The sequence below is a fragment of the Paraburkholderia megapolitana genome (assembly GCF_007556815.1).
Taxonomy (GTDB): domain Bacteria; phylum Pseudomonadota; class Gammaproteobacteria; order Burkholderiales; family Burkholderiaceae; genus Paraburkholderia; species Paraburkholderia megapolitana.
This window is the reverse complement of record NZ_CP041745.1, coordinates 3019519-3246671: the sequence shown is the minus strand read 5'-3', so window position 1 is coordinate 3246671 and position 227153 is coordinate 3019519. Positions and strand designations below refer to the sequence as shown.

The window sequence follows — 227153 nt, the reverse complement described above, 5'->3', positions numbered from 1 at the left end:
GGGCAGCAGCGCGGGCAGCAGTACTGCCAGCGGACTGCGTGCGTGCGACGGGTGGATCGAGGTGCTCATGTCTGCTCCCGGTAGCGCGGCGACCGATGCGGTCGTCTCGCAGTGTTCGTGTGATGACGTAATCCGCATCACTTTCTCGTGTAGCTCGCGACGTTGCTCTGTGTGGCATGCGCCGCATCGACCGGAACCGGCAGAGGTGCGGGCGGCGCGATCTCGTCCCACAGCGTCACGGTGCCGCCGCGCATCAGTTGCGGTGTCGCGGCCACCATCAACATGCCGCTCGCGCCGCCGCGCTGATGCGAGAGCATCTGGTCGTCGAGCGCCAGGTCGTTCATCGATGCAGCATCGGTCCGGTCGCGCAGTACGGCGGCGAGAGTGGAACCGCTTTCAGCTGACGTATCGTCGAGCGCGGCCGTGATCGTTGCGGGTGCATCGATAGCGACCGGCATAACAAACGATGCGTTCGCGAGGACGAAGGGCGCGGCATACGTATCGAGCGCTCGGGCAGGCACGAAGGTCTGCGCCTGAACCGCAAAAGGCAGCGCACTGCAAACGAGCGCGACGCAGAGCGCGGCACGTGGCGTAACGGCAATCAGGTCGATGCGGAAAGCGAGTCGCATGATGTCTCTCCTTGGTGCGAGGCATTTAGCGAAACGTGTGCCATGAGCCGCAATCCGTTGATACGACTGGGCTCACCGTTGCTTGTCCGGAGCGGGAAATCGCAAAACGGGAAAAAACGTTTCAGCGCTGAAACGGGCGGCAGAAAATACCGATGAACGGCAATTGCAAGCTATTGCGACAACCGTCGCAATCACTCATGGTCAACCCTTTGTGGAAACGTTTTATTCAAAAGACGTAGACTTGCGGACCACGATGCGAGCCTTGCTGGGCAAGGTGTTCAGCAATTAATTTGCATATGTGTTTTCTAAGTGGCGGGCGTATAGTAAGCTCTCGAAAACAGTTCCATATTTTAAAAAACCCGCTACTGGGCCGTCTCGATACACACACACACGCCGCTTTTCGGGGATTCGCTGTTCGCACGAATGGAATGGCCGTTCGGGTTTTGCCCTGCGTGAGTCCCGATGCGAATCAGCGTGTCTGAAACATGTTCAGGTACGTGCCGTCATCCTTAACGTTCGTTGACGAGAGGATCTGAATAATGGAATCCGCAACGCGCCAATTGATTTACGTTTCGCGCGACCCCAATGTGAGGTTGCACACCCAGTTTCATGACCGTGGCTGGCATGTCGAGGTAGTTGGCTCGGCACGCGACGCGCGTCGCGCCGTTCGCGCCGGTATGGCGGCGGGCGGTTTGCTCGATCTGACAAGCCGTTTTCAGCAACACGAAATCGCTGCATTCGAAGCGTGCCTGACGATGCAAAACGTCGGCTGGGTAGCGGCCACGACGGCCGGCCAGTTGCAGGACGCGGCGTTGCGCAGGCTCGTGCGCGACTACTGTTTCGATTATGTGACGGTGCCGTATTCGGACGATCGTATCGTCGACTCGGTGGGGCATGCGTACGGCATGGTGTCGCTCGGCGAGAACGCGTCGAACGATCCGAAACAGAGCAGCAACGAAGGCGAGATGGTCGGTTCCTGCGACGCCATGCTCGCGCTGTTCCGTTCTATTCGTAAGGTCGCGATGACCGACGCGCCGGTGTTTATCTCCGGCGAATCAGGCACCGGTAAAGAGCTGACCGCAGTCGCGATTCATGAGCGTTCATCGCGGCGTAACGCGCCGTTCGTGCCGATCAACTGCGGTGCGATTCCACCTCATCTGCTGCAATCCGAACTATTCGGCTACGAGCGCGGCGCGTTTACCGGCGCGAATCAGCGCAAGATCGGCCGCGTCGAAGCGGCCAACGGCGGCACGCTGTTTCTCGATGAAATCGGCGATTTGCCGCTCGAAAGCCAGGCGAGCCTGCTGCGCTTCCTGCAGGAGCGCAAGGTGGAACGCCTCGGCGGTCACGGCACGATTCCCGTCGACGTGCGCATCATTTCGGCGACGCACGTCGATATGACCGCGGCGATGATAGAAGGGCGGTTTCGTTCGGATCTGTATCACCGGCTTTGCGTGCTGCAGATCGACGAGCCGCCGTTGCGCGCACGCGGCAAGGACATCGAACTGCTCGCGCGGCACATGCTCGAACGTTTCAAAAAGGATGCAAGCCGCCGCTTACGCGGGTTTTCCCCCGATGCGATTGCCGCGCTTCACAACTACAGCTGGCCTGGCAACGTGCGTGAGCTGATCAATCGCGTGCGGCGAGCGATCGTGATGTCGGAAGGACGCGCCATCACCGCGCGCGATCTCGAACTCGCCGAGTATGTCGAGATCGTGCCGGTCTCGCTCGCGCAGGCACGCGAAGCGGCCGAACGCCAGGCCATCGAACTCGCGCTGCTGCGTCATCGCGGACGACTCGGCGATGCGGCACAGGAACTCGGTATCTCGCGGGTGACGCTGTATCGTCTGCTGGGCGCGCATGGCATGCGGCACATCGAGGCGGAGCCGCTCGCGCAGAACGGCGACCTGCAGGCCACGATGCCGCATCTGTGACAGCACGCTGCGGCGCCGGCCGCATGCTGCTGATACACCGCCGTACCAACGTGCGCCGCGTCTCGCGCGCGCCGCTCCGAACACATCCTCCCTTCGCTTGGTAAAATCACGGTTTCTCGCCTAACCGCGGGCGCCTTGCGCCCGGCCGAAGGAACCTGCATGAAACAATACCTTGACCTCGTCCGCTCGATCCTCGACACCGGCACATGGCAGGAGAATCGCACCGGCATTCGTACGATCAGCATGCCGGGCGCGATGTTGCGCTTCGATCTGCAACAGGGTTTTCCCGCCGTGACGACAAAGAAGCTCGCGTTCAAGTCGGCGATCGGCGAACTGGTAGGGTTTCTCCGCGCCTCGCGCAGTGCTGCGGAATTTCGCGAGCTTGGCTGCAAGGTGTGGGATGCGAACGCAAACGATAATCCGCAGTGGCTCGCGAATCCGTATCGCGAGGGACCGGACGATCTCGGCGACGTGTATGGCGTGCAATGGCGCAAATGGCCGGCATACAAGGTGCTGGACGCACAGGCCACGGCGCGGATCGCCGATGCGACGGCGCGCGGTTATCGCACGGTCACGACATTCGATGAAGACGGTACGCGCAAGGTGCTGCTCTACAAGGCCGTCGACCAGTTGCGCCAATGTCTCGACACGATCATGCAGAACCCGGCGGACCGACGCATTTTGTTTCATGGTTGGAACCCCGCGGTGCTCGAAGAGATTGCATTGCCCGCCTGCCACCTGCTGTATCAGTTCCTGCCCAACGTAACGCGTCGCGAGATTTCGCTGTGCCTGTACATCCGCAGCAACGATGTTGGTCTCGGTACGCCGTTTAATCTGACCGAAGGGGCGGCGTTGTTGCATCTGGTCGGACGTCTCACCGGTTACACGCCGCGCTGGTTTAGTTACTTCATCGGCGACGCGCACATCTACGAGAATCAGCTCGACATGCTGCAACAGCAGCTCACGCGCGAACCGTATGAGAGCCCGCGTCTCGCGATCGCCGACCGTGTGCCCGACTACGCGCAAACCGGTGTCTACGAACCCGAATGGCTGGAGAAGATCGAACCGGCGGATTTCTCGCTCGTCGGTTACCAGCATCACGAGCCGTTGACGGCGCCGATGGCGGTTTGATCGGATGATTCGGTCGAGCGTTACTGTTGAGCGGTATTGTCGATCGAACCGTTACCGCGCAAGAAACTCGTTGAAGCGTTGATGACCGGTCGGCGTAATGCGCAGGATGCGCGGCCGCTCGGTGCGCTCGACCCAGCCCTGGCGAGACCACGAATCGAGCAGCGCTGCACCGAGCGCGCCACCCAGATGCGGGCGCCGTTCGCTCCAGTCAGGACAGGTACACGCGAAGCGTCGTCGACGTGTGTGTTGACCCGCGACATCGATACCCCAGTCCGCGAGATGCGCGGTGCCGCTCGACGTTGCTTCGAGCGCATCGCCGTCCAGCGTGAGCAGGTCGTGCTCGACCATCCGCTCGAACACGCGCACCGCCAGTTCTCCCGCCATGTGGTCGTAGCAGGTCCGCGCGTAGCGCATGTCGACCGGCACCGTACGCGCAGTGCGCGGTGCCGCACGCTGTGGCGCGGTGGCTTGCGCGACGTTGGCGAGCGCTTCGATCGATGCCGCGATATCCGGCGTGGCGATGCGGAAGTAGCGGTGCCGTCCGCGCACCTCGACGGCCAGCAGGCCGCCTTCGGTGAGTCGCGCGAGATGGGCGCTTGCCGCGGAAGGCGACAGGCCCGCAATCATCGTCAGTTCGCCGGCCGGTCGTGCGCTGCCGTCCATCAGCGCCCACAGCATCGCGGCGCGCCCCGGGTCGGCCAGCAACGCGCCGATCCAGCTTAAACCGGGGAAGTGGCTGTGATCGTCGGTGGGGGCGGTGGGCATGGTGGCTTCCTTGCTGGATAAGGGCGGCGCGAGACGGCATAGGCGCGATGTCTCAACTGTACCCGCATGCGGTATTCGATGTTTCAGCCTCGCCTGAATTGTCGAATGAACGGCCGAGGGTCGCTGCGCCGCCGGGCGTCGCCAGGCTAGAATCGTTTCCTGTTCTGCGGAAATCATTGCCATGAAGCTGCTCTTTGCTCTTGCTGCCGTTGCATTGCTGTGCGCTGCCTGCGCGCAGGGTGGCGGCCCGGATGCGTCGGGACCGGGTTCCGGCCGCATCTCGATGTACGGCACGATCGACGAAGGCGTGTCGTATCACAGCAAATAAGGCCGGCGCGCAGGTAACGGTGAAAAGCGACGGTTGGCGGAAATTGATGCCGGATTGTCTTTTCTGCCAGATCGCTCCGTGCGATGCTCGGCCAGTCTCTAGCGGACTTTCGTCCCATTTCCTTGTTTCCTTCATTCGCTGCGCGAGCTTTTCAATGCCGTTTCCCGCTCTTCTTTCGCAACGATCGCTTCGCATGCGCGCAATGCACAGCGTTCGAACGGCGCGACACAGGGGCGATAGATGACCGGCGTAACCGCTTCGAAAACCGGCCGGCGAGTGCCGGCCGCGAAAACTCCAACCCGGGCCGCGAACGAAGCAGCCGCCGCGCCAGCTGCGCGCCACATCGTGTTCGCAGTAGCGCCCGACCTCGTGTTGCTCGATGCGAGCGGCCCGCTTGAAGCGTTCTGGCGTGCCGAACTCATCACCGCAGACCGGCGCTGCGCAACCGGTGCGCAGAGTGTTCAGGACGCACGCGAGCAGGCACCGGCTGCATACCGGCTCTCCATCGCCTCGATCAACGGCGGTGTACTGCAAACCTACCCCGGTCTACCTATCGTCACGCAACGTCTCGACGTGCTCGAGCGCGAACCGATCGATACGCTGATCGTCCCCGGTGTGCCGATCGACGAAGGCTACGCATTGCAGCCCGAACTGGTGGCGTGGATCGCGCGGCGGGCGCCATCTATACGGCGCGTGTGTTCGGTCTGTACGGGCGCGTTCTATCTGGCGGCGGCGGGCGTGCTCGACGGCCTTCGCGTGACGACGCACTGGCGCAGTGCTGGGCGCCTCGCCCAGCAATTTCCGCGCGTGCAGGTGGACGCCGAGCCGATCTTCATCCGCGCGCCGCTCGACGCTCGCTCGGGACGCAGCGTGTGGACTTCGGCGGGTGTTACGGCCGGCATCGATCTCGCGCTCGCGCTGATCGAAGAAGACCTCGGCCACACGATCGCGATGCAGGTGGCACGGCGACTCGTCGTGTTCATGAAGCGGCAGGGCGGCCAGTCGCAGTTCAGCGCCACGCTGGCGGCGCAGACGTCGGCGGCCGGTGCGTTCGATGCGCTGCACGGCTGGATCGCCACGAATCTGCGCGATGACCTGTCGGTCGAGCGGCTCGCCGAACGCGCACGGATGAGCCCGCGCACCTTTGCCCGGCGTTACGTCGACGAAGTGGGGCGCACGCCCGCGCGGACAGTGTCTGCGCTGCGTCTTGAAGCAGCGTCGCGTGCGCTTGCCGAGTCGAGCCGGCCGCTGAAAAGGATTGCGCTCGAATGTGGATTCGGCAGTGAGCAGAACCTGCGGCGCGCGTTTTTGCGCCATTTCGGCGTGCTGCCGCATGATTATCGCGAGCGCTTCGCATCGACCCGACCGGCCGCGCGGTCCCGCGCCTGACATCAACCACTAGCCACTTTTCCGCCGAACCTCAAAGCAGGCAGACCACCCCGTAGTCGACCACCCTGCGAATCAGCCAGTGACGGTTCAACTCCGGCAATTCGTAATCGGGACAGGCGACTTCCATGTAGCCGTTGGCAAGCAGAATGATTTCCGTATGCAAGCGCGACAAGAGCGACAGGCTGGAAAAGAAAAGAGCGGTCTTCATGTCTGCACCCTTGCTACTGAAGAATCGACGATTCCAATCTAGTCCTGGCGGGTTCGTTGGTCGCGCAATTTAGACGGTCTGTTACCGTTCGGGCGACGAGGGGTGCGTACACGTCGGTCTGCTTGAGGCGCTGTGATATCGCGCAGCGGCAGGTCGATAACGGACCGATGATTTTGTCGCACGACCGATGCCGGGGTAAGATTTGCCGCAGCGCCGAGCCGCACTGCCGCGGCCGGCCCGTTCTGACCGACCGGAGTCCCCATGTCTACCCCCGCAGCATCCCTCGATCGATCGGAGACCACGTTCCGCTTTCTTGCCGAGCCGACTTCGGTCAACTTCGGCGGCAAAGTGCACGGCGGTGCGCTGATGAAGTGGATCGACGAAACCGCGTACGCGTGCGCGGCCGTCTGGTCCGGCCGCTATTGCGTGACCGTGAGCGTCGGCAATATCCGTTTTCGCCGGCCGATTCTCGTCGGTAATCTCGTCGAATTGCGCGCGCGCGTGGTAACGACCGGGCGCACCAGTATGCATATCCACGTGTCGGTGCAGGCGGGCGATCCGAAGGGCGGGGAGTTGCTGCAAACCACCGATTGCCTCGTCGTGATGGTCGCCGTCAACGAGAACGGACATCCGGTACCGGTGCCGCCGTTCGTGCCGGAAACCGACGAGCAGCGGCGCCTCGCCAAATACGCCATGGATGTGAAGGATGCGCTCGACGCGATCGTCGAGCTGAAGCCCGAGGCGGTCGCGCAGGGCAAGGTTTGAGTTAGCGCGGATGCGCTCGGTTGCGCACGGCATGTACCGCGCGCAACCGCTAAAGCCAGTATCAACCTTTGACGTTACCAACCATATCGGCAGGACGAACCCATTCGTCGAACTGCTGTTCCGTCACGTAGCCGAGCGCGAGCGCGGCCGCCTTTAACGTCGTGCCTTCCTTGTGCGCTTTCTTCGCGATCTGCGCAGCCTTGTCGTAGCCGATGTGCGGATTGAGCGCCGTGACGAGCATCAGCGATTCGTTGAGCAACGTATCGATACGCTCGCGATTCGGCTCGATGCCGACCGCGCAGTGATCGTTGAAGCTCTGCGCGCCGTCGGCGAGCAGGCGAATCGATTGCAACACGTTGTGCGCGATCATCGGGCGGAACACGTTCAGTTCGAAGTTGCCGCTCGCGCCGCCGATATTCACCGCGACGTCGTTGCCGAACACCTGTGCACACAGCATGGTCAGCGCTTCCGACTGTGTCGGGTTGACCTTGCCCGGCATGATCGAACTGCCCGGTTCGTTTTCCGGAATCGACAGTTCGCCGAGCCCGCAGCGCGGACCGCTGGCGAGCCAGCGCACGTCGTTGGCGATCTTGTTCAAGCTGGCGGCGACCGTTTTCAATGCGCCGTGCGCGAATACGAGTGCATCGGCGGCTGCCATCACTTCGAACTTGTTGGCCGCGGACACGAACGGCACACCGGTCAGCTTGCCGATCTCGGCCGCGACTTTCGTCGCGAACTGCGGATGCGCGTTGAGCCCGGTACCGACGGCCGTGCCGCCTTGAGCGAGTTCGTACAGATGCGGCAGCGTCGATTCGACGTGACGGATGCCCTGATCGAGTTGCGCGACATAGCCGGAGAATTCCTGACCGAGCGTAAGCGGCGTCGCATCCTGTAGATGCGTGCGGCCGATCTTCACGATGCCGGCGAACGCTTTTGCCTTGCCGTCGAGCGTATCGCGCAGCGTCTTCAACGCGGGCAGCAGATGCCTGACGATGCCGGTCGCGGCCGCCACATGCATCGCGGTCGGGAACACGTCATTTGAAGACTGGCCGCGATTTACGTCGTCGTTCGGATGCACCTTGCGCGCTTCACCGCGTTCGCCGCCGAGCAGTTCGCTCGCGCGATTCGCGATCACCTCGTTGAGGTTCATATTGGTCTGCGTGCCGGATCCGGTTTGCCAGACCGCGAGCGGAAATTCCTGCGGATGCTGGCCGTCGATGATCTCGTCGGCGGCGCGCATGATGGCGTGTGCCTTCGTTTCGTCGAGCACGCCGAGCCCGAGGTTCACTTCGGCGGCGGCGCGCTTGATCACGGCAAGTGCCGTGATCAGTTCCGGCGACTGCTTCTCCGACGAAATGCGGAAATTCTGCAACGAGCGCTGCGTCTGCGCGCCCCACAGGCGAGCGTTCGGCACGGCGATTTCGCCGAACGTATCGCGCTCCATGCGTACATCTTCGGTCATGATGATTTCACTCCGTTTGACTGATCGGGTTCTCGACACGGCACGGCACGGTGCGGCCCGGCGGGAGGCCGGCAGAGGTGCCGTCAAAGCTCGTTATCGATGGGCAACAGCAAGCATATCCCCGTCAGCAGATTTCTGTAGAAACCCGCATGTGGATCGAGGTTATACGTGTGCTGCTGGCCGTTTTCCACATCGGTCCAGATGAGCGGCGACGTGGTCACGCTGTCGTTTTTCAGACGCGCGCGTTCGGCCGGCGTGGCGAGCGTGACGCGATAGCTGATCTCGGGTTGCGTCGCTCGATCGAACAGCGTGGCGACTTCGCCGGCGAGCGCTTCGCTGTGGATTACCAGTGCGAGTTCGGTGTTCAGATGCGCGGAACGTGGATCGAGATTCATCGAACCGATCACCAGTATCTTGCGATCGATCACGTAAGTTTTCGCATGCAGACTCGCGCGCGATTGCGACCCGGCGATGCCGGGTCTCGGTTGATTCTGGATCGGCCGGAATTCGTATAACTCGACGCCTTCTTTTAGCAGCGGCACGCGGTACGGACTGTAGCCGGCCTGCACGGCGATCGCATCGGTTGCGGCCATCGAGTTCGTCAGCACCGCCACGCGCACGCCGCGCTGCGTCAGTACGCCGAGCCCTTTTACACCCGCATCGTGCGGCACGAAATACGGCGAAATGACGAGGAATTCTTTCTGCGCATCGTGCGTCAGTTCGATCAGTCGCTGCATCGGCGGGCTGACGTAGTCGTCGGTGGGTTTGACGATCTTGTCGGGCGTATCGGCCTTGAACTCGGCGGGCGCCCAGGTAAGACCGAGTTCGTTGTTCGCGATCTGCGCGGCGAGCGGTGTTGCGTTCAATGGTTTTGCGTTGTACGGGTCCGCGTTTTCGCGCCAGTGCGCGCGCAGTTCGTCGCGCATCGCATTGAGTTCCTTCGGATCGAACTTCTGATGATTCAACGCGCGCAGCGGGTACGAACTGCTGCTTTGCCAGAATTCGTCGAAGCTCGCCGAGACGTCGTGCGTGATCGGACCGGCCGCGAGCACATCGAGATCGCGGAATTGCAGCGTCGTACTCGCGCTGAAATACTCGTCGCCGAGATTGCGCCCGCCCACAATCGACACCTGGTTGTCCGCGATCATCGCCTTGTTGTGCATGCGGCGCGTAAAGCCGTCGATCTTCGTGAAGAGATTCGTCGTGCGTTCGAACACGCCCCGGTGCGTGGTACCGAACGGATTGAACACGCGGATCTCGATGTTGTCGTGCGAGTTCAGCGCGGCCATCACGCTATCGATATCGTCGAAGTTCAGGTCGTCGACCAGCATCCGCACGCGCACGCCGCGGTCCGCCGCATAGAGCGCTGCGCCGAGCAGTAACTTGCCGGTCGTGTCTTCGTTCGCGATGTAGTACTGCATGTCGAGCGTTTTCGTCGCGGCGCGGGCGAGGGCGATACGCATCTGCAGCGCTTCGGAGCCGTTGGACAGCACGCGAAAGCCCGATTCGCCCGGATGCGCGCGCTCCGGTGCGGCGAGCGCGTCAAGCAGGGGTGTTGGGGTATCGGCGGGCAGTGCGTGCGTGACCTCGCGATTCATCGAGGTGGCGGGCGGGCGTGTCGCGCACGCGCCGAGCAGCGTCGCGGCGATGCATAGCAGGGCTGCGCGGACGGCTACGGCGGCGCTGTGCCGCCAGGGTGTGGTCGATGCGCGATGGGTGGAAAGGGAATACGCCGGCACGCTGCTTCCTCCGTCTGGGTCGACTGTCGAGTAGATGAGGCGTTGCCGCTATAGCAGGGCGATGGCTTCAGCGCATCGCCCGGAGCGGATTCTAGACGCGATTCTAAAGGGGAATGCGTCAGGCCGGCGGCGTATCGGCCCGCGCGGCCCGTGTCGACCCGCGCGCTGGGCGGCCCGCCCAGTAGCCAGCAAGTAGCGAGCCCGACAGGTTGTGCCACACCGAGAACAGCGCGCCGGGCAAGGCGGCGATCGGTGTGAAATAGAGTTTGCCGAGCGTCGCGGCAAGACCGGAGTTCTGCATGCCGACTTCGATCGCGAGCGTGCGGCAGACCGATTCGTCGAAGCCGAGCAGCCGACCGCCCCAATAGCCGCCGAGCAGACCAATGCCGTTATGCAGAACCACGCCGAGCATCACGACGAGCCCAACCGAGGCGATGCTCTTCTGCGTACCGCCGACCACTGCCGCGATGATCAGCAGGATCGCGACCATCGAAATAAGCGGCAGCACGGGCTCGATTTTGCGCACGATGCGGCCGAACAGATGATTGATCACGAGACCGACAGCGATCGGCACGGCGACGATCTGCAGGATGCTGAGCAGCATGCCGCGCACATCGACGGCAATCGATGCGTCCACATAGAGGCGCGTGAGCAGCGGTGTTGCGAACACGCCGACGAGCGTCGACAGTGCGCTGATCGTGACCGACAGCGCGACGTCGCCGCGCGCGAGATAGATCATCACGTTCGATGCCGTGCCGCTCGCCACACTACCGACGAGCACCATGCCGGCCGTGAGATCGGGCGGCATCCGCAGCGCTTTCGCGATTGCCCATGCGGCGAGCGGCATCACGAGGTAATGCAGCACGATGCCGGCAACGACCGGCGCAGGCCGCGTGAACACGCGCTGAAAGTCCGCTACCGATAGCGTGACGCCCATCGCCAGCATGATGATGGTGAGCAGCGTGGTGACGTGCGGCGCGATGCCGCTTACCGATGCCGGCGAAAAATAGGCGGCGAGCGAAACGAGTACAGCCCACAGCGGAAAGAGACGGGTAACCCGGGCGAGCATGACAGGTGGTCCTTGGTTCTGTTTTATGTTGGGAGCGATGGTGCGCGGCACGCGGTTGTTGCGTGCGATGTGTATGGGATCGCGGTATTGCGGATCGTGCGGCGGGCGTATGGCGAGGGTGAACGTGCCACGCGCGTCAGCACATCCTCGTGAGATGCGCAGTGGGATGCACGCAGGCAACCCGCCGCGCATTTTACCGTCGACGCGGCAGATGGCCGGCACGGCGAACGGGCGCACAAAAAAGAAACCCGCGCAGTGCGCGGGTTAAAACCCTGTCAGAGGAGTGTCAAAGTAAGACGGCTTCATCGTAGCGCGGCCACTCATCGACCCCAACCAAGATCGCGTGCTTTGCTTAGCTCACGACGCGGGATGCGACGCTGCCGCGGCAGCCATCCGTACGTTGCGCAGGCTCAGCTTGTGAAAGCGCAGCGTCATCAGCAGTGCGACGCTCGCGAGTCCGGCCGCAAGTCCCCACCACAGTCCGCGTGTGCCGAAGCCGAAGTGGAACGCCAGCGTGTAGCCGGTCGGAAAGCCGATGCCCCAGTAGCCGATTGCGGCGGCGATCATCGGGATGCGTGTGTCCTTCAGTCCGCGCAGACAACCGGAGCCGACCGTCTGCATGCCATCGACGATCTGGAACAGCGCCGCAACGCCGAGCAGCGAGGTGGCGAGCTGCACGGTCGCGGCGTTGCGCGGATCGTCGAGATGCAGGTACAGCCCGACGATCGCATGCGGCGCCAGGATCAGCACGAGACCCGACAGCGTCATGAAGCCGACCCCGAGCGCCAGCGCGACGAAGCCCGCGTGCCGGGCCGCGAGCGGTTGCTGCGCGCCGGTCCAGAAGCCGACGCGCACGTTCGCTGCCTGACCGATCGACAGCGGCACCATGAAGGCGACCGACGCGACGTTCAATGCGATCTGGTGCGCAGCCAGCGACGATTCGCCGAGCACGCCGATCATCAGGCCGGTTGTGAGAAACAGCATCGTTTCGACGCCGTATGTAATCGCGACCGGCCAGCCGATGCCGAACAGCTCGCTCATCAACGGCACGCTCGGGCGTGTCGCGACTGCGAAGTGGCGAAAGCGCGGGCGCAGATGCAGCAGCGCCATCAGTATCAGAGCGGACGTCCAGACCGTGAACGTGGTCGCAGTCGCGGACCCGAGAAAGCCCAGACGCGGCAATCCCCACGCACCGTGAATCAGCCCGTAGTTCAGAAAGCCGTTGACGAACACCCCACCCAGCGACACCCACAGCAGGCGCTTGGCTGCGCCGATGGCGGGCAGGAACGAGCGCATCAAGCCGATCCCGATCAGGCTGCCGAGCGTCGCCCAGCGCAGCACGCCCGTGTATTCGCCGATGTTGTGCGCGAGCAAGGCCGGTTCGCCGAATGCGAGCAGGATCGGCGTCGCGAACGACAGCAGCACGAACGCGGGGATCGACAGCAGCACGGATAACAGGAAGCCGGTCCAGTAGATGTGCGGTACGCGGTCCTCGGCCTGGGCGCCGCGCGCATGCGAGACGCTGACACTGACCGAGGTCAGCACGCCCTGCAGCAGCGTGACCACGGTGAAGAACAGATTCGCGCCGAGGCCGCCGGCTGCGAGCGCATCGGCGCCGAGCGAGCCGAGCAGCACGGTATCGGTCACGCTCATCGCCATCTGCGAGAGCTGCGCAATGGCAAGCGGTGCGGCGAGACGAGCGGTGTCGGCGGCATGGCGCGACAGCGACGGGGGCGCCGAGACGGCGCGCGAAAAGGCGGAACGGCCCGGTTGGGGTTGGCCGGTGTGGGTCATGGTTGGCCTGCAAATAGAAGCGGACGACACGGGCGACGCCGGTGTCGTGATTGATCAGTGTTTTCCGCTGAAGCTGACAAGCTGACAGCTTATTGCCTGCGCGCTCTGTTGTCGATCAACAGGCACAATTTTGGTGCGGGTTTGACGGGGAGGCTGAAGGGGCGCTGCTCGCTGGCGAAGTTTGCGCCCGCTACGCCTCGTGTACCGCGATGCGCGTGTCGCCTAGCAGCACGACCTGGCCTGCGCGGATTTTGCACGTTTTGCGCAGTTCGACCTGGCCGTCGACCAGCACTTCGCCGGCGGCGACGCGCACCTTGGCGGAGCCGCCGCTGTCCGCGAGGCCTGTGATCTTCAGGAGATTGTGCAACTCGACGTAGTCGCCGGTCAGCGTGAAATCGAGGTTGGGCATGGCGTGTGCGACTGGAAAGCGGAACGGGTTCGCATCATAAGCCAGACGCTGGACGGATGCTTGTCCCGGGTGGTTTCGTGGGCTCGGGCCGGCAAATGCAAGCAGATGTTATGCAGATGTCAGGAAATGAAACGTTCCGTAACATCGACTGTTTCTCACGAACTTCACTCGATACGGTCCGTCTGTGGGAATAACTGCTGCGCTTTTGCGGCAGTTCACAGAAACGATCGGGCGTCGCTGGCGCCGAGGGCCAGTGGCTACAACGCCCGATCGCGACAACCTTGGAGAGGATAGCCATGACTCAGATTCGTTCGCTACTGATCGGTACCGCCCTGACCGCCGCGTTGAGCACGCTCGCTACCGGCGCCGCACTGGCGCAGACCGCCGCGCCGCCGGCCCCTGATGTCGCGGGTCAGGCACAGATGCAGGCACCGGCCATGCAGGGTGGTGCGCAGGGCAATGAAATGGCACCCGCCGCACCGGCCGCCGCCGGTATCGAGCAGCCCGTCACGCCGGCACCGCAGCGTCTGACCGCTTCCAGCCCGACCGACCCGCTGGTGCAAAAGCGTAACGCCGACGCGCAGGCGAATGCCAACTACAGCGCTTCGAAGAAGGCATCGAAGACGGAGTACAAGCAGCAGGTGCATGACGCGAAGGTGAATCGCAAGGCCGACAAGCAGGCCGCGAACAACGAGATGAAGGCCGACATGAAGGGCGCGCCGGCTCAAGCGGCGACGCCGGGCCCGGATAGCGGGCAACACTAAGCCGCGCGATGCTCACCGTCATGCAAAGGAGGAACCCATTCATGAACAAGCTGATTAGTACGCTCGGTGTGGCGCTGGTCGCAGGTTGCCTGTCGGCGGTGGCCGTCGCGCAGTCGCACGACCCGGTGTCGGAGCCCACGACGCACGCCGATAAAAAGGCGGCGAAGGCCCAGGCGAAGGCGGACCATAAAACCTCGGTCGCGCAGGCCAAGGCCGACAAACAGCAGGCCGACGCGCAAGCCGACGCAGACAAGGCGACCGCCGACGCGAAAGAGAAGGACGCGAAGAAGGAATAGTGAGGTGCGGGGAGAGGCTGCTTGAAGTCTGAGCTTTCTCCTTCGCGTCACGCATGTGCCACGAGCGGCCCGGAGCACGTCAGTGTCCGGGCCGCTTTTTTGCGCCCGTGTTCGCGGGCTGGATGGCCTGGCATCGCGCATGGTTGCGTCGTCGGGCAAGCGGCCGGCGACGGCTCAGGAAATAGGGCGCTTGCCGCCGAAGGTTGTATGGATATACAGTATCCGTCGCTCACCACTCTCGCCACTGCCTACCGTGCTCTCCGTCGCCGATTCCCCGCTACCCGACACCGCCGCCTGGCTCGCGAAGCTCAACGACGCGCAGCGCGAAGCCGTCGAGTACGGCACCGCCGATGCGACCCAGCCGCCGGGCGCGCTGCTGGTAATCGCCGGCGCGGGGTCCGGCAAGACCAATACGCTCGCGCACCGCGTCGCGCAGCTGATCGTGAAGGGCGCCGACCCGCGGCGCATTCTGCTGCTGACTTTTTCGCGCCGTGCCGCGCAGGAAATGACCCGGCGCGTGACACGCATCGCGGGTGCTGCGCTCGGCACGCGTGCGGTGGCCGCGCAGGGCCTGACGTGGTCCGGCACGTTCCATAGTGTCGGCGCGCGGCTGCTGCGCGAATACGCCGAGCGGATCGACCTGTCGCCGGCGTTCACGATCAACGATCGCGAAGATTCCGCCGATCTGATGAATCTCGTGCGTCACGAACTCGGCCTGTCCGCGAAGGAGCGGCGCTTTCCATCCAAGAGCACCTGCTTCGCGATCTACTCACGCGTCGTGAATACCAGTGCCACGCTCGCGACCGTGCTGGCTCAGGCGTTTCCGTGGTGCTGCGAGTGGGAAGCGGACCTGCGCATGCTGTTCGCCGCCTACGTCGACGCGAAGCAGAAGCAAAGCGTGCTCGACTACGACGACCTGCTGCTGTACTGGTCCTACGTCGCGGCCGAACCATCCATCGCCGCCGATCTGTCGAGTCGCTTCGATCACGTGCTCGTCGACGAATACCAGGACACCAACCGTCTGCAGGCGTCGATCCTGCTCGCGCTGAAACCCGACGGGCGTGGCCTGACCGTAGTCGGCGACGATGCGCAGTCCATCTATTCGTTTCGCGGCGCAACCATACGCAACATCCTCGATTTCCCCGCGCATTTCGATCCGCCCGCGAAGCAGGTAACGCTCGAGCGCAACTATCGCTCGACGCAACCGATCCTCGCCGCATCGAACGCGGTCATCGATCTCGCGGCCGAGCGCTTCACGAAGAACCTGTGGACCGACAAGGCGTCCGCGCAGCGCCCCCGTCTCGTCACTGTCGAGGACGAAGCGGCACAGGCCCGCTATGTGGTCGAGCAGGTGCTCGAAGCGCGCGAAGGCGGCATGACGCTGAAGGCCCAGGCCGTGCTGTTTCGCGCGGCCCATCACAGCGCCGCGCTCGAAATCGAACTGATGAGACGCAACATCCCGTTCGTGAAATTCGGCGGGCTGAAGTTTCTCGATGCGGTGCACGTGAAGGACATGCTGGCCGTGCTGCGCTGGGCGGAGAATCCGCGCGACCGTGTTGCCGGGTTTCGCGTGATGCAACTGCTGCCCGGGGTCGGGCCGGCTACTGCTGGGCGCGTGCTGGATCAGGTGGCTGCTCATGTTGCCACTGAAGCGAGCGGGCGCGCTGCCGAGGCGCTCGCTGCCTTCGCACCGCCCGCGCGCGCAGTCGAAGACTGGCAGCCGTTTGCCGCGCTGATGTCGACGGTATGCGGGCGCGAGTCGCCCTGGCCGGCCGAGTTCGAACTGATCCGGCGCTGGTACGAGCCGCATCTCGAACGCAATCACGAGGACGCGGCGATCCGCCATGCGGACGTGCTGCAAATGGAAAGCATCGCGGGCACATATCCATCGCGCGAGCGTTTCCTGACCGAGCTGACGCTCGATCCACCCGATGCCACGAGCGATGAATCCGGTGTGCCGCTACTCGACGAGGACTATCTGATCCTCTCGACGATCCATTCGGCGAAGGGTCAGGAATGGCGCAACGTGTTCGTGCTGAACGGCGTGGACGGCTGCATTCCGTCGGATCTCGGCACCGGCAGCGAAGAAGAAATCGACGAGGAGCGGCGCCTGCTCTACGTGGCGATGACGCGCGCCAAGGAAGACCTGCATATCGTCGTGCCGCAACGCTTTTATGTGCACAACCAGACGCATCTCGGCGACCGGCACGTCTGGGCGTCGCGAACGCGCTTCATTCCCGCGCATCTGATGTCGCACTTCGATGCCTATGCATGGCCGCACGTCGCGCCGCCCGCGGCACCGACTGCGGCCGGGCTCGCGGCCGCGGCGCAGGCGAAGCTACAGATCGCGGCGAAGCTCCGCAAGATGTGGGAGTGAGGCGGTGCGCTCGGGCGTGTTCAGCGTGACGGCCGCTGCGTGCGTGTAGGCGGCGACGTAAAGAAGTTGCGCAGCCAGGCGGCGAGACGCGCGAATATATCGTAGGGTTCCTCGACGAAAATTTCCGGCTTGAGCAACCGCAGATACTCCATGATCTGCTGCGCTTCCTGCTTCTGGAACGAGCCGTGCGCGATGCCAAGGCGCAGCAGTCCGCGCAATTCGCCGAGCTTTTCGCGCGCCGCGCTGCCTACGCTTGCTTCACACGCGACCTTCGCCTCGTACACCCGCTGCCGCAGCGATTCAGCAAGCCGCCATGCAGGCGTCTGCATGGTTTCCTCGAGCGTTTGAATATCCTGTGCCGCCGATTTGATCTGCGTGGCGAGTGGATCGACCATCAACGCGTCGCCCTGCGCTTCCTCGACGATCGCTGCCGCCCAGCTGCGGGCCTGCTTCGCGAGTTCTTCGGGGGTCCATTCGGTGCGCACGGCAAAGCCGAAACCGAATTCGGTTGCCTGTCGCATCAGGATCGCGACGACGTCCGGAAACTCCTTGCCGAGCGTGCGCTTGGCCCATGCGTACTGACCGCCCGCGAGCATGCGCTGCACCGCGTTTTCGGTCAGCGGCACCATGTTGTCGAGCAGCTTCGCCCGCAAAAAATCCTCAAACGGCGGCGTTGCGAACTGTGGATCGAGCTTCAGCGACACGCGCAGAAACGCTTCGAAATCCTTGCGCAGCGACGCGATGGTTTCGTCCTTGAGTGTAAGGATGATCTGACCCATGTCTTATCCCGTGTGGTCGTCCGCGCGCGACACCGCTGGGAAGCTGTGGTCCGCCCTTTCCTCGGGAGCGAAGCGCAGCGATGCCGGTGCGGTGACATTCTGCTTCCCGCGCGGGTCGCGAAGACGAGCGCGGGAACGCGAGTCCGGTGTGCGGACTACGACGGTATATCGGCGGGATGGCGGAAAACTTGAGCGGGATGGGTGTGCCTGAAAGTATCTGAGCGCGCCCGCCCGGTTATCGAAGTACTACGCCTTGCCACAGGAAGAACACAGCGAGGCCGACTGCGATAGTCAGCAGCGGGCGGCGCGTGAGCGCACTGACGACGATCGCCGCGAGCGCACCAACCAGCTGTGGATTGCGCCAGGTCAATTCGGCCTCGGTGCCGTGCGGCGAGACGGCCATCGGCACGATGATCGCGGTCAGCACGGTGACCGGCACGAAGCCCAGCGCCGTGCGCACGAGCGGCGGGAAAACGAGCCGGTCGCCGAGCAGGAAGACCGTCGCGCGGATGATCCAGGTGATCAGCGCCATGCCCAGAATCAGGATCACGTAGTTCATTGGCTGACCTCCGTAGTTTGCTGACCCAATGCGCTGCGACGCGACAGCAGCACGCCGACCACGACGCCGGCGAATACCGCGCCGAGCAAGCCGAGCTTGTACGGCCAACCCTGCCAGAAGAACGCGAGCGCACCCGACGTTGCCGCGGCGGCGACATAACGAATCGCGACGAGTTGCGGCACGACGATCGCGATGAAGGTTGCGACCATCGCGAAATCGAGGCCGAGCGACTGCAAGCCCGGAAACGCCGCGCCGAACAGCAGGCCGGCGAGCGTCCAGATCTGCCAGTTGATATACATCGACAGGCCCGAGCCCAGAAAATAGTACGGGCCGACCGTCCCCGGCGGATGTAGCCGGTAGTGCGCCCAGGCGACGGCGAAGACCTCGTCGGTGAGCAGGCCGCCGAGGGTCCAGCGCCAGCGCATCGGCAGATGGGCGACGTGCGGAGCGAGCGTGGCGCTATACAGCATGTGGCGCAGATTCACGATCAGCGTCGTCGCCCAGACCACAGCGAAGCCCGCATGACCGGCGATCAGCCCGAGCGCGATGAACTGCGCCGAACCGGCGAATACGACGAGCGACATCAGTTGCCCGTGCCATAGGTGTAGCGGGCCCGATGCGACCAGCGTGCCGAAGATCACGCCGAACGGCGCAGCGCCGACGAGCATCGGGACGGTATCGCGTGTACCGGCGGTGAATTCGCGAAAGCGGTGGGTTTGAGTCGATTGGGTCAATCTGTTCTCCTGTCCCAGCGAGCATAACGGTGCGGGACGCGGGTGCGCTTGTACGTTCTTGCGGTATGGGCGGTGTATGTGCGCGGTGCACCGAGGGCCGGCGATGCGCCGTAGCGCGAGAACCGTAGCGCCGGGGGGGAGGCCGGTCGGTTCTGTTTCAGACGCCTTGCCAGCGTCCGGGCGGCACGCCGAACATGCGCCGGAAATGCCGCGTGAAATGGCTCTGATCGGTGAAGCCGCTGGCCGCCGCGACGTCGGCGACTGATGTGCCCGCCCGCAACGGCGCGAGCGAGCGTTGCAGGCGGACCTGATTGCGCCAGGCGTGCGGCGGCAGACCCGTGGTCTGCGCGAAAAGACGCGCGGCGTGAAACGGCGACAGGCCCACGGCGTCGGCGAGTTGCGCGAGTGTCAGCGGAGCGGTGAGGTCGCCGGTGAGGCAGTCTTTCATCGTGGCGACGCGGTTGTCGTCGGAACCCGCCGATTGTGCAGCGGCCCGCGTGCGTCCGTAGCGCACGAGCAGCATCGACAGTGCGTCGAGCAACGCGGCTTCGGCGGCGAGCGGATCGGCGGCGTTTTCTTCGAGCAGATGATGGGCGCGCCGCAGCCGGTCGGCGAGGACCGGGTCGCGGATCACGCCGGGCTCGAACCACGGCAGCGGTTGTACGCGGCCGGAGATATCGGTGGCCAGATCGTGGATGAAATCGACCGGCACATACATCACGCGATAACGCCAGCCGGCCTCGACCGCACGCGCGCCGGTGTGCAGTTCGCCGGGGTTGATGACCGGCACGCTGCCGGCCTCGGCGACATAGTGCGTGCCGCGATAGTCGTAGCACTCCGCGCCGGCCTCGATCACCGGGATCGTATAGGCGTCGTGCCAGTGCGGCGTGAACGCGTGATCGCGATATTCGGCGGTGACGAGATCCGCGCCGGGCAGAAGCGGCGTGCGCCAGTAGCGGGCGGAATCGCGGAAACGGGTGACGGTCATGATGGCAATCCGGCTTGGCCTGCCAGTTTAGCGCGGGTTTTAGCGCGGCTGCGTGGCCGCATGACAGGGCAGTGCCTACTTCATCGGGATGGTTGTGCCCGCCGGCAGCGGCACGGCCGTGACGCTGTTCTTCGCACTGCCGGTCGCAATCCGGTCGCTATAGGTCAGATACACGAGCGTATTGCGTTTCGCATCGACGACGCGCACGACGTGCAGCGTCTTGAACACGAACGACATGCGTTCGGTGAACACGTCGTCCTGCTGCTTGAGTGACCCGTTGAAATGGATCGCACCGATCTGGCGGCAGGCAATCGACGCTTCGGTCGGGTCTTCGGCAAGGCCGAGCGAGCCCTTGATACCGCCGGTGCGCGCCCGCGACACGTAGCACGTCACGCCACCGACGAGCGGATCGTCGTACGCCTCGACGACGACACGGTCGGAGCCTGTGAGACGGAAATTGGTGTTGACGCTCGCGACTTCCTCGCCGTGGGCGTACGGCATCAGCAGCGCTGCGCAGGCGGCGAGCGGGATGATCGAGAGGATGGATTTCATGGGAAGGGCGGGTTGCCGGTTGGGAAAGCCGTCATCCTATACCAGCGGTATGGCGGCGATCTGCATGAGCAGTGTCACTCGGCGTCAGCGTCGGGTGACACGTGTTGCGACAGGTCCATCGCTTCGTGAAGAATTCGCATCACGTCGATCGTGCGCTTATGCCGCGCCGAAGTACGAAACATGATGAAGTGCCGGCCCTTGCGTTGCCTGCGAGCGACGTGAAGCGTTAGCAGTCCGCTGGCAATGTCGTCGCGTGCTGTTACACCGCTGAGCGCGGGGCCAGCGGTCAATTCCTGCAAGGCACTTGAGAGCGTCTGGGCATAGACGCGCGCCTGGCTCCTGCCGAATTGTTCGGCTGTCCAGCGGATGATGTTGCTGAAATCGCGTTCGGCGGATCCCGCCAGGCGAACCGTCCAGCTCACTACTTTGACGGTCATCGGGCGGTCTTCGGCCTGGCTGCCGGTGCGAGTGCGTCTTCAGCAAGGCGGTCGAGATGGTGGCCCAACTCCTGCGCCGAACCGAAGCTGCGCAGCCTTCCTGCCTCGATGTCGGAAAGGCCAACGTGCGCGGCGTCGCGCAATGCCTCGAGCCGGGCCCGTGTCTCAGCTTCCTCGCGTTCCACAAGGCGCAGACCCTCGCGCAACACTTCGCTGGCGTTTTGATAACGGCCCGATTGGACCAGGTGATCCACCAGGGCTGTCTGATGATCTGTCAGTACGACGTTGCGGGTCGGCATGACGGGGCTTCCGAAGGAATGACGATTGGCAGATTATGCCATCGTAAAACGGAAGCGGGTAGACGATATTTGCGACGTCCGTTAACGCAAAAAGGCCTGTCAAAAGACAGGCCTTTCAGAATCTTGGCTCCTCGACCTGGGCTCGAACCAGGGACCTACGGATTAACAGTCCGGCGCTCTACCAACTGAGCTATCGAGGAACAGCAATACAACGCTTCACAACATAGACACAAAAAAGCCCGTTCTGATTAACGGGCCTTTGCAATTCTTGGCTCCCCGACCTGGGCTCGAACCAGGGACCTACGGATTAACAGTCCGGCGCTCTACCAACTGAGCTATCGGGGAACAACAACAGCGAAGAAGCGAAATTGTAGGGGGCGCTACAGGACCTGTCAATACCCAAGGCATTCCGGGGCACAGACGCGCGGCGCTACCGCGCCTGCGGGACAGGCGACGCTTAGCGCTCGAGAAGCGCCAGCTTGTCCTTCACATCCTTGAATTCGTCGGCTTCGGGCAGCGGCAGCTTGGTCTTCGTAATGCTGGGCCAGCCCTTCGCGAGCTCCGCGTTCAGTGCGGTGAAGTCCTGCTGGTCGCCAGGGACGTCTTCTTCCGCGTAGATCGCGTTCACCGGACATTCGGCGACACACACGGCACAGTCGATGCACTCGTCGGGATCGATCGCGAGAAAGTTGGGACCTTCGCGAAAGCAGTCCACCGGGCACACGTCGACGCAGTCGGTATAGCGGCATTTAATGCAGCTTTCGGTCACAACGTGGGTCATTCAGGCAACTCCTGCATGCAATATCGGGGCGGCAAAACGGGGCCGAAATGCCAAAGGCGCTATTGTAACGTAACCCGAAATCCCGTATCACGCATTGGCCCGGGGGTTTTATACCGATTGGTGATTAGTTTATGGGTGGCCGCCGTGCACCTGGCGGCTACACCGTCCGCGCAGCCGCATTCGGGTAACATGGGGCGATTGGCGCGCGAGAGGCGGGCCGCAACGAACAGGTCTCTTCAAGGACTGCCGGCATCAGCCGACCGGTGTGCACACCATGATCATTACCTCGCTGCTCGATACCGATCTCTACAAGTTCACGATGATGCAGGTCGTCCTGCATCATTTCCCGGCCGCCAGCGTCGAATACCGTTTTCGCTGCCGCACGAAAAACGTCGATCTCGTGCCGTATGTCGCCGAGATCCGCGAAGAAGTGCGCAAACTCTGCGAACTGCGCTTTACCGGCGACGAACTCGACTACCTGCGCAGGATGCGCTTCATCAAGGGCGATTTCGTCGAATTCCTTGCGCTGTTTCATCTGAACGAAAAGTACATCTCGATCACGCCGTCGCCGAAGAACAACGGCGAGATCGACATCGAGATCAAGGGCCGTGGCTGCATACGATCCTCTTCGAGATCCCGGTGCTCGCGATTGTCAACGAGGTTTACTTCCGCAACACGCAGCAGCATCCCGATTACAGCGAAGGTCGCGAACGTCTGCGCGAGAAGATCAAGCTGCTTGGCGCGCGACCCGAATTCGCCGATTGCAAGATCGCCGATTACGGCACGCGCCGGCGCTTCTCGAAGCAGTGGCACGAAGAGGTGGCGCTCACGCTGAAAGAGGGGCTCGGCGAGCAGTTTGCCGGCACCAGCAACGTGTTCTATGCGATGAAGCACGGCCTCACGCCGCTCGGCACAATGGCGCACGAGTATCTGCAGGCTTGTCAGGCGCTTGGCCCGCGGTTGCGCGATTCGCAGATCTACGGCTTCGAGATGTGGGCGAAGGAGTATCGCGGCGACCTCGGTATCGCGCTGTCCGATGTGTATGGTATGCAGGCGTTCCTGCGCGACTTCGACATGTATTTCTGCAAGCTCTTCGACGGTGCGCGCCACGACTCCGGCGATCCGTTCGACTGGGGCGAGCGGCTGCTCAAGCACTACGAAGACAATCGCTGCGATCCGCGCACGAAGGTGCTGGTGTTCTCGGATGCACTCGATATTCCGAAGGTTCTGCAGCTCTACGAGCGGTTTCGCAACCGCTGCAAGCTCGCGTTCGGCGTCGGTACCAACCTCACCAACGACCTCGGCTACAACCCGTTGCAGATCGTCATCAAGATGGTCCGCTGCAATGGCCAGCCGGTCGCGAAGCTGTCCGATTCGCCGGGCAAGAACATGTGCGACGACAAGGCGTATCTCGCGTATCTGCGTCAGGTGTTCGGGATTGCCGCGCCGGTCGAAGAAGCGGAGCAATAGCGCACGCGATCGCGCATTTGCGCAACGCGCCGCCGGTATAATTTTCGCGTGAAGGAACCCCGTTATACCGCTATCGAACCAGGACTTCCCATGGACACATCGACTGCCCGCCGTAACATTCTTGCGCGCATCCGCGCGGCGCAGGGGCGCGAAGGCGAGCCGTCCGATGCCGAACGCGAAGCCGCCGTCGACTATCTGACGCGTCATCCCGAAGGCCCGCGTCCGGAGTTGCCCGGCGACCTGATCGAGCGCTTCATCGTCGAAGCACGCAAGATGGCGACCACGGTCGATACCGTCGACACCATGAACGATGTGCCCGCCGCCGTACAACGTTATCTCGTCGAGCACGACTTGCCGGTGCAGGCCATCGCGTGGCAGACACTGCAAGACCTCGCCTGGGCCGACGCGGGCCTTGAGGTCGAATTCCGCAAACCGCAGGATGCCGACAAGGTCGGCATCACCGGCTGTTTCTGCGCGACCGCGGAGACCGGCACGCTGGTGCTGTTGTCGGGGCCGCAAACCTATGCATCGGCGGGACTGCTGCCAGAGACGCACGTTGCGATCGTACCGGCTTCGCGCATCGTGGCAGGACACGAAGAGGCGTTCGGCCTGATTCGCAGCGAACGCGGCGAACTGCCGCGCGCGGTCAATTTCGTCTCGGGCCCGTCGCGCACCGGCGATATCGAGCAGACCATCGTGCTCGGTGCGCATGGTCCGTATCGCGTCCATGCGATCGTCGTGCGCGACGCGTGAGCCGAGTTTTCAGCTTCTTCCGTTTTTTCGCCGTAGCCGGCGGTTACCTGCTGCGAGCGACCTTTCAACCCGACAGGATGTACCTATGAAACGACATGCCGTCCTGGCATGCCTCGCGTTCGCCGCCGCATGCGCGGGGTGGCCGCAACTGGCCGCCGCTGCGACGCTCGATGGCGCGACGCTGTCCGCATGGTGGGCTGCACCGTTCGCCGGCATGCTGCTATCGATCGCGATCTTTCCGCTCGTTGCGCCGGCGCTCTGGCATCACCATTTCGGCAAGGTATCGGCGGCGTGGGCCGTGGTGTTCCTCGTGCCGTTCGCTTTTGTCTTTGGTACGGGCACGGCATTCGGTTCGCTGGTGCACGCGCTGCTCGAGGAATACGTGCCGTTCATCGTGCTGCTCACCGCGCTGTACACGGTGGCTGGTGGCATTTGCGTGCGTGGCAACCTGCGCGGCACGCCGCGGCTAAATACGACGATCCTCGTGCTCGGCACCATGCTCGCGAGCATCATGGGGACGACCGGTGCCGCCATGCTGCTGATCCGTCCGCTCCTGCGCGCGAACGACAATCGCAAACACGTCGTGCATGTCGTCGTGTTCTTTATCTTTCTGGTGGCGAATGCAGGTGGCTCGTTGTCGCCGCTTGGCGATCCGCCGTTGTTCCTCGGTTTCCTGAATGGCGTGGGTTTCTTCTGGACCACGCAGCACCTTGCACTGCCGATGCTCTTTGTTTGCGTCGTGCTGCTCGCAGTGTTTTACGCGATCGATTCATACTATTTCCATCGCGGCGAGGAGCAACGTCCGGCCGCGCTCGATCCGACGCCCGACGCGCCGAAGCTTGCCATCGACGGCAAGATCAACTTCGTGCTGCTCGTCGCGGTGATCGCGCTCGTGTTGATGAGCGGTCTGTGGAAGCCCGGCATCGAGTTCGATGTGTTCGGCACGCACGTCGCGTTGCAAAACGCGCTACGCGACGCGGCGCTGATCGTCGTCACGCTGGTCTCCCTTGCCGTGACGCCGCGTGCGGCACGCACCGGCAACGACTTCAACTGGGCGCCGATCGAGGAGGTCGCGAAACTGTTCGCGGCGATCTTTGTGACGATCGCGCCGGTGATCACGATCCTGCGCGCGGGCGAGGCCGGCGCGTTCGCAGGCATCGTCCATCTCGTCAACGACGTGTCCGGCGCGCCGCGCGACGCGATGTATTTCTGGGCAACGGGGATCCTGTCGTCGTTTCTCGACAACGCGCCGACTTACCTCGTGTTCTTCAACCTCGCGGGCGGCGATGCGCAGACGCTGATGACCACGGGCGCCACGACGCTCGCAGCGATTTCCGCGGGCGCCGTGTTTATGGGCGCGAACAGCTATATCGGCAATGCGCCGAACTTCATGGTGAAGGCGATTGCCGAATCACGCGGCGTCCGAATGCCGGGTTTTTTCGGCTATCTTGCATGGTCAGGGGCGATATTGATTCCGGTGTTTCTCGTTACCGGCTGGCTGTTTTTCTGAATTCGGTTGATAGCGTGTGCGCGTGCCGACAGGTGGCTATGTGCAGCGCAGTTTCTGGAGCGATGTAATGCAGAAGATTCTGGTTGCGCGTCCGATTTTTCCGGACGTGATCGAGCGGCTCAAACAGTATTTCGACGTCGACTGGAACAACGGCGATGTTCTTGGCGCAGATGAATTTACGCGGCGACTCGCGGACTGCGACGGCGCCCTGACGGCCGGCGACCCGGTCGGAGCGGCCGTGCTGGCCGCGGCACCGCGTCTGCGGGTGGTGTCGAACATGGCGGTCGGTTACAACAACTTCGACATGAACGCGTTCAATGCGGCGAACGTGCTCGGCACGAACACGCCGGACGTGCTGAACGAATCGACCGCCGATTTCGGCTGGGCACTGATGATGGCGACTGCGCGACGAATTGCGGAGTCGGAGCACTGGCTGCGTGCGGGCCACTGGCAGAAGTGGGCCTATGACGGTTTTCTCGGCACGGACGTGTACGGCGCGACGCTCGGTGTTATCGGCATGGGGCGTATCGGCCAGGCGCTTGCGCGCCGTGCGCGCGGCTTCAACATGCGCGTGATCTATCACAACCGTTCGCGCGTTGCGCCGGCCATCGAAGCCGAATTGAACGCGCAGTACGTATCGAAAGAAGCGTTGCTGCAACAAGCCGATCACGTGGTGCTCGTGTTGCCCTACACGAAGGAAAACCATCACACGATCGGCGCTGCCGAACTCGCGCTGATGAAACCCACCGCCACGCTGACTAACATCGCACGCGGCGGCATCGTCGACGATGCCGCGCTGGTCGACGCGTTGCGCGCGAAGCGTATTGCGGCGGCCGGGCTCGATGTCTACGAAGGCGAACCGAAGCTCAACCCCGCGTTGTTGACCGTGCCGAACGTCGTGCTCACGCCGCATATCGCGAGCGCGACCGAATCGACCCGCCGCGCAATGGCCAATCTTGCCGCGGACAATCTGATCGCGGCGCTCGGCGTCGGTCCGCAAGCGGGGCATCCACCGAATCCGATCAATCCCGAGGTGCTGGGGAAGGCGCGCGCATGACCATGACTCTCGTAGGCGCGATCGTGATCGTCGCGCTCGCCGTGGCGCTCGTTATAGCGCTGCTGATCCTGATGCGCGGGGCAGGGCGTTCGCGCGAGGACGCGCGGCTCACCGAACTCGGCGAACGCGCGGTTGCCGCAACCGACGCGCAGACGCGCGCGTTCGAACGGCTCGAACGCGAACTGCGCAGCGAAATTGTCGACACCGCGCGTACGTCGCGTACCGAGCTGAGCGGCGGCTTTGCGCAGTTCCAGCAGACGCTTGCCGCGCAACTGACGAGCATCGCGACTGTGCAGAACAATCAGATCGACGGTTTTGCGCAGCAGCTCGTGAAGCTCACCGAGACCAATGCACAGCAACTCGAAGCGGTGCGCCAGAGCCTGCAACTGCAGGCCCAGCATGCGCGCGACGAACAGGGCTCGGCGTTGAAGCGCTTCGGCGACACGCTGACGCAACAACTCTCGCAACTGACCGAAGCGAACGATCGCCGCTTCGGCGAAGTGCGCGCGACGATCGAACAGCGCCTGAAAGACATCGAGACGAACAACGCGACGAAGCTCGAAGAGATGCGCCGCACGGTCGACGAGAAACTGCACGCAACGCTCGAACAGCGTCTTGGCGAATCGTTCAAGCTGGTTTCCGATCGGCTGGAGCAGGTACATCGCGGGCTCGGCGAGATGCAGACGCTGGCCGCGGGCGTGGGCGACCTGAAGAAGGTGCTGACCAATGTGAAGACACGCGGCACGTGGGGCGAAGTGCAGCTCGAGGCGCTGCTCGAACAGTTGCTGACACCCGATCAATACGCGAAGAATGTCGCGACCGTGCCGAAGAGCAATGAGCGTGTCGAGTTCGCGATTCGTTTGCCGGGCAACACATCGGCGGATGGCGTGCCTGTGCCCGTATGGCTGCCGCTCGATGCGAAATTTCCGCGCGAAGACTACGAGCGCCTGATCGATGCACAGGAGCGGGCAGACCCGGTTGCCGTCGAGGAAGCGTCGCGTGCGCTCGAGGCGCGGGTGCGCGCCGAAGCACGCTCGATTGCGGAAAAATACGTGTCGCCGCCGCACACCACCGACTTCGCACTGCTCTATCTGCCAACCGAAGGGCTCTACGCGGAGGTGCTACGTCGCACGGGCCTGACGGATCTGCTGCAACGCGAGTATCGCGTGACGATTGCCGGGCCGACGACGCTCACGGCATTGTTGAACAGCTTGCAGATGGGCTTCAGGACACTCGCGATCGAGAAGCGCTCGAGCGAAGTGTGGCAGGTGCTCGGTGCGGTGAAGACGGAGTTCGGCAAATTCGGCGACGTGCTGGCGAGAACGAAGTCGCAGCTCGAAACCGTCACCCGGTCGATCGAGGCCGCCGAGGTGCGCACGCGCGCAATGGGCCGCAAGCTACGCGACGTCGAGGCGTTGCCCGGCGAGCAGGCGAGCGGTCTGCTAGGCGATGCGGCGAGCGGGGCCGATGCGGATGAGTCGTAAAGATCGCTTTCCGTGCCGCTGAAACAAGCATGAGCCGCGTGGATAGGCCATATGCCACGCGGCGTTCAAACCGCTAAACGATTCAGCGGGTCTTGCGCGGGGCGCTTGTCGCGAGCGCATCGAGCGCGGCCCCGGTCATCCGGACAACGCGCCAGTCGGGCAGCACGGTGGCGCCCATCTTCTGATAGAAATCGATGGCCATCTGGTTCCAGTCGAGCACCGTCCATTCAAAACGTCCGCATTCGCGCTCCACAGCCAGTGCCGCGAGTCGCTGCAGGATCGCGGTGCCGAGCCCGCTGCCGCGTTGCGACGGCTGCACGTACAGGTCTTCCAGATACAGCCCGCGCCTGCCGACGAAGGTCGAGAAGTTATGGAAGAAGAGCGCATAGCCGACGATGCTGCCGGCATCTTCCGCGACCAGCGCTTCCGTCAACGCCCGCGCACCGAACAGCGCATCGTGCAAGCCCGCTTGCGTCACGGTCAACAGATGCGTGAGCTTTTCGAATTCCGCCAGTTCGACAATCAGCGCGTAGATCGCACCGACATCGGCGGGGGTGGCCGCGCGGATTGCGGCAGCCATTACGCTTCCTCGGGTACGTCGCTCAACTGGATCTCGATACCGCCGAAACGCGATGCCACCCAGTTGTAGGCGTGACATGCAATCCACAGCAGCACGAAACCGAGGATCGCATTCAGCAGCAACGCGCTGAACACCGTACTCAGTTCGAGCGACCCGTAACGGAAGAAGGCCAGCAGGGCACCGATCAGCACGATCGGTACGCTGAAGGTCAGATAGACGAGAATCAGCGCCTTGGCGGTCGGTCCCGGTGCAATGTACGAGAGCTGTTTTTTCATGTGAGTCCAACTCGTTGGTCGAGGTAGTTGCGTGAAAAGTAATGCATGAGCGTGCTGATCAGACAAGGCCGTCGAACAGCATGATATCGACGGTGTCTCCCGTGTCGATATTGGTCTGTTCGTGCGCGAGCACGATGAAGCAGTTGGCTTCGCTCATCGAACTGAGCGCGCCTGAACTTTGCGAACCGGTCGGCACGACGTGCCACTGGCCTTTCGTATCCCGCTCTGCGATGCCGCGCTGATACTCGGTGCGTCCCGCGCGTTTGCGGATCGCTGTGCGGCTCGTCGCGGTGATCAACGGTACCGGCTGCGGTGTCGCACCGGCCATGGCAAGCAGCGCTTCGCGCACGATCTGATAGAACGTCACCATCACCGCGACCGGGTTGCCCGGCAAGCCGAAGAATAGCGCGGGTCGTCCGGCGCCGGGCCGTTCGCCCGACCAGATGCGACCGAACGCGAGCGGGCGGCCCGGTCGCATCGCGAGGCTCCAGAACGCGACATCGCCAAACGTTTGCAGCAGCTTGCGCGTGAAATCTGCTTCGCCGACCGAGACGCCACCCGATGTCAGCACGACGTCGGCGTTCGACGCCGCATCGCGTAGCGCGGCTTCGAGTGCGGCCGGTTCGTCGCGCACCACACCGAGATCGAGCGTCTCGAGATTCAACCGGCGCAGCATTGCGGACAGCGTGTGCCGGTTGCTGTCGTACACGCAGCCTGGTGCGAGCGGTTCGCCGAGCGAGCGCAGTTCGTCGCCGGTCGAGAAGAACGCGACGCGCAAACGCCTCCGCACCGGCACGTCGCCAATGCCCAGCGATGCGAGCAGACCAGCATCGCCGGCACGCACGATGCGCCCGGCATGTAGCGCGACGCTGCCGCGCGCGAGGTCTTCGCCGGTGCGTCGACGGTTTGCGCCGGCGTGCAGTGCATCGGTGGGGAAGTGGATCGTCTCGCCTTCGCGGCTGACGAGTTCTTGCGGCACGACCGTGTCGCAGCCGGCGGGCAACCATGCGCCGGTCATCACACGCACGCAGGTACCTGCTGCGACCGTGCCCGCAAACGGATGTCCTGCGAGTGCCTTGCCGGTCACCTTGAGCGTCACGTCGTCGGGCGCGCTGATGAGCGCCGCACCGTCGAATGCGTAGCCGTCCATTGCCGAGTTGTCGTGCGCGGGAACGTCGATCGGCGACACGATGTCTTCGGCCAGTACGCGGTCGAGCGCATCGTGCAGCGACACGTGTTCGATCTCAGTGTGCGGCGTGGCCCATTGACGCACGATTGCCTGCGCGGCATGGACCGGCAGGGCATCTGGGTCGTACTGGTCGACGCAACGGGAGAGATCGTCAGGCGTGGTCATGAATCGGGAGCGTCGCGGCCGGAAGCGGTCCGGTGACTTGCCGGGGCCTGTACTGGCGGTGTGCTGGCGAGTGGCCTGGAGAGCCTCATGAACGTTCGAGGTCGGCGAGTTCTTGTAACGAGTTCACATTGTAGAACGCGCGCTCGTCATCCAAGACGACTTCGACCGCCGTGTGGCGCGCGTACCACGCGCGCACCTTACGTTCGCCTGCTTGCAGAAAGGCGGCGAGATCGTCGGCCAGCGAGGTGCGCAGCAGCGCGAATACCGGATGAACCGAACGATGTCCGTGGGCGTCGATGGTCGCGACTGTGGCGATATCCGCGTGTGCTGCGTCGAGCGCCTGCGCGAGACGCAGCGCGAGATCGGTGGGCAGGTTGGGGGTGTCGCACGGTGCGCTGAGGACGAATGCGGTTTCGGCGCTTTGCAATCCGGCCAGCAGTCCCGCGAGTGGCCCGGGGAAATCGGGCAAGGTATCGGTGACGACGCGCGCCCGATACGCGGCGCCCAGTTCCGCATAACGCTCGAGGTGACGGTTCGCGCTGATCAGCAGCGGACCGGTTTGCGGCGCGAGCCGCTTCAGCACGTGGGCTGCGAGCGGCTCGCCGTGCAGCGGCTGCAAGCCCTTGTCGACACCGCCCATGCGTGTACCGCGGCCGCCTGCGAGCACGAGGCCCGTGATGTGCGCGGTATCGATGGTCATGAGTGTGAGACGACGGCGTCAGCCGCCGATGTACGACATTTCGACGCGGCGTTCGTCCGCATCTTGTGCCGCGGCGCTGCCGCGCAACTGCGAGTAGCGGTCGCTGCGCTGGTGCCAGATCTGCGCGACGGCGGTGGCGATCTCGGCATCGCTTGAGCCGTTGCGCACGAGCGCGCGCAGATCGTGTCCCGCTGAGGCGAACAGGCACAGGTACAGCTTGCCTTCCGTCGACAGACGCGCCCGCGTACACGACCCGCAGAACGCACGCGTGACACTCGAAATGACGCCGATCTCGCCGCCGCCATCCACATAGCCCCAGCGTTGCGCGGTTTCAGCGAGGCTGTGCGCGTCGAGCGGCGCGAGCGGGAAGTGCGCGGCAATGCGCGCAACCACGTCTGCCGAAGGCAGCACTTCCGTCATGTTCCAGCCGTTCGAGGTACCCACGTCCATGTATTCGATAAAGCGCAGCACAGCGCCGGAATGACGGAAGCGGCGCGCCATCGGAATGATTTCGGCATCGTTCGTCCCGCGCTTGACGACCATGTTGATCTTCACGGGCGCGAGCCCCACGGCCTGTGCGGCCGCGATACCTTCGAGCACGTCGGCGACTGCAAAGTCGGCGTCGTTCATGCGACGAAACAGCGTGTCGTCGAGTGCGTCGAGGCTCACCGTGACGCGCGTGAGACCTGCGTCTTTCAGGCTGCGTGCCTTGCGCGCGAGCAGTGAGCCGTTGGTGGTGAGCGTCAGATCGAGCGGGCGACCGCCGGGCGTGCGCAGCAGCGCCAGCCGTTCAATCAGGAATTCGAGGTTCTTGCGTAGCAGCGGCTCGCCGCCCGTGAGGCGGATTTTCTCGACACCGTGCGCAACGAAGATGCGCGCGAGGCGCTCGATCTCTTCGAACTTCAACAACGCGCCGTGCGGCAGGAACGGATAGTCCTTGTCGAACACCGCTCGTGGCATGCAGTAGACGCAACGAAAATTGCAGCGATCCGTCACCGAGATGCGCAGATCGCGCAGCGGCCGCGCCAGCGTGTCGTGAAGCACGCCGTTCGGCGCCAGGGCAGGACCGTCGACAACCGGCACTGCGCTGACATCGGTAAGAGGGATGATGCGTCGGGAGGACATGATGATTTCGTTGGGACTCAGGCGCTCATTCTAGCGGAACGCTACTTCTACGGCTGTTGGGGCGAACGCGCGACCTGCGGGCAAGAAAAAGCCCGCCGGGAGGCGGGCTTCTTCACTGCGTCGGCCGCGGGTAGTGCAACTTAGTGCTGCGACTTGCCCGTTTCGACCTGTTGCATCGGCGCGGTATCCAGCGGCGGCAGCGGCTTGCGCTCGCGTACCGCCCGTGCTGGCTTGACCACTTGCGCGGCGGCGTCCTGCGACGCGCGCAGCTTGCCGGCGTCGGTATTGACCCACACCAGGCCCGCGCTTTCGAGCATCGGCTGCAGCGTTTCCGCCGTCAGGCCGTTGCGTTGCGGTGCCGGTTGCGCGGCCTGCGGTTGCGGTGCGCGGACCGGCTCGGCGACGGGTTCTGCTACCGGTTGCGGTTCGGCGGGGGCCGAGAAAGCCACGGGTGCCGGTTCCGGCGTCGGTTGAGCGAACTCTACCTGTACAGGCTGGCTTGCAGGAGCTGCAGGCGCTTCAACGACTACGGCCGGCGCAGCTTCGCTGGCGACGAACGACGATGCCGTTTCCGTCACCGCCGGTGCGGCTTCGACAACAGGCGCTACGACGATCGGTGCCACCGGAGCTTCGACCGGCGCCGGAGTCGGCTCGATCGCTGCGGCCACGGCCGGAGCCGGTTCTTCCTGCGCTGCGGCTACGGCCGGGGTGGCTTGTGTTTCCACGACCGGGGCGGCGCTTTGCTCGAAGGCTTGCGGCGCATGCGTCACTGCAACCGGCTCAGCGGCTTGCACCGGTGTTTCGGCGGCATGTGCTTCGCTCGCGACAACGGTTTCCGTGGCGACAGCGGCAGCGGCCACTGCCACTGCGGCCGGTTGGGCAACCGGCGCTTCATGACGACCGACCTGTTCCGGCGCACGTACGGGCGTTTCCGTCACGACACGGGTCACCTGACCCTCGGTTTCGCCGCCCGCCTCGGCCACATCGGCCGCGTGGTTGACGTTGACGTTTTCGCCGGCGTTTTCATTGACGTTTTCGCTGCCGTTTTCGTCTTCACGCTCGCGACGACCACCGCGACGGCCGCGACGGCGACGACGACGCTCTTCGCCTTCACGCGTCGTCGCTTCCTGATCGATCGGAGCCTGGCCTTCGCCGGGCGCCGCTTGAGCTGCAGCAAGCGCTGCGGCGTTCAGGGTTTCGTCCTGGGTTTGTGCTTCTACGGCTTCGGGCTGCTGTTTGCGGCGCTCGCCACGCTCGCCGCGTGGTTGCCGGTCACCACGTTCCTGCCGGTCGCCACGTTCAGCGCGCGGGGCGCCTTCGGTAGCTTCGACGCGTTCGGTACGATCCTGACCGCGTTCGGTCCGCTCACCACGGCCTTCGCGGCCCTCACGACCTTCACGTTGATCGCGACCACCACGTGCTTCGCGCGGCTCGCGGCTTTCACGTGCTTCACGCGGCTCACGGCTTTCACGTGCTTCACGGCCTTCGCGCGGTTCGCGCTCTTCACGGCGCTGCGGTTGCTGTCCCGGACGGTTACCGGCAGCGTTTTCGCCGCGCGGACCTGCGCCGCCACGACGATTGCGATTACGGTCGCCACTACGCTCACCACCGCGTTCGGTGCGCTGTTCGCGGGCCGGACGCGCCGGTTTTTCGGCCGGTGCGGGGGCCGGAGCCGGTGCAGCCGGCTGCACGCCGAACAGATTCTTCAACCAGCCGATGAAACCGCCTGCAGCCGGTGTCACCGCGACCGGAGCCGGCGTCGGTGCCGCTGCTGCCGGCCTGGCCGCAGCGCTCGGCGCCGGCTTTTCCGGCGTGATGCCCTTTACCACGGCTTCCTGCTTCGGCTTCACTTCCTCGGTGCGCTTGCTGTAGCCGGTTTCCGACTCCAGTTCGTGCGCCGCTTCTTCAGCCATCTTCCACGAAGCACGCGGCTCGTCGAGGCGCGTGTCGTCGTGACGCAGGCGCTCGAGCTTGTAGTGCGGCGTATCGAGATGCTTGTTCGGGATCAACACGACGTTGACCTTGAAGCGCGATTCGATCTTGTTGATTTCCGCGCGCTTTTCGTTCAGCAGGAAGGCGGTCACTTCGACCGGCACCTGGCAGTGGATTGCCGCGGTGTTTTCCTTCATCGCTTCTTCCTGAATGATCCGCAGCACTTGCAGCGCGGACGATTCGGTATCGCGGATGTGGCCCGTGCCGTTACAGCGCGGGCATGTGACGTGGCTGCCCTCGGACAGCGCCGGGCGCAGCCGCTGGCGCGACAGTTCCATCAGGCCGAAGCGCGAGATCTTGCCCATCTGGACGCGCGCACGGTCGTGCTTGAGCGCGTCTTTCAGGCGCTGCTCGACGTCGCGCTGGCTCTTCGCCGATTCCATATCGATGAAGTCGATCACGATCAGGCCGCCCAGGTCGCGCAGGCGCAACTGGCGGGCGACTTCGTCGGCGGCTTCGAGGTTCGTGCGCGCGGCCGTTTCCTCGATGTCGGCGCCCTTGGTGGCGCGTGCCGAGTTCACGTCGATTGCGACGAGCGCTTCGGTGTGGTCGATCACGATCGCGCCACCGGACGGCAGCGGCACCGTGCGGGAATAGGCGGTTTCGATCTGGTGTTCGATCTGGAAGCGCGAGAAGAGCGGCACATCGTCGTGATACCGCTTCACCTTGCTGACATTGTCCGGCATCACGATATCCATGAAGGCGCGCGCCTGGTCATGGATTTCGGTCGTGTCGATCAGGATTTCGCCGATATCCGGCTGGAAGTAGTCGCGAATCGCGCGGATCACGAGGCTCGATTCGAGGTAAATCAGCATCGGCTGACCGTTCGAACCGCTTTGCGACGCGGCTTCGATAGCGCGCCACAGTTGCATCAGGTAGTTCAGGTCCCACTGCAGCTCTTCCGCGCTACGGCCGATGCCGGCCGTGCGGGCGATGATGCTCATGCCTTCCGGCAGTTCCAGCTGCGCCATGGTTTCGCGCAGTTCCTGGCGGTCGTCGCCTTCGATCCGGCGCGATACGCCGCCGCCGCGCGGGTTGTTCGGCATCAGGACGAGGTAGCGTCCGGCCAGCGAGATGAAGGTGGTGAGGGCTGCGCCCTTGTTGCCGCGCTCTTCCTTTTCGACCTGGACGATGAGTTCCTGGCCTTCGCGCAGTGCGTCCTGGATGCGCGCAGAGCGCATTTCGACGCCGTCGCGGAAGTACTGGCGGGCGACTTCCTTGAACGGCAGGAAGCCGTGCCGGTCTTCGCCGTAGTTGACGAAACAGGCTTCGAGCGATGGCTCGATGCGGGTGATGACGCCCTTGTAGATATTGCCTTTGCGCTGTTCGCGGCCGGCAGTTTCGATGTCGATGTCGATGAGTTTTTGCCCATCGACGATGGCGACGCGCAGTTCTTCCTGCTGCGTCGCATTAAACAGCATGCGTTTCATTGAACGGCTCCAGAGCGGCTTGCGCCGGCCCACCGATGCGCTGCGGTTGTCAGTCGCAGCAACGGTGAGGGCGGCGGCGCGCCGCACCTTATTGTGTTGTCACGGGCACGCTGGAGCTGGAACGTTGGCGGGAGAATTGCCTGAGAGGGCCCCGTCCGGCTGAAAATGGACGCGGTGCCGCAGGGCACATGCGAATACGGCTTCAAATAACGGCACAACACGCCGCGGTTGTCTGGCAGCCTGCAGTTCGCGCCTTCTGCGTCTGCCGGCGCGCCAACTGGGCGCAAAACCGGAGCCACGAAGACCGCGGCTATGCCGCGTGCAGGAAGCTTGCACAAAACGCCCGACTTCCCACCTGGGTGTCTCGCCTCATTTTGACGACGCCATGTTTCGCATTCATTCGCGAAACGCTACGGGCGCACGCCGTATTTTCGCCACTGGCCGACTCGTCCCGCGGCAGCTTCCGCTGCCCGCCGACGACGCCCGCCAGTTAAATTCTTTTTTACCAAAGTTCCGTTACCGTCGGAGCCGGTCCTGACCGAACGCGCCTGTGGGCGCCGTCCCTGCCTGGCATTGGGTTCCGTGCGTGCAACTTGTTGCATCTCAATTTCAGGGTGAGCAACCCGCCCCGGCACAAGTAAAATACGCCTTTAACGCTTGCACCTGCGCAGTCTGTCCGGCTACCGGCGATGCGCCGGCCACTGCAGACTGCTGGGCAAATTATATTCAGAATGAAAGAGTTAGGCAAAATTTCCCAGAAATCGGTCGCAGGTGACCAGGTCTCGATGCTCGAAATCGACGAGGATACGGCCGGCCAGCGCATCGACAATTTCCTGTTAAAAGTCTGTAAAGGTGTGCCCAAAAGCCATATTTACAGAATCCTGCGCAGCGGCGAGGTGCGGGTCAATAAGGGCAGAATCGATGCGCAGTACCGGCTCGTTTCCGGCGATATCGTGCGCGTGCCGCCCATCCGGGTGGCGCAGCCGGAAGAACCGGTCGTGTCGTCGAACGTGCCCGCCGCCCACTTTCCGATCCTGTTCGAGGACGATCACCTGCTGGTAATCGACAAACCGTCGGGCGTCGCTGTGCATGGCGGCAGCGGGGTCGCGTTTGGCGTGATCGAGCAGTTGCGGCAGGCGCATCCGCAGGCCCGATTCCTCGAACTGGTGCATCGGCTCGATCGGGAAACCTCCGGTGTATTGATGCTCGCCAAGAAGCGCTCGGCGCTGGTGGCGCTGCACGAGCAGATTCGCGAGAACCGCATGGATAAACGGTACTATGCGTGCGTTCAGGGCGAATGGGCGAGCGACTGGGGCCGCCGGCGCATCGTCAAGGAGCCGCTGCACAAGTACTTGCTGCCGGATGGCGAGCGACGGGTGCGGGTGCAACCGGACGGCCTGCCGTCGCATACGGTGTTCAATCTGGTCGACCAGTGGCCCGGCTCCGGCTACGTGCTGCTCGAAGCGGAACTGAAGACCGGCCGTACGCATCAGATCCGCGTGCATCTGGCGCATCTCGGGCTGCCGATCCTCGGCGACGCAAAATATGGCGATTTCGCGCTGAACAAGGCGCTTGCGCGTGCCGATGCGCGCCCGGGCCTGAAGCGGATGTTTCTCCACGCTTACCGGCTCAAGCTCACGCACCCGGCCACCGGCGCGACGCTACAGTTCGAGGCGCCGTTGCCGGCCGATTGCCGGCGTTTCGTCGATCAGTTGCGTGCATTGCGTGACCAAAGCGATGCAAGCGGCGCCGGTCGATGATCGTGCTGCTTGCCGCCAGCCCGGCGGGGCGTCGATCCGTCATTCCCATCCCACTTCCTGAAAGCGAGACGAACCCTGCATGGCTCGACAGCAATTTGACCTGATCGTCTTCGACTGGGACGGTACGCTGATGGACTCGACCGCCCACATCACGCGCAGCATCCAGTCCGCGTGCCGCGATCTCGGCCTGCCGGTGCCTGCCGATGAAGCCGCCAGCTTCGTAATCGGCCTGGGCTTGCGCGATGCGCTGCAGATCGCGGCACCGACGCTCGATCCGGCCGACTATCCACGCCTCGCCGAGCGCTACCGCTTTCACTATCTCGTGAAAGATCAGACCACCGAGCTCTTCGACGGCGTGCCCGCGATGCTGCAAGGCCTGCGCGATGAGGGTTACCTGCTTGCCGTGGCGACCGGCAAGAGCCGCGTCGGACTGAACCGCGCGCTCGACCAGGTGCGTCTGACGAGCCTCTTCGACGGAACGCGCTGTGCCGACGAAACCTTTTCGAAACCGCATCCGGCGATGCTGCACGAACTCACGCGCGAACTGGGTCAAGATCCGGCTCGAACCGTGATGGTCGGCGACACGACGCACGACCTGCAGATGGCGATCAATGCCGGTATGTCCGGCATCGGCGTCACCTACGGCGCGCATCCGGCTGCGACGCTGGCTGCGCTCGAACCGAAATTCCTCGCGTCCGATGTGGCGTCGCTGTCCGTCTGGCTGCACGACCACGCATGAATGCCGACGTGACCCGAACGAGCGATCCGACTGCACAGGCCGAGCCGGTGCGTGTGTGCGCCGCGGCAGAGCTCGTCGACGGCGGGGCGGGGTGCGGCGCGCCGCAACCTATGCCGGCGGCGAAGCGGTCGTGTTCTTCGTGCGCTACGACGGCCGTGCGTATGGTTACCTGAATCGCTGCGCTCACGTGCCGATGGAGCTCGACTGGGTCGAGGGCCAGTTCTTCGAATCGTCCGGTTTATACTTGATGTGCGCTACGCACGGAGCGATCTATCAGCCGGACACCGGAAAGTGTGTCGGCGGTCCGTGCCGCGGCGGCCGGCTGCGCGCGGTCCAGGTCGACGAGCGCGATACGCCGGAAGGCCCCGCGGTGTTCTGGCTGCCCGATGGCGATCTGCGCCCGGCAACCTCCTGAAATCCTGACTTCCTCTGCGACGCATGTCCGACAATCTCACTCCTGGTTCCAATCAATCGTCCGACCCGAGCCGTCAACCGGGCGCCACCTCCGAGCCCGGCTGGGAACGTGCGGCGCTCGAGCGCATCGCGCTCGCCGCGATCAGCGAGCAACGCGCGGCACGGCGCTGGAAAATCTTCTTTCGCTTCGTCGCGCTCGGCATCGTGCTGTTGCTGGCGTGGGGGATCTTCGATTTTTCGGGCGACAAGGTTACGTCGACCGGCCGTCATACGGCGCTTGTCTCGCTCGACGGCGAGATTTCGTCCAGCACGAACGCCAACGCCGACGACATCAATTCCGCGCTCGATAGCGCCTTCGACGACGCGGGCACCGCGGGCGTCGTGCTCGCCATCAACAGCCCGGGCGGTAGCCCGGTGCAGGCGGGCATCATCAATAGCGAGATCCAGCGGTTGCGTCACAAATATCCGTCCATTCCGCTCTACGTGACGGTCGGCGATATGTGCGCATCGGGTGGCTACTATGTCGCGGCCGCCGCCGACAAGATCTATGTCGACAAGGCGAGCATCGTCGGTTCGATTGGTGTGCTGATGGACGGCTTCGGCTTTACCGGGCTGATGGACAAGCTCGGTATCCAGCGTCGCCTGCGCACGTCGGGTGAAAACAAGGGCTTTTTCGACCCGTTCTCGCCCGATACGCCGAAGATGGACGCGCATGCGCAGGAAATGCTCGACCAGATTCACCAGCAGTTCATCGATGCGGTTCGTCAAGGTCGCGGCAAGCGGCTGCATGAGACGCCAGATACCTTCTCCGGTCTCTTCTGGACCGGCGAGAAAAGTGTCGAACTGGGGCTGGCTGACGGTTTTGGCAGTACCGACTTCGTTGCGCGCGAAATCATCAAGGCGCCGGACATCGTCGACTACACCGTGAAGGATAGTTTCACCGACCGGGTCGCACGCAAGTTCGGCGCGGCGGTCGGTAGCGCCGCGATGCACGCGATGGTGCTCGGCGGCAAGCTGAATCTGCGTTGAATCTGCGCTGACCGTGTCCGGTCAGCGCTTCTTTTATACCGCCAGCAGCAGGAAAATCGCCGGCCGCTTGTGTAGATCGAGCGCCGGCGTTTTTTTCCAGTCGCTGACCGCGCGGCTCACAATCGTTTCGCTTGCAAGCGTCAGATCGACGGCGACGCAGACGCGCGTCGACGGCGCGCAACTCGCGAGCAGCGTATCGAGCAGGGCGCGGTTGCGGTAGGGCGTTTCGATGAAAATCTGCGTCTGTTGCGCCTTGCGCGATTGCTGCTCGAGATCGCGCAGGCGTTTTGCGCGCTCGGCGGCATCCACCGGCAGATAGCCGTGGAACGCAAAACTCTGGCCATTCAGGCCCGAGGCCATCAACGCGAGCAGGATCGAACTCGGACCGACAAACGGCACGACCTTGACGCCGCGTTCATGCGCGCGGCGCACGAGCAGCGCACCCGGATCGGCTACTGCCGGGCAGCCGGCCTCGGAAACGAGCCCCGCGTCAGCCCCCGCGAGTATCGGCGCGAGCAAACGGTCGATCTCCCCCGCAGGCGTATTCACGTTGAGTTCGCGGATCTCGATCTCCTGGATCGGGCGCTCGGTGCCGATTTTTTTCAGGAACGCGCGCGTTGTCTTGGCGTTCTCGCCGATGTAATAGCCGAGCGCCGCGGCCCGGCTGCGCACCGGCGCGGGCAGGACGGCCGCAAGCGCGTCAGCGTCGCCTTCGCCGAGCGTATTCGGGATCAGATAAAGCGTGCCGCTCATTGCGCCCCCAGCAGTGGATAGCCGGCCGCGAGCAGCATGCGCGTCAACGCGATCAGCGGCAGGCCGACGAGCGCCGTCGGATCGTCGGATTCGATGGCGTCGAGCAGCGCGATGCCGAGCCCTTCGGATTTGGCGCTGCCCGCGACATCGTACGGGGTTTCGGCGTGCAGATAGGCGTCGAGCGCGGCGTCTGGCAGATTCCGGAACTGCACGCGCGTGACGACATCGAGCGTTTGGGCGCTGTCGGTACGGCTGTCGAACAGGCACAGCGCGCTATGGAACAGCACTTCGCGGCCGCGCATGGCTTGCAACTGGGCAAGCGCATTGGCGTGCGAACCGGGTTTGCCGATCTGCCGATCGTCGTAGGTCGCGACCTGATCGGAGCCGATGACGAGCGCAGCCTGTCGTCCGTCGAGACCGGCCGCAACCGCGCGTGCCTTCGCCTCGGCAAGCCGCAGCGCGGTCGCGGCGGGTGATTCGCCGGCTAAAGGAGTTTCGTCGATGGCGGGCACGACGACGTCGAACGGGACCCGCAGGCGTTCGAGCAGCTCGCGGCGATAGCGCGAGCTCGACGCCAGAATCAGGCGGGGCGGGTGTTCAGGGGAATCTGGCATGGCAAATCGACGGCTGGAAGGGCGGGCCGCACGGCACGGTGTGCGTGCGGGCTTAAGTGTTTGACTCGAAACGACAAAACGGATATAGTTTCGGGCTTTTCGGCGGTACGGCTTTGCTCGCTCGCGGATTTGAAGTACTTTGTATCGTAATTTCAAATTTCGGACTGGCGGTGAGGCGTACCTCGCCCGGTTTTCGCTGACATCCTAGGCAAGAAGCAGGAGTGCACATGACTCAAAATCCTGGCAAACCTGCGGGTCTCGCCTCGCTGCGCGAACTCGATCTGTTCGAATTCGCGCGCAGTGGGCGGCAGGCGGCGGGTGTGCTGCGCGTCTCGCAACTGCCGCGCATGTTAAACGAAGTCCCGGCGGATGCACCAGATCGCGACACCGCGTTCACGTGGCAGGCCGAAGGGGCGACGCAGCCGGAATTGCAGGATGACGGCACCGAGGGCCCCCAGCCTTATCTGCGGCTCGCGGTTCACGGTGCCGCGTGGTTGGGCTGTCAGCGGTGCCTCGCGCCGTATGAGCAGGCTTTCAACGTCGATGCGACGTACCGGATCGTCAACACGGAAGCTGAAGCTGAAGAGTTTCCGCTCGACGAGGATGATGTCGAGGTGATCGTGGGCTCACGCCAGTTCGATCTCGTCGACCTGATCGAGGAAGAGTTGCTGCTTTCGATGCCGCTCGTGCCCACGCACGATGTCTGCCCGGAAGTGCATGAAAGTCTGGTGTCGGGCGTCGGTGGGGCAGAAGACGAAGCCGATGAAGGCGGGAAGGATGAAGTCGAGGGCGGCGAGCCCGAGCGGCCGAATCCGTTTGCGGCGCTGGGTGCGCTCAAGCGCAACGATCCCGACGGCGAGAAGCACTGACAGGAACAGGAAGTACCCAGGGTTGCAGGTAGCGCGATGCGGGGCGCTGGCCATTCGGCCAGTGGCGATGGCCGGGTCGGGCTGTGTTAGAATTCGGAAAATTTTCAGGAGTTATCATGGCAGTTCAACAGAACAAGAAGTCGCCGTCGAAGCGCGGCATGCACCGTTCGCACGATTTCCTCAACGCCGCACCGCTGGCCGTTGAACCGAGCACGGGCGAAGTGCATCTGCGTCACCATGTCAGCCCGAATGGCTATTATCGCGGCAGGAAAGTCGTCAAGACGAAGAACGACTAATCGCTTGATTGCGTTGCGCCCTCCGGCGTTTCGCGTGGCGATCGGTTCGCTGACCTCGCTTGACATTTCCCCGGCTCGGCAAAAACGCGGCATTCACTGCCGCTTTTTTGTGTCGGTCGCGGTTAGCGCTTTAGCGGTTACCGCGATCCCATTCAGAGCGTCTGAAATTCGTCGCATTCCATGACCGTAAAGCTCACGATAGATTGCATGGGAGGCGACCACGGTCCATCCGTGACCGTGCCCGCTGCTGTCAAATTCGTCCGTTCGCATCCCGATGCGCAGCTTCTGCTCGTCGGCATCGAAACTGCGATTCGCGCCCAGCTGAAAAAAGCGAAGGCGCTGGACGAGCCTGCGTTGACCGTCGTGCCCGCCTCCGAAGTCGTCGCAATGGACGACCCGGTGGAAGTCGCGCTGCGCAAGAAAAAAGATTCCTCGATGCGGGTTGCGTTGAACCGGATCAAGGAAGGCGAGGCGCAGGCCTGCATTTCCGCCGGCAACACCGGCGCACTGATGGCGGTATCCCGCTACGTACTCAAAACGCTGCCAGGCATCGAACGCCCGGCCATCGCGTTCGCACTGCCCAATCGCACCGGCTACACGATGATGCTCGACCTCGGCGCCAACGTCGATTGCGAGCCGCAGCATCTGCTGCAGTTCGCCGAGATGGGGCACGCACTGGTGTCGGCGCTCGAAGGTAAGGAGCGTCCCACCATTGGCCTCCTGAACATCGGCGAAGAAGTCATCAAGGGTAACGAGACGATCAAGCGCGCGGGCGAGTTGCTGCGCGCGAGCACGCTGAATTTCCGCGGCAACGTCGAAGGCGACGATATCTATAAAGGCACGACGGATGTGATCGTCTGCGATGGGTTCGTCGGTAACGTTGCGCTGAAGACCTCGGAAGGGCTCGCGCAGATGCTCTCCGACATCATCAAGGAAGAATTCGGCCGCTCGCTGCTCACCAAGCTGATGGCGGTGCTCGCACTGCCTGTGTTGCTGCGCTTCAAGAAGCGCGTGGACCATCGCCAGTACAACGGCGCGGCGCTGCTCGGCCTGCGCGGACTCGTCATCAAAAGCCACGGTTCGGCCGATGCCTACGCGTTTGAGTGGGCGATCAAACGCGGGTATGATGCCGTCAAAAATGGCGTGCTCGAACGCCTGGCGCGAGCGATGGAAGAAAACGCAGGTTCTCTCGAACAGGCAGCGCGCGACGCAAGCGACACAAGCGGCGGTGCAGCGGCGGGTCAAGCAAGCCCCGCCAACCCCGCAAGTCCGATTGCCGGCCAGACGGCCGAGCCCTACGCTGCGCTATCCTCGAAGGCATAATGGCTCAATCTGTTACCTATTCCCGCGTGCTCGGCACCGGCAGTTATCTGCCGCCTGGCCGCGTCACCAATCAGGAACTCGCCGAGCGTCTCGCGAAGCAAGGCGTTGAGACGAGCGACGAATGGATCGTGGCCCGCACGGGCATCCACGCACGTCATTTCGCCGAACCGGACGTCACGACCAGCGACCTCGCGCTGATCGCTGCCCAGCGGGCAATAGAGTCGGCCGACATCGATCCGCAATCCATCGATCTCATCATCGTCGCCACGTCCACGCCGGATTTCGTTTTTCCGAGCACGGCGTGTCTGTTGCAGAACAAGCTCGGTATCAGGAACAACGGCGCCGCATTCGACGTGCAGGCCGTCTGCTCGGGCTTTGCGTATGCGGTCGCGACAGCCGACAGTTTCATCCGCAGCGGCCAGCATCGTACGGCGCTCGTGATCGGTGCGGAGACCTTCTCGCGTATTCTCGATTTCAACGACCGCACGACCTGCGTGCTGTTCGGCGACGGTGCCGGTGCCGTGATCCTGTCGGCATCGGACGAACCCGGTGTGCTGTCGAGCGCACTGCATGCGGACGGCAGCCACGCGAATATCCTGTGCACGCCGGGCAATGTGAACGGCGGCCTGATCGCGGGCAGTGCTTTTCTTCATATGGACGGGCCGGCGGTGTTCAAGCTCGCCGTCAACGTGCTGGAAAAAGTTGCGATCGAAGCGCTGAACAAGGCGAATCTCGCGCCGGAACAGATCGACTGGCTGATTCCGCATCAGGCCAATATCCGTATCATGCAGAGCACCTGCCGCAAGCTCGGCTTGCCGCAGGAACGGATGGTCGTCACCGTGGGCGAACACGGCAACACGTCGGCGGCCTCGATTCCGCTCGCATTCGACGTCGCAGTCCGCGATGGTCGCATCAAGCGCGGCCAGCACGTGCTGATCGAAGGCGTCGGCGGCGGCTTCACCTGGGGTGCATCCGTCATCCGCTTCTGAGATCCGTTTCTGAGCGCCGCATGGCGGTACGCGGCATCGCGCGCACCACGTGCGTCTGCGTCTGGAAGACGCGACGCGGTGCACGCTACCCTCATCTGACTACATCGAATTTGGGGACGATATGAAATTTGCGTTCGTTTTTCCGGGGCAGGGCTCGCAATCGGTTGGCATGCTCAACGCATTTGCCGATCACGCTGTCGTGCGCGAGACGGTCCAGGAAGCGTCCGACGCGCTCGGTCAGGATCTCGGCAAGCTGATCGCCGAAGGTCCCGCCGACGATCTGAATCTCACCACCAACACGCAACCGGTGATGCTGACAGCCGCTTACGCGATGTACCGCGCGTGGCGGGCTGCGGGCGGTCCTGCACCGGCGATCGTCGCGGGTCATAGCCTCGGTGAATACACGGCGCTGGTCGCTGCGGGCGCGCTGGCGTTTCACGACGCGGTGCCGCTCGTGCGTTTTCGCGCGCAGGCGATGCAGACCGCGGTGCCGGTCGGCGAGGGCGGTATGGCGGCGATTCTCGGTCTCGACGACGATGCGGTGCGCGCAGTGTGCAAGGAAGCGTCGGCGGCGGGCATCGTCGAAGCGGTGAATTTCAATGCGCCCGCGCAGGTGGTGATCGCGGGTCAGAAGGCAGCCGTCGAAAAGGCCTGCGAAATCGCCAAGGCGAACGGCGCAAAACGCGCGTTGCCGCTGGCGGTGTCGGCACCGTTTCACTCGTCGTTGCTCAAGCCCGCATCGGACCAGTTGCGCGCCTACCTCGCGAATGTCGAGATCCAGGTGCCGGCCATTCCGCTCGTCAACAACGTCGACGTGGCGATCGTCAACGAACCGGCCGCGATCAAGGATGCGCTGGTGCGCCAGGCTGCCGCTGCGGTGCGCTGGGTCGAAAGCGTGCAGGCCATTGCGCGCGACGGCGTGACACACGTAGTCGAATGCGGACCTGGCAAGGTGCTGACAGGTCTCACGAAGCGCATCGACGGTAATCTCGTCGGCCTCTCGATCACCGACCCGGCTTCGCTCGACGAAGCCCTCAAGCTCGTGACGGCCTGAACACCGCCCTCACTTGCGACTACGACTCAATCGGCCCGCTCACGGGCTCTCCGGACCTCAACGATGGAAAAGACTCTCGACAAGCAGATCGTGATCGTAACTGGCGCCTCGCGCGGTATCGGCCGTGCGATTGCACATGAACTGGCGCGCCAGGGTGCGACGGTGATCGGCACCGCCACGAGCGAAAGCGGCGCGGATGCGATCAGCGAAGGGTTCAAGGCGGCGGGCGTGACCGGTCGCGGCGCGGTGCTGAACGTGAACGACGCAGCAGCGGCGGAAGCGCTGATCGACAGCACGGTAAAAGAATTCGGCGCGCTCCACGTGCTCGTCAACAATGCGGGCATCACGCAGGACCAGCTCGCGATGCGCATGAAGGACGACGACTGGGACGCGGTGATCGATACCAACCTGAAGTCGGTGTTCCGTCTGTCGCGCGCGGTGCTGCGCCCGATGATGAAAGCACGCAGCGGCCGCATCATCAACATCACGTCGGTGGTCGGTTCGGCGGGCAACCCGGGGCAGGTGAACTACGCGGCAGCGAAGGCCGGCGTGGCCGGCATGACACGCGCACTGGCGCGCGAGATCGGCAGCCGCGGCATTACCGTGAATTGCGTCGCGCCTGGTTTCATCGATACCGATATGACAAAGGGCCTGCCCGAAGCGCAGCAAACGGCGCTGCTCACGCAGATTCCGCTAGGCCGTCTGGGTAGTCCGGACGACATCGCCCATGCGGTCGCGTTTCTCGCTTCGCCGCACGCCGGCTACATCACGGGTACGACGTTGCACGTAAATGGCGGGATGTACATGTCGTAACCGGATTCGGTTACTATCCGCGCCTTGATGCGTTTGTGTGAGCATCGCGCGGATGCCTTGACTGGAACCCGGCGCGCCGCTTTTTTAGAGGGGCAAACCTGATAAAATGCGCGCACCTGTATTTTTGAACTCTTTTCCCTTGGAGGGGTAATGGACAATATCGAACAGCGCGTCAAGAAGATCGTCGCAGAACAACTGGGCGTGGCAGAAGGTGAGATCAAGAACGAAGCCTCGTTCGTGAACGACCTTGGTGCAGACTCGCTCGATACGGTTGAACTCGTGATGGCTCTCGAAGACGAATTCGGCATGGAAATTCCGGATGAAGAAGCTGAGAAGATCACGACCGTTCAGCAAGCGATCGACTACGCTCGCGCGAACGTCAAGGCCTGAAGCCATTCGCGCCTGCTTGTCCGCGTTCGCGACCGGCCGCCGGCCGGGCCGTGTCATCGTGGTGGGACAGATAGCGTCGGTGGCGCAGTCGGTTATGCGCCGCATGGCCCGTCGGTCCGCGCAGGTGTCGAGCCGCCTGTCGGCGCAAACTGGCGTGCGGGTTGAGGTACAACGCGCACGAGATCTGCGTTTGCGGGCTCAGCCGCCGATGCGCTCGTTAGTGCATCTCAGGTTAAACAGCCACAGGGCGCACAGGGGCAGTTTCCTGTGGCCGCTGTGGCTTTTTTGCTTTCGTCATTCTATGGAAAAGAGGTTACCGTGAGCCGTCGTCGCGTAGTTGTTACAGGCCTTGGGCTGGTGTCGCCTGTTGGCAATACTGTTGCCGACGGCTGGGCCAATCTGGTCGCCGGTAAATCCGGCATCGCCAACATCACGAAGTTCGATGCGTCGAACTACTCGACCCGCTTCGCTGGCGAGGTGAAAGGCTTCAACATCGAGGAATACATCCCCGCCAAGGAAGCGCGCCATATGGATACGTTCATCCATTACGGCATCGCGGCCGGTATCCAGGCGATGAAGGACAGTGGCCTCGAAGTGACCGAAGAGAATGCGGAACGCATCGGCGTCGTGGTGGGCTCGGGCATCGGCGGTCTGCCGATGATCGAAATCACGCAGACCGAACTGCTGAACCGCGGTCCGCGGCGAATTTCGCCGTTCTTCGTGCCGGCCTCGATCATCAACATGATCTCCGGCCATCTGTCGATCAAGTTCGGCATCAAAGGCCCGAACCTCGCCATCGTCACCGCCTGCACGACCGGTCTGCACTGCATCGGCGAAGCGTCGCGGCTGATCGAATACGGCGACGCTGACGTGATGGTTGCGGGCGGCGCCGAAGCGACGGTATCGCCGCTCGGCATCGGCGGTTTTGCCGCGGCGCGCGCGCTGTCGCAGCGTAACGACGACCCGGCTACTGCCAGCCGTCCGTGGGACAAGGATCGCGACGGCTTCGTGCTGGGCGAGGGCGCCGGCGTGATGGTGCTCGAAGAGTACGAACACGCGAAGGCACGCGGCGCGAAGATCTATGCCGAAGTGGGCGGTTATGGCATGAGCGGCGACGCGTATCACATGACTGCTCCGCTCGAAAACGGCGACGGCGCACGCCGCTGCATGCTGGCTGCGCTGAAGAACGCGGGCGTGAGCACGGATCAGGTGCAGTACCTGAACGCGCACGGCACCTCGACGCAACTCGGCGATCTGGCGGAAACGACCGGGATCAAGCGTGCCTTTGGCGATCACGCAAAGAACATCGTCGTGAATTCGACCAAGTCGATGACCGGGCACCTGCTCGGCGGCGCGGGCGGGCTCGAATCGGTGTTCACCGTGCTGGCCGTGCATCATCAGGTCTCGCCGCCCACCATCAATATCTTCAATCAGGACCCGGCATGCGATCTCGACTACTGCGCGAACACGGCGCGGGAGATGAAGATCGACGTCGCGCTGAAGAACTCGTTTGGGTTCGGCGGGACGAACGGTACGCTGGTCTTCAAGCGCGCGTGATCGGCGCATGACTGCTTGACGCCCCAGCCCGCACCGGCTTATCCAGCACCTGCTCACGGGTTGCCCGGAACGAAATCCGTCGACGGACGGTCTCAGCCAGTCGCGCTGAGGCCGTCCGTAGCGTTGCGCGCGGCTGTCAGCGGTTTCATCGTGATTGCCGCGGTCGCGGTTTTTACGACCTTCGAGCCGCGTGTCGGCGGTTGGCACGCTATCGTGTTCGCGCTCGTGGTACTGGCTGCGCTGGCAATTGCCGGTGTGCGGCAGGATCGCGGTGCGCCCGGCATGCTGAAAATCGGGCCGGATAGCCTCATCGTCTGGAATCGCCGGGGAACACTGCTCTGTCAGGGCCGTGTCGCGGGTTGTTCACAATGGACCGGCCGGCTTCTGATGCTTGTGCTCGTCGGCGACGACGGGCGCTCCCACCCGTTGCTGCTTGCGGCCGACGCCTTGCCGGGCGGCGTGTTTCGCGAACTGGCCGTACTTGGTCGGCGCGGCGCGGGCGCCCGACTGTAACGGACGTAACCGCTGTTCCCCCGGCTGCGTGACGTATTGATGGGGACGCTACAATGGTGCCCCGCCATGCAGCCCATACCGTTAAACGGATTTATCAGGTGAGCGAAAAAGAAATTGATCAGGTGCTGGTCGAGCGCGTCCAGAAGGGCGACAAGGCCGCATTCGAGCTTCTGGTCACCAAATACCACCGCAAGATCATCCGGCTGATTTCGCGCCTCGTGCGGGATCCCGCCGAGGTCGAGGACGTGGCTCAGGACGCCTTCATCAAGGCGTACCGGGCGTTGCCGCAGTTTCGCGGCGAATCGGCGTTCTATACGTGGTTGTACCGGATTGCGGTCAACACGGCAAAGAACTACCTTGCCACCCAGGGCCGGCGGGCACCGACATCGACCGAAGCGGATGCTGAAGAAGCTGAAACTTTCTCGGATGCCGACCAACTAAGGGATATCAACACGCCTGAGTCGATGTTGATGAGCAAGCAGATCGCTGAGACGGTCAACGCTGCGATGGCGGTTTTGCCGGAAGAGTTGCGCACCGCCATTACTCTTCGTGAAATTGAGGGTTTGAGCTACGAAGAAATCGCCGACATGATGGGTTGCCCGATCGGGACCGTCAGATCGCGAATTTTTCGCGCTCGCGAAGCCATTGCGGCAAAATTGCGTCCGTTGCTGGACACACCCGAAGGCAAACGCTGGTAAATGAACCGGCAACGTTACGGGGCAGGGCGCAATATCTGGGTTAGGTGGTGTCACTACGGGGTGTCAGCAAGATGGGGAGCGTCATGGGGTCGGTCTCGATGCAATCGCAAGCAAGCTCGCGCGGCGAGCGTCTATCCGCAGTTGTCGACGGCGAGTTGTTCGGCGACGAGCATCTGAACAGGTTTTTTTCCGAATTGAATCATGAGGATCGCGCTACGTGGTCGCGCTATCACCTGATCGGCGACGCCATGCGTTCCGACGATCTGGCGATCAGCCCGGCGGCGAGCAGTGCGTTTCTCAGCGGTTTTGCCGCGCGTCTCGAGAGCGAGCCGCACGTGCTCGCGCCCGCTGCGATGCCGGTCGCGCGCCGTCTGCTGGCGCTGCGTCGGCGTGTCATGCCGGCGTTTGCGGTCGCCGCCGCGGCTGCCACGCTGACGTGGATCGTCGTGCCGCAACTGCAGGGCGTGTCCGGCGGTCCGGGGGCAACTCAGGTCGCTGCGCTGTCGTCGCGTGGCGATTCGTCGGTGCAACGTGTCGCGATGGCCTCGATGCCCGCCGCTACCGTGCAGCCGGTCGCACAGGACGCGAACATCATTCGCGACGCCCGTCTCGATCAATATCTGGAAGCTCACCAGCAATTCGCGCAACAACCGGTCATGTCCGACACCATGCCGCTGATTCGCGCTGCCGTGACCACGCAAGGCCAATAGTCTGATGCAGACGCTGCGGTTGAATAAAACGACTATCTTGGGGCGGCTGCCGGTACTTCTGTTCTGTGCAGCCGTGTTGTTATCCGCAACGCCGCGCGTCTTTGCGCAATCCGACGATCCGCTCGTCGTGCGTCGCACGGCGGCGGAACTGCTCAACCGGATCCACGAGGCTGCCCAGCAACAGAACTACGAAGGCGCGTTCGTCTATCAGCGCGGCGCGTACGTGCAGTCGTCGCGGATTGCCCATTACGCAACGCGTGGCGACGGCGAATTCGAACAGCTCGAAAGTCTCGACGGCAAGCCGCGCAAGATGCTGCGGCATAACGACGATCTGTATACGTTCATCCCCGAGCGCCATCTTTGCGTCGTCGAAAAGCGGCAGAACAAGGATTCCTTCCCGGCGCTGCTGTCCGCGAGCAGCGATCAGGTCCTGACCGTGTACGAGCCGAAGCTGCTCGGCAGCGATCGCGTGGCCGGGATCGACAGTCAGGTGATCGAACTGGACCCGAAGGACGCGCTGCGCTTCGCCTACAAGCTGTGGGCCGATACGAAGACGGGTCTGCTGCTACGGGCGCAAACGCTCGATGCGAGCGGCCAGGTGCTCGAACAGCTGTCGTTCACACAGATCCGCATCGGTGTGCCGGTCGACAAGGCCGGTATCGTCAACGGCATTCGCAACACAGCGGGTTGGACGGTGGTACGGCCGCCGCTCGAGCCGGTCGACATGGAAGCGCAAGGCTGGAAGTTCGAGCCGACGGTGCCCGGTTTCCGCAAGATTCGCGAGCTGCGCCGCCCGATGGCCGCGCGCGATGCAGGTGATCCCCCCATTCCGGTGGATCAGGCTGTATTCTCCGATGGCCTGGCGGCGATTTCGATTTTTATCGAGCCAGTCGAGAAGAACACGCGTAAAGAAGGCGCAGGCAGCAACGGTGCGACCCATGTGCTAGTGAAGCGTCATGGCGATTTCTGGGTCACCGTGCTTGGGGAAGTGCCTCAGGCCACGTTGCAGCAATTTGCGTCTGCCATAGAATACAAAGCTCCCAAGTAAATCCTTCGGCTCGCTACGATATGACGACTTTCCCGGTGCGCAAATTCCTCGCGGCCGCAGCGGTAGCTGTTTGCCTGCCGTTCGTGCCGCATACGGCGTCTGCAGCAGCGCCCGCGGCCAGTCTTCCCGACTTTACCGATCTCGTCGACAAGGTCGGTCCCGCCGTTGTCAACATCCGCACGACGACCAAAGTCTCAAGCTCGAGCACGATGCGCGGCCTTCCGCCGGGGCTCGACGATGGCGACATGTCCGAGTTCTTCCGCCGTTTCTTTGGCATTCCCCTGCCGCAGGGACCGCAAGGTACGCCGCGCGGCGGCGGTAATAACGGCGGCAATGGTGGCAACGGCGGTGGTAACGGCGGCGGCAGCGGCCGAGGTAGTAACGGCGGCGATAGCGGCGGCAGTGGCGGCAGCCAGGACACGCCCGACAGCGGCAGCGACAGCGAACAAAGCAGCGGCGTCGGTTCGGGCTTCATCCTGTCGCAGGATGGCTACGTGATGACGAACGCCCACGTGGTCGACGATGCCGACACGATTTACGTGACGCTCACCGACAAGCGCGAGTTCAAGGCAAAGCTGATCGGTGTCGACGATCGCACCGATGTCGCCGTCGTCAAGATCAGCGCCGCGAATCTCCCGACGGTGACGATCGGCGATTCGAACAAGGTGCGCGTCGGCGAGTGGGTGGTTGCGATCGGTTCGCCGTTCGGGCTCGAGAACACGGTGACGGCCGGCATTGTGAGCGCGAAAGGGCGCGACACCGGCGACTACCTGCCGTTCATCCAGACCGACGTGGCGGTCAATCCAGGCAACTCGGGCGGTCCGCTGATCAACATGCAGGGCGAAGTGATCGGCATCAACTCGCAGATTTACAGCCGGACCGGCGGCTTCATGGGGATTTCGTTTGCGATTCCGATCGACGAAGCCATGCGGGTCGCCGATCAGCTGAAGACGACCGGCAAGGTCACGCGTGGCCGCATCGCGGTTGCGATCGGCGAGGTGACCAAAGACGTCGCCGATTCGCTCGGCCTGCCGAAAGCTCAAGGCGCACTGGTCAGCAGCGTCGAGCCGGGCGGACCGGCCGACAAGGCCGGCGTGCAGCCAGGCGATATCATCCTGAAGTTCAACGGCCATTCGGTCGATACCGCCACCGATCTGCCGCGCATGGTCGGCGATACGAAGCCGGGCTCGAAGGCGACGATCACCGTGTGGCGTAAGGGCCAGACGCGCGATCTGCCGATCACGATCGCCGAAATGCAGACCGACAAGGTCGCCAAGACCGATCAGAAGAAGCCGACGCCGGCGAAGCCCCGTGCATCGAATGCGCTCGGCATCGCCGTGAGCGACCTGTCTGCCGATCAACTGAAAACGCTGAAGCTCAACAACGGTGTGCAGGTCGACGCCGTCGATGGTCCCGCGGTGCGAGTCGGACTGCAACGCGGCGATATCATCCTGCGGGTCGGCGATACGGATATCACCGGTGCCAAGCAGTTCGACGACGTAACGTCGCATCTCGATCCGCAGAAGATGGTCGCGTTGCTGGTCAGGCGAGGCGACAACACGCAGTTCGTGCCTATCCGCCCGCGCGCGGCTGGACAGAAATGATGACGGCGGCACCGCTCACGCTCTATGGGCGCGGGTGGTGCCACCTCTGCGATGACATGCTGGCCGCACTCGAACCCTTGCTCGCGGAGTTCGGCGCGCAGGTCGAGGTGATCGATATCGACGCCGATCCGGCGCTCGAAACGCGTTTTAACGAATGGGTGCCGGTGCTGGTTTGCGATGGCGTCGAGCTATGTCATTACCATCTCGACGAAGCGCGCGTGCGTGCGGCGCTGGCTGCGAGAGGCGCCAGCCCGGTCCGGCCAGCCTAAATCCTGCCGGGCGACCCCCTTTTCGGCTAAAATAGATAAGTTTTTCACCTACTTACAAGGCGTGCTCCGCAACCGTCCGGGCGCGCCTTTTTTGCTTGATCGGTACTGAATGGATCATATTCGTAATTTCTCGATCATTGCGCACATCGACCATGGCAAGTCGACGCTCGCCGATCGCATCATCCAGCTGTGCGGCGGTCTGTCCGACCGCGAAATGGAATCCCAGGTGCTCGATTCGATGGATCTCGAACGCGAACGGGGCATCACCATCAAGGCGCAGACCGCTGCGTTGTCGTATCGCGCACGCAATGGCGAGACCTACAACCTCAATCTGATCGACACGCCTGGGCACGTCGACTTCTCGTACGAAGTGAGCCGTTCGTTGTCCGCCTGCGAAGGCGCGCTGCTGGTCGTCGATGCGAGCCAGGGCGTCGAAGCGCAAACCGTGGCGAACTGCTACACGGCGATCGAACTCGGTGTCGAAGTCGTGCCGGTTCTGAACAAGATCGATTTGCCGGCAGCAGATCCCGAAAACGCGATTTCCGAAATTGAAGACGTGATCGGCATCGACGCTACAGATGCCACGCATTGCAGCGCGAAAACCGGATTAGGCGTCGAGGATGTGCTCGAGGCGCTGATCATCAAGGTACCTCCTCCGAAGGGCGATCCGAACGCGCCGCTGCAGGCGTTGATCATCGATTCCTGGTTCGACAACTACGTCGGCGTCGTGATGCTGGTGCGCATCGTCAACGGTACGGTGCGTCCGAAGGACCGTATCAAGATGATGGCGGCCGGCGCGCAGTATCCGGTCGAGCACACCGGCGTGTTCACGCCGAAGTCGAAGAATCTCGATGCGCTGTCCGCGGGTCAGGTGGGTTTCATCATTGCGGGCATCAAGGAACTGGCGGTCACGAAGGTCGGCGACACCATTACGCATGTCGCAAAACCCGCAGCAGAGCCACTGCCCGGCTTCAAGGAAGTCAAGCCACAGGTGTTCGCCGGGCTGTATCCGGTCGAGGCGAATCAGTACGACGCACTGCGCGAATCGCTGGAAAAACTGAAGCTCAACGACGCCTCGCTGCAATACGAGCCTGAAGTGTCGCAGGCACTCGGTTTCGGTTTCCGCTGCGGTTTCCTTGGCTTGCTGCACATGGAGATCGTGCAGGAACGGCTCGAGCGCGAGTTCGACATGGACCTGATCACGACTGCGCCGACGGTCGTCTACGAGGTCTTGCTGCAGGACGGTTCGACGATCAGCGTCGAGAACCCCGCGAAAATGCCCGATCCGTCGAGAATCGAAGAGATTCGCGAGCCGATCGTCACCGTGAACCTGTATATGCCGCAGGAATATGTCGGCTCGGTGATCACGCTGTGCACGCAAAAGCGCGGCAGCCAGATCAACATGCAGTATCACGGCCGTCAGGTCCAGCTCACGTACGAGATCCCGATGGCGGAAATCGTGCTCGACTTCTTCGACCGGTTGAAGTCGGTGTCGCGCGGCTATGCGTCGATGGATTACGAGTTCAAGGAAAATCGCGCGTCGGATGTCGTGAAGGTCGACATGCTGATTAACGGCGATAAGGTCGATGCGCTGTCGGTGATCGTGCACCGCTCGCAGTCGCAGTATCGCGGCCGCGAAGTTGCGGCGAAGATGCGCGAAATCATCCCGCGTCAAATGTACGACGTCGCAATCCAGGCCGCGATCGGCGCGCACATCATTTCGCGCGAGAACATCAAGGCGCTGCGCAAGAACGTGCTGGCGAAGTGCTACGGTGGCGACATCTCGCGTAAGAAGAAGCTGCTCGAAAAGCAGAAAGAAGGCAAGAAGCGGATGAAGCAGGTCGGCTCCGTTGAAATCCCGCAGGAAGCTTTCCTTGCTATCCTGCGCGTCGAAGACAAGTAACCGCCCGACAAAAACAAATCCGATAACTGGAACCCCGTATGAATTTTGCGCTGATTCTTTTTGTGCTCGTCGTCTTGACGGGAATTGCATGGGTCGCAGACAAACTGATTTTCGTGCCGCAACGGCGGCGCGCGGCGGACGCGGCAGTCGCCGAGTTCGACCGCCAGCAGACGCGCGTAGGCGAGCGCTTCGCCGACGAGAACGCGCCGCAAACGCGCGCCCGCCTGCGTGACGAGAAGCTTCGGCAGCCGTGGTGGCTCGAGTATTCGGCGAGCTTTTTCCCGGTCATTCTGGTGGTGTTCGTCGTGCGCTCGTTTGTAGTCGAACCTTTCAAGATCCCGTCGGGATCGATGGTGCCGACCTTGCTGGTGGGCGATTTCATCCTCGTCAACAAGTTCGACTACGGTATCCGCCTGCCGATCGTCAACACGAAGATCACGCAGGGCAACCCGTTGCAACGCGGCGACGTGGTCGTGTTCCGCTATCCGAAAGACGAATCGGTCGACTACATCAAACGCGTGATCGGCCTGCCCGGCGACGTCGTCGCGTACCAGGACAAGCAACTGACGATCAACGGCAAGCCCGTGCCCGAAACCGCGCTGCCCGATTACTTCGACGAAGAGCGCATCGGTTATGCGAAGCAGTTCGAAGAAGACATCGATGGCCGCAAGAACGCGATTCTGAACAATCCTGCAGTGCCGCCATTCATCGTCGGTGCCGAAGATTATCCGTATCGCGACAACTGTCAGTACAACTCGCGCGGCGTGATCTGCAAGGTGCCGCCCGGTAACTACTTCATGATGGGCGACAACCGCGATAACAGTGCGGACAGTCGCTACTGGGGCTTCGCTCCCGATCAGAACATCGTGGGTCGCGCGTTCTTCATCTGGATGAATTTCAGCAACCTGAAACGCATCGGCTTCTTCCACTGATCGCGCGACAACTGCGCGCGCATTCTGCCTCGCTTGAGCTCACGTAAACACGTCGCATGACCTGCGGCGTGTTCTCACGCTACTTTAAGAACGTGCGGTAACGTCGCTACGCGACGGTTTTTCGTCGGTCGTCCCGCGTTCCCGCCGGGCGAGGCGCCCGCGTTATACTCTGCACATGCCCTCATCTCAGTTGGAAAGCCGTTTGCGCTACGAATTTCGCAATGCGGAATTGTTGCGCCAGGCTTTGACACACCGCAGTCACAGTGCCACGCATAACGAACGGCTCGAATTTCTCGGCGATTCCGTTCTGAATTGCGCGGTAGCCGCACTTTTGTTCCAGCGTTTCAGCAAACTGGACGAAGGCGATCTGTCACGTGTCCGCGCCAACCTGGTCAAACAGCAGTCGCTGTACGAAATAGCTCAGGCCCTCAATATTTCCGACGAATTGCGGCTCGGCGAGGGCGAATTGCGTAGCGGCGGCTTCCGCCGTCCGTCTATCCTTGCTGACACGCTCGAGGCGATTCTTGGGGCGATCTTCCTCGATGGCGGTTTTGAGGCCGCACAGACGGTGATCAAGCGCCTGTATGTGCCGATCCTCGATCACATCGATCCCCGCACGCTGGGCAAGGATTCCAAGACACTGCTGCAGGAGTATCTGCAGGGTCACAAGCTGCCGTTGCCCACGTATACCGTGGTTGCGACGCATGGTGCGGCGCACAATCAGCAGTTCGAGGTCGAGTGTACGGTGCCCAAGCTGGATGTGAAGGTGTCGGGATCGGGCGCGAGCCGCCGGGCTGCCGAGCAGGCTGCGGCCAAAAAAGCGCTCGACGAGGTGATGGCTGCCGCGCCGGCCGTGGTGGCGAAGCCGCGGCGCTCGAAGGGGGCGCGAACGGCGAAACATGCCGAGCCGGAGATCGTTCCAGGCGTGACTGGCGTGCAAACGGCACTCGATCTGCGTGCACCCGATCGCAAGAGCGAGCGGGCGGCGCGCAGCGAGCCGAAGCCGGTGGCGGTCGAAACTACCGCTGAGCGGCCCGTTCCCGCACAGGCAGCGCCGGCCCCGGCTCCAGCACCGCTGGCCGTGATCCGCGCTGCGCACGTCGAATATAGCCAGGCACCGTCGGCGGATAAGGACAAAACCGAGCGCCCGGACCGCGAAAAGGCCGAGCGTGCGGACAAGACAGACAACGCCGCCAAAACAGACAACGCGGTCGCCGTCCGCGCGCTCGAAAAGTCGCCGGAAAAAGCCACCGAAAAAGCCACTGATAAAACTACCGAGAAGGCCGACGCAGCACTCCGCGGCGTCGACAAGCCGGTAGCGCATCGCAATGGCCGCGACCCGGCCCAGGACGCACCGGCGGAGTCCGCCGCCGCTGAAACCGCAGCCGCACTCGAACCCGGTCCCGCCGACGTGCCGCTGCCGCGCGTCGCCGATGCCGGCCATTGATCGACCGATGCCCGATGACGCGGCGTGCGTCGCACGCCGCCTCCCACTGAACTTGCGGTAACCCGAATATGAACGCTCCCACTCCCTCTGGTTTTCGTTGCGGCATGGTCGCGATCGTTGGCCGTCCGAATGTCGGCAAGTCGACGCTGATGAACGCGCTCGTCGGCCAGAAAGTCAGCATTACGTCGCGCAAGGCGCAGACGACGCGTCACCGCATCACCGGCATCCACACGCTCGACGACGCGCAGTACATCTTCGTCGATACACCCGGCTTTCAGACGCAACATAGCGGTGCGCTGAACCGGTCTCTGAATCGCGCGGTGACTTCGACGCTCACGTCGGTCGACGCGGTGCTGTTCGTGATCGAAGCGGGCCGCTTCGGGCCCGACGACCAGAAAGTACTCGATCTGATTCCCGCTTCGGCGCCGACGCTGCTGGTCGCGAACAAGCTCGACCGCGTGACGGACAAGGCCACGCTGTTCCCGTTCATGCAGCAGGTGAGCGCGTTGCGCGAGTTCAAGGAGATCGTGCCGCTGTCGGCGAAGAACCTCGACGACATCAAGCGTCTGATGACGACCGTCCGGCCGTATCTGCCGGAAGGCGATCCGATCTACGGCGAAGACGAACTGACCGATCGCAGCGAACGCTTCCTGGCTGCGGAAATCCTGCGCGAAAAGGTGTTCCGCTGGACCGGCGACGAACTGCCGTACACGAGCACGGTAGTGATCGAGAAGTTCGAAACCGAAGGCCGGCTGCGTCGCATCTTCGCGACGATCATGGTCGAGCGCGACGGTCACAAGGCGATGATCATCGGCCAGAAGGGCGCGAAGCTCAAACAGATCAGCACCGACGCCCGCGTCGATATGGAAAAGCTGTTCGACGGCCCGGTGTACCTCGAAACCTTCATCAAGGTGAAGAGCGGCTGGGCCGACAACGAAGCAGGGCTTCGTGCGTATGGGTACGAATGACGCATGGATGACACTGCCATCCGACGCGGACCCGGACACTACTGAACCGGCCGCGCCGGAACCCGCACGCGCGCCGCGCAAGACGAAAAAGGCCGCAGGGGCGCGTAGTACGGCAAATTCAACCGCTGCTACCGACACCACCGGTAGCGACACACGCAAGACTCCCGTTCGTCGTTCCTCACGCGCAGCCGCGTCCGAATATCGGATCGCCGAGCAACCCGCGTTCGTGCTGCACAGCTATCCCTATCGCGAGACGAGCCTCGTCATCGATGTGCTGTCGCGCGATCACGGTCGTCTCGCGCTCGTCGCAAAAGGCGCGAAGCGGCCGCATTCGGCTCTGCGCGGCGTGCTGCAGACATTCCAGCCGCTGGCGCTGTCGTGGTCCGGCAAGGGCGAAGTCCGCACGCTAACCGGTGCCGAATGGGTCGGCGGCATGTTGCCGCTGGCCGGCGATGCGCTGCTGTGCGGCTTCTACGTCAACGAACTGCTGGTCAAGTTCTGTGCGCGTGAGGACCCGCATCCGCAGCTGTTCCAGCACTATGTCGTGACGATGACGCGTCTTGCGCACGACGAACCGCCGGTCCAGGTGCTGCGTTCGTTCGAGCGTGTGCTGCTGCGCGAAACCGGCTACGCACTCGCACTCGATCGCACCGTTGCACGGCGCGCCGTCGAAGCCGACGGCCGCTACGTGTTCGACCCGGAGCGCGGCGTGCGCGAAGCCACCGACGATCTCCCCACACAATGGCCGGTGATCGCGGGCCAGACCTTGCTCGACATGGAACGCGACGATTACCAACGCCCGCAGACCGTCGCGCAAAGCAAAACGCTGATGCGCTTTCTGTTGAATATCTACCTTGGCGGCACGCCGCTTGCGACGCGCCAGATCCTGATCGACCTGCAGAACTTATGAGCTTCTTTCTTACTTCGCCGACCGCCATCGACCTCGGTGTGAACATCGATCACGTGGCTACGCTGCGCAATGCGCGCGGCACCTCGTACCCCGATCCAATCCGTGCAGCACTGATGGCCGAAGAGGCCGGCGCCGATGCGATCACGCTGCATCTGCGCGAGGACCGCCGGCATATCGTCGACGCGGATGTCCATGCACTGCGTCCGTTGTTGAAGACGCGCATGAATCTCGAATGCGCGATTACCCAGGAGATGCTCGACATCGCCTGCGGTGTGAAGCCGCACGACGTGTGCCTAGTCCCCGAAAAGCGCGCGGAACTGACGACCGAAGGCGGTCTCGATGTCGCCGGTCAGTTCGAGTCGGTGCGCGCGGCCTGCAAGCAACTGGCCGAAGTGGGCTCGCGTGTGTCGCTGTTCATCGATCCCGACGAAGCGCAAATCCGCGCGTCGCACGAAGCCGGCGCACCGGTCGTCGAACTTCATACCGGCCGATACGCCGAAGCGCACGACGCAGGCGAACAGCAGCGCGAGTACGAACGGGTAGTGCGCGGCGTCGAGCTCGGTGTATCGCTGGGCTTGAAGGTCAATGCCGGGCATGGGCTGCATTACACCAACGTGCAAGCGATTGCGGCGATCGAAGGCATCGTCGAATTGAACATCGGCCACGCGATCGTCGCGCATGCGATCTTCGCGGGCTGGGACAACGCTGTGCGCGAGATGAAGGCGATCATGGTCGCCGCGCGTCTCGCCGCGCGCGCGTAGCGTTCACGCGGACGCCCGGCATATGGCGATCTATGGCATCGGTACCGACATCGTTCAGGTGAGCCGCGTAGCGGCGGTCATGACGCGCACGCACGGACGGTTCGCCGAGAAGGTGCTCGGACCCGACGAGCTGCGCATCTATCACGCGCGCACGGCGCGTTCCGCGGTACGCGGCCTCGCGTTCCTCGCCACGCGTTTTTCGGCGAAGGAAGCGTTCTCGAAAGCGATCGGACTCGGCATGCGCTGGCCGATGACGTGGCGCGCACTGCAGACGCTCAACGAACCGAGCGGCAAACCCATCGTCGTGGCCTCTGGTGAACTCGCCGAATGGCTGGCCACACGCGGCATTACGGCGCGCGTGACGATCAGCGACGAGCACGACTACGCGGTGTCGTTCGTGATCGCCGAGACCGCGGTGGAAAACGCTGCGCCGGCTGCATCCAGCGGTCCCCTTGTCGATTGAACGCATGATTTCACACAGCGTGGCGAAGCTCGCCGCGCTTTTCTCTTTCTGGCTTTCCTGTTGCCCTATCTGATGAAAACCACACCTGGACCGGTGATGCTCGACGTGGTCGGCAAGACGCTGACCGACGACGACAAACGCCGCCTCGCGCACCCGATGACCGGCGGCGTGATCCTGTTCGCCCGTCACTACGAGAACCGCGCGCAACTCGGTGCGCTCACGCATGCGATTCGCGAAGTGCGCGAAGACCTGCTGATCGCCGTCGACCACGAAGGCGGTCGCGTGCAGCGTTTTCGTACCGACGGATTTACCGTGCTGCCCGCGATGGGTGTGCTCGGCAAGTTATGGGACGAGGACGTGCTGCACGCGACGAAAGTCGCGACTGCTGTCGGCTATGTGCTCGCGGCGGAGCTGCGCGCGTGCGACATCGACATGAGCTTCACGCCGGTGCTCGATCTGAACTACGGACAGTCGCAGGTGATCGGCGATCGCGCGTTCCATCGCGATCCGCGTGTCGTCGCGATGCTGGCGAAGAGCCTGAATCACGGGCTCGCGCTGGCCGGCATGGCGAATTGCGGCAAGCACTTTCCGGGGCATGGCTTTGCGCACGCCGATTCGCACGTCGCGATGCCGGTCGACGACCGGCCGCTCGAAGCGATCCTGCGCGACGACGTCGCGCCGTACGACTGGCTCGGTCTGGCGCTTACGGCGGTGCTTCCGGCGCATGTGATCTACTCGAAGGTCGACTCGAAGCCGGCTGGTTTTTCGCGCGTGTGGTTGCAGGAGATCCTGCGCGGCAAGCTGCGTTTTCCTGGCGCGATTTTTAGCGACGATCTGTCGATGGAGGCGGCTCGCCAGGGCGGCTCGCTGACCGAAGCCGCGACCGCCGCGCTCGAAGCCGGTTGTGACATGGTGCTGATCTGCAATCAGCCCGCAGAAGCGGAGAAGGTGCTCGACGCGCTGCGCTTCACGCCGTCGAAAGCGTCGCAGCGGCGTCTGAAGCGCATGCGTCCGCGCGGCAAGGCGCTCAAATGGAGCAAGCTCGCGACGGAGCAGCAGTATCAGCAGGCGCAGGCACTGGTGCGCAGCGTGATGGCGTAGTGCAGTGACGCTGGATGCTAGCTCTGGCGACGTGCAATGCGCACGCCGCCAGACCATCAACCACGGTCAATTCAACCGCATCCGCTGCAGCTTGTTGTAGAGCGTCTTCGGACTGATACCGAGCAGCGAAGCAGCGCGATGCCGCGTACCGCCGACAGCATCGAGCGTCGCGCGAATCAGCATTTCTTCGACGTCGGCGAGCGGTGTGCCGACCGTCACCTGCACACGGCTACCGTTCAGATCGCGTGTGCCCGCCGCACCGGACTCGTCGGCACGCAACGAATCGAGCACGTCACCCGATGCCTGGTACGCACGTCGTACGCGTTCCTGCAATTCGCGCACGTTGCCTGGCCAGTCGTACGAAAGGCATTCGCGGATAAAGTTCGGACTCACCAGACGCGTCGAATCCGCCACACCGTGCGCGTTCGCGGCACGGTTCAGCTCGTCGACGAGTGCTTCGGCGAACAGGGCCGGGTCGTCGCTGCGTTCGCGCAGCGGCGGCAGCGTCAGCGAAGCGGCTTCGAGGCGCAGGCCAAGGTCTTCGTGCAGCGAGCCGTCCGCAATCGCCGTGCGCGGCGGCTTGCGCGTCGATGCGATCAACCGGAAGTCGGTCACCACCTGGTTGGTCCCGCCGACACGCATGAAGGTCTGCGAATCGAGTGCGCGTAGCAGGGCCTCCTGCAATTCGCGCGGCAACTCGGCGATCTCGTTGATGTAGAGTGTGCCGCCGCTTGCCTGTTCGAACAGACCGGGTTCGCGCTGTTCGGCACCGTTGAATGCGCCGCGCTCGTGGCCGAGCAGCAGACTTTCGACCGAACGGTTGCCGCCTTCGCCGATTACCGGAGCAATGTCGGCCCGGCAATCGAATACGACGAACGGACCTTTACGGCGCCGGCTCATCTCGTGCAGCGTGCGTGCTGCGACGCTCTTGCCGGTGCCCGCTTCGCCGGAAATCAGCACGGCGGCTTCGGTTGGGGCGAGCTGTTCGATCGCGTCGTACACATGCTGGATCGCGCCGCTGCGCCCGATCATCGGCCCGAAGCGGCCCAGCTGGCGCAATGTCGTGCGCAGCGTCTGGACTTCTTCGGTCAGCTCGTAAGGGCGGGGGATGCGCGCGAGCAGACTGCGCAGACGCGGAATATTGACCGGCTTCAGCAGATAGTCCCAGATGCCGTGGCGCAGGCCTTCGATCGCACTTTCGACGGTCGCGTTGCCGGTCATCACGATGACGGGCAAGGCGCCGCCGGGCGGCTGCGCGGGCAGATGTTGCAACAGGTCGAGGCCGCTGCCGTCGGGCAGATTCAGATCGACCAGTACGACGTCGGGAATGAAGCGCGTCAGTGCGGCGCGCGCTTCGGCAAGCGTCGTGGCGGTGTCGACGGAGAAGCTGTCGGCGGCGAGGATCGCGGACAGGCCGGACAGGCTATTGGGATCGTCTTCGACAATCAGGGCATGTGGCATGGCGAGCGCAAAATTTAAGTGAATCGACAACCGATAATTTTTTCATCCGGACGGCACGTGCTGCGTGCTGCTGGCCGGCGTACCCTTTGAATCAAAGTCGTATGGATCGACCTGCTAATAAGCAGAGAGCATGCCATTGAAAATTATTCAACTAAATCAATTGCTTGAGATTCGCGCTGGTAACAGGACTGGGTTGAGAAAGGCAAATTAGAAAATTTGACCGGTAAAGATTGCTTCAACCATACACGGTCGCGCAAAAAAGAAAAAGCGCCCACGTGGGCGCTTTTTCTTTTTTACCGCTGAGTTGAACCGCCCGGAGCGGTCCCGCTCAGGCCGCCGGTCAGGCGCGGCTGCGGTACTCGTTCGTGCGGGTGTCGATTTCGATCTTGTCGCCGATATTGCAGAACAGCGGCACTTGCAGCTCGTAGCCGGTGTTCAGCTTCGCTGTTTTCAGCACCTTGCCCGACGACGTGTCGCCCTTCACCGCGGGTTCCGTGTAGATGATTTCACGGACCAGCGTGGTCGGCAGTTCGACGGAGATCGCTTTTTCGTTGTAGAAAACGACTTCGCAGGCCATGCCGTCCTGCAGGTAGTTGAGCGCGTCGCCCATCATTTCGGCTTCGACTTCGAACTGGTTGTAGTCGGCATCCATGAACACGTACATCGGGTCGGCGAAGTACGAGTAGGTGACTTCCTTGCGGTCCAGCAGAACGACGTCGAACTTGTCGTCGGCCTTGTAGACCGTTTCCATGCCTGCGCCCGTCAGCAGATTCTTGAACTTCATCTTGACGACGGCGGAGTTACGGCCCGATTTGTTGTACTCGGCTTTTTGCACCACCATGGCGTCGCTGCCGATCATCACGACGTTGCCCGTGCGGAGTTCCTGTGCGATCTTCATAAAACTGTCCTGTACGAAATAAATTGCCCGAATTCAACTGTGCGAGACGGCATACGGTTGGCTTGCAATGCTTCCGCGATTTCTGCCGCTTTTGCCGCTTCTTGCGGTCAGGTAATCCTGTTCTCGACGTGTGACCAGCCGACGCTGAAACGGTGCCGCACACCGGGGAGCCGGTGGGGCGCGACGAATTTTCTTCGCCGGGTCCGGACTTCTGGGTGGACCTTTCGCCGTTGCTGCGCGCTGTTGCTTTTGTTTATTGCCAACGGCTGGCGCCGCTTGGGCAGCACTATCCGCTGGATAACCGCTTATTTTAACTGACTTTTTGCAAATTCGGCCAGATTTCCAGCGAGGTCGCCGATACCCGACAGTTCCTGCGCCCATTGGGCCGCACGGGTATCGAAGGCGGCGCGATGTTGCTGGAAATCGGCCCAGTCGGGTTGCCCAACACCGTTCCAGGCGTGCCAGAAGCGGCTGAGCGCCGCAGCCGCTGGGCCGGGGAGGGAGGCGGCGTAGTGGGCGAGGGCGGCATCGAGCTTCGGCAGATGGGCATCGTCGGCTTGTGGATAGATGTGCCAGACAAATGGTCGCGCGGCCCACTGCGCCCGGACGAACGAGTCCTCGCCGCGGACGAAATTGATGTCGCTGGCCCAGAGCAGCCGGTCGTAGCCCGGTTGGTCGGTAAACGCGAGCGCATGCGCGCGCAGATTGCCGCGCGACGCGTGGTGGCCCGCAGCAAACGACGTTGCGCCGAAGAAGCGCGCCACCGCGCCCGAGATGCGGCCTTGCGGCACCAGCAGTACGACTTGGCCGGAGCCGTCGCGCCACTGCTCGAGCAGGCTGTCGACGGCGGGGTTCTCGTAGGCGAATAACGAAACGACGGTTGCGTCGGCATCCGGCGGCGGAGTGCCGGTCGCGTGGTGCCACCAGGCGGCGCGGGTATCCGATGAGTTTTCGAACGCCGCTCGCGCGGCATCTAGCGTGTGCTCCTTCAGCACGCCGCCCGTACCGGCCCCGAGGCCCGGGAAGAAAAACGTCTTGATGAGCGGATAGCGCGGATGCGGCGATGAGCGCAGATGAAAGTCGGCGACCCAGTCTTCGCCGCTCAGATACTCGAGGTTCAGCCATACCGGCGCGCGTTCGCGGCGTGCCATCGCGGCGACGTACACCGGCGGCAGTTCGCAACCGAACGCTTCGATCACGACATCCGCGACCTCGATCGTCTCGCCCGCATGCGTGGGTTCGTGCCAGTGTTCGATCGCGATGCCGTCTACGGTTTGCCGGGCGCGCGCGGTATCGAGTGCAGGGCAAAGCTTCTGGAACGCATGCAGATCGTCGACGAATATGCGCACCTGCCAGCCATGCTCGCCGGCCAGTTGTCGCGCGAGACGCCAGCACACGCCGATGTCGCCGAAGTTGTCGATGACCGCGCAAAAGATGTCGCACGCGATATCGGTCGATGCGTGTGTCGTGTCGGTCGAGAGCACGGAAGAAACGGCAGTGGAAGACGAGGCGGAGGACATGGCGGCGAGCGCCCGGCGGCCGGGCGCGTGCGGAATGTTCTAAACTGACGATTCTAAAGCAGCTACCGCTGTCCGTTGATCTGCTTGCACCGCGCGCCGTCGCGCGGTGCCGATTTCGACCCCGCATGACTCAAACTGACGTTTCCCCCGCTTCTGGCACACCCGCCGCAGCCGAGCCCTTCGATGCGAAGAAGGTGCTCGTCCAGTTGCCGCATCTGCCAGGCGTCTACCGCTATTACGACGTGCACGGCGCCGTGCTGTATGTGGGCAAGGCGCGCGATCTCAAGAAGCGCGTGTCCAGCTACTTCACGAAGACGCTGCTGTCGCCGCGCATCGCGATGATGGTGACGCGCATCGCGCGCATCGAAACGACGGTCACGCGCTCCGAAGCCGAAGCGCTGTTGCTCGAAAACAATCTGATCAAGGCGCTCGCGCCGCGGTACAACATCCTCTTTCGCGACGACAAGTCGTATCCGTATCTGAAGCTCACCGGGCATGCGTTTCCGCGCATGGCGTACTACCGCGGCGCCGTCGATCGCAAGAACCAGTACTTCGGGCCGTTTCCGAGCGCATGGGCCGTGCGCGAAAGTATTCAGATCCTGCAGCGCGTATTTCAACTGCGTACCTGCGAAGACTCGGTATTCAACAATCGCACGCGACCTTGCCTGCTGCATCAGATCGGCCGTTGCACGGCGCCGTGTGTCGGCGCGATCAACGAAGAGGACTACGCGCACGATGTGGCGAACGCATCGCGTTTTCTGCTCGGCCGGCAGAGCGAAGTGATGAACGAGCTCGAGCAGAAGATGCATGCGTTCGCCGCCGAACTGAAGTTCGAACAGGCGGCAGCGGTGCGCAACCAGATGAGTTCGCTGTCTACTGTGCTGCATCAGCAGGCGATCGAAGTCGGTGGTGACAGCGACGTCGATATTCTTGCGGTCGTCGCGCTGGGCGGCCGCGTCTGCGTGAATCTCGCGATGGTGCGCGGCGGCCGGCATCTCGGCGACAAGGCGTATTTCCCTGCGCATGTCGAGAGCGTGCTGACTCTCGAAGAGGGCGGCCCGGGTGCCGACGACGAGGCGCAAGTGCCGCTCGTGGACGATGCATCTATCGTTGCCGAAGCGGTATCGCAACTTGGGGATTTGCCGTCGCGTGCAGACGAAGTTTCTGCGCAACGAAGCGATGATGAAGAAGAGAGCAGCGCCGATGCCGATGCAGACCAGACCGACGAAGCAGAAGCGTCAAAACAAGCCGTAGACGGTCCGGTCGGCACCGGCCGTAGGCGCCTGCCAACCGGCATCGAGGCCGAAGTGCTCGAAGCTTTTATTGCGCAGCACTACCTGGGCAATCGTGTGCCACCGGTCATCGTGGTGAGCCACGCGCCGGCGAATCGCGAACTCGTCGATCTGCTGATCGAACAGGCCGGCCACAAGGTTACGGTGCTGCGGCAGCCGCAAGGACAGAAGCGCGCGTGGCTCGGTATGGCCGAGCAAAACGCACGGCTCGCGCTGGCACGGCTGCTGTCGGAGCAGGGTTCGCAACAGGCGCGTACGCGTGTGCTTGCCGACACACTCGGTCTCGAATGCGAAGACCTCGCGCAATTACGTATCGAATGTTTCGACATCAGCCATACGATGGGCGAGGCGACTCAGGCGTCGTGCGTCGTCTATCACCATCACAAGATGCAGTCGGGCGAGTATCGGCGCTACAACATCAACGACATCACGCCTGGCGACGACTATGCGGCGATGCGTCAGGTGCTGACGCGGCGCTACGAAAAGATGGTTGCGCAAGCGGCGGCGAGTGCTGTTTCTGATGCGACCGAAGCTGCTGGATCTACTGAGCCGCAACCCGAAGTTGCCCCCGATGCAGCCGTCGGTACTGCTGCCGAATCTGCCACCCCAAGCGCCACACTGCCGAACATCGTATTGATCGACGGTGGCAAAGGCCAGGTCGAAATCGCGCGACAGGTGTTCACCGAACTCGGTCTCGATCTCGGCATGCTGGTCGGTGTCGCGAAGGGCGAGGGGCGCAAGGTCGGGCTCGAGACGCTGGTGTTCGCCGACGGCCGGCCATCGCTTGAACTCGGTAAGGAGAGCGCGGCATTGATGCTCGTCGCACAGATTCGCGACGAGGCACACCGGTTCGCGATCACGGGCATGCGCGCAAAGCGTGCTAAAACACGCCAGACGTCGCGGCTCGAAGAGCTCGAAGGCATCGGTGCGAAGCGTCGTCAGCGGTTGCTGGCGCGGTTCGGCGGGTTGCGTGGCGTCGTGGCGGCGAGCATCGACGATCTCGCGAGCGTCGAAGGCATTTCGCTCGCGCTCGCCGAGCAGATTTACCGGCAACTCCATTGATACCGCATTCTTTCGCGTCTTCGCCAGATTCATCGAGGCGCGCCGCGCCGCGTTACCGGGTCAGGGCCACGTTGCTTGTGGCACGCCCGGCGACGCGGCACAATTGCAACTCCCTTGTCAGAAGCAGCGCCTGCCCATGCCGTTTAATTTCCCGATCTTTCTGACGTGGCTGCGGATCGTGCTGATTCCGCTTGTCGTAGGCGTGTTTTATCTGCCCGACATGATGATGAGCCCGCTACACCGTAACTGGGCTGCCGCGGCGATCTTCATTCTGGCGGCGCTGACCGACTGGTTCGATGGCTTTCTGGCCCGTAAATGGAACCAGACGTCCGCGTTCGGCGCCTTCCTCGACCCTGTTGCCGACAAACTGATGGTGACCGCGGCGCTGCTCGTGCTGGTGCAGGTCGCGCGACTCGACTCGGCAATCGCGTTGGTGATTGTCGGCCGGGAGATTGCGATTTCGGCCTTGCGCGAGTGGATGGCGCAGATCGGCGCGTCGAAAAGCGTGGCCGTCAATTCGCTCGGCAAGTTCAAGACGGCCTGCCAGATGGTTGCGATCCCGATGCTGCTGTTCTACGGTCCGGTGCCGTTCGGCGGCGGGATTGTCGTCGATACGCGCGTGTGGGGGCTGTGGCTCATCTATCTGGCTGCGGTCCTGACGATCTGGTCGATGCTGTATTACATGAAGCTCGCGTGGCCGCAGATTCGCGAGCGTGGCGGAATGGCGTGATGGCGTAAAGCGCCCGGCCCGCCTGAGTCGCGGCGTTCGAAGGGCTTGACACGTTTCAGCGGTTTATACATAATCTCGTTTCTCCGATGCGGGCAGGTCTGGCGCAGCAGGGTACATGCAGTAAAACGCGGGAGTAGCTCAGTTGGTAGAGCGCAACCTTGCCAAGGTTGAGGTCGCGAGTTCGAGCCTCGTCTCCCGCTCCAGATTTGAAGCAGCGTTTGCATGCCGTGTCGAGTGAACGTTGTTGTACATGCAGTAAAACGCGGGAGTAGCTCAGTTGGTAGAGCGCAACCTTGCCAAGGTTGAGGTCGCGAGTTCGAGCCTCGTCTCCCGCTCCAAGCATACGGGGAAGCAACGCTTCCCTTTTTGTTTGGCCGGCCGGTTGGCCATTGCACCCATCTGCGAACCGTTGCAGTTGAAGTGAAGACGACGGTTCGGTAGTCCGCTTACGGCGCGATAGCAAAGCGGTTATGCAGCGGCCTGCAAAGCCGTGTAGGCCGGTTCGACTCCGGCTCGCGCCTCCAGATAAAGCCCTGATTCGTCAGGGCTTTTCTTTTTGGAGCACGCGTCTATCTTTGTGGCGCAGTTGCCAAGGCGCCTGTGGAGCAGGGCCGGCTTACCCAGCACCAGACTGCGTAAGCAACTCTGCCGCATAGCGTCGATAGATCCAGGCCGAACCGGCTGACACGACCACCACTGCTGGAATGGAAAGCAGGTCCTGTATGGACTTCGTGAGGAGACCGCGATTCTCGGCGAGTGCTCCCGGGAATATTCCGGCAACGGCTCCGGCTATCACTCCAACTATCAGCGCGACGAAGGCAAGTGTCAGCGAGATCGCCAGATAGGTTCCAAGGATGCCCAGGCAGTGTCCACGCGAGTCGCGCCAGGCAGCGCGCCAGTGCAGCGGCATGCCGATTGCAACATGAATGGGTAGCAGACTGAGTCGTACATGTACCCATATGGCGAACATGACGACGATGCAGATGACGACTGCGCCGGAGGCAGGCTCGTGCACGCGAATGCCGAGCATGTGAAACGCAACGATCATGAGGATGACGATCACCGCCATGAGCGCCATCGTGCAGGCCGCGAAGCCATAAACCAGTCCGCCGTACTTCAGATAGCTCCAGCAAGCGGATGCGCGTGCGATCGCAGTTTCATGGCGGAGCAATACGTGTCGTAGTGTTTGCACGGCTGAGACGGTGATGAGCAGAAGTCTGAGTAACCACAGTGCACCGAGCGCAAGAAATACAGAAAACGAATGCGATCCACGCAGTTCATTCCTTGCGACACCAATGAAGAAGAGGCCTGCCGAGAGCGCGACAACGAATAGAGGGTACCTCCCGATGAAGTTCGCTGCGTCGCGCCACGCGCCCTCGACACATTGCTCGAACGTAACCTTATTCATTCCCGTCCCCCGTTCTGCGCTTCGGTAGCGTTGACATGGCGCAATGGAATCTGATGCGCTCACGGTTGATGTATTGGTCTGTTTCTGTATTCGGTTTAGGCGCGGCGCCATGATTTTGCCACGGTCGTCACGCCTATGCCGCCTCGTTGATCCCCAATGCTAATATGCCCCACGTCTGTCCAGAGAGGTGAGCCATGCGCGCAAGCAAGCGCCAGCAAGTCGTGGATACAGCGACCGCGCTCTTTTCGAAGCACGGTTTTCATCCTGTCGGGGTCGACTGGATCATCGACGATTCAGGCGTAGCGAGGATGACCCTGTACCGGCACTTCGCGGGCAAGGACGATCTCGTGAGGGAAGTGCTGGAGCAGCGCTACACGTATATCGTCGGCAGTCTCGAGCAGAGCGTGTTGCCGCTCGTCGACCCGACTGATCGCGTGAAGGCCATCTTCGACTGGTACGGCGCGTGGTTTCACACGCCTGAGTTTGCCGGCTGCCTGTTCGAGCGGGCGCTGGCGGAGTTCGGAACGACGTATCCGAAAGTGTCGGAGGTGGCGATCCGCTACCGTCAAAAGATAGCGAACTGGATCGCCGAATTGCTCGCCGATGTCGTGTCGCCCGATGCCGCGAAGCAACTGGGCAACGTTTTCATGATGCTGCTCGACGGTGCGACGGTCGAGGCGCGTGCAGTCAACGATCCGGTTGCGGCAGTGCGTGCGTGGCAGGCCGCCGAGTCACTGCTGAATCAGGCAAAGATTCAGTCGCACGCGTTGGCCGAAAGCACGCGTTGATGCCGCATCCTTCAATCCGCACGCGACTTCAAGATACGGGGCAACTCCTTCAATAACGCATCGCGATTCCGCATGCCGGTCGTACCAGGCTCCTTCCTTTCGTCCTGCGTCAGGCGCGCGAACACGACGGTCTGCGTTCCTTTCGTCGCCCACCCGACGAACCAGCCATAGCCATGAGCAGTATCGTCGGTGCCGTCCGCTGCGCGCGGAAAACCGGTGCCGGGTTTGCCGTGCACGTCCCAGCCGCCGGGTAACCGGGTCACTTCCGTGATCTGGTTCGTCATGTCATACGCATGGGCGCTGACGGGCAAGCGCCGGTTGACGACCTTCTCCAGAAACGATACTTGCTCAAGCGGAGATATCTGTAGCGAAGAATCGACCCACGCGTGCACGAGGCCATTATGTTTGCCCGGGTCACCGGACAGATCGCGATTGCCGTACTGGAACGCGTCGACATATTGCTGGACGCGCGCTGCGCCGAGAGACTGCGTGACCTGCTGCGAGAACCAAACTACCGAGTACTTGATCCACCGTGTCGGGTCCGTAGTCTGACGCCAGTCCGGACCACCCCAGTCGGGGTAGCTTTCGCGAAACGGCAGTGCCGGCGTATGCGCATCTTTCAGAAAGCCCGAGTCGAAACCCATCAGGCTGATCGCGATCTTGAAGGTGGACGCGGACGTCACGCGTTCGTTGCACTCGCCTTGTTGCATGAAGATTTTCTGGGACCCGGCGTCGGCCATGACTGTGCAGATCGTTCTGGCCTGCACAGAAGAAGCGGCGAGTCCGGCTGTGGCAAGGCTCAACAAAAAGCGTCGCAGGTGCATCGATTTGTCTCCACGGCAGGGTTATTGGCGACCGGCTGCTGGTTGATCGAGTATGTCGCAGCGCAGACTATCGCCGGTTTCCGCCCCATCGACAAACGATGATAAATTGACGCACCCACAAGAAAAGCTAATGCCAGACCCATGCGACTCCAGTTACCGCTCAACGCGCTGCGCGCGTTCGAATCGTCAGCGCGACATCTGAGTTTTACCAAGGCGGCGCTCGAACTGAGCGTCACACAGGCCGCGATCAGCCAGCAGGTCCGGATGCTAGAAGCGCGGCTCGGCACGGCGCTCTTCAAGCGCTTGCCGCGCGGACTCGCGATGACCGACGAGGGCCTCGCGCTCTGTCCGGTATTGACCGAAGCATTCGATCGTATGGAAGCGGTGCTGCGGCAATTCGAAAACGGCCGCTTTCATGAGGTGCTGACGGTCGGTGTGGTGGGTACGTTTGCTGTCGGCTGGTTGATGCCGCGGCTCACTGCATTTCGCGCCACGCATCCGTTTATCGAGTTGCGTCTCATGACGAACAACAACGTCGTCGATCTTGCCACCGAAGGACTCGATTTCGCGATCCGCTTCGGCGACGGTACATGGCCCGGTTCGCTCGCGCTGAAGCTGCTCGATGCGCCGCTGTCGGTGCTGTGCCTTCCCGAAGTCGCGAGGCGCCTGAAGGTGCCCGGCGATCTCGCCGGTGAAACGCTGCTGCGCTCGTACCGCATCGGCGACTGGACCAGTTGGTTTGCCGCGGCACAGATTCCTCCACGTCCGGTGCGCGGCCCCGTGTTCGATTCATCGCGGCTGATGGTCGAGGCCGCGATGCAGGGCGCCGGCGTCGCGCTCGCGCCGACCGCGATGTTCGAGCACGAGATATGCGCGGGCCGCCTCGTCCAGCCGTTCGATATCGAGGTCGATTCGGGCAGTTACTGGTTGACCATGCAGAAGGGCAAGGCACCGACCCACGCGATGCGCGTCTTTAACGACTGGATCGTGGGAGAGGTCAGCCGGGAAGGGATAAACACGTCGTTCGAAGCGGCCACGGTTTCGTCCTGATGCGCTTCGCCATTGCGTTCTGAGTAAGTCGATTGTAACTATCGGTAAAGTGTTCCGTGCACATCAATGTTAAATGCGCGTAGGCCATTTTTGCCGATCCTTATCTGTCGCCCTTTTGCGGTCGACATACGTTAAATGGCGTACACGTCAGCGGCTCTTTACGCGCGCATTGGGCGTACAGGCCGTTACAACTTGCCGTTGAATTCATTCTCCTTACAATCCACACTGCGCTCTATCTTCACTCAAGGGCCATCGCCCGGAGATCATGATGGACAACGCAAATCAGTCATCCAGTCGCATTCATCCGCTCGTCGCAACCGCGGCCGGCGCCGTCATTCTTGCGAGCGCCGTCGGCATCGCGGCGATGACCGGCATTCTGCCGAAAGCACACAGCGACGATGCACCGTCCACGGCGCAACAACAAAGCGCCCAGGTCGCGGCGGCTTCCGCTACGCCCGCTGTGCAGCCTGCACCGGTTGTCCAGGCTCAGCAGCCTGTGGTCCAGCAACCTGCCGCACCGGTGGTGCGCCGGCCTGTCCATGTCGCGTCGCGCCCCGTGCATACCGCACCGCGTTATGAGCCCCAACCGCAGCCTCAAGTGATCGTCGATCGCGATGTCGGTACCGTCGAATCGATTACGCCGGTCACGCAGCAAGGTCATGGCACCGGCCTCGGTGCTGTCGGCGGCGCGGCGGCAGGTGGCCTGCTCGGCAACCAGTTCGGACGCGGCAACGGCCGCACTGCGGCGACGATCGTCGGCGTACTGGCGGGTGGCCTTGCGGGTAACACGGCCGAGCAGCATCTGCGCAGCGAGACCGACTACCAGGTCCGCGTGCGGATGGCCGACGGCACGACGCGTGTGATGACCTATCAGCGTCCGCCTGAATTCGGCGTCGGTCAACGTGTACGGGTCGACGACAACGGAATTGTCGGCGCGGGCTAACGAAATATCGTTCGTCGCGGCCCTGGTGTTGCCGGTACCTGGCAGACCTGCGAATTCACTCGCATAGCCTGTTGTCTATGCGTTATGAGTGCCTGCGGGTCTCATGTCCGGATCCGGTGTGCGCGACGACCGATGTACTTCCGATGGCGAATCGCGCAATTCGACTGAACCGCATGAGTCCGTGCCGGTCGTAGGTGTCAAAAGCACTATAGTAAGTAGAAACAACTTCAGTCGACCCAAGGAGGATGAGTATGAAAGTACGCACGTATCGCGCCGCAGCTACAGGAATCCTGTTCGCCGCATTGCTGCCGTTTTCGGCCGCGCATGCGCAACTCGGCAATCTGCTGCCAGGGGGCGGGTCGAACAGTTCGTCGTCTGGTGGACTTGGAAGTCTCGGTGGGCTCGGCAGCTCGTTGTCGGGGTCGTCGCTGACCTCGGGCAGCACGGGCAACGTCGCCGGCGTGCTGCAGTTCTGCATCAAGAACAACTACCTGAGCGGCGACAGCGCGTCGTCCGTCAAGGACTCGCTGATGAGCAAGCTGCCCGGTGGTTCGTCCACTTCGGATAGCGGCTACACGCAGGGCTCCCAGGGCATCCTGAGCGGCAGCAATGGCAAGCAGGTCGACCTGAGCGGCGGTGGCGGTCTGAAAGAGCAGGTGACGAAGCAGGTCTGCGACAAGATACTGTCGCAAGGCAAGTCGCTGCTGTAAATGCATGACGCGGTACGCTACATGGCAATGACCAGGCAGCGTACCGCGTACCGCGCATCGACCTAGTCGTTGCTATGCAGCGCGGTGTTCAATCCTCCCCAACGGGATGAGTCGGTAGCGAGCACTTCTACCGCATGAGACAGGACGGATATTTTTGCACCAAGCGCAAGGATATGCTTCCCTAGACAAAGTGCAACGATATGCTTCTCTGACAAAGCCGGCCTTGTGCCGGCTTTGTTGTTTCCGCGTTTGGATGAATGTAGAAGAGGTGTTTCGACGACTAGTGCTCGAATTGGCCGGGCAAGAAGCGATTGCCTCGATAGTGCAGAGCGCGTCATGCTCGGCAGCTTCGATTCTCGAAAAACTATATCCACCAGGTCCTCAGCGAGTCCTCAAGAACTACAACGGACTTTTGACTGCAGCAGTAGAGACAACGCGGAGCGCCGCGTGTGATACCGGCCGGCAACTTACCATGTTCACTTCAGATCAACTGAGGTTGCCGTGGGTTCGTCGTAACTCCTGCGCATCGGACGGAGGGCGAGCGGGTTTCTTTGACAGTTCTTCCAACGCCTCCCATAGCCGTTTTGCGTAGCACACCCCTGCAAACCACGCAGTGTCCGCCGTGAAGTGGAGACACCACAGAGCTGAAAGTCCAAGTGACACCAGGAACACTAGGCTGTGCGCGAGATCCAGACCCGAACTTGACAAATATGGCGTCTGCAGACGCAAAATACCGCCGTGAAACGCGGATGCTATCAATGTTGCGACGGCAACGCAGAGCCCCACCCAGCGTGAACCATAGGCGTTCCGGTTAAATCCATAAGCGACCAATTCCTTAAAAATGAAGGGAAAACGCTTACGGTCATTGGTGAGAGGTCGTAGTGCATCTGCCGCAGCCATATAGGCTTCGTCTGCCTGAACAGGATGCTGTTTTTCCTCTTCCAAACTAGGTATTGCGACGCCAAGGCGCAAAGCGACTAGGCTGTGGTAACGAAGTTTAGTTTGCTGGGGCAAATACGTATCCCTGTGCCTTAACAGCAGGGTCGATGGCTGCCCATCCCACCGGCGATATAGGCGGTTTTGTGCGCGCAATCCCCACGTCCGAACGAAACTGGACAGGAAGTAAGGGCCGCCGCAAGTCGCAAGCACACTGCTAAGCCCTACGACAATCGGATTCGTTGCACCGTATAACAGCGTAAGGTACGTGATCGGAGGGAGGAGTAGCAGCAAACCCGGCAAGAGACGCGCATTCAGTTCGTACTGGTCAAACATCTTTGCGAAAATTCGATCCCAGTTCATTGCCACCGCCTTTATGCCGCTTTCACTTGCGGTGTGTACTCGGTTTCAACGGTGATGCTGCCGATGTAGTTGTCGAAGGCGTTCCCCCTCTGCTCGTCAATCAAGTGATCGGCCGTGTAATTGGAACTCGAAACGTAGAAATGTATCTTGTTGCCCACGCACTCCATCGTGATGTCGCCCGCGCGATTCTGGGTGATTGTCTCGTAGCCCGTGTAGTAGTGCAGGTGACGCGAAGGAGCCTCACCGATGATGATGATCTGAGGATCCAATTTTTCCAGCCACGAGTCCGGGATTTTCCCGGATTCCCTGCCGTGGTGCGATCCGAAGACGACGGTTGTCTTCTCCAGGTGGATGTGGTCGGCGATTGCTTCCATGAAATCATGCTCTAAGTCGCCCAGCCACATGACACTTGCGCCGTCTGCTACCGCATATCGAATCACGGCAGAGATGTTGTTGAAGCTCTCACCGGCGTTGCAAGCTGCGAGCGCGCCTTTGAAATCCGAATTACCGGTGTCGGGCCACAGAACATTGATGCCGGAAGCACCCCGCTCGGCATCGGAAAGATTCATCCACTTGCGGGAACACCCCTTATGCATATAGAACGCCTTCGCCGTGTCATCGCGAAGCGAGCGATAGCGTTTGAACGACTCCGTCTCCACCTCTTTGATCGCTCGGTTTTTGACCACGTAGAAGTTTGCGATCGGCATTTCATCATCCAATAGCTCGATTCCACCGAAGTGATCCTGATCGGGATGAGTCGAAATGAAACGAGTGACTCCCTTGTTAAGGGACTCGCGCTTGAGCTCTCCGATGCGAGCCGAAGCATCAGAGGCACTAAGGTTACAGTCGATAATGGTGAAGTTACCGCTGTTGTGCTTGATGTAGAACATGTCGCCGTTTGCCACGGCAAAGCTCTTTACGATTGACATTGAAGTTCCTTCATACGAATGGACAAGCCCTTGAACAGCCTCTCTGGTCTGAGCGGCTCCTTACAACTGGGGGAGCCGACTGACACGCGCTCAATTCGGACTCGAGGTCCCGCGAAGGATGTCTTGTGGATCACGGCGATTGTCAGTAAAGTAACTATACGTATATTTTTTATGCGCGTCAACTTTCTATACGGACTATGACTGATCAACCCAAGAATCGCAGCTCCAATCCGAGTGCGAAAGATGAAGGAAAAATGAAAGAAAGTAGTCGTGTAGTGGACACGAATCCAATAGTTGGCACTCGTTCCAGCGGGAAGGCGCAACCCGAGGGTAGCGATTTGGGGCAAGTCAAATGGAGCCAAGAGCGCCGACTGCAGTTCATTGACTTCCGGCTGCAGTGGGAGGGCCGGATCAATCGCAAGGACGTAACAGATTTCTTTAAGATATCGGTGCCTCAGGCGTCGGCCGACATCTCACGCTATGCGGAACTGGTACCCGACAATTTGCACTACGACACCAGTTCGAGGACCTACATTGCTTTGGCTGGCTTCGCTCCACTCTTTGAGTCCAGCGGACCAAGACAATACCTGTCACAGCTACTGGCACTAGAGCGAAAAATATTGGTTCATGATCAAACGTTCTTGTCAGTCCGCCCTCCTGTGGCTTCTGTTCCCATTCCATCGAGAACAATCGAATCAAAGACGCTGACTCTCATGCTTCGAGCTATTGCAGAGCAAGCCATGTTGGAGATTCAATACCAGTCGATCGTTCGCGACGAGGAGCAAGCGCGGTACATTAGCCCTCATGCTTTTGGGTACGACGGCGTACGTTGGCACGTACGTGCCTACTGTCATCTGCGTAAAGGCTTTAGGGATTTTGTTTTCGGACGAATCCTGTCGGCGGGATCGCTGACGGCATCCATCGTAGATTCAGCCGATGACCGAGAGTGGAACACCTATATCAAAATCGTTTTAACGCCGGGCGCTTCGCTTACCTCCGCGCAGCGGCGTGGTGTTGAGATAGATTACGGTATGAGCGACGGCAAGGTAACGATCGATTGCCGCCAGGCGATGCTGTTTTACACCCTGCGAACACTCAACTTCGAGGTAAACGGTCTGCCACGAGAGGGTGAGAAGCAGCTTGTTATTGCCAATCTCAAAGATATCAAGCCGTTTTTACCCAACCCGGGTCAAGCCTAACTATAAGGGGGCGGTCGTCGCATCGAGTCGTCGAACAAGCCACCTCTGCACTATGCAGAAGTATCAAAAGACTCGAGCATCCGGTACGCCCATTCCACGTGACGCCAGCCAACGTAATGACCATGGGCGATAGCATTGCGAAGGTGCAACGCGTCCCAGTACAAATCCGAAACCGCGCCTGCCGGACAACTCTTTAGGTTCTCGCCCAGCGAGGCAAATGCCCAGAGATCTTCAACACGCTCGGGGCGTATGGGAAACGCATTCGGATACACTACAAAGTAGTCGTTTCCATCCTTGAATCTTTGGTGTGCTTCGACTGTTTTGGTTGATACCTTGTTTGGATCCTGACGTCCGTGGAGCCGACTCTGGATCTGGCTCTCGAACTTTAGGCAGAGCGACAGGATCTCCGCCGCTAGGGGGGCACATACCAGTTGATGACGAAGCGCCCACACTTTATTCTTCGCGAGCGAAGGCAATGCCAATAGTGCTCTCGATGCCCATGGAACGACATGGAAGCCATTCATCGAAGGTGGCCGCCAAAGCAGGCTCTTTGCGAACAACTCCGCTCGCAACACCTGTCGCCTTGCTGGCTCAAGCCGGTCGACCTCTTTTCCCACACACACTAGTTCGTAAAGAGCCTCTCTTCCAGGGTGACTCGCCAATCGCTCGCCAGCGTGAGTTTGAATTCTCCGCTCCAACTCCTCATCGTCGCCGACCCTGGAGTCTTCAGTCTCTTTGTTGAGTGACAACGCATAATCCAAGCTCCCACCCGCTTCCCAGGCTACGCGGTGGTGCAAATACGATGGCCAAAGCGCGTTGACCGTGCTTATGGATGAGGTGTCGGCGAAAACAGGGTGCGAAGTGTGACCGCTCAGATAATCACAGACGGGTGCGGAATTGACGACACCACGGTCATCGAACACAAGCGCGCACAAGCGTACTGGGTCGGTGGCCTTGCGGTAATACTCCAGTAGATCGATGAGGTTTTCCCAATCACATGGATTGACCGACGCGGATTCTATGAAGACCAGCAACAACGAGCGATCGAGCAAGCGACTCTTGATTCGAGGACGGGCTTCGAAGGGACTAATTTCTGGATCGAGTTCGAAATCGTGAAGCAGTGCTTGTATCGGGGTGCCGAACCGATCTCCGCATAAGATCCGCCTAACATCCAACCGGCGTTCGCCGCCGTTTATGCCATGTATGAAACGTGCAACAGACGGGAGCAGTAGGTCACCAATTTCGGCATTCTCGGTGCGAATCACGCACACCCCCCCCTCATGCAACCATGGCTTTGCTTCTGCCCAAGCGCAGAACGGTTTCGAGCCGCGAAACGACCAAGGCGACGAAAAGCCGGCCAGAGAAACCTCAAGTTGCATCTTGGTGGCTCAGAGCCTTGATCAATCGAACTAAAGTGCCCGACGTGTCGAAGCGAACGCGGCCCAGCGACCGGGAGTTCGATGATGCGCCGGCCTCCGTTTTTTGAGGCAAAAGTCCTGCCTCGATGAGTAATTTCAGAGCCGACCAGTCACTAGGGTCGCTCAGTGGTGCATTTTCACCATCACGAGAACGATCGAGCAGCGCCCAATACTCGGGAAGCTCTCGTTCCAGATCGAATTCTTCGACGACTTCCTCCGCTACATGAACGGACATCTTCAGCAGTTCGATCTCGCGAGACGTGAGACCATCGACGTGAGAGGTGTCACTGAGCATGCGTGCAGCTTCGGGTAACTCGGCTTCGAGTTGCGATAGCGCTGCCTCTAGGTCGTCTTGCGTAACGTCGGAGCCGGAGGCGTGGGGCAGCAACCCGTCGAACAAGCCAGCGAGAAACGGAACGAGAGCTGTCGCTCGTGCGATCTTAGCAATTCCATCGCTCGTCTTGAAGTGAAGCGCTCGTGCGTCTTCAAACCACCATGCCAATGTAGCCTCCGTCAAGCGGCCAAGCGTGACTGCTTCAACCGGGACGTCGCCACCGTCAAGGGAGTATCTTCTTGCGACGCGCTGCAGATCCAGGCCGCCGATCAGCACTAGGGGACGACCAACATGTGAGGTTAGAAAGGCAGGCCAGTCGCGCGTCCCCACCTCGCTGAACACTCGCTTCCCGTCGGCTAAGAGAGCTGGTATGGGTTCGTGTCCCATTGATTCCGCGAGGGATTGCAGTTCAGAGCCCAAACGATCCGGGACACCGCATTTCTTGTCGAGCAGCGCCGATATCCAGTGACCTCCAACGACCACCAACTTGCAATCATCAATGTTGTCTTGGTGATACCAGTAGCGAATGAGGTCAAGCGCGCTTTCTGAGAGCACACATTCAGCTAGGCGCCGTTGGGACGTTCCGGCGCGGATAGCTTGTATCTGCTGTCTTACCTCCAGTGCAACCTCCGACTGCTGTGTTAGCACTGGCAGAAAATGGGGAAATCGGAGTCGATATTCCCGAACACCGAATCGCGGAGCATCGGATACGGTCAGGAGTTCGCGATCAATGAAGTCTCTTAGATTTCGCTCGATCTCCGCCAGCGGTGAAGCATCGACTCTTTCAAGCCAATCGAGGTTCGCATCAATCTCGCGGAGTTTCCCAAGCACTTGAACAGGACCGTCAGTCAGTGCGAGTCCCGGTTCTAGATCCTTAAGCGCGAGTAGTGTTGCACCGAACACGACCGCGCCCATCCGATTCCCCTGGAAATTGTTGTTAACAACAGTCTTGATTTCGTCGAGCACACCCTGATCGCCTAACGTCGAAAGTACTTCGTCGTGAGTGACCGTTAGCGTCTCTCGGTTCGCTGAACGGGTTGCACGTCTGAGGCGTTTAACGAGACTCTCACCGAATCGGATAAGGACCGCGGGTTGAAACCCACAACGCATCGCCACAAAGGGAGCGTGGCTTCCCAGCGCAACACCGATACGCGCGAGCATTCCTTGAAGAAAGTGAACGGCTTCCTCTTCCGCCAGGGGACGCAAAACAAGCACGTCTCCCGCGTTCGCCCAGACACCACCCCTCGTATTGGTGACTCGATAGCCCGAAAAAATCGTTCGAATTCGTGGTAGTTGATTCGAGTCCACTTGGGCAGGCAGTTCCTTCATCATGCGGAAGCTGAGGGAGCCCTCACGAACGGTGTCATATCGTGCAAGCTGGCCTTCGACGAATGCGTCTGCTTCATCGAGTATCAGGAGTACGCTATGCCCGGGTTTCTCGTTCAAAAAACGCTTCATGTATGCCGAATATCGTTCTGCCGGAGTTTGCTCCTTGAGTGCGATCGCCTCGTGCAGGCCGAAGCGCTCAGTCATCTCGTCGAGGATACAGTCCACTACCCATCGCTCCGACTCTCCGCCGGCGATCGTGATGAAGAAGACGCTAAGCTCATTTGCCGAGGGAAGTGGATAGCCATCGAACGTATTTGCCACATACTTAAGCAGGGCGCTCTTTCCGAGTTTTCGACCCGAGAACACGCGCGAGTAGGACCAACCGAGTGCGACCTTCTGAGCCTCTTGAGTCCGACCAGTATAGGTTTCCAGTCGGACGTGCTGACCATCGAGGCTCGAAAAGGGCGAGGCTCGATCAAGCTCTAGCTGCTCTAGCATTATTTCGAGAAAGGGCACGAAATCGTGACCGTCGGCCACTGCCGAAGCGGCATATAGTCGGCAAAGATCGACATCATCGACAATCGCCGCGGCGATACCACGCTTACGTAACCCTCCGCCAAGGTCATCCCTACGCGCTAGCGGAATCGCAGGTGCGAGAAATACGACTAGGGACCCTGCCGCCTCACTACTTGCGGCTTTACTCCAGTCATCTAAGACACTTGCGCCGTAGCTCGTGTGGTGGGGCGAAGAGGCTATGACAATCTGGCTGAAATCCGCAAGTTGAGGCAGAAACGTCGGGTTCAGCTTCGATCTTTGGAAGTAGCTTCGAATTGTCTGGCAGCTGATGACTGTTTTCCGCTCCTTATGTTCCCGTAGCTCAGCTAGCTTTACAGGGAATCGTTTCTGATTTTCGTTTGTCGATCGCCCCACTTCTCCACTGATCATGGCGTAGAACAATCGAGGCAGTCCTTCTCGCTGGTTCGATTCTGGCGCAGCAGACGTCCAAACTTCCGTCAGCCGATTCAGTTCTGAGGTAGAGCCGCGAAAGTCATAAGTCAATTTCGTTCTAGGTTCAGTCCACAACTTGACTGCGTCGTCGCGCCAGATTGTTCTGCGACCGGCCAAGCGATCCGAGGTGGCCTTGGGAACGTCGCCAGTATGAAATAGCGAGACACCTGCGCGATAATCATCAGACTTAAAATAGGTTCCGATGCGCGTGGCAAGGTCTTCCGATCTCTCGCGTGCGACCTCGAGAAGAGCACCTGCTTCCGAATCGCGATGTACAGTGGCTCGGGTCACCATCTGCCTCAACCAGGCCAGAAGAAGAAGATTCTTCGCGATCGAGGCGCTTGCTGTCGCACCGACCGCCGTCAGTGACTTGGCCTCATCCACGATGACCTTGAGCCTCGATTCCGTCGAGGACATAAGTTCGTTGCTTGATCCCCAGAGCCTCTCCATTTGCTTCGTTGCTTCGAACGCGCCGTCTTGGAGCTCCAGAGCATACCGGTGCAGCAATGTCCTCTCATGCGATTGCAGCACATCGGTACTCGATAGGGCAGCCAATATGTCGCGCCGCTCACCTTCCGCAGCAATATTTCGCAATGCAGTCCATAGCGAACCGTCCTCGTCGATAAAAGTGGGCTCTTTCGTCCGCCAATCCTGCAACAGAACGCTGACCGGAATTGGGTCCTCGAAGCTCAGGGCACGAATACCTTCACGAGCGATTCCTCGCTTCTTCAACGCATCTGGATTCACGTACCTGATGATGTCTGCGTGATTGATCAAGTAACCGGATTTCAGTCGCATTCCACTGGTATGTGGCTTCCCTACCAGCACCGCAGAAAACATCGAAGTGCACAAGCGGTCGGTCGTGCTCGACGAAGATCCAGAAAGCAGCCTCGAACCGGCCTCATGCGGAATGCCATCGTAAGAAGCGCGCTCGTGCTGTTGTTGCGTGGTAAGCCTTTCCAGTGCATCGGCGACGTGACTAATAGCCGTCACGATCTGTTGCGCAGCACTGTCGGCTACGGATCTATCTTGGTGTTTGACGCTCGCAGCATCCATGATGCGTTTAAACGAGCGACCGAGCTCCACCACGCGTTCAGTGAGCCTCGCAGATTTCCACTTCAATTGAACACCCGCTCTCGGGTCACTGGGAGCAAGATCGTCTCTGAGAGGCGCAACCTCCTCTGTTACAAACTTCGTCCATGCCGCTCGACAGTGCGTTCGCTGGATTCTGCCGCCCGCCGCGCTCCATAGGGTTGCGACTTCTGTTCTGAGAGCAGCCTGAGCCAAACGAAGGCTTGCTTTGATATCTTCCAGCGTTTCCTGTGGCCCTTCTAGGAGGCGCGCGCGCAAAGAGTCGAGTGGATTCAGCTGTGCAGCCCAGCCACTAAGCAGAAACCGCACGATCTCACTGAGCGCTGGATCGTTGTACGACGCGCGCTCGAGCAATGCCTCAATCTCAGGCTGAGTGAACGAGAACGGAGACGTCGGCCGCAACGCCTCCAGCATAAGCCCCATGCCAAAGGTCAACTTCGCGGACGGTGAGGGCAATGTGAGGCTAATGCGCAGTCGGTTTACCCGAGAGGCGTCTCGGCCAGTGCCCGGAGAGTCTGGCGCGGACAAGAGCTCATCAGCACTCGCAAGATCGCCCATCTCAAAGGATGTCGGAACTCCCAGCGCGCAGGTTGCCTTAGCGAATAGATAGGCAATCCCAGGCTCCCCGAATTGCCACGCATCGAGAGCTTGTCTCGTAAGTTCGGAAGAAAAACCGGGGGTGATCCACGGTGCAGGCACAACTTCGCCTCTAGCATCAACCCAGTGGGACTTGCAGAAACTCGCGAACGATTCGAATTCGTCGCCTATGGACTGCATACTCGTCGGCACAGCCGCTGCAAGTGCTGGCTGAAAAGTACCTGCATCCTCCTCGACCGCCTGCGCTCGGTTGATCGGAGAAGTGGCTTCGTCATTCGCCAGTGATGGCGGCTCGACGTGCGACATTTCCCCGTCCGCCTCATCGCCAGCGCTCGAGTGTGTTTGTTCGACAACCTCATCGTCGGCAACGGATGTCGGAGCTTGAGTCTCGTCATTGGCAATCGGCGATTGGGACACTTGCTCAATGTGAGCTTTCACATCGAATTGTGTGTTGAGGTTTTCCGGTATTGGTTGTGGAACAATTGTTCCAGCGCGATCGCTCTCGATCGGCGCGGACCCACTGTCGTTTTCCTGCTTTATGTCCGCTGGCGTGGCGCCAAAGATCAGTTTTCCGCGTACAGCGGCTGCAGCTACGGTCTTTCCAAAAATTTCTTCCGCCTCATTCTGGAGTAGAGCTGCTTCCTCATCGTCTAATCTCTCCCCTTCGTCAACGAGGCGAATGAGCGCTCGCACAGCACGCTCGGCCAACGTGGAAACTACTCTCTCCTTTAGACTGCGTTCTAACTCATCGCACCTTGCCCGTATTAATGTACCGCCAGAGAATGTTGGATCAGTTTTGTGCTCAATTGATCTGCATCGTGCGAGATTGAACAACACCTGTGTCTGTTGGTCGCGTGCGGTGAGCGCAGCTTCGAGATCCACAACGCTTGAACTCGACACCTTCAATTGTGCAGCAGCGTAGGCGTGCTGGCCGTGAACTTTCCTCCACACCTCAATTGTTGGTACCAAATCCGGAATTCTGCCCGTAGCGATCTCAGCGGTGGCGTCGACCAAATGAGCCTTAAGAACATCAAGCCCGTTTGTTATCGCCAGTAGTGTGTCTGCATCGATAGATTTCCCGGTCGGGTCGCTGGGTGTCGGTAGAACATCGAGGTCGTGCTCCTCGCTCCGTGGAGATAGGGCAGACGGTGACGTGATATCGGAGTTTTGCTGCAATTGTCTTAACGTGTCGAACGCGAGCGTCAGCCCTTTCCATCGAGGATTGCACAGCAAAAGGCCGCCACAGACGACGGCCAAATCGTGCGCCCGGTGGCGGGATGTGAGTGAATGTGCTTCGCTCTTCGCTTCCTCAGGCGCAAAATCGGGGATCTCTCCTTTCAAGGCGCCGGTTTCGTCACGCGGACAATTCAGAGCGTCCAAGATGGCGTTCAGCGCCTCGCGCCAGATATCTTGTATCCATCGACACAGCGCACCAACGAGGAACGGCTCAGCATTAGGAACTGCCAAGAGGCGTTCCTTGTGCTTACTGATCAATCGGCATAGCTCGACCGTCGACAGGTCACGAGCCGAACCCGGCAGCAGCGAAGTCGAACGACTGACGTTCTTTTTAGATTCAACCTCTCTGAGTGCGGCGCACAATCTCTTGTAAGTCGAAGTGCCATGATTCAACCGACGTGCGTAATTGCCTGCAAACTTCCAGTACTCAATCTGTTCCTGGGCGGCAAGCAACTGCCATACCTCCGATAGATCGACCTCCCGGAGGTTCTCTCTTTTTGCTGTGGTACCTTCCCCCATTTTCGGCCCCCGAATTTGTCACTTCTGGTTACTATTTTTCACTATCATCCCATCTTCAGCGGTGTTGGGAAAGAGCGTCACGGGGATCCACTGATGGTGCAACGCGGATGCTCGCCGAAGAGCATCTGGCCAGGTTACTGGAAAACGAGTCGAGAGCACATTACCTGTGGGAGCGTCAACCCGATCTACTTTCTGAGTTTGAAGCGATTGTTGAGCCTGTTTCCCTTAAGTAACAACAATTCGGTGCCGTTATATAACCGCCCAGATTCCAGAGCCCGACGACTCGGCTGACAGCGCGAGAGCTGATCTCGACACCCTCTGTCGGCAAGCGGCACTGGGCTTCGTCTTATCCAGCAGGGGGTGTATTGGGGGCGACCTTGCTGTGCTATGAATGTGCGTGTCCGGTGCGTCAACATGGGTCGCTCATGCCAACCTCTACCGATCATTTCCCGGGATCGATTGCTACGTTTGATCAATTCATGGAGTCCCTGCGGGATCCGACGAGCGCTGTTCCTATTATCTCCGCGCGGCGGTTTGCTGACGCTCTGCACATCAATATGCAAGTATTCGCGCAGCAGGCGAGAGTGCATTGCGACGTCGTCCGTTGCTCGCCGGAATCAGCGAGCGTGCAGAGTTTCCTTCGAGAGGCATTGCGCGTAATTCGGGCGGCTGTTGACGTCCGTGGCGATGTTTCGGCGACGCTGTTCTGGTATCGAAATCAGCCTTTGGTGGTGTTCGATTACAAAACGGCTGAGCGACTGGTTTCGGAAGGACGCGCAGACGATCTTCTGCGCTACGTCCTTTCGCTCGAAGCTGGCATGCTGGGTTAATGACGGCTGGTGGTCGACGAGACGAATGAGGAGCAATCCAGGTATGAAAGCAGGTCGACTTAAATTCATGACACCGCACACTGCAACCTACTTACAGTCAGCTTGATGTCATTCGTTTTGCGGGCCAGCTACCTGCAGCGCTCCCCAAACCACATTCCTGGTGTTGTCGACTAGTCGAGCGACTTGCTCCGTCATGGTTGGGTCGAAATTCTTTCTTCATCCATTGCTCTATCGCTACGCCACCGTCATGGTGACGTAGCGACCGATGCACTATGCTTCTGGGCCTCGGTCCTTGCCTATGGATCCGGCCAACTGGTCCGTCCGAAGCGCGTAGACCGCTTCCCGCACCACCGGATCCTGCAATGAAAGCCCGACTTTCCCGAGCACGTCGTCCATCAGGTCCCGTGTCACTCGTACTCGTCTGGCATATAGTTCCTGAATCATCTGTATAGCGAGATTCCGGTTTGTATCAGCCCGATTCTTCGCCTGTGCCCTTACCCACTGGCGGTGCAATGATGATATCTGGCGACACTCATCTTGAAACCAGTAGATGAGAAACGTATGTCGACGGCCGAGTTGTGCGGCAATGTCTCTCATTGGCAGTTCGGAGTAACCACGCGCAATGATTTCGCGCAGCGCGCTTTTCAATCGATCTTGTTCCGCTGCAGTCAATCGAACAGGGGTGCGCTTAGGCGCTCGCAATTTCACGTCCGGAGGGCAGAAAGAATCGGGTATGCCATCGATGAGAAATGCGACGGGCGTCGTGTTCAGTCTGCTGGTGAACTGATAAAAAGCAATAAATGACGGCTTGTGTCGTCCGAGCTTCCAGTTGCTGAACACGCCCTCTGCGAAGCCGATTGATTTCTCAAATGATTTGACCTTCCCTTCATAGAATCGGTCGGCTGCTTCCTGAAGCCGTTGCCAGAAATGCTCAGCAGTCAAAAGATGCCGGATAGACGCGCCGAGGGTGATCATTTCCGTTACGGCGTCGATCGAGCGTTGCGCGTCCGCTGATATGCAATGTCCGGCAGTGGCTCTTGCGGCGTCACCTTGCTGTGCCAGTGAGCATCCACAATACGAACAGTGATCCAGATAGTAGTGCCGGGGCACAAAGGGCTGAGCCTTGCCGCAACCTGGACAGTTCTGCTCGAGCGGCACCTCATGCACAGGGCAATGACGGACAATGATTGATTGCCAGATGAGAGGGTAGTATGGCTCCACACCGCTCAGTCGCCAGTGCTCAAAGCAGAGCGGGCACCATTGCGGGTGCAGATGTAGCATGCGTCGTGAACGGTACTCGAACAGCGCATTCCATTTGAGGAAGGTGCATTCGTCGAGACCCGACTGCATTGTGAGCTTTTCCAGGCTGGTGGTAATTTCAGCAGCATACTTCCCCAGCCCGTTCATTGTGTTCAGGTAGGTCGTGACGAACTTCGCGCTGCATTGCGTACAATTGATATCGCAATCCCTCAGAATTTCTTCCTTGACGAGAACCGCTGGCTTGACAAGGTGCGCGTGAGCGAGCCGGATGACCAGGCTGTGCAATGCTTCGACCATCACGGTTCCCTGTCCCATCGGGCTGATCGAGAACAGCCGGCTGCGTTGTGGCATCACCCATTCCGGGCTTGCCCAGAGTTCAGAGGCTGCATCTTTCATAGTTTGCCTCCTACCTGGTCACGGCCGGGTTTTCGCTTGCCCGGCTTGTGGTGACCCTTTGCTGATCGGGTGGGGCGATCTGTCTCGCGTTTCGTGCTTAACACTGGAGATGGTGTCTGGGCGAACCCCAGCCTGCGAGCCAGTTCCTCTGTCTTGACATCATCCAGCAGGCGCTCTCCCGCCTGCGCCTCTTCGAGCATGGTGATCAGTCTGTAATTTTCGTACGAGGTACTCTCCAGAAGATCAGCGTCGATCGATCGGTCGAGCGTGAGTGCCTGCTCAAGTGCGAGCATTAGCCATTTTTTCAGGATACCGACGCATCCGATACAGTTCATCAGGAAGTAATCGGGGCAATCGACGAGGTGCTTCTCCCACGGTACGGGGAGGGCGTTAAGCAGACTATAGACGGTGTTCTGGAATGATTCACCGTAGGGGTTGCCGGGCTTAAGATCTTCCTGAAGATACCGGCCCAGATGTATCACCTCGGTACGACGCATCAGTTGCCCATGGAAGTTTTCGCGATTGAGCAGATCGTAGGTAGACGAAAGGATCAACGGGATCTTGATGTCGTTGGACAGGGACTTCACCAGGTCAAGCTGCAATAGATGCCGCGAAGCCGATCGTGCACGAAACAGGTTGCTCGCTTCGTCGAATGCGATGACCCTGGTCTTTCTGTTGCGTACGCAGTTTTTGACGGCTCGACGCAACTCTTCGGCTACGAGTCGCGATGGATTGGCAACGATCTCTCCTTCGAGCTCTGCCTGCAGGCGAGGAATCATCTTCCGGGAAATAAGCGGCTCGTCGAATGCCGAGATGATGCGAATACCTGTGTCTTTCCAGTTGAAGTCTCCGGAGATCGGCGACGGGAGTTCGATTGAAATGGCCGGGACCATCGAGAAATCATGCTCCATCTCGGCGGCGAACGACTGGTTGACCCGCTTCACGAACTCCCGGATCAACACGGACTTCCCGACACCGGTCGGGCCGACGAGCGCGATGATCGACTCGCTATGTGAGGGGTTGCCGATCTGATTCAGTGCCTTGAAGGCCTCCTCGAGCTTCAGGTGCATGAAGCGCTGATCACGGTAGGCCGAGATCTTCATGGCCTCGGGTGAGTCTGGGGAAAATTGCTGCATCAGAAATCTCCCAGAAGCTGAGGTTTGTACACGTGAAGTTCAGGCTCATCAACGGCCTCGGCGTCGGACCAGACCGAGCCTTCGGTCACTTCGGTGATAACGCCATCGTCAACGGGCCGGCCGCTTTCGGATTCCTCCTCATAGAGCCGCTGCATATCGAGTACCTCGTCAGCCGCCGTAGTGTTAAGGAATTCGGCTAGTCGTTTCGCATTGAGTGGCGCTTCAATGCCCGCTTGACGGGCCTTCCCGCGCAGAAACTCGCTTGCTATCTGCATCTCTTTTTCCGATCGCCCCCTGAAAGTCAGGTAATGCTCGGAGTGACACTCGTGCCATCGGTTATCAACGTAGGCATAGGCAACGCCCATATTGAACGGGTCATACCGAACCGGAACGTGCTGTCCGATGCTTCTGAAAATCCGGAGTACAGGGGACGTGTAGTAAAGGTAATTGACCTTGATGCCTCGAACGGTGATTTTTGCCGTTCCTTTGGGGGTCGACGGGAAAGTGAGCATCAGAAACGCTTTCGAGTACGGAATCCTCGTGTGTTCCCGCTGTCCGGATATATCCAGTCCCCGGTTGAACATCTCGTTGGGGCTGCACCCAAGAGTTGAGTGGTAATTCTCGTGATAGACGTTGTTGAAATACTGCTCCAGTCGCATGTTGAAGCGCTCGTACGTCCATATCGCCAGCCGTTCGGGCGCGACTGATTTTGTTTTCTTTCTGAACTCTCGATCGGCCTGGGTGTTACCGAGGAGATTGAAGATGAAGGTCTCCTGGGTGACGTTGAAGAGGCTCTCGATCACGCCTCCGTCTCTCGGACGACCTGGTCTGCGGTGCAGTTTGTTGCGGTTAAGTGCGGCGAGCAGCCTGTCGAAATATCCGGACTGAAAATCCTTCCCATTGTCGACCACAACGAATTGAGGAACGCGTCCATGTCGTCTCACGCAGTCCCGAATGATCATCATGTTTGATCGATAGGAGGGGGGGTCGAAGGTGAGGTAATAGGCCAGAATCTTTCTCGAATAGGCGCAAACCATCAGCGAGAGCCAGACACTCTTCAGCAGCTTCCTGTTGCTGCGTGAAACGAGGCGTATTGGCAACGGCGTATGGTCGAGATGGGCGATGTGGAACGGATGAGTGCCGTGTCTCGGTGTCGTATAGTCGAGCCAGTCGGCCAGCAGGATTGGTTCCATTTCATATGCAACACGACTCCCGAACCGTTTCACCGCTGCATCACTGTTTTTGAGTATCCTGATCTCGCGCAGGAAGGTCTTCCGGCTGGGTGCAGTCAGTCCGATGGCTTCACACCTGTTGATGACTTCGCCGAACATGGCTGTATTTGATTTCTGCCTGGGATCAGTCCAGTCACGATGGAAGATGTCCGCCATGATGCTTACAACTGGCGGGTCGATTCTTCTTTGACGATTCCCCTGTGTGTGTTCCCAGTTTGGTATCAGCCCCACAAAGCCATAGCCTTTGAAGCGCTGTGCTCTGCGAAAACTGGCAAGCCAGTATTGACGGGTTCGTGTGGCCGAGGTCGTCAGAGGGCCCGAGTAATTCACCGCGAACAAGGCCTTGTAGCGCTCGAGTGCTCTCGCTAGCTGGTCATCGCTCGCGCGTTCCAGCCATTCGAGGCAATCTTCCTTGCCGTCGACCGGTTTCGCATACGGAATGATCTTTCCTTCTTTCGCGAGCGCGTCGACCAGGGTGGATTCCAGGTCGATAAACTCCGTTCCACCCTGAGCTCCCGGATCGAGGCAGCGGCATGCGATTAGGGTATCGCCGCGATTGATAACCTCCCATGGCTTTCCATCCCAGTCGAACCGCGTGCCGGGAAGAAGCTCCAAGATAACGTTGCCTCTGGGTTCGCTGATCCGGGATTGTGCGAATGTGCGATACGCGGATGCGGACTGTTTGTCACGAAAAACAAGTGCACGTTCAGTGTCCGCTATTCGCTCGTTTACCAGATCAAACGTGACCCGGCCTTTGGCAATTTCCGCGTAGAGCGTATCGGCGATGTTCGGGATAGCACCTAGAATTGCTGCCGCTGTGGCCCAGGGCCGATCAGTGAGATATTCCCGTAGCGCGCATTGCTGTCCCACATCGGTTTGCGGTTCGGCAACGAGGTAGTCGCGCAGGAACTCGATGTTCTCGATGAGTACAGGATTGTTATCGTTTGTGGATCTGACTCGAAACATCACCCCGAACTCAGCGGCAGATTCTTCCCCAGGAGCGCATCGCCAGCTCTTCGATTCGTCGACTGAATAGGTGTGGGGAGACTTTATCGCAAGTACCAGAAGATCCTGCTCTGTCTTGCATTCGATGAACTCAAAACCGCTATTTGTGATCCTGAAGAAGTCCGGTGTGTAGGTATACGTTGATCGCCTGTCGTTCGGCAAACGCTTGCGGAGCGTCAGGGTAGATGGTTGTGAGTAGAACTCGAGTGTCTCGTCATCAAAGTCCCACGTAACCGCGGCCGCATATTCCGTGCTGCGTGCTTCGCACTCGATCACGAAACCCATCTTGCGACTGGCGTACCGGACGATGTTGCTTCGCTTCCCACCGCCCACGGTACGGACTGGAGCGTTTTCCCGTATCCACTTGACCCGCTTGCGACCGGCTTCTGGTGTGTCAAGCCTGTCAAAGAGCTCCTGCAGTTCGGTGTCGCTCAGCATGATGCGCTCCCGTGGGTCATGGGGAAATGAGGTGATTCCTGCTGTGCTTTCCATTCGTGGAAGAGATTGGCTCCAGCTGCGCGCGCTGGAGTGGGCTGATTGATATTGCTCATTTGCGTTTCTCCGAGGTAGCCGTCTCCCTGGAATCCTCGGGGGCTCCATGCGGGCGACGACGGGATAAAGACGTCCGCTGCCGGATCCGAAATCCGGCAGGAACAGACGAGCAAAGAGATTCCTGTTGACAGACAGGAAAAAACGCGGGATAAATGAGCTGTCCCGAGCTAGGACAGCGCAATTCCCAAAACGGCCCACGCTCCTGCAAGAGCACGGGCCGTTTGCGTTTCAGCGGCCTTCAACCGTCGAGTGTCGAGGGCGGCCTCTCTGAGTGGGGTCAAGGTATCGTGCTGTGCGTGATTGATTCCTCCGATGAGCGATGTTATGGCCGACAGAATATTTGTCAGTCGCGAAGGTGTTAAATCTAGCTGATTATTCTGGTTCGATGCAATCCCACTTTTTTGTACCTTTGTTTGAATCGGCGTGCAGCGGCTAAACCTTCCCTGTGAAGGAGTTTGAGCCGGAGATGGGTTGCTTGCTAATTTAAATCAGCAAAGGTGATGAGTGAAATTTTGGTCGATGATTTAAATCATGTGACATCCTGATTTTAATTACATTTGTTTGTGTACTTTCGAATAGCGCCGAAACGGGTGGGCACGGGGATTGTGCAGACACTGTCTGCACAATCCCGCCAGGTGGCTACGCCAGCTCGTCTGGATCGCACAGAAACTGCGACATGCCTGGCTGCCTCTGCGCCTCGGACGGGGACCCGTGATTGTTCAAGGCGTTGTTCAGACGAACACGCGATTGTGGTTCGCTCGGAAAACCACCTCATGCATCAAGCACTCGCCGACGCACTCAAATAGATACAACAGATTCGTGGCGCATCATCAAACGATGACTCCAGGAATCACGGCTCGTTGATGTCACCAGCAACGGCGCAGGATCCGCATCAGCGGTGCTTGGGCTTGTATTTCCCACGGGCGCGTCTGCTCAAACCTACGATTGGAGTTTGTGCGGCGTCGAGAGCTAAAGATCGTACCGAAACTGTCGTTAGCGTATTTTTAACTGTTGAGAAATATTCCATGCGTCGATGGATCATCAAGATGGTTGACGCTCTCGATATGCGTGGCGGAACCCCCGCATCGGTGTTTGTCAGTCTTCTGCTGCTTGCAACGGCCGGTGTCCTCTGCCAATGGGGTGGGTCGGTGACGAAACTCCTTGCCCCGGGATCCATCATGTATCGGTTCAACGCGGGCTTCTTTCTTGCCGCCTATGCAATGGGCGGCCGCAGTACAGCCAGATTCGCATGGTTGAGATTTCGGGATGGACGCAGATTTTTCGAACCAGCGGTGCATTGGTCCGATCGCTGGGCACAGAACCTCCTGGCACTCGGACTGGTGGTTATGGCTATCATTGGAGTTGTGGCATGGCTCGTGGGCTGGAATGGAGATCGAACCGGTACAGCCTACGGAGCAGGAACGTTCGTTTGTGTCGCGAGATATAGTTGGAGTGTCGGCAGGTACCTGGAGTTGCACTGACCGTCTATGAGAATCCGACCTGGTATCACGCAGGACTATTACAAGAGGCTAAGCCCCGATCACAAGCTTCAGTGGAAACTGGCTATGTGGTGCCTGTCACTCGTAGTTTCATGGGTCGTCACGAAGACCGGCTATCGTGTGCTCGACTTCATCATCTCATCATCATGCACGCTCGTTACCATGCTGATGATTGAGAGTCAGCGCTCATACACGGAATATTCCCGGAAAACTAGAAAGTTGGTCGTCGTCGCGGCTATCGTCATAGCCCGATGGGGAATATGCGGTCTAGGCATTGTCTACTTCGCACTTGCAGTGGTTGGTGCAATGGGACAAACCTTACGCGACGCCTCTTTAGCAAAAGAACTCCCGGCGAATGCGCAGGCGGCATTCGGAGTGGCGTTTGTCGGCGCCGCAATCTATCAGAGTGTCAAGATCTTCAGGCGTCTGGGCGCTGAAGAGTTGGTGGCGAAGCTTCCGGCCGAGAAGCTCAAAGAGCTGCTTGTTAAGCGCAATTTCATCGCGCACGATTTCAAATCTTTTGTAGCTTTTGAGCTTGGCGTAAGCTGCTTTTCCTATTGCTATGCATCGGTCGTCGCAGGTTTGGCTAATGTTCTTATCCAGATGATGCACAGCTAAAGCAGTGACTGTCTTTGACGTGTGTTCTGTTGAGTATCGTCAACCTGTTGGCAGATGAGGCGAGTAGAAGCTTCCGGAATTTGATCGCCACTGCTGTACTGTCGGTGACCAGTCTTTAGCTGAACACGACCCGATGCAACAAGCCTGGCCTCACCAGTCATGTAGCCGCCCCAGCTTTGCCGCGAGCGTTAGCGTCGCCGTCGCAAAGTCAGCAAGCGATGCGACGTGCTCCTTCTGCGCGCGGGCAAGCGCAGACTGTGCATTCAACACTTCGAGAATCGAGCCAGCGCCTACGCGGTATCGCCGGTTCGCCGCATCAAAGGATTGATCCGCAATGCTCAGGAGCCTTTGGGTCGACTCGACGTTGTCCTCGCTTGCGATGACCGCTTCGTAGTCCGTCCACACGCCCACCGCAACCTGTTTGCGCGCATCACGAACACTCTCTTGCTGCTCCGCCACCTTCGCCTGCGCCTCCCGGATCTGGTACGTCCGTGAGAACCCATCGAAGATCGGAACGCGAACCTGTACCCCGACGTACCAGTCTCGTCCCGTCGCCGGGAACTCAGGAATGCCCAGTCCGAGACTGGCCGGCTGGTTATTGCGTGTGTATTTCGTCGTGAGCGAAACCGTGGGTAGACCATCAGCCTTCGCCTTGTCGACCTGCGCTTCCGCAGGGTAGTCCCCCCGCATTTAACGGAGTTCAGAAGTAGAGGTCATGCCGCGATGGGCAACTTCTGTTTCGGCGGTACGCCGCCGATAGCCGTGTTCGGCCGCTCGTGATTGTATGACCATAGCCACCTGGTCGCATACTCCTGAACATCGGCCACCGTCTCGAAGAGGTAGTGGGCGAGCCAGTCGTATCGAACCGTTTTGTTGTAACGCTCGATGTACGCGTTCTGTTGCGGCTTGCCGGGCTGGATAAACTGCAGAACGATGCCGCGTCTCATGGCCCAGTCCCTGAGCGCATCGCTGACATATTCCGGCCCGTTGTCGCAACGGATCTTCAGCGGCTTGCCGCGCCATTCGATCACCTGATCCAGCGACCGGATAACGCGTAGCGCAGGCAACGAGAAGTCCACCTCGATACACAGGCCTTCCCGGTTGAAGTCGTCGATCACGTTGAACAGCCGGATGCTACGGCCATCAGCAAGCTGATCGTGCATGAAATCCATTGACCAGCACTCGTTCAGTGCTTGCGGCACGGCCAGCGGTTCCGGCTGCTCACGCACCAGCCGTTTGCGTGGCCTGATCCGCAGATTCAGCTCCAGTTCGCGATAGATGCGATAAACACGTTTGTGATTCCAGGTAAAGCCCTTGACATTGCGCAGGTACAAGAAACACAGGCCGAAGCCCCAGTTGCGCTGGTTGTGCGTGAGTCTCACAAGCCACTCGGCGATCACGCTGTTTTCCGCGCAACGCTTTGCCCGGTAACGGTAGCAGGTCTCGCTTACGCCGAACGCCTCACAGGCCGCCCGTACGCTCATTGCCCGTTCTCTGACTGCACGCATGGCCATCTCGCGGCGACGAGATGGCCTCACCACTTTTTTTCAAGCGCCTCGCGCACCACCTCGGCCTTGAGTCGCTCTTCAGCGTACATCTTTTTGAGTCTCGCGTTCTCCGCCTCAAGCTCCTTCATCCGGGTCATCAGTGCCGCGTCCATGCCGCCGTACTTCGAGCGCCATTTGTAGAAGCTCGCGCTGCTCATCCCGTGCTCGCGACACAACTCCGGAACGGGTGTTCCGGCTTCGGCCTGCTTCAAGATCCCAATGATCTGGCTTTCCGTGAATCTGGACGTCTTCATGCAAAATTCCCTGTCAATCTGCTGCTAGAAAATTCTACCTTGAACACCCGTTAATTCGCGGGGGGACTACCGTCGATCGGCGACATTCTTGCCACACACGCCTCGAGACTGCTTGCGCCGGTGCGTAGATATCTTTTTGAGGGGACGTCCAAAGTAGCCGTCGCCCACGCTCTCACACGGCCCTCGGAATAGCCGGAACCTTTGGCCAGCCGCTTTGCAGCCGGCATCTTCTCGACGCGCGGAAAGTAGCCACGGAGCTAGGCAGGCGAACCGCGTAGCGTAGCCGACATTCGTCGTGGAACGGTGGGAGAAAGTCGGGCCAACCGGCATAGAACGGCCGGCCGCTGTGCTTAATTTGGGCTTGGCACAGTGCGAGCGCGTCAACCGGATGTATGCCAATCGTCCCTGATCCGTTGTTGGCGTTCGATCATGGTCTGGTTAATCAGGGTCGGTTGGGTCATCATAACGATGGATCGAGCCGTGCATCCGATCAGGTGGTGCTGTCTTATCATTGTCGCACGCCGACTCCCACCGCTCGGGCAAGACGTTGATGTGCAAACCGAGCTGTTTCGCTGTTTCAATTGGCAGGCACATAACTACGTTAGCACCACCTTGTTCCCGGGTCTGCAATTCCACGCTGACACCGCGCAGTTCCAGATAGACAACGCCCGCTTCGAACACTTCTTCGTAGAAGTGCCAAGACGGCTCTCCAGCTTGATCCGAATCATGATGCGCTAGGGTTGCTTTGGTGCTCATAGTTTGCTCCCGTATCCGAAACGCCCGCCTCATTGTGCTCCCGTACGGCATGTTTCTTCATCGCGTCAACACTCACTCAAACCTCTATTCGCGTGATCTCTCGTTGCCGATCATAGGCGCCATTTTCCCTATCGGTCATTGCGAGTTTATTGACAGGAAAACTTGGATGCTCGCTCGCGGCAGGGTGTCTCTTTGAATGAATCGGTGCGACGACACGACGACCACTCTGCCAGAGATGCAGAGCTTGGGTAACAGAAGGAAAACTCCAATAGATCAAATTGTTACGTCACCTCTTTTTGTACTCATGCTGGTACAGAGAACAAAGTGCAAGGAAATCTGTTCTCTTTCGACAAAGTGCAAAAAATTGCTTCTCTAGTGCTAATCACCAATCAGTTGAATCCCTTGCTTCGTCGTAGTCGAGGTGCAAAAAGATGGTTCCACCAAAGTGCAAGAAATTGTGTCCAGTCTCACGCACCCGTCTGACTGTTTCTGCGAAACAGCAACCCCGAGCGACCCGATAGTGTCCGCGCAGCGACGACGCTGCCATCGGGCATCTTCACTTTCGTCCCCGCAGTCACGTAGAGGCCCGCTTCGACGATGCATTCGTCGCCAAGCGAGATGCCGATGCCCGCGTTCGCGCCAAGCAGGCTGCGCTCGCCGATCGCATTCTTCGTCTTGCCGCCGCCGGACAGCGTGCCCATGATGGACGAACCCGCGCCGACGTCTGAATTCTTGCCGACCGTCACACCGGGTGTCACGCGGCCTTCCACCATCGATTCGCCCAACGTTCCCGCATTGAAGTTCACGAAACCTTCGTGCATCACGGTGGTTCCCGCGGCCAGATGCGCGCCGAGTCTCACGCGGTCTGCATCGGCAACGCGCACACCGTCGGGCACCACGTAGTCGGTCATACGCGGGAAGCGGTCGACCGACGCCACCGTCAAGTGATGAAACTCGGCGGCCACGCGGTCGCGCAGCACATCGACCTTGTCGGGCAGCACGGGCCCGGCCGACGTCCACGCCACGTTCGGCAGCCAGCCGAAAATTCCGTCCAGATTGATCGCGTTTGGCTGCACGGTCCGCTCCGATAGCAGGTGCAGCCGAAGGTACGCATCTTCCGTCGAGACGGGCGGCGCGTCGAAGGATTCGATCGTGACGTCGACGAAGTCGCCCGCAATCAGTCCGACTTTCTCCGCGAGGCAACCGCGCTTTAGCTGCGCGCCCGTTTGCGGGAACCACACGTCGATCGTCTTGCCGGTTTCGGTGTCCCGGTAGCGGTGGCCGGTTCGTTGAAGCGTCGTCATCGAAGTTTCTCCTTTCTGTGCCGCGATATCGCGAAGTCGATCACTGCTGGGCCGCGGCCTGCCTGCGCCACGCAAGCGGTGCAACGGCGAGCACGAACACAAGGAACACGACCTGCGATAGATAGAACGGCGCTGTCCAGAGGTCGGCCATCGCCACATAGTACGTGTTGTGCACGACGTCGCTGACGATGATCAGCACCGTCAGCACGATGCCTGCGCGCGGTCTCACGAACAGCAGCACGATCGCGAGCGGATCGAGCAGCGTCAGCGCGCTCCAGTAGATGCGGCTCGCGAGCGGTGCGCGCGAGCCGAAGCCATAGTCCCACAACACACCGTGCTGCACGACAGCGATGACATGATTGACGCTCGCGGCGAGCAGACAGATTGCGAACACGAGACGGATCACGAGCGAGGTGCGTGTCATGGGAGTGGGGCAGTGAATCGCGAAGTGGCACGAGACGACGATGGTAGCCGATGCGGCGATGAGCTCGGCGCGTAGCGCTACCCGGTCGCTCGAAAAGACGGCTGCGAGAGAACCTTCAACGCGTGCACTTGGCGATCACCGGCTGGTCCCGGCATAATCGAGCCATCCGCTCACGCCTCGCGCACTTTCTCAACCACACTCCATGACCGATCCCCAGCACGCCGACGCACAGGCGGCGACCTCCCGCTTCGAATGGCGCTGGAAAGCGTTCGACGATCTTGCTCCGGCCGAGGTCTACGACATTCTCGCTGCCCGCAGTGCCGTGTTCGTGGTCGAGCAGAATTGCGTATATGGCGATGTCGATGGGCTCGATACGCAGGCGTGGCATCTGAGCGCGTACAGCACCTTCAGCCATGCGCGGCCGGCGCTTGCCGGTTATCTACGCGTGCTGCTGCCGGATATCAACGACGCCGATATCCGCATCGGCCGCGTACTGACGATGCCTGATTTTCGCGGCATGGGCATCGGTCGCGCGCTGCTCGAGCGCGCATTGACTCATATCTACGCGCAGTGGCCCGGCGTGCCGATTCGTCTGCATGCGCAGGCGCATTTGCAGCCGTTCTACGGCGCGTTCGGTTTCGAGCCGATCTCCGATGAGCATGAAGAAGACGGCATTCTGCACGTCTGGATGCGTTCAGCCTGAAGGAACCGGCGGCGGCGTGAGGCATTCGCTACCACGCCGCCACATGACGTAATCAGTTGCGCGCGGGTTGCGGGCGCGACGTATCCACTACATTCGACGTGAGCGAAGAAGGCCCGCGCGGTGCGGACGCCGGCGGCCCGGCATGCCGGGTGCGCAGTCGCGCCCGTGCCGACAGTCGCATCCAGTTGCGCAGCGCGAACACGGCGCCGATTACGCTCATCATCGAACCGGGAATCCACAACAGAAGGCCGCCGATCTGCTGATCGCGCATCGGGCTAAGCCACGTGAACGCGCGTCCGCAGATCGAATACACCGGGTACAGTTCGCGCGACGAAAAGAAGATGAACGCACCGAGCACGATCTGCGGCGGAATCGCGGCGATCACGACAAGTACCCGCCGTCCCGGCGAGAGTCGCGCGGGCGGAGCCGGTCGCGGGTCGAGCACGAGCCACCAGAACATCAGGCCGTCGATCGCCATGCTCCAGTTCATCACGCGATACAGCCGCCAGTCGAGCATCGCGACGAAGTGAATCGGCGACAGCAACCAGAAGTAGATCAACCCGACGAACAGCGCGACCGCGACGACCGGATGCATCAGCACATCGAGAATCGCACGCACCGGGCGCGCCGCAAGCGTAGGGCGCACGAAGCGCTGCCGCCAGCGGAACGGGATGCCCGCGCGCAACGCGGCACCTGGATAGGACAGTGCGATAAAGAACGGGCCGAGGTGATGCAGCACGAGATGCTGCGTGCGATGCATAAAGAACTCATGCTCGAAGAAGTAGTCGAGCCGTGTATGCAGTGCGACGTAGAGCGCGCCGAGTCCGAACCAGAACGAGATGCGCCGGCGCATCGACACCTTGGCCTTGTGCGCCCCGCGTGCGAACAGGATCGCCGCGATCAGCATGACGATGACTACGGTCGGCGACGGTTCCCACGGGTCGAGCCAGTAGAGCAGGTTCATCGTGTGCGATCAGTTTTGCTGGGCAGGCGGTTTGACCGCAAACGGCGTGTCGAGCGTTTCGCCGTCGGAGAAGTGCAGTTGCAGATGCACGGTGTTGCCGGGGGCGATCGGATGCTTTGCGTCTTCGAGCATCAGGTGATAGCCGCCCGGTGCAATCGATACGCTACCGTGCGCGGGCACGGTCAGCTTGTCGACCATCACCATCTTTTGGGTCGAGCCCGCCGATACCGTTTGATGCAGCATCGCGCTGCCGTAGTCGCTGCTCGAGACGTCGACGAGATCGACCGGTTTGTCGCCGCGATTGGCGAGTGTTACGTAGCCCGCAGCAGGCAGCGTGCCGGGCAGCCAGCGGACCCAGGCGTTCTGCGCGGTGATGACCGGTGTAGTCGTGGCGGCATGTGCGAGCGGTGTTGTGATGCCCGCAAAGGCAAACGCACAGAGGCCAGCAGCGGTGTGTGCAAATCGGCGTGAAGTGAACGAAATCGTCATGGCGGGGCGAGCAAACAAAGATCAGGAGTGAGCGTCGATGATACGACGCACGTCGTGGGCGATGACGTCGGGCGAGTCTTGATCGGTGGCGAGCAGGCGCGCGTGGCCCTCGGCATCGAAGATGTACACGGCCGAACTGTGCGTCACTTCATAGTCGCCGTTCGGATCGCGCTTTTCCATCTGGTAGGCGACACGGTAGCGCTGCGCCATCGATTCGATCTGCCTGTCGCTGCCCGTCAGGCCGCGCGCATGTTGCGCATCGAATGCGCCGAGATACTCGTGCAGCGCTTTGGGGGTATCGCGTGCCGGGTCGACGGTCACGAACAGGATGCGCACCTGCTGCGCATCGGGACCGAGTTGGGTCAGTACCTGCATCAGCCGCGCCATCGTCTCCGGGCAGACATCGGGGCAGTGCGTGTAGCCGAAATAGACCAGCGACGTGCGGCCCTTGAACGTATCGCCGGTGGCGGGTTTGCCGTCGTCGCCGGTGAGCGAGAACGAAAGGTCCGGCAGATGGCCGGTCACATCGGTCAGTTTCCAGGGCTCGGCTTCGTGCGAGCAACCGGTTAGCGTGCCGGCTGCGCCCAGTATGCCGAGCGCGGCGCACAGAACGAGCATGCGCGGGAGCCGCATGCGTATCAGGCTCGCGCGACGGCGAAGCGGTTGCATTTGCATGGTCTAGCGGAAGAATTCAGGGGAACAAAGGCTGTGGCGGGCACTCGATTCAATACCGGACGCGGGCGGCACAGGCCATCGTGGCTGCGACTCTAGCGCAAATCGCCGGCCCACGTCGCCGCAACCGGGCGAGCCCGTGCCGGACGAGGCAATATGCCGCAGAGCGCTGAAAGCACATTGAAATCAGATCGTTTTGCTTTTGAACGAAGTAGCCCGACCCGATCGGCCTGTAACGCCCGCCGGCATTGCGCGCAGGCTTACTTTCTCGAAAAATGAACGGATGCGCGGTAAGATGCGCACACTTTTCCGGCTGCACCCAGCTGAGAGGCAAGATAAAACCGATGCAAGCACTTCCGGCTGTTCTGTCTCCTGCGGAGACCGCATTCTTCTTCGACTTCGACGGTACGCTCGTCGAACTGGCGCCGACACCCGACGGCGTACTCGTGCAACCCGACACCCTCGAGCTACTCACCGAACTGCGGCGCCTGACCCATGGCGCGGTGGCGATCGTGTCGGGGCGCGGCATCGACAGCATCGACGCGTTTCTCGGCATGCCCGATCTGCCGATCGCGGGTCTGCACGGCGCCGAGCGGCGCGACGCGAACGGCGATACCCAGCGCATCGGTTTTAACGACGAACGTCTGCTGCGCATGGAGCAGGTGCTCGCGCAGGTCGTGAACCAGAACCCCGGCATGCTGCTGGAGATCAAGGGCGCCGCGATCGCGTTGCACTACCGTAATGCGCCGGATCGCGAGCCGCTTGCCCGCGAGGCCACCGGCCGTCTCGTTGCCGACTATCCGGACACGTACGTGCTGCAACCCGGCAAGATGGTCTACGAGATCAAACCGAAGGACGTCGACAAGGGTCGCGCATTGCGCGCGTTTCTCGACGAACCGCCGTTCGCGGGACGTCGTCCGGTGTTTGTCGGCGACGATCTGACCGACGAAAAGGGTTTCGCCGTCGTCAACGAATACGGTGGCGTGTCGATCAAGGTTGGAGCCGGCGACACGATCGCACACAGCCGCGTCGACTCCGTGCGCGCGCTGCATGTGTGGCTGGCTGCGCTTGTCGCAGCGGCACGCGGTGCATGAATGAGCGTAGTCGAATGAACGTGATGGGACTGTTTTTGCACGGAGCATGCAGGCCATGAGCCGACTGATCATCGTATCGAATCGTGTGGCGCCGATTTCGGAGGGCGGTCCTGCGGCCGGCGGCCTCGCGGTTGGCGTGTACGACGCGCTGAAGGAAACCGGCGGCATGTGGTTCGGATGGAGCGGCGACGTGCTGAGCTCCGGGCAGCCGCAGATCAAGGTCGAAGAACGCGGACCCGTCACGTTCGCGACGATCGGCCTCGTGCGACGCGACTATGACCAGTACTACCGCGGTTTTTCGAATGCGACGCTGTGGCCCGCGTTTCACTATCGCGCGGATCTGCTGCAGTACGACCGCCACGAGTTCGAAGGCTACTGCCGCGTGAACGCGTGGCTCGCGCAGCAACTGGTGCCGCTGCTGCGGCCCGACGATGTGATCTGGGTGCACGACTATCACCTGATCCCGTTCGCGCAGGCGCTGCGCTCAGCCGGTGTGAAGAATCGCATCGGCTTTTTCCTGCATATTCCGTTTCCCGCTTCGCAGGTACTGCTGGCGGTGCCGCCGCATCGCGCGCTGGTCGAGGCGCTGTGTTCGTTCGATCTGCTCGGCTTCCAGACCGCGCCCGATCTGCGTGCGTTCTGCGATTACATCGTCAATGAGGCAGACGGAACTGTCGAAGCATCGCGTGGCCGGCCAACCGTCGTGCGCGCGTTCGGCAGAACGTTATATGCCGCCGATTATCCGATCGGCGTCTATCCCGACGAGATCGCGGAACTCGCCAAAGCCGGGGAGCGCGGCAAGCCCGTGCGCACGATGAAGGCGACGCTGCACGCACGCAAGCTGATCATGAGCGTCGACCGGCTCGACTATTCGAAGGGACTGGTTGAGCGTTTCCGTGCGTTCGAGCGCCTGCTCGAACAGACGCCGGCGCAACGCAACAAGGTGTCGTTCCTGCAGATCGCACCGCCGACGCGCGCCGATCTGCACGCTTATCAGGACATCCGCTTGCAGCTCGAGAGCGAGTCGGGCCGGATCAATGGGCGCTTTGCGGAACTGGACTGGACGCCGATCCTGTATATCCATCGGCAGTACGAGCGCTCGGTGCTAGCGGCGTTGTTTCGTACCGCGCATGTCGGCTACGTCACGCCGTTGCGCGACGGCATGAACCTCGTCGCAAAGGAATATGTATCGGCGCAGGACCCGGAGAACCCCGGAGTATTAGTGTTGTCGCGCTTTGCCGGCGCGGCGCAGGAGTTGCACGGCGCACTGATCGTCAATCCGGTGGACATCGACGGGATGGCGGACGCACTGGCGGCCGCATTGACGATGCCGCTCGAAGAACGACAGGCGCGCCATCGGGACATGATCGTGCAACTGCGGGAGAACAACGTGTCGGTGTGGCGCGATAACTTCATGCGCGATCTGCAGCGCTCGGGCGATGCGGCACTGGGGCGGGGTGCCGACGCTGCGCCTGCGGCGGCTGCGGGCTGATCGACGGTCCTGCGCACGGTATAGAAACCGCTACGCCAGATCAAACGGTAGCCGGAACGCGCCGGCTACACCATCGCACTTCCCTCAAGCAACGTGCTGTTCGTCGACCTTCTTGCCGCCGATATGCAGCGTCGTGCCCTTGCCATACTGCTTGGTAAGCAGATCGCGATAAATCCCCGGGCGATTGCGCAGTTCTTCGGGGGTGCCGTCGTCGATCACCTTGCCGGTGCTCATCACGATGATCCGGTCGAAGTTGTGCAGCGTGGACAGCCGGTGCGCGATGGCGATCACGGTACGTCCGACCATTAAACGATCGAGTGCCTTCTGGATTGCTTCTTCGGATGCGCTGTCGAGTGCCGAGGTAGCCTCGTCGAGCAGCAGGATCGGCGCATTCTTCAGGATCGCGCGCGCGATCGCGATGCGCTGGCGTTGACCGCCCGACAGCTTCACGCCGCGGTCGCCGACGATCGTATCGAAGCCGTCCGGCATCGCTTCGATGAAATCCGTGCAGCGCGCTTCGCGCGCCGCAGTAATGACTTCTTCGCGGGTTGCTTCGGGGCGGCCGTATGCGATGTTCTCGAACACCGAGCGATGGAACAGAGAAATGTCCTGCGGGACCAGTGCCATCGCATGGCGCAGGCTCGTCTGCGTCACCCCGGCGATATCCGTGCCGTCGATCTTGATCTGCCCGCCCTGGGTTTCGTAGAAGCGCTGCAGCAGCGCGAGTACGGTCGATTTACCGGCCCCCGACTTGCCGATCAACCCGACACGCTGGCCAGGTTCGATATGCAGATCGAAATGGTCGAGGATCGGCCGGCGGCGCGGATAGGCGAAGGTCACGCGTTCGAAGTCGACGCGGCCGCCTTGCGGCACGAGTTCGCCGGCGTCCGACCGGTCGGGCATGCCGTGCGGCTCGAGCAGCGTCTTCACGGCCTCGGCGAGCCGCGCGACGTGCTGCGTGACGTCGACGAGCGCGACGGCGAGGTCGCGCGTGCCGTGCAGGATCGTGAAGCCAAGCGAGCTGACCAGCACGATGTCGCCCGAGGTCGCCTTGCCCTGGTCCCACAGCCACAGCGCCCAGCCAAGCAACCCCGCCGACAGCAGCGCCGTGATCACCGCATGCAGCAGACGCAGCTTTTCGAGGTACAGCAGGCTCTGCTGCCGCGCATCCATTTCCGCTTTCACCGTCGCGCCGAAGCGCTTCTGCTCGCGGAAGGTCATGCCGAATGCGCGCACGAGCCCCATGTTGCTGATCACGTCGACGAGTTCGCCGTCGACCGACGCCGCTTTCGTCGCGAAGCGATGGTGACGCGCGGAGCCGCGCCCGGCCAGCTTGTACAGCACCACCGACAGAATCGCCGAGCACAGCAACAGACCGCCCGCCATCAATGGATTGACGGCGGTGATCATGACGATCGCGCCGCACACGGCGATGCACGGCGGCAAGACGTTCCAGGCGGTGGTGTTCTCAGCCGTGTAGACCGCGTTCGATGTCGCCGTGATGCGGCTGGCCAGCATGCCGGGCTGTTTCTCGGCGTAGTAGGTCGGCGAATGGCCGCTCAGATACTGGAACAGATCGCGCCGCAAGTCGCCAGTCACTGCCACGAACGTATGCGCGGCGACCCAGCCGCCGACGCGCCACAGCATGTTGTCCGCGGCAATCAGGCCGACGAGGATCGCGAACGCGGTCCACAGCGGCCCCGGATGATGGCGGCCGGTGCCGAGCACGTCGATCAGATGCTTGATCGCGTATTGCGAAGCGAGCGCACACCCGACCGCGGCAAACACGCTGCACAGCACGATGGCGTGCGCAAGCGGATGGCGGCGGATGAAGCGGAAGAGAAACGCAAGCGGCCGGTCCGCATAGCTCGCGAGCTTTGCGTTGTGGACGTTACGCTGTGCGGGAGTCAAATGTTCCAATTGTTCGTGTGGTTGGTGTGAGGCGGGTTAGCGATGCCGAGGCCGCAATGCGTTCGCAACACAGATGAATGTTCCGGCATTGTAAATACGCAAAAGCTATTCCGCATGCGGAATGTGGCTGCAACTGCATCTCTATGCGAGAACGAGGGTAGGGCGATGAGGCAGGTCTCTGTCCTCCGAGTCGCGGATTGCCCACGGGTTCACCGCCCGGCCTGCTATTTCGAGACACAATCGCGATATAATTACAGATTGCATTCAGCGTACCCCCTGTTCGTCGCTACTTTGCGGGCCGTCGGACGGCCGCCCAGGCGGTTTAAAACGGTAGCAGGGTGACGCGGCAGCGCGGCGAAGCACTTGTTCCGCAGTGCAGCGAACCAGTCTTCAATGTAAAACTGTCTTGCAAAACAAGGGTTTGCAAAATGTTTCGCCTTTGTAACAACGTAAAGTTTTTGAAATGTTGTGCACTACCACAGGTGTCGGGCGCGGATAATGCGCCTTCGGTCAGCCCTCTGGGATTTTTCTGACGATCTGTCAACGATCGTTCATCCGACGCGTTTACGCCGGATGGGCAAGCTGGCAGACGACGACCAGTGTGGGTGTCCTTGCAAGCGATCCGTCGCAGGATTTCTCGAAAAAAACAGGCCAGGCCGGTTTTCTTCGGCCGTACCGCCGTAGCGAGCAAACGAATCGCTTTTACCAACCGCAGTACTTTTTTGCCTGATTTTTTACGAGGAGTTCTCCATTATGCGAATCGCTCAAATCGCTCCCTTACACGAGGCAGTTCCGCCCAAGCTGTATGGCGGCACGGAACGGGTAGTGTCATACCTGACCGAAGCGCTCGTCGAACAGGGACACGATGTGACGCTGTTTGCCAGCGGCGATTCGCAGACCTCGGCGAAACTCGAAGCATTCTGGCCGCAGGCACTGCGCCTCGACCCGACCATCCGTGACACGATGGCGCCGCACATGCTGTTGCTCGAAGAAGTGCGCCGTCGCGCAGACGAATTCGACGTGCTGCATTTCCACATCGACTATTACCCGTTCTCGCTGTTCTCGCGCCAGCCGACGCCGCATCTGACGACGCTGCACGGCCGTCTCGATCTGCCCGAACTGCAACCGATCTTCAACACGTTCAACGACGTGCCGGTCGTATCGATTTCGGACAACCAGCGCTCGCCGCTGCAACAGGCGCACTGGCTGTCGACCGTGTATCACGGTCTGCCGGAAAACCTGCTCAAGCCGATTCCGGACGTCAAGCCCAGCTACCTCGCATTCCTCGGCCGTATCTCGCCGGAAAAGCGCCTCGACACGGCCATCCGTATCGCCGAACAGGCCGGCATGCCGATCAAGGTTGCAGCCAAGCTCGACAAGGCCGATCGCGCCTACTACGAAGAAGTCATCAAGCCGCTCATGTCGCTGCCGCACGTCGAGTACATCGGCGAAATCAGTGAAGCGGAAAAGACCGAGTTCCTCGGTAATGCACACGCGCTGCTGTTCCCGATCGACTGGCCGGAGCCCTTCGGTCTGGTGATGATCGAAGCAATGGCATGCGGTACGCCGGTCATCGCGTTCAAGCGCGGTTCGGTGCCGGAAGTGATCGAAAACGGCGTGTCCGGTTTCGTCGTCGAAGACGAAATCAGCGCAGTCGCTGCCGTTAAGCGCTTGCACACGCTGCCGCGCGAGACCGTTCGCAAGGCGTTTGAAGCGCGTTTCTCGTCGAAGGTGATGGCGAAGAACTACGTCGCTGCCTACGAAGAACTGCTGCGCCGCAAGCGCCGTACGGTGCTGCGCGAAGTCAACGCGGGCTGAGGTCGACGCGTTTTTTCCGGCGCCCGTGTGGGTTGTCGGAAGGGCCCGCATAGCTGAGATAGCCGTTCGCAACGCCCCGCATGCGTCAAGCATGCGGGGCGTTGTTGTATGCGCGCCGCGGATATCGGCAGGAAACCACACCGCGCCCCGTGAAAGTGCCGTTTCGCGCGCGCTAACCGTGAGCCTTCGTCACATAGTCCCTATAATGGCCGTGCCGCAAACCGGCGGTGCCGCCGACGATACAGGAGGATGCTTTGGCGAGAACGAAAGAGACGCGTGCGAACGCGGCGCCCGGCGCCGGGACGCTCTTCGCGCTACGCGCCATCGGTCTCGTGATTCTGGCTCGCTGGCTGTTCTCGATGGCACAGATGGATATCTTCGCCGCGCTATCGGGGATGGCATCGTCGCCTTGGGCGTGCATCAATCTCGTGTTCCTGTTCCTGCTGATCTTTCTGCCCGGCGCGCGCGCCCAGGCCGAGCGGCCGTTTCATCCGTTGCCGCAGTGGCTGCGCCAGGCGCTGCGGTTCTTCGCGCTGCTCGGTTTCGTTTTTGCGCTCTGGTCGATCGGAGCTTTCGTGCTGACCGCCGGCTGGCGGCGCACGCTCAATACCGTCGCTGCGACCAACGGCTGGCTCGTTGCCGCGCCGGCGCTGTATGCCGCCGTGCTGTGGATCTGCCGGCCGCGTCCGTTGTGGCGAACCAATATCGCGGCGCGGCGTTTTGCGATCGGCCGCTATGCGGTTGCTCTTGATGTCGTGACGCGCACCGTGATCGTCTGGGCGGAGAGCCGCAAGCTCGGTCAGTACGATGCGCGTGAATTGTCGGTGCGCTGGCTTGCCGGCGTTACGGGTGGCGTGTCGGCAGGCAATGCCGGCGTTGCCGGTAGTGCCGCGGCGCCGGCCGATGCCGCCGTCTCCAGCGAACCTTCTACACCGATCGAAGCGGACGCGCCTACGCCTGCCGCTGCGCTGCGCCATGCGGCACCGGTGACGCCCGCAAGATCAGGCGCCGCCCGCTGGGGCCGCCGACCGAAGATCGAACTGCTATGGAACTCGCCGGCTGCGGCGGGACATAATCGCCAGCGGGTGTTTCGCACGCCGCTCGCCACCGAAGGCGACCGTACCGCCGCGCGAGCGCTCGACACGACGTTGAGCCAGACCGTTTAGGCTGGCCTTCACAGGAGTCGCCATGCTGATTCGCTGGTTGCTTGCCGCTATTCATCTGCTGGCTTACGGTTTTGCACTCGTGTCGATTCTCAGACGCAGCGTCGCGCTGCGGCACTGTTCGACATCGGCTGGGTTACCGGCGGTTTTTCATGCCGATAACGGCTGGGCTGTTTCGGCTGTGGTGCTGATCGTCACCGGCGCGATGCGGGCGTTCGGCGGTTACGAAAAGGGCGCCGACTACTATCTGCACGAGCCGCTGTTTCATCTGAAGATGGGCGCGCTGGTTCTGATCCTGCTGCTCGAAATTGCGCCGATGATCGGTCTGATTCGCTGGCGTATCGCGTTGAAGAAAGGCGTGGAGCCCGATCTCGGGCGGGCCCGGCGCTACGCCGGTATCGGCGTGGTGCAGCTCGTGTTGCTGGTACTGATGGTGTTTGCCGCAACGGGGATGGCGCGCGGAATCGGGTTGCCGGACAACGCGGTTTAATTTCACCGATCTCGCCGAGCCCGTCGATCAGGAAGAACGACGGGCCACACACGACGATCCCGCGCCGAGCTTGCATTGAGCGCTGGGCGCATGCCGGCTTACCGCCTCGCCTGGCGTACAGCGCTCAATCAAGTATTCGCCGCTGTCCCCCTCAACGCACAAGACAAGGCCGCTTGTTATCGAACGTCCAGTTCGGAATCAGGTATTGCATCGCAACGCCGTCGTCGCGTGAGCCGAGGCCATGCTGCTTGTAGAGCTCATGTGCCTTTGCAACCTCATCCATGTCGAGCTCGACGCCGAGTCCACCGCGCGGCGGCACCGCAACCATTCCACCGACGATCTTCAACGGTTCGCGCGTAAGCCGCTGACCGTCCTGCCAGATCCAGTGCGTATCGATCGCGGTGATCTTGCCCGGCGCCGCTGCGGCGACATGCGTGAACATCGCAAGCGATATGTCGAAGTGATTGTTCGAATGCGAGCCCCATGTGAGCCCCCATTCGTTGCACATCTGCGCGACGCGCACCGAGCCCTGCATCGTCCAGAAGTGCGGGTCGGCGAGCGGAATATCCACTGACTGCAGCTGGATTGCGTGACCCATCTGGCGCCAGTCGGTGGCGATCATGTTGGTCGCCGTCCTCAGACCCGTCGCGCGCCGGAATTCGGCCATCACCTCACGCCCCGAGTAGCCGTTCTCCGCACCGCAGGGATCTTCCGCATAGGCCAGCACATCGTGCTGGTCGCGGCACAGACGGATCGCTTCCGCGAGCGACCATGCACCGTTCGGATCGAGCGTAATGCGGGCATCCGGGAAGTGTTCGGCTAGCGCGGTCACGGCTTCGATTTCCGCATCGCCCGCGAACACGCCGCCCTTCAGCTTGAAATCGTTGAAGCCGTAACGCGCGTGCGCCGCTTCCGCGAGCCGCACGACGGCTTCCGGCGACAACGCAGCTTCGGTGCGCAGTCGCGTCCAGTCGTCGTCCGCAGTGCCGTCCGCGTAGGGCAGGTCGGTTTTCTTGCGATCGCCGACGTAGAACAGATAACCGAGCATCTCCACACGCTCGCGCTGCTGCCCTTCGCCAAGCAGCGCCGCGACCGGCACATCGAGATGCTGGCCCAGCAGATCGAGCAGCGCGGCTTCGAGCGCGGTCACCGCGTGGATCGTCGTGCGCAGATCGAAAGTCTGCAGGCCGCGTCCGCCCGCATCGCGATCGGCGAACTGTTTGCGCACGGTGTTCAGCACGTTGTTGAAGCGCCCGATCGACTGGCCGACGACGAGCGGTCGCGCATCGTCGATGGTCTGGCGGATCTTTTCGCCGCCCGGCACTTCGCCGACACCGGTGCGTCCCGCGCTGTCCTTGAGGATCACGATGTTGCGCGTGAAAAACGGTCCGTGCGCGCCGCTCAGATTCAGCAGCATGCTGTCGCGGCCGGCGACCGGAATGACCTGCAGTTCCGTGACCTTCGGGGTGTCGGTGGAGTGGCTTGAGACGGTTGCGTTCATGATGATCGGTGAGCGAGAAAAGAAAAAACCAGGGCAGTGGAGATCAGGCGACGATGAGCGAGTCTTTCAGTTCGACCCGCTTGATCTCGCCGACCACGAACAGATAGCACGCGATCGCAACCAGCGCATTCGCACCGACGAAAACCAATGCCGCCGCGAACGAGCCGGTGCCTTGCACGAGGTAGCCGATCACGATCGGCGTCGTGATACCGGCTGCGTTGCCGAATGTGTTGAAGAGCGCGCCGCACAGACCGCCGGCCTGTTTCGGTGCAGTATCCGCGACGACGGCCCAGCCGAGCGCGCCAACACCTTTGCCAAAAAACGCGAGCGCCATGATAGCGACGACGATCCACTGCGTGTCGACATAGTTGCACGCAATCATGCAGGTCGACAGCAGCATGCCTGCGACGATCGGCGCCTTGCGTGCGAAGGTCGCCGAGTAGCCGCGACGCAGCAGCGCGTCGGAGATCACACCGCCGAGTACGCCGCCGAGAAAACCGCAGATCGCCGGAATCGCTGCTAGAAAACCGGCCTTCAGGATCGACATGTGCCGCTCCTGAACGAGGTAGATCGGAAACCACGTGAGAAAGAAGTAGGTGAGCGTCGTGATGCAGTACTGGCCGATGAACACGCCGAGCAGCATGCGGCTCCTGAGCATTTCCTTCACGCACGCGACGGTCCTGACCTGACGCACCACTGGTGCCGCCACACCGCCGTGCGCACTGCGCGGCTGGTCGAGATCCACGAGACCGCCGCCCGCTTCGATGTAGCGAATTTCCTGCTGGTTCGCGCGCGGATGTTCCTTTGGCGCGTAGACGGTTTTCATCCACACGCCGGCGATCAGGATGCCCAGCACGCCCATCACCGTGAACACATGCGGCCAGCCGAACGCATGTGTGATCCAGCCCATCAACGGGGCGAACACCACGGTCGCGAAGTATTGCGACGCGTTGAAGATGGCCGCGGCGGTGCCGCGTTCCGCGGTCGGAAACCACGCCGAGACGATCCGGCTGTTGCCGGGAAATGCAGGCGCTTCTGCGATACCGACCAGAAAGCGCAGCACGAACAGCGCAGCAATCGCCGTGCCAACGGCGAGACCGACCACCCAGCCTTGCATCATCGTCAGCAGCGACCACGCGAAGATGCTGACCGCGTAGGTGCGTTTCGAGCCGAAGCGATCGAGCAGCCAGCCGCCCGGCAATTGCGCGATTACATATGACCACGCAAAGGCGGAGAAGATGTAGCCCATCATGACCGGCGACAGACCGAGATCGTGTTGCATCGCTGTGCCGGTAATCGACAGCGTCGCGCGGTCTGCGTAGTTCAGCGTGGTCACGACGAGCAGCATCAACACGATCAGATAACGGACCTTCGTCGCACGTCCTGTCGGTGCTGCGGTGGTCGTATCGTTGGCGCGTTCGCGGGCGACGGGGTCTTGCGGGGAGGTCGTGCCCACGCGCTGGTTCAGTTCGGTCATGGCGATAGATACCGGTGCCGGGGCAGGGCGCCGGGTGTCTCCTTCAAGATGCGCGACAGTGCAGGTAATGCATGGTGGCCGGGGTGGCGCGGGTACCTGGAGGCGCAGGGAGTTGCGTTGCAGGCCGCACACGGCGCTGCGCCGCGGACGAACCCGCAGACGGATTCACGGGTAAATCATCAGTCATCAGATGACATCTGACGCAGTATAATGAATCGCAGTTGTTCGCTCAAAGCCCATGTAAACCCTCACGATCAACGAACGCCGCCATGTCCGTGCCTACTCTTCCTGTTGCGCCGCGCCGTCGCATGCGTAGCCTCGCGCAAGACGTCGTCGATGCGCTCTCTGCGCAAATCCAGGCGGGCGCCCTGCGCCCCGGCGACAAGCTGCCGACCGAGACCGAAGTGATGGTCGCGCAGGGGGTGAGCCGCACCGTCGTACGCGAGGCGATTTCGCGTATGCAGGCGAGCGGTCTCGTCGAAACGCGACACGGCATCGGCAGTTTCGTGCTGGACCGTGTGCATAGTTCGGTCGGTATCGACCCGGCGACGATCACCACGATCCGCGACGTGCTCGCGATCCTCGAAGTACGGATCAGCCTCGAGAGCGAATGCGCGAGTCTCGCTGCGCAGCGCGCTACTGCAGAGGATCTGGTCGGATTGCGGCGCGCGCTCGATGCCATCGCGGTAGCGGCGCACGCGGGTGTCGATACGGTCGCGCCCGACTATCAGTTCCATCTGCAGATCGCACGCGTGACCGGCAACCGCTATTTCGTCGAGATCATGTCGCAGCTCGGCGCGACGCTCATTCCGCGGGCGCGCGTCAATTCCGCGGGCATCGCCGGCGACGATCTCGATCGCTACATGGCGCGGCTCAATCACGAGCATGAAGACATCTATGAAGCGATCGCACGGCATGATCCCGAAGCGGCGCGTGCTGCGATGCGCACGCATCTGACGAAGAGCCGCGAGCGCTTGCGGCGCGCCAACGAAGAAGCGGAAGGGACGGGGCAGGCTGGCTGAGCGGTAGTTCGCCGCGCTTCCTTGCGTCGTAGGGCGCTTAGTCATCTCATCTGACGTCATACTCTCTTTTGCGCATATCTTGAACCGGTGGTACGCGAAGCGCATACCGCCGGTATTCAGCCACTTCCCACCCGGTCGCAAACTATCGCTGCGCGAATGTGCCGTCGCTGAGCCGCCAGAGCTGCAACGGATTACCGTCGCGCAACGCCTCGGGCAGCAGTTCGGCAGGCAGATCCTGATAGCAGACCGGACGCAGAAAGCGCTCGATCGCGCTCGATCCCACCGACGTCGCACGACTATCGGACGTCGCCGGAAACGGTCCACCGTGCACCATCGCATGACACACCTCGACGCCGGTCGGATATCCGTTCGCGAGAATCCGGCCCGCCTTGCGTTCGAGCACCGGCAGCAAACGGCGCGCGAGCGCGGTATCGGATGCGTTGGTCGTATCGAGATGCAGTGTCGCGGTGAGTTGTCCCTGCAGATGTTCGGCCACACGTAGCAGCGTCGCTTCGTCGCGGCAACGAATGACTGTCGACACCGGGCCGAACACTTCGTCTTCGAGCGCGGACGTCGAGAGGAACGTTTCCGCATCGCAAACGAACAGCGCGCCGCGTGCCTGGTTCGGTCCGCCGGCTGCCGGACCTTCGCCGGCTAACGCGAGGCCGTCGAGCGCACCGAGCTGTTCGACGCCGCTGCGATACGCCGAGTAGATGCCGGCGGTGAGCATCGTTTGTGCGGGTTTGTCGGCGAGTGCATGACGTGCCGCTGCGATGAACGCATCGAGCGCGTCGCCGGCCAGTGCCACGACGAGGCCCGGGTTCGTGCAGAACTGTCCGGCGCCGAGCGAGAGCGAATCCACAAAGCCGCGCGCAATCGCATCGCCGCGCGATGCCAGTGCCGCGGGCAACACGAAGAACGGATTGATGCTGCTCATTTCCGCGTACACCGGAATCGGCTCCGCGCGCGCCGCTGCCGTGCGCACCAGCGACAATCCGCCGTGACGCGAACCCGTGAAGCCGACGGCCTTGATCGCCGGATGCGCGACGAGCGCTTCGCCGACTTCGCTGCCCGCACCGACGATCAGCGAAAACACGCCTTCGGGCAAGCCGCATTGCGCGACTGCCTGCTGCACGACACGGCCGACCAGTTCCGATGTCCCAAGATGAGCGCGGTGCGCCTTGACGACGACCGGACAACCGGCGGCCAGGGCGGACGCGGTATCGCCGCCCGCCACCGAGAACGCGAGCGGGAAATTGCTCGCACCGAATACCGCCACCGGCCCGAGCGGCACGTTCTGCTTGCGCAGGTCGGCGCGCGGCAGCGGCTTGCGTTCGGGCTGCGCGGAATCGAGCGTGGCATCGAGCCAGCGACCATCGCGCACGAGTCCAGCGAACAGCCGCAACTGACCGATCGTGCGGCCGCGTTCGCCTTCGAGTCGCGCTTTCGGCAAGCCGCTTTCGGCATGCGCGCGTTCGATCAACGCGTCGCCGAGTGCGGCGATGCCATCGGCGATCGCTTCGAGAAAACGTGCACGCGATTCGAGCGGCGCTGCACGGTATGTATCGAATGCGGCGGCCGCGAGTTCACAGGCGCGCGCAACATCTTCGCGCGTTCCGCTGTTGAACGTGGGGGTATCGATGGGAGCATCGGTGGCCGGGTTCAGTGCCTGCAGCGGCGCACCGCTGCCGCGCACAGCCGAGCCGCCGATCAGCATTTCGCCGGTCGGCCATCCAGACGACGGATTAGACATGGGTAGTCCTCGTGGAATGCATTGGCTCGTGATGACCGTGGGTTATCACCGGGTCATCGCGAAGCGAAGTTGTCGCAAAGTTATTGCGGTCCCAGCGCCTTGATCAGCGCATCGAGTTGCGCGCATTCGTCTTCGTTGAGATCGGTGAGCGGCGCACGCACCGGGCCGGCATCGCGGCCGACAAGACGCGCACCCGCCTTCACGATGCTGACCGCGTAGCCCGCGCGGCGATTGCGGATCTGCAGGTACGGCAGGAAGAACTGATCGAGCAAACGGCCGGTCGTTTCGTGATCGTCCTCGACGACGGCGCGGTAAAACTCGACAGCTGTCTTCGGAATGAAGTTGAACACCGCCGACGAATACACCGGCACGCCGAGCGCCTTGTACGCGGCTGCATAGACTTCGGCAGTAGGCAGGCCGCCGAGGTACGTGAAGCGATCGCCGAGACGGCGGCGGATCGACACCATCAGTTCGATATCGCCGAGGCCATCCTTGAAGCCGATCAGGTTCGGGCAGCGCTCGGCGAGCCGTTCGAGCGCTTCCGGCTGCAGCTTGCAGGCGCCGCGGTTATACACCACGACACCAATCGATACCGCCTTGCAGACCGCTTCGACATGAGCCGCTACGCCGTCCTGCGACGCTTCGGTCAGGTAGTGCGGCAGCAGCAATATGCCTTGCGCGCCGACCCGCTCGGCTTCCTTCGCAAAGGCGATCGCGGTGCGCGTCGGGCCGCCGGCGCCGGCGAGAATCGGCACCTTGCCGCGGCAGGTCTCGACCGCTGTACGTACGACGTCGGTGAATTCGCCCGGTACCAGCGAGAAGAATTCGCCCGTGCCGCCCGCCGCGAACAGGGCGCTTGCACCGTAAGGCGCGAGCCATTCAAGACGTTCGATATAGGTACGGGGCGCGAAATCGCCGTTCTTGTCGAAATCGGTGACCGGGAACGACAGAAGGCCGGAGGAAAGGGTTTGTTTCAGTTCTTGAGGCGTCATGGCGGCTCGCGTGTTGCGCGCTCCAGCAGGAGCGGGGACGGTGAAAGATGAGAGGTTATTTCAAAACGTCAGTCATCGTACATCATCGACGAAAAGACGGCAATGCGGTCTTGGCGGGAAGGGGCGTTTGTAAGGAGAGGGCCGCGCACCAGAGGTGTGCGCGGCTTTTGTCGAGCCGGCAGGGAGGCGGAGAGCTGGGTCAGGTCGTCGTATATCTGCGGTAAGCGCAGCGGTCTAGGCGACCGTGTGATTCGCCATGATTTCGAGCGCTTTGACCAGCGCCGAATGGTCGAGTTGGCCCGCGTCGTGCGCGCTGCACAGCGTGAACAGTTGCTGGCAGGTGGCGGTGTTCGGCAGCGGTACACCGAGCGCCTTCGCGCCTTCCAGTGCGAGCCCCAGGTCCTTACGATGCAACTCGATCCGGAAGCCGGGGTTGAACGTGCGCTTGATCATCCGCTCGCCGTGCACTTCGAGTATCCGCGACGACGCGAAGCCGCCCATCAGCGCTTCGCGCACGCGCGCCGGATCTGCGCCGGCCTTCGATGCGAACAGCAGCGCTTCGCCGACCGCTTCGATCGTCAGCGCCACGATGATCTGGTTGGCGACCTTGCAGGTCTGCCCCGCACCGACGTCGCCAACGAGCGTGATGTTCTTGCCCATCAGTTCGAACAGCGGCTTCACACGGGCGAACGCAGCGTCGCTGCCGCCGACCATGATCGTCAGCGATGCGGCCTTCGCACCGACTTCGCCGCCCGACACGGGCGCATCGAGATAATCGCAACCGAGCGCCGCGATCTTCTCCGCGAATGCCTTGGTCTGCAGCGGCGCAATCGAGCTCATGTCGATCACTGTCTTGCCCTTACTCAAACCGTGCGCAATGCCGTCGGTGCCGAACAGCACGGCTTCGACGTCGGGCGTATCGGGCAGCATCGTGATCACGATGTCGGCCTGCTGGGCGACCTCCTTCGGCGAACTGCACGACGTTGCGCCACCATCGGCGAGTTCCGTCGGCAGCGCGCCATTGCGCTTGTAAACAAACAGCGCGTGACCGCCCGCCTGCAGATTGCGCGCCATGGGGGCGCCCATGATGCCGAGTCCGATAAAACCGATCTTTGCCATGATTGTCTTCCGTGCGGGTATGAGGTTGTGTGAAGTAGGGCAGAGCCGTCACAAGCGCGAAGCCGTCAGAAACGCGGCCTGCGCAGTGACCAGTCGGGGCGAAGTTTGCGCATCTGCGTGGCGTCGTCGCGATTGACGAGGCCGCAGCGCAGATATTGCTCGTGCAGCGCACCGAGCGCATCGTGGTCCAGCTCGACGCCAAGCCCCGGCTCATCGGTAACGCTCACGCAGCCGCCGGTAATCGCCACCTTGCCGCCCTTGATGACTTCCTCGTTTTGCCACGGATAGTGCGTGTCGCACGCGTAGGTCAGATTCGGCACGGCCGCTGCGAGGTGCGACATCGCCATCAAGCTGATGCCGAGATGCGAATTCGAATGCATCGACAGGCCGAGGCCGAACGTGTCGCACATTGCCGCGAGCGTCTGGGTGGCGCGTAGACCGCCCCAGTAATGATGATCGGAGAGCACGATCTGCACGCCGTTCAAGGCGATGTTGCGACGAAACTCGGTCAGGTTCGTGACGACCATGTTGGTTGCGAGCGGCAAGCCGGTTGCCTTGTGCAACGCGGCCATACCGTCGAGTCCCGGTGTCGGGTCTTCGTAGTATTCGAGGTCGCCCTGCAACTGCTTCGCCATGCGGATCGCGGTATCGAGCGACCAGTTCGCGTTCGGGTCGATACGCAGCGGATGATCCGGAAACGCGCGCTTGAGCGCCTTCAGGCATGCAACTTCGTGTTCGGGATCGAGCGCACCGGCCTTCAGCTTGATACTGCCGAAACCATACCGGTCGATCATCGTGCGTGCCTGCGTCACGAGCTGTGTCTCGTCGAGTGTCTCGCCCCATGCGTCGGGCTGATAAGACGGATCGATGTCGCTGGCGAACTTGAAGAATAGATACGCCGAAAACGGCACCTGCCGACGCACCGCGCCACCGAGCAGCTCATGCACGGGAATACCAAGCGAGCGCGCCTGAAGATCGAGAAAAGCGACCTCGAAAGCGCCGAAAATTTTCTGGTCCGCGTGGCTTGCCTGCGAGCCCGGCGATACATCGAGTTCGACGCCGCGCACCGCCGATCTCCCCGCCGCGTGTACGCGCTGCCACAGTCCGGTCAGGTCGAACGGGCTCAGACCCGTCAGGCTGTTCTTCACGCGCGTGAGGCTGTCCAGCACCGGCTTGTCGCCATACGTTTCGCCAAGACCGACGAGCCCGTTGTCGGCCTCGACTTCGATGATCGAGCGTAGTGCGTAAGGCTCGTGCACACCGCTCGCATTGAGCAATGGCGAGTCGCTGACCGCGATCGGGGTAATACGGACGGTGGCGATTTTCATCGGCTGTCTCCGTTTCTGGTTGGCGTAGTGAGGGCGGGTGCCGTGTCGCTGGAAGCGGTGCGGCGTAGCGTGGAATCGCGTGCAACGAGGCGCGGTTCGAGCGGCGAATACCCGGCATCGCTCTTGCCCGCCAGCGCATCGATCAGTTTGTGCATCGCCAGTTCGCCGAGTTTCTCGCTTTGCAGATCGACCGTGGTCAGTGCCGGTGACGTGTACTCGCCGTACGGCACGTTATCGAAACCCGCAACCGAGATGTCTTCAGGCAATGCGAAACCGAGCGCACGTGCCTCCTTCATGAACCCGAGCGCGATCAGATCGTTGTAGCAAATGAGCGCATCGGGGCGCTCCGGTCCCAGCATGATCGACGAACACGCGCGCTCGCCCGCCTGCGGCGACGGTGTATGGCCTTCGTAAAGCGCGGCGGTAAGGCCATGCTCCGCGAGACAGCTTTGCATGCCGCGAATCCGCTCATCGTTCCAGCGCGATTGCCCGAAGCCGAGATAGGCGAAGCGCCGATGTCCCTGGTTCACGAGATGGCGCGTCAGCATGTAGGCTGCGAGGTAACTGTCGGTGCCGACGCATGGAATAGGGAAATGACGATTGCTGCCGAACAGGACGATCGGTTTGTGCAGGTCGAGCATCCATTGCACGGAGTCGTCCGGTATCCGCGAACTGACGATCAAACCGTCGACGCGTTGTGCGAGTGCTTCGATGAGCGGTCGCTCGCGGGTCTGGTTTTCTTCGGTATCGACGAGCAGCAGCGTGTAGCCGTGCTCGATTGCCACGCGGTTCGCACCTTTGACGATGTTCGTGAAGTGCGGATTGCGGATGTCGAGAACCGCGAGGCCGATGGCGCGGGTTTCGCCGGTGATCATCGAGCGCGCGAGCGGGTTCGAGCGGTAGCCGAGCTGCTCGATCGCGGCCTTCAGTCGCGCTTCGACGGCGGGCGAGAAACGCTGCACGCCGTTCATGTATTTCGAAACCGTCGCCACCGACACACCGGCGGCAGCGGCGACGTCGCGGATCGTAGAAGAGGTTCTTTTCATCGTTGGAAGGATAACGTTTTCTAACAATATTGCAAATAGTAGTTAAGTCAGCGTGTTGACCGTTGATACTATGGTCGATAACATATGGAAAACGTTTTACATCGGAACCACTATGCAACCCAACCGGTTCAAGGCTCGTCTGCTCGCCGGGCAACAGCAGCTTGGCATCTGGAGCATGCTGGCGAGCAGCAACGTCGTCGAAGTCCTCACGCAGTCCGACTTCGACTGGATCTTGATCGACACCGAGCACGCCGCCAACGAAGTGCCGATGGTGCAGGAGCAATTGCGTGCGGCGGCGCAGTCGACGGTGGCGGCGGTCGTGCGACCCGGCACCAACGACACCGTGCAGATCAAGCGCCTGCTCGACATCGGCGCGCAGACCTTGCTGGTGCCGATGGTCGACACGCAGGAAGACGCGCAGCGCGCGGCCGCCGCCGTGCGCTACCCGCCGGCTGGCATTCGTGGCGTGTCGTCCGCGACGCGGGCCAATCGCTATGGGCGAGACAGCCAGTATTTGCACGAAGCAAACAATGAAGTCTGCCTGCTCGTGCAACTGGAAACCGGCAAGGCGCTGGCGAACCTCGAACAGATCGCGGCGGTGGACGGCGTCGATGCGCTCTTTATCGGGCCGTCGGATCTTGCCGCCGCGCTGGGACATCTCGGCGACTTCCGGCATCCCGACGTGCAAGCGGCGATTCACGATGCGTATGACCGTGCGCATCGCTGCGGCAAGCCGATCGGCATCTTGATGACCGACCCCACGCTCGCCGCGGAGTACCTGCGCATTGGCTTCGATTACGTTGCGCTCGCCACCGACATCGGGTTGCTGCGCAGCGGCGCAGAAGCGACGCTCAAGCACGGCGCCGCGAACATCTCTTCACACCAGGAACAGAGCAAAACATGAGTGACAGCAATCAAGGCGCCGCTGCATCGACCCAGCCGCGCAAACCTTTCGGCCGCATCCTGCTGACGGGCGCCGCCGGCAATCTCGGGCAGCAGTTGCGCGGCGCGCTCTCCGCGTGGGCGGACATCGTGCGCGTGAGCGACGTTGCGCCGCTCGGCGACGCGGCTGCGCACGAAGAACTCGCCGTCGTCGATCTCGCCGATCGCGATGCGGTGCATGCGCTGCTCGAAGGTGTCGACGCAGTGGTTCATCTAGGCGGTATTTCGGTCGAAGCGCCATTCGAGGATCTGCTCGAAGCGAATATTCGCGGCCTGTACAACCTGTACTCGTCGGCGCAGAAGCATGGCGTCAGACGCATCGTGTACGCGAGTTCGAACCACGTGGTCGGCTTTCATCCGACCACATCGGTGGTCGATATCGATGCGCCGTTGCGTCCGGACAGCCTGTATGGCGTGTCGAAATGCTTCGGCGAATCGCTGTCGCGCTACTACTTCGATCGCTTCGGTCTCGAGACGGTGTGTCTGCGTATCGGTTCGTCGTTCGAGCAACCGAAAAACCCGCGCATGCTCGTGACCTACCTGAGCTATCGCGATCTCATCGAACTCGTGCGCTGCTCGCTGTTCACGAATCGCGTGGGCCATGCGATCGTCTATGGCGTGTCGGATAACCGGGCGAAGTGGATCGATAACGCGAAGGCGGCGTTTCTTGGCTTTCATCCGCAGGACAGCTCCATTGAATTCGAGCATCTGTTCCCGGCCGGCGCACCGACCACCGATCTCGACGATCCGACCCAGCGTTATCAGGGCGGCGCGTTCGTGCTTGCGGGGCCAATGGAGCCGAAGCGGTGAGCGCTGCTGTACCCATGCTGCGTGCGGAGCGCGTGGAAGGGCAGGGGCAGGTGCCGGCCACGGTTGGCGAGAGTCCGGTATGGCGGGCCGCGGAACAGGCGTTGTATTGGGTCGATATTCCTGCCCGGAAGATCGTGCGTCTGCGGGTCGATACCGCGACGCGGTCCGAGTGGGTCTTGCCGGAGAAGGTTGCGTGCATCGCGTTCGGTCGTGATGGCAAGGTGCTTGCGGGGTGCGAAAGCGGCTTGTTCGCGGTGACGTTGCCTGAAGCGGATGTCGGTGTGGATGCACCGGCACGCGCGCTCGTGACGAAACTAGCCGCACCGGTTTTCTCCGCACCCGACATGCGCTTCAACGACGGTCGATGTGATCGGCAGGGACGCTTCTGGGCGGGCACGATGGTGCAGGACATGGCGGCAGCGGTTCCGGCAGGCGCGCTATATCGCTTCGATGAACGCGGTGTGCTGTCGGCGCCCGTTATCGAAGCGCTGATCGTGCAGAACGGGCTCGCGTGGTCGCCCGATGGCCGCACGATGTATCTGTCGGACTCGCATCCTTCGCGCCGCCTGGTGTGGACCTTCGATTACGACATCGACGAAGGCCGACCGCATAACCGGCGCGTTTTCGCCGATTTGCATCGCTATGAGGGGCGCCCCGACGGCGCGGCCATCGATGTGGATGGCTGCTACTGGATCTGCGCAAACGATGCGGGCCGGGTGTTGCGCTTCACACCCGACGGCACGCTCGATCGTCAGATCGAAGTGCCCGCGATCAAGCCCGCCATGTGTGCGTTCGGTGGACGCGAACTCGATACGCTGTTCGTGACGTCGATTCGACCCGGTGTGGGAGCGACCGAGCACGATGGGCATCTGTTTGCCGTGCGACCTGGCGTGCAAGGGTGTGCAGAGGCGGATTACGCGGGCGCGTTGTGAACGATCCTTCGGTCGTCAGTTGTTCCCCTGCGTAGGTCGTTGTTCAGCGCCAGCGAGGAAGTTCTTGAGCTGCGAAGTCAGCAGGTCGTATCCATCTTTGGTCAGATGCAGATTGAAGTCGGGGATAAACAGCGGGCACGGGGTCTTGTGTCCGCATTCGAATGCGTCGTGTGCATCGAAAAGCGCGAAGCCGGCGGAGGGTGCTGCCTCTTTCAGTGCGGCGTTCACAGCGCGGATCTTGTCGTCCGCGCCCATCAGGTTCGTGCCCCGCGGCAGAATACTGGTGACGACGATGCGCGCTTGAGGAAAGACCGTGTGGGCCGTTTGAACCACGGTCCTGATTCCCCAATAGATGTCGCAGGTTGGATAGCCGATGTCGTTGGTGCCGATCAGTAGCAGGACATAGCGCGGCGCTTGTGCGTGCCAGTCGAAATTCCGTAGCCGCCACAGGGTGTGTTCCGTTCCATCCTGACCGAAGCCGGCATTAAGCACGGTCATCCCTGTTGCGGACGCGAGCCGTGTTTCGCTCCAACCCTGCATGATCGAATCGCCGAGCGTAATGACTTGATATGAGTGAGCTGCGAGATCGTGCTGGACGGCGGCTTGTTGCTCGATCCACGCGGTGGGGCGAGGAGTGGGTGTCGTGGTAGCGATGGCGGACGATGGCGCGGGGCAGGACATTGCCGGTGCACCGGTCTGCGCGTGCGCTTGAGGTGACAGCAGGGACGTAAGAAGCACTAACGCGCCAATGGGAACGGCAACGGCGCGTCGGTGGATTTCACGTCTGCATGCATTTCGAAACGACAGAAGTCCGAACATGGTTTCTCCTGCTGCCTGGCTTGCACGGAACTTAGCGATATTACTGCTGCTTCGCGAGGAACAGCACGCCGGTCTTCGAAGGTGTTTGCAGCATCGCGTGCAGCACACCGGGGTTCCAGATCATGACAATACCCGTGGCGGTCTGACCGGCATACGTACACGCGGTCGCTCCGAACTGTACCGACATGTCGAAGATGTTTCCGCGAGCGTGAGGGGTAACGGTACCGGTAAACGCACAGCCGTTTGCCTCAGACCCGGTCACTCTGCCTGCCGCGTCGATGGCGAAAGTGGCGGGTGCCTGGCTGGCAGCACCTGACGCGTATCCGCTGTAGTTTCCAGCAAGCGCCTGCAACGAGGGTGTCTGATCGAAATTGGTCTCGTACGACTGATGAGTCGTGATTTTCGTACCGTTGCTGTAGGCGACGGCGGCATCCAGTGTCTGCTTTGCCGCATAGGTGCCGGTCATCGTGACAGCGTTCGTGCCTTGCCCTTCGAGGTTGTAGTCGAATCCGCTACCACCGCTCAGTGCTCCGCCGCTCGACTGGACCGTCCCGACCATAAAGCCCGCGAAGGCGTTGGGTTGTCCTACGCCGCCGTACTGAACGTAGACCGCGCCGGTATCGAGAACAGTCGTGTCTACTGCGCGGTTGTCCGAGGTGAACCCGGTGTACTCACCTGCCGCGGTTGGCGTTGCCGCAGGCGTGTTGTTGTTTCCCTTCCCATCTCCACCACCGCCGCCACCACACCCCGTCAGAACGATTGCCGCTGCTGATGCAGCTGTAATTAGCCTTTTCATTTTTTTCTCCGTGAGCGGCCCGATATCGGGCCGACGGCGAGTGTAATGGTTGGTAACTTTTATGGGAATGACCCGCACGCGAAGATGTGCCAAACCATGCGGCGCTTGAAATATTGCAGGCTCGACGCGAAAAAAACGACCTCCTTAAATACCCGGTCCTGTTTCGCAAATAGACCTATGCTGGAAGTCCTGATAAGCGCTCGACGATTGTCGAAGTGTTGCAGTTGCGTGAAATTGAGCGCGTGACCTGTGCCGGTGGCGATCGACTACCTTCGCGCGATGGACAACACAACGCGTCAGGAATTGCAGGGCACAGCATCGATCCCAAACCTTCGAGGAGCAAACGATGAAGATCCTGATGGTGATGACATCGCATGATCAGTTGGGAAACACCGGCAAGAAAACGGGGTTCTGGCTTGAAGAGTTCGCCGCCCCTTATTACACCTTTCTCGATGCGGGCGCGAACGTTACCGTGTCTTCACCAAAGGGCGGTCAGCCTCCGCTCGACCCGAAGAGCGACACGCCGGAAGGCCAGACGGAGTTGACGCAGCGTTTCAAGGCGGACCCTGCTGCACAGGGAGTTCTCGCTAACACGGTCAAGCTCTCTGACATGAAAGCCGCCGACTACGACGCGATTTTTTACCCCGGCGGTCATGGCCCGATGTGGGATCTGGCCGAGGACAAAGATTCGGCTGCGTTGATCGAAGCGTTCTACACGTCGGGCAAACCCGTTGCTGCGGTCTGTCACGGGCCGTGCGTTTTTCGTCACGTGACGATCGATGGTGAATCGATCGTCAAAGGGCGTCGTGTCACGTGCTTCACGAATACCGAAGAAGAGGCGGTGCAGTTGACCAAGGTTGTTCCATTTCTCGTGGAAGACGAACTGAAACGACTGGGCGGAAAATTCGAGAAGGTGGCCGACTGGCAAAGTTTTGCGATCACCGATGGTTTGCTGGTTACGGGGCAGAACCCGGCGTCTTCGAGAGAGGGTGCGCAGCATCTGCTCGCGCTTTTGACCTGAGCAGGTGGGTGCGGTGACTGACCTGGCGGCGAAACACGTCACCGCGCAGTTGCGCGATAATCTGCGCATGATGTTTTGCGAACCCTGTGAGAGGTCCTTCATGAAAGTCTTTCGTTCTGTTGCCGCGCTGATCGTGTTTGCTGCTGCCTGTTCGTCTGCCTGGTCTGCGACGAGCGTGCCCACCTCGTCCAATACCGCTGCCACCGCACAAAACCCAAGCCGCAGTGCGCCGACTGCGCAGCCCATTCTTAAAGTCGGTGTCACCGATCCCGATACGCAACTGATCTTGCCGTGGTTCCTGACCGACACCATCAATGCGATCAACGCACGCAGTTCGCCCAGCGATCTGCTTCGTAAGCTCGGACACGATCTGTAAGTCTGTCAGATGCCTTCGGCCCGCACGCTGTAGTGGTGGGTCGAAGGAGCTTGGGAACAACAGTTCGGGATCACTTTATTCGCGTCCAGTGAAGCTCTTTGCGGACTTCGTCAAACTCATTGAGAAATGCAGTGACCTCGACTTTTGTGACCTCGGGAACCGGTCGTTGCGCGAACCTCAACTGCTCGGATTGTGACAACTCAAACTGCGCATGATGGACAGTGGACGATTCGAAGCTACTGAGGGTAAGCGTATCGAAGGGGATACCCAGCAGTCTTGCGACGAAGAGAATGAACCGCTCGCCGATGGCATGAGGCGTTACCTTACCGGGCGTGCTCACCGAATAGTGATGGAAAAACCGATCGTCTTCCTGGGTGATCGAGTACATCAATGCCAACCCCGCGGTCGTGACGCGTGCCCTGGGGTCGTCCGGCGGGCGGACTGCGTCGTTGCCGCGTTCCAGTGCGCCGGCTTTTACTTGCGCGACGTTTCGCGCAAACTCTGCGAAATGTGGGTCGGTGAAAATCGCGCGATTATGCCTAACGCTCCACACGACGAAGGCAACTACTAGCAACGCCAGGACTATCCAGGTCATCGTTAGTCCTTCGAATGGAGGTAGGGGTAAGCCTCGTTCCTAGCCGTGAGGGGTACGACGTCAACGTGCGGATATTATTCTTGACGGCCGCTTTTGGGAAAGCGCGCTGTCCAGGTTAGCGTGTGAAGTCTACAGCTCCGGTTGCTGCTTGATGCAGCGTTGGATCTCTTCTGCAATCTCAGCGGCCTGGGCAAAAAAAGCCTCCTGTGCTGCCGCGAGTTCGCCGTTGATTTCAATCTCGTGATATTCCTTCGCCACTACCTGACCGTCCCGCACTTCGTTGCGATCCAGAAAGTAGACGGTGGCACCGCCTTCTTTGGCCCGGTGAATCAGAGCAAGCCGTTCGCAACGAACGAATTGCCAGTGGCGAAACAGGGCGAGTCGATACACTCCGTCTTCCCCGGCAGTAGCATTTCTCCAGGTCGCCGACGTCGGGAATCCTCCTGATGCAAGGAAAATGCTTCGTCGAAATACGATGTTGTTGATAAAGACCAGACTCAGTCCGCGCACCCGTATATCGGATTCGTCGATGCCGAAGCGTTGTGGGATATCGACTATCGCAGCGTGCCCTGAAAGCGCGCCAACGTCGGGATTGGTCAGGAGATGGTCGACCGCGTCCCGGTACCATCCTGCAGCGTGTTCGTCATCCTGATCGAGAAAAGTAAGAAATCTTCCCTGCGCGAGCATGGCGCCAATATTTCTCGCCAGACTCTGGCCGCCGTTACGAGGCAGAAAGAGGTTGCGAATTCGATTGTCACGCGCTGTCAGTTGCGTGATGAACTCGCGTGTTTCGGCATTGCTGTAGTCGTCGACCAGGATCACCTCAACACGTACATCGTGTTGCGCCAGGACGGATTCGACGGCCCGCGTCAGGTTGGTGCGATCGTTATAGGTTGGAATCACACAGCTGATGTCTGGAATGGTCATAAGGTTGCTATGGATTGGTGTGATCTTGATTTGATGGAAAGTACGTCAGCGACAACAAAGTGTGTTGCTAGAAGATCGAGATGGCCTTCCATTACGTAACTTTGCCAGCTGTCGTCGCTGTTTACGCGGCGGTGAAAGGCCCCGGAAAGAGCTTGTTTCACCACGCAGCGCGGTCAATGACGTCATCACATCTGATGTGCCAAAACCCGCCTGCGACACGTGCAGAATATATGTAGTGTAAGAAGCCTTCGGTTTGTTTCAATGCGTTGGCAACAGTGTACGAAATTCCCGATGGCGAGAAGATCTGAAAATTGGCTATGCGCACGAACAGGTGTCGCGCTGCTGGCCGACGCGCCCAAGATAGCAAGACGGCCTCGGGTGCTGACTCGGGTCGTTAATGGGGCATCGACCAGGTGGCCAGTCTCATTCGTCGCGGCATCCCGTCGCGCTCCACCTGCGCAATGCCGGCTCTTTTGTTCGTGAAAACGTGAATCTTTGTGAAAAACGAATGCGATCCTCGAAATGTTTTGGCGGTTGTGATATCAATCTGTAATGTGTGAGTTGGGGCAACGATAGATTGCCGCTTGCTCGTGATGTCAATTGACGAGGATGAGAAATGGATGCCAATGAAGCATTGGGCATAATAGGGTTATTAAGTTCGAACGGGGTTGAGGCTCGACGCCTGTATCTCGCTAATCGCCTTATGGACATAACGGGCGGCGTTATCCAGCATGGTCCAATGAAGGGGTATAACCTGGGGGAATTGGCGACGTGGCGGGTGGCAGATAACAGCGCAAAGATTCTCGGACTGTACGAGCAAGAAATCTGCGAATTACTGGCCGAGCTTGGGAAGACGCGACATACGCTTATCGATCTCGGTGCTGCCGATGGATTTTACGGCGTGGGGATGGTGGCAAGTGGATGCTATCAGACTTCGCATTGCTTTGAGATTGTCGACGAGAGTCGGGATAATATAAGGAAGATTGCCGTGAATGCGGGCGTGGCCGACCGCGTTCATCTCCATGGGGCTGCCACAGAAAATTTCATGTCGGAATTGCAGAGTTACCATGTTGCATTGACCGATAGTGTGGTTCTGTGTGATATCGAGACGCACGAATTTGAGGTTTTTACGGAAGAATGCCTAAAATCACTGTCGAATGCGCACATCATCATTGAAATTCATGATTTTATGATTGCAGATGGGAAAGCGAAGTATGAGGGATTGCTTGCTCGTTCCAGACAATACTTCGAAATACATGAAATCAAAACGGGTGCTCGCGATCTGTCGGCCATTCCTATTCTTTCTGATCATTGGACTGACTCGGATCGATGGCTTCTTTGTTCTGAAAGTCGAGCGAAGCTCATGTCATGGTTGTACCTCCGTCCGCGATCGTAGGTAATTTTTGGGGTGCAGATTGGGTTTTATTTTACGAGGAGCGTCGATGGAATAAATTCAAGAAACATACGGAATAAGCAAAATTATCTTTGACCATATGATCTCGGGATACACATGAATAAGCTTTGGTTTGCGCCGACTGTTCTGTCTTTGCTGGTTGCGGGTAGCGCGTTTGCTCAGTATGTGCCGGCCGGTTCGACCGGAACGACGAATTCTCTTGCCGCTGGCGTCGGGTCACTTACCGAGCGCGACAATGCAGTCGCTGTCGGGGGAAATGCATGGAGCGCGTTTTCTGGTGTCGCAGTTGGTGTCGGCGCCAAAAATGGTAATGACACAGGCGTTGCAATCGGTGTGGGAGCGACGACGGCGGCTGACTTTACAGGCAGCCTGGGTGCGATTGCGATCGGCGGAAACGCCTCTTCGGGTGGCTCGTCGGTTGTGGTGGGTACCGGAGCGAAGGCTACGGATAAAGACTCGGTGATCGTGGGTACGGGGGCGACGGGTGCCTGGCAGGTCGTATCTATTGGACGGCTGTCCGCGGCGGATGCGAATCAGAGTGCCGCCATCGGGATTTCGAGTCATGCGACGTCGACCGCGACGAATTCGGTGGCGCTTGGGGCAAACACGATTGCTACGCAGGCAAATACCGTTGCCGTTGGCAACCGGTCTGTTTCCCAGCTACAGGACGGTGTAGCTGATACGGATGCGGTGACTGTACGTCAGTTGCGTGCGGCGCTGGCGAGCCTCAAAGCAGCTCAGGCCAATTAAGATCAGCTCCTGGACGTCTAACGAAGACTGAATGCGATCGCCCGTCCAGCTCGTTAGCTGGATTCTCGACGACGTGGCTGAAAAAACCCCGCAGGCGCGGGGTTTTTATTTGCCATCACCGATGGTCTGCTGGTCACAGGTCAGAAACCAGCGTCCTCGAGAGAGGGGGCGCAGCATCTGCGTCGTTGCCGCGTTCCAGTGCGCCGGCTTTTACTTGCGCGACGTTTCGCGCAAGCTCTGCGAAATGCCTGTCGGCAAAGATCGCGCGATTCCGCGTAGCGCTCCATACAACGAAGGCAACCACCAGCAACGCTACAAATATTCAGGTCGTCATCCGCCCACCGAAACGGAAGTAGGGATAGCGCGCACAATCACAGGTATTCTGATTGTTCGAACCGAAGAGCGCATTTCTGGAATCGGATAAACATGTACCCCAACAATTCTGCTTTGGACCCCCAGTTGTATCCGGACTCCTGGATCGACGCATGGAGATTCGCCGCTAACGTACACCAGGGTCAGAAAGTGCCTGGATCCGATCTGCCGTATGTTTACCACCTGGGTGCGGTAGTGATGGAGTTGCTGGCGGCGCACGCCGAGTCCCCAATTGACGACATCAATCTTGCCGTCGTATGCGGTGCCTTGCACGATACTGTAGAAGATCACGGCATACCAACGGAGACGTTGCGGCAGCGGTTCGGTGCAGCAGTTGCTGCCGGGGTCGAGGCCCTTAGCAAAAACCGCACACTTCCCAAGGATAAGGCGATGGCCGACAGCCTCGAACGCATTCGCCGGCAACCGGCGGCAGTGTGGTGCGTAAAGCTGGCCGACCGGATCGTGAATCTTGCACCGCCACCGTCTCACTGGGCTGCTGAGAAGATTGCCGCATATCGCGAAGAAGCCGGGGTGATATTAAGCACACTAGGTGCGGCTCACGCACCGCTCGCAGCGCGGCTCAACAAAAAGATCGCACTCTATCCGTCTGGCAACTAGCGGATCCGGGTGCTAAAGCAGGGCGGCCGGGTTCTCAACTGTTGCGGTTGTGAGGTGAACCACGCTTGCCGGCAATATAGGCATCTCGTTGAATCTCGTCGCCGAATCGAAGCGCTTCGTTATAGAGGTTATTGTCGGGAGGAACGGGGCCCGACTCCGCTTTGTCGTAAAACTTGCGGTATACCTTACGGTCCTTGTGATCCCATCGGAACATGACTTCCTCGAATGGGTAGTCCACATAGATGTCTTCCCGGCCAAACCGCTCGTCTTTTTTAATGCCCATCAGTTTTTTGCTCCCGCTCTGATTGCATTGTAGTAGTCCCTGCTTTGCTGGGCCAGTGACTGGGCCTCGGGGCTGTTCGGGTCATCAAGTACGCGGTATTGCTCGTATAGATCGTGTCCCATGCCGCTAGGTAGGCCAGTCTTCTGTTGCATATCGTTAAATCCGTCTTCACCGAGAATGCTCTTCGCCACTTCGGGTGGTCCCTTCGCATAGATCATTTCAGGGGAGTTCACCTGTATCTCGCCAGTCAGACCGTTGCTGGTTTTAAGCGTCGAATTGACACCGCTATACCCCATCGGGTCTGTCTCCGCGGAGATAACTTTTGTCGATGCACCTGCGTCCTGCAATTGCGAAGTGACAGCGGGAATCTGGTCGTCGGGCACCACGATGGTGTTCCGGACAAGGTCCTTGATTCTGGTGGGATCGCCTTCATAGTCCTGATCGATCTTCGCTTGCGCGCGCGCCATGGACTTGATGGGTGCCTCGACAACCCTGCCGCCATTCTCATCGGCGATCTGTCCTGCAAGATTATCGATTTCGACCTTTGCTGCAGGTGCCTTCTGGTAGAGGTCGCTGAGCGTAACGGGTGGTTTTTCTTCGAACAACCCCGCACTCTTTCCCCCAGCAAGACCACCGATAAGACCACCAGCCAGCATCGACCACTTCTGGCCATCAGACCCCTCGCCGAAGAAATGACCGCCGATCGCGGAACCCAGCAACCCTCCACCAATCCCGCCGACGGTTCCCAGAAATGCGGCAAGCGGAGCGGCAAGCACAAAGGCGGCTGCAACACCGACGGCCAGCATCGTCAGGTTGACCCATTCAGGAACCTCCGGGCTGATGTCGTCGGTGGTAGCCGTTGCTCCGCCCACCAGGACATTCGGCGAGCCCGCGTTGATGATCGCGCTGCACGTGAGCTTGTCTTCCTTCCTGCTCGCCGGCCACCCGTTGATATACACCGTCAACGAACCCTGCGCGACGATCTGCGGCGGTCCCGAATGATCGGTGCATGTGCCCAGGCTCAGGTGCGCGCGTATTGCTGCCTTGCCGTTGACAAATACATTCGACGAGCCTCGTACCAGGCTACCGGTCACATGCCGTGGAGCCCACGACATTGTGCCGAGGACTTCTCCCAGGCCGCCGCCGGCGACGGCACCGGCCGCAATCGCCGCGACCACGACAAGTGCGGCACCACCGGTCACCGCCACGATCGCAGCACCGACGATTGCGCCCGCGATGAGGCCCGCGATCATCCATCCTTTTGACGGCGTATGCGCGACCGGGTCCCCCAGTCTCGCCGCGGCGAGCAACTCGCTCACGTGGACTCTCCCCTTGATGGTGGCAGCGTCTCGGCCACGCTGGACAGATAGGCGCGTATGTCGTCGACCGCTGAAAGACCGGTTATCCCTCTCGCTACTTTCACACTGCTCAGGCGATCGCTCAGGGAGCGGTGCTGTCGTGGATCGGCAGTCCAGAGCAGGAATTCCCTGCCATCTGGCGCGTGCCATCCCTTTTGAGCGTCAGGGGCCGGATGCATCACGAGAGGCGCACCCGTTGCACCGTAAAACGATACGTCGCGAAACATCTCCGCGATGTTATGCCGGAAGAGTTCTGTCATGCCCGACAGGCTGTAGAGCGTTCCGTTCAACTCGTGCAGCACGAAAACGACTCCTACGGTCGACTCGTCAAGCGGTCTGGAAACAAAGGCCGGTCCGTCTTTCCGCCTGAGCGTCGCACTATCGACCAGCTTTGCATATTCCTCGGTCCATTCGGGCGAGAACGCTTTGGGACAGGTTCCAATGAAGCTGATAGCCAGCGGTTTGTCGCCCGCAAGCGGAGACATGACAACGGTCTGGCGCTGGTGAAGCGGCGCACCATCGGAGATCCACCGATAGTCGATCTCCCGTGCGGTTTCGCCATCGACTTCGCGCGTCCGCTGCAGTTTCAGTTCGAAGTGCGGAAGGGCCTTACGCATTTCGGATACGAGTCGCTTCACGAAGGTATCGATGGTGTCGCCTGCCTCCATCGGTGCGCGCGACACGACGAATGTGAAGACGCCGACGCCGGCCCTGTCGACGCTAAAAATATGGAACGTCTTGTCCGTGAAATGCGCAGGCAATTCGATTGCCGCGTCGTTCATCCTGTATTCAGACATGATCCCTGGAGCCCACTCATTGTGAAGTGTTGTCGCAACGTCGAGCGGTCTGTCGTCATTGGTTGGCTCTCGCCACCCACGTGCCAGGCTCCGCTACGCGCAGGTCAGTCGCCCTCGCCCGGGGCGAGCACGACGTAGGCGAGGCAATTCGGCGCGCGTTCCTTGAAACCGAACGACAGCTTGCCCCACGGCAGCGCAGCCGAATGCGTTGTCGCTTCGTCGAGCGAACGGCCGCGCGGGATATCGGTGATCTTGAGGTTGCTGTAGTGCGCGCGTACGGCATCGAGGTTGATGCAGCCGCCTTCGAGGTCGAGCGACAGCAGTCCCGGATGTGCCTGCTCGCTACCGAGCCGCAGGTCGATCTTCGCGATGCGTTCGTTGTCCGCAAGCTGGACAGCATCGGCGCTCTCCAGGAAGACCGTGTACGTATTCCGGTCGACTTCGCGCAAGGGCGTGCCTAGCGCTGTTTCCACCTTCGCTTTCGAGAACGGGAGTTGCGCGACCAACGTGTCGATTGCCTGCCACAGTGTCGTTTTGAGTTGCGTCATGTGTACATCCTGTTCGTTTTGTTTGCCAACCGCATCGCATCCGACGAGCCAGACAGCCAGGCCGAGAATGGGAAGAATTTTTCGCAAACTAATTCTTGGGCGGAAAGTTCTTGTCATACCAGCTTCCGTAGTATTCCCCGTAGGGTTGGTGGGTGTTCGACGTGGTCTCACCCTGTCCGTATTGCGAGCCGATCGCCTGTCGGGCAGCGGCGGCGTTACCGTCCTGCAGGAATTGATCGTAGGCCTTGTTGTAGGCGGGAGCATTGGCGCTGTTGCCCGCGATGCCGATGTCCGGGCCGCCATTGGCGAGGATTTCTCGCTGGGCTCTGATATTGCTCATCGTCGCCGCGCCTTCGTCCGCGAGGGTGCCGTTGACGAAGGCGGTTTTCGACGAATAGTCCGGCGTGTACGGGTACATGGCGTGCCCGGCCTCGTGCGCCAGGGTCTGGGTGGCCATCGACGTGTTGTTCTTCAAATTACCGTCGAGCGAGATGGTCTTCTTGGCGCGATCGGTCGTTGAGCCGCTGCCCGGCGCTCCGTAACTGATTTTAAAACCCGCCTTCTGGAGCGTATCCAGATCCTTCTGCAGCCCCGGAGACTTGGCAGCCAGCGCGTCGACATCGGCGCCCAGTCCCGTCGTCGCAAGCGGGGCAGGGGGCGCAAGCGTGTTCTGGTTGAGATGGATAACCGGACCGTCGATATAAATTCCGCTCGCGTTGATGAGCACGCTCGACGGACCGAGCGACAGCTTGATGCTGTCCGGCAGCATCGTCACGACCCCGGCGCCAACCCGATGCTCGATGCTGTCTGTCGCCTGATGACTCTGTTCACCCGGCCCTGCTTCACCGCCTATCGCCTTCGTGTTGATCGCAGTCGCTGTCGAGGAACGGACCTTCGCAATGGTCTCGGTGAGATTGCCTGTCCCGACGTGCTTGATCACATCGCCTTTGAGGACCTTGATCGTCCGGTTACCGGATTCGATCGTATGAGTCTGATTGTTCTTGACGACGGTATTCATGTCCTTCTGGGCATGGAGATAAAGTTCCTGCGCACCGTTCACGTCGCTCATGCGCAGTTCATTCGAGCCGTCGCCCTTGTGCGTCTGGCTCTTGATCCCCATCGTCTGGCCGCCCGCACCGTGGTACGGATTGCCCTGCTCGCCGTTGTACACGCGGCCAATAATGAGCGGATTGTCAGGGTCTCCCTGATTGAACGACACGTTGACTTCCTGCCCGATCCGCGGGATCGCGGCCGCTCCCCAGCCGTCGCCCGCCCACGGCTGCGAGATCCGTATCCACATGGAGTCCGAACCGTCCATCCTGCCGCGCCGGTCCCAGATGAAATGCAACTTCACGCAACTGCCGTTGGTATGGATCTGCTCGCCCTTCGGCCCGACCACGATCGCCGACTGCGTACCCTGTACAAGCGGTTTCGGTGTCCGCCGTTCCGCCCGGTATGGAATCTTGCTGGGCAGGCAAACGAAGGTGTTACGGTACGGAAGCTCCGCCGCGTGCTGCGTGTAATCGTTCACCGCCTCGTGCCGCACCTGCAGGAACACGTATTCCTGATTGTTCGCTTCCACGGGGTGGCCGGTCACGGTCGTCGTGCCGGCCGTGGTTAGCCGCCATGCGTAGCCGCTGCCGGTGTACCGGTGCGCCTGCGCTTCTTCCGCCTCCATCGCGTAGCGCGCATAGCGAGTGCCGTCGTCGCTGTGGTCGTACAGCGACTGATGTTCGTAACGTTCTGTCTGATCCAGCAGGGCGTGCTGGGAATTCTGCGGTATTGCATCGACCTTCATCAACGGCGACGACGGGTTCTGGTGATTGAAGTCCTGGAACGTAACCTTGCCGACGCCGAAGTGACGTCCTTCATTGAGCCGGTCGATGCAGCCTTCGATCTTGCTGGCGTCGCTGGTCGAATACGCCAGCGTCTTGAGCCCGTCGATCGGCTGGAACAGATAGTTCATGTCGCCGATCGCGAGCATGTGCTTGTCTTTCTCGTACCGGTGCGTCCAGATCAGTCCTTCCTGCTCCATCAATCGTGCGCAGAAGTTGTAGTACGACTCCTGGTACATCACGATGTATTCGATCGGCTTGGGCGTGATCCGCAGGTGGAATACGAAATCGGAAAAACCATGTTCCTGGAAAATCTGCGCGAGGATGTCCCGCGCGGTCAGATTCTGGAAGATCCGGCAATCGGTCGAGCGCGTGAGTAGCGCGAACCACGGGACAACCGTCATCTGGTATTGCGTGACCTTGCCCGGATTGCCGACCCGGTCGAACGACATGACGTAACCATCGAAGTACCGGAAATCGTCCTCGCTCGAGCTCGACGCGACGACCCGTCCGAGCATCGATTGCGGCGGCTGGTGGCTCAGCCTGACCTTCACCCGCTGGCCGATCAGGGCGTCGCCTGAGAGGTCGTGCTTGTGCGCCAGCAGGTCCAGGTGCATCGCCGGCAGGGCATTGACGTTTTCGTCGATGACCGCCGCGCTGACCAGCAGTACGTCAGGCCCAAGCGGTGTTTCGAGCGTGACATAGCGGTTTTCCTGCGTCAGCCGGGCAGGACCGCCGGCCGCGCTGTTGATCGTGCCGGCGATCGACTCGGGCGTTTTGCCCAGCAGGGAGAAGCCCGTGTGCGCAAGCTGCGCTGCGCGCTGCAGGGTGTTGACCTGGCTGACCAACCCTCCCAGCGGCCCCAGATGGCTGGCCACACCCGAGGCGAGCGAGCCTGCCAGCCCGCCAAGTGAATTGCCGATACCGGGCAGACTGCCGCCCGGTGCATCGTTACTGGAGCCGAAACTCATGGTTCATTTCCTTTCAGACGCGGCCGTGTCGCGCTTCCGGATTCCACCGGGCAGCGGGCAACGTGGCCCCGGCGGAAAAAGCAGTTTAATGTAGGCCAACCTTGGAAGAAACGAAAGCTCAGGGCTGCGATTTAACTCGATTGTGTAAATCGCGTATCGCTAGCTGTTAAACGGATTGCGCAATGGATTCCGCTTAATCCAATCAGGCGCATTGATCCGGCGCTGTCAGCCTCGAACCGGGCTCAGTCCGTTGGTATGATGCCGGGCTTATAACCTCCCGGTGGATGGTGATATGGCAGGGTTAGAAAACTATTATGCTGGTGACGAGAGTTGGGACAACCTCGAAAAACTCGCGCTCAAAGAATATAAGGACGTTCCGGAAGTGCGGGAGATCTCGGCAAGATTGGGCGAAAACCTGGGCCTGGCGTGCGTGATCTATGCAACGATCGGGTGCGGCGGAGCAGAGTGGCTCGATCAAAAAGTGCCGGTTCTCGACGACCTTCGACCGCTTGACTGCATTAACGACCCCGTGTTGATCAAACGGCTACGAGAAGCGTTGATGCGCTTTCCAGTCTAGGAATCGATTCCGGCGATCACGCAGACAAAGAAAAAGGCCCTGGGCATACGCCTCAGAGCCTTTCGTCTTGCGGGTCACGCGAATCTGGTGGGTGGTACAGGGATTGAACCTGTGACCCCTGCCGTGTGAAGGCAGTGCTCTACCGCTGAGCTAACCACCCGAAGAGCGGCGATTATGTCAGAGCTTCGAAACTTCGTAAAGTGCTTTTTAGGCGGGCTGCGAAGAATCGGCAGAGGCACCAGAGGGAGCATCGACAGCCTGGAGCCGCCACACGCTGGTCCCCTTGATCGACTTGTCGAGCCCATCGAGCAGCGCCTGATGCTCCGCCAGTTCCTCGTCGCTAGCGACGATCACCGGCAACTCGAGCGCATCGAGCGCGACGCCCGGCGCGTGCGCATCGCCGCTGGCCGCGCTCTCGCCGATCATGTCGATGACCAGACTTTCCTGGCCGCGCGTCATCGCGAGATAAACCTCGGCGAGCAGTTCCGAGTCGAGCAGCGCGCCGTGCAGCGTGCGGTGCGCATTGCTGATGCCGAAGCGGTCGCATAGCGCATCGAGCGAATTGCGCTTGCCGGGGAACATCGCCTTCGCGCGCACGAGCGTATCGATCACTTCGCCGCAGTTCTTGCTGAACGACGGTAGGCCGAGCAGCGCGAACTCGGCATCGAGAAAGCCGATGTCGAATGGCGCGTTGTGAATGATCAACTCCGCGTCGGAGATGAAATCGCGCAGCGGCGCGGCAATTTCCGCGAACTTCGGTTTGTCGCTGAGGAACTCGGTGGTCAACCCGTGCACGGCGAGCGCGCCGGGATCGCTGTCGCGTTCGGGGTTGATGTAGAAGTGCAGGTTGTTGCCAGTGAGGCGGCGGTTCACCAGTTCAACGCAACCGATTTCGATGATGCGGTCGCCGGTACGGGCATTAAGGCCGGTGGTTTCGGTGTCGAGGATGATTTGACGCATGTCGGTCTGGCCTGCTTCAGAAACTTCGGAATAACGAATGAGAACACGTAAAGAGCGCGCAAATGACGCGCAAAGAGCGCGCTGCGAATACTTAAAGCTCGGCGAGCGACGCGACACCACGGTTCGCAAGCGCATCGGCACGCTCGTTCTCCACATGCCCCGCATGTCCCTTCACCCAGCGCCATTCGATCTCATGCTGCTGGACCGCCTTGTCGAGCCGCTTCCACAGGTCGGCATTCTTCACCGGTGTTTTTGCGGACGTGATCCAGTTGTTCTTTTTCCAGCCGTGAATCCACTCGCTGATGCCTTTCTGCACGTATTTCGAGTCGGTGTGCACGACGGCCTTGCAGGGGCGCTTCAACGCTTCGAGCGCAGCGATCACAGCCATCAGTTCCATGCGGTTGTTGGTCGTGTCGGCTTCGCCGCCGAACAGTTCCTTTTCCTGCGCGCCGTAACGCAGCAGTGCGCCCCAGCCGCCAGGGCCCGGGTTGCCCTTGCAGGCGCCGTCGGTGAAGATTTCGATGAGTTCGGAGGTCATGAGTTCGGGTTGCGTGTATGGGGTGTCGCGGCCGGCGCGAGGCCCGCCTTGAGGACGGGCTTTTTCACTTTCAGCGGGCCGACGAGGTGCATGCCGCGCACGCGCTTGATCGCCGTCACCATGTAGGCCGCGCCGAAGATCGGCCACCAGCGGTCGCCGGCCGCTTCCATGAAGGCATAGCGGGACAGCCATTGATCGGTGGCGAGCGGCGGACGATAACAGCCGAAGCGTCCGCGTTCAAGGTCGAAGCCGAGCAGCTTGATCCAGTCCTTCAGCCGCGTGAACGCAATCAGGTCGACCGCGGCCGGTACGAACGGCCGGCCGGTCATCTTGCCGACCGACTGCCGCGCACCCCACAGCGACAACGAGTTGAAGCCGAGGATGATCAACTGGCCTTCCGGCATCAGTACGCGCTCGGCTTCGCGCAGCAGCCGGTGCGGATCGCTCGTGAATTCCAGCGTGTGCGGCATCACGATCAGATCGACGCTCTGGGCTTCGAACGGCAGGTCGAGCAGGTCGCACCACACCGCGCTGCGTCCCTCGGGTGCGTGCAGTATGGGGGAGGCGGGCAACGCAAGAGGCGCAGAGCCGCCCGGCGGAAACGAATACGGCGCGCTCGCACCGCTGGCCGCGTCGAGCACGAGCCCGCGGCACGACATACGGTTTTCGCGCAGCGCATCGAGTTGCGGCAGGCCAAGCTGCAGCGCGTGGTAGCCGAACACATCGGAGACCACGCGGTCGAGCTGCGCCTGTTCCCACTCGAGCACATAGCGTCCGGGTGGCGAATCGGTCCAGGCGGGCCAGTCTATAATCGGTCGGTCAGACATGTCGAAGAATGCGCGCCCCATGAATACGCTTGAATACGTGCCGGTTCCGGCATTTGATGACAACTACATCTGGCTCGTGTCGGACGGCGTACACGCCGTAGCCGTCGATCCCGGCGAAGCCGCTCCGGTTCGCGCGTATCTGGCGCAAAGGGGCTGGCGGCTGAGCGCTATTTTACTCACGCACCATCATCGCGACCATGTCGGCGGCGTAGCCGATCTGCTGAACGACCAGGATGCGGCCGCGCCGATACCGGTTTTCGGTCCGGCAGGCGAGGCGATCGAGCATCTCACACAGCGGCTCAAGCAGGGCGACCGGGTGCGGATCGCAGCCCCCGCGCTTGAATTCACCGTGCTCGACGTGCCGGGTCACACGAGCGGCCACATCGCGTATTTCCAGGCCACCGATCCGCGCGGCACGCCGCACGTGTTTTGCGGCGATACGCTGTTTGCCTGCGGCTGCGGGCGTCTGTTCGAAGGCACGCCGGCGCAGATGCTCGCATCGCTCGATGCGCTCGCCGCCTTGCCTGGCGCCACCGAGGTTCACTGCGCACACGAATACACGCTGTCGAACATCCGTTTTGCGCTCGCCTGCGAGCCGGAGAACCGCGAACTGCAGGCCTGGCGCGATGAAGCGACCGCGCTGCGCGCGCGTCACGTACCGACGCTGCCTACCACCATCGCTCACGAGCGCGCGGTCAATCCGTTCCTGCGCCCGGACAGCCCGGCGATTCGCGCGACGCTCAACGAGCAGCTTCACGAAACGGTGCCGGATCGATTGACTGCCTTCACGCTGATGCGCGAATGGAAAAATAAGTTCCGCTAACCTGCTGTCCGGTGGGGGCATGCTCACCGAGAAAGTCCAAAAAAATCGCCAAGGCCCGGATTTGGTTAGGTTTTCCCTATATTTTCCATTGACGGAGGCGATGCACTTTCGTACTATCGGCTGCAAATTCCAGTCCTGTGGAAGCCGAGACGTTCATGCGATTTATCCTGAGTGCGTTGCTGGTCCTGATGCTTGCCGCCTGTGCCAGCAAGGGACCGACAACGAGCAATACCCCCACCGCTTCCACCCCCGCCACTGACGCCACCCAGCAAGCCGTCGCCGACGAACTCCGTAAAACCGCTTCTGCGAAAGAAACGATCAACGTCGATCAAGGTTCGGTCGATCAGCTGACAACGGCCGATTCCGATCTTTGGGCGCGCATTCGCCGCGGCTTCCAGATGCCCGATCTGCAGAGCGACCTCGTCGACATGCAGGTGACCTGGTACACGGAGCGACCCGACTACGTGCAGCGCATGACCGAGCGCTCGCAGAAGTACCTGTACCACATCGTCGAGGAGCTCGAGGCACGGCACATGCCGACCGAGCTCGCGCTGCTGCCGTTCATCGAATCCGCGTACAACCCGCAGGCGCTGTCGGTCGCGAAGGCGGCGGGCATGTGGCAGTTTGTCCCGGGTACCGGCCGCACCTACAACCTCAAGCAGAACATGTGGCAGGACGAGCGCCGCGACGTGCTCGCGTCGACGAGCGCTGCACTCGACTACCTGTCGCGCCTGCATGACATGTTCGGCGACTGGTATCTCGCACTGGCTGCGTACAACTGGGGCGAGGGTAACGTGCAGCGCGCGATCGCGCGCAACCAGGCGGCCGGCTTGCCGACCGACTATCAAAGCCTGCGCATGCCTGGCGAGACGCGCAACTACGTGCCGAAGCTGCAGGCGGTCAAGAACATCGTGACGAACCCGCAGACGTACGGGCTCACGCTGCCGTCCATCCCGAATCACCCGTATTTCGTTACCGTTACGACCGCACACGACATCGACGTCGACACAGCGGCGAAGCTTGCGAACATGAGCGGCGACGAGTTCCGGTCGCTGAATCCGTCGTTCAAGAAGCCGGTCATTCTCGGTGCGACGCAACCGCAGATCCTGCTGCCGTTCGACAATGCGAGCGCCTTCGAGCGCAATCTGAAGTCGTATTCCGGGCAGCTGTCGTCGTGGACCACCTACACGGTGACCGAGCGCGCGCGTCCTGCGGCGATCGCGGAAAAGATCGGCGTCGATGCTGACACGCTGATGAGCGTCAACAAGATTCCGGCGGGGATGCGACTCAAGCCCGGCTCGACGATCGTCGTGCCGCGCGGCGATGACGACGACGATGAAGACATCAGCGCGGACGTCGCCGAAAGCGCCGTGCTCGCAATGGAACCGGACGTACCGGACACGCGCAAGATGCTGATCCGCGTGCGCCGCAAACAATCGATGGGCGCGCTTGCCGACCGCTATGGCGTATCGATCGCGCAGTTGAAGGCCTGGAACAGGACGCGTCGCGACCTCGTCACGCCGGGGCAGGTCATCGTGCTGCACGTGCCGGTCGGCAAGGTGATGCCGAGCGAGCCTGGGCCGCAGCGCCTCGCCACCAACGTGCAGGGCGGCAGCGTCGAGAAGATCGGTACACGCGTGGCAGACACGAAGAACGAACCGCGCTACGATAAGAAACATGGTCGGAGCCGCTCCAGCGTTGTCGTCAAGGTAGCGGATCCGGTGGGTAAAGCCAGCAAGCCTGACGCAGCAAAAGGCAAGGCGGCGCCCGCGGGAACGACCGGCAAGGCGTCCAAGGCCGCGGCAGCAAGCCGCCAGAAGACTGCGGCCCGCGCGAAGAAGAGCGACTAGACCAAAAGCGGCTCCCACGGGGGTGACCACATGCGCTGCGGGGGCAGCGCATGGAAGTGCGCTCCGATCACCCCGCGTTTTCCGGCGCCGTCACCCGCGTGACGGCGTTTTCATTGGTGGGTCCGCTTGGTTGATCCGGTTTGTCTGCGTTGTCAGGCCCGTCCGCAAACCCTTACGGGCCGAGGCTCGGGCCGTCCGGTCCCTACCGGATTTGAAGAAAAGGGTGTTTTCCGGCTATAATTCGAAGGTTTGAGCTTATCAACCCGCACCCTAGCGCCTACCGCTCCCATACCGTTCATCCGCCGCGCGCCGCCAACGCTCCGCACCCGCCGAACCACCCGCACAACGGGTCCATCGCGCCAGTGCAACGTTGACAGCGACCCGCGCGAGCGAGCCTGCGCGCGCATCCCGACGATGCGCCTCGCCGCGGCCCGCACGGTCGGATAGACAGGTCGGCAACAGGGTGTTCCCAAGGAGCCTCCCGTGTTGCCGTCTTTTTCTCCCGCTCTGCTCGCGCTCGCCGACGGCACGGTCTTTCGTGGTTACTCGATCGGCGCGCCCGGTCAAACGATCGGCGAAGTCGTCTTCAATACGGCCATCACTGGCTACCAGGAAATCCTGACCGATCCGAGCTACGCGCGCCAGATCGTCACGCTGACGTATCCGCACATCGGCAACGTCGGGGTTAACGCAGAAGACGTCGAAGCCACGAAAGTCCATGCCGCCGGCCTCATCATTCGCGACCTGCCGGTCCTCGCGTCGAACTTCCGTATGGAACGCACGCTCTCCGATTACCTCGTTGACGAAGGTATCGTGGCGATCGCCGGTATCGATACGCGCCGGTTGACCCGTGTACTGCGCGACAAGGGCGCGCAAAACGGCGCGATCGTCGCTGGCGCAGTGGACGAGGCGAAGGCTATCGAACTCGCGCGTTCGTTCCCGGGGCTCGCCGGCATGGACCTCGCGAAGGTCGTCTCGGTCGACAAACCGTATGAATGGACCGAGACCGAATGGCGTCTCGGCGAAGGCTACGGCACGCAGAATGCGCCGAAGTATCGCGTGGTCGCGTTCGACTACGGCGTGAAGCGCAACATCCTGCGCATGCTGGCTCAACGCGGCTGTCACGTCACCGTGCTACCCGCGCAGGCGAGCGCCGAAGAAGCACTCGTGCTCAATCCGGATGGCGTGTTCCTGTCGAACGGTCCTGGCGATCCGGAACCGTGCGACTACGCGATCGCCGCGACCCGCACGTTCATCGAGCGCGGCATCCCGACTTTCGGCATTTGCCTCGGCCATCAGATCATGGGTCTTGCTGTCGGCGCCAGGACGCTGAAGATGAAGACCGGTCACCACGGCGCCAACCATCCGGTGAAGGACCTGCGCGACGGCCGCGTCGTGATCACGTCGCAGAACCACGGCTTCGCAGTCGATGCGGACTCGCTGCCCGCCAACGCGAAGGTGACGCACATCTCGCTGTTCGACGGCACGCTGCAAGGGTTCGAACTGACCGACAAGCCGGCCTTCTGCTTCCAGGGTCACCCGGAAGCATCGCCAGGGCCGCACGACATCGGTTACCTGTTCGATCGCTTCACGGCGCTGATGGACGCGAAGCAGGGCCGCACGGCGACAGCATCGGCAGCGGCATAAGCGCTCGCGACGAGCGCTGCAACAAAGAGCGTGCGCGGCCTGGCAGACGGCCGACCGACGCGCGCCAACGGAAGAACTCAGGAATACATTAGCGAGAGCGTTATGCCCAAGCGGACAGACATCAAGAGCATCCTCATCATCGGCGCGGGTCCGATCATCATCGGCCAGGCGTGCGAGTTCGACTACTCGGGTGCCCAGGCGTGCAAGGCGCTGCGTGAGGAAGGCTACAAGGTCATTCTCGTCAACAGCAACCCGGCGACGATCATGACCGACCCGAATACGGCCGACGTCACGTACATCGAGCCGATCACCTGGGAAGTGGTCGAGCGCATCATCGCGAAGGAACGCCCGGACGCGATCCTGCCGACCATGGGCGGCCAGACCGCGCTCAACTGCGCACTCGATCTTCATCACCACGGTGTGCTGGAAAAGTACAAGGTCGAGCTGATCGGCGCATCGCCGGAAGCGATCGACAAGGCCGAAGACCGCCAGAAGTTCAAGGACGCGATGACGAAGATCGGCCTCGGCTCGGCGAAGTCGGGCGTCGCGCATTCAATGGAAGAAGCGTTGCAGGTGCAGGGCGAAATCGCCGTGCAAACCGGCAGCGGCGGCTACCCTGTGGTGATCCGGCCGTCGTTCACGCTGGGCGGCTCGGGCGGTGGCATCGCGTACAACCGCGACGAGTTCGAAGAGATCTGCAAGCGCGGCCTCGATCTGTCGCCGACGCACGAACTGCTGATCGAAGAGTCGTTGCTCGGCTGGAAAGAGTACGAGATGGAAGTGGTCCGCGACAAGAAGGACAACTGCATCATCGTGTGCTCGATCGAAAACCTCGACCCGATGGGTATCCACACGGGTGATTCGATCACGGTCGCACCGGCGCAAACGCTGACCGACAAGGAATACCAGATCCTGCGTAACGCGTCGCTCGCGGTGCTGCGCGAGATCGGCGTCGACACCGGCGGCTCGAACGTGCAATTCTCGATCAATCCGCAAGACGGCCGGATGGTCGTGATCGAAATGAATCCGCGTGTGTCGCGTTCGTCGGCGCTTGCGTCGAAGGCGACCGGCTTCCCGATTGCGAAGGTCGCGGCGAAGCTCGCCGTCGGCTACACACTCGACGAGCTGAAGAACGAAATCACCGGCGGCCAGACCCCGGCATCGTTCGAACCGACGATCGACTATGTCGTCACGAAGATTCCGCGTTTCGCGTTCGAGAAATTCCGCGAAGCCGACTCGCGCCTGACTACGCAGATGAAGTCGGTCGGCGAAGTGATGGCGATTGGCCGTACGTTCCAGGAGTCGTTCCAGAAAGCGCTGCGCGGTCTCGAAGTGGGCGTCGACGGGCTCGACGAGAAGACGACGAACCGCGACGAGATCATTCGCGAGATTGGCGAAGCAGGTCCGGATCGCATCTGGTATGTCGGCGACGCATTCCGCGCCGGTATGACGCAACAGGAAATCTTCGAAGAAACCGCGATCGACCCGTGGTTCCTCGCGCAGATCGAACAGATCGTGCTGAAGGAAAAGGCGCTGGCCGGCCGCACGCTCGCGAGCCTGTCGACGGAAGAACTGCGTTACCTGAAGCAGAGCGGTTTCTCGGACCGGCGTCTCGCGAAGCTCGTCGGCGCGACGCAGACGGACGTGCGCAAACGCCGTATCGAACTGAACGTGCGCCCGGTGTACAAGCGCGTCGACACGTGCGCGGCCGAGTTCGCGACGAAAACCGCCTACATGTACTCGACGTACGAGGAAGAGTGCGAAGCGCAACCGACGAACAACAAGAAGATCATGGTGCTGGGCGGTGGACCGAACCGCATCGGCCAGGGCATCGAGTTCGACTACTGCTGCGTGCACGCCGCGCTCGCGATGCGCGAGGACGGCTATGAAACGATCATGGTCAACTGCAACCCCGAGACCGTATCGACCGACTACGACACGTCGGACCGCCTGTACTTCGAACCGCTGACGCTCGAAGACGTACTCGAAATCGTCGACAAGGAAAAACCGCTCGGCGTAATCGTCCAGTACGGCGGCCAGACGCCGCTGAAGCTCGCACTCGATCTCGAAGCGAACGGCGTACCGATCGTCGGCACCTCGCCGGACATGATCGATGCAGCCGAAGACCGCGAGCGTTTCCAGAAGCTGCTGCAAACGCTGAATCTGCGTCAGCCGCCCAACCGCACTGCGCGCGCGGAAGACGAAGCGCTCAAGCTCGCCGACGAAATCGGCTATCCGCTCGTCGTGCGTCCGTCGTACGTGCTCGGCGGCCGCGCGATGGAAATCGTGCATGAGCCGCGCGATCTCGAACGCTACATGCGCGAAGCCGTGAAGGTGTCGCACGATTCACCGGTGCTGCTCGACCGGTTCCTGAACGATGCGATCGAATGCGACGTCGACTGTATTTCCGATGGCGAAGCGGTGTTCATCGGCGGCGTGATGGAGCACATCGAGCAGGCCGGCGTGCACTCTGGCGACTCGGCCTGTTCGTTGCCGCCGTATTCGCTGTCGGCGCAGACGGTCGCCGAGCTGAAGCGGCAAACCGCTGCGATGGCGAAGGCGCTGAACGTGGTCGGCCTGATGAACGTGCAGTTCGCGATCCAGCAGGTGCCCCAGGCCGACGGTTCGAAAGAAGACGTGATCTACGTGCTCGAAGTGAACCCGCGTGCATCGCGCACGGTGCCGTATGTATCGAAGGCAACGAGCCTGCCGCTCGCGAAGATCGCGGCCCGCGCGATGGTCGGCCAGACCCTCGCGCAGCAGGGCGTGACGAAGGAGGTCGTGCCGCCGTACTTCAGCGTGAAGGAAGCGGTGTTCCCGTTCATCAAGTTCCCGACGGTCGACCCGGTGCTCGGACCGGAAATGCGTTCGACGGGCGAAGTGATGGGTGTCGGCCAGACGTTCGGCGAGGCTCTCTTCAAGTCGCAACTCGCGGCCGGTTCGCGTCTGCCCGAGTCGGGCACCGTGCTGCTGACGGTGATGGACGCCGACAAGCCGAAGGCCGTCGAAGTCGCGCGCATGCTGCACGAACTCGGCTATCCGCTCGTCGCAACACGCGGCACCGCGGCGGCAATCGAGGCGGCCGGCGTGCCGGTGAAGGTCGTGAACAAAGTGAAGGACGGCCGTCCGCACATCGTCGACATGATCAAGAACAGCGAGATCGCACTCGTGTTCACGACCGTCGATGAAACGCGCGCCGCGATCGCCGATTCGCGTTCGATCCGCATGAGCGCGCAGGCGAACAAGGTGACGTACTACACGACGATGTCGGGTGCGCGCGCCGCGGTTGAAGGGTTGCGCTACCTGAAGGACCTCGAAGTCTATGATTTACAAGGGCTGCATGCTCGCCTAAACTAAGGCTTCGACTACCAGTCAAAGACGTAAGTGCCGCGGTTAAGCGGCGTCCCTCAGGGCACCGGCCAGTCAGTTTTACTGCAGCCAGCTCCTCCGGGGATGCACTTAACCGCGGTGATTTTTTTTATGGCCGTTTTTTGCCACCAGAGTTGTTTATGAGCACTATTCCCTTGACGAAGCGCGGCGCAGACAAGCTGCGCGACGAACTTCAACGTCTGAAATCGGTTGAACGCCCGGCTGTGATCAATTCGATCGCGGAAGCGCGTGCCCAGGGCGACCTGTCGGAAAACGCCGAATACGACGCGGCGAAAGAAAAGCAGGGCTTCATCGAAGGCCGTATTGCGGACATCGAATCGAAGCTTGCCGCCGCGCAGGTCATCGACCCGTCTGGGGTCGACGCGGAAGGCCGCATCGTGTTTGCAGCGACCGTCGAACTCGAAGATCTTGCGTCCGGCGCATCGGTGACCTATCAGATCGTCGGCGACGACGAAGCAGACCTCGAGCACGGCCTGATCTCGATCAGCTCGCCGATCGCGCGGGCATTGATCGGCAAGTCGGAAGGCGACGTCGCATCGGTGCAGGCGCCGAGCGGCGTGCGCAAGTACGAGATCATCTCGGTGCGCTACGTTTGAGCGTCGCTGTGTCGCCGTCGCCGCTACCGCATCGCGTGTTCCGGCTGCTTACCGTGTTCTGGGTCGGCAGCCTGCTGACCATCGGTTATGTCGTCGCGCCCGTGCTATTCGCATCGCTCGAGCGGATGAGCGCCGGCGCGGTCGCCGCGCAGCTGTTTCATATCGAAGGGTTGATGGGCATCGTGTGCGGCGTGTTGCTGCTCGTGCTCGGCAACCGGCTGATACGCGCCGGCGAAGATGGCTATCGACGGTTGCGCTGGCTGGTTGCCGGGATGCTTGTTTGCGTGCTGATCGGCTACTTCGCGCTGCAGCCGTTCATGAATGCGCTGCGCATGGACGCGCTGAATGAAGGCGTGGACGTTGGGCACTCCGCGTATGCGATGCGTTTTGGCATCCTGCACGGCGTGTCCAGTCTGTTTTATCTGATCGAGAGCCTGCTCGGTCTTGCGCTTGTCTGGAAGTTGCCGGCAGGCGCGAACCCTGTTGCGTCAGTTGTGCCGCCGGATGCGCGCGACCGATAGGCCCCCGGTTCGCGCGTGGCAGGCAAGCCCCGAGCCGGAGCGCGCCGCTTACTTGCTGGTCTGATGCTGGCGCTTTGCGCCCGTCTGCCGTTTCTTCGCCCGCTTGATGTTGCCGCCCGCCGTGACGCGTTCGTTGCCGCGGACCACCATCTTTTGTGCTTTCGGCTTGCGCACCGGGCTGTCGGTCGGCTTGACGACCTTGACCACGCGCGGCGCACGACCCTTGCCCGGTTTGCTGTCGGCTTCGGCGGCTTCGCGGGCGCTTGGGGGCATCGTGCTGCGGCGACCCTTGACGACCGGTGCAGCAGGGCCCTCCGGTTTCCAGATCACCAGCAGCTTGCCGATATGCTGGATCGGCGCGGCATTCAACTGGTCGCAGATCTGTTCATAGACGGCGATCCGCTCTTCGCGCTCGTCGCCGAACACGCGGATCTTGATCAGTTGATGGGCGGCCAGGTGGACCTTGATCTCGGCCAGTACCGGGTCAGTCAGCCCTTCGGCGCCGACCAGTACGACCGGTTTGAGCGCGTGGGCCTGGGAGCGCAATTCGGCGCGTTGATCGGAAGAAACGTTAAGGGCTGGCATGGGGTTTGGGAGACTCGACTAAAATGGCGGCGCCTGCAGCTTGAGGGCTGGGCCTTGGTGTTCGACAGATTTCGACAACGTCCGGGATATCCGGCGATGCCTGGCAGTAACGGCGAACGGCACGCCAGAACACGAAAACGCGGGTAACAGCCAACTTTGATGGACGGCCGCCGCGCTAATTAAACGCGTATTATCCGCTAAAAGTGCGGTATCACGCAGCAAGAGTTCATCGTTAATGGCAAAAAACCGCTTCAACCACTCGTGGCTACACGACCATATCAACGACCCGTACGTGAAGATGGCGCAACGGGAAGGCTACCGTGCCCGGGCAGCGTACAAGCTCAAGGAAATCGACGAACAGGACAAGCTGATCAAGCCTGGCCAGGTGATCGTCGATCTCGGCTCGACGCCCGGCAGCTGGAGCCAGTACGCGCGCAACAAGCTCGCGCAGGGCGCGCAGCGCGATGCGACGCGCGAGGGCGGCATCGACGGCACCGTGATTGCGCTCGACCTTCTGCCGATGGAGCCGATCGCCGACGTGCAGTTCATCCAGGGCGACTTTCGCGAAGACAGCGTGCTCGCGCAGCTCGAAGAAATGGTCGGAGAGCGCCAGGTGGACCTTGTAATTTCGGACATGGCGCCCAACCTGTCGGGAGTGGCGTCCGCGGATGCCGCGCGAATCGAGCATGTATGCGATCTCGCGCTGGAGTTTTCGCAAAACCACCTGAAATCAGATGGCGCCCTTTTAGTCAAATGTTTTCATGGCAGCGGTTACAGCCAGATTGTCGAAAAGTTCAAGCAACAATTTAAAACGGTTGCGGCCCGCAAGCCGAGAGCATCGCGGGATAAATCGTCTGAAACGTTTATTTTGGGTAGGCATTTGAAACATCCCCGATAACGGCGTGCGAAGTCCGGGTCTGCATATCCCGGAATCGCCGGAAGTCCCCGCCGGAGCGGCCGAGCGCTATTTGTGCAGTAGCGATTGGTTATGGCAGGCCCCTGCGGACTGGATTAGAATGCCTGAGTGGTGCCGCAAGGAAAATGTAGGCGCCCGTCAATGAGTGAAGGAGTGGTGCTTTGAACAACAACATGTTTTCGAAGGCAGCAGTGTGGCTGGTTATCGCACTGGTGCTGTTTACGGTGTTCAAGCAGTTCGACAAGCCCCGTGTCCAGGAAGGCGTTTCCTATTCGCAGTTCATGGACGACGCCAAGACCGGTAAGGTCAAGAACGTCATCGTTCAGGGGCGGAACCTCACGGTCACTCCCGCAGACGGTCCGAAGTACCAGATCGTGTCGCCGGGCGACATCTGGATGGTCGGCGATCTGATGAAGTACGGCGTTCAGGTGAGCGGCAAGGCTGACGACGAACCGAGCGCGCTGATGTCCGCGCTGTATTACCTCGGACCGACCATCCTGATCATCGGCTTCTGGTTTTACATGATGCGGCAGATGCAGGGGGGCGGGAAGGGCGGTGCGTTCTCGTTTGGCAAGTCCCGTGCGCGTCTGATCGACGAAAACAACAACGCCATCAATTTCACCGACGTCGCCGGCTGCGACGAAGCCAAGGAAGAAGTGTCCGAGCTGGTCGATTTCCTGCGCGATCCGCAGAAGTTCCAGAAGCTCGGCGGGCGGATTCCTCGCGGCGTGCTGCTGGTCGGCCCGCCGGGAACCGGCAAGACCTTGCTCGCACGCGCTATCGCGGGCGAAGCGAAGGTGCCGTTCTTCAGCATCTCGGGTTCGGACTTCGTCGAAATGTTTGTCGGCGTGGGCGCGGCCCGCGTGCGCGACATGTTCGAACAGGCGAAGAAGCACGCACCGTGCATCGTGTTCATCGATGAAATCGATGCGGTCGGTCGTCATCGCGGTGCCGGCATGGGCGGCGGCAACGACGAGCGCGAACAGACGTTGAACCAGATGCTCGTGGAAATGGACGGTTTCGAGGCCAATTCCGGCGTCATCGTGATCGCTGCGACAAACCGCTCCGACGTGCTCGACAAGGCGCTGCTGCGTCCGGGCCGTTTCGACCGTCAGGTGTATGTGGGGCTGCCGGACATCCGCGGTCGCGAGCACATCATGAAGGTGCATCTGCGCAAGGTGCCGATCGCCAACGACGTCGACGCAGCGGTCATCGCACGCGGCACGCCGGGCTTCTCGGGCGCCGATCTCGCGAACCTCGTCAACGAAGCGGCCTTGTTCGCCGCACGCCGCGGCAAGCGCATCGTCGAAATGGCGGACTTCGAGGACGCGAAGGACAAGATCTTCATGGGACCGGAGCGCAAGTCCGCGGTTATCCGTGAAGAATCGAAGCGCGCAACTGCGTACCACGAGTCGGGCCACGCGGTCATTGCGAAGCTGCTGCCGAAGGCCGATCCGGTGCACAAGGTCACGATCATTCCGCGCGGTCGCGCACTGGGTGTGACGTGGCAGTTGCCGGAACACGACAACGAAACGTATTCGAAGGACTATCTGCTCGACCGTCTCGCCATTCTGTTTGGCGGTCGCGTGGCGGAAGAACTGTTCCTGAACCTGATCAGCACCGGCGCATCGGACGACTTCAACAAGGCGACGGCTACGGCGCGCGCCATGGTTGCCCGCTTCGGCATGACCGACGCGCTCGGACCGATGGTCTACGTCGATGATGAAAACGATGCGACGCCGTTCGGTCGCGGGTTCACGCGCACGATCTCCGAAGCGACGCAGCAAAAGGTCGATTCTGAAATCCGCCGCGTGCTCGACCAGCAGTACAACCTCGCACGCAGTCTGCTCGACGCGAACCGCGACAAGGTCGAAGCGATGACCGCTGCCCTGATGGAATGGGAAACGATCGACGCCGATCAGATCAACGACATCATGGACGGCCGGCCGCCGCGCTCACCGAAGACCAGTTCGTCCCCGCCGGCAGGCGATGCGTCGTCGGGTGGCAGCACGGGTACCGAAGTCAAGTCGGGCAGCGCAACTGCACCGGCCTGACCTGAACTGCCTCTACGTACGTTAAGTACGGGCCGGTGTGATATCGCACCGGCCCGTTTTGCATTCTTCGTTTTGCATTCTTCTTTTACGCAGCCCTGCTAGTCCAGTTTCGTGTCGAACATCGATTTGCTGTCTCGCCCCGTCCCCGGTCCGCTCCAATGCGGGCGCTTCACGCTCTCGTTCGAGCGGCCGCTCGTGATGGGCATCCTGAACGTCACGCCCGACTCCTTTTCCGATGGCGGCCGCTACGCTGCGTACGGCGACGCGCTGCGGCAGGCCGAGCGGATGATGCTCGACGGCGCGGATATGCTCGACATCGGCGGGGAATCGACGCGGCCGGGCGCGCCCCCGGTGTCGCTCGACGAAGAACTGGAACGCGTGATCCCGCTGGTCGAAGCGCTGCACGGCGCGAACGTGCCGCTCTCCGTCGACACCTACAAACCCGGCGTAATGCGCGCGGCGCTCGCGGTCGGTGCGGATCTGATCAACGATGTCTGGGGCTTTCGCATGCCTGGCGCGATCGAGGCCGTGCGTGACAGCAACTGCGGTCTGTGTGCGATGCACATGCTCGGCGAGCCGCGCACGATGCAGATCGGCGAGCCGGCTTACGAAGACGTGGTGCGCGACGTGCGCCGTTTTCTGACCGAGCGCGTCGACGCATTACGCGCGGCGGGCATTGCCCAGGCACGCATCGCCGTCGACCCCGGCTTCGGTTTCGGCAAGACGGCGATCGAGCAGAACTACACGTTGCTCGCGCATCTACTGGAATCGGCGCCGCAGCTTGACCCACCGTTGCCGGTGCTCGCAGGCATGTCGCGCAAATCGATGCTCGGCGCAGTGACCGGGCGCGCCGCGCCCGACCGGCTGGCGGCGAGCCTCGCCGCCGCGGTCTGCGCAGCTGAACGCGGCGCCGCGATCGTGCGCGTGCACGACGTCGCGCCGACCGTGGATGCCTTAAAAATCTGGACCGCGATGCGCGATGTCGTGCGTCGTGGTTGAACCTCTCAGTTGAACCCTTCAAGCAAGAAAGGAAGAACGCACAATGGCACGTCGCTATTTCGGTACCGATGGGATTCGCGGCAAGGTCGGCGATGCGCCGATCACGCCCGACTTCGTGTTGCGGCTCGGCTATGCCGCAGGGAAGGTGCTGGCGGGCGCTGACCGCTGGGCGCAGACCGGCACGCGACCTACGGTGCTGATCGGTAAGGACACGCGCGTTTCGGGCTACATGCTGGAAGCCGCGCTCGAATCGGGCTTCTCGGCGGCGGGCGTAGACGTGATGCTGGCCGGTCCGATGCCGACGCCGGGGGTGGCGTACCTGACGCGTGCTTTGCGCCTCGCTGCGGGCGTCGTGATCAGCGCCTCGCACAATCCTTACTACGACAACGGCATCAAGTTCTTCTCCGCCGACGGCAACAAGCTGCCCGACGAGATCGAACACAAAATCGAAGAGCAGCTGGACAAGCCGCTCGCGTGCGCATCGTCGGAGCAACTGGGCAAGGCACGCCGGCTCGATGACGCGGCGGGCCGCTACATCGAGTTCTGCAAGAGCACGTTTCCCGCCGCGTTCGATCTGCACGGCATGAAACTCGTCGTCGATTGCGCGCACGGCGCCGCCTACGACATCGCACCGCACGTATTCCACGAGCTCGGCGCCGAAGTGATACCGATCGGAGTTGCGCCGAACGGCTTCAATATCAACGATGGCGTCGGCGCCACGGCGCCGGACGCGCTGGTGCGCGCAGTGCGGGCGAATCGCGCGGACTTCGGTATTGCGCTCGATGGCGATGCCGATCGTGTGCAGGTGGTCGATTCGACGGGGCGACTCTATAACGGCGACGAACTGCTGTATGTGCTCGTCAAGGACCGCGTCGCCACCGACGGCAAGGTCGAAGGCGCAGTCGGCACGCTGATGACCAACATGGCCGTCGAAGTCGCGCTGCGGCGTGCGGGCGTGAAGTTCGTGCGGGCCGCGGTCGGCGACCGCTACGTGCTCGAACAGTTGCACGAGCACGGCTGGCAACTCGGCGCCGAAGGATCGGGCCACATCCTGTCGCTCGACCGCCATTCGACCGGCGACGGCATCGTGTCATCGCTGCTCGTGCTGGCGGCGATGAAGCGCAGCGGCAAGTCGCTGCATCAACTGCTCGATGGGGTGACGCTGTTTCCGCAGAAGCTGATCAACGTGCGGATGAAGCCGGGCGCCGACTGGAAGGGCAGTGACGCGATCCGTCACGCGATCGCCGATGCCGAGCGCGCGCTCGATGACAAAGGCCGTGTGCTGATCCGCGCCTCCGGTACCGAGCCGGTGCTACGCGTGATGGTCGAGGCCGAGCATGAGCGCGACGCCTCAAAGCACGCGGAAGCTATCGCAGCCGTGGTGAAGCAGGCCACGGCCTGAACGGCTAAGGCCACTGCGACGACCGCAACGACCGCATCGGCGGCTAAAACCCGCCGATGCCCACTGCATTTTTCCCCAGAAAAACCGTGTGATGCGAACAAAGCAAACGTTCGCGTCCGCTTTTTTTCGCCTAATCTCTACCAATACGGTAAAAACGTCGCGCCCGCTACGTTTTCAGATGCGCTTTGCCTTTCATCACCGTAATAGATTTGACACACCTCCTTCACGGTTAGTCACGTTACTGTCATAAAGAGACCATAAGCTTCGCGGTGTCCTGCAATCCGCTCACACCACTGGAGGTCTCATGAAATTGATGCAAACCGTGTTCGCTGGCGTGGCTGGCGCGCTTTTCGCGATCGCAGCACAAGCCGCCGACGTAACCGGCGCGGGCAGCACCTTCGCAGCACCGATCTACACGAAATGGGCTGACGCCTATCAAAAGTCGGGCGGCGGCAAGATCAACTATCAAGGTATCGGCTCGTCGGGCGGCATCAAGCAGATCATCGCCAAAACGGTCGATTTTGCCGGTTCGGACGCTCCGCTGAAGGATGACGACCTCGCGAAAGACGGTCTGTTCCAGTTCCCGACAGTGGTTGGCGGCGTCGTGCCGGCGATCAACGTGCCGGGCGTGAAGCCGGGCGAACTGGCGCTGTCGGGCGAACTGCTCGGCGACATCTACCTCGGCAAGATCAAGAAGTGGAACGACCCGGCCATCGCCGCGCTGAACCCGAAGGTCAAGCTGCCGGATACGGACATCGCAGTCGTGCGCCGTGCAGACGGTTCGGGCACGAGCTTCATCTGGACGAACTATCTGTCCAAGGTGAACCCGGAATGGAAGTCGAAGGTCGGCGAAGGCACGACGGTGAACTGGCCGGTCGGTACGGGCGGCAAGGGTAACGACGGCGTGGCGGCATTCGTGCAACGTCTGCCGGGCGCAATCGGCTACGTCGAATGGGCGTACGCGAAGCAGAACCACATGACGTACGCGTCGCTGAAGAATGCGTCGGGTGCCGTGGTCGAGCCGGGCACGGAAAGCTTCAAGGCGGCTGCTGCTGGCGCGGACTGGAAGAAGTCGTTCTACCAGATCCTCACGAACGAGCCGGGCAAGGACGCATGGCCGGTGGTCGGCGCGACGTTCGTGCTGCTGCACACGGCGCAGGACAAGCCGGAGCAAGGCAAGGAAACGCTGAAGTTCTTCGACTGGGCATTCAAGAACGGCGGTTCGGCTGCCGACGAACTCGATTACATCTCGCTGCCGTCGTCGGTGGTGAGCGAAATCCGTTCGCAGTGGAAAGACAAGGTGAAGGATACGGCTGGCAAGGCGATCGCCGAGTAAGCTTCATCCGTCTAGCAGGGTGACCCGCCGCCCGGCCACGCGTTCAGCGCGTGGCCGGGCGGCCGCAGTACTGGCGGGAGGCGTCGTGCCGTCCCGCATCTGGAAACAGGTTCTCATGTCCGACATCCATCTCGTGTCGAATACGCCCGGCGCCCGTCCGCCCGGCAGCGCGGCGCAGCAGAAGGCGCCCAGCCGCGCCGGCGACGTGATCTTCGGGGCACTCGCCTGGCTCGCCGCGATCGTGACGTTGCTGCTGCTCGGCGGCATCATCGTTTCGCTGGTCGTCGCCTCCTGGCCGTCCATTCATCAATTCGGTTTCAGTTTCCTCTGGACCTCCGACTGGGATCCCCCAGCCAGAAATTCGGCGCGCTCGTTCCGATCTACGGGACCATTGCGACGTCGATCATTGCACTCGTCATCGCGGTGCCGGTCAGCTTCGGCATCGCGCTATTCCTCACCGAACTTTCGCCCGCCTGGCTGCGCCGGCCGCTCGGCATCGCGATCGAACTGCTCGCCGCGATTCCGTCGATCGTCTACGGCATGTGGGGCTTGCTCGTGTTCGCGCCGATCTTCGCCGAGTGGTTCGAAAAGCCGCTCGGCCAGCTGCTCGGCGGCCTGCCGATCGTCGGCGCGCTGTTCCAGGGCGCACCGATCGGTATCGGCATCCTGTGCGCCGGTGTGATTCTCGCGATCATGATCATTCCGTACATCGCCGCGGTGATGCGCGACGTGTTCGAAGTGACACCGGTGCTGCTGAAGGAATCGGCCTACGGCATCGGCTGCACGACGTGGGAAGTGATGTGGAAGATCGTGCTGCCGTTCACGAAGTCGGGTGTGATCGGCGGTGTCATGCTCGGTCTCGGCCGCGCACTCGGCGAAACGATGGCGGTTACGTTCGTGATCGGCAATACGAACCTGCTCGATAACGTCTCGCTGTTCTCGCCGGGCAACAGCATCACGTCGGCGCTTGCCAACGAGTTCGCCGAAGCGGACCCGGGGCTGCACATCTCCGCGCTGATGGAACTGGGCCTGATTCTCTTTGTGATCACCTTCATCGTTCTGGCGATCTCCAAGATCATGCTGCTGCGTATGGAACGAGGGGAGGGCGCGAAATGAGCGAGCCGATCCTGAACATGCCGGGTCTTGCCGATCCGGCGGCACTCGAAGCAACGCGCAACCGCCTGCAACGGCGCCGCCGCGGCATCAACGCGGTGGCGCTCATGCTGTCGCTGGCCGCGATGGCGTTTGGGCTGCTGTGGCTGGTCTGGATTCTGTACACGACGCTGCACCTCGGCATCGGTGGTCTGTCGATCGAGCTGTTCACGCAGTCGACGCCGCCGCCGAACACCGATGGCGGTGGCCTCGCGAATGCGATTGTCGGCAGCCTGCTGATGGTCGTGCTGGCCACGTTCGTCGGTACACCGATCGGCGTGCTGGCGGGCGTCTACCTCGCGGAATACGGTCAGAAGAGCTGGCTTGCGAGCATCACACGCTTCATCAACGACATCCTGCTGTCCGCACCGTCGATCGTTGTCGGCCTGTTCGTGTATGCGCTGATGGTGCCGAGAATGGGCCACTTCAGCGGCTGGGCGGGGGTGATGTCGCTGGCGCTGCTGCAGATCCCGATCGTGATCCGCACAACCGAAAACATGCTGAAGCTGGTGCCGAACGCACTGCGCGAAGCAGCATTCGCGCTCGGCACGCCGAAGTGGAAGATGGTGCTGTCGATCACGCTGAAGGCATCGATCGCCGGCATCGTCACCGGTGTGCTGCTGGCGATCGCGCGGATCGCAGGCGAGACCGCGCCGTTGTTGTTCACCGCGCTGTCGAACCAGTTCTTCTCGCTGGACCTGAACCAGCCGATCGCGAATCTGCCGGTGACGATCTACAAGTTTGCGATGAGCCCGTTCTCGCAATGGCAGTCGCTCGCGTGGGCCGGGGTGTTCCTGATTACGCTCGGGGTGCTGGGATTGAACATCCTCGCGCGCTCGATCTTTTCGAAAAAGTAAGGGCGGAGCAATCCGATGAATATGGCAGAGAGTCACCTCAACCCCGTCGAGCGCCCGGCCGCGCCCTCTGGCTTCGATCCGGCCGCGAGCGAACGCACGCATGCGCCGACGCAGCCGAAGATCGAGGTCAACGACCTCAACTTCTTCTACGGCAAGTATCACGCGTTGAAGAACGTCAACCTGAAGATTCCCGAAGGCAAGGTGACCGCGTTCATCGGTCCGTCGGGCTGCGGTAAGTCGACGCTGCTGCGCACCTTCAACAAGATGTATGCGCTCTATCCGGAGCAGCGCGCCGAAGGCGAAATCCTGATGGACGGCGAGAACCTGCTGACGACCAAGCGCGACATCTCGCTGCTGCGCGCGCGCATCGGCATGGTGTTCCAGAAGCCGACGCCGTTCCCGATGTCGATCTACGACAACATCGCATTCGGCGTGAAGATGTTCGAGTCGCTGTCGCGCTCGGAGATGGACGACCGTGTCGAGTGGGCGCTCACCAAGGCCGCGCTGTGGAACGAAGTGAAGGACAAGCTGGGCCAGAGTGGCTACGGTCTGTCCGGCGGCCAGCAGCAGCGGCTGTGTATCGCGCGCGGTATCGCGATCCGCCCTGAAGTGCTGCTGCTCGACGAGCCGTGCTCGGCGCTCGATCCGATTTCGACGGGCCGCATCGAGGAACTGATCGCGGAGCTGAAGAGCGACTACACGGTCGTGATCGTTACGCACAACATGCAGCAGGCCGCGCGTTGTTCGGACTACACTGCCTACATGTACCTGGGCGAACTGATCGAATTCGGCGATACCGAGAAGATCTTTATCAAGCCGGTCCGCAAGGAAACCGAAGATTACATCACCGGCCGCTTCGGCTGAGCGCCGCTCGATGCCACGCAAGCGGCCCGCGTCACGCAGTATCAGAAGGGAGCATGACATGTCCGACAAACACCTCTCCAGTCAGTTCGATGCCGACCTGAACCTCGTATCGTCGAAGGTTCTCGAAATGGGCGGCCTCGTCGAATCGCAGATCGTGAACGCGATGCTGGCGCTGAACGGCTTCGACGCGGAGATCGCCGACCAGGTGATCGCCGCCGAAGAACGTCTGAATGCGATGGAAATCGAAATCGACGAAGAGTGCAGCAATATCATCGCGCGCCGTCAGCCGGCCGCGCGCGACCTGCGCCTCCTGATCGCGATCTCGAAGACGATTACGAATCTCGAACGCGCCGGCGATGAAGCCGAGAAGATCGCGAAGCGCACCAAGCGTCTGATGGAGGAGACCTCGTCGCGCACCATCAACATCGCGGAAATCAAGCTATCCGGCGAAATGGCCGTGTCGATCCTGCGCCGTGCGCTCGATGCGTTCGCGCGTCTCGATACCGTGGCCGCCGCGCAGATCGTGCGCGACGACAAGGCGATCGACGAAGAATTCCGCGCGTTCGTGCGCAAGCTCGTGTCGTACATGACCGAAGATCCGCGCACGATCTCCGCGGGCCTCGACTTCCTGTTCATCGCGAAGGCGATCGAGCGGATCGGCGACCATGCGAAGAACATCGCCGAATTCATCATCTATATCGTCAAAGGTACGGATGTGCGGCACAAGTCGCGTGACGCGCTCGAGCGCGAAGCGCTTAGTTGATTCCCGCTTTTTATTAAGGTCAAGAGGTGCCGATGCCTAGCAGCATTCTCGTCATCGAAGACGAGCCCGCCATTTCGGAGTTGATTTCGGTCAACCTTCAACACGCGGGACATTGCCCGATCCGTGCGTACAACGCCGAACAGGCGCAGAACCTGATCAGCGATGTGCTGCCCGACCTCGTTCTGCTCGACTGGATGCTGCCGGGGAAATCCGGCATCGCATTCGCACGCGACCTGCGCAACAACGAGCGTACGAAGCACATCCCAATCATCATGCTGACCGCGCGTGGCGATGAACAGGACAAGGTGCTCGGCCTCGAAATCGGCGCCGACGACTACGTGACGAAACCGTTCTCGCCGAAAGAACTGATGGCGCGTATCAAGGCGGTGCTGCGCCGCCGCGCGCCGCAGCTCACCGAAGATGTCGTCGCGATCAATGGTCTGAAGCTCGATCCCGCTACGCATCGGGTCGCCGCGCATGCGGAAGGCAGCGAGGTCAAGCTCGATCTCGGGCCGACGGAATTCCGTCTGCTGCATTTCTTCATGACCCATCCGGAACGCGTGCACAGCCGCACACAACTGCTCGATCAGGTGTGGGGCGATCATGTGTTCGTCGAAGAGCGGACCGTTGACGTGCACATCAAACGTTTGCGCGCGGCGCTCAAGCCTGCCGGGTGCGATGCTATGATCGAGACGGTTCGCGGCAGCGGTTACCGGCTTGCGCGGGCCGCATAACGCGGCATTCACCGCAGGTGGCGATGTCCAGCCGGTCCGCCGGTGGCGCGGTGCGCTCTGTCTGGCGCGCTTGCTGCGTGCGTCGCCGAACCGTGCGTGCAGCGTGCCTCATCCTTTCTTCGATCGCTAGAACATGAACGTCATCTGGACGCGCTCCATCGTGTCGGTCGTGCTGCTTGCCGTTCTGTGCGCGGCGCTTGGCGTGCTGTTCAGCGTCAAGGCGGCACTGGTCCTCGCGATACTCGTGCTGCTCGTGCAGAGCATCTTCAGCACATTTCACAAGCAGCGTCTGTGGCGCCTGCTCGATGCTCCGGTGTATGGCGAGGTGCCGAGTGCGCCCGGCATCTGGGGCGAAATCTATTACCGGCTACACAAGCTCGCGAAGCGCTGGCATGCACAGGTGCGCCAGGTCGAACAGCAGCATTCGCGTTTTATCCAGGCCATCCAGGCTTCGCCGAACGGCGTGGCAATGCTCGACGATCACGATCAGATCGAGTGGTGCAATGCGATCTCCGAAGTTCACTTCGGGCTCGACGCGAAGCGCGATCTGCGGCAACACATTACCCACCTCGTTCGGCAGCCCGATTTCGTCCGTTACCTGAACTCGCATCAGTACGACGAAATGCTGATCATGCGCGGGATGGGCGACAAGCGGCAGAACGTGCTGTCGGTGCAGGTGTTTCCGTACGGCGAGAACCGCAAGCTCGTGCTGTCGCAGGACATCACCGAGCTCGAGCGTACCGACGCGATGCGGCGCGACTTCGTGGCGAACGTTTCGCATGAACTGAAAACGCCGCTCACCGTGCTGTCGGGTTTCCTCGAGACGATGCGCGAATTGCCGCTCGGCGAAACGGAGCGCACGCGCTACCTGGAACTGATGGAGCAGCAGGCGTCGCGCATGCGGCATATCGTCAGCGATCTGCTGGTGCTGGCCACGCTCGAAGGCGACGGCAAACCGCCCAGCAGCAGCCAGATGATCGATATGCGCGCGGTATTGCGCCATCTGAAGGAGGACTCGCAGAGTCTGTCCGGCGACCGGCACCGCATCTCGTTCGACGTGGACGAGGCGCTGACGGTAACCGGTGTCGAGACCGAGCTGATGAGCGCGTTCGGCAATCTGTTGACCAACGCAATTCACTACACGCCCGACGGCGGCACGATCCATGTGAACTGGCACGCGCAGGGCGAGTGCGCGGTGTTCTCGGTGATCGATAGCGGCCTTGGCATTCCCGCCGCCGATATCCCGCGGCTCACCGAGCGTTTCTATCGTGTGGACCGCAGCCGGTCGCGCGATACCGGTGGCACCGGGCTCGGCCTCGCGATCGTCAAGCACGTGCTGCAGCGGCACGATGCGCAACTGGAAGTGAAGAGCGAAGAAGGGCGCGGCAGTACGTTTTCCGTGCGCTTTCCGGCTGCACGTACGGCACGCCGGCAGCCGGCGCCGGTCTGAGTCTGAGCGCCGCACTGCATTGCTACAGAGGATTCGCTATAACCGCGCAGCGAGCTCCGCGCCTTCGCGAATGGCGCGCTTCGCATCGAGTTCGGTTGCAAGCGCCGCACCGCCGATCAGGTGATAACGCGTTCCCTCTGCCGCCTGGGTAGCCGGATAGAGTTCGCGTAACGACTCCTGTCCCGCGCATACCACGATCGTTTCCACTTCGAGCCACTGTGTTTCGCCGCCGCGCGAGATCTTCAGTCCGCGCGCGCCGATCTCGTCATACGTCACGTCGTCGAGCATATGCACGCCGTTGCGTGCCAGCGTCGCGCGATGTACCCAGCCCGACGTTTTGCCAAGCCCCGCGCCAAGCTTGCCGGCCTTGCGTTGCAGCAGCCAGATTTCGCGCGGCGGGTGCGGTTCATCGGGGCGCTTCAGGCCGCCGCGCGTTGTCACCGACAGATCCACGCCCCATTCGTCGAGCCATGCATCGCGTGGCATCGGCAGCGGCGCGCCGGGCGGATGCAGCAGAAATTCGCTGACATCGAAACCGATGCCGCCCGCACCGATCACAGCAACCGTACGCCCCACGGGCGCACCGCGCAGCACCTCCACATACGACAGCACGTTCGGCCCATCGATACCCGCAATGCCCGGCTTGCGCGGCACGATGCCCGTAGCGACGATCACGTCGTCGTAACCACCCGCTGCGAGCAATGCTGCATCGACGCGTGTATCGAGCCTGATATCTACAGCATGCCGCTGCAACTGGCTGCTGAAATAGCGGATCGTTTCCGCGAATTCTTCCTTGCCCGGCACACGCATCGCCAGATTGAACTGGCCGCCCACCACAGATGCCGCATCGAACAGCGTCACGCGATGGCCGCGCGCCGCCGCGACGCTCGCAGCCGACAATCCCGCTGGTCCCGCACCGACCACGGCTACCTTGCGCGGCGTGCTGCCGGTAGCCAGCGGACGATAGACCAGTTCGGTTTCACGACCCGCACGCGGATTCACGAGGCAGGTTGCGCGTTTGTTCTGGAACGTGTGATCGAGACAGGCCTGATTGCACGCGATACACGTGTTGATTTCGTGCGCGCGGTTCTCCGCGGTCTTGACGACGAACTCGGGGTCGGCGAGCAGGGGCCGCGCGAGCGAGACGAGATCGCCGGCGCCCTCGGCGATCAGACGCTCCGCGAGTTCGGGCGTGTTGATCCGGTTCGAGACAATGACCGGCACGCGCACGGCAGCTTTCAAACGCGCGCTGAGCGGCGCGAATGCCGCACGCGGAACCGACGTGACGATCGTCGGCACGCGTGCTTCGTGCCAGCCGATGCCGGTGTTGAACATCGTCACACCGGCTGTTTCGAGCGCCTGCGCAACCTGCACGGTTTCATCCCACGTAGTGCCGCCATCGACCAGATCGATCAGCGACAGCCGGTAGATGACGATAAAACGCTCGCCGCATGCGGCCCGCACCGCCTCGACGATTTCGCGCGGTAACCGCATGCGGTTCTCGATGCTGCCGCCATATTGATCGTTGCGCTGGTTGGTGCGCGGAGACAGGAACTGGTTCAGCAGATAGCCTTCGCTACCCATGATCTCGATACCGTCATAGCCTGCGCGTTGCGCGAGTCGCGCGCAGCGCGCGTAGGCCCGCACGGTTCGCGCGATGCCCGCTTCGCTCAACGCGCGTGGTTTGAACTTCGAGATCGGCGACTTCAGTGCCGACGCCGACACCACGAACGGTTGATAGCCGTAGCGCCCCGCATGGAGAATCTGCAGCGCAATCTTGCCGCCTTCCTCGTGAACCGCTTGCGTGAGCAACCGGTGATTGCGCAAATCGAACACCGAATTGAGCGTGCCGCCGAACGGCAACAGCCATCCTTCGCGATTCGGCGAAATACCGCCGGTGACGATCAGGCCCGTGCCGCCGCGCGCACGCTCGCGAAAATAAGCGGCCAGCTTCGGATAATTCCAGAAGCGGTCTTCCATGCCGGTGTGCATCGAACCCATTACGACGCGGTTGCGCAGCGTCGTGAAGCCGAGATCGAGCTCCGCGAGCAAATTTTGGTAAGACATGCAGGGACCCTTGTAAAGTTTGGGTGCGCACGAACAATACACCGCGACTCGCGCCAAACCTCCGAGGAAAAATTCTAATCCGCCCAGTGCGTTGCGCTGTCAGGCGTTATCGCCCCTCCGGTCGCCCACATCCTTCGACGGCACACCGATTGCTGAATGCGATCGTCCGAAAGACGCGTGCAATTTTTTGCAACACCTCGCTGGTGTCGCACGGCACGTACAGGGATACGACAGGTTGCCGCCATGCATGGCGATATAGCCGGTGCTTTGCCTCACTCACTCCGGGCAGCGCGGCGACCGCATAGCTCAATGGGTAGATGCCCAATACTAACGAGGTGGAAACATGAAATTTATCCGGACCATGGCGGCGGTAGTCGGCGCAGCGTCCTTAGTCGCTGCATGCGGCGGCGGAGGACACGATCTCGGCAAGGAACTCGGGCTGCAGGATGCAGAAATCCACTTCGTTCACGCGATACCGAGTGGACCGACGGTCGATTTTCTCGTCAACAACACGGCGCTGCAGAAAGGCATTAGCTACAAGAACGTGACCAACTTCACGAATATCGGCAATGGGCAGACCACGGTCGCCTACACGGCGACAGGCACGACGACGCCATTGCTCGCGAGCGGAGCGTTTCCCGATGTCGCCAAGGGTCACGAATACACGGTGCTGGCATTGCCGGGACTCACCGCGCCGGATATCGGCCTGATCGACGATCCGTTCGATAAAGGGTTGCTGTCGAACAGCGCGCGACTTCGTGCGTTCAATGCATCGGTTAACGCGTCGAACATCGACCTCTATCTTGTGTCGGCCGGCACGACCGACGTGAGCAGCGTCAGTCCGTCGATGGCGGGTGTGTCGTTCAAGAACGCGGTTCCGGCCAGCGGTCAGGATTCGATCTATGTATCGGGCGGAACCTACCAGTTGATCGCAACGCAGGCCGGCAGCAAGACGCCGATTTTTCAGTCGAACTCGTTCGATTTGCAGAACAACGCGGACTGGCTTGTGACGTCGGTGCCGATCGCGGGTGCGTTGAGCCAGTTGCTGCCGAACCAGATTCACCTGCTCGTGGCGCAGGGCGGCAACACATCGCAACCGGCGCTTGAATTGACGAATACGTTGAACGGTCAGTAATGCACGGCTTCGACGAACGACTTCAGTAGCGGTTAGCCGGAAGGCGCATAAGAAGAAACGGCGGCCCGCATCAGCGGGCCGCCGTTATTTACTGCTTCTGCAAATGCTGCGAGCAGAAAGAGCCCGCTTACTGCGCGACCTTGTCAGCCGTATTGGTGATCGCGTGGCCGCCGCTAGAAATATCCTGGCCGGCACCCGCCACGGTGTTGCAGCCAGCAAGCACGGCGGTGCCGGCGATCAGAAGCAGAGCGATGAGTCGAGTCATGGTGTGTTCTCCCGTTGAAAAAGTATCCGGCTGGCGGCATGGTGCCGACCGGTCCGGTCCGATTGCGTGTCAAGAAAGCGATGATGCAGATGCTGTTGGCGATGCTGCGAATGTCATGCAGGTCGCCGCTGTCGCCGAGGTGCTTACAGTATCGAAATCGGCCAGCAATCGCCGTGCCTGCACGTCCGTGTGCGGCAAGACAGGCTGCGTTTCATGTGAAGACAGGCCTCGCGCCGAACCCAGGCCCGCTGCGTGCTAACTACATGGACACATGCAGTCCAACGGTCCCGGAGGAAAACATCATGCTGAAATGGGCACTCATCTTTGCCGTCATCGCTGTGATTGCCGGCTTGCTCGGTTTTACCGGCATCGCGGCGGGCGCCGCTGTGATCGCGAAGTTCCTGTTCGTGCTGTTTCTGATTCTGTGCGTCGTATTTCTCGTGCTCGGCTTCGTCGTGACGAAGAAGATCGTCGATTAGCGTTGTCGACATGGCACAGCCGATGGTCTTGTTATCGCGGGATTGCTGCCCGCGTGGTTCATCCAGTCACAGGTGAATCGCGTCGTGGGCCGCCTGCCTGCGCCCTCATCGGATTGTCCGAGCGTACTCCATATCTGGTTCGTGCGCGCGGGGAGTCTCTGCAAACCGTTCAAGGAGTGGTCAATGTCGAAATCATCCGATGCACAGCAGTCGAACGATTCGTTCGTGATGGACGTGCAGCATTTGCGCGAACAGGCCCGCAAGCACATGTCGGAAGGTGCGGTTACCGAGACGTATGGCGCGGATCGCGACACCGTGCTGAAACTGCTCAATGATTCGCTCGCGACGGAGATCGTCTGTGTGCTGCGCTACAAGCGCCATCACTTCATGGCGAAGGGCATCAACTCGGAAGCCGTTGCCGCGGAATTCGCCACGCACGCAGCGGAAGAGCAGGGCCATGCCGATCTGCTCGCGGAGCGTATCGTGCAACTAGGCGGTGAACCGGACCTGGACCCGACGAGCTTTCGGTCGCGTGCGCATTCCGAATACAAGGAAGGCAAGAACCTCACCGACATGATTCGCGAGAACCTGATTGCCGAGCGTATCGCAATCGATTCATATCGCGAGATCATTCGCTACCTTGGCGACAAGGACACGACGACACGGCGCATCTTCGAGGAGATTCTTGCCGTCGAGGAAGAGCACGCCGACGACATGGCCGACCTGCTCGACGGTCGCGAATGATGACGGCGGGGGCAGAGCAATAACGTGGGCCTGAGAGACACACGGCGCAGTCGCGAAACGCGCTGCGCCGTGTGGATAAGGCGGAAATGACAGGGGCGATAAGGCCGAAGCCAAAGCGCCTGCAAAGATTTTAGTTAACCTTCCAGTACGCCCGGCCGGTTGCGCAGATACGCTTCGAAATCGGCGGCCACTTCCGGATGCCGCAGCGCGAATTCGACCGTCGCCTTCAGATACCCCAGCTTGCTGCCGCAATCGAAGCGCGTGCCGTGATACTTGTACGCGAGCACCTGTTCATCGGCGAGCAGTGACTGGATCGCATCGGTCAGTTGCAGTTCACCGCCCGCGCCCGGCTTCAATGCACGGATGTGTTCGAAGATACGCGGCTTGAGCACATAGCGACCGACCACACCGAGATTCGACGGCGCGACTTCGGGCGCCGGCTTTTCGATGATCCCCGACATCTTGATGATCGAGTCTTCCCACTCCTTGCCGTCGACGATCCCATACGACTTCGTCTCAGCCGGCGGGATCTCTTCCACGCCGATCACCGAGCTGTGATAGTGGTCGAACACGTCGATCATCTGTGCCATCACGGGCGGCGTGCCGTACAGCAAGTCGTCCGCAAGAATCACCGCAAACGGGTTGTCGCCGACCAGCTTCTCCGCGCACAGCACCGCGTGCCCGAGGCCGAGCGCTTCCGGCTGGCGCACATAGAAGCAATCGACATGGCTCGGCTTGATGCTGCGCACCAGCTCGAGCAGCTTGGTCTTGCCGCGCGCTTCGAGTTCGGCTTCGATCTCGTAGGACTTGTCGAAGTGATCTTCGATCGCGCGCTTGCTGCGGCCCGTCACGAAGATCATTTCAGTGATGCCCGCGGCCATCGCCTCTTCAACCGCGTATTGAATGAGCGGCTTGTCGACGATGGGCAGCATTTCCTTCGGGCTCGCCTTCGTGGCGGGGAGGAACCGGGTGCCGAGACCCGCTACCGGGAAGACTGCCTTTGTAACTTTTAGCATGTGATTACCCTGATCCTCTGGTTACGTTACTGTCGCCCGGCGACCCTTAGGCCGGCAGACGAGCGAGCTGGCTGCCCAGCTTGCCGAGAGTGGTCTGAAAATCTGCCAGCCTTTTTTGCTCCTGCTCGACGACGGCGGCTGGTGCTCTTGCCACAAAGCTCTCGTTCTGGAGCTTCGCATTGCATTTCACGACTTCTGCTTCCAGTCGCGCAATCTCTTTCGACAGCCGTTCGCGTTCGGCCGCGACATCGATCTCGACCTTCAACGCGAGCTTGTCACTTCCTACGATAGCAAACGGCGCGCCATGAGCGGCGGTATCGAAGGCGGATTCGTCGGCGATGATCTGCACTTCCGAGAGACGCGCGAGCGCCTGCACGTACGGCGCGAACGCGCGCAGGCGCTCTGCGTTGCCGGTGGCGAGCAGCGGCACCTTGACCGCCGGCGACAGGCTCATTTCGCCACGCAGGTTGCGGCATGCGTCGATGGTGGCTTTCAGGTCCGTCGCCCACTGTTCGGCCACCGTATCGATTTTCGCCGGCTCCGCAACGGGGTACGGCTGCACCATGATCGACGCTTCGCCGTCCGTCTTGCCCGCCGGATAGCGGTCGGCGAGCGGCGCTACCTTCTGCCACAGCGCCTCGGTGATGAACGGAATGACCGGATGCGCGAGCCGCAGCACGGTTTCGAGCACGCGCAACAGCGTGCGGCGCGTCGCGCGTTGCTGCTCGGGCGTGCCGGTCTGGATCTGCACCTTGGCCAGTTCGAGATACCAGTCACAGTATTCGTCCCAGACGAACTTGTATATGGCGTTTGCCACATTGTCGAAACGGTAGTCGGCAAAGCCCTTCGCGACATCGGCTTCGGTGCGCTGCAGATGCGACACGATCCAGCGGTCGGCCTGCGAGAAATCGGTGTAGCCGCCGGGGCCGCAGTCGCCGGGCTGGCAGTCGCCCGGTTTGCTGAAGCCGCAGTCGTGGCCTTCGCAGTTCATCAGCACGAAGCGCGTGGCGTTCCACAGCTTGTTGCAGAAGTTGCGATAGCCCTCGCAGCGCGCGAGATCGAAGTTCACGTTGCGACCGAGCGTCGCCATCGACGCCATCGTGAAGCGCAACGCATCCGTGCCGAATGCCGCGATGCCGTCGGGGAATTCCTTGCGGGTTTTCTTTTCGATCGTCGCGGCCTGCTTCGGATTCATCAGGCCTGTGGTGCGCTTTGCGACCAGCGCTTCGATGTCGATGCCATCGACGATATCGATCGGATCGAGCGTATTGCCCTTGCTCTTCGACATCTTCTGGCCTTCGGCATCGCGCACGAGGCCGTGCACATACACGGTATCGAACGGCACCTTGCCGGTGAAGTGCGTGGTCATCATGACCATGCGCGCGACCCAGAAGAAGATGATGTCGAAGCCGGTGACGAGCACCGACGAAGGCAGAAACGCCTGCAGTTCCTTCGTGTCGTTCGGCCAGCCGAGCGACGAGAACGGCACGAGCGCCGACGAGAACCACGTGTCGAGCACGTCCTCGTCGCGTCGTAGCGCGCCGGTGTAGCCCTTTGCAGCGGCCTGGGCGCGTGCGTCTTCCTCGTTCTTCGCGACGAAGATCTCGCCGTTCTCGCCGTACCAGGCGGGAATCTGATGGCCCCACCACAGCTGGCGTGAAATACACCAGTCCTGGATGTTCTCGAGCCACTGGTAGTAAGTGGTGGACCAGTTCTCCGGCACGAAGCGGATTTCGCCGCTGCGCACGACGTCGAGCGCCGTTTCGGCAATCGATTTGCCCGGATTGAACGTGCCTTCTGGCGCCGGCTTGCTCATCGCGACGAACCACTGGTCGGTCAGCAGTGGTTCGAGCACGACGCCCGTGCGGTCGCCGCGCGGCACCATCAGCTTGTGCGGCTTTACCGATTCGAGCACGCCGAGCGCTTCGAGATCGGCGACCACCTGCTTGCGTGCGACGAAACGGTCGAGGCCGCGATATTTTTCCGGCGCGTTGTCGTTGATCTTTGCTTCGAGCGTGAGGATCTCGATCTGCGGCAGTTTGTGACGCTGACCGACCTGGTAGTCGTTGAAGTCATGCGCAGGGGTCACCTTCACGACGCCAGTGCCGAATTCGCGGTCGACGTAATCGTCGGCGATGACCGGAATTTCGCGGTCGGTGAGCGGCAGCTTGACGTGTTGGCCGATCAGGTGCGCGTAGCGTTCGTCTTCGGGGTGCACCATCACGGCGACGTCGCCGAGCATCGTCTCGGGACGCGTGGTGGCCACCGTCAGATGGCCGGAGCCGTCGGCGAGCGGATACTGGATGTGCCACAGGAAGCCGTTTTCTTCCTCGCTGGCTACTTCGAGATCGGATACCGCCGTCATCAGCACCGGGTCCCAGTTCACGAGCCGCTTGCCGCGATAGATAAGCCCCTGTTCATACAGCTTGACGAACACGTCGCGCACGGCGGCCGACATCTTGTCGTCCATCGTGAAGTATTCGCGCGACCAGTCGATCGATGCGCCGAGGCGCCGCACCTGGCCCGTGATCGTCGAGCCCGACTGCTGTTTCCATTCCCACACGCGTTCGACGAATTTCTCCCGACCGAGGTCGTGCCGCGAGACGCCTGCGCCGTCGAGCTGCCGTTCCACCACGATCTGCGTGGCGATGCCCGCGTGGTCCGTGCCGGGCACCCACAGCGTGTTTTCACCGAGCATCCGGTGATAACGGATCAGGCCGTCCATGATCGTCTGGTTGAACGCGTGGCCCATATGCAGCGTGCCCGTGACGTTCGGCGGGGGCAGCTGGATCGAGAAATTCTTGCGGCCCGGCTCGAACGCAGGGGCGGCATAGCCGCGTTTTTCCCATTCGGGTGCCCATTGGGCCTCGATGGTCTGGGGCTCGAAACTCTTGGCAAGCGTGCTGTCGCTCATGGGTGGCGGTCTGCTCAAAATGCGTGGAAAGATGCTGTGAGCCTTGAATTATAAAGGGAGTGGGGGATAAACCGGCTGTCGGGTGCGCGAGGCGGTGGGACGGTGGGGTGCGCAGCGGTTACCACCGGGCGTGCACAAGCCTCATCGGCCGATCGCGACACCGGACATATAATGTCGAACGATCTGTCACACCGCGTCCGTCCTGCGCCGCCCTCTGCCGTTTTCCCCAGCTCACATGCCCGATCTGCTCGCCAATCTGAATCCTGAACAACACGCCGCCGTCACGTTACCCAACGAACCGGCCCTCATTCTGGCAGGGGCCGGCAGCGGCAAGACACGGGTACTGATTACCCGGATCGCGTGGCTGATCCAGCAGGGTTACGCCTCGCCGATGACCATCCTCGCCGTCACGTTCACGAACAAGGCCGCGCGCGAGATGATGTCGCGCCTGTCGGCGCTGCTGCCGATCGATACGCGCGGCATGTGGATTGGCACCTTCCACGGCCTGTGCAACCGCATGCTGCGCGCACACTATCGCGACGCGGCGCTGCCGTCGACGTTCCAGATTCTCGATACGGCCGATCAGCTCTCGGCGATCAAGCGCCTGATGAAAGGCCTCAATATCGACGACGAAAAATATCCGCCGAAAAACCTGCAGTACTTCATCAACAACGCGAAAGAGCAGGGGCTGCGGCCGAAAGATGTCGATGCCACCGACAACTTCAACCGCAAGTTTGTCGAGCTGTACGAGGCCTACGACCAGCAGTGCCAGCGCGAAGGCGTGGTCGATTTCCCCGAACTGCTGCTGCGCTGTTACGAACTGCTTGCGCACAATCCACCGCTGCGCGCGCACTACCAGGCGCGCTTTAAGCACATCCTCGTCGACGAGTTCCAGGACACCAACAAGCTGCAGTACGCGTGGCTCAAGATGCTGGCCGGCGAGAGCAACGCGATCTTCGCAGTCGGCGACGATGACCAGTCGATCTATGCGTTTCGCGGCGCGAACGTCGGCAACATGCGCGACTTCGAAAACGAGTTCAACGTCCGCAACCTGATCAAGCTCGAACAGAATTACCGCTCGCACGGCCACATTCTCGATGCGGCAAACCAGTTGATCGCGAACAACGCGCGGCGCCTGGGCAAGAATCTGCGCACCGACGCCGGACACGGCGAACCGGTGCGCGTCTACGAAGCCGCCACCGATACGCAGGAGGCCGGCTGGATCGTCGAGGAGATCCGTGCGCTGATCAACACAGGGCACGCGCGTAGCGAAGTCGCGGTGCTGTACCGGAGCAATGCGCAGTCGCGCACGATCGAGCACACGCTCGTCAACGCAGGCATTCCGTATCGCGTGTACGGCGGCTTGCGCTTTTTCGAGCGGCAGGAAATCAAGCATGCACTCGCGTATCTGCGGCTGATCGACAATCCCAACGACGATACCTCGTTCGCTCGCGTCGTCAATTTCCCGACGCGCGGCATCGGTGCGCGCTCGATCGAACAGGCGGCGGATGCTGCGCGCCAGTACAACTGCTCGATGGCGGCGGCGATCGTGTATGTGGCGGGCAAGGCCGGCTCGAGCCTCAGCGCGTTTGCCACGCTGATCGCGAAGATGCGCGCCGAAACGCAGCAGATGAGTCTGCCGGAAACCGTCGAGTACGTGGTGCGCGCAAGCGGCCTCGCCGATTTCTACCAGAACGAACGCGAAGGTCAGGACCGTCTCGAGAACTTGCAGGAACTGGTCAATGCCGCGGCAGCGTTTGTCAGCGAAGCGGGCTACGGGCTCGATACCCCGGCTCGTTCGATTCCGCTGCGCCCTGGTGCGACCGCGCCGCCCGAACTCGAAGCGCAGGGTGACAGCGTGGTGGTGCTCGACGCTGTGGACGTGACCGACCCCGCGCAGAATCCCGACACGATGACACCGCTGGCCGGGTTCCTCTCGCATGCGTCGCTCGAAGCCGGCGACAACCAGGCGCAGGCGGGCCAGGACGCCGTGCAGTTGATGACAGTGCACGCGGCGAAGGGACTCGAATTTACGGCGGTGTTCATCACTGGCCTTGAAGAGGGGCTGTTTCCGCACGAGAACAGCGCGATCGAAGCGGACGGGCTCGAAGAAGAGCGCCGTCTGATGTATGTGGCGATCACGCGGGCGAAGGAGCGGCTGTATCTGTCGTTTGCGCAGAGCCGGATGCTGCATGGCCAGACGCGCTACAACATTCGCTCGCGGTTTTTCGATGAACTGCCGCAGGACACGTTGAAGTGGCTCACGCCGAAGGTCGAGGCCGGTTCGCGTTGGGGCGGTCGGTCCGACAATGCCGGTTACGGGCGCGACTGGTTTGGCCGATCCGATCGTCAGAGCGAATATTCGGACCCGGCGGTTACCGCGCCGTTGCCGGCTTTCGCGAACGCGCAGCGTGCCGCCGAAAGTGGCTTTCGCATCGGTCAGCCGGTGTTCCATACGAAGTTCGGCGAAGGCACGATCACGGCGCTCGAAGGCGGCGGTCCGGATGCGCGGGCTCAGGTGAAATTCAAGCGGCACGGTGAGAAGTGGCTTGCGCTGGCGGTCGCGAAACTGCAGGCGGTCGAATGAAAGGGCTTGATATGTTGTTGAGTTCGTCTGTCGGGACTTCTGGTGCGCAGCGACCGCTGGGCATCCTCGCCGCGCTGCCGGAAGAACTCGGCGATCTACTCGATGCGATGCGTGCCGGCTCCGGCGTGCAGACGGTTACGCATGGACGACGCGAGTATCACGTCGGCAGCGTACACGGTGTGCGTTGCGTCGTGACGCTCGCGCGCATCGGCAAGGTCGCGGCGGCGGCGACCGTGAGCGCGCTGATCCACGCATTCAATATCGAAGCGATTGTGTTTGCCGGCGTTGCTGGTGGAGTGGGACGCGCGGTGAAGATCGGCGATATCGTCGTGTCGGATGCGCTGCTGCAGCACGATCTCGACGCGTCACCACTGTTTCCGCGTTTTGAGGTGCCGTTGCTCGGCATCGCGCGCTTCGCTGCCGATCCCGCGCTTGCCGCACAGCTCGCTGCGGCATGTGAGCGCTTCGTCGCGCAGGAAGGCGCCGCGCTCGCGGCCCGCTTCGGGACGCAGATGCCGCGCGTGCACCGCGGTCTCGTGATCAGCGGCGATCAGTTCGTTGCGAGTGCCGCGGCGGTCGAAGCGCTGCGCGATGCGCAACCCGATGCGCTCGCCGTCGAAATGGAAGGGGCGGCGATCGCCCAGGTCTGCTACGAGTACGGCGTGCCGTGCGCGGTGGTGCGCACGATCTCCGATACCGCCGACGATCACGCGCCGGCGTCGTTCGAGAGTTTTCTGAGCGAGATTGCCGGCACGTATTCGACGGGCATCCTGCAGCGGTTTTTGCAGGACTTTGCGAACACGCGCGGCTGACCTCGTGCTAACCGCACCGCGCTAGCCGCGCGGGGTATCGAGTGCCTCGCGCACCTGCTGCAGCGCGACCGGATCTTCGATGGTCGGCAGATCGCCGGGATCGCGGCCTTCTGCGAGCGCCGCGATCGCGCGGCGTAATAGCTTGCCCGAGCGGGTTTTCGGCAGCATCGCCACGACATGCACGCGTGCCGGCCGCGCGATTGCGCCGAGCTGGCGATCCACAGTCTTCACAAGATCGGCTTCGAGCTTGCTGCGGGCATCGTCGGTTGCGTAACCACCGGCGTCGCGTAGCACCACGAACGCGAGTGCAACTTGCCCCTTCAACGCATCCGTCACGCCAACTACGGCGACTTCCGCGACGGCCGCATGGCTCGATAGCGCCTCTTCGATTTCGCGCGTGCCGAGCCGGTGACCGGCGATGTTGATCACATCGTCGGTGCGGCCGAGGATCGTCACGTAGCCGCCTTCATCCTGCACACCCCAGTCGAAGGTCGAATACACGTGCTGGTTCGGCACGCTCGACCAGTACGTATCGACGAAGCGCGCGTCGTCATGCCATACCGTTGCCATGCAGCCGGGCGGTAGCGGATAGCCAAGCGTGATGACGCCTTTTTCGCCGGGTGCGCAGGGCTCGCCGGTGTCTTCGTTGCGAAGCGTCAGATCGTAGCCGTACACCGGCATGCCCGGTGAGCCGAGCTTGGGTGGCAGGACTTCGACGCCGCGCTGGATCGCGAGCATCGGCCAGCCGGTTTCGGTCTGCCAGTAGTTGTCGACCACTGGCTTGCCGAGCGCGTCGCCGATCCACGAGGCAGTCGGTTCATCGAGCGGTTCGCCAGCCAGAAAGAGCGTGCGCAGGCTCGACAGATCGGACTGCTTCAGCAGCGCCGGGTCCTGTTTCTTGAGCACGCGGATCGCGGTCGGCGCGGTGAACATCAGGTTGATGCGGTGTTGCTCGACGAGCCGCCACCACACGCCGCCGTCCGGACGCACCGGTGTGCCTTCGTACATCACCGTGGTGAGCCCCGCGAGCAGCGGCGCGTAGATGATGTAGCTATGGCCGACCACCCAGCCGATGTCCGACGCGGTAAACATCGTGTCGCCGGGCCGCCCCTCGAAGATGTATTCCATCGATGCCGCGAGCGCTACCGCATAGCCGCCGACATCGCGTTGCACCCCCTTGGGCCGCCCCGTCGTGCCCGAGGTATAGAGCACGTACGACGGTTCACTCGATTCGAGCCACTCGCACGGCACATGCGCATCGAAAAACTGTTCGCGCAGCGGCTCGTAGTCGATGAGGTAGCTGGCGTTGAGACGCTCGGGCGCGAGCTGCCGGTCGATCAGCAGCACATGCGGCGGTTTGTGCGTGGCGCGGGCGAGCGCCTCGTCGACGAGCGGCGTGTAGTCGATCACCTTGCCGCCGCGTGCGCCGGCATCGGCGGTGACGATCAGCACGGGCTGCGCGTCGTCGATGCGCGCGGCCAGATTCGGCGCAGCGAACCCGCCGAACACGACCGAATGAATCGCACCGAGCCGCGCGCAGGCGAGCATCGCGAAGACGGCTTCGGGGATCATCGGCAGATAGATCAGCACGCGGTCGCCGCGCTTCACACCGAGCGAGCGCATCGCGGCGGCCATCCGGTTGATTTCGGCGTGCAGCTCCGTGTACGTATAGCGGCGCTCGATACCGGTTTCCGTCGATACGTAGATCAGCGCGTTTTGCTGCGGACGATCGGCGAGATGCCGGTCGACGGCGTTGTGACAGAGGTTGGTGCGCCCGCCGACGAACCAGCGCGCAAATGGTGGATTCGAGCGGTCGAGCACCGTATCGAATGGCGTTTCCCAATGGATGCGTTTGGCCTCTTCGCGCCAGAACGCTTCGGGATCTTCGATCGAGCGGCGGTGGAAATCGCGGTACGAGGGCATCGGCGATCCTGTCTTTGTGTGATTGAAGCTGTCGCGCAGAGCGGGTTCTGCGGGTCTCTTCAGGCAGGATAGAGCAGGCGGGAGGGGTGGGCAATGTGTGGCGATCTGTCCGCTTGGGCGAGCGGCGTAAAAAAGAGGCTGCTTCAGATCGCAGCGTCTATCGAAAGACGAAGCGATCAGAAGCAGCCTCTCTGGCCAAAACCTGAATTTAAACGGTTAAGCCTTCGCCTTCTTCTCAAGATCGGGCAGCAATATCGTCAGCATGCCGAGCAGCGGCAGGAACGAACATACCTTGTAGACATACTCGATACTGGTCGCATCGGCGAGCTGCCCAAGCACCGCGGCGCCAATCCCGCCGAGCCCGAACGCGAAGCCGAAGAACAACCCCGCGATCATCCCGACCTTGCCCGGAATCAGTTCCTGCGCGTACACGAGAATCGCCGAGAACGCTGAGGCCAGCACGACACCGATCACGACAGTCAATACACCGGTCCAGAACAGATTCGCATACGGCAGCAGCAGCGTGAACGGCGCGACACCGAGAATCGACACCCAGATCACATACTTGCGCCCGATCCGGTCACCGATCGGACCGCCGATGATCGTACCCGCCGCCACCGCCGCGAGAAACACGAACAGATGAATCTGCGCCGCCTGCACCGGCAGATGGAACTTGTCGATCAGATAGAACGTGAAGTAGCTGTTGATACTCGCGAGATAGAAGTACTTCGAAAACACCAGCATCACGAGCACGCTCATGGCGAGCATGACCTGCCTGCGCGACAGCGTCGCGTGACCGACCTGCGCGCGCGCTTTCTTGACCAGCGGATTCTGTTTATACCAGCGGCCGATCTGCGTCAGGATGACCATGCCGACCAGCGCCGCCAGCGAGAACCACGCAATGCTGCGCTGGCCATGCGGAATCACGATCAGTGCGGCGAGCAGCGGTCCGAGCGACGATCCGGCGTTGCCGCCCACCTGGAACAGCGACTGTGCGAGACCGTGCTGTCCGCCCGACGCCATGCGCGCCACCCGCGACGATTCCGGATGAAATACCGACGACCCGCAGCCGACCAGCGCCGCCGCAATCAGCAACACGCCGAAACTCGGCGCCACTGACATCAGCAGCAGCCCCACCAGCGTGAAGCCCATGCCGACCGGCAACGAATAGGGTTTCGGGTGTTTATCGGTGTAACTGCCGACCAGCGGTTGCAGCATCGATGCCGTGATCTGGTAGGTCAGCGTGATCAAGCCGATCTGCCCGAACGAGAGCGAAAAATTGCTCTTCAGCATCGGGTAGATCGCGAGGATCAGCGACTGGATCATGTCGTTGAGCAGGTGCGAGAAGCTGATCGCACCGAGCACCGAATAGACGGTGCGCTGCACCTTCGCCGCCGGGCCGCCGGCGGGCACGCTTGCGGGAGCGGTGCCGCCGCTTGCCATCGCGCGTTTGTCGAGACTCGTTTCCATACGTTCGTGTGAGAGAAAAGTAATGGGAGACCGGCATTGACTGCCTGCGACAACACGACGCCTTGACCGGTGGTTTTGAATCTATTGACGCAGTGTAATGTGGCTCACATGAATTGTCCGGACAACTTTTGTCGCGAATCGGACATGGCCAGCCCACGAATCACGCCGGCGGCCGCTTCTGCCGCGCCGCAGCCAATATTAAAGATCGCAGCCAGAGTTGCCGTAGACCGGGAGAGACACGGCGCCATGAAGCCGCAATGAAGCCGCCATGCTGGAACCGACCTTTCCGGCATCGATACCTGAGGGTAGACCATATGAAAGCAGTTTCGCTGGGCAGCCAGCCGGGCGCGGGGTTCGTTCCGGAAGGGGAGCCGGCCGTCGGCGCGTCGCAAGTGAGCCAGCCGCGCGTTCGCAGCGGGCAGACGAAGGGCATGTCGGTCAAGACGACGCTGCGCCTTGCGTTTGCCGTGCTGCTGGTCGGTACGCTCGCGATCGGCGTGTTCTCGTTGACGCAGATCAGCCGCCTGAACGGCGCGAGCCGGTCGATCTACGACCAGGGGCACGTCGCGAGCCGTGCCGCCGAGGAAGTGCGCGGCTACGTGCTGCGCGCAAGCCGCGCGCAAAAGATGCTGCTGACCGCGACCACCGCGAAAGAGCGCGACGACCTCGGCTCGGACATCGACAAGGGGCTCACGGCGATCGGCACCGAACTGAACACGCTGCAGCGCTACGGCGACCCGTCCGATGCGAAGGCTGTCGCATTGCAGAAAACCTTCACGGCATCGGTTGGCGTCTGGAGCGGCCATCTGCGCGATTTCGTGAAACTCGTGAAGGCGCAGCCGCTCGACCTGTCGCAGATGAACTGGCAGGTCGGCACGCAGGACGTGTCGCTGCTCGTCGAAACCGGCAAGCTCGAAAAACTCGTCGACGACCTCGTCGCGCAGCGCGGTACCGCCGCGAAGGCGACCATCGACGCATCCGCGTTCATCTTTCATTCGTCGTTTGTGATGATCGCGGGGATGACGGTCGCGTTGATCGTGCTCGCGTTCGCGATCAGCGAATGGGTGGTCCGGCGACTCGCGCGGCAGCTCGGCGGGGAACCGGTTTACGCGAAGGAGATCGCGAGTCGCATTGCGTCAGGCGATCTGTCGAACCAGATCTCGCTCGATCGGCACGATACGTCGAGCATGCTGTCGGCGTTGCGCGACATGCAGTCAGGGCTGTCGTCGACGGTGTCGGGTATTGCCGCGAGTGCCGAGGCGATTGCATCGGCGTCCGGCGAGATATCGATGGGCAATCTCGATCTGTCGCAGCGCACCGAGCAACAGGCGATGGCGCTCGAGCGGACCGCGAGCAGCATGGAGGAACTGACATCGACGGTGCGGCAGAACGCCGACAACGCGAAACAGGCCAGCACGCTCGCCTACAACGCGTCAGCGATTGCGGAGAAGGGCGGTGCCGTGGTGGGCCGTGTCGTCGAGACGATGGGCAAGATCAACGAGAGTGCGAAGAGTATCGGCGACATCATCGGGGTGATCGAGGGCATCGCGTTCCAGACGAATATCCTCGCGCTGAACGCAGCGGTCGAGGCGGCCAGAGCCGGCGAGGAAGGGCGTGGGTTCTCGGTGGTCGCGGGCGAGGTGCGCAATCTCGCGCAGCGCAGCGCTGCCGCGGCGAAGGAGATCAAGACGCTGATCAACGCGTCGGTCGAACGCGTGAGTAACGGCTCGACGCTCGCGCAGGATGCCGGTCAGACGATGGACGAAGTCGTGAAGGCGGTGAAGCGTGTCACCGACATCATGGGCGAGATTTCGGCGGCGTCGGCGGAACAGAGCGCCGGCATCGAGGAGATCAATCTCGCGGTCACGCAGATGGACGCCGGCACGCAGCAGAACGCGGCGCTCGTCGAACAGGCGACCGCCGCGGCGCGTTCGCTCGATGATCAGGCGCGGGCGCTCAAGCAGATGGTGGGGAAGTTTTCGCTGGTTAGTTGAGGCGGGTCCGCCCGCGCAGCAACCCACCTAGCTCGGCGAAACCACCACCGTACACGTCGTCCCCGCCGACAGCACCATCCCGTCCGGCACGCTGTCGATGTGGATTCGCACCGGCACACGCTGCGCAAGCCGCACCCAGTTGAACGTCGGGTTCACATCGGCGAGCAGTTCGCGGCTCTGCGGATTGTCGCGATCGTAGATACCGCGCGAGATGCTCTCGACGTGCCCGCGCAACTCGCCACCGCTCATCAAACGGATCTCCGCCTTGTTGCCGATTTTCACGTGCGGCAGCTTGGTTTCCTCGAAGTAGCCATACACCCAGAACGAGTGACTATCGACGATCGCGAGCTTCGGCGTTCCCGCGATCGCATAGTCGCCGCGATACACGCTCAGGTTCGTCACATAGCCGTCCACCGGCGACACGACCCGCGTGCGTTCGAGGTTCAACTTCGCGGCATCGAGTGCGGCGAGCGCCTGTTCGTATTCCGCTTCCGCGGCATTTGCCGAATGCGACGCGTTGTCGCGGCTTTCCTTCGATACGACGAGGCTGTCCATATCCGCCCGGCGCTGCGCGTCGTCGCGCCGCATCTGCAGTTCGGCCTTGCGTGCGGCGACCGCAGCCTGTGCCTGCTCGACGGCGATCTGGTAGTGCGACGGATCGATCTGCATCAGCAAGTCGCCTTTCTTGACGGGCTGGTTGTCGCCCACCGGCAGTTCGACGACGGCACCCGACACGTCGGGCGCGATGTTGACGACTTCAGCGCGCACGCGGCCGTCGCGGGTCCACGGTTCGTCCATGTAGTGCACCCACAGCGCACGGCCGATCAGGATCGCGACGATAAAAATGACGGCTGTCGCGACAAAGCCCAGGAAATTTCGGATGGTCATGATTCGACTCGGATCAACGGTAAACGGCGAGGCCAAGCAGGCCGCACACACAGACGAGCAGGCTCGCCCGGAACAGGGAGGGATGCCACACGATGCGGTAGATGCCGGTTACGGCGATCAGCCGGTCGAGCATCCAGGTCAGCACGGCGCCGAGGATGAACAGCAGCACGACAGCCGGCACGTAGGCATCGAAAACGGCGATCTCACGGGGCATGACGAACTCCTTCGGAGGGTGTGCTGCCGGCGCGTCCGCCGCTCACGAGTTCAGCGAGCGGCGATTGCGGGTCGAGCAGCGCGGTACGGATGAAATGCAGATGACTGAGGATGCGTTGCAACTGGTGGCGCTCTTCGCGCGGCGGCTCGAAGCTCGATAGCAGTTGCTGGACTGCCGCGATCGCATCGACGTTGGCCGCAAATGCAGCATTCAGTCGTGAGCCATCCGGCTGCCGATAAAGCGCCGCGACGTGACGGCGCATCGTACGGATGGCGACGCGCCACGGTGTCGTTTCCGCGTAGCGCGCGTCGGCCGGCAGCCCGTCGATTTCGCGCCGCAGATCGATCATCGAGTTACCCGCTTCGAGCACGGCGAACAGCCAGCGCAGCGTGTCGCGCTTGAGCTCCGGCTCGCCTTCCGCGAGTGCGTTGATCTGGAACATCAGGTCGCGTGCACCGCTTTCGAAGCGCGTGCGCAAACGCGCGAGCGGCGCCCGGCACGCGAACACAACCTGCTTGCGCAGATCGGCGAACAGGCGCTTGCGCAGCCACGGCGTCGACGGCGGCAGCAACACCGCGAACGCGAGCGACGATACGAGCATCGACAGCACGAGCGCCAGCGCGTCGTTCATGAAGCCGGTCGGCTCGTACTGGATCACGTTGTCCGGGCCGGCCAGGAAGCAAAAGAAGATGCAGTAGCCGACGCCGTAGCCGACCAGTTTTGGCCGCGTTGTCATGAACACGCCGAGTAGCAGGAACGGCGTCAGCGCGGCGCACAGCAGCGGAAAACCGTCGATATGCGGATAAATGCCGAACACCAGAATGATCGCCATCACCGACGACAGCGTCGTGCCCGCGGCCATCTGGAATGCGGTGCGCGTCGGATACGGCGACGACGATGCGAGCGCGCACACGGCGGCGGCCGTCAGCACGAGCGTTGAACCGCTCGGCCACGCGGTCGCGATCCAGAACGCACCGAGCACCATGATCACGATAGCGGCGCGTACACCCGCAACGCCCGCGGCGATCGGATTGGTCTTCGGCTCGTAGCGCTCGATCCAGCGTTCGCGTTCGTGCGTATCGACGGCGAGCGAGGCGTAGGTTGCCGCGTACGCATGCATATCGTCGACGAAGCGGTAGAGCAGTTCGGCGCCCGTGTCGAAATCGAGCAACGGCACGTCGGCGCGAGTTTCGAGTTCGGCGCGCGTCGCGCGCACGCGCTTCGGTAGCTCTGCCCGGTAGGCGTCGAGCTGGTTCACTACGTGTACGGCGTCGGCCGCGGTCAGCACGGGTTCGCCCGACTTGTACAGCAACGGCGCGATTTCCTTGAAGTACGGCTCGAGCGCTGCGATCGCGCCGGTTGCGACGCTGTCGTGCAGCCGGTTCATCAACTGATGCAGCGCGTGAAAGCGCGTCGACGCCGTCATGAATTCGCTGTTGAGCCGCGCAAGGCGCCCACCGCGCATCCGCGAATCGGGGCTCTCGAAGATGGCGACGCTGCGCGTTGCCTCGAAGCCGACGATATCCGCGACGAAGCGCGCGTTGGTCGCTTCGATGTGGGCGCGGTCGGCGCGCCCCGCCAGCGATGCGGACACGTACTCGACAAAGGATGAGAAACGCGCGCGGATCGTCGTGCGCATCTGTTCGCCTGCGTGCTCCGGAAACACGAGTGCGCTGACCGCGCCCGCACAGACGATACCGAGCACCACTTCCGCAACCCGCGTGAGCGCCGACAGGAACGCGCCGTCCGGGTGCTGCGAGGCCGGGAAGCCGATCAACGCGGCGGTGTAACCGGCGAGCACGAAACCATACGAGCGGAAGTTGCGATTGCGCGCGGCGCCGGCCGTGCAGATACCGACCCAGATCGCGGTCGTGACGATGAAGAGTTCGGGCTGCTGCGCGAACAGACCGATCAGCGCGAGCATCACGACGAGCCCGACCAGCGTGCCGCAGATCCGGTAGAAGCTTTTCGCGAACACCATGCCGCTTTGCGGCTGCATCACGATGAACACGGTTGTCATCGCAGTGCGCGGCTGCGGCAGGTCGAGTTTCATCGCGATGCCTAGCGCGAGCAGCGCGGCGGCGATTGCCTTGAACATGTAGAGCCACGTGCGGCCGTCGGTGCGGGCCCAGTCGGCGGCTGTGTTCAGGAAGCCGCTGAGCGATCTGGCGGGGGCGGTAGTGGAGGTGGACATGGGCGGCTCCGCTTATTGGCCCGGATGCACGGCGGCGCTGACCGTGGGTTCTGTCGCCGCCGCTGCGCTCGATGCTGCAGCCGCCACACTCGCATGACCACGACCGTGCGCAGGTAGTGCATCTGCGGCAGGCGGGGCGTCGACAGGATCGGCGAGACCGCCGCCCAGCGCCGCGACGAGCGTCGCGTGTGCGGTGAGCCGTGCGGCCTCGATGCGTGCGATGCCTTCCTGTGCGCGCAGCAACTGGTTCTGCGCAACGAGTACGTTCAGATAGTCGGTCAGGCCGCGCCGGTAGCCTTCGCGCGCCAGCGTGTAGTTCCTGCGTGCCGCATCGACCGAGCGCTGCGCATCGTTCTGCTGCGTGGCAAGCGAGCGCATCCGCACGACCTGGTCGGCGATCTGTTTCAGCGCACTGACGATCGTCTGATCGTAGGCGCTGACCGCCTCGTCATAACCCGCCGATGCCGCACCGAGTTCTCCGCGTAGCCGGCCACCGTCGAAGATCGGCAGCGACAGCGCCGGGCCGGCGGTCCAGCCGCCGTTTGCCGAGCGCAGGAACTGGAACAGCGGGCCTGCCGCAGCAAATCCGCCGAGCGAGCCAAGCAGATTGACGTCCGGATAGAAACCGGCCTTCGCGACGTCGATGCCGCGCGCCTGCGCGGCGACGCTCCAGCGGGCGGCGACGATGTCAGGGCGATGGCCGATCAGCTCGGCGGGCAGCGCGGACGGCAGACCGGCAGGCGCATCGAGTGCGAGCTGCGGGCGCGTGATCGCATCGCCGGAACCAGGCCCCTTGCCGGCCAGCGCAGCCAACTGATTGCGGTTCAGCGCGATCGCCTCTTCAAGCACATCGATCTGCCGCTCATAGTCGGGCAGCGGCGTTTCCGCCTGGCTCACTTCGAGCTGCGTGCCGAGGCCGCCTTTCAGGCGCCGCTGCGCGAGCGAGAGGATCTGTTGCTGCTGGTCGCGCGTCGCCTTCGCGATGTCGAGCAGCGCGTAGTTCATCGACATGTCGATGTACGCGCGCACCACGTTGGTTTCGATTTCGAGTTGCGCGGCGCGGGCATCGGCGGCGCGCATGTGGGCGAGGTCGAGTGCCTGTTCGGCGCTGTTGTGGTCCTTGCCCCACAGGTCGAGGTGATACGACAGGCCAATCGTGCCCGTGTTGTCCCAGGTGTTCGCGTTCGAGAGCGGGCCGGGGCCGTAGTAGACGTTGTCGGGCCAGTGCTGGCGCTCGATCGACAGATTGCCGTTGATCTGCGGCGATAGTGCCGAGGCGGCCACGCCCGCCATCGACCGTGCTTCGCGCACACGTGCCTGCGCGGCCGCCAGCGTCGGGTTGCCGGCTTCGGCCGAGGTTACCCATGCATTCAGTTGCGGGTCGTTGTAGGCGCTCCACCAGTCGGCGGCGGACCACTTCGCGTCGGCGTTCGCGGCGCGAATTGCAGCGCCCGCATCGAGCGACGAAGGGTCGACCGCATGCGTTTGCGGCGCGATGCCTCCGGTACTGGCGCAGCCGGCGATTATTGACGAGATCGTAAGAACCGCGAGCGCGGCGATCCCTTTCTGTACCGGAAACTGCACGATTGCCTCCCTGAATGCGATAGAACCCTGTGCGTCATTATATTTTTCGGCTGATTGGCGAATAACCCGTAAAAATGCGAAGCATTCTTACCGATCTTGAGATAATCGCTTTCACGATACGTGTAACAATCGAGCCGTCTCAGGAAGGGATTCGTATGGATACGCTTCAAAATATGCGCGTATTTGTCCGTGTCGTAGAAGCGGGCAGTTTCACCGGTGCGGCGCAGCACCTGAATACGACGACGGCTTATGCATCGCGCGCGGTGTCCGATCTCGAAGCGCATCTGCGCACGCGTCTGCTGAACCGCACGACGCGCCGCATCGCGCTGACCGAGGCCGGCGAGCGTTACCTGCAGCGCTGCGAGCAGATCCTTGCCTATGTCGACCAGGCGGAAGCCGAGGCGAGCGATGCGCATGCGCGCCCGTCCGGCAAGCTGAAAGTGCACGCGATGGCGAGTTTCGGTCAGCAGTATGTGGTGCCGGCGGTCGGCCGCTACCAGCAACGCTATCCGGATGTGCAGATCGAACTGACGCTCGCTCAGCGCCTGCCCGATCTGCTCGACGAAGGCTACGACGTGTCGTTGACGCTCGCCATCGATCTACCGGATTCCGGGCTCGTATCGCAGCGCATCGGCGCGGCATTCAGCATTCCGTGCGCGTCGCCCGCCTATCTGGAGCTCTACGGCGTGCCGCAGACACCGCACGACCTGAAGAACCACGTATGCCTGCGCATGGTCACGCCGATATCGCCGGCCGACGAATGGAGCTTCAACGGGCCGGACGGCCAGCACACTATTGCGCTTGGCCCGGCGACGTTTCAGGTCAATGTCGCCGAGGCGGCGGCCATGGCGGCGCGCGTGGGCATGGGCATCGGGTTGATCCCGCTTTATTCGGCGATCAGCGGATTGCGTAGCGGCGAACTCGTGTGGCTGCTGCCCGAGTACACGGCGCAGGAGATGAATATTTACGCGCTGTACCCGTCGCGCCAGTATCTCGACGCGAAAATCCGCACGTGGGTGGAGTTTCTGCGCGACGAAGTGCCGGCCACGCTCGCCGCCGATCAGGCCGAGTTGCGGCAGTTCGCGCGTAGCTGAGCGGGGGCGGCGGGCGTGTTACAAATGTGGCGCGCCGCAACACTTCCTTACTTCTGCGGGCGAATTGACCTGTTAACGTCTAGTAGCGAATCAACGAAGCAATCTGGTAACTCAGCAATGAAGAGGCACTCATGGATACCCAAGTGATGATCGGCGTCGCCGTCATGTTCGGATTGATCGCGATCGCCGCATCGCGCGACCTGCTGCAACGCCTGCGTGCGAAGCAGCAACTCGTGCCGGTCCGCATCCGCCCGACGCGGACTACGCGCGACGAGCGCAAGCGCTAGGCTTCGCTGCCGGAGATCGGCGCGCGACTTTGCTTCAGACGTCGACGGTCCGGTCCCACGCGAAGTCGGGGTTTTCGAACTGGCCCGTGCGCCGGTCGAAATAGCCACGCGGGTTGCACACGACGCGTGTGCCGTTGACCGTGTAGTCGAATCCGGTATGCGTGTGGCCGTGCACCCATAGCACGGCCGGCGTGCCGATGAGCGTCGACAGATCGCTGACGAATCCCGCCGACACGAGATCTTCCGCGTAGCGCGCAGCGAGACTCAGGCGATGCGGCGCATGATGCGTGACGACGATTGTCTTGCCGGCAAAAGGTCGTGCCAGTTCCGTTTCGAGCCACGCTCGCGCGCGTTCGTGCAGCGCGAGGCTGTCTTGAGGTGTGAAGTTGCGCGCAGCGGCGCTACCTGCCTGCTGCGCTGCCGACAGAGCGGTTTCATCGCGCTGCGCCGGCCACGTCACCTGAATCAATCCCAGAAAATCCAGCATCACTCGTTTCGCGGCCGCGATCGATTCCGCGCGCTCGTCGGCGCTCGCACCGTATAGCGCAAAGTCGGTCCATAGCGTCGTGCCGAGTACGCGCCAGCGGCCGGCCGGATCGACGAGCGCGGCATTGTTCAGGAAGTGCACGTTATCGACTGAAGCGGCGGCATCGTGCATCGCCGCTTCGAGCGCGCCGAACTCACCGTCGTAATACTCGTGATTGCCCGGCACATAGACGACCGGCACATTGCCGTCGAAAGTCTCGGCGGCCCAGCGCAATCCTTCTGCGTGATTGTGGATGTCGCCCGCGAGTATCACCAGGTCGGCATCCGCGTGCGGAACGATCGCCGGCTCGTTGTATTCCAGATGCAGATCGGACAGGATGCGGACTTTCACGGCGGCGACTCCTGCAGGAGTGGGGTTCGGCGTGCGACTAGCGCAGCACCTTGCCCGGGTTCATCAGATTGAGCGGATCGAGCGCGTGTTTGACGGCCTGCATCAAGCGCACTTCGAGATCGGACTTGTAGTGCGCCGCTTCGTCGATTTTCAGCTGACCGAGGCCGTGTTCGGCGCTGATGCTGCCGCGGTGCCGGTGCACGCTGTCGTAGACGATCTGGTTGATCGGCCCCTGGTGCTCCGCCAGAAAACCCTTCGCATCGACGCCTTCCGGTGCCTGCACGTTGTAGTGCAGGTTACCGTCGCCGAGATGCCCGAATGTGACCATCCGCACGCCCGGTAGCGCCTGTGCAATTGCGGCGTCGGTTTCGTCGATGAAGTGGCCGATGCGCGAGATCGGCACGGCGATGTCGTGCTTGATGTTCAACCCTTCCTCGGCCTGCGCGAGCGGAATATGTTCGCGCAGATCCCAGAACGCCTGCGATTGCGCGAGGCTTTCGGCCACCACCGCATCGTCGACGATGCCGGCTTCGAGCGCGGCTTCCATCAGTTGCTCGAACAGCGCGCGGGCGTGTGCCTCGCTTTCGCTGTCCGACAGTTCGAGCAGCACGACTTGCGGATGCGTGTCGGCAAACGGATAGCGCAGCTGCGGAAAATGCCGGCCAACAAGGCGCAGACAGAAATCCGACATCAGTTCGAAGCCAGTCAGAAGCGGTCCGGCCATGCGCTGTGCGAGCGCGAGAAAATCGAGCGCCGCATGAGGAGATGCCAGCGCGGCGAGCGCGGTTACTTGAGCAGCGGGCTGCGGATGCAGTTTCATCACAGCAGCCGTAATAATGCCGAGCGTGCCCTCCGCACCGATGAACAGATCGCGCAGATCGTAGCCCGTGTTGTCCTTGCGCAGCCCGCGCAACCCGTCCCACAGTTCGCCTTGCGGCGTCACGACTTCGAGGCCGAGACACAGCTCGCGTGTATTGCCGTAGCGCAGGACACCGGTGCCGCCCGCGTTGGTAGCGAGGTTGCCGCCAATCGTGCAGCTTCCTTCCGCGGCGAGGCTCAATGGAAATAGCCGGCCTGCATCGGCGGCACGCGCCTGGACTTCGGCGAGCACCACGCCGGCTTCGACGGTGATGGTGTTGTTGTGCGGATCGATATCGCGTACCCGGTTCAGGCGCCGCAGCGTCAGCACGGCCTGGTGGCCGCTCGCGTCCGGCGTCGCACCGCCGACGAGGCCCGTGTTGCCGCCCTGCGGCACGAGCGCGATGCCGTGTTCGACGGCGAGCTTCACGAGTGCGGCGACTTCCTGTGCGTTCGACGGGTTCAGCACCGCGCAGGCGGCGCCGGTGTAGCGGCGGCGCCAGTCGGTCAGAAACGGAGCGGTGTCGTGCGGATCGGTGAGCACATGAGCGGCGCCGATAGCGGCGCGGCAGGCGTCGACAAACGACTGGACGGAGGCAGGAGTAGTGGCAGCGGCTTGAGTCATGATGAAATCGTACGAGTGAATGTGCGACGTGCGGATGAACGGGACAGCGCGTTTTTTCGATTATTTACGAAGCTTGCGCGGTTTTCTTTGCGCGCCGTGCTGCGCGCTTAAACGGTGCGACATAAACGAGCGCGCAAACGAAAAAGATCAGCGAGAGACCCACTTCGAGCCAGCCGAGTCGCGCGCTGAAGCCCGGGTCCGACATGCCGCGCACGATGCCTTCCGCGAAGTACAGCAGCACCAGCATCGACGCCCACTGCAGCGTGTACAGTCGGCGACGCCATACGCCAGGCACAGCGCACAGCAGCGGGAGTGCTTTCAGCACGAGCGCCGAACCGCCGGGCCGCAGCGGTGCAAGCCACCATTCCCATGCGACGCACAACACGATCAGCGCGATCAGGGCAGCGTTGGCGCCAAGCGCGGCAGTCGCGTTTCCAGCGACGGGATCGGCAGCGGTCGATTGATTCCCTGTAGAAGAAGCGGGTACGCGCGGCGTACTCATGGCCGCTCGCTCATGACAGCCGCGGTGCGCGCGATGCGGGCGCCGAGTGCGACGGCAAGCGCGCGTTCGTCGGCGGAGATGCCTTGCTGCGCGGAGTCGGCGCGTGCGAAGTGCGAGGCGCCGTACGGCGTGCCGCCGGTCAGCGTCGTGGTCAGCGTGCTCTCGGTGTACGGAATGCCGACGATCAACATGCCGTGGTGCAGGAGCGGAAGCATCATCGACAGCAGAGTCGTTTCCTGGCCGCCGTGCAGGCTGCCCGTCGCCGTGAACACACCGGCCGGCTTGCCGGCCAGCGCGCCAGAGAGCCACTGCGGCGTCGTGCCGTCGAGGAAATACTTGAGCGGCGCGGCCATGTTGCCGAAGCGCGTCGGCGAGCCGAGTGCAAGGCCTGCGCATTCTTCGAGGTCGCGCAGTTCGGCGTAGGGCGGGCCTTCGGCGGGGATATCGGGCTGGGTGGCTTCGCAGACGGTGGAGACGGGAGGCACGGTGCGCACACGCGCCTGCATGCCGGCCACGCTGTCGACGCCGTGTGCGATCGCCAGCGCGAGCTCGCGAGTGGCGCCGTAACGGCTGTAGTAGAGGACGAGAATGTCTTTCATGGGCCTTATCGGTGAGCGGTTATTATAGGGGCTACGTCTGCCGCCGCGCCCGGCAATGGGCTTCGCGCCTTGCCTGCGCGGGCACATCGAGCAGCATGAAAGTCGCAAGAAAGCAGCAAGAGGGAGGGTTGTCGTTGTCCAGAGTGCGTATCGATCTCGACATGCTCAGGCGTTTCGCGCAGTTTGCCGCGCAGCGCAGCAGCGAAGATCGCATTCCCCAGGTGGCGGGTAGTCTGACGTTCACCACCATGCTGTCGCTCGTTCCGCTGGCGACGGTTGCGTTCGCGCTGTTCACCGCGTTTCCGATCTTCGCGTCGTTCCAGGCATCGCTGCAGGGCTTCCTCGCCGATCACCTGATGCCCGCGCAGTTCAACAGCCAGATCTTCCGTTACCTGAACCAGTTCGCGTCGAAGGCGAAGGGCCTCACCACGCTCGGGATGATCATCTTGTTCGTCACATCGGTGATGACGATGATGACGGTCGAGTCGGCGTTCAACGTGATCTGGCGTGTGCGCAAGCCGCGCCCGTTCGCGCAGCGCGTGCTCGTGTACTGGGCGATCCTGACGCTCGGGCCGATCCTGATCGGCGTGAGCCTGTCGATCTCGTCGTATCTGTTCACCCAGTCGATGGCGCTGCAAGCCGCGCAAAGCATCACGCCGGTTATTGAATGGGCGCTCACGGGCGCGGCGCTGCCGCTCACCATCCTCGCGTTCACGCTGCTCTACGTTTATCTGCCGAACTGCCGGGTGGAGTGGCGTGATGCGGTCGTGGGCGGTATCTGTGCGGCGATCGCGTTTGAACTCGCGAAGCGCGGCTTCGGCTACTACATCCGCCGCATGCCGACCTATACGGCGGTGTACGGCGCGTTCGCGGTGGTGCCGCTGTTTCTGCTGTGGATGTACCTGACGTGGTTGATTACGCTCGGCGGTGCGATGGTGACGTCCGCATTGCCGGTGATCCGCACGGGGCAGTTCCATCGACCGCAGTTTGCGGGCAGCGATCTGCTCGATGCGCTCGAACTGCTGGGGCGGCTTTCCGAGGCTCGCGATGCGGGCAAGCGCGGCTACACCGCGCAGCAGCTTGCGCGGATGTTGCGACGCGATCTCGATACCGCGACGCGGTTGCTGCATGAGCTGGAAGAGCTCGAGTGGGTGGCGCGGCTCGAGGAACACGGCGCACAGCCGCGCTTTCTGATGCTCGCGAATCCCGGACAGGTGACGGTCGAACGGCTCTTCGATCTGTTCGTGATCGACCGGAAGGAAATGGCGTATCAGCTCAATCTGAGTTCGACGCGGCTTGATCGGGACACGCTGCTTGGTGCTTTGGAAAACGACAGCTTGCATGTGACGCTGGCTACGCTGCTGTCGGCGCGTGCGGCGGCGAGGGCGGCTCAGGCTGCCGAAGCGGCGGGGCATAACGCGCCGGAGACTTCGCACCAGGCGGCGTGAAGGTGCGATAGCGGGGCGGTCTGGGGAATGAGGACGCTGGAACCGGCAGCTACAACGAAAGCTTGCCGATGCAGGTCTTGGCGATTACTGAACAGCCAGTTCTTCGAGAAGCACTTCGGGGTGTCGTGCGGCAATGTTGAGAAGGCGCTTTGCGGCTCCAGTCGGCAACCGCCGACCTTGCTCCCATTCTTGCAAAGTACGAATCGACACGCCGAGCGCAGTCGCGAATTGCGATTGCGACAGGCCAAGCTTGCTGCGTGCTTCGCTCGCCGTGCTGACCGCGACTTTGGTGGAACGAGCTGCTTCACCGGCCTTCATTTGCTTCACGGCCTGTAGCAATTCCGCTCCGATGTCGCGCGTTGCGTCGCGTGCGATCAGGTCTTTTTCGTTCTTAGGCATTTTCGATAGCCTCCTTGATTGCCTTGAGCGTATGAGCAGGCAGATTTTCTAGTGCGCTCTTGGCATAGATGGTCAGCAACCAGATTTCGCCATTGGCGAGCCGGTTGTAATAGATGACTCGAACGCCGCCGCTCTTTCCACTGCCTTGGCGCTTCCAGCGAACTTTCCGGCAGCCTCCCGATCCGGGAACCACGTCCCCAGCTTCGGGATTGCTGGCGAGCCATCCGCAGAATTCGCCGCGTTCGTTCTCCGTCCAGTAGTCGGAGACGTAGTTTTTGAAGAGCGGAGTTTCAACGATCGTCAGCATGGAATGATTATACGTCGCTGACGTATGCGTTGCAATATTTGAGGCGCCTGAGATAAATCGCTACAGCGGTTTTCGCACCCTTCCTCAGGCACGAAAACTGATTGAAACCGGTGCTGCTATAGCGGCTACAACGAAACCTTGCCGATGCAGATGTCCTTAAACATCACCCAGTCCCCCATCAAGCTATAAACCGGATGACGAAACGTGGCAGGCCGGTTTTTCTCGAAGAAGAAATGGCCGACCCACGCGAACCCGTAACCGCAGACCACTGCGGCCGGCAGCCAGAGCCAGTCACCCATTGCGAGTGCCATCGCCAAGCAGCCGATTACCCCCAGCGACCCGATGAAATGCAGCCGCCTTGAGATCAGGTTGCGATGTTCGTCGAGATAGAACGGATAGAACTCCGCGAAGCTCGCGAAGTGCTCGGTGTGAGTAGTTTGGCGCATGATCGCCTCCCTGTTCCGTTTCCCTTGCCGGCGCCGTTAGCGGCGCCCGGCTTGATCCATTGTGCTGCGATCGACCGGCGCGTGCAACCGGGCTGAGGCCCGGTGTTGCGTGGCGGCAAGGGCTTGCGGATCAACCGGCGAATCAGCTACCGGAAAGCGGGCGCGAGGCGAAATCGAACAGAGCGTCGAGCGTCGCGTCCGGTTGCTCGGTCATCAATGCATGGCCGGCGTCGAGCGTGACGGTGTCCACTGTCGCGCCGGCGGCCGCGAACGCATCGGCGAGCGCCCGCGCAGCGCGTGGCGGCGTCATCGCATCGCGCTTCCCGACGATGAAACGCACCGGGCAACGCACCTGCGCAGCACGTTCGAGCCCGTCCGTGTATGCGTTGCAGGCGGCGAAGTCGGTATGGAACAACTGCGGTTCACCGGTTGCGGAGACGCGCTCCATCAGGCGCTGATTCATGCCATGCAGCCAGAAGCCCGGCCCCGGGCACGACGGTTTCGCGGCAAACGTCGAATGCGACCACTGGTTGACCATCTCGATCGCTTCGGGCTCGCGCTCGCGTGCCGCGTCGAGCAGTGTGGCGGACACGGTCATCGGCACCGCGGTCGCGAGCAGCGCGAGATGGGTGACGCGATCTGCATAGCGGCCGGCGAAATCGAGCGCAATCAGCGACCCCATGCTATGACCGGCGACGAACGCACGCTGCACACCCACGGCATCGAGCAGCGCGGCGAGCCAGTCGGCCATCCCGGCGACGCTCGACAGTGCGGGCCCTGCGCTGCGGTGATGACCCGGCAGATCGACGGCGAGCACGCTGAAGCCGTGATGAGCGAAGTAGCGGGTTTGCAGCGCCCATACGCTGTGATCATGCTCGGCGCCGTGGATGAAAACCGCGCACGGCAGGGCAGGATCGAAAGATTTGCCGCCGGTATAGGCGTAAGCAGGCGTTCCGCGGACGTCGATAATCATGCGGACGTCTCCTTACGGGCAGCGCCGCCCGAGGACGCGGCCGGCGCCTTCTGCGCCGCTTTCAGCGCGCGTTTCAGGTCGTCGATCAGATCGTCGGGATCTTCGAGACCGATCGACAGCCGGATCGTCCCTTCGGCAATTCCGGCTGCCGCCAGCGCCGCCGCGTCCATGCGGAAATGCGTGGTCGATGCGGGATGAATGACGAGCGAGCGCGCATCGCCGACATTCGCGAGATGCGAGAACAGCGACAGCGTTTCGATAAAACGCCGGCCGGCCGCGCGATCGCCGCGCAGGTTGAAGCTGAACACCGCACCCGCACCGCGTGGCAGCAGGCGCTGCGCGAGCGCGTGGTCCGGGTGCGAGGCGAGTTCCGGATATGCCACCGATTCGACGGCCGCGTGTGCCACGAGAAACTCGACGATCCGGCGCGTATTGGCGACATGTCGTTCCATGCGCAGCGGCAGCGTTTCGATACCTTGCAGCAACTGCCACGCCGCCTGCGGATGCAGACACGCGCCGAAGTCGCGCAATCCTTCGCGGCGCGCCCGCAGCAGGAACGGCGCGACGGTGCTTTCTTCGGCGAACACCATGCCGTGGAAGCCGTCGTACGGTTCGGTGAATTCGGGGAAGCGGCCGGATGCGTCGAAGTCGAACGTCCCGCCGTCAACCAGCACGCCGCCGATCGTCGTCCCGTGCCCGCCGAGGAACTTGGTCGCGGAGTGATAGATGAAATCCGCACCGTGCGCGAACGGCTGCAGCAGGTACGGGGTCGTGAAAGTCGAGTCGACCAGCAGCGGCACGCGGTGGTCGTGCGCAATCTGCGCAACCGAGGCGATGTCGAGCACGTCGAGCCCCGGGTTGCCGAGCGTTTCGCCGAACAACAGACGCGTGTTCGGCCGCAACGCCGCACGCCAGGCGGCGAGATCGCCCGGTTTGACGAAGGTCGTCTCGATGCCGAAGCGGCGCAGCGTGTAATTGAGCAGGTTGTGCGAGCCGCCATACAGCGCGCTTGACGCGACGATATGCGAACCGGCGCCCATCAGCGTGGCGATCGCCAGATGCAGCGCGGCCTGGCCGCTCGCGGTGCCGATCGCGCCCGCGCCGTTTTCGAGCGCGGCGACGCGTTCCTCGAAAACGGCGACGGTCGGATTCGAGATCCGCGAATAGACATGCCCGGCACGCTCCATATTGAACAGCGAAGCCGCGTGATCGGTGTCGCGGAACGAAAACGACGTGGTCTGGTAGATTGGCGTGGCACGCGCGCCGGTCGTGGGATCGGGGGCGGCGCCGGCGTGCAGCGCGAGCGTATCGAAACGGTTGGCGGACATCCTGGCGGGCGCAGCCGCGTACGGCCTGCGCAAAGGGTGAAGGTGGCGGCCATCCTATCATCCCGGGCGGGACGCCCCGAAGCGCCTTTTTGGGGCCTTCCAGGGGACCATCGGGGTGCGTCCTGCGCCCGCCCGCCGGGCGATGGCGGGCTTTCCGGGCACCTTCCGCGCGCTTTCCTTTTATGGGCCTTTCCGCTAGCATCGAAAATCAGTCATGCGATACCGGCGTCATCAGGAGACAAATCATGCGGGTCAGCGACATTCTCAAGGTCAAGGGCAACACCCTTTTTACGGTTACCCCCGACACATCGTTGGACGACGCAGTCACTGCGATGGCGGAGCACGACATCGGTTCGCTGGTGGTGATGGAATACGGCGATCTGGTGGGCATGCTGACGTTCCGCGAGATCATCCTCACCTTGCGCCGCAATGGCGGTAGCGTCGGTACATCGACGATCCGCAAGGTCATGGACGATCATCCGATCACCTGCACACCGGAAACCGACGTCAACGAAGTGCGCCGCATGATGCTCGAGCATCACGTGCGTTATCTGCCGGTGCTTGAAAGCCGCGCGTTGATGGGCGTGATCTCGTTCTACGACGTCGCGAAGGCAGTGGTCGAAGAGCAGGGTTTCGAGAATCGCATGCTCAAGGCCTATATCCGCGACTGGCCGGAAGAGCAGGAACCGCAGCAGGCGCGCTAGCCGGCGCGTCGCGCTGGCATGCTGTGCATGTCGCCATGCGGTTGAGCCATACCAGGGCGCGCGCGAAAGCGGGCGCTTTTTTTGTTCGCGTGTCTATTTGCGTACGCAGGAGAGTGAGATGAATCTGCGCCCACGCGTTTGCTCGCAACACCTGTCCCCGCATGTGTCCATATCCATGCGCCCCTTGCCGTTTATCCAACTCTCATGAGCGACCGCCCGCTACCTGCCGCCACTCCTGCCGCCCAGAGCGCGCACGCACACGAATCCCAGTTCGCCCTGCTGGGCGAACGCCGTTTCTCGCCGTTTTTCTGGACCCAGTTTCTCGGTGCGATGAACGACAATGTGTTCAAGATCGGCTTTACGTCGCTTGTCACGTATCAGACCGCGCGCTTTTCCGGTGTGGACGCGAAGACCGCGGCGTTCCTGATTTCCGCAATCTTCATCCTGCCGTTCGTGCTGCTGTCCGCGACCTCGGGACAGATCGCCGACAAGTACGACAAGGCGACGCTCACGCGCCTCGTGAAGACGTTCGAAATCGGCGTGATGTTGATCGGCGGGGCGGGGTTCTGGTTTCACAACGCGTCGTTGCTGTATCTCGGCACGTTCCTGATGGGCGTGCATTCGACGCTGTTCGGCCCCGTCAAGTATGCGTACCTGCCGCAGCATCTGTCGAAGGCGGAGTTGGTCGGCGGCAACGGGCTCATCGAAATGGGCACCTTCGTTGCGATCCTGATCGGCACGATAGCCGGGGGCGCCGCGGCCGGTTTCGTCGAGCATGGCGCGGTGGTGCTCGCCGGCATGTGCGTCGTGATCGCGCTGGCGGGACGCGCGGTGTCGGTGGCGGTGCCATCCACGCCGGCGCTGCAGCCCGATCTGCGCATCAACTGGAACCCGGTCAGCGAAACGTGGCGCAATCTGAAGCTGGCGCGCGAAGATCGCACCGTGTTTCTGAGCCTGCTCGGTATTTCGTGGCTGTGGTTTTTCGGTGCGACCTTCCTGTCGTCGTTTTTCCGTTTCGCGAAGGAAGTGCTGTCCGCGAATCCCGATGTCGTCACCGTGCTGCTCGCGACGTTCTCGATCGGCATCGGTAGCGGCTCGTTGATGTGCGAACGGCTGTCGAAACGGCGCATCGAAATCGGCCTCGTGCCGCTCGGCTCGATCGGCATGAGCGTGTTCGGCATCGATCTGTTTTTCGCGAGCCATGCGCTGCCGGCCGCGCCACATCTGCTGTCGGTCGGCGAGTTTCTCGCGGTGCCGGCGCACTGGCGCGTGCTGGTCGATCTGCTGCTGCTGGCGATGTTCGGCGGCTTTTACAGCGTGCCGCTGTACGCGTTGATCCAGAGCCGCAGCCAGCCGACTCACCGCGCGCGCATCATCGCGGCGAACAATATTCTCAATTCGCTGTTCATGATCGTGTCCGCGTTGATGGCCGTCGGGTTGACGGCGCTCGGGGTGGGCATTCCGGGCATCTTCCTGACCACTGCGCTGCTCAACATCGTAGTCGCCGCATACATCTATTCGCTGGTGCCGGAGTTTCTGCTGCGCTTTATCGCGTGGATGCTCGTGCACACGTTCTACCGGATTCGCCTCGTGCACGCCGAACGCATCCCGGAGGAAGGAGCGGCGGTGCTGGTGTGCAATCACGTCAGCTATGTCGATGCGATCGTCATCATGGCGGAGAGCCCGCGACCGATCCGCTTCGTGATGGATCACCGGATCTTCCGCACACCGTTTGCAGGCTGGGTGTTCCGGCACGGGAAGGCGATTCCGATCGCGCCCGCGCACGAAGACCCCGACATGCTGGCGCGTGCGTACGATGCCTGCGCGGCGGCGCTGACCGATGGCGATCTCGTGTGCATTTTTCCCGAGGGCAAGCTGACCAAAACCGGCGATATGAACCCGTTCCGCCACGGCGTGACCGAGATCATTCGCCGGACACCGGCGCCGGTCGTGCCGATGGCGCTGCGCGGGCTGTGGGGCAGCTACTTCTCGCGGGCCGCCGAAGCGCGCGTGCCCCGGCCGCTAAACAAAGGCGTGATGAGCCGCCTGACGCTGGCGGTGGGCGAGCCGCTCAGCGCCGAGGAAGCGACGCCGGAACGGCTGCAACAGATCGTCAGCGAGTTGCGCGGCGCGCGTAAGTGAAGCGCTCGGGCCGCGGCAGGCAAAGCCGCGGCGCTTGGAAGGCTTATGGTCCGTCCCGCGTAGCCAGAAGCGGGCTGGCATAATATCGGTCTCCCGCATTTCTTTGGACTCCGCTCATGTCCGGCAATACTCTCGGTACGCTTTTCACCGTCACGACGTTCGGCGAGTCGCATGGACCGGCTATCGGTTGCGTGATCGACGGCTGTCCGCCGGGCATGGCGCTCGCCGAAGACGACATCCAGTTCGAACTCGATCGCCGCAAGCCCGGCACCTCGCGCCACGTGACGCAGCGCCAGGAAGAGGACAAGGTCGAGATCCTGTCCGGCATCTTCGAAGGCCGCACGACCGGCGCGCCGATCGCGCTACTGATCCGCAACACCGACCAGCGCAGTAAGGACTACGGCAACATCGCCGATACCTTCCGTCCCGGTCACGCCGACTACACCTACTGGCAAAAATACGGCATTCGCGATTACCGTGGCGGTGGCCGGTCGTCCGCTCGTCTGACCGCGCCGACGGTGGCCGCCGGTGCGGTCGCGAAGAAGTGGCTGCGCGAGCATTTCGGCGCCGAGATTCGTGCGTACATGGCGACGCTCGGCGAGATCGACGTGCCGTTCGTCGATTGGGCACATGTGCGCGAGAACCCGTTCTTCGCGCCGAATCAGGACATCGTGCCGCAGCTCGAAGCGTATATGGATGCGCTGCGCAAAGACGGCGATTCGATCGGTGCGCGCATCAACGTGGTGGCGTCGGGCATTCCGGTCGGTTTCGGCGAGCCGTTGTTCGACCGCCTCGACGCCGACATCGCACACGCGATGATGGGCATCAATGCGGTGAAGGGTGTCGAGATCGGCGCCGGTTTCGCGAGCGTTGCGCAGCGCGGCTCGGTGCATGGCGACGAGTTGACGCCGGAAGGGTTCGTCGGCAATCACGCGGGTGGGGTGCTCGGCGGTATTTCGACCGGGCAGGACATCACGGTGTCGATCGCGATCAAGCCGACTTCGAGCATCCGTACGCCGCGCCGTTCGATCGATCGAAGCGGACAACCGGTGGTCGTCGAAACGTTCGGGCGCCACGATCCGTGTGTCGGTATCCGCGCGACGCCGATCGCCGAAGCGATGCTCGCGCTGGTGCTGATCGATCATGCGCTGCGTTATCGCGCGCAATGCGGCGACGTGACGGTCGATACACCGAAGATCGCGGCAAGCGCGCCGTAACTTAAGCGGGACGCAGCAAAAAAAAGCACCGCGCGCGGTGCTTTTTTCATGTCTGGAGCGATGTGCGCCGTAGCGTCACATGTTCGGATAATTCGGACCGCCGCCACCTTCCGGCGTCACCCACACGATATTCTGCGTCGGATCCTTGATGTCGCAGGTCTTGCAGTGCACGCAGTTCTGCGCGTTGATCACGAGCCGCTCGCTACCGTCGTCGTTCTTGACGAACTCGTACACGGCGGCCGGGCAGTAGCGACCTTCCGGCCCGGCGTAAGTGCGGTAGTTGACGTTGACCGGCACCGTCGGATCTTTCAGCGTCAGATGCGCGGGCTGGTTTTCCTCGTGGTTCGTGTTCGAGATGAACACCGACGAAAGCCGATCGAACGTCAGCTTGCCGTCCGGCTTCGGATATTCGATCTGCTTGCACTGCGACGCCGGCTTCAGCATCTCGTGATCCCAATGCTGGTGATGCAGCGTCCACGGCACATTGCCGCTGAATACCTTCTGCTCGATACCGACCATCAGCGTGCCGAGGTACAGGCCCTTGCTCATCCACTGCTTGAAATTGCGCGCGCGATGCAACTCGGTGTACAGCCAGGAGGTCTTGAAGGTGTCGGGGAATGCGGCCAGTTCGTCGGACTGACGGCCGGCCTGCACGGCGTCGAATGCGGCGTCGGCGGCGAGCATGCCGGTCTTGATCGCAGCGTGGCTGCCCTTGATCCGCGCGACGTTGAGAAAGCCCGCGTCGTCGCCGACCAGTGCGCCGCCCGGAAACACCAGCTTCGGCAGCGACTGCAAACCGCCTGCCGTGATGGCCCGTGCGCCATACGACACGCGTTTGCCGCCTTCGAGAAACGCGCGGATCGCCGGATGCGTCTTGTAGCGCTGGAATTCCTCGAACGGCGACAGGTACGGGTTCGTATAGCCGAGACCGACGATGAAGCCGACCATCACCTGGTTGTTGTCGATGTGATAGAGGAACGAGCCGCCGTACGTATCGCTTTCGAGCGGCCAGCCGGCCGAGTGGATCACGAGGCCGGGCTTGTGCTTCGCCGGATCGATTTCCCACAGTTCCTTGATGCCGATGCCGTACACCTGCGGATCGACGCCGTCGCGCAGCTTGTATCGGTCGGACAACTGGCGACCAAGATGCCCGCGCGCGCCTTCGCAGAACAATGTGTACTTCGCATGCAGTTCCATGCCGAGCTGGAAGTTCTCGGTCGGCTCGCCGTCTTTGCCGACACCCATGTTGCCGGTCGCGACGCCCTTGACCGAGCCATCGTCGTTATAGAGGATTTCCGCAGCCGGGAAGCCCGGGAAAATTTCGACGCCGAGCGCCTCGGCCTGCTGACCCAGCCAGCGCGTCACGTTGGCGAGGCTGACGACGTAGTTGCCGTGGTTCTTGAAGTTGTCCGGGAGCATCCAGTTCGGCACGGCCTTCGCGCCGGTTTCGGACAGGAACAGGAAGCGGTCTTCGCTCACCTCGACGTTGAGCGGCGCGCCTTTTTCCTTCCAGTCGGGGATCAATTCGATGATGGCTCGCGGGTCCATGACGGCCCCGGAGAGGATGTGGGCCCCGACCTCCGAGCCCTTTTCGAGCACGCAGACCCCGATCTCGACGCCTTTCTCCTGCGCCCGCTGCTTGAGCCGGATCGCCGCGGACAGACCCGCCGGGCCGCCGCCAACGATCACCACGTCGTATTCCATTGACTCGCGCGGGCCATATTGCTCAATGAGACTTGTGGGGGTCATTGAAGCTCCTCTTACCGTTAGAATGCTTTTTTCGGGTTCGTATTGTCAGCGAACGATACCTGCGCTGCAACCGGATGAACAGAGATTAGCACGATCGTTCTATTTATGTGGTACGGTGGCGACGCGCGCAATCGAGGTCATTGGCGGTATCGCCGCGCCTGCAACCCTCATCAAAACAAGGAAAGACAATGGGCCGTTCGATCAATCTGGAAGGCAAGGTCGCGCTGATTACCGGCGCGTCGAGCGGACTCGGCAAGCGCTTTGCGCAAGTGCTGTCGCAGGCCGGTGCGAAGGTCGTGCTGGCCAGCCGCCGTACCGAACGCCTGAAGGAACTACGCGCTGAAATCGAAGCCTCCGGCGGCGCGGCGCACGTCGTCTCGCTCGATGTCACCGATTATCAGAGCATCAAGTCGGCAGTGGCGCACGCCGAGACCGAAGCGGGCACGATCGACATCCTCGTCAATAACTCGGGCGTGTCGACCACGCAGAAGCTGTCCGAAGTCACGCCCGCCGATTTCGAATACGTGTTCGACACGAACACGCGCGGCGCTTTCTTCGTCGCCCAGGAAGTCGCGAAGCGGATGATCATGCGCAGCAACAACGGCGGCCAGAAGCCCGCTTACCGGATCATCAACATTGCGTCGGTGGCGGGGCTGCGGGCGTTTCCGCAAATCGGCCTGTATTCGATGAGCAAGGCCGCTGTCGTCCATATGACGAAGGCGATGGCGCAGGAATGGGGCCGTCACGGCATCAATGTGAACGCGATCTGCCCTGGCTACATCGATACGGAAATCAATCACCATCACTGGTCGACCGAGCAGGGGCAGAAGCTGGTGTCGCTGCTGCCGCGGCACCGCGTCGGCAAGCCGGAAGATCTGGACGGCCTGCTGCTGTTGCTCGCCGCCGACGAATCGCAGTTCATCAACGGTTCGATCATTGCCGCCGACGATGGCTTCGGCCTCGCCTGACGACCGCCTGGCACGGCGCGCGCCGTGCCGGTTTTAACGAGCAGAAGAAGTACGATGAGCGAATACCACGCAGTCTTCGAGATGTCGATGCCGATCCGCTGGGGCGATATGGACGCGTTCGGCCACGTCAACAATACGATCTATTTCCGCTACATGGAGCAGGTGCGGCTCTCCTGGTTTGAGCAGATCGGCATTGCAGGCGGCAACGGCCAGGGGCAGGGACCGGTGCTCGTCAATGCATCGATGGAGTTTCTCCGGCAGCTGCATTATCCCGGCGACGTGATCGGCCGGATGACGGTCGGCAAACCCGGGCGCAGCAGCTTCGATACCGGTTTCGAACTGTTCCGCGCCGACGATCCGCAGACGCTTTATGCACGCGGCGCCGCACGCTGCGTGTGGATCGACTATGCAGCCGGCAAGTCGACGCCGCTGCCGGACCTGCTGCGCGGGACGATCGAGAACGCGCTGCTCGTCAAGCTCGGCTGAGCGTAGCCAGCACCCCATCTCCCTTCTGTTACGCCGTCACCCGTCAATGCCCGAGCAGCCGCTGCAGCAGCTCGGTGGCATTGCCCGTATCGTATTTGCGCATCAATTTCGCGCGATACACATCGACAGTGCGGGAACTGATATCGAGCGCGCGGCCAATCTGTTTGCTCGTCTTTCCCGTCACCAGTTGCGCGGCGATCTCGCGCTCGCGCGGCGTCAGTTCGACGGCAACGCGCCGGGTTGCGCTCAGATCCTCGAAAGTCCAGACGCCCGCCGCATGCGGGTCGCCGCGATCGAGCGAACGGCCGGTCACGTGACACCAGAACAGTTCGCCGTTCGTGCGCTTCATGATGCGGTCGTCGGCGTAGCTGCCCTGAGCGGTCATGATCGGCGGAATGCGCGCGCCGATCCGCTCGAATTCATCGGACGATGGATAGAGCACCTGAAACGATTGCCCGAGCAACGACTCGCGCGTACGGCCGAAGATCGCCGCGAGCTGGTCGTTGCAGTCTTCGATGATCCGCTCGCGCGACAGCACGAGTCCGATCGGCGCAAGGTGGAAGGCAGTCTGGTAATCGAGGGCGGGCGTCGGCGGCGGGTGGTGAAGAGCAATGGCGAACACTTATGTATTTTTGCGTATTGTGCCGTATCGCTGCCGCAGCGTACCCTTTCGAACAAATCACAAGGCCGCGCAGCACGGGCGAGCGAGCGGGACGCAGGTTGCGCGATCCAGCGACGACGCCCACCGCGGACGACTAGAATGACGTGACGTGACGTGACGGGCCGCGACAGCGGCGCAGCGCATCGATCCGGTTTTCGGGTTTCATATCGAGGAAGGGACAAACTGATGAACAAGGTCTATCCAGGCGCGACTGCCGCGCTCGAAGACATCGTCAAGGACGGGCAGACGTTCGCCGTCGGTGGCTTTGGTCTGTGCGGCATTCCGGAGGCGCTGATCGCGGCGCTGCGCGACACCGGCGTGAAAGGCATCACGTGTATCAGCAACAATGCGGGCGTCGACGGCTTCGGTCTCGGCCAGTTGCTCGAGACGCGCCAGGTCAAGAAGATGATCTCGTCGTATGTCGGCGAGAACAAGGAGTTCGAGCGCCAGTATTTGGCCGGCGAACTCGAACTTGAATTCACGCCGCAAGGCACGCTCGCCGAGAAGCTGCGCGCGGGCGGCTCGGGCATCCCGGCGTTCTTCACCAACACTGGCTTCGGTACGCTGATTGCCGAAGGCAAGGAAACCCGCGATTTCGACGGCAGGCAATACGTACTCGAACGTTCGCTGACCGCTGACGTCGCGCTCGTCAAGGCATGGAAAGCCGACAAATCGGGCAACCTGATCTATCGCCGCACCGCGCGCAACTTCAACCCGATGTGCGCGATGGCCGGCAAGATCACGGTCGCGGAAGTCGAAGAGATCGTCGAGGTGGGCGAGCTCGATCCGGACGCGATCCACACGCCGGGCATCTTCGTGCAGCGCATCGTGCTGAATGCGCATCCGGAGAAACGCATCGAACAACGCATCGTCCGCGCGAAAGGAGCGTGATCATGGCATGGACTCGTGACGAAATGGCCGCACGCGCGGCGAAAGAACTGCAGGACGGTTTCTACGTGAACCTCGGTATCGGCCTGCCGACGCTGGTGGCGAACCACGTGCCGGCCGGCGTCGAAGTGTGGCTGCAATCGGAGAACGGTCTGCTCGGTATCGGCCCGTCGCCGACCGAAGAAGAAGTCGACGCGGATCTGATCAACGCCGGCAAGCAGACGGTGACGACGCTGCCGGGTTCGTCGATTTTTTCGTCGGCGGATTCGTTTGCGATGATTCGCGGCGGCCACATCAATCTCGCGATCCTCGGCGCGATGCAGATCAGCAAGAAGGGCGATCTCGCGAACTGGATGATCCCGGGCAAGATGATCAAGGGCATGGGCGGCGCGATGGATCTGGTGGCCGGCGTGAAGCGTGTGGTCGTGCTGATGGAGCACGTCGCGAAGGGCGATCAGCACAAGATTCTCGAAGAATGCACGTTGCCGCTGACGGGTGTGGGTGTCGTCAATCAGATCATCACCGATCTCGGTGTGATCGACGTGACCGCCGACGGACTGAAACTGGTCGAACTGGCGCCGGGCGTGAGCGTCGATGAGATCAAGGCGAAGACCGGCGCGCCGCTCGACGTGAGCGCCGTGAACTGATCGAAACGGTATAGGCAGGTTGCTACACAGGCGGCAGTCGCACTGACACGCAAGCGAAGCGAGACGGGCAGTTGCCGCGCAGGTTGCAGTCGCGGTGTCGCACGAGGCGGGCGGAACCCAGGAATCCGGGGTTTCGCCCGCTTTGTTTTTGGGCCGGGCTGATCGCCGAGCCACTGGCCGATGGCGGCGCGTTTGCGGGTCCCCCATGACAAAGCGGTTTACAATTAGCCCTGTTCCGCAGCTTTCTTCGGGCTGCGCCGCTGGGCCGCTCGCCTGCAATGTCCGGTAGCGCCGCAGCCCACGCCACCGATGGACTCTCCGCCCGTGTCTTCGTAAGGACCCCCTGATGACCGCCACGTCCGCCGTTCCCGCCGCATCCGTCGATTCCTCTGCGCCACGTCAGCGTTTCGTCCAGTGTTCGAGCGCAAGCGGCCTGCATCGCGTCGCCTATACCGAGTGGGGCGATCCGGCCAATCCGCGCGTGCTGCTTTGCGTTCATGGGCTCACGCGCTCAGGTCGCGATTTCGATCGGGTGGCGCGGGCGTTGTCGGGCGTGTACCGGGTGGTGTGCCCCGATGTCGTAGGCCGCGGCTTGTCGTCGTGGCTCGTCAATCCAGCGGGTTACACGGTGCCCCAGTATGTCGCGGACATGATCACGCTGATCGCGCGCCTCGATGTGGAAACGGTCGATTGGTTCGGCACGTCGATGGGCGGTTTGATCGGCATGGGACTGGCCGGTCTGCCGGGCTCGCCGATCCGCAAGCTGCTGCTCAACGATGTCGGTCCGCGTCTGGATCCCGCGGCCGTTGCGCGCATCGGCGATTACCTGGGCAAGCCCGCGCGCTTCGAGACGCTGCAGCAGGGCATCGATCATGCGGCGCTGCTCGCGAAAACGTTCGGCCCGCTGACGCCCGACGAATGGCGCGAGATCAATACGCCGCTACTGCACGAGCGCGATGGCGCATGGCAGTTCCGCTACGATCCGCGCATCGCCGAGCCGTTCGCCGCGCTAACCGCGGAACAGACCGCGCTCGGCGAAGCGGCGCTGTGGCACGCGCTCGCTACCGCACCGGGGCCGGTGCTGGCCGTGCGCGGCGCGCAATCGGATCTGTTGTCGCGCGAAACGCTGGCTCAGATGGTGGAGCGCGGGCGTGCGGTGTCGAGCGTCGAGATCGAAGGCGTGGGGCACGCGCCGGCGTTTCTATCGGCGGACCAGATCGACATCGCGCGACGTTTCTTCATCGGCGCGGATGCCGACGCGTCATAATATGCGGTTGCGCGGCGCGCCATTCGCGGCAATGCGCAGTGCATCCGTTCACCCTTAACCGTCAGGACATTTCATGGCAGTCATTCGTCACCACGTCGGCAAGCGCCTTTCCGAAATCGCCGTGTACAACGGCACGGTCTACCTCGCCGGCCAGATCGCCGAAGACACCGAGCAGGACATCGCCGGTCAGACGCGCGAAGTGCTCGGGCACATCGATCGCCTGCTGGGCGAAGTGAACAGCGACAAATCGCATCTGCTGTCCGTGCAGATCTACATCTCGGACATGGTCCATTTCGCCGGCATGAACGCGGTGTGGGACGAGTGGGTCGCACAAGGTGCGACGCCGCCGCGCGCGACGGTCGAAGCGAGCCTCGCGAACCCGAAGTGCCTCGTCGAAGTGGTCGTCGTGGCTGCGCAGCGTAGCTAGCTGAATTTGCTGTCGAATACCCAGGTTCGCCGGAGCCGGCGGACCGCTGCACCATGAATACCGATACCGTTACGACTGTGCCTCAACCTGTGCCGTCTTTCGACGACGCGCTGGCGTTCGTCCGCGAACATGCGGGCGACGTGCGGCTGTCGTCCGGTGAACTGCTCGCGGAACACGCGATCGGCACGGCGTCGATCATGCGTACGCTCAACGTCGATCCGCCCGCTGTGCTCGCGGCTGCGCTGTTCGGGCTGACGCCGCACTTGCAGGACCCGGAGCAGCTCATCGCGGAGAAGTTCGGCGAAGAGGTGGCGCAGCTCGTCGGTAACGTGCGCAAGCTGTTGCGCCTCGGTACGGTCAGCCTGCGCGCCGCGCAGAACGCGTTTCCCGAAGCGGGACGCGACGCGGAAGCGGCGCGCCGCGCGCAGATCGAGGCGCTGCGCAAGATGCTGCTCGCGTTCGCGCAGGACATCCGCGTCGTGCTGATTCGCCTCGCATCGCGGTTGCAGTCGCTGCGCTACTACGCGGCGGCGAAGGTGGCACCGTCGCCCGACGTCGCACGCGAAACGCTCGATATCTACGCGCCGCTCGCTAACCGGCTCGGCATCTGGCAACTGAAGTGGGAGCTCGAGGACCTCGCGTTCCGTTTCGAAGAACCCGAAACGTACAAGCGCATCGCGAAGCTGCTCGATGAGAAACGCGTCGAGCGCGAGAGCTATGTCGACGAAGCGATCACCCGGCTGCAGCACGAGCTGGCCGAGGCACATATCCGCGCGGAAGTGAGCGGCCGGCCGAAGCATATCTACAGCATCTGGCGCAAGATGCACGGCAAGGCGCTCGATTTCGCCGAGCTCTACGACGTGCGCGCGTTTCGCGTGATCGTGCCGGATATCAAGGATTGCTACACCGTGCTCGGCATCGTGCACAACCTGTGGCAACCGGTGCCGAGAGAGTTCGACGACTACATCTCGCGACCGAAGCCGAACGGCTACAAGTCGCTGCATACGGTTGTGATCGGCGACGACGGCCGGGCGTTCGAAGTGCAGATCCGCACGCAGGAAATGCATAGCTTTGCCGAGTACGGCGTGGCGGCGCACTGGCGCTACAAGGAAGCCGGCACGCGCGGCTACGACGGCCAGTTCAGTGCGGACGAGAAGTACGACGAGAAGATCGCATGGCTGCGCCAGTTGCTCGCGTGGAAGGACGATGTGTCCGAGGGCGACGACAAGGAGCAGGTCAGTCAGCCGTGGGAGCATTTGCGCCAGGCCACGGTCGACGACGATCACATCTATGTGATGACGCCGCAGGCGCGCGTGATTCCGTTGCCGCAGGGCTCGACGCCGGTGGACTTCGCATATCACCTGCATAGCGAACTGGGACACCGGTGCCGTGGTGCACGCGTCGACGGTGCGATGGTCCCGCTCAACACGTCGCTGCAGAACGGGCAGACCGTCGAGATCGTCGCGGTGAAAGAGGGCGGTCCGTCACGCGACTGGCTCAATCCACAGCTTGGCTACATGCATAGTCCGCGCGCGCGGCAGAAAGTGCGCGCGTGGTTCAACGCGGTCGATGCGCAGGAAAACATCGCGACCGGCCGCGCGATGGTCGAAAAGACCTTGCAGCGCGAGGGCAAGACTTCGGTCAATCTCGATCAGCTCGCGGCGAAGCTCGGCTTCAAGGACACCGACGATCTGTTCTCGGTGGTCGGCAAGGAAGAGTTCAGCTTGCGACTCGTCGAGCAGGCGCTGCACGATGCGCCGCCGGCCGAGCCGGAGATCGAGGCACCCGAGCAGTTCGAGAAGCGCAGCAGTGGTGCGAGCGTTGCGCACGGCGCGTCGACGGGCGTGCTGGTGGTCGGCGTCGATGCGCTGCTGACGCAGCTCGCGCGTTGCTGCCGCCCGGCGCCGCCGGATGAGATCAGCGGTTTCGTCACGCGCGGCAAGGGCATGTCGATTCACCGGCGCGATTGCCCGACGTTCCTGCGGATGGTCGATCGCGCACCCGAGCGCGTGCTGCAGACCACATGGTCCGCAGACGTGCTGAGCGGCCGCGGCCAGTCGGTGTACCCAGTCGACCTGGCAATCGAAGCAAGCGACCGGCAAGGACTGCTGCGCGATATCTCCGAAGTGTTTGCGCGCGAGAAGATGAACGTGATCGGCGTGAAGACGCAGAGCCGTCGCAACGCGGCCTACATGCAATTCACCGTCGAAGTATCGAGCGCCGCGCAGGTTCAGCGCGCGTGCGCGTTGCTCGGCGAAGTGGCCGGCGTCGTGCGTGCCTCGCGCAAGGCGTGACGCTACCGACGGCAAGCGCGTGCAGTTTCCCGTCGTGAGCAGTTCCTGTGATGTGGCTGCATAAAAGTACTTGCCAAGATTTGCTGGGCTTCTTATAATTTCGCTTCTTTAGGCTCGTAGCTCAGCTGGTTAGAGCACCACCTTGACATGGTGGGGGTCGTTGGTTCGAGTCCAATCGAGCCTACCAACGAAAATCGAAACTCCGGTTCGCCGGAGTTTTTGAATAATGAAGCAGCATGCGCTTCGGCGCATCAAGGCGAATACGGTTATGACACCGCGAACGTTGACCGGAACCACTTCGGAACGACGCTAGTCGAGGACCTCTTTCGCCCTTGTAGTTTGCTGAATGTGAAATGCGGCCCCTCGAAAGCGGGGCCGCATTTTTTTCGTCTTTATCGGGTTATCGTATGTGCCGCCGCCGGTCGGCATCACGGAGAGCGAAATGGTTTCGATACGTCTGCCTGACGGTTCTGTTCGACAGTACGAGCATCCGGTTACGGTCGCCGAAGTAGCGGCGTCGATCGGTCCGGGTCTGGCCAAAGCCGCGCTTGGCGGCAAGATCGACGGCGAACTGGTCGATACGTCCGCGTTGATCGATCACGATGCGTCGCTCGCCATCGTCACGGATAAAGATAAAGACGGCCTCGATATCATCCGCCACTCCACCGCGCACTTGCTCGCGTATGCGGTGAAGGATCTGTATCCGGAAGCGCAGGTCACGATCGGCCCGGTGATCGATAACGGCTTCTACTACGACTTCGCATACAGCCGTCCTTTCACGCCGGACGATCTCGAGAAGATCGAAAAGCGCATGCAGGAGCTTGCGAAGAAAGACGAGCCGGTGTCGCGCCGCGTAGTGTCGCGCGACGAAGCGGTGACGTACTTCAAGAGCATCGGCGAGAAGTACAAGGCCGAGATCATCGAATCGATTCCCGCTACCGACGAAATCAAGCTCTACTCGCACGGCGGCTTTACCGATCTGTGCCGCGGCCCGCACGTGCCGTCCACCGGCAAGCTGAAGGTGTTCAAGCTGATGCGTGTGGCAGGCGCGTACTGGCGCGGCGATGCGAAGAACGAACAGCTGCAGCGTATCTACGGTACGGCGTGGGTCAAGAAGGAAGATCAGGACGCGTACCTGCACATGCTCGAAGAAGCCGAGAAGCGCGATCACCGCAAGCTCGGCAAGCAACTCGACCTGTTCCACATGCAGGAAGAGTCGCCGGGCATGGTGTTCTGGCATCCGCGTGGCTGGACGCTGTGGCAGCAGGTCGAGCAGTATATGCGCCGCCGCGTGAACGATGCGGGCTATCTCGAGATCAAGACGCCGATGATCATGGACCGCTCGCTGTGGGAAGCGTCGGGTCACTGGCAGAACTATCGCGAGAACATGTTCACGACGGAATCGGAGAAACGCGACTACGCGATCAAGCCGATGAACTGCCCGGGGCACGTGCAGGTGTTCAACCACGGGCTGCGTTCGTATCGCGATCTGCCGTTGCGCTATGCCGAGTTCGGCTCGTGTCACCGCAATGAAGCGTCGGGCGCGCTGCACGGCCTGATGCGCGTGCGCGGTTTCGTGCAGGACGACGCACACATTTTCTGTACCGAAGACCAGTTCATCAGCGAGTCGATCGCATTCAACACGCTCGCGATGAGCGTGTACAAGGACTTCGGCTTCGATCAGGTCGAGATCAAGCTGTCGCTGCGCCCCGATGCGCGCGCCGGCACCGACGAAACCTGGGATCGTGCCGAACAGGGCCTGCGCGAGGCGCTGACGGCCTGCGGCGTGAGCTGGGAGGAATTGCCCGGGGAGGGCGCGTTCTACGGTCCGAAGGTCGAATATCACATCAAGGACGCGCTCGGCCGCTCGTGGCAATGCGGCACGCTGCAGCTCGATATGGTGCTGCCGGAGCGCCTCGGCGCCGAATACGTGGCCGAGGACAACGGCCGGCGCCGCCCGATCATGCTGCACCGGGCAATCGTCGGATCAATGGAGCGTTTTCTCGGCATTCTGATCGAGCACCATGCTGGTGCAATGCCGTCCTGGCTGGCGCCGATGCAGGTTGTGGTGATGAATATCGCCGAAAGTCAGGCCGAATATGCCGCTGCTCTCGCCCAAACGTTGCAAAAACAAGGGGTTAGAGTAGAGGTTGATTTGCGCAACGAGAAGATTAGCTATAAAATACGCGAGCACACGCTGGAAAAGGTGCCGTACCTCCTTGTGGTCGGCGATAAAGAGCGTGATGCACAAACGGTAGCCGTGCGTGCCCGTGGTGGCGTCGATCTGGGTGTAATGCCGGTCGAAGCCTTTACTGAACGCCTGCGCGAGGACGTGCAGTCGTTCCGGTAAGCCCACTTCGGCAGCGCGGCTCGTTTTTTTAATTTTTAGAGGAAACGTAACATCGCTACGGATAAGCCGCATCGCATCAACGGCGAAATAACCGCACCTGAGGTGCGTCTCGTCGGAGTCGAAAACGAACCGCTGGGCATCGTGAAACTCGCCGATGCTTTCCGACTGTCGGAGCAGCAGGACGTTGATCTGGTCGAAATTGCTCCGCAGGCGGTACCGCCTGTTTGCCGGTTAATGGACTACGGCAAATTCAAGTACCAGGAAGCGAAGAAGCAACACGAGGCCAAGCTCAAGCAGAAGGTCATCCAGGTCAAGGAAGTGAAGTTCCGACCCGGTACCGACGACGGAGATTACAACGTCAAGCTTCGTAATCTCGTGCGCTTTCTCGAAGACGGCGACAAGACGAAAATCACGTTGCGTTTCCGTGGTCGCGAAATGGCTCACCAGGAAATCGGTATGCGCATGCTGGAGCGTCTGCGCACCGACCTCGACGAAGTCGGTCAGGTCGAGCAGATGCCCAAGATGGAAGGGCGCCAGATGATCATGGTGCTGTCGCCGAAGAAAAAGAAGTAAGCCGCAAGCGGGTGCATCGTGTGATGTGCCCGGCGGTTGTGAAAAGTAGTTGTGGAAAAATCAGGCTTCTCGTCAGGTGACGGGAAGCAGCAGGTTTCGAAGCAGTGCCGGTTTCACAGGCACTGCTTCTGAAAAAGCGGCGACCGGCAGGACAGGTCTGCTGCATACCAAGTGGAGTGGGTTTCGAAGGGCGGTAAAGGGCATTCGTGCCAACCGCACACCCATATCCATCAAATAATGGAGTTGTTCGTCATGCCTAAGATGAAGACCAAGAAGAGTGCTGCAAAGCGCTTCGTGGTGCGCCCGGGCGGTACCGTCAAGCGCGGTCAAGCCTTCAAGCGCCACATTCTTACCAAGAAAACCACCAAGAACAAGCGTCACCTGCGTGGCTCTACGGCCGTTCATGATTCCGATCTGAACTCCGTGCGCGCAATGTTGCCGTTCGCCTAACCCTTAACTAAAACTCACAGGAGTTCATTATGCCTAGAGTCAAACGTGGGGTTACCGCACGGGCCCGCCACAAGAAGATCATCAAGCTGGCCAAGGGTTACCGCGGCCGCCGCAATAACGTCTATCGCATCGCCAAGCAGGCGGTCATGCGCGCAGGCCAGTACGCCTACCGCGATCGCCGCAACAAGAAGCGTGTGTTCCGCGCACTGTGGATCACGCGTATCAACGCGGCGGTGCGTCAGCACGACATGACGTACAGCGTGTTCATCAACGGCCTGAAGAAGGCTTCGATCGAACTCGACCGCAAGGTGCTGGCCGACATGGCTGTGTTCGACAAGGCCGCTTTTGCTGCGATCGTTCAGCAGGTGAAAGCCGCCGTTGCAGCCTGATTGCGCTAGTTAGCACATCGTACTGCGTGGTTCGTTGCAGCGAAGATCCGGTGGTTTCGGTGACGCTGCAACAAAAACGGGGCTCCTCACCGAGCCCCTTTTTTGTTGGTCGAGCCACTTTCGTTTCGATAGAACACTGACGTTGAAAAGATGGGATCAATGGATCTGGACCAGATTGTCGCCGACGCGCAAAAAGCCTTCGAACAGGCCACCGACATCACGACCCTCGAAAACGAAAAAGCCCGTTTTCTCGGTAAGTCGGGTGCACTGACCGAGTTGCTGAAGGGTTTGGGCAAACTCGATCCCGAGGCGCGTAAAACTGAAGGCGCGCGTATCAACATCGTCAAGCAGCAGGTGGAAGCCGCGCTGACGGCGCGCCGCCAGGCGCTCGCCGATGCGTTGCTGAACCAGCGTCTCGCCGCCGAGGCGATCGACGTCACGCTGCCGGGTCGCGGCATCGGTGCAGGCAGCCTGCATCCGGTGATGCGCACGTGGGAGCGCGTCGAACAGATTTTCCGCTCGATCGGTTTCGATGTGGCCGACGGCCCCGAGATCGAAACCGACTGGTACAACTTCACCGCATTGAACAGCCCGGAGAACCATCCGGCGCGCTCGATGCAGGACACGTTTTATGTCGACGGCAAGGATGCCGACGGCCGCCAGCTGCTGCTGCGTACGCATACGAGCCCGATGCAGGTTCGCTACGCCCGCATGAACAAGCCGCCGATCAAGGCGATCGCGCCGGGCCGTACTTATCGCGTGGACAGCGACGCGACGCATTCGCCGATGTTCAACCAGGTCGAAGGCCTGTGGATCGACGAGAACATCAGCTTTGCGGATCTGAAGGGCGTCTACACGGATTTCCTGAAGAAGTTCTTCGAGCGCGACGACATTCTCGTGCGCTTCCGTCCGTCGTATTTCCCGTTCACCGAACCGTCGGCCGAAATCGACATGATGTTCGAGCAGGGCAAGAACGCCGGTAAGTGGCTGGAAATTTCGGGCTCGGGCCAGGTTCATCCGACCGTGATCCGCAACATGGGCCTCGACCCCGAGCGTTACATCGGCTTTGCTTTTGGCAGCGGCCTCGAGCGGCTCGCGATGCTGCGTTACGGCGTGCAGGACCTGCGTCTGTTCTTTGAGAACGACCTGCGTTTCCTGCGCCAATTCGCGTAACGCTCGCTGTGCTGCCGGCAGGTGCCGATGCATTCGCCGGACGTGGACCTAACCTGATCAGAACGTACACAGAACCATGCAATTCCCGGAATCCTGGCTGAGAACCTTTGTCGATCCGCAACTGACGACGGACGCGCTGTCGCACGCGCTGACCATGGCGGGCCTCGAAGTCGAAAGCCTGCGGCCGGCGGCGCCGGCTACTTCGAAGATCGTCGTCGGGCGTGTGCTCGAAGTCGTGAAGCACCCGGACGCGGACAAGCTCAACGTTTGCCAGGTCGACGCCGGCACGGGCACGACGTTGAACATCGTATGTGGCGCGCCGAACGTGGCGCCTGGCATCAAGGTGCCGGTCGCGCTGGTCGGTGCAGAGTTGCCGCCGGCCGAAGAGGGCGGTGCGCCGTTCGCAATCAAGCTGTCGAAGCTGCGTGGTGTCGAGAGCCAGGGGATGCTGTGCTCGGCACGCGAGCTGAAGCTGTCGGAAGATCACAGCGGCTTGCTGATCCTGCCGGAAGACACACCGATCGGCCAGGACATTCGCGAAACGCTGAACCTCGACGATACGATTTTCGAAATCAAGCTGACGCCGAACAAGGCTGACTGTCTGTCGGTATTCGGCGTTGCGCGCGAGACCGCCGCGATCACCGGTGCGACGCTGCATCCGCTCGATATCAAGCCGGTTGCCGCGACGTTGAACGAAAAGCTGCCGGTGAAAATCTCCGCGCCCGATCTGTGTGGCCGCTTCTCCGGTCGTGTGATTCGCGGCGTGAACGCGCGCGCGAAGTCGCCGCAGTGGATGGTCGAACGTCTGGAACGCTCGGGCCAGCGCAGCATTTCCGCGCTCGTCGACATCTCGAACTACGTGATGCTCGAACTGGGTCGGCCGTCGCACGTATTCGACCTCGACAAGATTCATGGCGGCCTCGATGTGCGCTGGGGTCGGCGCGGCGAATCGCTGAAACTGCTGAACGGTAATACGGTTGAAGTCGATGAAGCCGTCGGCGTGATCGCCGACGACCGGCACCTGGAAAGCTTCGCCGGCATCATGGGCGGCGACAGCACGGCAGTCACGCTCGACACGACCAACATCTATCTGGAAGCTGCGTTCTGGTGGCCGGATAGCATTCGTGGCCGCGCGCGCCGCTACAACTTCTCTACCGATGCGGCGCATCGTTTCGAACGCGGTGTCGACTATTCGACGACCGTCGAGCATATCGAACGCATCACGCAACTGATCCTCGATATCTGCGGTGGCGCAGCGGGCCCGGTCGACGACCAGATCGTCAACGTGCCGCAACGTACGCCGGTGAAGATGCGTGTTGCGCGGGCGAACCGGATCATCGGTGTAGCAATCGGCGCCGACGAGATTGCGCAGATCTTCACGTGTCTCGGTCTGACGTTCGAGCGGGACGGCGACACGTTCTCCGTAACGCCGCCGCCGTACCGCTTCGACATCGAGATCGAGGAAGACCTGATCGAAGAGGTGGCGCGCATCTACGGTTTCGAGAAGATCCCGGCGCGCCCGCCCGTGGCCACGAGCGAAATGCGCGCGACGAATGAAACGCAGCGCTCGATTCACACGATCCGTCACGCGCTTGCCGCGCGCGACTATGCGGAAACGGTGAACTTCAGCTTCGTCGACGCGGAATGGGAACAGGATTTCGCCGGCAACGACAAGCCGGTGCGCCTGCTCAATCCGATCGCGAGTCAGCTCTCGGTCATGCGCACGACTCTGTTCGGCAGCTTGATCAGTGTGCTGCGCCACAACCTGAATCGCCGTGCAGACCGGGTTCGTGTGTTCGAAGCGGGACGCGTGTTCCTGCCGGACGCAGCGATGAAGGCAGGCGAACTGGCTGTGGAAGGTTATGCCCAGCCGAAGATGGTTGGCGCGCTCGCCTACGGCCCGGCACTCGAAGAGCAGTGGGGCGCACCGTCGCGCGCAGTCGACTATTTCGACGTGAAGGGCGACCTGGAGGCGGTGCTGGCACCGGCTGTCGCGCGGTTCGTGACGGCGGAGCATCCCGCGCTGCATCCGGGGCGCAGCGCGCGCATCGAATTGAATGGTCGCGCAGTGGGCTGGATCGGCGAACTGCATCCGCGCTGGATGCAGAAATACGATTTACCGCATGCGCCGATTCTGTTTGAAATTGAAACGGACGCGCTGATTGGGCGTACGTTGCCGAGCCCGACCGATGTGTCGAAATTCCCGCCGGTTCGGCGCGATATTGCCGTCGTGGTGGATCAGAAAATCGAAGTTCAGGCACTGCTCGACGAGATGCAGAATGCGCTTTCCGAGGACGCCTGCAAGACCGTTCAAAGGGTTGCGCTTTTCGACGAATTTCGTCCAAAATCAAGTACTTCCGGTGGGTTGGCTACACACGAGAAAAGCCTTGCGTTCCGTGTAACCTTGCAAGATACTGGCGGGACACTTCAGGATGAAACGGTCGATCTGGCCATTCAAACTCTGGTGAATCGTCTGGCTCGAGTATATGGCGCACGGCTGCGCGGATAACCCACGGTCACTTGCAAACAGCAGTTTCCGCATGTTTCGGTTTATGGGTGGCGCGCCATTTGACAGATATGAATGAAATGAACTCGAGTGATTTCGAAGCCCTTCTTTCGGCGCAACGCAGCGCCATGATTCGCGATATCCCGACATCATCCGCGGGCGCATCGGGCGAGGCGCCGACATTGACCAAGGCCGAGCTTGCCGAGTTGCTGTTCGACAATGTCGGACTCAACAAGCGGGAAGCGAAGGATATGGTCGAAGCGTTCTTCGAGGTGATTCGCGATGCGCTGGAAAGCGGCGACAGCGTGAAGCTGTCCGGCTTCGGCAATTTCCAGTTGCGCGACAAACCGCAGCGTCCCGGTAGAAATCCGAAAACCGGCGAAGCGATTCCGATTGCTGCGCGCCGTGTCGTGACGTTTCATGCAAGTCAAAAGCTGAAGGCGCTGGTGGAGAACGGCGCTGAAGCAAGCTACGCGCGCTGACCGTTTCGCGCGCCTTCTGCGCAACCCATACGGCTAACTGACGATGACAGCGACGATCGAAAAAGTCGTCTTGCCTCCGATTCCAGCAAAGCGCTACTTCACCATCGGTGAAGTCAGCGAACTGTGCGGCGTGAAGCCGCACGTGCTGCGTTACTGGGAGCAGGAGTTCACGCAGTTGCGGCCGGTGAAGCGCCGCGGGAATCGCCGGTACTATCAGCATCATGAAGTACTGCTGATCCGGCGGATTCGCGAGTTGCTCTATGAGCAGGGCTTTACGATCAACGGTGCGCGTAACCGGCTCGATTCACATGGCGGCTCCGGGCATCATGCGGCCGCTGAGATCGAAGAAGAGAGCGAGACTGTTGTGCCGCAGACATCTGCGAACGTCGATGTCGATGCGTTGCGCAAGGAACTGCTTCACGTGCTCGATGTGCTCGGACGTTAGCTGTTCTGTTGCACCAAGTTTTGTATCGCGTGTGAAGTATCAGCGTTCAAATCGGAAGGACTCTCTGTTATACTTTCACGCTTTCGGGGCGTAGCGCAGCCTGGTAGCGTACCTGCATGGGGTGCAGGTGGTCGGAGGTTCAAATCCTCTCGCCCCGACCAGAGAAATCAAGGCCTTACAAGCAACGCTTGTAAGGCCTTTTTCGTCTGGGGTGGATTTTGCTCGCTGCCAGCCAGAGACTCACATCTGCGGATCGTTGATGGGGAAGGTGGGGCGTCCGTCTTTCGCGGGCAGCCCCCACTTCTGCATCACACCTTGATAAAACCCTTCCTTCTGCAACTTGATCAGGGCTTGCTGGAATGCATGAGCGAGCCGCTTGCCGTTGTCTTCGACGCCAAAGCCGATTCCGTATGACGACAGGTTGTAGTAGTACACCGCCTGGTATTTGTCTGGAAACTTCTTGATGTTGTAGTTTGCCGCGGGCGAGTCGACCCATGCAGCCTGGCTCGCTTCGTTGGTCAGCGACATCAGCGTCATGTTGGTGTCCGGATAGGTGGCGATCGAGATTGCTTTCTTACCGTCCGCTACGCATTTGCTGCTCACTTCATTGGCTCGTTGCAGCGGCGCTGTGCCGCGCGGCAGCGCGATTTGCATCCCACATAGATCGTCGAGCGATTTGAGCGTCAATCGCGCCTTACGCGACGCGACGATCGTCTGGCCCACGTTTAGGTAATCGATGAACGTCACCTTGCCGTGACGCGACGGAAAATCGCCAAGCGAGAGCAACACATCGAAGCGATTCGCGGCGAGGCCCGGAATCAACGAATCAAACGATGCCTGCTCGAACTTGATTTTCAGCCCCAGCACCTTGGCCGCAGCAGAGATCAGATCGGGCGCGAAACCCGCCACGTCGCCGTCTTCGTCGATGAACTTGACGGGTGCGATCTCCGGATTGACCGCAACTGTAATCGGTTGCTTCTGACGATAGAGCTCCGGCACGAGTGCGGAAAGCGCGCGGTCGGCGGGAATGGCGTCGATATGCGGCGCGTCTTCGGCGAAAGCGGGTGACACGACGCACGGCGCAACGCTCAGACCGAGCACGGTGGCAACGGTGAGTCGCGCAACGATCCGGGTGCAACTGATGGGCCTGGTCATTATGTGGGGATGATTGGAATGGGGTTGACCGGACGGACTAAAGCGCAGGTTCTGCCGTGATGTTCATCTCGCTTCCATCGCCGCGGCCGCGAAATGACGCTGATGCCACAACAGACAGTGCGCGGATGGATCGTCGTGCGTCGATGAATCGGTGATCTCGCCGATAAAGATCGTATGCGAGTACCCATTGTGCGTCGCGATTACCTTGCAATCGAGAGAGACGACACTGCCGGTCAGCAACGGCGCACCACTCTTGCCGGTTGTCCATTGCGTCGGATCGAAACGGGACGGCCCTTTCTCGCTGGCAAAACGTTGCGCGACGTTCTTCTGATCGGCGGACAGCAGATTGACGGCAAACACCTTCGCACGCAGGATCACGTCGTGTGCGCTCGCGCTTCGATTCACGCAGACAAGCACCGTCGGCGGATCGGCAGACAGGCTGCACACCGATGTCGCGATCAGGCCGAACGGTGTGCCGCTTTTCGCGGTCGTGATGACGGTGACACCGTTCGTGAAGCGCGCCATCGCGTTGCGGAAGAGTTCGCCGGTCGTGTCGGTGCTCATGTGAAACGCCTCGCGTCAGAAAGGCACCGCTCCTTGGCAAGCGGCGCACGATACTTTTTCAGAAACCGGGATCTAGTCGCCAAGGTGCAGGGGACGCAGTCCGAGATTGCCTCTCAACGTGCTCGCCTCGTACTCGGTGCGGAACAGCCCGCGCTTGCGCAGTTCGGGAAGGATGTATTGCGTCAGGTCGTCAACACCCTGTGGCAATGTCGCCGGGCAGATATTGAAGCCATCGGCAGCGCCGGCCCGGAACCACCTTTCCATTTCATCGACGACGTCTTCCGCGGTGCCGACGATCTGCCAGTTATTGCCCGAGGCCACGCGCTTGTACATCTGGCGGATCGTCAGGTTTTCTCTGTGCGCCAGCGCAAGCAGATTCTCCGCGATACTGCGCACACGCTGATTGCCGACATCGGGCACTGGTCCGTCGAGATCGTATTCGGACAGATCGCCGAGCACGCCGTACAGAATGGCTAATCCGCTAAGCGGATCGATCAGATTTTGTAGCTGATCGAACTTGTCCTGCGCGTCGCCGCGCGTCTTGCCGACATACAGCGTGACGCCGGGCATGATCAAAAGTTGATCTGGCGTGCGACCGTATTTCGCAAGGCGGCCTTTGAGATCGTCGTAGTAGGCCTTGGCGCCTTCCATGCTGCTTGCGTTGCTATAGACGACATCGGCATAGCGCGCAGCAAGCTCGCGGCCCGCTTCGGCGGCACCGGCTTGCACGATGATCGGACGACCTTGCGGCGTGCGCGCGGAGTTCAGCGGGCCGCGCACCTTGAAGTGCTTGCCCTTGTGATTCGGCACATGCAGCTTAGCCTCGTCATAGAAAACACCGCTCGCCTTGTCACGGATAAACGCGTCGTCTTCCCAGCTGTCCCACAGCTTCCTGACTACCTCGACGAACTCGTCCGCGCGCTCATAACGCTCTTCATAGCCGAGATGCTCGTCGCGGCTGAAATTCCACGCTTCCTGCTGCGACCACGACGTGACGACGTTCCAGCCCGCGCGACCGCCGCTGATATGGTCGATCGATGCATACTTGCGTGCGATATGGAAAGGCTCGTTGTACGTCGTCGAAGCCGTCGCGACGAGGCCGATGTGCGATGTGCACGCACCGATCGCGGCCAGCAAGGTCAGTGGTTCGAGTTCGGCATTCTTTGCGTCGCGGGCGAGCGATCCTTTAGGCGTGTCGTTTGCGCGGACACCGATTCCGTCGGCAAAGAAGATCATGTCCAGTCTGGCTTCTTCCGCTTTCCTTGCAGTACGAAGAAAATAATTGAAATCGATGGCACCTGCTGACGGCACATCCGGATGCCGCCATGCAGCCATGTGATAACCCAGATAGCGCATCGACAGGCCAATTCGAATTTTTCCGTCTGTAGCAGTCATTTTTCCAATCCCGATTGAAGTTTCCAGATCACCGATTGACCGTCATGCACTAGGTGTGCAGGCTGGAAAGAAAGCGTTTGCAGCGTTCGGTTCCGCCGCCGTTGAAGATGTAGGCCGGTGTGCCCTCATCGACGATGCGGCCGCCGTCCATCAGCACTACCCGGCTTGCCACCTTGCGCGCAAATTCCATTTCGTGCGTGACGACGATCATCGTGGTGTCCGCGAGCGCCAGCTCTCTGATCACGTTGAGCACTTCGTTGACGAGTTCCGGATCGAGCGCACTGGTCGGCTCGTCGAACAGCATCACTTCCGGTTCCATCGCAAGCGCGCGTGCTATCGCGACGCGCTGCTTCTGTCCGCCCGACAGCTCGGCTGGGTAGTGGTGCATCCGGTCTGCGAGTCCAACGCGCGACAACAGGTACTTGCCGCGCTCCATCGCGTCGCGCTTGCGCTTGCGCCCGACGATGCACGGGCCGGCCAGCACGTTGTCGAGCGCCGAATAGTGCGGGAACAGATGGAAGCCCTGAAAGACCATGCCGAAGTAACGGCGTTGCTGATCGAGTGTTTTATTCGGCAGGCGGACGCAGCGGGTCCCGCGCATTTCCGTGCCGAGCACTTCGCCCTTGAAGGTGATGCTGCCGGAGTCGATCAATTCGAGCATATTGATGCAGCGAAGCAGTGTGCTCTTGCCCGAACCGGACGGCCCGATTATCGCGACGACTTCGCCTTTGGACAGCGAGAAGTCCACAGCATCCAGCGCGATGAAGTCGCCGAACTGCTTCGTAACGGCGCGCATGTCGAGAAAGCATGTCGCGTCGTTCATCTCCGATGTTTCCTTGAAAATCGGGTTCACGTCCGCACTCCTTTCCTGAAGTGACGTTCAAGCAGACTCTGCGCCGCCATTGCGAGGCTCGTCAGCGCCAGATACCAGATACAGGCGACGGTCAGCAATGGAATCGTTTCGAAGTTGGTCGCGTAGATCAGTTGCACGGTTGTCAGGAGTTCGACATAGCCGATCACCGTGACGAGCGATGTGTTCTTGAACATCGTGATCAGTTCGTTGGCGAGTGGCGGAATGATGATGCGTACCGCTTGCGGCATGACCACATGCCACATCGTGCGGAAATCGCTCATGCCGATCGCCTTGCAGGCTTCGCGCTGTCCGCGGTCGACGGCTGAAACGCCGCCGCGAAAAATTTCCGCGCTATAGCCACCGAGGTACATCGCGAGACCGATCACGGCCGCACTGAAGCGCGAGACGATCTGGTTGGTGTCGATGTCGAACAGATTCGCGTGCAGTAACGGCAACGGCAGATAGAGCCGCGGGATCAGCGCAGACAGGAAGAACAGGAACAGCAGCATCGCAAGCGGCGGCGTCGCGCGGATGATCCAGATGTACACGTAGCCAGCGGCGCGCAGCACTGCGTTGTCCGCCATCCGGCAGGCGGCGATCGCGACGCCAAAACACAGGCCAAGCGCGCTCGACAGCAGGGTCAGGATCAATGTATTCCCGAGTCCCTTCATCACACGCTTGTTGAACAGGTAATGGGCGACGATGTCCCACTGCCAGCGGGGATTGTCGACCACCAGTTCGACGAATAGTACAAAGACGACCAGCAGCATGGCGTACCAGAACCAGTCGGACTTCTTCGGCCGCGCGTGAATGCGCAAGCCCGCGGGCTGCTGCACGCCGGGCCTGTGCGCTGCGCCCTTATGCCGGTGGACGAGCGGCGTCTCCGTGAAAAACGCAGCGGGGTCCTGCATGTCTTTGCGAGCTTCAATGTCCACTGGCCTGTCCTCGTGAAGCAGTCGTTTCGAAAGGTGCGCAATGCGTCGATGAAGCGACTATAGGCAGGCAAAACTATTACATCCATTACAATTTTGTTTGTTTGATCCTACTCTATGTAATGCCCTAAGATCGTTGCTCGGCGGGTTTTCAACGCTACCGCATTGCATCAACTGTCGGGGGGACACGCTCGTGGCCAGGCTTAATGCCAAGCAGATGGAAGTGTTTGTCGCGGTGATGACGCACGGTTCGATCACCGTTGCCGGGCAGCGCCTGAACGTATCGCAGCCGGCCGTGAGCCGGATGATCGAGCGCTTCGAGCAGGAGGCCGGCTTCGTCGCTTTCGAGCGGCGCCGGGGCAAACTCGTGCCGACGCCGGAAGCGGAAATCTTCTTCGCGGAAGTCACGCAGGTATATCGCGGCCTCGACTACCTGAACGACGTGGCGAGAGATATCGGCATGACACGGCGCGGCTATTTGCGCGTCGGTGTATTTCCCGCATTCGCCGAGGGCTGGATCACCGAGCGCATCACGCGCTATGTCGCGGAGCGGGAGGGACTGCTGACATCGCTGGAGCCGATGTCGACTGACAGCGTGATCGAAGCCGTGTCGCGGCAAACCATCGATCTCGGCATTGCACTACGCGCATCGGATCGCGAGGGTTTGCGCAGCGAGGAAGTCACCAGTTCGGAGATCGTGTGCATTTTGCCCAAAGGGCACCGCCTGACTGGACGACCCGTTTTGCAGCCGAGCGATCTGTCCGGCGAAGACTTCATTTCGATGGCTTCCAACGTGAAGGCGCGCACATCCGTCGATGCGGTATTCGATTCGAGCGGCGTCGAACGACGCATTCGCGCGGAGACACCGTGGGCATCGACGGTCTGTCATATGGTGGCGCATGGTCTGGGCGTCGGGCTCGTGATCCGCGAATCGGCGCTCGAGCTCGCGCATCTCGGCTATCACATCGCCGCGTTCAAGCCGCGCATCGACTATCGCGCGTATCTGATTACGTCGACCGCTCGCCCGTTGTCTACGGCGGCAAAGGGGTTTCGCGACATGCTGCTGCTCGAATTCAACGAGGCAAAGGACGCGCGTGCGTCGAAGCGCTAGCGGACCTGAAAAAGAGCCGTAGCCTTGCGTCGACAGGTCGATGGGCTCACAGGTACTGCGGACAAACGCGAATATGCCGACGCGAATAAGGAAGCGAATTTACCGCACTGCGCTGGATCGCCGAAGGTCGGAATGCTGATTCGAACGGAGTGTCGATGATGTCCTGTTCGTATAGCCCTCGAATCTGCACCGCTCTGGTGTTAGCCGAGTAGCACAATCCGGCGAGACTCCTGAGCGTCACCTGCCTTCGTGTTTCCGGCTGAACTCTCGCTATTGTGCGTGGCCTTTTACCCACTAGAGGATGCCAACTGTCCGATGAAGACCGCGATCAAAACGATGATTGTGCTGCTGGCGTCGCTAGTCTTGTCCAATCGATTCATATCGTGGGCATTTACATACACATGGCTTGGCAAACCGAGTCTGTGGGGTAGCCCGTTCGCGCTTATTCCCGTGTTCGGGGCCTTCTTCTTACTAGCGCTGATTCTTGTATGGTTTATCGGCAACTATATTGCGAACGAGGAAATCCTTCTGCTCATCTTTGTGCTCGGACCTTCCTGGTTCCTGGCGTTTATGCTCGCGTGGCTTGCAGGCAAATACATTGCGATCCCGGTCTACCGGTCGTTAAAGCGCTAACAGAACGATCACCCGCAATTACGTGCCGCCGCCCATACAGTATCCAGATGCACTATCCGACGGCTGCACCGTGACGAACTCCACACGTGAATTTGCTTTCACCCGACGCACACCACAGGCCGCGGCAACCCCAGATGATCGCGCAGCGTCCGCCCCTGATACTCGGTGCGAAACAACCCACGCCGCTGTAGCTCCGGCACCACCTGTTCGACAAAGTCGATCAAGCCACCGGGGAAGTGCGGCGGCATCACGATGAAGCCGTCGGCCGCATGATTGACGAAGCGCTCTTCAAGCTGGTCTGCGATGTGTTGCGCGGTGCCACGCACGATCCAGTGTCCTCTCGCACAAGCAACTGTCAGATACAGTTCCCTGAGGGTGAGATTCTGCTCGCGCGCGGTGCGCACGAGTAACGCGAGCCGGCTCTTGCTCATGTTGGTGTCGGGTAATTCGGGCAGTGGTTCGTCCAGCTTGTAGCCCGACAGGTCCACGTCGCCGAGCATCGCGGAAAGCAATGTCATCCCGACGTCCGGATGAACCAGATCCTGAAGCTGCGCGTATTTCTCTTCCGCTTCTTCGGCAGTGCGTCCGACGATTGGAAAGACGCCCGGCATCACCTTCAGGTCCCGGGGCGAACGGCCGGCCGCTTCGGCTCCCGACTTCAGTTCCGCATAGTAGCCCTGCGCGCCGGCGAGCGACTGCTGGATCGTGAAGACAGCTTCCGCTGTCTCGGCAGCAAGCGCCTTGCCCGCGTCCGACTGACCCGCCTCGAATATCACCGGATGCCCTTGCGGCGTGCGTGCGACATTCAGCGGTCCTCGCACCGAAAAGTGCTCGCCGCGGTGATGCAATACGTGCACCTTGCGTTCGTCGAAATAGAGGCCTGCCTCCTTGTCGTACAGAAACGCATCTTCTTCCCAGCTGTTCCACAAGCCTTTAACCACCTGAACGAACTCTCGCGCACGCACATAGCGGTCGGCGTGCGCACTGTGCGCATCGCGGCTGAAGTTGAGCGCTTCCGATTCGTTCGACGACGTCACGACGTTCCATCCCGCTCGCCCGCCGCTTAAGTGATCGAGCGATGCGAACTTGCGTGCGATGTGAAACGGTTCGTTATATGTTGTCGTGGCCGTTGCGACGAGGCCGATGCGGTCCGTCACGACGGATAGCGCGGACAGCAACGTCAATGGCTCGAACTGCGATACGAATTTTCCGCCGCGGCTCAGATCCTTGATGTCGGTGCCCCAGATGCCGGCTGTGTCCGCGAGGAACGCCAGGTCGAACTTCGCCCGCTCGGCAAGCTGAACCGTCTCGGCATAGAGTTGAAAATTCAACGCCTGATCCGCGCGCGATTCGGGATGACGCCACCCCGCAACGTGGTGCCCAGGTTGGTAGAGAAAGACGCCTAGCTTCATCTTCTCTTTGCGTTCGGTCATCGGTTTTCCTTTGGTGATGGGTCTGGCCCGCTCGGACGCCACGCCCGCGAAGTCATTCCAGTTCCGTGGTTCCAAGCGCTGCACGTAAAATGTCGACAGCGTCCTGATGAGCAATTGCCGCCTCGGGAATCACGCTGCCCATAGAAAAGAAACCATGAATCATCCCTGGATAGAGATGAATGTCGACGCGGTTTCCGTGGCTTCGCAACTTGCCGGCATACGCCAGATGCATGTCTTGTGACGGGTCGCATTCGGCCGATGCGATCCATGCGGGCGCAAGACCGCTCCAGCTGGATGGCGCGTTGCGTTCGCCGTCGAGCGGCGCGAAACGCCAGTCGTCGAGATCGTCGGCGTTTTCCAGATAGGTTCGCTGGATCCAGCGAATCGTGCGCAGCGACACGAAATATCCCTCGCCATACTGGCGATGAGCATCGGTATCGATGCGTGCCGATAGCCCTGGGTAGATCAGCATCTGCAACGCAAGCGGGATGTGTGCATCGCGGGCATAGACGGCGCCGACGGTCGCGAGCGTGGCGCCGGCGCTTTCGCCACCGATCGCGAGTCTGCGTGTGTCGATAGCGAGCGATGGGGCTTTGTTAAATAACCAGCACAAGGCATCGATTGCATCATTGACCGCACAGGGAAACCGGTACTCGGGTGCGAGCCGGTAATCGACCGATACCACGGCACAGCGCGCCTCGGCGGCCAGCATCCGGCACACGCCCTCGGCTGACTTCAGGCTACCGACCACATAACCGCCCGCGTGAAAGTACAACAGCGCAGGGACCGGATCCGCCCAGTTCGGTTCGCAGGGATAGTAGATGCGCGCGGCGATCTGCGCACCGTCACGCGTATCGATAAGCACATCCTCGACTGTGTGAAGCGGACGCGGTGCGATATCGCAGTGCAACGCGAAGAAGTCGAAGTAGTCACGTGCGGCCGGCGGTTCGAGCTCGGTCATGTTCACCGTGCTCGCCTCCCGCTGGTGGTTGAGGAATTTCCCGACGCTGGGTGAAACCGGCATAGATGAATGTCCCGATTAACGTGAGTAACGAACGCGCGCTTTCACGCTACGTCGTTAGCCGGCTGACGAGCCAGGCAAAGAAACCGGGAACGAAACGGTTCAGGTACACACCCAGTGTTTCGCTTCCGCCGGGATAGATCTCTCGTCGTCGCTGCTCGATAGCCTTTACGATCTGCTCCGCGCATCGATCGACGGGCATGCCCTTGAGCAGTTCTTCGTCGACCTTGTTGTGCGGACTGCCGTCGCCGGTCAGCGAACGCAACGTGATCTCCGTGCGGATATAGCCTGGGCATACCAGGGTGACATCGATGTTGTCTTTCCGGTGTTCCGCGCGTAGCGAGTCGAAGAAACCGTGTAGTGCGTGCTTCGACGCGCAATAGCCCGAGCGATTGCCGCTACCGAACTTTCCAGCAAGACTCGAGAGCACGACGATGTGCCCGCTGCGCCTCGCCAGCATATGCGGCAACAGCGCCAGCGTGACGTCGGCAATCGACAGGAAGTTGAGATTGATCAGGTCGCGATACACGCCGATTCTGGTCTGCGCGACCATCGATCGCTGGCTGACGCCGGCGGTGAACACGACGGCATCGATACCACCCATGATGTCGATGGCTTTGCGAACGGTTTGCGCGACCGCTCCGGTATCCGTGATGTCGAACGGCAGCACCCGGTCCTGCGGCAGATTGAGCCGCGTAGCCAGTGCCGTGAGCAGGCCCGTGCTGCGACTCGACAGCAACAGGTTTGCCCCTTTCTTTTGCAAGGCTTCAGCGACTGCGTTGCCGATGCCCATCGATGCGCCGATCACCCAGACGTTCTTCCCGGCAAGTTTCATGTCGCGATACCTTTCTGTTCGAGCAGCCGCTCGTGCGATGTCCAGTGTCCCATCAGGCCGCCCACCGGGCGGATCGTCACGCCTGCCTTGATCCTGACCGGATGTGCGGAGTCGAGCGAGAACGTGCCGCGCCGACAGGCGCCCTTCAGGATCAGCGGTAACAGCATCATGGCGTAGTTCATTCCTACGCAGATGCGTGGTCCGGTGCCGAACGGCAGGAAGGCCGACACACGCTTCGACGTAGAGGACCCCGCAGTCCAGCGAGCCGGATTGAACGTGTCGGGATCGTCCCAGTGCGACGGGTGGCGTTGCAGGCAATATGGTGAGACCACAACCATCGTTCCCGCAGCGATCGGATAACCGTCGATCGTCACGTCGCGCTTCGCCGTGCGCGAGAAGGACCAGATGGGTGGCATCAGACGCAGGCTTTCGTGGATGACGGCGTTGGTGGTCGTCAGGCTGAAGATATCGTCGTAGCCCAACTCGTCGTACCGTTCGAGTTCTTCGACGACCGCCTGATACCAGCGCGGATGTTGCGATAGAAAATGGAACACCCACGTCATGCCCGTTGCCACTGTTTCGTAGGAGGTGATGAACAGGGTCAGCAACTGGTTCTTGATGTTTTCCTCATCCTGAGGACCGTCTCCCTCCAGCACCATGCCGAGCAGGTTGGGCGGCTGCGTACCACGCTGGTACTGGCGAATGATGTCGAGCACCGACGCGTCGAGGACAGCCCGGTTCTTCCAGAACTCTTTTGCCGAAGGCGTCGGCCAGTGCGGCGGCAGATTGACGATGCCCTCCAGACGCTGGATCACGTAGCGCGACCCGTCTTCGAGTGCGGTGATCATCTTGCGGTGGGCCAGTTCATGTACCTGTCCGAACAGCGTACGCAGCGTGATGCGCATCGACATATCGAGCATGTCCGCAAACAGATCGCGTCGACGAAGCCCGGTCTGACCCGCGGGCATCCACTCGCCGACGACCTGATCGATCTTCTCGCGAATGGTCGGGATCATCGAGGTTAGCTGCTTCTTCTGGAAGGCAGGCTGTGCCTGTGCGCGTTGTGCTTTCCATTGCGCGCCTTCGGTCGTCAGCATGCCGGCGCCAAGCAACAATTCGAGTTCCCGATAGCTCGGGCTTCTACCGAACGCGTCGGTCCGATCCTGCAGGATTTCGGCCACGTGCTGCGGACTGTTCACCAGCACGACCCGGGTGGGGCCCATCATGATCGCGCTAACATCGCCGAGGTCGCGCGCGGCATTGAGAAACAGCGAAAGCGCGTCGCGCTTGTAGTGCATGATGGAACCGAGCACCGGCCATCCCTTCACCGTCTGGATAGGCTTCGCGCTCATAGGTCCGCCTCGGCATGAATTGCCGTTGACGTCTCGCGCAAGATGCGCGGGGTCGCCGTGCATACAATCAGTAGCGGTCGCGGCAGGGCTAGCGCGTCTGCGTTGCGGCATTGATAGTCGAAGTCGGCGTAGGCGTGCCGCAGCCGTTGTACGGTGGATTTGCCGTGCACGTTGAAGGAAGTGTTGATCAGCGTCTGGTGGCCGGAAAGTACTTCGACACGTCGGAGCAATTCGCGGTCGATTGCATTCGTCGCCACCATCGGTCGTCCGGTGACGCGCCCGTCGTTCATGAAGTGCATCACGCCTGCGTACCGGTCGCGCGGCACATCGTCCCGGTAGGTGAGCGCGACGATCATGCCGTGCAGCGATCCCACGATCCGGTCCACCTCCGGGTTGACGAACAACGTACGGAGGCTTTCCTGACGTAGCACCGGTGCCATCGGCATATAGTCGTCGCGTCCGTTGAGCAGGTTGACGCGGTTCTTCAGCGCCTCGGTCGGCAGGCACAGTGTCGAGTTCGCCAGCAGCGCACGCGGGCCCAGCTCACCCCAGTCCTTGACGATATTGACCAGCTGTCCCTCCGCAATCTGCCGCGCCGCGATTTCAAGGAAAGCCTCGGGATCGTCGAGGTGGACGACGTTCTCCGGGAAATCGCCGCGATAGGCCGCAGCGAGATCACGCTTGAGCAGGAGCAGGTCCGTGCTACGTGTGGCGAGAGAAGGGTCGAGCAATACCGCGCCGGTCGCCGCATGAACCACATCGCCTGCGAGCGGAGCGCAGCATAGCTTGCCGCCGATACTGTTCAGAATGACGTTGTTGAGCTTGACGTTGAAATGGACACCGCCGCCAACGATCAGGTTTTCGACGTGTTCCCGCTTCAGCAGAGTCGCGGCATAGTGCTCGATGAAACGATTGGCGACATAGGACGCCAGCACCCTGATCTGAAACCGGTCGCACGAGGCGAGATGTCTGCGCACGCAGGCGGGCATCGGAACATGCCGGGTAGCCATGTCCTGCATGGTCCTGACGGACAGGCCGTGCCCCAGGTGCTGGGTTTCTTCGGCGCTGCCGCGCAACGCCAGAGTGGGGCGGTGGCGGATGTCGAGTATCGAACGCGTCGGCTTGTCCGCGTCCCAATGGAGGAGCACGGGCTTGCGCTCGAATTGTCCGGGAGGCGTTTGAGGCGGTTCGATGCCGTGCAGCCCGGGCAGGAAGCTCGCGATATCTTCCCGCAGTGCCCGCTTCAAGCCTCTCGGCCGGTCATCGAAAAAACTGGCTACGACCTTATCGACAATGCGATCGAGCCGGGAGCGAGCGTTGTGGTCGAGCACCTTGTCGATGGCAGTTTCGTAGCCGAGCGACTTGTATTCGTCCTTGAGTGGCGCGAAGCCAGTGTCCGCGTTGCATACGAGGCGGGCAAACAGCAGCCCGCACGACAGATCGCTGGCCGGAATGCGCCGGACACGCTGCAGCGACGCAATCGACTGCCCGAGCGGCGCTAGCGGATCGACGAAGGCGGTATAGACAGAGGTCGCCTCGTAGTCGTCACCGGTACCGTCGGTGATCAGCACATGGTAGGCGCGTCCCTGTGGCGCAGCGGCTTGTCGTTCATGCACCCACGCCTCGAGAACGCCATTAATCGCATGGGTGGCGTGATGATTCACCTTTAGTTCGTGCAG

Annotated in this window: 206 protein-coding genes, 8 tRNA genes and 3 pseudogenes (2 of these 217 only partly in view); 116 read left to right on the top strand and 101 right to left on the bottom strand. The window is 61.6% G+C overall.

The annotated features are described in order from the left end of the window. Both FNZ07_RS27755 and FNZ07_RS27750 read right to left on the bottom strand, forming a co-directional pair. A protein-coding gene (locus FNZ07_RS27755; protein ID WP_245811462.1) for a hypothetical protein crosses the window boundary here: on the bottom strand, positions 1-69 show its beginning. 456 nt of this gene lie to the left of the window's left edge; 69 of the gene's 525 nt are visible here — the first part of the coding sequence; it begins with the start codon at positions 67-69; its stop codon lies off the left edge, out of view. A 68-nt stretch (positions 70-137) separates the two neighbouring features. Next, on the bottom strand, positions 138-629 hold the full coding sequence (locus FNZ07_RS27750; RefSeq protein WP_091011536.1) for a hypothetical protein: 492 nt from the start codon (positions 627-629) through the stop codon (positions 138-140). 539 nt (positions 630-1168) lie between these two features. Between FNZ07_RS27750 and FNZ07_RS27745 the strand changes: the two genes are divergently transcribed. Next, on the top strand, positions 1169-2563 hold the full coding sequence (locus FNZ07_RS27745) for a sigma-54 dependent transcriptional regulator (RefSeq protein ID WP_091011537.1): 1395 nt from the start codon (positions 1169-1171) through the stop codon (positions 2561-2563). A 159-nt stretch (positions 2564-2722) separates the two neighbouring features. Next, complete coding sequence (locus FNZ07_RS27740) at positions 2723-3694, top strand: thymidylate synthase (RefSeq protein WP_091011538.1); 972 nt, start codon at positions 2723-2725, stop codon at positions 3692-3694. A 51-nt stretch (positions 3695-3745) separates the two neighbouring features. Here the strand turns inward: FNZ07_RS27740 and FNZ07_RS27735 are convergent, their stop codons facing one another. Next, on the bottom strand, positions 3746-4459 hold the full coding sequence (locus tag FNZ07_RS27735) for an ArsR/SmtB family transcription factor (RefSeq protein WP_091011539.1): 714 nt from the start codon (positions 4457-4459) through the stop codon (positions 3746-3748). Positions 4460-4640: 181 nt separating this feature from the next. Here FNZ07_RS27735 and FNZ07_RS33775 point away from each other — a divergent pair, with 181 nt between their 5' ends. Together FNZ07_RS33775 and FNZ07_RS27730 are read left to right on the top strand one after the other, a co-directional pair. Next, on the top strand, positions 4641-4787 hold the full coding sequence (locus tag FNZ07_RS33775) for a hypothetical protein (protein ID WP_170275846.1): 147 nt from the start codon (positions 4641-4643) through the stop codon (positions 4785-4787). Positions 4788-5027: 240 nt separating this feature from the next. After that, positions 5028-6176 (top strand): GlxA family transcriptional regulator, encoded by a 1149-nt coding sequence (locus tag FNZ07_RS27730; RefSeq protein ID WP_091011540.1) that lies wholly within the window; start codon positions 5028-5030, stop codon positions 6174-6176. A gap of 31 nt (positions 6177-6207) precedes the next feature. Here the strand turns inward: FNZ07_RS27730 and FNZ07_RS33770 are convergent, their stop codons facing one another. After that, a complete protein-coding gene (locus FNZ07_RS33770) occupies positions 6208-6384 on the bottom strand; it encodes a hypothetical protein (RefSeq protein WP_170275763.1) in 177 nt (58 codons plus the stop codon). A 261-nt stretch (positions 6385-6645) separates the two neighbouring features. Between FNZ07_RS33770 and FNZ07_RS27725 the strand changes: the two genes are divergently transcribed. Then, positions 6646-7149: an acyl-CoA thioesterase gene (locus FNZ07_RS27725; RefSeq protein WP_091011541.1), complete on the top strand. Its 504-nt coding sequence runs from the start codon at positions 6646-6648 to the stop codon at positions 7147-7149. A gap of 61 nt (positions 7150-7210) precedes the next feature. On the opposite strand, the gene fumC is transcribed toward FNZ07_RS27725, so the two are convergent. The 5 genes from fumC to FNZ07_RS27700 all read right to left on the bottom strand — a co-directional run bounded on the left by fumC (position 7211) and on the right by FNZ07_RS27700 (position 13622). Then, complete coding sequence (fumC, locus tag FNZ07_RS27720) at positions 7211-8611, bottom strand: class II fumarate hydratase (protein ID WP_091011542.1); 1401 nt, start codon at positions 8609-8611, stop codon at positions 7211-7213. An 83-nt stretch (positions 8612-8694) separates the two neighbouring features. Continuing rightward, complete coding sequence (locus FNZ07_RS27715) at positions 8695-10350, bottom strand: phospholipase D family protein (RefSeq protein WP_170275845.1); 1656 nt, start codon at positions 10348-10350, stop codon at positions 8695-8697. Positions 10351-10468: 118 nt separating this feature from the next. After that, entirely contained in the window at positions 10469-11419 is a 951-nt protein-coding gene (gene panS, locus FNZ07_RS27710; protein ID WP_091011543.1) for a ketopantoate/pantoate/pantothenate transporter PanS, read from the bottom strand. A gap of 357 nt (positions 11420-11776) precedes the next feature. Beyond that, positions 11777-13213: an MATE family efflux transporter gene (locus FNZ07_RS27705; RefSeq protein WP_091011544.1), complete on the bottom strand. Its 1437-nt coding sequence runs from the start codon at positions 13211-13213 to the stop codon at positions 11777-11779. 190 nt (positions 13214-13403) lie between these two features. Further along, entirely contained in the window at positions 13404-13622 is a 219-nt protein-coding gene (locus FNZ07_RS27700) for an RNA-binding S4 domain-containing protein (RefSeq protein WP_091011545.1), read from the bottom strand. A gap of 296 nt (positions 13623-13918) precedes the next feature. Between FNZ07_RS27700 and FNZ07_RS27695 the strand changes: the two genes are divergently transcribed. The 3 genes from FNZ07_RS27695 to FNZ07_RS27685 all read left to right on the top strand — a co-directional run bounded on the left by FNZ07_RS27695 (position 13919) and on the right by FNZ07_RS27685 (position 17059). After that, entirely contained in the window at positions 13919-14386 is a 468-nt protein-coding gene (locus tag FNZ07_RS27695) for a hypothetical protein (protein WP_091011546.1), read from the top strand. A 41-nt stretch (positions 14387-14427) separates the two neighbouring features. Continuing rightward, positions 14428-14682, top strand: a complete 255-nt coding sequence (locus tag FNZ07_RS27690) for a hypothetical protein (protein WP_091011547.1) — start codon at positions 14428-14430, stop codon at positions 14680-14682. 139 nt (positions 14683-14821) lie between these two features. Beyond that, positions 14822-17059: an ATP-dependent helicase gene (locus tag FNZ07_RS27685; protein WP_322788638.1), complete on the top strand. Its 2238-nt coding sequence runs from the start codon at positions 14822-14824 to the stop codon at positions 17057-17059. A 20-nt stretch (positions 17060-17079) separates the two neighbouring features. On the opposite strand, the gene FNZ07_RS27680 is transcribed toward FNZ07_RS27685, so the two are convergent. The 10 genes from FNZ07_RS27680 to fdxA all read right to left on the bottom strand — a co-directional run bounded on the left by FNZ07_RS27680 (position 17080) and on the right by fdxA (position 22188). Continuing rightward, positions 17080-17838 (bottom strand): DUF4088 family protein, encoded by a 759-nt coding sequence (locus FNZ07_RS27680; protein ID WP_091011548.1) that lies wholly within the window; start codon positions 17836-17838, stop codon positions 17080-17082. A 235-nt stretch (positions 17839-18073) separates the two neighbouring features. Continuing rightward, positions 18074-18397: an AzlD domain-containing protein gene (locus tag FNZ07_RS27675; RefSeq protein WP_091011549.1), complete on the bottom strand. Its 324-nt coding sequence runs from the start codon at positions 18395-18397 to the stop codon at positions 18074-18076. Then, positions 18394-19065 carry an AzlC family ABC transporter permease gene (locus tag FNZ07_RS27670; RefSeq protein ID WP_091011656.1) on the bottom strand — a complete coding sequence of 224 codons (672 nt, stop codon included), beginning with the start codon at positions 19063-19065 and terminating at the stop codon, positions 18394-18396. Before FNZ07_RS27670 ends, FNZ07_RS27675 begins: the two co-directional genes overlap by 4 nt. A 223-nt stretch (positions 19066-19288) precedes the next feature. Then, entirely contained in the window at positions 19289-20119 is an 831-nt protein-coding gene (locus FNZ07_RS27665; RefSeq protein WP_091011550.1) for a helix-turn-helix transcriptional regulator, read from the bottom strand. A 75-nt stretch (positions 20120-20194) separates the two neighbouring features. Next, positions 20195-20671: a CreA family protein gene (locus FNZ07_RS27660; protein WP_091011551.1), complete on the bottom strand. Its 477-nt coding sequence runs from the start codon at positions 20669-20671 to the stop codon at positions 20195-20197. Positions 20672-20745: 74 nt separating this feature from the next. Then, entirely contained in the window at positions 20746-21108 is a 363-nt protein-coding gene (locus FNZ07_RS27655) for a type II toxin-antitoxin system RelE/ParE family toxin (RefSeq protein WP_091011552.1), read from the bottom strand. Next, positions 21105-21407: a type II toxin-antitoxin system ParD family antitoxin gene (locus FNZ07_RS27650; RefSeq protein WP_091011553.1), complete on the bottom strand. Its 303-nt coding sequence runs from the start codon at positions 21405-21407 to the stop codon at positions 21105-21107. The genes FNZ07_RS27655 and FNZ07_RS27650 overlap by 4 nt, the downstream gene beginning before the upstream one ends. 124 nt (positions 21408-21531) lie before the next feature. Continuing rightward, a tRNA-Asn gene (locus FNZ07_RS27645) sits at positions 21532-21607 on the bottom strand. Positions 21608-21676: 69 nt separating this feature from the next. Beyond that, positions 21677-21752 (bottom strand) — tRNA-Asn (locus tag FNZ07_RS27640). Positions 21753-21864: 112 nt separating this feature from the next. Next, a complete protein-coding gene (fdxA, locus tag FNZ07_RS27635) occupies positions 21865-22188 on the bottom strand; it encodes a ferredoxin FdxA (RefSeq protein WP_091011554.1) in 324 nt (107 codons plus the stop codon). Positions 22189-22462: 274 nt separating this feature from the next. Between fdxA and pncB the strand changes: the two are divergent. From pncB to rmuC, 5 genes and pseudogenes are all read left to right on the top strand, one after another. Further along, positions 22463-23658: pseudogene (gene pncB / locus FNZ07_RS27630) on the top strand (nicotinate phosphoribosyltransferase). Positions 23659-23748: 90 nt separating this feature from the next. Next, entirely contained in the window at positions 23749-24411 is a 663-nt protein-coding gene (locus FNZ07_RS27625) for a LutC/YkgG family protein (protein ID WP_091011556.1), read from the top strand. Between the two features lie 85 nt (positions 24412-24496). Then, positions 24497-25921 (top strand): sodium:proton antiporter, encoded by a 1425-nt coding sequence (locus FNZ07_RS27620; RefSeq protein WP_091011557.1) that lies wholly within the window; start codon positions 24497-24499, stop codon positions 25919-25921. 67 nt (positions 25922-25988) lie between these two features. Continuing rightward, positions 25989-26978, top strand: a complete 990-nt coding sequence (locus FNZ07_RS27615) for a 2-hydroxyacid dehydrogenase (RefSeq protein WP_091011558.1) — start codon at positions 25989-25991, stop codon at positions 26976-26978. Beyond that, entirely contained in the window at positions 26975-28462 is a 1488-nt protein-coding gene (gene rmuC / locus FNZ07_RS27610) for a DNA recombination protein RmuC (protein ID WP_091011559.1), read from the top strand. Before FNZ07_RS27615 ends, rmuC begins: the two co-directional genes overlap by 4 nt. An 82-nt stretch (positions 28463-28544) precedes the next feature. On the opposite strand, the gene FNZ07_RS27605 is transcribed toward rmuC, so the two are convergent. The 6 genes from FNZ07_RS27605 to FNZ07_RS27580 form a co-directional block, all read right to left on the bottom strand. After that, positions 28545-29042: a GNAT family N-acetyltransferase gene (locus FNZ07_RS27605; protein ID WP_091011560.1), complete on the bottom strand. Its 498-nt coding sequence runs from the start codon at positions 29040-29042 to the stop codon at positions 28545-28547. Then, positions 29042-29317: a hypothetical protein gene (locus FNZ07_RS27600; protein WP_091011561.1), complete on the bottom strand. Its 276-nt coding sequence runs from the start codon at positions 29315-29317 to the stop codon at positions 29042-29044. The genes FNZ07_RS27605 and FNZ07_RS27600 overlap by 1 nt, the downstream gene beginning before the upstream one ends. Positions 29318-29375: 58 nt before the next feature. Then, entirely contained in the window at positions 29376-30671 is a 1296-nt protein-coding gene (gene moeA, locus FNZ07_RS27595; protein ID WP_091011562.1) for a molybdopterin molybdotransferase MoeA, read from the bottom strand. A gap of 85 nt (positions 30672-30756) precedes the next feature. Beyond that, positions 30757-31371 carry a molybdenum cofactor guanylyltransferase MobA gene (gene mobA, locus FNZ07_RS27590; protein WP_091011563.1) on the bottom strand — a complete coding sequence of 205 codons (615 nt, stop codon included), beginning with the start codon at positions 31369-31371 and terminating at the stop codon, positions 30757-30759. Between the two features lie 18 nt (positions 31372-31389). Continuing rightward, positions 31390-32496 carry a GTP 3',8-cyclase MoaA gene (gene moaA, locus FNZ07_RS27585; protein ID WP_091011564.1) on the bottom strand — a complete coding sequence of 369 codons (1107 nt, stop codon included), beginning with the start codon at positions 32494-32496 and terminating at the stop codon, positions 31390-31392. A 140-nt stretch (positions 32497-32636) separates the two neighbouring features. Then, entirely contained in the window at positions 32637-35918 is a 3282-nt protein-coding gene (locus tag FNZ07_RS27580) for an Rne/Rng family ribonuclease (RefSeq protein ID WP_091011565.1), read from the bottom strand. 731 nt (positions 35919-36649) lie between these two features. Here FNZ07_RS27580 and FNZ07_RS27575 point away from each other — a divergent pair. The 4 genes and pseudogenes from FNZ07_RS27575 (at position 36650) to FNZ07_RS27560 (ending at position 39860) form a co-directional block, all read left to right on the top strand. Continuing rightward, complete coding sequence (locus FNZ07_RS27575) at positions 36650-37678, top strand: RluA family pseudouridine synthase (protein WP_091011566.1); 1029 nt, start codon at positions 36650-36652, stop codon at positions 37676-37678. 79 nt (positions 37679-37757) lie between these two features. After that, positions 37758-38417, top strand: coding sequence for an HAD-IIIA family hydrolase (locus tag FNZ07_RS27570; RefSeq protein WP_091011567.1), 660 nt, complete (start codon positions 37758-37760; stop codon positions 38415-38417). Further along, positions 38414-38832: pseudogene (locus tag FNZ07_RS27565) on the top strand (Rieske (2Fe-2S) protein). Before FNZ07_RS27570 ends, FNZ07_RS27565 begins: the two are co-directional and overlap by 4 nt. 23 nt (positions 38833-38855) lie before the next feature. Next, entirely contained in the window at positions 38856-39860 is a 1005-nt protein-coding gene (locus FNZ07_RS27560) for a S49 family peptidase (protein ID WP_091011569.1), read from the top strand. A gap of 33 nt (positions 39861-39893) precedes the next feature. Here FNZ07_RS27560 and FNZ07_RS27555 read toward each other — a convergent pair whose 3' ends face one another. Further along, positions 39894-40613: an SAM-dependent methyltransferase gene (locus tag FNZ07_RS27555; protein WP_091011570.1), complete on the bottom strand. Its 720-nt coding sequence runs from the start codon at positions 40611-40613 to the stop codon at positions 39894-39896. After that, the gene (locus FNZ07_RS27550) at positions 40610-41227 is read right to left on the bottom strand and encodes a Maf-like protein (protein WP_091011571.1); all 618 of its coding nucleotides are present in this window, start codon (positions 41225-41227) and stop codon (positions 40610-40612) included. The genes FNZ07_RS27555 and FNZ07_RS27550 overlap by 4 nt, the downstream gene beginning before the upstream one ends. A 227-nt stretch (positions 41228-41454) precedes the next feature. Between FNZ07_RS27550 and FNZ07_RS27545 the strand changes: the two genes are divergently transcribed. The 22 genes from FNZ07_RS27545 (at position 41455) to nagZ (ending at position 61845) form a co-directional block, all read left to right on the top strand. Continuing rightward, the gene (locus FNZ07_RS27545) at positions 41455-42096 is read left to right on the top strand and encodes a DUF177 domain-containing protein (RefSeq protein WP_091011572.1); all 642 of its coding nucleotides are present in this window, start codon (positions 41455-41457) and stop codon (positions 42094-42096) included. Between the two features lie 116 nt (positions 42097-42212). Then, positions 42213-42392, top strand: a complete 180-nt coding sequence (gene rpmF / locus FNZ07_RS27540; protein WP_091011573.1) for a 50S ribosomal protein L32 — start codon at positions 42213-42215, stop codon at positions 42390-42392. A gap of 180 nt (positions 42393-42572) precedes the next feature. Next, entirely contained in the window at positions 42573-43715 is a 1143-nt protein-coding gene (plsX, locus tag FNZ07_RS27535) for a phosphate acyltransferase PlsX (protein WP_091011574.1), read from the top strand. After that, the gene (locus FNZ07_RS27530) at positions 43715-44704 is read left to right on the top strand and encodes a beta-ketoacyl-ACP synthase III (RefSeq protein WP_091011575.1); all 990 of its coding nucleotides are present in this window, start codon (positions 43715-43717) and stop codon (positions 44702-44704) included. The genes plsX and FNZ07_RS27530 overlap by 1 nt, the downstream gene beginning before the upstream one ends. A gap of 121 nt (positions 44705-44825) precedes the next feature. After that, positions 44826-45758 (top strand): ACP S-malonyltransferase, encoded by a 933-nt coding sequence (fabD, locus tag FNZ07_RS27525; protein ID WP_091011576.1) that lies wholly within the window; start codon positions 44826-44828, stop codon positions 45756-45758. A gap of 63 nt (positions 45759-45821) precedes the next feature. After that, positions 45822-46571: a 3-oxoacyl-ACP reductase FabG gene (gene fabG, locus FNZ07_RS27520; RefSeq protein WP_091011577.1), complete on the top strand. Its 750-nt coding sequence runs from the start codon at positions 45822-45824 to the stop codon at positions 46569-46571. Positions 46572-46721: 150 nt separating this feature from the next. After that, entirely contained in the window at positions 46722-46961 is a 240-nt protein-coding gene (gene acpP / locus FNZ07_RS27510) for an acyl carrier protein (RefSeq protein ID WP_012735022.1), read from the top strand. 318 nt (positions 46962-47279) lie between these two features. Next, positions 47280-48518, top strand: a complete 1239-nt coding sequence (gene fabF, locus FNZ07_RS27505; protein WP_091011578.1) for a beta-ketoacyl-ACP synthase II — start codon at positions 47280-47282, stop codon at positions 48516-48518. Positions 48519-48533: 15 nt separating this feature from the next. Then, a complete protein-coding gene (locus FNZ07_RS27500; protein WP_245811463.1) occupies positions 48534-49031 on the top strand; it encodes a protein YgfX in 498 nt (165 codons plus the stop codon). A gap of 98 nt (positions 49032-49129) precedes the next feature. Next, entirely contained in the window at positions 49130-49729 is a 600-nt protein-coding gene (gene rpoE, locus FNZ07_RS27495; RefSeq protein ID WP_091011580.1) for an RNA polymerase sigma factor RpoE, read from the top strand. A gap of 83 nt (positions 49730-49812) precedes the next feature. Further along, positions 49813-50439 carry a sigma-E factor negative regulatory protein gene (locus FNZ07_RS27490; protein ID WP_091011581.1) on the top strand — a complete coding sequence of 209 codons (627 nt, stop codon included), beginning with the start codon at positions 49813-49815 and terminating at the stop codon, positions 50437-50439. A gap of 4 nt (positions 50440-50443) precedes the next feature. After that, positions 50444-51487: a MucB/RseB C-terminal domain-containing protein gene (locus FNZ07_RS27485; protein ID WP_091011582.1), complete on the top strand. Its 1044-nt coding sequence runs from the start codon at positions 50444-50446 to the stop codon at positions 51485-51487. A gap of 20 nt (positions 51488-51507) precedes the next feature. After that, positions 51508-53091 carry a DegQ family serine endoprotease gene (locus tag FNZ07_RS27480; RefSeq protein ID WP_091011583.1) on the top strand — a complete coding sequence of 528 codons (1584 nt, stop codon included), beginning with the start codon at positions 51508-51510 and terminating at the stop codon, positions 53089-53091. Further along, positions 53088-53360 (top strand): glutaredoxin family protein, encoded by a 273-nt coding sequence (locus FNZ07_RS27475; protein ID WP_091011584.1) that lies wholly within the window; start codon positions 53088-53090, stop codon positions 53358-53360. Before FNZ07_RS27480 ends, FNZ07_RS27475 begins: the two co-directional genes overlap by 4 nt. Positions 53361-53469: 109 nt before the next feature. Then, positions 53470-55263 carry a translation elongation factor 4 gene (gene lepA, locus FNZ07_RS27470; RefSeq protein WP_091011585.1) on the top strand — a complete coding sequence of 598 codons (1794 nt, stop codon included), beginning with the start codon at positions 53470-53472 and terminating at the stop codon, positions 55261-55263. 38 nt (positions 55264-55301) lie between these two features. Continuing rightward, positions 55302-56195 (top strand): signal peptidase I, encoded by an 894-nt coding sequence (gene lepB, locus FNZ07_RS27465; RefSeq protein WP_091011586.1) that lies wholly within the window; start codon positions 55302-55304, stop codon positions 56193-56195. 175 nt (positions 56196-56370) lie between these two features. Continuing rightward, complete coding sequence (gene rnc / locus FNZ07_RS27460; protein WP_091011587.1) at positions 56371-57642, top strand: ribonuclease III; 1272 nt, start codon at positions 56371-56373, stop codon at positions 57640-57642. A 68-nt stretch (positions 57643-57710) separates the two neighbouring features. Next, a complete protein-coding gene (gene era, locus FNZ07_RS27455; protein WP_091011588.1) occupies positions 57711-58610 on the top strand; it encodes a GTPase Era in 900 nt (299 codons plus the stop codon). Further along, positions 58597-59520 carry a DNA repair protein RecO gene (gene recO, locus FNZ07_RS27450; protein WP_091011589.1) on the top strand — a complete coding sequence of 308 codons (924 nt, stop codon included), beginning with the start codon at positions 58597-58599 and terminating at the stop codon, positions 59518-59520. Before era ends, recO begins: the two co-directional genes overlap by 14 nt. Beyond that, positions 59517-60281: a pyridoxine 5'-phosphate synthase gene (pdxJ, locus tag FNZ07_RS27445; RefSeq protein ID WP_091011590.1), complete on the top strand. Its 765-nt coding sequence runs from the start codon at positions 59517-59519 to the stop codon at positions 60279-60281. The genes recO and pdxJ overlap by 4 nt, the downstream gene beginning before the upstream one ends. 22 nt (positions 60282-60303) lie before the next feature. Further along, complete coding sequence (gene acpS, locus FNZ07_RS27440) at positions 60304-60744, top strand: holo-ACP synthase (protein ID WP_091011591.1); 441 nt, start codon at positions 60304-60306, stop codon at positions 60742-60744. A 72-nt stretch (positions 60745-60816) separates the two neighbouring features. Further along, the gene (gene nagZ / locus FNZ07_RS27435; RefSeq protein WP_091011657.1) at positions 60817-61845 is read left to right on the top strand and encodes a beta-N-acetylhexosaminidase; all 1029 of its coding nucleotides are present in this window, start codon (positions 60817-60819) and stop codon (positions 61843-61845) included. Between the two features lie 66 nt (positions 61846-61911). Here nagZ and FNZ07_RS27430 read toward each other — a convergent pair whose 3' ends face one another. From FNZ07_RS27430 to earP, 3 genes are all read right to left on the bottom strand, one after another. Next, positions 61912-63306 (bottom strand): sigma-54-dependent transcriptional regulator, encoded by a 1395-nt coding sequence (locus FNZ07_RS27430; RefSeq protein ID WP_091011592.1) that lies wholly within the window; start codon positions 63304-63306, stop codon positions 61912-61914. Between the two features lie 340 nt (positions 63307-63646). Continuing rightward, on the bottom strand, positions 63647-64204 hold the full coding sequence (gene efp, locus FNZ07_RS27425; protein WP_091011593.1) for an elongation factor P: 558 nt from the start codon (positions 64202-64204) through the stop codon (positions 63647-63649). 305 nt (positions 64205-64509) lie between these two features. Next, the gene (gene earP / locus FNZ07_RS27420; RefSeq protein ID WP_091011594.1) at positions 64510-65724 is read right to left on the bottom strand and encodes an elongation factor P maturation arginine rhamnosyltransferase EarP; all 1215 of its coding nucleotides are present in this window, start codon (positions 65722-65724) and stop codon (positions 64510-64512) included. A gap of 125 nt (positions 65725-65849) precedes the next feature. On the opposite strand from earP, the gene uvrC reads away from it, so the two are divergent. The 5 genes from uvrC (at position 65850) to FNZ07_RS27395 (ending at position 69332) form a co-directional block, all read left to right on the top strand. Beyond that, the gene (uvrC, locus tag FNZ07_RS27415) at positions 65850-68078 is read left to right on the top strand and encodes an excinuclease ABC subunit UvrC (RefSeq protein WP_091011595.1); all 2229 of its coding nucleotides are present in this window, start codon (positions 65850-65852) and stop codon (positions 68076-68078) included. Positions 68079-68214: 136 nt separating this feature from the next. Beyond that, complete coding sequence (gene pgsA, locus FNZ07_RS27410; RefSeq protein ID WP_091011596.1) at positions 68215-68808, top strand: CDP-diacylglycerol--glycerol-3-phosphate 3-phosphatidyltransferase; 594 nt, start codon at positions 68215-68217, stop codon at positions 68806-68808. A gap of 127 nt (positions 68809-68935) precedes the next feature. After that, positions 68936-69011, top strand: a tRNA-Gly gene (locus tag FNZ07_RS27405). Between the two features lie 59 nt (positions 69012-69070). After that, positions 69071-69146 (top strand) — tRNA-Gly (locus FNZ07_RS27400). 112 nt (positions 69147-69258) lie between these two features. Then, positions 69259-69332, top strand: a tRNA-Cys gene (locus FNZ07_RS27395). A 92-nt stretch (positions 69333-69424) separates the two neighbouring features. On the opposite strand, the gene FNZ07_RS27390 is transcribed toward FNZ07_RS27395, so the two are convergent. Continuing rightward, the gene (locus FNZ07_RS27390; RefSeq protein ID WP_091011597.1) at positions 69425-70216 is read right to left on the bottom strand and encodes a hypothetical protein; all 792 of its coding nucleotides are present in this window, start codon (positions 70214-70216) and stop codon (positions 69425-69427) included. Between the two features lie 194 nt (positions 70217-70410). Between FNZ07_RS27390 and FNZ07_RS27385 the strand changes: the two genes are divergently transcribed. Continuing rightward, a complete protein-coding gene (locus FNZ07_RS27385) occupies positions 70411-71004 on the top strand; it encodes a TetR/AcrR family transcriptional regulator (protein WP_091011598.1) in 594 nt (197 codons plus the stop codon). A gap of 11 nt (positions 71005-71015) precedes the next feature. On the opposite strand, the gene blaOXA is transcribed toward FNZ07_RS27385, so the two are convergent. Then, a complete protein-coding gene (gene blaOXA / locus FNZ07_RS27380; RefSeq protein ID WP_091011599.1) occupies positions 71016-71828 on the bottom strand; it encodes a class D beta-lactamase in 813 nt (270 codons plus the stop codon). Between the two features lie 141 nt (positions 71829-71969). On the opposite strand from blaOXA, the gene FNZ07_RS27375 reads away from it, so the two are divergent. From FNZ07_RS27375 to FNZ07_RS27365, 3 genes are all read left to right on the top strand, one after another. After that, positions 71970-72878 carry a LysR family transcriptional regulator gene (locus FNZ07_RS27375; RefSeq protein ID WP_091011600.1) on the top strand — a complete coding sequence of 303 codons (909 nt, stop codon included), beginning with the start codon at positions 71970-71972 and terminating at the stop codon, positions 72876-72878. Positions 72879-73146: 268 nt separating this feature from the next. Beyond that, complete coding sequence (locus tag FNZ07_RS27370; protein WP_091011601.1) at positions 73147-73821, top strand: outer membrane lipoprotein; 675 nt, start codon at positions 73147-73149, stop codon at positions 73819-73821. A 251-nt stretch (positions 73822-74072) separates the two neighbouring features. Continuing rightward, positions 74073-74531, top strand: a complete 459-nt coding sequence (locus FNZ07_RS27365) for a DUF2501 domain-containing protein (protein WP_091011602.1) — start codon at positions 74073-74075, stop codon at positions 74529-74531. A gap of 486 nt (positions 74532-75017) precedes the next feature. Here the strand turns inward: FNZ07_RS27365 and FNZ07_RS27360 are convergent, their stop codons facing one another. Both FNZ07_RS27360 and FNZ07_RS27355 read right to left on the bottom strand, forming a co-directional pair. Next, positions 75018-75830, bottom strand: a complete 813-nt coding sequence (locus FNZ07_RS27360) for a hypothetical protein (protein WP_091011603.1) — start codon at positions 75828-75830, stop codon at positions 75018-75020. 11 nt (positions 75831-75841) lie between these two features. After that, on the bottom strand, positions 75842-76759 hold the full coding sequence (locus tag FNZ07_RS27355; RefSeq protein WP_091011604.1) for a ComEC/Rec2 family competence protein: 918 nt from the start codon (positions 76757-76759) through the stop codon (positions 75842-75844). Positions 76760-76956: 197 nt separating this feature from the next. On the opposite strand from FNZ07_RS27355, the gene FNZ07_RS27350 reads away from it, so the two are divergent. Next, entirely contained in the window at positions 76957-77958 is a 1002-nt protein-coding gene (locus tag FNZ07_RS27350; RefSeq protein WP_091011605.1) for a WYL domain-containing protein, read from the top strand. A 50-nt stretch (positions 77959-78008) separates the two neighbouring features. On the opposite strand, the gene FNZ07_RS27345 is transcribed toward FNZ07_RS27350, so the two are convergent. Both FNZ07_RS27345 and FNZ07_RS27340 read right to left on the bottom strand, forming a co-directional pair. Then, on the bottom strand, positions 78009-79337 hold the full coding sequence (locus FNZ07_RS27345) for a hypothetical protein (RefSeq protein ID WP_091011606.1): 1329 nt from the start codon (positions 79335-79337) through the stop codon (positions 78009-78011). Then, entirely contained in the window at positions 79327-85491 is a 6165-nt protein-coding gene (locus FNZ07_RS27340; RefSeq protein ID WP_091011607.1) for a hypothetical protein, read from the bottom strand. The genes FNZ07_RS27345 and FNZ07_RS27340 overlap by 11 nt, the downstream gene beginning before the upstream one ends. A 425-nt stretch (positions 85492-85916) precedes the next feature. Here FNZ07_RS27340 and FNZ07_RS27335 point away from each other — a divergent pair, with 425 nt between their 5' ends. After that, positions 85917-86321, top strand: a complete 405-nt coding sequence (locus FNZ07_RS27335; protein WP_091011608.1) for a DUF2384 domain-containing protein — start codon at positions 85917-85919, stop codon at positions 86319-86321. A 270-nt stretch (positions 86322-86591) separates the two neighbouring features. Here the strand turns inward: FNZ07_RS27335 and FNZ07_RS27330 are convergent, their stop codons facing one another. From FNZ07_RS27330 to FNZ07_RS27320, 3 genes are read right to left on the bottom strand one after another with little or no spacing between them, the layout of a single operon-like run. Next, a complete protein-coding gene (locus FNZ07_RS27330) occupies positions 86592-87977 on the bottom strand; it encodes a TniQ family protein (protein ID WP_091011609.1) in 1386 nt (461 codons plus the stop codon). Then, positions 87974-89113: a TniB family NTP-binding protein gene (locus FNZ07_RS27325; RefSeq protein WP_091011610.1), complete on the bottom strand. Its 1140-nt coding sequence runs from the start codon at positions 89111-89113 to the stop codon at positions 87974-87976. The genes FNZ07_RS27330 and FNZ07_RS27325 overlap by 4 nt, the downstream gene beginning before the upstream one ends. Beyond that, positions 89113-91788 carry a Mu transposase C-terminal domain-containing protein gene (locus FNZ07_RS27320; RefSeq protein ID WP_170275844.1) on the bottom strand — a complete coding sequence of 892 codons (2676 nt, stop codon included), beginning with the start codon at positions 91786-91788 and terminating at the stop codon, positions 89113-89115. Before FNZ07_RS27320 ends, FNZ07_RS27325 begins: the two co-directional genes overlap by 1 nt. A gap of 1733 nt (positions 91789-93521) precedes the next feature. Between FNZ07_RS27320 and FNZ07_RS27315 the strand changes: the two genes are divergently transcribed. Then, on the top strand, positions 93522-94019 hold the full coding sequence (locus tag FNZ07_RS27315; protein ID WP_143098060.1) for a hypothetical protein: 498 nt from the start codon (positions 93522-93524) through the stop codon (positions 94017-94019). 150 nt (positions 94020-94169) lie between these two features. Here FNZ07_RS27315 and FNZ07_RS27310 read toward each other — a convergent pair whose 3' ends face one another. From FNZ07_RS27310 to FNZ07_RS27290, 5 genes are all read right to left on the bottom strand, one after another. Beyond that, complete coding sequence (locus FNZ07_RS27310; RefSeq protein WP_091011614.1) at positions 94170-94709, bottom strand: TolC family protein; 540 nt, start codon at positions 94707-94709, stop codon at positions 94170-94172. Positions 94710-94732: 23 nt separating this feature from the next. Further along, positions 94733-95820, bottom strand: a protein-coding gene (locus FNZ07_RS27305; protein WP_091020698.1) for an IS3 family transposase whose coding sequence is annotated in 2 segments (ribosomal slippage) — positions 94733-95568 and positions 95568-95820 — 1089 coding nt in all. Because the reading frame shifts where the segments join, the coding sequence is not laid out codon by codon here. Positions 95821-96258: 438 nt separating this feature from the next. Beyond that, the gene (locus tag FNZ07_RS27300; protein WP_143098175.1) at positions 96259-96576 is read right to left on the bottom strand and encodes a hypothetical protein; all 318 of its coding nucleotides are present in this window, start codon (positions 96574-96576) and stop codon (positions 96259-96261) included. Positions 96577-97043: 467 nt separating this feature from the next. Then, entirely contained in the window at positions 97044-97880 is an 837-nt protein-coding gene (locus tag FNZ07_RS27295; protein WP_091019951.1) for a DapH/DapD/GlmU-related protein, read from the bottom strand. Between the two features lie 40 nt (positions 97881-97920). After that, a complete protein-coding gene (locus FNZ07_RS27290) occupies positions 97921-98304 on the bottom strand; it encodes a hypothetical protein (RefSeq protein ID WP_091019953.1) in 384 nt (127 codons plus the stop codon). Between the two features lie 202 nt (positions 98305-98506). Between FNZ07_RS27290 and FNZ07_RS27285 the strand changes: the two genes are divergently transcribed. Then, entirely contained in the window at positions 98507-99007 is a 501-nt protein-coding gene (locus FNZ07_RS27285) for a GNAT family N-acetyltransferase (protein ID WP_091019954.1), read from the top strand. A 52-nt stretch (positions 99008-99059) separates the two neighbouring features. Here FNZ07_RS27285 and FNZ07_RS27280 read toward each other — a convergent pair whose 3' ends face one another. From FNZ07_RS27280 to FNZ07_RS27270, 3 genes are read right to left on the bottom strand one after another with little or no spacing between them, the layout of a single operon-like run. Continuing rightward, positions 99060-99971: a cytochrome c oxidase assembly protein gene (locus FNZ07_RS27280; protein ID WP_091019957.1), complete on the bottom strand. Its 912-nt coding sequence runs from the start codon at positions 99969-99971 to the stop codon at positions 99060-99062. A 9-nt stretch (positions 99972-99980) separates the two neighbouring features. After that, positions 99981-100460: a copper chaperone PCu(A)C gene (locus tag FNZ07_RS27275; RefSeq protein ID WP_091019959.1), complete on the bottom strand. Its 480-nt coding sequence runs from the start codon at positions 100458-100460 to the stop codon at positions 99981-99983. A gap of 21 nt (positions 100461-100481) precedes the next feature. Further along, the gene (locus FNZ07_RS27270; RefSeq protein WP_245811749.1) at positions 100482-101078 is read right to left on the bottom strand and encodes an SCO family protein; all 597 of its coding nucleotides are present in this window, start codon (positions 101076-101078) and stop codon (positions 100482-100484) included. Positions 101079-101476: 398 nt separating this feature from the next. Here FNZ07_RS27270 and otsB point away from each other — a divergent pair, with 398 nt between their 5' ends. Together otsB and otsA are read left to right on the top strand one after the other, a co-directional pair. Next, on the top strand, positions 101477-102226 hold the full coding sequence (gene otsB, locus FNZ07_RS27265) for a trehalose-phosphatase (RefSeq protein ID WP_091019961.1): 750 nt from the start codon (positions 101477-101479) through the stop codon (positions 102224-102226). Between the two features lie 55 nt (positions 102227-102281). Beyond that, a complete protein-coding gene (gene otsA, locus FNZ07_RS27260; protein ID WP_091019964.1) occupies positions 102282-103718 on the top strand; it encodes an alpha,alpha-trehalose-phosphate synthase (UDP-forming) in 1437 nt (478 codons plus the stop codon). Positions 103719-103802: 84 nt separating this feature from the next. Here the strand turns inward: otsA and FNZ07_RS27255 are convergent, their stop codons facing one another. Beyond that, positions 103803-105638 (bottom strand): ABC transporter ATP-binding protein, encoded by a 1836-nt coding sequence (locus tag FNZ07_RS27255; protein WP_091019966.1) that lies wholly within the window; start codon positions 105636-105638, stop codon positions 103803-103805. A 744-nt stretch (positions 105639-106382) separates the two neighbouring features. Here FNZ07_RS27255 and FNZ07_RS27250 point away from each other — a divergent pair. From FNZ07_RS27250 to FNZ07_RS27240, 3 genes are all read left to right on the top strand, one after another. Then, on the top strand, positions 106383-107447 hold the full coding sequence (locus FNZ07_RS27250; RefSeq protein WP_091019968.1) for a glycosyltransferase family 4 protein: 1065 nt from the start codon (positions 106383-106385) through the stop codon (positions 107445-107447). A 254-nt stretch (positions 107448-107701) separates the two neighbouring features. Next, entirely contained in the window at positions 107702-108613 is a 912-nt protein-coding gene (locus FNZ07_RS27245) for a hypothetical protein (RefSeq protein WP_091019971.1), read from the top strand. A 22-nt stretch (positions 108614-108635) separates the two neighbouring features. Next, complete coding sequence (locus FNZ07_RS27240) at positions 108636-109100, top strand: DUF2214 family protein (protein WP_091019973.1); 465 nt, start codon at positions 108636-108638, stop codon at positions 109098-109100. A gap of 151 nt (positions 109101-109251) precedes the next feature. On the opposite strand, the gene gudD is transcribed toward FNZ07_RS27240, so the two are convergent. Together gudD and FNZ07_RS27230 are read right to left on the bottom strand one after the other, a co-directional pair. Further along, complete coding sequence (gene gudD / locus FNZ07_RS27235) at positions 109252-110601, bottom strand: glucarate dehydratase (protein ID WP_091019975.1); 1350 nt, start codon at positions 110599-110601, stop codon at positions 109252-109254. A 43-nt stretch (positions 110602-110644) separates the two neighbouring features. Beyond that, entirely contained in the window at positions 110645-111949 is a 1305-nt protein-coding gene (locus FNZ07_RS27230) for an MFS transporter (RefSeq protein ID WP_245811750.1), read from the bottom strand. A 398-nt stretch (positions 111950-112347) separates the two neighbouring features. On the opposite strand from FNZ07_RS27230, the gene FNZ07_RS27225 reads away from it, so the two are divergent. Further along, the gene (locus FNZ07_RS27225) at positions 112348-113100 is read left to right on the top strand and encodes a FadR/GntR family transcriptional regulator (protein ID WP_091019979.1); all 753 of its coding nucleotides are present in this window, start codon (positions 112348-112350) and stop codon (positions 113098-113100) included. A 142-nt stretch (positions 113101-113242) separates the two neighbouring features. Here FNZ07_RS27225 and FNZ07_RS27220 read toward each other — a convergent pair whose 3' ends face one another. The 5 genes from FNZ07_RS27220 to FNZ07_RS27200 all read right to left on the bottom strand — a co-directional run bounded on the left by FNZ07_RS27220 (position 113243) and on the right by FNZ07_RS27200 (position 119338). After that, entirely contained in the window at positions 113243-114853 is a 1611-nt protein-coding gene (locus tag FNZ07_RS27220) for an aldehyde dehydrogenase (NADP(+)) (protein WP_091019981.1), read from the bottom strand. An 80-nt stretch (positions 114854-114933) separates the two neighbouring features. Next, positions 114934-115845: a 5-dehydro-4-deoxyglucarate dehydratase gene (gene kdgD, locus FNZ07_RS27215; protein ID WP_091019983.1), complete on the bottom strand. Its 912-nt coding sequence runs from the start codon at positions 115843-115845 to the stop codon at positions 114934-114936. Positions 115846-116079: 234 nt separating this feature from the next. After that, positions 116080-116964 (bottom strand): 2-hydroxy-3-oxopropionate reductase, encoded by an 885-nt coding sequence (locus FNZ07_RS27210; protein ID WP_091019985.1) that lies wholly within the window; start codon positions 116962-116964, stop codon positions 116080-116082. A 65-nt stretch (positions 116965-117029) separates the two neighbouring features. After that, positions 117030-118292 carry a glucarate dehydratase family protein gene (locus tag FNZ07_RS27205; protein ID WP_091019987.1) on the bottom strand — a complete coding sequence of 421 codons (1263 nt, stop codon included), beginning with the start codon at positions 118290-118292 and terminating at the stop codon, positions 117030-117032. After that, the gene (locus FNZ07_RS27200) at positions 118289-119338 is read right to left on the bottom strand and encodes a LacI family DNA-binding transcriptional regulator (RefSeq protein WP_091019988.1); all 1050 of its coding nucleotides are present in this window, start codon (positions 119336-119338) and stop codon (positions 118289-118291) included. The genes FNZ07_RS27205 and FNZ07_RS27200 overlap by 4 nt, the downstream gene beginning before the upstream one ends. 112 nt (positions 119339-119450) lie before the next feature. Here FNZ07_RS27200 and FNZ07_RS27195 point away from each other — a divergent pair, with 112 nt between their 5' ends. The 3 genes from FNZ07_RS27195 to FNZ07_RS27185 are packed head-to-tail and all read left to right on the top strand — an operon-like array spanning position 119451 to position 122022. Continuing rightward, positions 119451-120242 carry an HpcH/HpaI aldolase family protein gene (locus FNZ07_RS27195; protein WP_091019989.1) on the top strand — a complete coding sequence of 264 codons (792 nt, stop codon included), beginning with the start codon at positions 119451-119453 and terminating at the stop codon, positions 120240-120242. Beyond that, positions 120239-121090, top strand: coding sequence for an NAD-dependent epimerase/dehydratase family protein (locus FNZ07_RS27190; RefSeq protein ID WP_091019990.1), 852 nt, complete (start codon positions 120239-120241; stop codon positions 121088-121090). Before FNZ07_RS27195 ends, FNZ07_RS27190 begins: the two co-directional genes overlap by 4 nt. Before the next feature lie 14 nt (positions 121091-121104). Further along, the gene (locus FNZ07_RS27185) at positions 121105-122022 is read left to right on the top strand and encodes an SMP-30/gluconolactonase/LRE family protein (protein WP_091019991.1); all 918 of its coding nucleotides are present in this window, start codon (positions 121105-121107) and stop codon (positions 122020-122022) included. Positions 122023-122037: 15 nt separating this feature from the next. Here FNZ07_RS27185 and FNZ07_RS27180 read toward each other — a convergent pair whose 3' ends face one another. Both FNZ07_RS27180 and FNZ07_RS27175 read right to left on the bottom strand, forming a co-directional pair. Beyond that, positions 122038-122841, bottom strand: coding sequence for an SGNH/GDSL hydrolase family protein (locus tag FNZ07_RS27180; protein WP_091019992.1), 804 nt, complete (start codon positions 122839-122841; stop codon positions 122038-122040). A 40-nt stretch (positions 122842-122881) separates the two neighbouring features. Beyond that, positions 122882-123637: a hypothetical protein gene (locus tag FNZ07_RS27175; RefSeq protein WP_143098176.1), complete on the bottom strand. Its 756-nt coding sequence runs from the start codon at positions 123635-123637 to the stop codon at positions 122882-122884. 346 nt (positions 123638-123983) lie between these two features. Here FNZ07_RS27175 and FNZ07_RS27170 point away from each other — a divergent pair, with 346 nt between their 5' ends. Both FNZ07_RS27170 and FNZ07_RS27165 read left to right on the top strand, forming a co-directional pair. Then, the gene (locus tag FNZ07_RS27170; RefSeq protein ID WP_091019994.1) at positions 123984-124658 is read left to right on the top strand and encodes a type 1 glutamine amidotransferase domain-containing protein; all 675 of its coding nucleotides are present in this window, start codon (positions 123984-123986) and stop codon (positions 124656-124658) included. Between the two features lie 100 nt (positions 124659-124758). After that, the gene (locus tag FNZ07_RS27165) at positions 124759-125034 is read left to right on the top strand and encodes a hypothetical protein (RefSeq protein ID WP_091020210.1); all 276 of its coding nucleotides are present in this window, start codon (positions 124759-124761) and stop codon (positions 125032-125034) included. A 70-nt stretch (positions 125035-125104) separates the two neighbouring features. On the opposite strand, the gene FNZ07_RS27160 is transcribed toward FNZ07_RS27165, so the two are convergent. Beyond that, positions 125105-125629 carry a hypothetical protein gene (locus FNZ07_RS27160; RefSeq protein ID WP_091019995.1) on the bottom strand — a complete coding sequence of 175 codons (525 nt, stop codon included), beginning with the start codon at positions 125627-125629 and terminating at the stop codon, positions 125105-125107. A gap of 129 nt (positions 125630-125758) precedes the next feature. Beyond that, complete coding sequence (locus FNZ07_RS27155; protein ID WP_091019998.1) at positions 125759-126556, bottom strand: glycosyltransferase family 2 protein; 798 nt, start codon at positions 126554-126556, stop codon at positions 125759-125761. 616 nt (positions 126557-127172) lie between these two features. On the opposite strand from FNZ07_RS27155, the gene FNZ07_RS27150 reads away from it, so the two are divergent. The 4 genes from FNZ07_RS27150 (at position 127173) to FNZ07_RS27135 (ending at position 129710) form a co-directional block, all read left to right on the top strand. After that, entirely contained in the window at positions 127173-127952 is a 780-nt protein-coding gene (locus FNZ07_RS27150; protein ID WP_091020002.1) for a hypothetical protein, read from the top strand. A 114-nt stretch (positions 127953-128066) separates the two neighbouring features. Then, positions 128067-128720: a hypothetical protein gene (locus FNZ07_RS27145; protein ID WP_091020004.1), complete on the top strand. Its 654-nt coding sequence runs from the start codon at positions 128067-128069 to the stop codon at positions 128718-128720. Between the two features lie 31 nt (positions 128721-128751). Further along, positions 128752-129144: a hypothetical protein gene (locus FNZ07_RS27140; RefSeq protein WP_091020006.1), complete on the top strand. Its 393-nt coding sequence runs from the start codon at positions 128752-128754 to the stop codon at positions 129142-129144. A gap of 2 nt (positions 129145-129146) precedes the next feature. Beyond that, positions 129147-129710 (top strand): HD domain-containing protein, encoded by a 564-nt coding sequence (locus tag FNZ07_RS27135; protein ID WP_091020009.1) that lies wholly within the window; start codon positions 129147-129149, stop codon positions 129708-129710. Positions 129711-129744: 34 nt separating this feature from the next. Here the strand turns inward: FNZ07_RS27135 and FNZ07_RS27130 are convergent, their stop codons facing one another. From FNZ07_RS27130 to FNZ07_RS27110, 5 genes are all read right to left on the bottom strand, one after another. After that, complete coding sequence (locus tag FNZ07_RS27130; RefSeq protein ID WP_091020011.1) at positions 129745-129993, bottom strand: hypothetical protein; 249 nt, start codon at positions 129991-129993, stop codon at positions 129745-129747. Next, positions 129993-131312, bottom strand: a complete 1320-nt coding sequence (locus FNZ07_RS27125) for a PAAR domain-containing protein (RefSeq protein ID WP_091020014.1) — start codon at positions 131310-131312, stop codon at positions 129993-129995. Before FNZ07_RS27125 ends, FNZ07_RS27130 begins: the two co-directional genes overlap by 1 nt. Further along, complete coding sequence (locus FNZ07_RS27120; protein WP_245811747.1) at positions 131309-132133, bottom strand: DcrB-related protein; 825 nt, start codon at positions 132131-132133, stop codon at positions 131309-131311. Before FNZ07_RS27120 ends, FNZ07_RS27125 begins: the two co-directional genes overlap by 4 nt. Positions 132134-132252: 119 nt before the next feature. Further along, the gene (locus tag FNZ07_RS27115; protein ID WP_091020019.1) at positions 132253-132696 is read right to left on the bottom strand and encodes a hypothetical protein; all 444 of its coding nucleotides are present in this window, start codon (positions 132694-132696) and stop codon (positions 132253-132255) included. 88 nt (positions 132697-132784) lie between these two features. Then, the gene (locus FNZ07_RS27110; RefSeq protein ID WP_091020021.1) at positions 132785-135502 is read right to left on the bottom strand and encodes a type VI secretion system Vgr family protein; all 2718 of its coding nucleotides are present in this window, start codon (positions 135500-135502) and stop codon (positions 132785-132787) included. Between the two features lie 292 nt (positions 135503-135794). On the opposite strand from FNZ07_RS27110, the gene FNZ07_RS27105 reads away from it, so the two are divergent. Continuing rightward, the gene (locus FNZ07_RS27105; protein WP_091020023.1) at positions 135795-136079 is read left to right on the top strand and encodes a hypothetical protein; all 285 of its coding nucleotides are present in this window, start codon (positions 135795-135797) and stop codon (positions 136077-136079) included. Positions 136080-136164: 85 nt separating this feature from the next. Here FNZ07_RS27105 and FNZ07_RS27100 read toward each other — a convergent pair. The 4 genes from FNZ07_RS27100 to FNZ07_RS27085 form a co-directional block, all read right to left on the bottom strand. Continuing rightward, positions 136165-136239: transfer RNA gene (locus tag FNZ07_RS27100), tRNA-Val, on the bottom strand. A gap of 47 nt (positions 136240-136286) precedes the next feature. Then, positions 136287-137039 carry a DNA polymerase III subunit epsilon gene (gene dnaQ, locus FNZ07_RS27095; RefSeq protein WP_091020212.1) on the bottom strand — a complete coding sequence of 251 codons (753 nt, stop codon included), beginning with the start codon at positions 137037-137039 and terminating at the stop codon, positions 136287-136289. A 91-nt stretch (positions 137040-137130) separates the two neighbouring features. Next, positions 137131-137577, bottom strand: a complete 447-nt coding sequence (gene rnhA / locus FNZ07_RS27090) for a ribonuclease HI (RefSeq protein ID WP_091020025.1) — start codon at positions 137575-137577, stop codon at positions 137131-137133. After that, positions 137574-138404, bottom strand: a complete 831-nt coding sequence (locus tag FNZ07_RS27085; RefSeq protein ID WP_091020215.1) for a class I SAM-dependent methyltransferase — start codon at positions 138402-138404, stop codon at positions 137574-137576. The genes rnhA and FNZ07_RS27085 overlap by 4 nt, the downstream gene beginning before the upstream one ends. A gap of 19 nt (positions 138405-138423) precedes the next feature. On the opposite strand from FNZ07_RS27085, the gene gloB reads away from it, so the two are divergent. The 6 genes from gloB (at position 138424) to FNZ07_RS27055 (ending at position 147231) form a co-directional block, all read left to right on the top strand. Beyond that, positions 138424-139227: a hydroxyacylglutathione hydrolase gene (gene gloB / locus FNZ07_RS27080; RefSeq protein ID WP_091020027.1), complete on the top strand. Its 804-nt coding sequence runs from the start codon at positions 138424-138426 to the stop codon at positions 139225-139227. A gap of 155 nt (positions 139228-139382) precedes the next feature. After that, positions 139383-141077: a transglycosylase SLT domain-containing protein gene (locus FNZ07_RS27075; RefSeq protein ID WP_091020029.1), complete on the top strand. Its 1695-nt coding sequence runs from the start codon at positions 139383-139385 to the stop codon at positions 141075-141077. A 483-nt stretch (positions 141078-141560) separates the two neighbouring features. Continuing rightward, complete coding sequence (carA, locus tag FNZ07_RS27070) at positions 141561-142724, top strand: glutamine-hydrolyzing carbamoyl-phosphate synthase small subunit (protein WP_091020032.1); 1164 nt, start codon at positions 141561-141563, stop codon at positions 142722-142724. 102 nt (positions 142725-142826) lie between these two features. Beyond that, complete coding sequence (gene carB, locus FNZ07_RS27065; RefSeq protein WP_091020034.1) at positions 142827-146081, top strand: carbamoyl-phosphate synthase large subunit; 3255 nt, start codon at positions 142827-142829, stop codon at positions 146079-146081. Between the two features lie 152 nt (positions 146082-146233). After that, on the top strand, positions 146234-146710 hold the full coding sequence (gene greA, locus FNZ07_RS27060; protein WP_091020036.1) for a transcription elongation factor GreA: 477 nt from the start codon (positions 146234-146236) through the stop codon (positions 146708-146710). Beyond that, entirely contained in the window at positions 146707-147231 is a 525-nt protein-coding gene (locus FNZ07_RS27055) for a DUF4149 domain-containing protein (protein WP_407670723.1), read from the top strand. The genes greA and FNZ07_RS27055 overlap by 4 nt, the downstream gene beginning before the upstream one ends. A 48-nt stretch (positions 147232-147279) precedes the next feature. Here the strand turns inward: FNZ07_RS27055 and FNZ07_RS27050 are convergent, their stop codons facing one another. After that, complete coding sequence (locus tag FNZ07_RS27050) at positions 147280-147816, bottom strand: YhbY family RNA-binding protein (protein ID WP_091020037.1); 537 nt, start codon at positions 147814-147816, stop codon at positions 147280-147282. A 235-nt stretch (positions 147817-148051) separates the two neighbouring features. Between FNZ07_RS27050 and FNZ07_RS27045 the strand changes: the two genes are divergently transcribed. The 5 genes from FNZ07_RS27045 to pstS all read left to right on the top strand — a co-directional run bounded on the left by FNZ07_RS27045 (position 148052) and on the right by pstS (position 154523). Next, positions 148052-148714 (top strand): RlmE family RNA methyltransferase, encoded by a 663-nt coding sequence (locus tag FNZ07_RS27045; protein ID WP_091020039.1) that lies wholly within the window; start codon positions 148052-148054, stop codon positions 148712-148714. Between the two features lie 179 nt (positions 148715-148893). After that, positions 148894-150786 carry an ATP-dependent zinc metalloprotease FtsH gene (gene ftsH, locus FNZ07_RS27040; protein WP_091020041.1) on the top strand — a complete coding sequence of 631 codons (1893 nt, stop codon included), beginning with the start codon at positions 148894-148896 and terminating at the stop codon, positions 150784-150786. A gap of 198 nt (positions 150787-150984) precedes the next feature. Next, the gene (gene folP / locus FNZ07_RS27035) at positions 150985-151785 is read left to right on the top strand and encodes a dihydropteroate synthase (protein ID WP_407670727.1); all 801 of its coding nucleotides are present in this window, start codon (positions 150985-150987) and stop codon (positions 151783-151785) included. Between the two features lie 43 nt (positions 151786-151828). Beyond that, complete coding sequence (glmM, locus tag FNZ07_RS27030; RefSeq protein ID WP_091020046.1) at positions 151829-153187, top strand: phosphoglucosamine mutase; 1359 nt, start codon at positions 151829-151831, stop codon at positions 153185-153187. Between the two features lie 304 nt (positions 153188-153491). Next, positions 153492-154523, top strand: coding sequence for a phosphate ABC transporter substrate-binding protein PstS (gene pstS / locus FNZ07_RS27025; RefSeq protein WP_091020048.1), 1032 nt, complete (start codon positions 153492-153494; stop codon positions 154521-154523). Between the two features lie 3 nt (positions 154524-154526). On the opposite strand, the gene FNZ07_RS34205 is transcribed toward pstS, so the two are convergent. Beyond that, the gene (locus FNZ07_RS34205) at positions 154527-154826 is read right to left on the bottom strand and encodes a hypothetical protein (RefSeq protein WP_249040687.1); all 300 of its coding nucleotides are present in this window, start codon (positions 154824-154826) and stop codon (positions 154527-154529) included. Between FNZ07_RS34205 and pstC the strand changes: the two are divergent. From pstC to phoR, 6 genes and pseudogenes are all read left to right on the top strand, one after another. Beyond that, positions 154729-155639 (top strand): annotated as a pseudogene (pstC, locus tag FNZ07_RS27020) (phosphate ABC transporter permease PstC). The gene FNZ07_RS34205 and the pseudogene pstC overlap by 98 nt on opposite strands. Then, entirely contained in the window at positions 155636-156532 is an 897-nt protein-coding gene (gene pstA, locus FNZ07_RS27015) for a phosphate ABC transporter permease PstA (protein WP_091020052.1), read from the top strand. The pseudogene pstC and the gene pstA overlap by 4 nt, the downstream one beginning before the upstream one ends. Before the next feature lie 15 nt (positions 156533-156547). Then, positions 156548-157396 (top strand): phosphate ABC transporter ATP-binding protein PstB, encoded by an 849-nt coding sequence (gene pstB / locus FNZ07_RS27010; RefSeq protein ID WP_091020054.1) that lies wholly within the window; start codon positions 156548-156550, stop codon positions 157394-157396. Between the two features lie 58 nt (positions 157397-157454). Beyond that, positions 157455-158159 (top strand): phosphate signaling complex protein PhoU, encoded by a 705-nt coding sequence (gene phoU, locus FNZ07_RS27005; protein ID WP_091020056.1) that lies wholly within the window; start codon positions 157455-157457, stop codon positions 158157-158159. A 32-nt stretch (positions 158160-158191) separates the two neighbouring features. Further along, positions 158192-158893, top strand: coding sequence for a phosphate regulon transcriptional regulator PhoB (phoB, locus tag FNZ07_RS27000; protein WP_091020058.1), 702 nt, complete (start codon positions 158192-158194; stop codon positions 158891-158893). A gap of 133 nt (positions 158894-159026) precedes the next feature. Continuing rightward, positions 159027-160343, top strand: coding sequence for a phosphate regulon sensor histidine kinase PhoR (phoR, locus tag FNZ07_RS26995; protein ID WP_091020060.1), 1317 nt, complete (start codon positions 159027-159029; stop codon positions 160341-160343). Positions 160344-160379: 36 nt separating this feature from the next. Here the strand turns inward: phoR and FNZ07_RS26990 are convergent, their stop codons facing one another. Continuing rightward, positions 160380-162410 carry an NADPH-dependent 2,4-dienoyl-CoA reductase gene (locus tag FNZ07_RS26990; protein ID WP_091020062.1) on the bottom strand — a complete coding sequence of 677 codons (2031 nt, stop codon included), beginning with the start codon at positions 162408-162410 and terminating at the stop codon, positions 160380-160382. 343 nt (positions 162411-162753) lie between these two features. Here FNZ07_RS26990 and FNZ07_RS26985 point away from each other — a divergent pair, with 343 nt between their 5' ends. Beyond that, positions 162754-163545, top strand: a complete 792-nt coding sequence (locus FNZ07_RS26985; RefSeq protein WP_091020064.1) for a DUF4397 domain-containing protein — start codon at positions 162754-162756, stop codon at positions 163543-163545. Positions 163546-163672: 127 nt separating this feature from the next. On the opposite strand, the gene FNZ07_RS26980 is transcribed toward FNZ07_RS26985, so the two are convergent. Beyond that, on the bottom strand, positions 163673-163810 hold the full coding sequence (locus tag FNZ07_RS26980; RefSeq protein ID WP_091020066.1) for an entericidin A/B family lipoprotein: 138 nt from the start codon (positions 163808-163810) through the stop codon (positions 163673-163675). 302 nt (positions 163811-164112) lie between these two features. On the opposite strand from FNZ07_RS26980, the gene FNZ07_RS26975 reads away from it, so the two are divergent. Then, positions 164113-164289: a DUF1328 domain-containing protein gene (locus tag FNZ07_RS26975; RefSeq protein WP_091020219.1), complete on the top strand. Its 177-nt coding sequence runs from the start codon at positions 164113-164115 to the stop codon at positions 164287-164289. 183 nt (positions 164290-164472) lie between these two features. Further along, complete coding sequence (locus FNZ07_RS26970; protein ID WP_091020068.1) at positions 164473-165033, top strand: ferritin-like domain-containing protein; 561 nt, start codon at positions 164473-164475, stop codon at positions 165031-165033. 134 nt (positions 165034-165167) lie between these two features. On the opposite strand, the gene galU is transcribed toward FNZ07_RS26970, so the two are convergent. Together galU and FNZ07_RS26960 are read right to left on the bottom strand one after the other, a co-directional pair. After that, positions 165168-166049: a UTP--glucose-1-phosphate uridylyltransferase GalU gene (gene galU / locus FNZ07_RS26965; RefSeq protein WP_091020070.1), complete on the bottom strand. Its 882-nt coding sequence runs from the start codon at positions 166047-166049 to the stop codon at positions 165168-165170. Between the two features lie 46 nt (positions 166050-166095). Further along, positions 166096-168963, bottom strand: a complete 2868-nt coding sequence (locus FNZ07_RS26960) for a valine--tRNA ligase (protein ID WP_091020073.1) — start codon at positions 168961-168963, stop codon at positions 166096-166098. 235 nt (positions 168964-169198) lie between these two features. Between FNZ07_RS26960 and FNZ07_RS26955 the strand changes: the two genes are divergently transcribed. Together FNZ07_RS26955 and FNZ07_RS26950 are read left to right on the top strand one after the other, a co-directional pair. Next, positions 169199-171550, top strand: coding sequence for a UvrD-helicase domain-containing protein (locus FNZ07_RS26955; RefSeq protein WP_091020075.1), 2352 nt, complete (start codon positions 169199-169201; stop codon positions 171548-171550). Continuing rightward, positions 171547-172362, top strand: a complete 816-nt coding sequence (locus tag FNZ07_RS26950; protein WP_091020078.1) for a 5'-methylthioadenosine/adenosylhomocysteine nucleosidase — start codon at positions 171547-171549, stop codon at positions 172360-172362. The genes FNZ07_RS26955 and FNZ07_RS26950 overlap by 4 nt, the downstream gene beginning before the upstream one ends. 21 nt (positions 172363-172383) lie before the next feature. Here FNZ07_RS26950 and FNZ07_RS26945 read toward each other — a convergent pair whose 3' ends face one another. After that, positions 172384-174285, bottom strand: a complete 1902-nt coding sequence (locus FNZ07_RS26945) for a propionate--CoA ligase (protein ID WP_091020080.1) — start codon at positions 174283-174285, stop codon at positions 172384-172386. 216 nt (positions 174286-174501) lie between these two features. After that, positions 174502-175755, bottom strand: coding sequence for an MFS transporter (locus tag FNZ07_RS26940; protein WP_091020082.1), 1254 nt, complete (start codon positions 175753-175755; stop codon positions 174502-174504). A 314-nt stretch (positions 175756-176069) separates the two neighbouring features. On the opposite strand from FNZ07_RS26940, the gene FNZ07_RS26935 reads away from it, so the two are divergent. Then, positions 176070-177749 carry a methyl-accepting chemotaxis protein gene (locus FNZ07_RS26935; protein WP_091020084.1) on the top strand — a complete coding sequence of 560 codons (1680 nt, stop codon included), beginning with the start codon at positions 176070-176072 and terminating at the stop codon, positions 177747-177749. A gap of 27 nt (positions 177750-177776) precedes the next feature. Here the strand turns inward: FNZ07_RS26935 and FNZ07_RS26930 are convergent, their stop codons facing one another. Genes FNZ07_RS26930 through FNZ07_RS26915 form a run of 4 tightly spaced genes read right to left on the bottom strand, consistent with a single transcriptional unit; the run spans position 177777 to position 182629 of the window. Then, complete coding sequence (locus FNZ07_RS26930; protein ID WP_091020087.1) at positions 177777-178637, bottom strand: efflux RND transporter periplasmic adaptor subunit; 861 nt, start codon at positions 178635-178637, stop codon at positions 177777-177779. A 13-nt stretch (positions 178638-178650) separates the two neighbouring features. Then, positions 178651-178851, bottom strand: coding sequence for a DUF1656 domain-containing protein (locus FNZ07_RS26925; RefSeq protein ID WP_091020089.1), 201 nt, complete (start codon positions 178849-178851; stop codon positions 178651-178653). Then, a complete protein-coding gene (locus FNZ07_RS26920; RefSeq protein WP_091020091.1) occupies positions 178841-181045 on the bottom strand; it encodes an FUSC family protein in 2205 nt (734 codons plus the stop codon). Before FNZ07_RS26920 ends, FNZ07_RS26925 begins: the two co-directional genes overlap by 11 nt. A 12-nt stretch (positions 181046-181057) precedes the next feature. Further along, entirely contained in the window at positions 181058-182629 is a 1572-nt protein-coding gene (locus FNZ07_RS26915; protein WP_091020092.1) for an efflux transporter outer membrane subunit, read from the bottom strand. 155 nt (positions 182630-182784) lie between these two features. Between FNZ07_RS26915 and FNZ07_RS26910 the strand changes: the two genes are divergently transcribed. Together FNZ07_RS26910 and FNZ07_RS33765 are read left to right on the top strand one after the other, a co-directional pair. Then, the gene (locus FNZ07_RS26910) at positions 182785-183723 is read left to right on the top strand and encodes a LysR family transcriptional regulator (protein WP_091020095.1); all 939 of its coding nucleotides are present in this window, start codon (positions 182785-182787) and stop codon (positions 183721-183723) included. A gap of 131 nt (positions 183724-183854) precedes the next feature. Beyond that, entirely contained in the window at positions 183855-184010 is a 156-nt protein-coding gene (locus FNZ07_RS33765; protein WP_170275843.1) for a hypothetical protein, read from the top strand. Positions 184011-184044: 34 nt separating this feature from the next. Here FNZ07_RS33765 and FNZ07_RS26905 read toward each other — a convergent pair whose 3' ends face one another. The 4 genes from FNZ07_RS26905 to wrbA form a co-directional block, all read right to left on the bottom strand. After that, the gene (locus FNZ07_RS26905) at positions 184045-184887 is read right to left on the bottom strand and encodes a metallophosphoesterase (RefSeq protein WP_091020098.1); all 843 of its coding nucleotides are present in this window, start codon (positions 184885-184887) and stop codon (positions 184045-184047) included. Positions 184888-184924: 37 nt separating this feature from the next. Next, positions 184925-186370, bottom strand: a complete 1446-nt coding sequence (locus tag FNZ07_RS26900; RefSeq protein ID WP_091020100.1) for an FAD-binding oxidoreductase — start codon at positions 186368-186370, stop codon at positions 184925-184927. 64 nt (positions 186371-186434) lie between these two features. After that, the gene (locus FNZ07_RS26895) at positions 186435-186872 is read right to left on the bottom strand and encodes a DUF2069 domain-containing protein (RefSeq protein ID WP_091020103.1); all 438 of its coding nucleotides are present in this window, start codon (positions 186870-186872) and stop codon (positions 186435-186437) included. Beyond that, entirely contained in the window at positions 186869-187471 is a 603-nt protein-coding gene (gene wrbA / locus FNZ07_RS26890; RefSeq protein WP_091020105.1) for an NAD(P)H:quinone oxidoreductase, read from the bottom strand. Before wrbA ends, FNZ07_RS26895 begins: the two co-directional genes overlap by 4 nt. 95 nt (positions 187472-187566) lie before the next feature. Between wrbA and FNZ07_RS26885 the strand changes: the two genes are divergently transcribed. Beyond that, positions 187567-188919, top strand: coding sequence for a YihY family inner membrane protein (locus FNZ07_RS26885; protein ID WP_177228346.1), 1353 nt, complete (start codon positions 187567-187569; stop codon positions 188917-188919). Positions 188920-189003: 84 nt separating this feature from the next. Here the strand turns inward: FNZ07_RS26885 and FNZ07_RS26880 are convergent, their stop codons facing one another. From FNZ07_RS26880 to FNZ07_RS26860, 5 genes are all read right to left on the bottom strand, one after another. Beyond that, positions 189004-189318 (bottom strand): helix-turn-helix domain-containing protein, encoded by a 315-nt coding sequence (locus tag FNZ07_RS26880; protein ID WP_091020107.1) that lies wholly within the window; start codon positions 189316-189318, stop codon positions 189004-189006. Next, positions 189311-189625: a type II toxin-antitoxin system RelE/ParE family toxin gene (locus tag FNZ07_RS26875; RefSeq protein ID WP_091020110.1), complete on the bottom strand. Its 315-nt coding sequence runs from the start codon at positions 189623-189625 to the stop codon at positions 189311-189313. Before FNZ07_RS26875 ends, FNZ07_RS26880 begins: the two co-directional genes overlap by 8 nt. 125 nt (positions 189626-189750) lie before the next feature. Next, entirely contained in the window at positions 189751-190071 is a 321-nt protein-coding gene (locus FNZ07_RS26870) for an Mpo1-like protein (protein ID WP_091020112.1), read from the bottom strand. Positions 190072-190213: 142 nt separating this feature from the next. After that, entirely contained in the window at positions 190214-191044 is an 831-nt protein-coding gene (locus FNZ07_RS26865; RefSeq protein WP_091020114.1) for an alpha/beta fold hydrolase, read from the bottom strand. Continuing rightward, on the bottom strand, positions 191041-192372 hold the full coding sequence (locus tag FNZ07_RS26860; protein ID WP_091020116.1) for an O-acetylhomoserine aminocarboxypropyltransferase: 1332 nt from the start codon (positions 192370-192372) through the stop codon (positions 191041-191043). Before FNZ07_RS26860 ends, FNZ07_RS26865 begins: the two co-directional genes overlap by 4 nt. A 245-nt stretch (positions 192373-192617) precedes the next feature. On the opposite strand from FNZ07_RS26860, the gene FNZ07_RS26855 reads away from it, so the two are divergent. The 3 genes from FNZ07_RS26855 to aroC all read left to right on the top strand — a co-directional run bounded on the left by FNZ07_RS26855 (position 192618) and on the right by aroC (position 196435). After that, entirely contained in the window at positions 192618-193076 is a 459-nt protein-coding gene (locus FNZ07_RS26855; protein WP_091020118.1) for a CBS domain-containing protein, read from the top strand. Positions 193077-193280: 204 nt separating this feature from the next. Then, positions 193281-195218 (top strand): MFS transporter, encoded by a 1938-nt coding sequence (locus tag FNZ07_RS26850; RefSeq protein WP_091020120.1) that lies wholly within the window; start codon positions 193281-193283, stop codon positions 195216-195218. A gap of 116 nt (positions 195219-195334) precedes the next feature. Next, on the top strand, positions 195335-196435 hold the full coding sequence (aroC, locus tag FNZ07_RS26845; RefSeq protein WP_091020122.1) for a chorismate synthase: 1101 nt from the start codon (positions 195335-195337) through the stop codon (positions 196433-196435). A 75-nt stretch (positions 196436-196510) separates the two neighbouring features. On the opposite strand, the gene FNZ07_RS26840 is transcribed toward aroC, so the two are convergent. Continuing rightward, positions 196511-198184 (bottom strand): electron transfer flavoprotein-ubiquinone oxidoreductase, encoded by a 1674-nt coding sequence (locus tag FNZ07_RS26840; protein ID WP_091020124.1) that lies wholly within the window; start codon positions 198182-198184, stop codon positions 196511-196513. Positions 198185-198372: 188 nt separating this feature from the next. On the opposite strand from FNZ07_RS26840, the gene FNZ07_RS26835 reads away from it, so the two are divergent. Together FNZ07_RS26835 and FNZ07_RS26830 are read left to right on the top strand one after the other, a co-directional pair. Beyond that, the gene (locus FNZ07_RS26835; protein ID WP_091020126.1) at positions 198373-199152 is read left to right on the top strand and encodes an SDR family oxidoreductase; all 780 of its coding nucleotides are present in this window, start codon (positions 198373-198375) and stop codon (positions 199150-199152) included. 54 nt (positions 199153-199206) lie between these two features. Beyond that, a complete protein-coding gene (locus FNZ07_RS26830; RefSeq protein ID WP_091020129.1) occupies positions 199207-199638 on the top strand; it encodes an acyl-CoA thioesterase in 432 nt (143 codons plus the stop codon). A gap of 43 nt (positions 199639-199681) precedes the next feature. Here the strand turns inward: FNZ07_RS26830 and FNZ07_RS26825 are convergent, their stop codons facing one another. Beyond that, positions 199682-200251: a LuxR C-terminal-related transcriptional regulator gene (locus FNZ07_RS26825; RefSeq protein ID WP_091020223.1), complete on the bottom strand. Its 570-nt coding sequence runs from the start codon at positions 200249-200251 to the stop codon at positions 199682-199684. Positions 200252-200485: 234 nt separating this feature from the next. On the opposite strand from FNZ07_RS26825, the gene FNZ07_RS26820 reads away from it, so the two are divergent. The 15 genes from FNZ07_RS26820 to FNZ07_RS26745 all read left to right on the top strand — a co-directional run bounded on the left by FNZ07_RS26820 (position 200486) and on the right by FNZ07_RS26745 (position 214351). Next, positions 200486-201190, top strand: a complete 705-nt coding sequence (locus tag FNZ07_RS26820; RefSeq protein WP_091020131.1) for a CoA transferase subunit A — start codon at positions 200486-200488, stop codon at positions 201188-201190. 2 nt (positions 201191-201192) lie between these two features. After that, entirely contained in the window at positions 201193-201834 is a 642-nt protein-coding gene (locus tag FNZ07_RS26815) for a CoA transferase subunit B (protein WP_091020134.1), read from the top strand. Positions 201835-202180: 346 nt separating this feature from the next. Continuing rightward, complete coding sequence (locus FNZ07_RS26810) at positions 202181-203101, top strand: alpha/beta fold hydrolase (protein WP_091020137.1); 921 nt, start codon at positions 202181-202183, stop codon at positions 203099-203101. Between the two features lie 73 nt (positions 203102-203174). Next, a complete protein-coding gene (locus FNZ07_RS26805; RefSeq protein ID WP_091020139.1) occupies positions 203175-203528 on the top strand; it encodes a RidA family protein in 354 nt (117 codons plus the stop codon). Between the two features lie 53 nt (positions 203529-203581). Next, on the top strand, positions 203582-205822 hold the full coding sequence (locus FNZ07_RS26800) for a RelA/SpoT family protein (RefSeq protein WP_091020141.1): 2241 nt from the start codon (positions 203582-203584) through the stop codon (positions 205820-205822). 110 nt (positions 205823-205932) lie between these two features. Further along, positions 205933-206009 (top strand) — tRNA-Val (locus tag FNZ07_RS26795). A gap of 255 nt (positions 206010-206264) precedes the next feature. Further along, complete coding sequence (thrS, locus tag FNZ07_RS26785) at positions 206265-208172, top strand: threonine--tRNA ligase (protein ID WP_091020143.1); 1908 nt, start codon at positions 206265-206267, stop codon at positions 208170-208172. Between the two features lie 51 nt (positions 208173-208223). Further along, complete coding sequence (gene infC / locus FNZ07_RS26780) at positions 208224-208745, top strand: translation initiation factor IF-3 (RefSeq protein WP_091020146.1); 522 nt, start codon at positions 208224-208226, stop codon at positions 208743-208745. Positions 208746-208997: 252 nt separating this feature from the next. Beyond that, entirely contained in the window at positions 208998-209195 is a 198-nt protein-coding gene (gene rpmI / locus FNZ07_RS26775) for a 50S ribosomal protein L35 (protein ID WP_006052501.1), read from the top strand. A 29-nt stretch (positions 209196-209224) separates the two neighbouring features. Then, positions 209225-209584, top strand: a complete 360-nt coding sequence (gene rplT, locus FNZ07_RS26770; RefSeq protein ID WP_006052502.1) for a 50S ribosomal protein L20 — start codon at positions 209225-209227, stop codon at positions 209582-209584. Between the two features lie 159 nt (positions 209585-209743). After that, a complete protein-coding gene (gene pheS / locus FNZ07_RS26765) occupies positions 209744-210757 on the top strand; it encodes a phenylalanine--tRNA ligase subunit alpha (protein ID WP_170275842.1) in 1014 nt (337 codons plus the stop codon). A gap of 76 nt (positions 210758-210833) precedes the next feature. Then, on the top strand, positions 210834-213266 hold the full coding sequence (gene pheT, locus FNZ07_RS26760; RefSeq protein WP_091020153.1) for a phenylalanine--tRNA ligase subunit beta: 2433 nt from the start codon (positions 210834-210836) through the stop codon (positions 213264-213266). A 68-nt stretch (positions 213267-213334) separates the two neighbouring features. Continuing rightward, positions 213335-213745 (top strand): integration host factor subunit alpha, encoded by a 411-nt coding sequence (locus tag FNZ07_RS26755; RefSeq protein ID WP_091020155.1) that lies wholly within the window; start codon positions 213335-213337, stop codon positions 213743-213745. A 43-nt stretch (positions 213746-213788) separates the two neighbouring features. After that, positions 213789-214190, top strand: coding sequence for a MerR family transcriptional regulator (locus tag FNZ07_RS26750; RefSeq protein ID WP_091020157.1), 402 nt, complete (start codon positions 213789-213791; stop codon positions 214188-214190). A gap of 84 nt (positions 214191-214274) precedes the next feature. Next, positions 214275-214351: transfer RNA gene (locus FNZ07_RS26745), tRNA-Pro, on the top strand. A 79-nt stretch (positions 214352-214430) separates the two neighbouring features. Here FNZ07_RS26745 and FNZ07_RS26740 read toward each other — a convergent pair. From FNZ07_RS26740 to FNZ07_RS26720, 5 genes are all read right to left on the bottom strand, one after another. Next, positions 214431-215345, bottom strand: a complete 915-nt coding sequence (locus tag FNZ07_RS26740; protein WP_091020159.1) for an ABC transporter substrate-binding protein — start codon at positions 215343-215345, stop codon at positions 214431-214433. A 63-nt stretch (positions 215346-215408) separates the two neighbouring features. Then, a complete protein-coding gene (locus FNZ07_RS26735) occupies positions 215409-215909 on the bottom strand; it encodes a flavin reductase family protein (protein ID WP_091020162.1) in 501 nt (166 codons plus the stop codon). 72 nt (positions 215910-215981) lie between these two features. After that, positions 215982-217304, bottom strand: a complete 1323-nt coding sequence (locus FNZ07_RS26730) for an LLM class flavin-dependent oxidoreductase (protein ID WP_091020164.1) — start codon at positions 217302-217304, stop codon at positions 215982-215984. Between the two features lie 49 nt (positions 217305-217353). Next, on the bottom strand, positions 217354-218127 hold the full coding sequence (locus tag FNZ07_RS26725) for an amino acid ABC transporter ATP-binding protein (RefSeq protein ID WP_407670728.1): 774 nt from the start codon (positions 218125-218127) through the stop codon (positions 217354-217356). Positions 218128-218153: 26 nt separating this feature from the next. Further along, on the bottom strand, positions 218154-219092 hold the full coding sequence (locus tag FNZ07_RS26720; protein ID WP_091020169.1) for an amino acid ABC transporter permease: 939 nt from the start codon (positions 219090-219092) through the stop codon (positions 218154-218156). 190 nt (positions 219093-219282) lie between these two features. Here FNZ07_RS26720 and FNZ07_RS26715 point away from each other — a divergent pair, with 190 nt between their 5' ends. After that, a complete protein-coding gene (locus FNZ07_RS26715) occupies positions 219283-220200 on the top strand; it encodes a LysR substrate-binding domain-containing protein (protein WP_091020171.1) in 918 nt (305 codons plus the stop codon). Positions 220201-220515: 315 nt separating this feature from the next. Further along, the gene (locus FNZ07_RS26710; protein ID WP_091020173.1) at positions 220516-220833 is read left to right on the top strand and encodes a hypothetical protein; all 318 of its coding nucleotides are present in this window, start codon (positions 220516-220518) and stop codon (positions 220831-220833) included. Between the two features lie 98 nt (positions 220834-220931). On the opposite strand, the gene FNZ07_RS26705 is transcribed toward FNZ07_RS26710, so the two are convergent. The 5 genes in view from FNZ07_RS26705 to FNZ07_RS26685 are tightly spaced (at most 52 nt apart) and all read right to left on the bottom strand, a layout consistent with a single transcriptional unit that may run on beyond the window. Next, positions 220932-222266, bottom strand: a complete 1335-nt coding sequence (locus FNZ07_RS26705) for an LLM class flavin-dependent oxidoreductase (RefSeq protein ID WP_091020175.1) — start codon at positions 222264-222266, stop codon at positions 220932-220934. A 52-nt stretch (positions 222267-222318) separates the two neighbouring features. Further along, positions 222319-223290 carry an alpha/beta hydrolase gene (locus FNZ07_RS26700; protein WP_091020177.1) on the bottom strand — a complete coding sequence of 324 codons (972 nt, stop codon included), beginning with the start codon at positions 223288-223290 and terminating at the stop codon, positions 222319-222321. A 46-nt stretch (positions 223291-223336) separates the two neighbouring features. Beyond that, a complete protein-coding gene (locus tag FNZ07_RS26695) occupies positions 223337-224122 on the bottom strand; it encodes an SDR family oxidoreductase (protein WP_091020179.1) in 786 nt (261 codons plus the stop codon). Continuing rightward, positions 224119-225474 carry a cytochrome P450 gene (locus tag FNZ07_RS26690; protein ID WP_170275841.1) on the bottom strand — a complete coding sequence of 452 codons (1356 nt, stop codon included), beginning with the start codon at positions 225472-225474 and terminating at the stop codon, positions 224119-224121. The genes FNZ07_RS26695 and FNZ07_RS26690 overlap by 4 nt, the downstream gene beginning before the upstream one ends. After that, a protein-coding gene (locus FNZ07_RS26685) for a carbamoyltransferase C-terminal domain-containing protein (protein ID WP_170275840.1) crosses the window boundary here: on the bottom strand, positions 225471-227153 show its 3' portion. 141 nt of this gene lie beyond the right edge of the window; the window shows 1683 of its 1824 coding nt (coding positions 142-1824); the start codon falls outside the window, past its right edge; the stop codon is at positions 225471-225473. The genes FNZ07_RS26690 and FNZ07_RS26685 overlap by 4 nt, the downstream gene beginning before the upstream one ends.

What these genes read in the sequence shown, in the direction of transcription:
- FNZ07_RS27750 (WP_091011536.1), bottom strand. Translation starts at nt 629, where the DNA reads ATGCGACTCGCTTTCCGCATCGACCTGATTGCCGTTACGCCACGTGCC.
- FNZ07_RS27745 (WP_091011537.1), top strand. Translation starts at nt 1,169, where the DNA reads ATGGAATCCGCAACGCGCCAATTGATTTACGTTTCGCGCGACCCCAAT.
- FNZ07_RS27740 (WP_091011538.1), top strand. Translation starts at nt 2,723, where the DNA reads ATGAAACAATACCTTGACCTCGTCCGCTCGATCCTCGACACCGGCACA.
- FNZ07_RS27735 (WP_091011539.1), bottom strand. Translation starts at nt 4,459, where the DNA reads ATGCCCACCGCCCCCACCGACGATCACAGCCACTTCCCCGGTTTAAGC.
- FNZ07_RS33775 (WP_170275846.1), top strand. Translation starts at nt 4,641, where the DNA reads ATGAAGCTGCTCTTTGCTCTTGCTGCCGTTGCATTGCTGTGCGCTGCC.
- FNZ07_RS27730 (WP_091011540.1), top strand. Translation starts at nt 5,028, where the DNA reads ATGACCGGCGTAACCGCTTCGAAAACCGGCCGGCGAGTGCCGGCCGCG.
- FNZ07_RS33770 (WP_170275763.1), bottom strand. Translation starts at nt 6,384, where the DNA reads ATGAAGACCGCTCTTTTCTTTTCCAGCCTGTCGCTCTTGTCGCGCTTG.
- FNZ07_RS27725 (WP_091011541.1), top strand. Translation starts at nt 6,646, where the DNA reads ATGTCTACCCCCGCAGCATCCCTCGATCGATCGGAGACCACGTTCCGC.
- fumC (WP_091011542.1), bottom strand. Translation starts at nt 8,611, where the DNA reads ATGACCGAAGATGTACGCATGGAGCGCGATACGTTCGGCGAAATCGCC.
- panS (WP_091011543.1), bottom strand. Translation starts at nt 11,419, where the DNA reads ATGCTCGCCCGGGTTACCCGTCTCTTTCCGCTGTGGGCTGTACTCGTT.
- FNZ07_RS27705 (WP_091011544.1), bottom strand. Translation starts at nt 13,213, where the DNA reads ATGACCCACACCGGCCAACCCCAACCGGGCCGTTCCGCCTTTTCGCGC.
- FNZ07_RS27700 (WP_091011545.1), bottom strand. Translation starts at nt 13,622, where the DNA reads ATGCCCAACCTCGATTTCACGCTGACCGGCGACTACGTCGAGTTGCAC.
- FNZ07_RS27695 (WP_091011546.1), top strand. Translation starts at nt 13,919, where the DNA reads ATGACTCAGATTCGTTCGCTACTGATCGGTACCGCCCTGACCGCCGCG.
- FNZ07_RS27690 (WP_091011547.1), top strand. Translation starts at nt 14,428, where the DNA reads ATGAACAAGCTGATTAGTACGCTCGGTGTGGCGCTGGTCGCAGGTTGC.
- FNZ07_RS27685 (WP_322788638.1), top strand. Translation starts at nt 14,822, where the DNA reads ATGGTTGCGTCGTCGGGCAAGCGGCCGGCGACGGCTCAGGAAATAGGG.
- FNZ07_RS27680 (WP_091011548.1), bottom strand. Translation starts at nt 17,838, where the DNA reads ATGGGTCAGATCATCCTTACACTCAAGGACGAAACCATCGCGTCGCTG.
- FNZ07_RS27675 (WP_091011549.1), bottom strand. Translation starts at nt 18,397, where the DNA reads ATGAACTACGTGATCCTGATTCTGGGCATGGCGCTGATCACCTGGATC.
- FNZ07_RS27670 (WP_091011656.1), bottom strand. Translation starts at nt 19,065, where the DNA reads ATGCTCGTCGGCGCTGCGCCGTTCGGCGTGATCTTCGGCACGCTGGTC.
- FNZ07_RS27665 (WP_091011550.1), bottom strand. Translation starts at nt 20,119, where the DNA reads ATGACCGTCACCCGTTTCCGCGATTCCGCCCGCTACTGGCGCACGCCG.
- FNZ07_RS27660 (WP_091011551.1), bottom strand. Translation starts at nt 20,671, where the DNA reads ATGAAATCCATCCTCTCGATCATCCCGCTCGCCGCCTGCGCAGCGCTG.
- FNZ07_RS27655 (WP_091011552.1), bottom strand. Translation starts at nt 21,108, where the DNA reads ATGACCGTCAAAGTAGTGAGCTGGACGGTTCGCCTGGCGGGATCCGCC.
- FNZ07_RS27650 (WP_091011553.1), bottom strand. Translation starts at nt 21,407, where the DNA reads ATGCCGACCCGCAACGTCGTACTGACAGATCATCAGACAGCCCTGGTG.
- fdxA (WP_091011554.1), bottom strand. Translation starts at nt 22,188, where the DNA reads ATGACCCACGTTGTGACCGAAAGCTGCATTAAATGCCGCTATACCGAC.
- FNZ07_RS27625 (WP_091011556.1), top strand. Translation starts at nt 23,749, where the DNA reads ATGGACACATCGACTGCCCGCCGTAACATTCTTGCGCGCATCCGCGCG.
- FNZ07_RS27620 (WP_091011557.1), top strand. Translation starts at nt 24,497, where the DNA reads ATGAAACGACATGCCGTCCTGGCATGCCTCGCGTTCGCCGCCGCATGC.
- FNZ07_RS27615 (WP_091011558.1), top strand. Translation starts at nt 25,989, where the DNA reads ATGCAGAAGATTCTGGTTGCGCGTCCGATTTTTCCGGACGTGATCGAG.
- rmuC (WP_091011559.1), top strand. Translation starts at nt 26,975, where the DNA reads ATGACCATGACTCTCGTAGGCGCGATCGTGATCGTCGCGCTCGCCGTG.
- FNZ07_RS27605 (WP_091011560.1), bottom strand. Translation starts at nt 29,042, where the DNA reads ATGGCTGCCGCAATCCGCGCGGCCACCCCCGCCGATGTCGGTGCGATC.
- FNZ07_RS27600 (WP_091011561.1), bottom strand. Translation starts at nt 29,317, where the DNA reads ATGAAAAAACAGCTCTCGTACATTGCACCGGGACCGACCGCCAAGGCG.
- moeA (WP_091011562.1), bottom strand. Translation starts at nt 30,671, where the DNA reads ATGACCACGCCTGACGATCTCTCCCGTTGCGTCGACCAGTACGACCCA.
- mobA (WP_091011563.1), bottom strand. Translation starts at nt 31,371, where the DNA reads ATGACCATCGATACCGCGCACATCACGGGCCTCGTGCTCGCAGGCGGC.
- moaA (WP_091011564.1), bottom strand. Translation starts at nt 32,496, where the DNA reads ATGTCCTCCCGACGCATCATCCCTCTTACCGATGTCAGCGCAGTGCCG.
- FNZ07_RS27580 (WP_091011565.1), bottom strand. Translation starts at nt 35,918, where the DNA reads ATGAAACGCATGCTGTTTAATGCGACGCAGCAGGAAGAACTGCGCGTC.
- FNZ07_RS27575 (WP_091011566.1), top strand. Translation starts at nt 36,650, where the DNA reads ATGAAAGAGTTAGGCAAAATTTCCCAGAAATCGGTCGCAGGTGACCAG.
- FNZ07_RS27570 (WP_091011567.1), top strand. Translation starts at nt 37,758, where the DNA reads ATGGCTCGACAGCAATTTGACCTGATCGTCTTCGACTGGGACGGTACG.
- FNZ07_RS27560 (WP_091011569.1), top strand. Translation starts at nt 38,856, where the DNA reads ATGTCCGACAATCTCACTCCTGGTTCCAATCAATCGTCCGACCCGAGC.
- FNZ07_RS27555 (WP_091011570.1), bottom strand. Translation starts at nt 40,613, where the DNA reads ATGAGCGGCACGCTTTATCTGATCCCGAATACGCTCGGCGAAGGCGAC.
- FNZ07_RS27550 (WP_091011571.1), bottom strand. Translation starts at nt 41,227, where the DNA reads ATGCCAGATTCCCCTGAACACCCGCCCCGCCTGATTCTGGCGTCGAGC.
- FNZ07_RS27545 (WP_091011572.1), top strand. Translation starts at nt 41,455, where the DNA reads ATGACTCAAAATCCTGGCAAACCTGCGGGTCTCGCCTCGCTGCGCGAA.
- rpmF (WP_091011573.1), top strand. Translation starts at nt 42,213, where the DNA reads ATGGCAGTTCAACAGAACAAGAAGTCGCCGTCGAAGCGCGGCATGCAC.
- plsX (WP_091011574.1), top strand. Translation starts at nt 42,573, where the DNA reads ATGACCGTAAAGCTCACGATAGATTGCATGGGAGGCGACCACGGTCCA.
- FNZ07_RS27530 (WP_091011575.1), top strand. Translation starts at nt 43,715, where the DNA reads ATGGCTCAATCTGTTACCTATTCCCGCGTGCTCGGCACCGGCAGTTAT.
- fabD (WP_091011576.1), top strand. Translation starts at nt 44,826, where the DNA reads ATGAAATTTGCGTTCGTTTTTCCGGGGCAGGGCTCGCAATCGGTTGGC.
- fabG (WP_091011577.1), top strand. Translation starts at nt 45,822, where the DNA reads ATGGAAAAGACTCTCGACAAGCAGATCGTGATCGTAACTGGCGCCTCG.
- acpP (WP_012735022.1), top strand. Translation starts at nt 46,722, where the DNA reads ATGGACAATATCGAACAGCGCGTCAAGAAGATCGTCGCAGAACAACTG.
- FNZ07_RS27490 (WP_091011581.1), top strand. Translation starts at nt 49,813, where the DNA reads ATGGGGTCGGTCTCGATGCAATCGCAAGCAAGCTCGCGCGGCGAGCGT.
- FNZ07_RS27485 (WP_091011582.1), top strand. Translation starts at nt 50,444, where the DNA reads ATGCAGACGCTGCGGTTGAATAAAACGACTATCTTGGGGCGGCTGCCG.
- FNZ07_RS27480 (WP_091011583.1), top strand. Translation starts at nt 51,508, where the DNA reads ATGACGACTTTCCCGGTGCGCAAATTCCTCGCGGCCGCAGCGGTAGCT.
- FNZ07_RS27475 (WP_091011584.1), top strand. Translation starts at nt 53,088, where the DNA reads ATGATGACGGCGGCACCGCTCACGCTCTATGGGCGCGGGTGGTGCCAC.
- lepA (WP_091011585.1), top strand. Translation starts at nt 53,470, where the DNA reads ATGGATCATATTCGTAATTTCTCGATCATTGCGCACATCGACCATGGC.
- lepB (WP_091011586.1), top strand. Translation starts at nt 55,302, where the DNA reads ATGAATTTTGCGCTGATTCTTTTTGTGCTCGTCGTCTTGACGGGAATT.
- rnc (WP_091011587.1), top strand. Translation starts at nt 56,371, where the DNA reads ATGCCCTCATCTCAGTTGGAAAGCCGTTTGCGCTACGAATTTCGCAAT.
- era (WP_091011588.1), top strand. Translation starts at nt 57,711, where the DNA reads ATGAACGCTCCCACTCCCTCTGGTTTTCGTTGCGGCATGGTCGCGATC.
- recO (WP_091011589.1), top strand. Translation starts at nt 58,597, where the DNA reads ATGGGTACGAATGACGCATGGATGACACTGCCATCCGACGCGGACCCG.
- pdxJ (WP_091011590.1), top strand. Translation starts at nt 59,517, where the DNA reads ATGAGCTTCTTTCTTACTTCGCCGACCGCCATCGACCTCGGTGTGAAC.
- acpS (WP_091011591.1), top strand. Translation starts at nt 60,304, where the DNA reads ATGGCGATCTATGGCATCGGTACCGACATCGTTCAGGTGAGCCGCGTA.
- nagZ (WP_091011657.1), top strand. Translation starts at nt 60,817, where the DNA reads ATGAAAACCACACCTGGACCGGTGATGCTCGACGTGGTCGGCAAGACG.
- FNZ07_RS27430 (WP_091011592.1), bottom strand. Translation starts at nt 63,306, where the DNA reads ATGCCACATGCCCTGATTGTCGAAGACGATCCCAATAGCCTGTCCGGC.
- efp (WP_091011593.1), bottom strand. Translation starts at nt 64,204, where the DNA reads ATGAAGATCGCACAGGAACTCCGCACGGGCAACGTCGTGATGATCGGC.
- earP (WP_091011594.1), bottom strand. Translation starts at nt 65,724, where the DNA reads ATGTCCTCCGCCTCGTCTTCCACTGCCGTTTCTTCCGTGCTCTCGACC.
- uvrC (WP_091011595.1), top strand. Translation starts at nt 65,850, where the DNA reads ATGACTCAAACTGACGTTTCCCCCGCTTCTGGCACACCCGCCGCAGCC.
- pgsA (WP_091011596.1), top strand. Translation starts at nt 68,215, where the DNA reads ATGCCGTTTAATTTCCCGATCTTTCTGACGTGGCTGCGGATCGTGCTG.
- FNZ07_RS27390 (WP_091011597.1), bottom strand. Translation starts at nt 70,216, where the DNA reads ATGAATAAGGTTACGTTCGAGCAATGTGTCGAGGGCGCGTGGCGCGAC.
- FNZ07_RS27385 (WP_091011598.1), top strand. Translation starts at nt 70,411, where the DNA reads ATGCGCGCAAGCAAGCGCCAGCAAGTCGTGGATACAGCGACCGCGCTC.
- blaOXA (WP_091011599.1), bottom strand. Translation starts at nt 71,828, where the DNA reads ATGCACCTGCGACGCTTTTTGTTGAGCCTTGCCACAGCCGGACTCGCC.
- FNZ07_RS27375 (WP_091011600.1), top strand. Translation starts at nt 71,970, where the DNA reads ATGCGACTCCAGTTACCGCTCAACGCGCTGCGCGCGTTCGAATCGTCA.
- FNZ07_RS27370 (WP_091011601.1), top strand. Translation starts at nt 73,147, where the DNA reads ATGGACAACGCAAATCAGTCATCCAGTCGCATTCATCCGCTCGTCGCA.
- FNZ07_RS27365 (WP_091011602.1), top strand. Translation starts at nt 74,073, where the DNA reads ATGAAAGTACGCACGTATCGCGCCGCAGCTACAGGAATCCTGTTCGCC.
- FNZ07_RS27360 (WP_091011603.1), bottom strand. Translation starts at nt 75,830, where the DNA reads ATGAACTGGGATCGAATTTTCGCAAAGATGTTTGACCAGTACGAACTG.
- FNZ07_RS27355 (WP_091011604.1), bottom strand. Translation starts at nt 76,759, where the DNA reads ATGTCAATCGTAAAGAGCTTTGCCGTGGCAAACGGCGACATGTTCTAC.
- FNZ07_RS27350 (WP_091011605.1), top strand. Translation starts at nt 76,957, where the DNA reads ATGACTGATCAACCCAAGAATCGCAGCTCCAATCCGAGTGCGAAAGAT.
- FNZ07_RS27345 (WP_091011606.1), bottom strand. Translation starts at nt 79,337, where the DNA reads ATGCAACTTGAGGTTTCTCTGGCCGGCTTTTCGTCGCCTTGGTCGTTT.
- FNZ07_RS27340 (WP_091011607.1), bottom strand. Translation starts at nt 85,491, where the DNA reads ATGGGGGAAGGTACCACAGCAAAAAGAGAGAACCTCCGGGAGGTCGAT.
- FNZ07_RS27335 (WP_091011608.1), top strand. Translation starts at nt 85,917, where the DNA reads ATGCCAACCTCTACCGATCATTTCCCGGGATCGATTGCTACGTTTGAT.
- FNZ07_RS27330 (WP_091011609.1), bottom strand. Translation starts at nt 87,977, where the DNA reads ATGAAAGATGCAGCCTCTGAACTCTGGGCAAGCCCGGAATGGGTGATG.
- FNZ07_RS27325 (WP_091011610.1), bottom strand. Translation starts at nt 89,113, where the DNA reads ATGCAGCAATTTTCCCCAGACTCACCCGAGGCCATGAAGATCTCGGCC.
- FNZ07_RS27320 (WP_170275844.1), bottom strand. Translation starts at nt 91,788, where the DNA reads ATGCTGAGCGACACCGAACTGCAGGAGCTCTTTGACAGGCTTGACACA.
- FNZ07_RS27310 (WP_091011614.1), bottom strand. Translation starts at nt 94,709, where the DNA reads ATGCGGGGGGACTACCCTGCGGAAGCGCAGGTCGACAAGGCGAAGGCT.
- FNZ07_RS27300 (WP_143098175.1), bottom strand. Translation starts at nt 96,576, where the DNA reads ATGAGCACCAAAGCAACCCTAGCGCATCATGATTCGGATCAAGCTGGA.
- FNZ07_RS27295 (WP_091019951.1), bottom strand. Translation starts at nt 97,880, where the DNA reads ATGACGACGCTTCAACGAACCGGCCACCGCTACCGGGACACCGAAACC.
- FNZ07_RS27290 (WP_091019953.1), bottom strand. Translation starts at nt 98,304, where the DNA reads ATGACACGCACCTCGCTCGTGATCCGTCTCGTGTTCGCAATCTGTCTG.
- FNZ07_RS27285 (WP_091019954.1), top strand. Translation starts at nt 98,507, where the DNA reads ATGACCGATCCCCAGCACGCCGACGCACAGGCGGCGACCTCCCGCTTC.
- FNZ07_RS27280 (WP_091019957.1), bottom strand. Translation starts at nt 99,971, where the DNA reads ATGAACCTGCTCTACTGGCTCGACCCGTGGGAACCGTCGCCGACCGTA.
- FNZ07_RS27275 (WP_091019959.1), bottom strand. Translation starts at nt 100,460, where the DNA reads ATGACGATTTCGTTCACTTCACGCCGATTTGCACACACCGCTGCTGGC.
- FNZ07_RS27270 (WP_245811749.1), bottom strand. Translation starts at nt 101,078, where the DNA reads ATGCTCGTTCTGTGCGCCGCGCTCGGCATACTGGGCGCAGCCGGCACG.
- otsB (WP_091019961.1), top strand. Translation starts at nt 101,477, where the DNA reads ATGCAAGCACTTCCGGCTGTTCTGTCTCCTGCGGAGACCGCATTCTTC.
- otsA (WP_091019964.1), top strand. Translation starts at nt 102,282, where the DNA reads ATGAGCCGACTGATCATCGTATCGAATCGTGTGGCGCCGATTTCGGAG.
- FNZ07_RS27250 (WP_091019968.1), top strand. Translation starts at nt 106,383, where the DNA reads ATGCGAATCGCTCAAATCGCTCCCTTACACGAGGCAGTTCCGCCCAAG.
- FNZ07_RS27240 (WP_091019973.1), top strand. Translation starts at nt 108,636, where the DNA reads ATGCTGATTCGCTGGTTGCTTGCCGCTATTCATCTGCTGGCTTACGGT.
- gudD (WP_091019975.1), bottom strand. Translation starts at nt 110,601, where the DNA reads ATGAACGCAACCGTCTCAAGCCACTCCACCGACACCCCGAAGGTCACG.
- FNZ07_RS27230 (WP_245811750.1), bottom strand. Translation starts at nt 111,949, where the DNA reads ATGCTGCTCGTCGTGACCACGCTGAACTACGCAGACCGCGCGACGCTG.
- FNZ07_RS27225 (WP_091019979.1), top strand. Translation starts at nt 112,348, where the DNA reads ATGTCCGTGCCTACTCTTCCTGTTGCGCCGCGCCGTCGCATGCGTAGC.
- FNZ07_RS27220 (WP_091019981.1), bottom strand. Translation starts at nt 114,853, where the DNA reads ATGTCTAATCCGTCGTCTGGATGGCCGACCGGCGAAATGCTGATCGGC.
- kdgD (WP_091019983.1), bottom strand. Translation starts at nt 115,845, where the DNA reads ATGACGCCTCAAGAACTGAAACAAACCCTTTCCTCCGGCCTTCTGTCG.
- FNZ07_RS27210 (WP_091019985.1), bottom strand. Translation starts at nt 116,964, where the DNA reads ATGGCAAAGATCGGTTTTATCGGACTCGGCATCATGGGCGCCCCCATG.
- FNZ07_RS27205 (WP_091019987.1), bottom strand. Translation starts at nt 118,292, where the DNA reads ATGAAAATCGCCACCGTCCGTATTACCCCGATCGCGGTCAGCGACTCG.
- FNZ07_RS27200 (WP_091019988.1), bottom strand. Translation starts at nt 119,338, where the DNA reads ATGAAAAGAACCTCTTCTACGATCCGCGACGTCGCCGCTGCCGCCGGT.
- FNZ07_RS27195 (WP_091019989.1), top strand. Translation starts at nt 119,451, where the DNA reads ATGCAACCCAACCGGTTCAAGGCTCGTCTGCTCGCCGGGCAACAGCAG.
- FNZ07_RS27190 (WP_091019990.1), top strand. Translation starts at nt 120,239, where the DNA reads ATGAGTGACAGCAATCAAGGCGCCGCTGCATCGACCCAGCCGCGCAAA.
- FNZ07_RS27185 (WP_091019991.1), top strand. Translation starts at nt 121,105, where the DNA reads ATGCTGCGTGCGGAGCGCGTGGAAGGGCAGGGGCAGGTGCCGGCCACG.
- FNZ07_RS27180 (WP_091019992.1), bottom strand. Translation starts at nt 122,841, where the DNA reads ATGTTCGGACTTCTGTCGTTTCGAAATGCATGCAGACGTGAAATCCAC.
- FNZ07_RS27175 (WP_143098176.1), bottom strand. Translation starts at nt 123,637, where the DNA reads ATGAAAAGGCTAATTACAGCTGCATCAGCAGCGGCAATCGTTCTGACG.
- FNZ07_RS27170 (WP_091019994.1), top strand. Translation starts at nt 123,984, where the DNA reads ATGAAGATCCTGATGGTGATGACATCGCATGATCAGTTGGGAAACACC.
- FNZ07_RS27165 (WP_091020210.1), top strand. Translation starts at nt 124,759, where the DNA reads ATGAAAGTCTTTCGTTCTGTTGCCGCGCTGATCGTGTTTGCTGCTGCC.
- FNZ07_RS27160 (WP_091019995.1), bottom strand. Translation starts at nt 125,629, where the DNA reads ATGACCTGGATAGTCCTGGCGTTGCTAGTAGTTGCCTTCGTCGTGTGG.
- FNZ07_RS27155 (WP_091019998.1), bottom strand. Translation starts at nt 126,556, where the DNA reads ATGACCATTCCAGACATCAGCTGTGTGATTCCAACCTATAACGATCGC.
- FNZ07_RS27150 (WP_091020002.1), top strand. Translation starts at nt 127,173, where the DNA reads ATGGATGCCAATGAAGCATTGGGCATAATAGGGTTATTAAGTTCGAAC.
- FNZ07_RS27145 (WP_091020004.1), top strand. Translation starts at nt 128,067, where the DNA reads ATGAATAAGCTTTGGTTTGCGCCGACTGTTCTGTCTTTGCTGGTTGCG.
- FNZ07_RS27140 (WP_091020006.1), top strand. Translation starts at nt 128,752, where the DNA reads ATGCGATCGCCCGTCCAGCTCGTTAGCTGGATTCTCGACGACGTGGCT.
- FNZ07_RS27135 (WP_091020009.1), top strand. Translation starts at nt 129,147, where the DNA reads ATGTACCCCAACAATTCTGCTTTGGACCCCCAGTTGTATCCGGACTCC.
- FNZ07_RS27130 (WP_091020011.1), bottom strand. Translation starts at nt 129,993, where the DNA reads ATGGGCATTAAAAAAGACGAGCGGTTTGGCCGGGAAGACATCTATGTG.
- FNZ07_RS27120 (WP_245811747.1), bottom strand. Translation starts at nt 132,133, where the DNA reads ATGAACGACGCGGCAATCGAATTGCCTGCGCATTTCACGGACAAGACG.
- FNZ07_RS27115 (WP_091020019.1), bottom strand. Translation starts at nt 132,696, where the DNA reads ATGACGCAACTCAAAACGACACTGTGGCAGGCAATCGACACGTTGGTC.
- FNZ07_RS27110 (WP_091020021.1), bottom strand. Translation starts at nt 135,502, where the DNA reads ATGAGTTTCGGCTCCAGTAACGATGCACCGGGCGGCAGTCTGCCCGGT.
- FNZ07_RS27105 (WP_091020023.1), top strand. Translation starts at nt 135,795, where the DNA reads ATGGCAGGGTTAGAAAACTATTATGCTGGTGACGAGAGTTGGGACAAC.
- dnaQ (WP_091020212.1), bottom strand. Translation starts at nt 137,039, where the DNA reads ATGCGTCAAATCATCCTCGACACCGAAACCACCGGCCTTAATGCCCGT.
- rnhA (WP_091020025.1), bottom strand. Translation starts at nt 137,577, where the DNA reads ATGACCTCCGAACTCATCGAAATCTTCACCGACGGCGCCTGCAAGGGC.
- FNZ07_RS27085 (WP_091020215.1), bottom strand. Translation starts at nt 138,404, where the DNA reads ATGTCTGACCGACCGATTATAGACTGGCCCGCCTGGACCGATTCGCCA.
- gloB (WP_091020027.1), top strand. Translation starts at nt 138,424, where the DNA reads ATGAATACGCTTGAATACGTGCCGGTTCCGGCATTTGATGACAACTAC.
- FNZ07_RS27075 (WP_091020029.1), top strand. Translation starts at nt 139,383, where the DNA reads ATGCGATTTATCCTGAGTGCGTTGCTGGTCCTGATGCTTGCCGCCTGT.
- carB (WP_091020034.1), top strand. Translation starts at nt 142,827, where the DNA reads ATGCCCAAGCGGACAGACATCAAGAGCATCCTCATCATCGGCGCGGGT.
- greA (WP_091020036.1), top strand. Translation starts at nt 146,234, where the DNA reads ATGAGCACTATTCCCTTGACGAAGCGCGGCGCAGACAAGCTGCGCGAC.
- FNZ07_RS27050 (WP_091020037.1), bottom strand. Translation starts at nt 147,816, where the DNA reads ATGCCAGCCCTTAACGTTTCTTCCGATCAACGCGCCGAATTGCGCTCC.
- FNZ07_RS27045 (WP_091020039.1), top strand. Translation starts at nt 148,052, where the DNA reads ATGGCAAAAAACCGCTTCAACCACTCGTGGCTACACGACCATATCAAC.
- folP (WP_407670727.1), top strand. Translation starts at nt 150,985, where the DNA reads ATGGGCATCCTGAACGTCACGCCCGACTCCTTTTCCGATGGCGGCCGC.
- glmM (WP_091020046.1), top strand. Translation starts at nt 151,829, where the DNA reads ATGGCACGTCGCTATTTCGGTACCGATGGGATTCGCGGCAAGGTCGGC.
- pstS (WP_091020048.1), top strand. Translation starts at nt 153,492, where the DNA reads ATGAAATTGATGCAAACCGTGTTCGCTGGCGTGGCTGGCGCGCTTTTC.
- FNZ07_RS34205 (WP_249040687.1), bottom strand. Translation starts at nt 154,826, where the DNA reads ATGGACGGCCAGGAGGCGACGACCAGCGAAACGATGATGCCGCCGAGC.
- pstA (WP_091020052.1), top strand. Translation starts at nt 155,636, where the DNA reads ATGAGCGAGCCGATCCTGAACATGCCGGGTCTTGCCGATCCGGCGGCA.
- pstB (WP_091020054.1), top strand. Translation starts at nt 156,548, where the DNA reads ATGAATATGGCAGAGAGTCACCTCAACCCCGTCGAGCGCCCGGCCGCG.
- phoU (WP_091020056.1), top strand. Translation starts at nt 157,455, where the DNA reads ATGTCCGACAAACACCTCTCCAGTCAGTTCGATGCCGACCTGAACCTC.
- phoB (WP_091020058.1), top strand. Translation starts at nt 158,192, where the DNA reads ATGCCTAGCAGCATTCTCGTCATCGAAGACGAGCCCGCCATTTCGGAG.
- phoR (WP_091020060.1), top strand. Translation starts at nt 159,027, where the DNA reads ATGAACGTCATCTGGACGCGCTCCATCGTGTCGGTCGTGCTGCTTGCC.
- FNZ07_RS26990 (WP_091020062.1), bottom strand. Translation starts at nt 162,410, where the DNA reads ATGTCTTACCAAAATTTGCTCGCGGAGCTCGATCTCGGCTTCACGACG.
- FNZ07_RS26985 (WP_091020064.1), top strand. Translation starts at nt 162,754, where the DNA reads ATGAAATTTATCCGGACCATGGCGGCGGTAGTCGGCGCAGCGTCCTTA.
- FNZ07_RS26980 (WP_091020066.1), bottom strand. Translation starts at nt 163,810, where the DNA reads ATGACTCGACTCATCGCTCTGCTTCTGATCGCCGGCACCGCCGTGCTT.
- FNZ07_RS26975 (WP_091020219.1), top strand. Translation starts at nt 164,113, where the DNA reads ATGCTGAAATGGGCACTCATCTTTGCCGTCATCGCTGTGATTGCCGGC.
- FNZ07_RS26970 (WP_091020068.1), top strand. Translation starts at nt 164,473, where the DNA reads ATGTCGAAATCATCCGATGCACAGCAGTCGAACGATTCGTTCGTGATG.
- galU (WP_091020070.1), bottom strand. Translation starts at nt 166,049, where the DNA reads ATGCTAAAAGTTACAAAGGCAGTCTTCCCGGTAGCGGGTCTCGGCACC.
- FNZ07_RS26960 (WP_091020073.1), bottom strand. Translation starts at nt 168,963, where the DNA reads ATGAGCGACAGCACGCTTGCCAAGAGTTTCGAGCCCCAGACCATCGAG.
- FNZ07_RS26955 (WP_091020075.1), top strand. Translation starts at nt 169,199, where the DNA reads ATGCCCGATCTGCTCGCCAATCTGAATCCTGAACAACACGCCGCCGTC.
- FNZ07_RS26950 (WP_091020078.1), top strand. Translation starts at nt 171,547, where the DNA reads ATGAAAGGGCTTGATATGTTGTTGAGTTCGTCTGTCGGGACTTCTGGT.
- FNZ07_RS26945 (WP_091020080.1), bottom strand. Translation starts at nt 174,285, where the DNA reads ATGCCCTCGTACCGCGATTTCCACCGCCGCTCGATCGAAGATCCCGAA.
- FNZ07_RS26940 (WP_091020082.1), bottom strand. Translation starts at nt 175,755, where the DNA reads ATGGAAACGAGTCTCGACAAACGCGCGATGGCAAGCGGCGGCACCGCT.
- FNZ07_RS26935 (WP_091020084.1), top strand. Translation starts at nt 176,070, where the DNA reads ATGAAAGCAGTTTCGCTGGGCAGCCAGCCGGGCGCGGGGTTCGTTCCG.
- FNZ07_RS26930 (WP_091020087.1), bottom strand. Translation starts at nt 178,637, where the DNA reads ATGACCATCCGAAATTTCCTGGGCTTTGTCGCGACAGCCGTCATTTTT.
- FNZ07_RS26925 (WP_091020089.1), bottom strand. Translation starts at nt 178,851, where the DNA reads ATGCCCCGTGAGATCGCCGTTTTCGATGCCTACGTGCCGGCTGTCGTG.
- FNZ07_RS26920 (WP_091020091.1), bottom strand. Translation starts at nt 181,045, where the DNA reads ATGTCCACCTCCACTACCGCCCCCGCCAGATCGCTCAGCGGCTTCCTG.
- FNZ07_RS26910 (WP_091020095.1), top strand. Translation starts at nt 182,785, where the DNA reads ATGGATACGCTTCAAAATATGCGCGTATTTGTCCGTGTCGTAGAAGCG.
- FNZ07_RS33765 (WP_170275843.1), top strand. Translation starts at nt 183,855, where the DNA reads ATGGATACCCAAGTGATGATCGGCGTCGCCGTCATGTTCGGATTGATC.
- FNZ07_RS26900 (WP_091020100.1), bottom strand. Translation starts at nt 186,370, where the DNA reads ATGACTCAAGCCGCTGCCACTACTCCTGCCTCCGTCCAGTCGTTTGTC.
- FNZ07_RS26895 (WP_091020103.1), bottom strand. Translation starts at nt 186,872, where the DNA reads ATGAGTACGCCGCGCGTACCCGCTTCTTCTACAGGGAATCAATCGACC.
- wrbA (WP_091020105.1), bottom strand. Translation starts at nt 187,471, where the DNA reads ATGAAAGACATTCTCGTCCTCTACTACAGCCGTTACGGCGCCACTCGC.
- FNZ07_RS26885 (WP_177228346.1), top strand. Translation starts at nt 187,567, where the DNA reads ATGAAAGTCGCAAGAAAGCAGCAAGAGGGAGGGTTGTCGTTGTCCAGA.
- FNZ07_RS26880 (WP_091020107.1), bottom strand. Translation starts at nt 189,318, where the DNA reads ATGCCTAAGAACGAAAAAGACCTGATCGCACGCGACGCAACGCGCGAC.
- FNZ07_RS26875 (WP_091020110.1), bottom strand. Translation starts at nt 189,625, where the DNA reads ATGCTGACGATCGTTGAAACTCCGCTCTTCAAAAACTACGTCTCCGAC.
- FNZ07_RS26870 (WP_091020112.1), bottom strand. Translation starts at nt 190,071, where the DNA reads ATGCGCCAAACTACTCACACCGAGCACTTCGCGAGCTTCGCGGAGTTC.
- FNZ07_RS26865 (WP_091020114.1), bottom strand. Translation starts at nt 191,044, where the DNA reads ATGATTATCGACGTCCGCGGAACGCCTGCTTACGCCTATACCGGCGGC.
- FNZ07_RS26860 (WP_091020116.1), bottom strand. Translation starts at nt 192,372, where the DNA reads ATGTCCGCCAACCGTTTCGATACGCTCGCGCTGCACGCCGGCGCCGCC.
- FNZ07_RS26855 (WP_091020118.1), top strand. Translation starts at nt 192,618, where the DNA reads ATGCGGGTCAGCGACATTCTCAAGGTCAAGGGCAACACCCTTTTTACG.
- FNZ07_RS26850 (WP_091020120.1), top strand. Translation starts at nt 193,281, where the DNA reads ATGAGCGACCGCCCGCTACCTGCCGCCACTCCTGCCGCCCAGAGCGCG.
- aroC (WP_091020122.1), top strand. Translation starts at nt 195,335, where the DNA reads ATGTCCGGCAATACTCTCGGTACGCTTTTCACCGTCACGACGTTCGGC.
- FNZ07_RS26840 (WP_091020124.1), bottom strand. Translation starts at nt 198,184, where the DNA reads ATGACCCCCACAAGTCTCATTGAGCAATATGGCCCGCGCGAGTCAATG.
- FNZ07_RS26835 (WP_091020126.1), top strand. Translation starts at nt 198,373, where the DNA reads ATGGGCCGTTCGATCAATCTGGAAGGCAAGGTCGCGCTGATTACCGGC.
- FNZ07_RS26830 (WP_091020129.1), top strand. Translation starts at nt 199,207, where the DNA reads ATGAGCGAATACCACGCAGTCTTCGAGATGTCGATGCCGATCCGCTGG.
- FNZ07_RS26820 (WP_091020131.1), top strand. Translation starts at nt 200,486, where the DNA reads ATGAACAAGGTCTATCCAGGCGCGACTGCCGCGCTCGAAGACATCGTC.
- FNZ07_RS26815 (WP_091020134.1), top strand. Translation starts at nt 201,193, where the DNA reads ATGGCATGGACTCGTGACGAAATGGCCGCACGCGCGGCGAAAGAACTG.
- FNZ07_RS26810 (WP_091020137.1), top strand. Translation starts at nt 202,181, where the DNA reads ATGACCGCCACGTCCGCCGTTCCCGCCGCATCCGTCGATTCCTCTGCG.
- FNZ07_RS26805 (WP_091020139.1), top strand. Translation starts at nt 203,175, where the DNA reads ATGGCAGTCATTCGTCACCACGTCGGCAAGCGCCTTTCCGAAATCGCC.
- FNZ07_RS26800 (WP_091020141.1), top strand. Translation starts at nt 203,582, where the DNA reads ATGAATACCGATACCGTTACGACTGTGCCTCAACCTGTGCCGTCTTTC.
- thrS (WP_091020143.1), top strand. Translation starts at nt 206,265, where the DNA reads ATGGTTTCGATACGTCTGCCTGACGGTTCTGTTCGACAGTACGAGCAT.
- rpmI (WP_006052501.1), top strand. Translation starts at nt 208,998, where the DNA reads ATGCCTAAGATGAAGACCAAGAAGAGTGCTGCAAAGCGCTTCGTGGTG.
- rplT (WP_006052502.1), top strand. Translation starts at nt 209,225, where the DNA reads ATGCCTAGAGTCAAACGTGGGGTTACCGCACGGGCCCGCCACAAGAAG.
- pheS (WP_170275842.1), top strand. Translation starts at nt 209,744, where the DNA reads ATGGATCTGGACCAGATTGTCGCCGACGCGCAAAAAGCCTTCGAACAG.
- pheT (WP_091020153.1), top strand. Translation starts at nt 210,834, where the DNA reads ATGCAATTCCCGGAATCCTGGCTGAGAACCTTTGTCGATCCGCAACTG.
- FNZ07_RS26755 (WP_091020155.1), top strand. Translation starts at nt 213,335, where the DNA reads ATGAATGAAATGAACTCGAGTGATTTCGAAGCCCTTCTTTCGGCGCAA.
- FNZ07_RS26750 (WP_091020157.1), top strand. Translation starts at nt 213,789, where the DNA reads ATGACAGCGACGATCGAAAAAGTCGTCTTGCCTCCGATTCCAGCAAAG.
- FNZ07_RS26740 (WP_091020159.1), bottom strand. Translation starts at nt 215,345, where the DNA reads ATGACCAGGCCCATCAGTTGCACCCGGATCGTTGCGCGACTCACCGTT.
- FNZ07_RS26735 (WP_091020162.1), bottom strand. Translation starts at nt 215,909, where the DNA reads ATGAGCACCGACACGACCGGCGAACTCTTCCGCAACGCGATGGCGCGC.
- FNZ07_RS26730 (WP_091020164.1), bottom strand. Translation starts at nt 217,304, where the DNA reads ATGACTGCTACAGACGGAAAAATTCGAATTGGCCTGTCGATGCGCTAT.
- FNZ07_RS26725 (WP_407670728.1), bottom strand. Translation starts at nt 218,127, where the DNA reads ATGAACGACGCGACATGCTTTCTCGACATGCGCGCCGTTACGAAGCAG.
- FNZ07_RS26710 (WP_091020173.1), top strand. Translation starts at nt 220,516, where the DNA reads ATGAAGACCGCGATCAAAACGATGATTGTGCTGCTGGCGTCGCTAGTC.
- FNZ07_RS26705 (WP_091020175.1), bottom strand. Translation starts at nt 222,266, where the DNA reads ATGACCGAACGCAAAGAGAAGATGAAGCTAGGCGTCTTTCTCTACCAA.
- FNZ07_RS26700 (WP_091020177.1), bottom strand. Translation starts at nt 223,290, where the DNA reads ATGCCGGTTTCACCCAGCGTCGGGAAATTCCTCAACCACCAGCGGGAG.
- FNZ07_RS26695 (WP_091020179.1), bottom strand. Translation starts at nt 224,122, where the DNA reads ATGAAACTTGCCGGGAAGAACGTCTGGGTGATCGGCGCATCGATGGGC.
- FNZ07_RS26690 (WP_170275841.1), bottom strand. Translation starts at nt 225,474, where the DNA reads ATGAGCGCGAAGCCTATCCAGACGGTGAAGGGATGGCCGGTGCTCGGT.